The organism is Roseibium sp. MB-4, from assembly GCF_053005265.1.
In genome coordinates, this window is record NZ_JBRKQB010000004.1 from 1 (window position 1) to 228,246 (window position 228,246).

The 228,246-nt window shown below is 56.5% G+C and carries 221 protein-coding genes and 1 pseudogene (1 of these 222 only partly in view); 127 read left to right on the forward strand and 95 right to left on the reverse strand.

Annotation, left to right across the window (positions count from 1 at the left end; all coding sequences use genetic code 11):
* Window positions 1–121: 121 nt before the first annotated feature.
* Window positions 122–373 carry a hypothetical protein gene (locus ACVDG4_RS19435; RefSeq protein ID WP_447236338.1) on the forward strand — a complete coding sequence of 84 codons (252 nt, stop codon included), beginning with the start codon at window positions 122–124 and terminating at the stop codon, window positions 371–373.
* 28 nt (window positions 374–401) lie between these two features.
* On the opposite strand, the gene ACVDG4_RS19440 is transcribed toward ACVDG4_RS19435, so the two are convergent.
* From ACVDG4_RS19440 to ACVDG4_RS19465, 6 genes are all read right to left on the reverse strand, one after another.
* Window positions 402–1,556, reverse strand: coding sequence for a thiolase family protein (locus tag ACVDG4_RS19440; RefSeq protein ID WP_447236339.1), 1,155 nt, complete (start codon window positions 1,554–1,556; stop codon window positions 402–404).
* On the reverse strand, window positions 1,553–3,013 hold the full coding sequence (locus ACVDG4_RS19445) for an AMP-binding protein (RefSeq protein WP_447236340.1): 1,461 nt from the start codon (window positions 3,011–3,013) through the stop codon (window positions 1,553–1,555). Before ACVDG4_RS19445 ends, ACVDG4_RS19440 begins: the two co-directional genes overlap by 4 nt.
* 27 nt (window positions 3,014–3,040) lie before the next feature.
* The gene (locus tag ACVDG4_RS19450) at window positions 3,041–3,595 is read right to left on the reverse strand and encodes a biotin transporter BioY (RefSeq protein ID WP_447236341.1); all 555 of its coding nucleotides are present in this window, start codon (window positions 3,593–3,595) and stop codon (window positions 3,041–3,043) included.
* Between the two features lie 124 nt (window positions 3,596–3,719).
* Window positions 3,720–4,331: an energy-coupling factor transporter transmembrane component T family protein gene (locus tag ACVDG4_RS19455; RefSeq protein WP_447236342.1), complete on the reverse strand. Its 612-nt coding sequence runs from the start codon at window positions 4,329–4,331 to the stop codon at window positions 3,720–3,722.
* Window positions 4,328–5,104, reverse strand: coding sequence for an energy-coupling factor ABC transporter ATP-binding protein (locus tag ACVDG4_RS19460; RefSeq protein WP_447236343.1), 777 nt, complete (start codon window positions 5,102–5,104; stop codon window positions 4,328–4,330). The genes ACVDG4_RS19455 and ACVDG4_RS19460 overlap by 4 nt, the downstream gene beginning before the upstream one ends.
* A gap of 121 nt (window positions 5,105–5,225) precedes the next feature.
* Complete coding sequence (locus tag ACVDG4_RS19465; protein WP_447236344.1) at window positions 5,226–6,635, reverse strand: aminotransferase-like domain-containing protein; 1,410 nt, start codon at window positions 6,633–6,635, stop codon at window positions 5,226–5,228.
* A gap of 97 nt (window positions 6,636–6,732) precedes the next feature.
* Between ACVDG4_RS19465 and ACVDG4_RS19470 the strand changes: the two genes are divergently transcribed.
* Window positions 6,733–7,329 (forward strand): LysE family translocator, encoded by a 597-nt coding sequence (locus ACVDG4_RS19470; protein ID WP_422020098.1) that lies wholly within the window; start codon window positions 6,733–6,735, stop codon window positions 7,327–7,329.
* A gap of 142 nt (window positions 7,330–7,471) precedes the next feature.
* Window positions 7,472–8,218: a substrate-binding periplasmic protein gene (locus ACVDG4_RS19475; protein ID WP_447236345.1), complete on the forward strand. Its 747-nt coding sequence runs from the start codon at window positions 7,472–7,474 to the stop codon at window positions 8,216–8,218.
* Window positions 8,219–8,230: 12 nt separating this feature from the next.
* Here the strand turns inward: ACVDG4_RS19475 and ACVDG4_RS19480 are convergent, their stop codons facing one another.
* Window positions 8,231–8,464, reverse strand: coding sequence for a hypothetical protein (locus ACVDG4_RS19480; protein WP_428529420.1), 234 nt, complete (start codon window positions 8,462–8,464; stop codon window positions 8,231–8,233).
* Between the two features lie 100 nt (window positions 8,465–8,564).
* On the opposite strand from ACVDG4_RS19480, the gene ACVDG4_RS19485 reads away from it, so the two are divergent.
* Entirely contained in the window at window positions 8,565–9,494 is a 930-nt protein-coding gene (locus ACVDG4_RS19485) for a LysR family transcriptional regulator (protein ID WP_447236346.1), read from the forward strand.
* Window positions 9,495–9,503: 9 nt separating this feature from the next.
* Here the strand turns inward: ACVDG4_RS19485 and purU are convergent, their stop codons facing one another.
* The 3 genes from purU to ACVDG4_RS19500 all read right to left on the reverse strand — a co-directional run bounded on the left by purU (window position 9,504) and on the right by ACVDG4_RS19500 (window position 12,555).
* Window positions 9,504–10,361, reverse strand: a complete 858-nt coding sequence (purU, locus tag ACVDG4_RS19490; protein WP_447236347.1) for a formyltetrahydrofolate deformylase — start codon at window positions 10,359–10,361, stop codon at window positions 9,504–9,506.
* A 65-nt stretch (window positions 10,362–10,426) separates the two neighbouring features.
* Window positions 10,427–11,236 carry a beta-keto acid cleavage family enzyme gene (locus tag ACVDG4_RS19495; RefSeq protein WP_447236348.1) on the reverse strand — a complete coding sequence of 270 codons (810 nt, stop codon included), beginning with the start codon at window positions 11,234–11,236 and terminating at the stop codon, window positions 10,427–10,429.
* A 2-nt stretch (window positions 11,237–11,238) separates the two neighbouring features.
* Window positions 11,239–12,555, reverse strand: coding sequence for an aspartate aminotransferase family protein (locus ACVDG4_RS19500; protein ID WP_447236349.1), 1,317 nt, complete (start codon window positions 12,553–12,555; stop codon window positions 11,239–11,241).
* Window positions 12,556–12,769: 214 nt separating this feature from the next.
* On the opposite strand from ACVDG4_RS19500, the gene ACVDG4_RS19505 reads away from it, so the two are divergent.
* Complete coding sequence (locus tag ACVDG4_RS19505) at window positions 12,770–13,159, forward strand: YcbK family protein (protein ID WP_428529534.1); 390 nt, start codon at window positions 12,770–12,772, stop codon at window positions 13,157–13,159.
* A 63-nt stretch (window positions 13,160–13,222) separates the two neighbouring features.
* Here ACVDG4_RS19505 and ACVDG4_RS19510 read toward each other — a convergent pair whose 3' ends face one another.
* Window positions 13,223–13,582, reverse strand: a complete 360-nt coding sequence (locus ACVDG4_RS19510; RefSeq protein ID WP_428529430.1) for an ArsC family reductase — start codon at window positions 13,580–13,582, stop codon at window positions 13,223–13,225.
* Window positions 13,583–13,758: 176 nt separating this feature from the next.
* Between ACVDG4_RS19510 and ACVDG4_RS19515 the strand changes: the two genes are divergently transcribed.
* From ACVDG4_RS19515 to ACVDG4_RS19565, 11 genes are all read left to right on the forward strand, one after another.
* A complete protein-coding gene (locus ACVDG4_RS19515) occupies window positions 13,759–15,498 on the forward strand; it encodes an adenylate/guanylate cyclase domain-containing protein (RefSeq protein WP_447236350.1) in 1,740 nt (579 codons plus the stop codon).
* A 15-nt stretch (window positions 15,499–15,513) separates the two neighbouring features.
* The gene (argE, locus tag ACVDG4_RS19520) at window positions 15,514–16,674 is read left to right on the forward strand and encodes an acetylornithine deacetylase (protein WP_409686280.1); all 1,161 of its coding nucleotides are present in this window, start codon (window positions 15,514–15,516) and stop codon (window positions 16,672–16,674) included.
* Between the two features lie 132 nt (window positions 16,675–16,806).
* The gene (locus ACVDG4_RS19525) at window positions 16,807–18,390 is read left to right on the forward strand and encodes an ABC transporter substrate-binding protein (protein ID WP_209176526.1); all 1,584 of its coding nucleotides are present in this window, start codon (window positions 16,807–16,809) and stop codon (window positions 18,388–18,390) included.
* 73 nt (window positions 18,391–18,463) lie between these two features.
* Window positions 18,464–19,438, forward strand: coding sequence for an ABC transporter permease (locus ACVDG4_RS19530; RefSeq protein WP_409686283.1), 975 nt, complete (start codon window positions 18,464–18,466; stop codon window positions 19,436–19,438).
* Window positions 19,439–19,450: 12 nt separating this feature from the next.
* Complete coding sequence (locus ACVDG4_RS19535) at window positions 19,451–20,395, forward strand: ABC transporter permease (RefSeq protein ID WP_447236351.1); 945 nt, start codon at window positions 19,451–19,453, stop codon at window positions 20,393–20,395.
* A 10-nt stretch (window positions 20,396–20,405) separates the two neighbouring features.
* Window positions 20,406–22,127, forward strand: a complete 1,722-nt coding sequence (locus tag ACVDG4_RS19540; RefSeq protein WP_306149123.1) for an ABC transporter ATP-binding protein — start codon at window positions 20,406–20,408, stop codon at window positions 22,125–22,127.
* A gap of 597 nt (window positions 22,128–22,724) precedes the next feature.
* Window positions 22,725–24,293 carry an HAD family hydrolase gene (locus ACVDG4_RS19545; RefSeq protein WP_447236352.1) on the forward strand — a complete coding sequence of 523 codons (1,569 nt, stop codon included), beginning with the start codon at window positions 22,725–22,727 and terminating at the stop codon, window positions 24,291–24,293.
* 84 nt (window positions 24,294–24,377) lie between these two features.
* The gene (locus ACVDG4_RS19550; protein ID WP_447236353.1) at window positions 24,378–26,174 is read left to right on the forward strand and encodes an IlvD/Edd family dehydratase; all 1,797 of its coding nucleotides are present in this window, start codon (window positions 24,378–24,380) and stop codon (window positions 26,172–26,174) included.
* Window positions 26,175–26,305: 131 nt separating this feature from the next.
* Window positions 26,306–28,768, forward strand: a complete 2,463-nt coding sequence (locus tag ACVDG4_RS19555; protein WP_447236354.1) for a hybrid sensor histidine kinase/response regulator — start codon at window positions 26,306–26,308, stop codon at window positions 28,766–28,768.
* Between the two features lie 315 nt (window positions 28,769–29,083).
* On the forward strand, window positions 29,084–29,953 hold the full coding sequence (gene olsB, locus ACVDG4_RS19560; protein ID WP_447236740.1) for a l-ornithine N(alpha)-acyltransferase: 870 nt from the start codon (window positions 29,084–29,086) through the stop codon (window positions 29,951–29,953).
* Window positions 29,954–30,088: 135 nt separating this feature from the next.
* A complete protein-coding gene (locus ACVDG4_RS19565) occupies window positions 30,089–32,365 on the forward strand; it encodes a transglycosylase domain-containing protein (protein WP_447236355.1) in 2,277 nt (758 codons plus the stop codon).
* Window positions 32,366–32,405: 40 nt separating this feature from the next.
* Here the strand turns inward: ACVDG4_RS19565 and ACVDG4_RS19570 are convergent, their stop codons facing one another.
* The 6 genes from ACVDG4_RS19570 to rph all read right to left on the reverse strand — a co-directional run bounded on the left by ACVDG4_RS19570 (window position 32,406) and on the right by rph (window position 38,242).
* Entirely contained in the window at window positions 32,406–33,167 is a 762-nt protein-coding gene (locus ACVDG4_RS19570; protein ID WP_447236356.1) for a M48 family metallopeptidase, read from the reverse strand.
* A 120-nt stretch (window positions 33,168–33,287) separates the two neighbouring features.
* On the reverse strand, window positions 33,288–33,713 hold the full coding sequence (locus tag ACVDG4_RS19575; RefSeq protein ID WP_166672846.1) for a DUF2852 domain-containing protein: 426 nt from the start codon (window positions 33,711–33,713) through the stop codon (window positions 33,288–33,290).
* Window positions 33,714–33,877: 164 nt separating this feature from the next.
* Window positions 33,878–35,437, reverse strand: a complete 1,560-nt coding sequence (gene phaZ, locus ACVDG4_RS19580; protein WP_522731724.1) for a polyhydroxyalkanoate depolymerase — start codon at window positions 35,435–35,437, stop codon at window positions 33,878–33,880.
* Window positions 35,438–35,707: 270 nt separating this feature from the next.
* Window positions 35,708–36,871: a radical SAM family heme chaperone HemW gene (hemW, locus tag ACVDG4_RS19585; RefSeq protein WP_447236357.1), complete on the reverse strand. Its 1,164-nt coding sequence runs from the start codon at window positions 36,869–36,871 to the stop codon at window positions 35,708–35,710.
* A 5-nt stretch (window positions 36,872–36,876) separates the two neighbouring features.
* Window positions 36,877–37,515, reverse strand: a complete 639-nt coding sequence (rdgB, locus tag ACVDG4_RS19590) for an RdgB/HAM1 family non-canonical purine NTP pyrophosphatase (RefSeq protein WP_447236358.1) — start codon at window positions 37,513–37,515, stop codon at window positions 36,877–36,879.
* 13 nt (window positions 37,516–37,528) lie between these two features.
* Complete coding sequence (gene rph, locus ACVDG4_RS19595) at window positions 37,529–38,242, reverse strand: ribonuclease PH (RefSeq protein ID WP_133952690.1); 714 nt, start codon at window positions 38,240–38,242, stop codon at window positions 37,529–37,531.
* 148 nt (window positions 38,243–38,390) lie between these two features.
* Here rph and hrcA point away from each other — a divergent pair, with 148 nt between their 5' ends.
* The 5 genes from hrcA (at window position 38,391) to trpB (ending at window position 42,612) form a co-directional block, all read left to right on the forward strand.
* Window positions 38,391–39,482, forward strand: a complete 1,092-nt coding sequence (gene hrcA, locus ACVDG4_RS19600) for a heat-inducible transcriptional repressor HrcA (RefSeq protein ID WP_447236742.1) — start codon at window positions 38,391–38,393, stop codon at window positions 39,480–39,482.
* Window positions 39,483–39,547: 65 nt separating this feature from the next.
* The gene (locus ACVDG4_RS19605; protein WP_447236359.1) at window positions 39,548–40,357 is read left to right on the forward strand and encodes a HesA/MoeB/ThiF family protein; all 810 of its coding nucleotides are present in this window, start codon (window positions 39,548–39,550) and stop codon (window positions 40,355–40,357) included.
* Between the two features lie 83 nt (window positions 40,358–40,440).
* Window positions 40,441–40,671, forward strand: a complete 231-nt coding sequence (locus ACVDG4_RS19610; protein WP_420339279.1) for a DUF2798 domain-containing protein — start codon at window positions 40,441–40,443, stop codon at window positions 40,669–40,671.
* Window positions 40,672–40,727: 56 nt separating this feature from the next.
* Window positions 40,728–41,393, forward strand: coding sequence for a phosphoribosylanthranilate isomerase (locus ACVDG4_RS19615; protein ID WP_447236360.1), 666 nt, complete (start codon window positions 40,728–40,730; stop codon window positions 41,391–41,393).
* A 13-nt stretch (window positions 41,394–41,406) separates the two neighbouring features.
* On the forward strand, window positions 41,407–42,612 hold the full coding sequence (gene trpB, locus ACVDG4_RS19620) for a tryptophan synthase subunit beta (protein ID WP_133952850.1): 1,206 nt from the start codon (window positions 41,407–41,409) through the stop codon (window positions 42,610–42,612).
* A 51-nt stretch (window positions 42,613–42,663) separates the two neighbouring features.
* Here trpB and ACVDG4_RS19625 read toward each other — a convergent pair whose 3' ends face one another.
* Complete coding sequence (locus ACVDG4_RS19625) at window positions 42,664–42,882, reverse strand: hypothetical protein (protein WP_447236361.1); 219 nt, start codon at window positions 42,880–42,882, stop codon at window positions 42,664–42,666.
* Between the two features lie 247 nt (window positions 42,883–43,129).
* Here ACVDG4_RS19625 and ACVDG4_RS19630 point away from each other — a divergent pair, with 247 nt between their 5' ends.
* The 5 genes from ACVDG4_RS19630 (at window position 43,130) to ACVDG4_RS19650 (ending at window position 48,098) form a co-directional block, all read left to right on the forward strand.
* Entirely contained in the window at window positions 43,130–43,300 is a 171-nt protein-coding gene (locus tag ACVDG4_RS19630) for a hypothetical protein (RefSeq protein ID WP_447236362.1), read from the forward strand.
* Between the two features lie 161 nt (window positions 43,301–43,461).
* Entirely contained in the window at window positions 43,462–44,295 is an 834-nt protein-coding gene (trpA, locus tag ACVDG4_RS19635) for a tryptophan synthase subunit alpha (protein ID WP_055673125.1), read from the forward strand.
* Window positions 44,296–44,377: 82 nt separating this feature from the next.
* Entirely contained in the window at window positions 44,378–45,343 is a 966-nt protein-coding gene (gene accD / locus ACVDG4_RS19640; protein ID WP_447236363.1) for an acetyl-CoA carboxylase, carboxyltransferase subunit beta, read from the forward strand.
* Window positions 45,344–45,482: 139 nt separating this feature from the next.
* Window positions 45,483–46,799 carry a bifunctional folylpolyglutamate synthase/dihydrofolate synthase gene (locus ACVDG4_RS19645; protein ID WP_447236364.1) on the forward strand — a complete coding sequence of 439 codons (1,317 nt, stop codon included), beginning with the start codon at window positions 45,483–45,485 and terminating at the stop codon, window positions 46,797–46,799.
* A 36-nt stretch (window positions 46,800–46,835) separates the two neighbouring features.
* Window positions 46,836–48,098: a hypothetical protein gene (locus ACVDG4_RS19650; protein WP_447236365.1), complete on the forward strand. Its 1,263-nt coding sequence runs from the start codon at window positions 46,836–46,838 to the stop codon at window positions 48,096–48,098.
* Between the two features lie 163 nt (window positions 48,099–48,261).
* Here the strand turns inward: ACVDG4_RS19650 and ACVDG4_RS19655 are convergent, their stop codons facing one another.
* Both ACVDG4_RS19655 and ACVDG4_RS19660 read right to left on the reverse strand, forming a co-directional pair.
* Window positions 48,262–49,179 (reverse strand): methylated-DNA--[protein]-cysteine S-methyltransferase, encoded by a 918-nt coding sequence (locus tag ACVDG4_RS19655; RefSeq protein ID WP_447236366.1) that lies wholly within the window; start codon window positions 49,177–49,179, stop codon window positions 48,262–48,264.
* 80 nt (window positions 49,180–49,259) lie between these two features.
* A complete protein-coding gene (locus tag ACVDG4_RS19660) occupies window positions 49,260–49,721 on the reverse strand; it encodes an Lrp/AsnC family transcriptional regulator (protein ID WP_447236367.1) in 462 nt (153 codons plus the stop codon).
* A gap of 136 nt (window positions 49,722–49,857) precedes the next feature.
* On the opposite strand from ACVDG4_RS19660, the gene rocF reads away from it, so the two are divergent.
* Together rocF and ocd are read left to right on the forward strand one after the other, a co-directional pair.
* Window positions 49,858–50,790, forward strand: coding sequence for an arginase (gene rocF / locus ACVDG4_RS19665; protein WP_447236368.1), 933 nt, complete (start codon window positions 49,858–49,860; stop codon window positions 50,788–50,790).
* A 7-nt stretch (window positions 50,791–50,797) separates the two neighbouring features.
* Complete coding sequence (ocd, locus tag ACVDG4_RS19670) at window positions 50,798–51,886, forward strand: ornithine cyclodeaminase (protein ID WP_447236369.1); 1,089 nt, start codon at window positions 50,798–50,800, stop codon at window positions 51,884–51,886.
* A 105-nt stretch (window positions 51,887–51,991) separates the two neighbouring features.
* Here the strand turns inward: ocd and pyrF are convergent, their stop codons facing one another.
* On the reverse strand, window positions 51,992–52,717 hold the full coding sequence (gene pyrF, locus ACVDG4_RS19675) for an orotidine-5'-phosphate decarboxylase (protein ID WP_447236370.1): 726 nt from the start codon (window positions 52,715–52,717) through the stop codon (window positions 51,992–51,994).
* 244 nt (window positions 52,718–52,961) lie between these two features.
* Here pyrF and hisB point away from each other — a divergent pair, with 244 nt between their 5' ends.
* From hisB to ACVDG4_RS19695, 4 genes are all read left to right on the forward strand, one after another.
* The gene (hisB, locus tag ACVDG4_RS19680; protein ID WP_209176505.1) at window positions 52,962–53,555 is read left to right on the forward strand and encodes an imidazoleglycerol-phosphate dehydratase HisB; all 594 of its coding nucleotides are present in this window, start codon (window positions 52,962–52,964) and stop codon (window positions 53,553–53,555) included.
* Between the two features lie 300 nt (window positions 53,556–53,855).
* Window positions 53,856–54,359, forward strand: a complete 504-nt coding sequence (locus tag ACVDG4_RS19685) for a DUF2628 domain-containing protein (RefSeq protein ID WP_447236371.1) — start codon at window positions 53,856–53,858, stop codon at window positions 54,357–54,359.
* Window positions 54,356–55,009 carry an imidazole glycerol phosphate synthase subunit HisH gene (gene hisH, locus ACVDG4_RS19690; RefSeq protein ID WP_447236372.1) on the forward strand — a complete coding sequence of 218 codons (654 nt, stop codon included), beginning with the start codon at window positions 54,356–54,358 and terminating at the stop codon, window positions 55,007–55,009. The genes ACVDG4_RS19685 and hisH overlap by 4 nt, the downstream gene beginning before the upstream one ends.
* Before the next feature lie 19 nt (window positions 55,010–55,028).
* On the forward strand, window positions 55,029–55,316 hold the full coding sequence (locus ACVDG4_RS19695; RefSeq protein ID WP_447236373.1) for a DUF1330 domain-containing protein: 288 nt from the start codon (window positions 55,029–55,031) through the stop codon (window positions 55,314–55,316).
* A 48-nt stretch (window positions 55,317–55,364) separates the two neighbouring features.
* Here ACVDG4_RS19695 and ACVDG4_RS19700 read toward each other — a convergent pair whose 3' ends face one another.
* On the reverse strand, window positions 55,365–55,646 hold the full coding sequence (locus tag ACVDG4_RS19700; RefSeq protein WP_447236374.1) for a hypothetical protein: 282 nt from the start codon (window positions 55,644–55,646) through the stop codon (window positions 55,365–55,367).
* Window positions 55,647–56,007: 361 nt separating this feature from the next.
* Between ACVDG4_RS19700 and hisA the strand changes: the two genes are divergently transcribed.
* The 4 genes from hisA to coaA are packed head-to-tail and all read left to right on the forward strand — an operon-like array spanning window position 56,008 to window position 58,901.
* Window positions 56,008–56,742 carry a 1-(5-phosphoribosyl)-5-[(5-phosphoribosylamino)methylideneamino]imidazole-4-carboxamide isomerase gene (hisA, locus tag ACVDG4_RS19705; protein WP_447236375.1) on the forward strand — a complete coding sequence of 245 codons (735 nt, stop codon included), beginning with the start codon at window positions 56,008–56,010 and terminating at the stop codon, window positions 56,740–56,742.
* 4 nt (window positions 56,743–56,746) lie between these two features.
* Complete coding sequence (gene hisF / locus ACVDG4_RS19710; RefSeq protein WP_447236376.1) at window positions 56,747–57,526, forward strand: imidazole glycerol phosphate synthase subunit HisF; 780 nt, start codon at window positions 56,747–56,749, stop codon at window positions 57,524–57,526.
* Window positions 57,527–57,561: 35 nt separating this feature from the next.
* Window positions 57,562–57,885, forward strand: coding sequence for a phosphoribosyl-ATP diphosphatase (locus tag ACVDG4_RS19715; protein WP_447236377.1), 324 nt, complete (start codon window positions 57,562–57,564; stop codon window positions 57,883–57,885).
* Window positions 57,886–57,935: 50 nt separating this feature from the next.
* Window positions 57,936–58,901, forward strand: a complete 966-nt coding sequence (gene coaA / locus ACVDG4_RS19720) for a type I pantothenate kinase (RefSeq protein ID WP_133952708.1) — start codon at window positions 57,936–57,938, stop codon at window positions 58,899–58,901.
* Window positions 58,902–58,989: 88 nt separating this feature from the next.
* On the opposite strand, the gene ACVDG4_RS19725 is transcribed toward coaA, so the two are convergent.
* From ACVDG4_RS19725 to ACVDG4_RS19740, 4 genes are all read right to left on the reverse strand, one after another.
* Window positions 58,990–60,696 (reverse strand): methyl-accepting chemotaxis protein, encoded by a 1,707-nt coding sequence (locus ACVDG4_RS19725; RefSeq protein WP_447236378.1) that lies wholly within the window; start codon window positions 60,694–60,696, stop codon window positions 58,990–58,992.
* Between the two features lie 166 nt (window positions 60,697–60,862).
* Entirely contained in the window at window positions 60,863–62,665 is a 1,803-nt protein-coding gene (locus ACVDG4_RS19730) for a VHL beta domain-containing protein (RefSeq protein ID WP_447236379.1), read from the reverse strand.
* A 139-nt stretch (window positions 62,666–62,804) separates the two neighbouring features.
* Window positions 62,805–63,362 carry an ActR/PrrA/RegA family redox response regulator transcription factor gene (locus ACVDG4_RS19735; protein WP_055673113.1) on the reverse strand — a complete coding sequence of 186 codons (558 nt, stop codon included), beginning with the start codon at window positions 63,360–63,362 and terminating at the stop codon, window positions 62,805–62,807.
* A 99-nt stretch (window positions 63,363–63,461) separates the two neighbouring features.
* Window positions 63,462–64,787: an ActS/PrrB/RegB family redox-sensitive histidine kinase gene (locus ACVDG4_RS19740; RefSeq protein ID WP_447236380.1), complete on the reverse strand. Its 1,326-nt coding sequence runs from the start codon at window positions 64,785–64,787 to the stop codon at window positions 63,462–63,464.
* Window positions 64,788–64,973: 186 nt separating this feature from the next.
* Here ACVDG4_RS19740 and secB point away from each other — a divergent pair, with 186 nt between their 5' ends.
* A complete protein-coding gene (gene secB / locus ACVDG4_RS19745) occupies window positions 64,974–65,477 on the forward strand; it encodes a protein-export chaperone SecB (RefSeq protein ID WP_133952712.1) in 504 nt (167 codons plus the stop codon).
* 78 nt (window positions 65,478–65,555) lie between these two features.
* Here the strand turns inward: secB and ACVDG4_RS19750 are convergent, their stop codons facing one another.
* Complete coding sequence (locus ACVDG4_RS19750) at window positions 65,556–67,838, reverse strand: NADP-dependent malic enzyme (RefSeq protein ID WP_447236381.1); 2,283 nt, start codon at window positions 67,836–67,838, stop codon at window positions 65,556–65,558.
* 239 nt (window positions 67,839–68,077) lie between these two features.
* Between ACVDG4_RS19750 and mutS the strand changes: the two genes are divergently transcribed.
* Entirely contained in the window at window positions 68,078–70,798 is a 2,721-nt protein-coding gene (gene mutS, locus ACVDG4_RS19755) for a DNA mismatch repair protein MutS (protein ID WP_447236382.1), read from the forward strand.
* Window positions 70,799–70,957: 159 nt separating this feature from the next.
* Here mutS and ACVDG4_RS19760 read toward each other — a convergent pair whose 3' ends face one another.
* Window positions 70,958–72,232: a hypothetical protein gene (locus ACVDG4_RS19760; RefSeq protein ID WP_447236383.1), complete on the reverse strand. Its 1,275-nt coding sequence runs from the start codon at window positions 72,230–72,232 to the stop codon at window positions 70,958–70,960.
* 264 nt (window positions 72,233–72,496) lie between these two features.
* Here ACVDG4_RS19760 and ACVDG4_RS19765 point away from each other — a divergent pair, with 264 nt between their 5' ends.
* Window positions 72,497–73,684 (forward strand): MFS transporter, encoded by a 1,188-nt coding sequence (locus ACVDG4_RS19765; protein ID WP_447236384.1) that lies wholly within the window; start codon window positions 72,497–72,499, stop codon window positions 73,682–73,684.
* Between the two features lie 8 nt (window positions 73,685–73,692).
* Here ACVDG4_RS19765 and ACVDG4_RS19770 read toward each other — a convergent pair whose 3' ends face one another.
* Complete coding sequence (locus ACVDG4_RS19770; RefSeq protein WP_209180637.1) at window positions 73,693–74,214, reverse strand: DUF2244 domain-containing protein; 522 nt, start codon at window positions 74,212–74,214, stop codon at window positions 73,693–73,695.
* 22 nt (window positions 74,215–74,236) lie between these two features.
* On the opposite strand from ACVDG4_RS19770, the gene nth reads away from it, so the two are divergent.
* Together nth and ACVDG4_RS19780 are read left to right on the forward strand one after the other, a co-directional pair.
* On the forward strand, window positions 74,237–75,058 hold the full coding sequence (gene nth, locus ACVDG4_RS19775) for an endonuclease III (RefSeq protein ID WP_409686356.1): 822 nt from the start codon (window positions 74,237–74,239) through the stop codon (window positions 75,056–75,058).
* Window positions 75,052–75,576, forward strand: a complete 525-nt coding sequence (locus ACVDG4_RS19780) for a GNAT family N-acetyltransferase (protein WP_409686358.1) — start codon at window positions 75,052–75,054, stop codon at window positions 75,574–75,576. The genes nth and ACVDG4_RS19780 overlap by 7 nt, the downstream gene beginning before the upstream one ends.
* Before the next feature lie 12 nt (window positions 75,577–75,588).
* Here ACVDG4_RS19780 and irrA read toward each other — a convergent pair whose 3' ends face one another.
* Entirely contained in the window at window positions 75,589–76,020 is a 432-nt protein-coding gene (gene irrA / locus ACVDG4_RS19785; RefSeq protein WP_286183853.1) for an iron response transcriptional regulator IrrA, read from the reverse strand.
* Between the two features lie 344 nt (window positions 76,021–76,364).
* Between irrA and fabA the strand changes: the two genes are divergently transcribed.
* The 3 genes from fabA to fabI all read left to right on the forward strand — a co-directional run bounded on the left by fabA (window position 76,365) and on the right by fabI (window position 79,044).
* Window positions 76,365–76,871 carry a 3-hydroxyacyl-[acyl-carrier-protein] dehydratase FabA gene (gene fabA, locus ACVDG4_RS19790; protein ID WP_133952721.1) on the forward strand — a complete coding sequence of 169 codons (507 nt, stop codon included), beginning with the start codon at window positions 76,365–76,367 and terminating at the stop codon, window positions 76,869–76,871.
* A gap of 126 nt (window positions 76,872–76,997) precedes the next feature.
* On the forward strand, window positions 76,998–78,221 hold the full coding sequence (gene fabB / locus ACVDG4_RS19795) for a beta-ketoacyl-ACP synthase I (protein WP_447236385.1): 1,224 nt from the start codon (window positions 76,998–77,000) through the stop codon (window positions 78,219–78,221).
* A 10-nt stretch (window positions 78,222–78,231) separates the two neighbouring features.
* Window positions 78,232–79,044 carry an enoyl-ACP reductase FabI gene (fabI, locus tag ACVDG4_RS19800; protein WP_209180628.1) on the forward strand — a complete coding sequence of 271 codons (813 nt, stop codon included), beginning with the start codon at window positions 78,232–78,234 and terminating at the stop codon, window positions 79,042–79,044.
* Between the two features lie 69 nt (window positions 79,045–79,113).
* Here the strand turns inward: fabI and ACVDG4_RS19805 are convergent, their stop codons facing one another.
* Window positions 79,114–79,602 (reverse strand): SH3 domain-containing protein, encoded by a 489-nt coding sequence (locus ACVDG4_RS19805; protein ID WP_133952853.1) that lies wholly within the window; start codon window positions 79,600–79,602, stop codon window positions 79,114–79,116.
* 294 nt (window positions 79,603–79,896) lie between these two features.
* On the opposite strand from ACVDG4_RS19805, the gene ACVDG4_RS19810 reads away from it, so the two are divergent.
* A complete protein-coding gene (locus tag ACVDG4_RS19810) occupies window positions 79,897–80,883 on the forward strand; it encodes a 2-hydroxyacid dehydrogenase (RefSeq protein ID WP_209180624.1) in 987 nt (328 codons plus the stop codon).
* A 68-nt stretch (window positions 80,884–80,951) separates the two neighbouring features.
* Here ACVDG4_RS19810 and ACVDG4_RS19815 read toward each other — a convergent pair whose 3' ends face one another.
* From ACVDG4_RS19815 to ACVDG4_RS19840, 6 genes are all read right to left on the reverse strand, one after another.
* On the reverse strand, window positions 80,952–81,272 hold the full coding sequence (locus tag ACVDG4_RS19815) for an Imm1 family immunity protein (RefSeq protein WP_447236386.1): 321 nt from the start codon (window positions 81,270–81,272) through the stop codon (window positions 80,952–80,954).
* A 28-nt stretch (window positions 81,273–81,300) separates the two neighbouring features.
* On the reverse strand, window positions 81,301–82,020 hold the full coding sequence (dnaQ, locus tag ACVDG4_RS19820) for a DNA polymerase III subunit epsilon (RefSeq protein ID WP_447236387.1): 720 nt from the start codon (window positions 82,018–82,020) through the stop codon (window positions 81,301–81,303).
* Between the two features lie 106 nt (window positions 82,021–82,126).
* Complete coding sequence (gene coaE / locus ACVDG4_RS19825; protein WP_447236388.1) at window positions 82,127–82,714, reverse strand: dephospho-CoA kinase; 588 nt, start codon at window positions 82,712–82,714, stop codon at window positions 82,127–82,129.
* The gene (locus ACVDG4_RS19830) at window positions 82,711–83,559 is read right to left on the reverse strand and encodes a shikimate dehydrogenase (protein WP_447236389.1); all 849 of its coding nucleotides are present in this window, start codon (window positions 83,557–83,559) and stop codon (window positions 82,711–82,713) included. The genes coaE and ACVDG4_RS19830 overlap by 4 nt, the downstream gene beginning before the upstream one ends.
* Window positions 83,556–84,149: a Maf-like protein gene (locus tag ACVDG4_RS19835; protein WP_447236390.1), complete on the reverse strand. Its 594-nt coding sequence runs from the start codon at window positions 84,147–84,149 to the stop codon at window positions 83,556–83,558. Before ACVDG4_RS19835 ends, ACVDG4_RS19830 begins: the two co-directional genes overlap by 4 nt.
* A gap of 28 nt (window positions 84,150–84,177) precedes the next feature.
* Entirely contained in the window at window positions 84,178–85,026 is an 849-nt protein-coding gene (locus ACVDG4_RS19840) for a pyruvate, water dikinase regulatory protein (protein WP_306149163.1), read from the reverse strand.
* A gap of 425 nt (window positions 85,027–85,451) precedes the next feature.
* Between ACVDG4_RS19840 and hemE the strand changes: the two genes are divergently transcribed.
* From hemE to ACVDG4_RS19885, 9 genes and pseudogenes are all read left to right on the forward strand, one after another.
* Window positions 85,452–86,480 carry a uroporphyrinogen decarboxylase gene (hemE, locus tag ACVDG4_RS19845; protein ID WP_447236391.1) on the forward strand — a complete coding sequence of 343 codons (1,029 nt, stop codon included), beginning with the start codon at window positions 85,452–85,454 and terminating at the stop codon, window positions 86,478–86,480.
* A 3-nt stretch (window positions 86,481–86,483) separates the two neighbouring features.
* The gene (gene hemJ / locus ACVDG4_RS19850) at window positions 86,484–86,912 is read left to right on the forward strand and encodes a protoporphyrinogen oxidase HemJ (protein WP_008195943.1); all 429 of its coding nucleotides are present in this window, start codon (window positions 86,484–86,486) and stop codon (window positions 86,910–86,912) included.
* 295 nt (window positions 86,913–87,207) lie between these two features.
* Entirely contained in the window at window positions 87,208–88,473 is a 1,266-nt protein-coding gene (rho, locus tag ACVDG4_RS19855; protein ID WP_133952729.1) for a transcription termination factor Rho, read from the forward strand.
* A gap of 116 nt (window positions 88,474–88,589) precedes the next feature.
* Window positions 88,590–89,162 carry a GNAT family N-acetyltransferase gene (locus ACVDG4_RS19860; protein ID WP_447236392.1) on the forward strand — a complete coding sequence of 191 codons (573 nt, stop codon included), beginning with the start codon at window positions 88,590–88,592 and terminating at the stop codon, window positions 89,160–89,162.
* 436 nt (window positions 89,163–89,598) lie between these two features.
* On the forward strand, window positions 89,599–90,948 hold the full coding sequence (gene mnmE, locus ACVDG4_RS19865; protein WP_447236393.1) for a tRNA uridine-5-carboxymethylaminomethyl(34) synthesis GTPase MnmE: 1,350 nt from the start codon (window positions 89,599–89,601) through the stop codon (window positions 90,946–90,948).
* Between the two features lie 294 nt (window positions 90,949–91,242).
* Window positions 91,243–93,126 (forward strand): tRNA uridine-5-carboxymethylaminomethyl(34) synthesis enzyme MnmG, encoded by a 1,884-nt coding sequence (mnmG, locus tag ACVDG4_RS19870; RefSeq protein ID WP_447236394.1) that lies wholly within the window; start codon window positions 91,243–91,245, stop codon window positions 93,124–93,126.
* Between the two features lie 71 nt (window positions 93,127–93,197).
* A pseudogene (rsmG, locus tag ACVDG4_RS19875) lies at window positions 93,198–93,783 on the forward strand (16S rRNA (guanine(527)-N(7))-methyltransferase RsmG).
* Window positions 93,784–93,802: 19 nt separating this feature from the next.
* A complete protein-coding gene (locus tag ACVDG4_RS19880; protein ID WP_133952734.1) occupies window positions 93,803–94,627 on the forward strand; it encodes a ParA family protein in 825 nt (274 codons plus the stop codon).
* 104 nt (window positions 94,628–94,731) lie between these two features.
* Window positions 94,732–95,637 carry a ParB/RepB/Spo0J family partition protein gene (locus ACVDG4_RS19885; protein WP_133952735.1) on the forward strand — a complete coding sequence of 302 codons (906 nt, stop codon included), beginning with the start codon at window positions 94,732–94,734 and terminating at the stop codon, window positions 95,635–95,637.
* Window positions 95,638–95,689: 52 nt separating this feature from the next.
* Here the strand turns inward: ACVDG4_RS19885 and holA are convergent, their stop codons facing one another.
* From holA to ACVDG4_RS19905, 4 genes are all read right to left on the reverse strand, one after another.
* On the reverse strand, window positions 95,690–96,730 hold the full coding sequence (gene holA / locus ACVDG4_RS19890; protein ID WP_447236395.1) for a DNA polymerase III subunit delta: 1,041 nt from the start codon (window positions 96,728–96,730) through the stop codon (window positions 95,690–95,692).
* Window positions 96,731–96,748: 18 nt separating this feature from the next.
* Window positions 96,749–97,315: an LPS assembly lipoprotein LptE gene (lptE, locus tag ACVDG4_RS19895; protein ID WP_306149169.1), complete on the reverse strand. Its 567-nt coding sequence runs from the start codon at window positions 97,313–97,315 to the stop codon at window positions 96,749–96,751.
* A complete protein-coding gene (leuS, locus tag ACVDG4_RS19900) occupies window positions 97,302–99,926 on the reverse strand; it encodes a leucine--tRNA ligase (protein ID WP_447236396.1) in 2,625 nt (874 codons plus the stop codon). Before leuS ends, lptE begins: the two co-directional genes overlap by 14 nt.
* 149 nt (window positions 99,927–100,075) lie before the next feature.
* Entirely contained in the window at window positions 100,076–100,777 is a 702-nt protein-coding gene (locus ACVDG4_RS19905) for a substrate-binding periplasmic protein (protein WP_447236397.1), read from the reverse strand.
* A 294-nt stretch (window positions 100,778–101,071) separates the two neighbouring features.
* On the opposite strand from ACVDG4_RS19905, the gene ACVDG4_RS19910 reads away from it, so the two are divergent.
* The 10 genes from ACVDG4_RS19910 to ACVDG4_RS19955 all read left to right on the forward strand — a co-directional run bounded on the left by ACVDG4_RS19910 (window position 101,072) and on the right by ACVDG4_RS19955 (window position 110,968).
* Window positions 101,072–101,743, forward strand: a complete 672-nt coding sequence (locus tag ACVDG4_RS19910) for a YggS family pyridoxal phosphate-dependent enzyme (protein ID WP_447236398.1) — start codon at window positions 101,072–101,074, stop codon at window positions 101,741–101,743.
* 221 nt (window positions 101,744–101,964) lie between these two features.
* Window positions 101,965–102,195, forward strand: a complete 231-nt coding sequence (locus ACVDG4_RS19915) for a PLC family EF-hand domain-containing protein (RefSeq protein WP_008191794.1) — start codon at window positions 101,965–101,967, stop codon at window positions 102,193–102,195.
* Window positions 102,196–102,468: 273 nt separating this feature from the next.
* Entirely contained in the window at window positions 102,469–103,461 is a 993-nt protein-coding gene (locus tag ACVDG4_RS19920; RefSeq protein WP_133952740.1) for a TRAP transporter substrate-binding protein, read from the forward strand.
* An 11-nt stretch (window positions 103,462–103,472) separates the two neighbouring features.
* Complete coding sequence (locus ACVDG4_RS19925) at window positions 103,473–104,117, forward strand: LysE family translocator (protein ID WP_447236399.1); 645 nt, start codon at window positions 103,473–103,475, stop codon at window positions 104,115–104,117.
* Window positions 104,118–104,121: 4 nt separating this feature from the next.
* Window positions 104,122–104,616: a TRAP transporter small permease gene (locus ACVDG4_RS19930; protein ID WP_422020224.1), complete on the forward strand. Its 495-nt coding sequence runs from the start codon at window positions 104,122–104,124 to the stop codon at window positions 104,614–104,616.
* A complete protein-coding gene (locus ACVDG4_RS19935) occupies window positions 104,613–105,887 on the forward strand; it encodes a TRAP transporter large permease (protein WP_133952743.1) in 1,275 nt (424 codons plus the stop codon). The genes ACVDG4_RS19930 and ACVDG4_RS19935 overlap by 4 nt, the downstream gene beginning before the upstream one ends.
* Window positions 105,888–105,896: 9 nt before the next feature.
* Window positions 105,897–106,769, forward strand: a complete 873-nt coding sequence (locus ACVDG4_RS19940) for an isocitrate lyase/PEP mutase family protein (RefSeq protein ID WP_447236400.1) — start codon at window positions 105,897–105,899, stop codon at window positions 106,767–106,769.
* 275 nt (window positions 106,770–107,044) lie between these two features.
* Window positions 107,045–108,457, forward strand: coding sequence for a 3-isopropylmalate dehydratase large subunit (gene leuC / locus ACVDG4_RS19945; protein ID WP_133952745.1), 1,413 nt, complete (start codon window positions 107,045–107,047; stop codon window positions 108,455–108,457).
* Window positions 108,458–108,752: 295 nt separating this feature from the next.
* Window positions 108,753–109,310 carry an HNH endonuclease gene (locus ACVDG4_RS19950; RefSeq protein ID WP_040452667.1) on the forward strand — a complete coding sequence of 186 codons (558 nt, stop codon included), beginning with the start codon at window positions 108,753–108,755 and terminating at the stop codon, window positions 109,308–109,310.
* Between the two features lie 284 nt (window positions 109,311–109,594).
* The gene (locus tag ACVDG4_RS19955) at window positions 109,595–110,968 is read left to right on the forward strand and encodes a pilus assembly protein TadG-related protein (RefSeq protein WP_447236401.1); all 1,374 of its coding nucleotides are present in this window, start codon (window positions 109,595–109,597) and stop codon (window positions 110,966–110,968) included.
* Between the two features lie 78 nt (window positions 110,969–111,046).
* Here the strand turns inward: ACVDG4_RS19955 and acs are convergent, their stop codons facing one another.
* From acs to ACVDG4_RS20025, 14 genes are all read right to left on the reverse strand, one after another.
* Window positions 111,047–112,984, reverse strand: coding sequence for an acetate--CoA ligase (gene acs, locus ACVDG4_RS19960; RefSeq protein ID WP_447236402.1), 1,938 nt, complete (start codon window positions 112,982–112,984; stop codon window positions 111,047–111,049).
* 181 nt (window positions 112,985–113,165) lie between these two features.
* A complete protein-coding gene (locus ACVDG4_RS19965; RefSeq protein WP_306149178.1) occupies window positions 113,166–113,579 on the reverse strand; it encodes a DUF1761 domain-containing protein in 414 nt (137 codons plus the stop codon).
* Window positions 113,580–113,706: 127 nt separating this feature from the next.
* Window positions 113,707–114,414, reverse strand: coding sequence for a hypothetical protein (locus tag ACVDG4_RS19970; RefSeq protein ID WP_306149179.1), 708 nt, complete (start codon window positions 114,412–114,414; stop codon window positions 113,707–113,709).
* Window positions 114,415–114,416: 2 nt separating this feature from the next.
* Window positions 114,417–115,028, reverse strand: a complete 612-nt coding sequence (gene ureG / locus ACVDG4_RS19975) for an urease accessory protein UreG (RefSeq protein WP_209176462.1) — start codon at window positions 115,026–115,028, stop codon at window positions 114,417–114,419.
* On the reverse strand, window positions 115,025–115,750 hold the full coding sequence (locus tag ACVDG4_RS19980; RefSeq protein WP_447236403.1) for an urease accessory protein UreF: 726 nt from the start codon (window positions 115,748–115,750) through the stop codon (window positions 115,025–115,027). Before ACVDG4_RS19980 ends, ureG begins: the two co-directional genes overlap by 4 nt.
* 159 nt (window positions 115,751–115,909) lie before the next feature.
* Window positions 115,910–116,392 (reverse strand): urease accessory protein UreE, encoded by a 483-nt coding sequence (locus ACVDG4_RS19985; protein WP_447236404.1) that lies wholly within the window; start codon window positions 116,390–116,392, stop codon window positions 115,910–115,912.
* 54 nt (window positions 116,393–116,446) lie between these two features.
* A complete protein-coding gene (locus ACVDG4_RS19990) occupies window positions 116,447–117,058 on the reverse strand; it encodes a glutathione S-transferase family protein (protein WP_447236405.1) in 612 nt (203 codons plus the stop codon).
* A gap of 31 nt (window positions 117,059–117,089) precedes the next feature.
* Window positions 117,090–118,802, reverse strand: coding sequence for an urease subunit alpha (ureC, locus tag ACVDG4_RS19995; RefSeq protein WP_447236406.1), 1,713 nt, complete (start codon window positions 118,800–118,802; stop codon window positions 117,090–117,092).
* A gap of 34 nt (window positions 118,803–118,836) precedes the next feature.
* Window positions 118,837–119,250: a lysozyme inhibitor LprI family protein gene (locus ACVDG4_RS20000; protein ID WP_447236407.1), complete on the reverse strand. Its 414-nt coding sequence runs from the start codon at window positions 119,248–119,250 to the stop codon at window positions 118,837–118,839.
* On the reverse strand, window positions 119,250–119,663 hold the full coding sequence (locus ACVDG4_RS20005) for a lysozyme inhibitor LprI family protein (RefSeq protein WP_447236408.1): 414 nt from the start codon (window positions 119,661–119,663) through the stop codon (window positions 119,250–119,252). The genes ACVDG4_RS20000 and ACVDG4_RS20005 overlap by 1 nt, the downstream gene beginning before the upstream one ends.
* 5 nt (window positions 119,664–119,668) lie before the next feature.
* A complete protein-coding gene (locus ACVDG4_RS20010; RefSeq protein WP_008193264.1) occupies window positions 119,669–119,980 on the reverse strand; it encodes an urease subunit beta in 312 nt (103 codons plus the stop codon).
* Window positions 119,977–120,180: a hypothetical protein gene (locus ACVDG4_RS20015; RefSeq protein WP_447236409.1), complete on the reverse strand. Its 204-nt coding sequence runs from the start codon at window positions 120,178–120,180 to the stop codon at window positions 119,977–119,979. Before ACVDG4_RS20015 ends, ACVDG4_RS20010 begins: the two co-directional genes overlap by 4 nt.
* Before the next feature lie 21 nt (window positions 120,181–120,201).
* The gene (locus tag ACVDG4_RS20020; protein WP_209176452.1) at window positions 120,202–120,504 is read right to left on the reverse strand and encodes an urease subunit gamma; all 303 of its coding nucleotides are present in this window, start codon (window positions 120,502–120,504) and stop codon (window positions 120,202–120,204) included.
* A 15-nt stretch (window positions 120,505–120,519) separates the two neighbouring features.
* A complete protein-coding gene (locus tag ACVDG4_RS20025; protein WP_447236410.1) occupies window positions 120,520–121,374 on the reverse strand; it encodes an urease accessory protein UreD in 855 nt (284 codons plus the stop codon).
* A gap of 373 nt (window positions 121,375–121,747) precedes the next feature.
* Between ACVDG4_RS20025 and ACVDG4_RS20030 the strand changes: the two genes are divergently transcribed.
* From ACVDG4_RS20030 to ACVDG4_RS20040, 3 genes are all read left to right on the forward strand, one after another.
* A complete protein-coding gene (locus ACVDG4_RS20030; protein ID WP_447236411.1) occupies window positions 121,748–123,169 on the forward strand; it encodes a D-alanyl-D-alanine carboxypeptidase family protein in 1,422 nt (473 codons plus the stop codon).
* A gap of 193 nt (window positions 123,170–123,362) precedes the next feature.
* Window positions 123,363–123,659: a hypothetical protein gene (locus ACVDG4_RS20035; RefSeq protein ID WP_447236412.1), complete on the forward strand. Its 297-nt coding sequence runs from the start codon at window positions 123,363–123,365 to the stop codon at window positions 123,657–123,659.
* 178 nt (window positions 123,660–123,837) lie between these two features.
* The gene (locus ACVDG4_RS20040; protein ID WP_447236413.1) at window positions 123,838–125,040 is read left to right on the forward strand and encodes a CobW family GTP-binding protein; all 1,203 of its coding nucleotides are present in this window, start codon (window positions 123,838–123,840) and stop codon (window positions 125,038–125,040) included.
* A gap of 200 nt (window positions 125,041–125,240) precedes the next feature.
* On the opposite strand, the gene tesB is transcribed toward ACVDG4_RS20040, so the two are convergent.
* Complete coding sequence (tesB, locus tag ACVDG4_RS20045; RefSeq protein WP_447236414.1) at window positions 125,241–126,113, reverse strand: acyl-CoA thioesterase II; 873 nt, start codon at window positions 126,111–126,113, stop codon at window positions 125,241–125,243.
* A gap of 134 nt (window positions 126,114–126,247) precedes the next feature.
* On the opposite strand from tesB, the gene ACVDG4_RS20050 reads away from it, so the two are divergent.
* From ACVDG4_RS20050 to ACVDG4_RS20070, 5 genes are all read left to right on the forward strand, one after another.
* Window positions 126,248–127,486 (forward strand): ubiquinone biosynthesis hydroxylase, encoded by a 1,239-nt coding sequence (locus ACVDG4_RS20050; protein ID WP_409686433.1) that lies wholly within the window; start codon window positions 126,248–126,250, stop codon window positions 127,484–127,486.
* A gap of 42 nt (window positions 127,487–127,528) precedes the next feature.
* Complete coding sequence (locus tag ACVDG4_RS20055) at window positions 127,529–128,401, forward strand: SDR family oxidoreductase (protein ID WP_306149193.1); 873 nt, start codon at window positions 127,529–127,531, stop codon at window positions 128,399–128,401.
* Window positions 128,402–128,463: 62 nt separating this feature from the next.
* Window positions 128,464–128,658 carry a twin transmembrane helix small protein gene (locus tag ACVDG4_RS20060; RefSeq protein ID WP_447236415.1) on the forward strand — a complete coding sequence of 65 codons (195 nt, stop codon included), beginning with the start codon at window positions 128,464–128,466 and terminating at the stop codon, window positions 128,656–128,658.
* A 43-nt stretch (window positions 128,659–128,701) separates the two neighbouring features.
* On the forward strand, window positions 128,702–129,277 hold the full coding sequence (locus tag ACVDG4_RS20065) for a cob(I)yrinic acid a,c-diamide adenosyltransferase (protein WP_447236416.1): 576 nt from the start codon (window positions 128,702–128,704) through the stop codon (window positions 129,275–129,277).
* A 27-nt stretch (window positions 129,278–129,304) separates the two neighbouring features.
* Entirely contained in the window at window positions 129,305–129,997 is a 693-nt protein-coding gene (locus tag ACVDG4_RS20070) for a rhomboid family intramembrane serine protease (RefSeq protein ID WP_447236417.1), read from the forward strand.
* 51 nt (window positions 129,998–130,048) lie between these two features.
* On the opposite strand, the gene ACVDG4_RS20075 is transcribed toward ACVDG4_RS20070, so the two are convergent.
* Window positions 130,049–130,285, reverse strand: a complete 237-nt coding sequence (locus ACVDG4_RS20075; protein ID WP_133952768.1) for an RT0821/Lpp0805 family surface protein — start codon at window positions 130,283–130,285, stop codon at window positions 130,049–130,051.
* A gap of 151 nt (window positions 130,286–130,436) precedes the next feature.
* The gene (locus ACVDG4_RS20080) at window positions 130,437–131,381 is read right to left on the reverse strand and encodes a hypothetical protein (RefSeq protein WP_447236418.1); all 945 of its coding nucleotides are present in this window, start codon (window positions 131,379–131,381) and stop codon (window positions 130,437–130,439) included.
* An 89-nt stretch (window positions 131,382–131,470) separates the two neighbouring features.
* On the opposite strand from ACVDG4_RS20080, the gene ACVDG4_RS20085 reads away from it, so the two are divergent.
* The 9 genes from ACVDG4_RS20085 (at window position 131,471) to ACVDG4_RS20125 (ending at window position 138,339) form a co-directional block, all read left to right on the forward strand.
* Window positions 131,471–132,013 carry an RNA polymerase sigma factor gene (locus ACVDG4_RS20085; RefSeq protein WP_209002679.1) on the forward strand — a complete coding sequence of 181 codons (543 nt, stop codon included), beginning with the start codon at window positions 131,471–131,473 and terminating at the stop codon, window positions 132,011–132,013.
* Window positions 132,010–132,702 carry a hypothetical protein gene (locus ACVDG4_RS20090; RefSeq protein WP_447236419.1) on the forward strand — a complete coding sequence of 231 codons (693 nt, stop codon included), beginning with the start codon at window positions 132,010–132,012 and terminating at the stop codon, window positions 132,700–132,702. Before ACVDG4_RS20085 ends, ACVDG4_RS20090 begins: the two co-directional genes overlap by 4 nt.
* A gap of 276 nt (window positions 132,703–132,978) precedes the next feature.
* Window positions 132,979–133,728, forward strand: a complete 750-nt coding sequence (locus ACVDG4_RS20095; RefSeq protein ID WP_008197339.1) for an electron transfer flavoprotein subunit beta/FixA family protein — start codon at window positions 132,979–132,981, stop codon at window positions 133,726–133,728.
* 23 nt (window positions 133,729–133,751) lie between these two features.
* Complete coding sequence (locus ACVDG4_RS20100; protein WP_133952772.1) at window positions 133,752–134,684, forward strand: electron transfer flavoprotein subunit alpha/FixB family protein; 933 nt, start codon at window positions 133,752–133,754, stop codon at window positions 134,682–134,684.
* A 136-nt stretch (window positions 134,685–134,820) separates the two neighbouring features.
* A complete protein-coding gene (locus ACVDG4_RS20105) occupies window positions 134,821–135,702 on the forward strand; it encodes a 3-hydroxybutyryl-CoA dehydrogenase (protein ID WP_447236420.1) in 882 nt (293 codons plus the stop codon).
* Between the two features lie 14 nt (window positions 135,703–135,716).
* A complete protein-coding gene (locus tag ACVDG4_RS20110) occupies window positions 135,717–137,204 on the forward strand; it encodes an acetate--CoA ligase (RefSeq protein WP_447236421.1) in 1,488 nt (495 codons plus the stop codon).
* Between the two features lie 82 nt (window positions 137,205–137,286).
* A complete protein-coding gene (locus ACVDG4_RS20115) occupies window positions 137,287–137,484 on the forward strand; it encodes a putative motility protein (protein WP_055673057.1) in 198 nt (65 codons plus the stop codon).
* Window positions 137,485–137,826: 342 nt separating this feature from the next.
* On the forward strand, window positions 137,827–138,084 hold the full coding sequence (locus ACVDG4_RS20120) for a hypothetical protein (RefSeq protein ID WP_133952775.1): 258 nt from the start codon (window positions 137,827–137,829) through the stop codon (window positions 138,082–138,084).
* Window positions 138,085–138,126: 42 nt separating this feature from the next.
* Complete coding sequence (locus ACVDG4_RS20125) at window positions 138,127–138,339, forward strand: hypothetical protein (protein ID WP_008196545.1); 213 nt, start codon at window positions 138,127–138,129, stop codon at window positions 138,337–138,339.
* A gap of 58 nt (window positions 138,340–138,397) precedes the next feature.
* Here the strand turns inward: ACVDG4_RS20125 and tlpA are convergent, their stop codons facing one another.
* Complete coding sequence (gene tlpA, locus ACVDG4_RS20130; RefSeq protein WP_447236422.1) at window positions 138,398–139,060, reverse strand: thiol:disulfide interchange protein TlpA; 663 nt, start codon at window positions 139,058–139,060, stop codon at window positions 138,398–138,400.
* A gap of 41 nt (window positions 139,061–139,101) precedes the next feature.
* Here tlpA and argH point away from each other — a divergent pair, with 41 nt between their 5' ends.
* The 4 genes from argH to ACVDG4_RS20150 all read left to right on the forward strand — a co-directional run bounded on the left by argH (window position 139,102) and on the right by ACVDG4_RS20150 (window position 144,867).
* Window positions 139,102–140,487 carry an argininosuccinate lyase gene (gene argH, locus ACVDG4_RS20135; RefSeq protein WP_447236423.1) on the forward strand — a complete coding sequence of 462 codons (1,386 nt, stop codon included), beginning with the start codon at window positions 139,102–139,104 and terminating at the stop codon, window positions 140,485–140,487.
* 102 nt (window positions 140,488–140,589) lie between these two features.
* Complete coding sequence (locus ACVDG4_RS20140; RefSeq protein ID WP_447236424.1) at window positions 140,590–140,814, forward strand: hypothetical protein; 225 nt, start codon at window positions 140,590–140,592, stop codon at window positions 140,812–140,814.
* A 48-nt stretch (window positions 140,815–140,862) separates the two neighbouring features.
* The gene (lysA, locus tag ACVDG4_RS20145; RefSeq protein WP_447236425.1) at window positions 140,863–142,137 is read left to right on the forward strand and encodes a diaminopimelate decarboxylase; all 1,275 of its coding nucleotides are present in this window, start codon (window positions 140,863–140,865) and stop codon (window positions 142,135–142,137) included.
* A gap of 132 nt (window positions 142,138–142,269) precedes the next feature.
* On the forward strand, window positions 142,270–144,867 hold the full coding sequence (locus tag ACVDG4_RS20150; RefSeq protein WP_447236426.1) for a TIGR02302 family protein: 2,598 nt from the start codon (window positions 142,270–142,272) through the stop codon (window positions 144,865–144,867).
* A 77-nt stretch (window positions 144,868–144,944) separates the two neighbouring features.
* On the opposite strand, the gene ACVDG4_RS20155 is transcribed toward ACVDG4_RS20150, so the two are convergent.
* The 3 genes from ACVDG4_RS20155 to ACVDG4_RS20165 are packed head-to-tail and all read right to left on the reverse strand — an operon-like array spanning window position 144,945 to window position 146,859.
* Window positions 144,945–145,340 carry a response regulator gene (locus ACVDG4_RS20155; RefSeq protein WP_008196491.1) on the reverse strand — a complete coding sequence of 132 codons (396 nt, stop codon included), beginning with the start codon at window positions 145,338–145,340 and terminating at the stop codon, window positions 144,945–144,947.
* Window positions 145,341–145,342: 2 nt separating this feature from the next.
* Window positions 145,343–145,903, reverse strand: coding sequence for a hypoxanthine phosphoribosyltransferase (gene hpt / locus ACVDG4_RS20160; RefSeq protein ID WP_409686456.1), 561 nt, complete (start codon window positions 145,901–145,903; stop codon window positions 145,343–145,345).
* A 2-nt stretch (window positions 145,904–145,905) separates the two neighbouring features.
* On the reverse strand, window positions 145,906–146,859 hold the full coding sequence (locus ACVDG4_RS20165; RefSeq protein WP_447236427.1) for a zinc-ribbon domain-containing protein: 954 nt from the start codon (window positions 146,857–146,859) through the stop codon (window positions 145,906–145,908).
* A 196-nt stretch (window positions 146,860–147,055) separates the two neighbouring features.
* Between ACVDG4_RS20165 and ftsE the strand changes: the two genes are divergently transcribed.
* The 4 genes from ftsE to ACVDG4_RS20185 are packed head-to-tail and all read left to right on the forward strand — an operon-like array spanning window position 147,056 to window position 150,372.
* Complete coding sequence (gene ftsE, locus ACVDG4_RS20170; protein WP_133952781.1) at window positions 147,056–147,715, forward strand: cell division ATP-binding protein FtsE; 660 nt, start codon at window positions 147,056–147,058, stop codon at window positions 147,713–147,715.
* A 7-nt stretch (window positions 147,716–147,722) separates the two neighbouring features.
* Window positions 147,723–148,763 carry a cell division protein FtsX gene (locus ACVDG4_RS20175; RefSeq protein ID WP_447236428.1) on the forward strand — a complete coding sequence of 347 codons (1,041 nt, stop codon included), beginning with the start codon at window positions 147,723–147,725 and terminating at the stop codon, window positions 148,761–148,763.
* Between the two features lie 53 nt (window positions 148,764–148,816).
* Window positions 148,817–149,548: a YdcF family protein gene (locus ACVDG4_RS20180; protein ID WP_306149207.1), complete on the forward strand. Its 732-nt coding sequence runs from the start codon at window positions 148,817–148,819 to the stop codon at window positions 149,546–149,548.
* A gap of 56 nt (window positions 149,549–149,604) precedes the next feature.
* On the forward strand, window positions 149,605–150,372 hold the full coding sequence (locus tag ACVDG4_RS20185) for a lysophospholipid acyltransferase family protein (RefSeq protein WP_306149209.1): 768 nt from the start codon (window positions 149,605–149,607) through the stop codon (window positions 150,370–150,372).
* 2 nt (window positions 150,373–150,374) lie between these two features.
* On the opposite strand, the gene ACVDG4_RS20190 is transcribed toward ACVDG4_RS20185, so the two are convergent.
* Window positions 150,375–150,905, reverse strand: coding sequence for a gamma-glutamylcyclotransferase (locus ACVDG4_RS20190; protein ID WP_447236429.1), 531 nt, complete (start codon window positions 150,903–150,905; stop codon window positions 150,375–150,377).
* 126 nt (window positions 150,906–151,031) lie between these two features.
* On the opposite strand from ACVDG4_RS20190, the gene ACVDG4_RS20195 reads away from it, so the two are divergent.
* A complete protein-coding gene (locus ACVDG4_RS20195) occupies window positions 151,032–152,081 on the forward strand; it encodes a DUF2125 domain-containing protein (RefSeq protein WP_447236430.1) in 1,050 nt (349 codons plus the stop codon).
* Window positions 152,082–152,091: 10 nt separating this feature from the next.
* Here the strand turns inward: ACVDG4_RS20195 and ACVDG4_RS20200 are convergent, their stop codons facing one another.
* Window positions 152,092–152,553: a GNAT family N-acetyltransferase gene (locus tag ACVDG4_RS20200; protein WP_447236431.1), complete on the reverse strand. Its 462-nt coding sequence runs from the start codon at window positions 152,551–152,553 to the stop codon at window positions 152,092–152,094.
* 301 nt (window positions 152,554–152,854) lie between these two features.
* On the opposite strand from ACVDG4_RS20200, the gene ACVDG4_RS20205 reads away from it, so the two are divergent.
* Both ACVDG4_RS20205 and ACVDG4_RS20210 read left to right on the forward strand, forming a co-directional pair.
* Window positions 152,855–153,739, forward strand: coding sequence for an HpcH/HpaI aldolase/citrate lyase family protein (locus ACVDG4_RS20205; RefSeq protein WP_447236432.1), 885 nt, complete (start codon window positions 152,855–152,857; stop codon window positions 153,737–153,739).
* 19 nt (window positions 153,740–153,758) lie between these two features.
* Entirely contained in the window at window positions 153,759–153,962 is a 204-nt protein-coding gene (locus tag ACVDG4_RS20210) for a DUF1737 domain-containing protein (RefSeq protein ID WP_133952789.1), read from the forward strand.
* Here ACVDG4_RS20210 and ACVDG4_RS20215 read toward each other — a convergent pair.
* The 4 genes from ACVDG4_RS20215 to ACVDG4_RS20230 all read right to left on the reverse strand — a co-directional run bounded on the left by ACVDG4_RS20215 (window position 153,959) and on the right by ACVDG4_RS20230 (window position 159,706).
* The gene (locus tag ACVDG4_RS20215; RefSeq protein WP_447236433.1) at window positions 153,959–154,963 is read right to left on the reverse strand and encodes a hypothetical protein; all 1,005 of its coding nucleotides are present in this window, start codon (window positions 154,961–154,963) and stop codon (window positions 153,959–153,961) included. The genes ACVDG4_RS20210 and ACVDG4_RS20215 overlap by 4 nt on opposite strands.
* 28 nt (window positions 154,964–154,991) lie before the next feature.
* Window positions 154,992–155,630 (reverse strand): outer-membrane lipoprotein carrier protein LolA, encoded by a 639-nt coding sequence (locus tag ACVDG4_RS20220; protein ID WP_447236434.1) that lies wholly within the window; start codon window positions 155,628–155,630, stop codon window positions 154,992–154,994.
* A gap of 84 nt (window positions 155,631–155,714) precedes the next feature.
* Window positions 155,715–158,486: a DNA translocase FtsK gene (locus tag ACVDG4_RS20225; protein ID WP_447236435.1), complete on the reverse strand. Its 2,772-nt coding sequence runs from the start codon at window positions 158,484–158,486 to the stop codon at window positions 155,715–155,717.
* On the reverse strand, window positions 158,483–159,706 hold the full coding sequence (locus ACVDG4_RS20230; RefSeq protein WP_447236436.1) for an aminotransferase class I/II-fold pyridoxal phosphate-dependent enzyme: 1,224 nt from the start codon (window positions 159,704–159,706) through the stop codon (window positions 158,483–158,485). The genes ACVDG4_RS20225 and ACVDG4_RS20230 overlap by 4 nt, the downstream gene beginning before the upstream one ends.
* Window positions 159,707–159,877: 171 nt before the next feature.
* Here ACVDG4_RS20230 and ACVDG4_RS20235 point away from each other — a divergent pair, with 171 nt between their 5' ends.
* Window positions 159,878–160,540 (forward strand): SGNH/GDSL hydrolase family protein, encoded by a 663-nt coding sequence (locus ACVDG4_RS20235; RefSeq protein ID WP_447236437.1) that lies wholly within the window; start codon window positions 159,878–159,880, stop codon window positions 160,538–160,540.
* On the opposite strand, the gene ACVDG4_RS20240 is transcribed toward ACVDG4_RS20235, so the two are convergent.
* Entirely contained in the window at window positions 160,537–160,800 is a 264-nt protein-coding gene (locus tag ACVDG4_RS20240; RefSeq protein ID WP_447236438.1) for a DUF1674 domain-containing protein, read from the reverse strand. The two genes, ACVDG4_RS20235 and ACVDG4_RS20240, sit on opposite strands and share 4 nt — an antisense overlap.
* A gap of 145 nt (window positions 160,801–160,945) precedes the next feature.
* Between ACVDG4_RS20240 and htpX the strand changes: the two genes are divergently transcribed.
* From htpX to ACVDG4_RS20265, 5 genes are all read left to right on the forward strand, one after another.
* Window positions 160,946–161,905, forward strand: a complete 960-nt coding sequence (htpX, locus tag ACVDG4_RS20245) for a zinc metalloprotease HtpX (protein WP_447236439.1) — start codon at window positions 160,946–160,948, stop codon at window positions 161,903–161,905.
* Between the two features lie 135 nt (window positions 161,906–162,040).
* Window positions 162,041–163,417: an RsmB/NOP family class I SAM-dependent RNA methyltransferase gene (locus ACVDG4_RS20250; protein WP_447236440.1), complete on the forward strand. Its 1,377-nt coding sequence runs from the start codon at window positions 162,041–162,043 to the stop codon at window positions 163,415–163,417.
* A 138-nt stretch (window positions 163,418–163,555) separates the two neighbouring features.
* The gene (locus ACVDG4_RS20255) at window positions 163,556–165,370 is read left to right on the forward strand and encodes a heparinase II/III family protein (RefSeq protein WP_447236441.1); all 1,815 of its coding nucleotides are present in this window, start codon (window positions 163,556–163,558) and stop codon (window positions 165,368–165,370) included.
* A gap of 99 nt (window positions 165,371–165,469) precedes the next feature.
* Complete coding sequence (gene purH, locus ACVDG4_RS20260) at window positions 165,470–167,086, forward strand: bifunctional phosphoribosylaminoimidazolecarboxamide formyltransferase/IMP cyclohydrolase (RefSeq protein WP_447236442.1); 1,617 nt, start codon at window positions 165,470–165,472, stop codon at window positions 167,084–167,086.
* 165 nt (window positions 167,087–167,251) lie between these two features.
* Window positions 167,252–169,357 carry a methyl-accepting chemotaxis protein gene (locus ACVDG4_RS20265; protein WP_447236443.1) on the forward strand — a complete coding sequence of 702 codons (2,106 nt, stop codon included), beginning with the start codon at window positions 167,252–167,254 and terminating at the stop codon, window positions 169,355–169,357.
* Between the two features lie 35 nt (window positions 169,358–169,392).
* On the opposite strand, the gene ACVDG4_RS20270 is transcribed toward ACVDG4_RS20265, so the two are convergent.
* Both ACVDG4_RS20270 and ACVDG4_RS20275 read right to left on the reverse strand, forming a co-directional pair.
* A complete protein-coding gene (locus ACVDG4_RS20270; protein ID WP_447236444.1) occupies window positions 169,393–170,775 on the reverse strand; it encodes an MFS transporter in 1,383 nt (460 codons plus the stop codon).
* A 153-nt stretch (window positions 170,776–170,928) separates the two neighbouring features.
* Window positions 170,929–175,740 (reverse strand): NAD-glutamate dehydrogenase, encoded by a 4,812-nt coding sequence (locus tag ACVDG4_RS20275; protein ID WP_447236445.1) that lies wholly within the window; start codon window positions 175,738–175,740, stop codon window positions 170,929–170,931.
* Window positions 175,741–175,832: 92 nt separating this feature from the next.
* Between ACVDG4_RS20275 and ACVDG4_RS20280 the strand changes: the two genes are divergently transcribed.
* The 3 genes from ACVDG4_RS20280 to leuD all read left to right on the forward strand — a co-directional run bounded on the left by ACVDG4_RS20280 (window position 175,833) and on the right by leuD (window position 178,088).
* Window positions 175,833–176,399 carry a peroxidase-related enzyme gene (locus ACVDG4_RS20280; RefSeq protein ID WP_447236446.1) on the forward strand — a complete coding sequence of 189 codons (567 nt, stop codon included), beginning with the start codon at window positions 175,833–175,835 and terminating at the stop codon, window positions 176,397–176,399.
* 94 nt (window positions 176,400–176,493) lie between these two features.
* Window positions 176,494–177,444 carry an N-acetyl-gamma-glutamyl-phosphate reductase gene (argC, locus tag ACVDG4_RS20285; RefSeq protein ID WP_447236447.1) on the forward strand — a complete coding sequence of 317 codons (951 nt, stop codon included), beginning with the start codon at window positions 176,494–176,496 and terminating at the stop codon, window positions 177,442–177,444.
* Between the two features lie 38 nt (window positions 177,445–177,482).
* Complete coding sequence (gene leuD / locus ACVDG4_RS20290) at window positions 177,483–178,088, forward strand: 3-isopropylmalate dehydratase small subunit (protein WP_133952802.1); 606 nt, start codon at window positions 177,483–177,485, stop codon at window positions 178,086–178,088.
* 73 nt (window positions 178,089–178,161) lie between these two features.
* Here the strand turns inward: leuD and ACVDG4_RS20295 are convergent, their stop codons facing one another.
* On the reverse strand, window positions 178,162–178,701 hold the full coding sequence (locus ACVDG4_RS20295; RefSeq protein WP_447236448.1) for a L,D-transpeptidase family protein: 540 nt from the start codon (window positions 178,699–178,701) through the stop codon (window positions 178,162–178,164).
* Window positions 178,702–178,893: 192 nt separating this feature from the next.
* On the opposite strand from ACVDG4_RS20295, the gene ACVDG4_RS20300 reads away from it, so the two are divergent.
* Both ACVDG4_RS20300 and ACVDG4_RS20305 read left to right on the forward strand, forming a co-directional pair.
* Window positions 178,894–179,577 (forward strand): response regulator transcription factor, encoded by a 684-nt coding sequence (locus ACVDG4_RS20300; RefSeq protein WP_008195291.1) that lies wholly within the window; start codon window positions 178,894–178,896, stop codon window positions 179,575–179,577.
* Between the two features lie 110 nt (window positions 179,578–179,687).
* Window positions 179,688–180,143, forward strand: coding sequence for a Crp/Fnr family transcriptional regulator (locus ACVDG4_RS20305; RefSeq protein ID WP_209002687.1), 456 nt, complete (start codon window positions 179,688–179,690; stop codon window positions 180,141–180,143).
* 21 nt (window positions 180,144–180,164) lie between these two features.
* Here ACVDG4_RS20305 and ACVDG4_RS20310 read toward each other — a convergent pair whose 3' ends face one another.
* Window positions 180,165–180,986 (reverse strand): cyclase family protein, encoded by an 822-nt coding sequence (locus tag ACVDG4_RS20310; RefSeq protein WP_447236449.1) that lies wholly within the window; start codon window positions 180,984–180,986, stop codon window positions 180,165–180,167.
* Between the two features lie 175 nt (window positions 180,987–181,161).
* Between ACVDG4_RS20310 and ACVDG4_RS20315 the strand changes: the two genes are divergently transcribed.
* From ACVDG4_RS20315 to ACVDG4_RS20345, 7 genes are all read left to right on the forward strand, one after another.
* Entirely contained in the window at window positions 181,162–182,688 is a 1,527-nt protein-coding gene (locus ACVDG4_RS20315; protein ID WP_409686504.1) for a YifB family Mg chelatase-like AAA ATPase, read from the forward strand.
* Window positions 182,689–182,767: 79 nt separating this feature from the next.
* Complete coding sequence (locus ACVDG4_RS20320; protein WP_055673029.1) at window positions 182,768–183,085, forward strand: heavy metal-binding domain-containing protein; 318 nt, start codon at window positions 182,768–182,770, stop codon at window positions 183,083–183,085.
* Window positions 183,085–183,696 carry a GNAT family N-acetyltransferase gene (locus ACVDG4_RS20325; RefSeq protein ID WP_447236450.1) on the forward strand — a complete coding sequence of 204 codons (612 nt, stop codon included), beginning with the start codon at window positions 183,085–183,087 and terminating at the stop codon, window positions 183,694–183,696. The genes ACVDG4_RS20320 and ACVDG4_RS20325 overlap by 1 nt, the downstream gene beginning before the upstream one ends.
* A gap of 55 nt (window positions 183,697–183,751) precedes the next feature.
* On the forward strand, window positions 183,752–184,714 hold the full coding sequence (speB, locus tag ACVDG4_RS20330) for an agmatinase (protein ID WP_447236451.1): 963 nt from the start codon (window positions 183,752–183,754) through the stop codon (window positions 184,712–184,714).
* Window positions 184,715–184,907: 193 nt separating this feature from the next.
* Window positions 184,908–185,768, forward strand: coding sequence for a LacI family DNA-binding transcriptional regulator (locus ACVDG4_RS20335; RefSeq protein WP_422020338.1), 861 nt, complete (start codon window positions 184,908–184,910; stop codon window positions 185,766–185,768).
* A 107-nt stretch (window positions 185,769–185,875) separates the two neighbouring features.
* Window positions 185,876–186,310, forward strand: a complete 435-nt coding sequence (locus tag ACVDG4_RS20340) for a YHS domain-containing (seleno)protein (RefSeq protein ID WP_447236452.1) — start codon at window positions 185,876–185,878, stop codon at window positions 186,308–186,310.
* Window positions 186,311–186,411: 101 nt separating this feature from the next.
* Window positions 186,412–186,963, forward strand: a complete 552-nt coding sequence (locus ACVDG4_RS20345; RefSeq protein WP_447236453.1) for a tetratricopeptide repeat protein — start codon at window positions 186,412–186,414, stop codon at window positions 186,961–186,963.
* Window positions 186,964–186,997: 34 nt separating this feature from the next.
* Here ACVDG4_RS20345 and ACVDG4_RS20350 read toward each other — a convergent pair whose 3' ends face one another.
* Complete coding sequence (locus tag ACVDG4_RS20350; RefSeq protein WP_447236454.1) at window positions 186,998–187,906, reverse strand: LysR family transcriptional regulator; 909 nt, start codon at window positions 187,904–187,906, stop codon at window positions 186,998–187,000.
* Window positions 187,907–188,016: 110 nt separating this feature from the next.
* On the opposite strand from ACVDG4_RS20350, the gene ACVDG4_RS20355 reads away from it, so the two are divergent.
* Together ACVDG4_RS20355 and ACVDG4_RS20360 are read left to right on the forward strand one after the other, a co-directional pair.
* On the forward strand, window positions 188,017–188,985 hold the full coding sequence (locus ACVDG4_RS20355; RefSeq protein WP_447236455.1) for an LLM class oxidoreductase: 969 nt from the start codon (window positions 188,017–188,019) through the stop codon (window positions 188,983–188,985).
* An 8-nt stretch (window positions 188,986–188,993) separates the two neighbouring features.
* Window positions 188,994–189,812, forward strand: a complete 819-nt coding sequence (locus tag ACVDG4_RS20360; protein WP_447236456.1) for an SDR family NAD(P)-dependent oxidoreductase — start codon at window positions 188,994–188,996, stop codon at window positions 189,810–189,812.
* Window positions 189,813–189,861: 49 nt separating this feature from the next.
* Here ACVDG4_RS20360 and queF read toward each other — a convergent pair whose 3' ends face one another.
* The 8 genes from queF to ispG form a co-directional block, all read right to left on the reverse strand.
* Window positions 189,862–190,329, reverse strand: a complete 468-nt coding sequence (gene queF / locus ACVDG4_RS20365) for a preQ(1) synthase (protein ID WP_447236457.1) — start codon at window positions 190,327–190,329, stop codon at window positions 189,862–189,864.
* A 1-nt stretch (window position 190,330) separates the two neighbouring features.
* Complete coding sequence (queE, locus tag ACVDG4_RS20370; protein ID WP_447236458.1) at window positions 190,331–191,059, reverse strand: 7-carboxy-7-deazaguanine synthase QueE; 729 nt, start codon at window positions 191,057–191,059, stop codon at window positions 190,331–190,333.
* Complete coding sequence (gene queD / locus ACVDG4_RS20375) at window positions 191,056–191,442, reverse strand: 6-carboxytetrahydropterin synthase QueD (RefSeq protein ID WP_447236459.1); 387 nt, start codon at window positions 191,440–191,442, stop codon at window positions 191,056–191,058. The genes queE and queD overlap by 4 nt, the downstream gene beginning before the upstream one ends.
* On the reverse strand, window positions 191,435–192,124 hold the full coding sequence (queC, locus tag ACVDG4_RS20380) for a 7-cyano-7-deazaguanine synthase QueC (protein ID WP_447236460.1): 690 nt from the start codon (window positions 192,122–192,124) through the stop codon (window positions 191,435–191,437). Before queC ends, queD begins: the two co-directional genes overlap by 8 nt.
* A 255-nt stretch (window positions 192,125–192,379) precedes the next feature.
* Complete coding sequence (locus tag ACVDG4_RS20385) at window positions 192,380–194,281, reverse strand: DNA/RNA non-specific endonuclease (RefSeq protein ID WP_447236461.1); 1,902 nt, start codon at window positions 194,279–194,281, stop codon at window positions 192,380–192,382.
* A gap of 127 nt (window positions 194,282–194,408) precedes the next feature.
* On the reverse strand, window positions 194,409–195,146 hold the full coding sequence (locus tag ACVDG4_RS20390; RefSeq protein WP_447236462.1) for a DUF429 domain-containing protein: 738 nt from the start codon (window positions 195,144–195,146) through the stop codon (window positions 194,409–194,411).
* Window positions 195,139–196,041 (reverse strand): pyridoxal kinase, encoded by a 903-nt coding sequence (pdxY, locus tag ACVDG4_RS20395; protein WP_447236463.1) that lies wholly within the window; start codon window positions 196,039–196,041, stop codon window positions 195,139–195,141. The genes ACVDG4_RS20390 and pdxY overlap by 8 nt, the downstream gene beginning before the upstream one ends.
* Window positions 196,042–196,077: 36 nt before the next feature.
* Window positions 196,078–197,337: a flavodoxin-dependent (E)-4-hydroxy-3-methylbut-2-enyl-diphosphate synthase gene (ispG, locus tag ACVDG4_RS20400; RefSeq protein ID WP_447236464.1), complete on the reverse strand. Its 1,260-nt coding sequence runs from the start codon at window positions 197,335–197,337 to the stop codon at window positions 196,078–196,080.
* 222 nt (window positions 197,338–197,559) lie between these two features.
* On the opposite strand from ispG, the gene ACVDG4_RS20405 reads away from it, so the two are divergent.
* The 5 genes from ACVDG4_RS20405 to ACVDG4_RS20425 all read left to right on the forward strand — a co-directional run bounded on the left by ACVDG4_RS20405 (window position 197,560) and on the right by ACVDG4_RS20425 (window position 202,502).
* The gene (locus ACVDG4_RS20405) at window positions 197,560–198,333 is read left to right on the forward strand and encodes a hypothetical protein (RefSeq protein ID WP_447236465.1); all 774 of its coding nucleotides are present in this window, start codon (window positions 197,560–197,562) and stop codon (window positions 198,331–198,333) included.
* Window positions 198,334–198,387: 54 nt separating this feature from the next.
* Window positions 198,388–199,287 carry a 4-hydroxy-3-methylbut-2-en-1-yl diphosphate synthase gene (locus ACVDG4_RS20410; RefSeq protein ID WP_447236466.1) on the forward strand — a complete coding sequence of 300 codons (900 nt, stop codon included), beginning with the start codon at window positions 198,388–198,390 and terminating at the stop codon, window positions 199,285–199,287.
* Window positions 199,288–199,404: 117 nt separating this feature from the next.
* Entirely contained in the window at window positions 199,405–200,187 is a 783-nt protein-coding gene (locus tag ACVDG4_RS20415; RefSeq protein ID WP_395173785.1) for a 3-hydroxybutyrate dehydrogenase, read from the forward strand.
* Between the two features lie 36 nt (window positions 200,188–200,223).
* Window positions 200,224–201,237, forward strand: a complete 1,014-nt coding sequence (locus ACVDG4_RS20420; RefSeq protein WP_447236467.1) for a patatin-like phospholipase family protein — start codon at window positions 200,224–200,226, stop codon at window positions 201,235–201,237.
* Between the two features lie 443 nt (window positions 201,238–201,680).
* The gene (locus tag ACVDG4_RS20425; RefSeq protein ID WP_447236468.1) at window positions 201,681–202,502 is read left to right on the forward strand and encodes a pentapeptide repeat-containing protein; all 822 of its coding nucleotides are present in this window, start codon (window positions 201,681–201,683) and stop codon (window positions 202,500–202,502) included.
* Between the two features lie 71 nt (window positions 202,503–202,573).
* On the opposite strand, the gene trpS is transcribed toward ACVDG4_RS20425, so the two are convergent.
* From trpS to ACVDG4_RS20460, 7 genes are all read right to left on the reverse strand, one after another.
* On the reverse strand, window positions 202,574–203,653 hold the full coding sequence (gene trpS / locus ACVDG4_RS20430; protein WP_447236469.1) for a tryptophan--tRNA ligase: 1,080 nt from the start codon (window positions 203,651–203,653) through the stop codon (window positions 202,574–202,576).
* 121 nt (window positions 203,654–203,774) lie between these two features.
* Window positions 203,775–205,337 (reverse strand): murein biosynthesis integral membrane protein MurJ, encoded by a 1,563-nt coding sequence (gene murJ, locus ACVDG4_RS20435; protein ID WP_447236470.1) that lies wholly within the window; start codon window positions 205,335–205,337, stop codon window positions 203,775–203,777.
* 46 nt (window positions 205,338–205,383) lie between these two features.
* Window positions 205,384–208,221, reverse strand: a complete 2,838-nt coding sequence (locus ACVDG4_RS20440) for a [protein-PII] uridylyltransferase (RefSeq protein WP_447236471.1) — start codon at window positions 208,219–208,221, stop codon at window positions 205,384–205,386.
* A gap of 97 nt (window positions 208,222–208,318) precedes the next feature.
* On the reverse strand, window positions 208,319–208,690 hold the full coding sequence (locus ACVDG4_RS20445; RefSeq protein WP_133952829.1) for a helix-turn-helix domain-containing protein: 372 nt from the start codon (window positions 208,688–208,690) through the stop codon (window positions 208,319–208,321).
* 4 nt (window positions 208,691–208,694) lie between these two features.
* A complete protein-coding gene (locus ACVDG4_RS20450; protein WP_447236472.1) occupies window positions 208,695–209,261 on the reverse strand; it encodes a Smr/MutS family protein in 567 nt (188 codons plus the stop codon).
* A 4-nt stretch (window positions 209,262–209,265) separates the two neighbouring features.
* A complete protein-coding gene (gene mltA / locus ACVDG4_RS20455) occupies window positions 209,266–210,357 on the reverse strand; it encodes a murein transglycosylase A (protein WP_447236473.1) in 1,092 nt (363 codons plus the stop codon).
* 115 nt (window positions 210,358–210,472) lie between these two features.
* Window positions 210,473–211,210 carry a Tim44/TimA family putative adaptor protein gene (locus ACVDG4_RS20460; RefSeq protein WP_409686549.1) on the reverse strand — a complete coding sequence of 246 codons (738 nt, stop codon included), beginning with the start codon at window positions 211,208–211,210 and terminating at the stop codon, window positions 210,473–210,475.
* 254 nt (window positions 211,211–211,464) lie between these two features.
* Between ACVDG4_RS20460 and ACVDG4_RS20465 the strand changes: the two genes are divergently transcribed.
* Together ACVDG4_RS20465 and ACVDG4_RS20470 are read left to right on the forward strand one after the other, a co-directional pair.
* Entirely contained in the window at window positions 211,465–211,986 is a 522-nt protein-coding gene (locus tag ACVDG4_RS20465) for an FxsA family protein (protein WP_447236474.1), read from the forward strand.
* Between the two features lie 116 nt (window positions 211,987–212,102).
* The gene (locus ACVDG4_RS20470; protein ID WP_447236475.1) at window positions 212,103–213,137 is read left to right on the forward strand and encodes an acyltransferase family protein; all 1,035 of its coding nucleotides are present in this window, start codon (window positions 212,103–212,105) and stop codon (window positions 213,135–213,137) included.
* Window positions 213,138–213,157: 20 nt separating this feature from the next.
* Here ACVDG4_RS20470 and ACVDG4_RS20475 read toward each other — a convergent pair whose 3' ends face one another.
* Complete coding sequence (locus tag ACVDG4_RS20475) at window positions 213,158–213,619, reverse strand: hypothetical protein (protein ID WP_447236476.1); 462 nt, start codon at window positions 213,617–213,619, stop codon at window positions 213,158–213,160.
* Window positions 213,620–213,719: 100 nt separating this feature from the next.
* Here ACVDG4_RS20475 and polA point away from each other — a divergent pair, with 100 nt between their 5' ends.
* The 6 genes from polA to ACVDG4_RS20505 all read left to right on the forward strand — a co-directional run bounded on the left by polA (window position 213,720) and on the right by ACVDG4_RS20505 (window position 222,581).
* Window positions 213,720–216,689, forward strand: a complete 2,970-nt coding sequence (polA, locus tag ACVDG4_RS20480; RefSeq protein WP_447236477.1) for a DNA polymerase I — start codon at window positions 213,720–213,722, stop codon at window positions 216,687–216,689.
* Between the two features lie 164 nt (window positions 216,690–216,853).
* The gene (dapF, locus tag ACVDG4_RS20485; protein WP_447236478.1) at window positions 216,854–217,765 is read left to right on the forward strand and encodes a diaminopimelate epimerase; all 912 of its coding nucleotides are present in this window, start codon (window positions 216,854–216,856) and stop codon (window positions 217,763–217,765) included.
* Window positions 217,762–219,030: a tRNA (N(6)-L-threonylcarbamoyladenosine(37)-C(2))-methylthiotransferase MtaB gene (gene mtaB / locus ACVDG4_RS20490; protein ID WP_447236479.1), complete on the forward strand. Its 1,269-nt coding sequence runs from the start codon at window positions 217,762–217,764 to the stop codon at window positions 219,028–219,030. The genes dapF and mtaB overlap by 4 nt, the downstream gene beginning before the upstream one ends.
* Window positions 219,031–219,059: 29 nt before the next feature.
* Window positions 219,060–220,457 (forward strand): signal recognition particle-docking protein FtsY, encoded by a 1,398-nt coding sequence (gene ftsY / locus ACVDG4_RS20495; protein ID WP_447236480.1) that lies wholly within the window; start codon window positions 219,060–219,062, stop codon window positions 220,455–220,457.
* A 185-nt stretch (window positions 220,458–220,642) separates the two neighbouring features.
* The gene (locus ACVDG4_RS20500; protein ID WP_447236481.1) at window positions 220,643–221,422 is read left to right on the forward strand and encodes a hypothetical protein; all 780 of its coding nucleotides are present in this window, start codon (window positions 220,643–220,645) and stop codon (window positions 221,420–221,422) included.
* On the forward strand, window positions 221,400–222,581 hold the full coding sequence (locus tag ACVDG4_RS20505) for a pentapeptide repeat-containing protein (RefSeq protein ID WP_447236482.1): 1,182 nt from the start codon (window positions 221,400–221,402) through the stop codon (window positions 222,579–222,581). The genes ACVDG4_RS20500 and ACVDG4_RS20505 overlap by 23 nt, the downstream gene beginning before the upstream one ends.
* A 107-nt stretch (window positions 222,582–222,688) precedes the next feature.
* Here ACVDG4_RS20505 and ACVDG4_RS20510 read toward each other — a convergent pair whose 3' ends face one another.
* Window positions 222,689–223,792, reverse strand: a complete 1,104-nt coding sequence (locus ACVDG4_RS20510) for a citrate synthase/methylcitrate synthase (RefSeq protein WP_447236483.1) — start codon at window positions 223,790–223,792, stop codon at window positions 222,689–222,691.
* A 45-nt stretch (window positions 223,793–223,837) separates the two neighbouring features.
* On the opposite strand from ACVDG4_RS20510, the gene ACVDG4_RS20515 reads away from it, so the two are divergent.
* Window positions 223,838–225,037, forward strand: a complete 1,200-nt coding sequence (locus ACVDG4_RS20515) for a citrate synthase (protein ID WP_447236484.1) — start codon at window positions 223,838–223,840, stop codon at window positions 225,035–225,037.
* Window positions 225,038–225,114: 77 nt separating this feature from the next.
* Window positions 225,115–226,005, forward strand: coding sequence for an AEC family transporter (locus ACVDG4_RS20520; protein WP_447236485.1), 891 nt, complete (start codon window positions 225,115–225,117; stop codon window positions 226,003–226,005).
* Between the two features lie 9 nt (window positions 226,006–226,014).
* Here ACVDG4_RS20520 and ACVDG4_RS20525 read toward each other — a convergent pair whose 3' ends face one another.
* From ACVDG4_RS20525 to ACVDG4_RS20540, 4 genes are all read right to left on the reverse strand, one after another.
* Window positions 226,015–226,857, reverse strand: a complete 843-nt coding sequence (locus ACVDG4_RS20525; protein ID WP_447236486.1) for an isocitrate lyase/PEP mutase family protein — start codon at window positions 226,855–226,857, stop codon at window positions 226,015–226,017.
* A 103-nt stretch (window positions 226,858–226,960) separates the two neighbouring features.
* On the reverse strand, window positions 226,961–227,431 hold the full coding sequence (locus ACVDG4_RS20530; RefSeq protein WP_447236487.1) for a DUF1203 domain-containing protein: 471 nt from the start codon (window positions 227,429–227,431) through the stop codon (window positions 226,961–226,963).
* 108 nt (window positions 227,432–227,539) lie between these two features.
* Window positions 227,540–227,911 (reverse strand): GNAT family N-acetyltransferase, encoded by a 372-nt coding sequence (locus tag ACVDG4_RS20535; RefSeq protein WP_447236488.1) that lies wholly within the window; start codon window positions 227,909–227,911, stop codon window positions 227,540–227,542.
* Window positions 227,912–228,107: 196 nt separating this feature from the next.
* Window positions 228,108–228,246 carry the final stretch of a hypothetical protein gene (locus ACVDG4_RS20540; protein WP_447236489.1) on the reverse strand. It continues 1,052 nt past the right edge of the window, so 139 of the gene's 1,191 nt are visible here — the last part of the coding sequence; the start codon falls outside the window, past its right edge; it ends in the stop codon at window positions 228,108–228,110.

The following is a 228,246-nucleotide window of genomic DNA, read 5'->3' on the forward strand; positions in this document are numbered from 1 at the left end:
CTTCCTTGTCTGAAAGATCAGCGTACCTGCGTAACTCTTAAAACACTCAAGCCCCTAAAGACCCAAGCATCGCAAGACCAACGCCGCCTACGCTTCCCTTCCTTCAAATATCAAATTGTCAATGAACATGAGAACCAAAATCCTCATCAGGCCTACATCTCGTAAACTCGCAAAAACCAACCAATCACCGAACCTTGCGATCCAGCCCCAATCGACCAGTTTTCCGGAATTTAGAGCGCAGCGCCCTGTCGCCAGCGACGTTGCCGCCGTCGATGAACCGGGTTATACGCAGGTCGACCGGGCCCGTCAACAGCCGATTTCGAAAAAAATCAAAAAAGCTGAAAAAAGTTTCGAATTACGCCGTTTTGTTTGAAATTACAGATAGTTAATGTTTTACCAGCTCAGGCATTAACGGCCTCAACCACGACACCGGCGGCCAAGCCACCGGCTGCCGCAATCAAGGCCATAGCCGTATAATTTTGAGGAGACCCCTGCGTCCGCTGCGTATGCCAATGGTCGTGAAGCTGTACCATTAACACAGCACCCGATGCGCCGATCGGGTGGCCCCGCGCCAAACCACCGCCAAGCGGATTGTGGTTTTCATGAGGTATGTCCAATGCATCCACCGCAGCCATGGCCTGGACCGCATACGCCTCATGAATTTCGACGGCGTTCATATCAGCGACGGTATATTTGGTCTGGTTCAACAGCTGCCTTGCCATTTCGATAGGGACCAAGGCTGGATCTGCAGGATCGCCGCCCATGCTGCCAGCTTTGATGATCGCTAGTCCACTTATGCCACGTTCGCTCGCCAAGTCTTCGGACATGATCAGGACCCCGGCTGCACCATCCGCTTCGCAGGCAATTGTCGCTGCCGACAATCCTGTTTCCCGGTCTCCATAAAGAACTGGCGCCCGCATCGGCGCCCGGATGGACAAAGGCCGTGTAAAACTGTCATCCACCAAATCGGTCCCAGGACAAACTACACGTTTCTTTGAGGTCTTCGCTGCGCGGGCTTTTTCGTGCGAGAGAACTGCAAACGCCGCCTGATCCTCGCGGCCGATCTCAAGACGTGCGGCAAGACGGGCTGCAGCTTCACTGAGATCCGGGTCATCGAAAGGCGGCGGTGCGAAAGCCGGTCTGGTGTAAACGACGGGCTCCTGGCCCATCGCCTTTGGCCGATGCATGCGAACTGGTGCACGGCTATAGCTTTCTGCTCCTCCGGCAATCACGCAACGCGCCGCGCCGGCCTCGATCAGCCGCGCTCCTTGTATGATGGCATCCAGACCTGAGCAACACTGTGTATCTATCGTCATTGCCGGAACGGTTAGCGGGAGACCGGCCCTCAGCGCCGCCATCCGCGCCGGGTTCCCGCCTGCATAAAGCGCGTTTCCAAGAAGCACATGGTCGACCATGTCATCCGGGACACTCGCATCGTGCAGTAGTTTGGAGAATACAGGTGCCGCCAGTTCGTCGGCCTGGAGATCTTTCAGTCCACCGCCGCGTGGTGCGACCGGCGTCCGCCGGGCTGCTGCGATGACAGCGCGGCGCGTCATGAATTCTCACCTTCCAGCACCGGAACAGGGGCGGCGCTCACGCCAAACTCACGTTTCAACGCCTGCAGGTCCGGTTTGCCGCCAGCCGTCAAAGGAAACTTGTCTTTCATATGAAACCGTTTTGGGCATTTCCCCCGGCCGGCAAATCTCCGGCAGTGGTCCGCAAGGGCCTGCGCCGGATCCTCAAGCTCAAGGCGGAGCTCGATCACAGCTTCCAGGCGCTCACCACGCAGAGCGTCTGGAAGCCCAAAAACCACGGCAGCCTTGACTGCAGGATGGCTCATGAGAACGGTTTCGATTTCCTCCGGATAAACATTCAAGCCCGACGTGATCACCATCCGGTTCTGGCGGCCAGTCACAAACAGGTATCCCGCATCATCGACATATCCATGATCCCCAAAGGTCAGCCAGTCTCCGTGCCAAACGGTATCCGGTGCCTGGCCACATATATACCGATTGAAGAGAAGTGGGCTTTTCACCCAGATCGGACCCGGCGTACCTAAGGGCAACTGTTGATCCGGATTGCCGATGGCAATTGAAACGCCTGTAGGCGGCCGGCCAACAGACCCGGCCGGGGTCCCGTCACCCGATCGGGCAAAACTGATGAAACTTGTTTCTGACGCGCCATAGAATTCCACAAGGCGGGCCTTCGGGAAGACTTCGGCGAAGGCGGATTTCGCCCCGTCCGGCCATTTGGCGCCACTGGAGAAAACAAGACGCAAGGCCTTGGGAGAACCACTGCGCCGGGCCGCCTCCGCGATCAGTTGCAATTGGGTCGGAGTTGCATAGAGCGCAGCATTTCCCGCCTCCGCCTGAAGAACTTCCAACACCGCGCGCGGCTCGAACCGAGGCAAGACGGTGACAGGCGTCCCGCGATGAAGACCATGAACCGCCCCATATAGGTGCAGCGAATGGCTCAGCCCCCCGAGGATAATGATCTGGGTTGGCTCGAGGTCTTCAAAATCCGGTTCACTTAGACGAAAACTCTCCAGCCAGGACCGATGAGACCGCACAAAGCCTTTTGGCATGCCCGTCGAGCCAGATGTGAACCCGGCATAAAACTCAGCGGTTTTCAAAGGGGAGTCGCTTGGGCGCGTGTCGAATTCATCGTTTCGAGACGCTACAAATTGAGCGAGTTGGTCGTGGTCGAGACAAAAAGCCGGCTGCACGGCCTTGAGCACGGTTTCTATTTGATGCCGCGGCCAGGAGGGGTCCATGATGAGGGCAGTGCGGCCTGAGCGTGCGCAAGCAAAGAAGCTGACGAGGGTGTCAGTGGGGTCGGTCAACAAGAGCGCAATCTGGGCACCTTCGGGAGAGTTATCCCGAAGCAGCTGCTCTCTTTCCTGAACAGATGACAGGAACTCTTCCCATGAGAGGACGCACCCGCCAGTTTGCAGCGCGGGTCCGGCTTTGCTGGCCCGCGCTTTTTTTTCCAGGTGTTCGCCGATGTAGCCCATGCGGCGTGAAATCCTGCTTCGACCAGATCAGGACCGGGACAGAACAGCGCCCGGCAGGCCGCGCGCAATCGTCTGGGCAATCACCGCTGCGATTGCAACCTTGATGAGGTCACCTGGAATGTAGACTGCGCTGCCAATGGCCGCCTTCGGCAGGGAAAGGCCTGTCATGAAGGAAATACCGGGAATCCCGAAGGCGTAGACGACAAGAATTCCGCCAACTGCGCCAGCAACCGCCGCCGAAACAAGAACGCTGGCGTTGGTTGTTGCACGCATGATCAGACCAGCGACAAAGGCGCCAACCGGCCAGCCAATCAGGAAACCGACAGATGGACCGGCGAATACACCGAGACCGCCTCGGCCGCCGGAAAGGAACGGTGCGCCGAGCGCGACCAGGAACAAGAACAAGAGCACAGCGAGGCTGCCGCGGACCGGTCCGAGCATAATACCAGCCAGCATCACACCAAGTGTCTGCGCTGTAATCGGCACTCCGCCCAGCGCCGGAATTGCGACCGGCGGCAGCAAACCGAGGACGGCGATGAGAGCTGCATAAAATGCAACGTGCACAAGGGAACGATCTGTCATGGGAGTCTATCCTTCTTTATCGTCGTTTTTTCTGGGACGTTTTCCGACCCGAGTCTATTGTTTGTCTCTATGGCTGCGGCGTCACCCGCCAGCCGGCCTTGTCGTATATCGTTAAAGGCGCCCATTACTTCAGGGTCAGTCCTTGCGAGCCGCCGCGCGCCGCCAGAGCTTCGGCAACATTCTCCGACATTTTAAGCGCCTGGAGCGCAAAGGGCGCAATCAGCCTCCAGGACGACTTTTTGCCCGTGCGCGCCTGGTATGCCTCCCGAAGGACGGCGAAGATCTCCATCAAATGCGGTGCAAACCGCAACACAAGTGTGACACCCAGCGCGGGCTTACGCGCTGAAAACCCGGCCCATTCCAGCGGTCGGAACAACGGCATCACGGCTGCTAGCATATCATCCATTCGCGTTGTCATCGAGACAAAGCTGGCGGCAAGGACCATCACACAAAGGCGCAGGATTGCGATAACACCGTCCATGACGGTTCCTGATAACCAATGCAACGCCAAGATTGCTGCCAGAAAGATCGACAGTCCCTTCAGGAGCCGCAAGCGCTGAACGGATCCGCGGCCGAGAGAAACATAAGCCGCGAGCACCAGGGCCAAGCAAACAAGAAAAACCCAGAGTGTTTCGGTCCTGAAAAGCAAAAGGCTGCCGATCGCAACCGCGAGCAGCTTCACCCCTGCTGGAAGGCGATGCGCCCAGCTGTCGCCCGAGAGGTAGACCGATATCATATCGCAGCTGCTTCCATGACGGTTCCGGACCGGCGTTCAATGTCGTCCCGATAGGCTGCAATCACCTTTGCTGCCGGTCCGTCCATACGTAACTGCCCTTCCTCCAACCACAGCACCCGGTCAAACCCGGTCAGTAGACTCAAATCGTGACTGACCATGACGATCCGTTGCGGCAGCGACATGAGCTTGTCGAATATCAGCCGGGATGCCAGCGCATCCAGGCTCGTCATCGGCTCATCCAAGACCAAGACAGCTGGTCTCATCACCAGAACTGCCAGAATGCAGACTAGTTGCTTCTGCCCTCCCGACAATTCAGCAAAAGGTTTAGCGGCCAGGTCGCCGCAACCATGAAGGTCCAGAAACTCCAAGGCTTTGGCACGGCTTTCGTCTTTCGAGGCGCCCAGCTGTGTCAAGCCAAAGGCGATTTCTTCTTCCACCGTCGGAAAAATTGCCTGGTGATCCGGGTTCTGGAAAACAAAACCGACATGGCGCGGCAATTCGGATCGAACGGAAGCCGCATCTGCGCCAAAGACAGTGACGCGGCCTTCATCAGCGAGATGAAGACCGTTCAAGAGGCGTGCGAAGCTGCTTTTCCCAGATCCGTTCAGTCCGATCACGCCGATCCGGCGCTCTTCCAAATCCAGGCTGAGGCCTGACAGGACCTTCCGGCTGCCAAGGGTGAGACCGGCGTTTTCAAGCCGTGCATAGGGGGTGATGCCCGGATTGCAGCCGCCGGTCTGTTCTTTGTCTTTTTTGCGGGGCCAAAGCACCATGAAGTCCTATCGCGGAAGTGCTGCAACGGTGTTTTTCTGACGCAGCGTTTGCCCGCTTATGGTTTGGAACGGACAGCTTGTCAAAAAACAGTCGATGATGCCCACATGAAACCGGAGCGGCCTACCCGACAGGGCGGGTCAAATCCGGTGGCTCCGCAAAGGTTGAGATGGTGGTCTTTATGCGCTCCAGCGCCCAATCGAAGCGGTCTTCGTTTTCTTCAGATCCAAAGGTAAGCCGGATATAGGGCCCCGGTTTTTGCCCTTTTGCCTGAAAGTATCTTGAGGACAGCACCGAAATGCCCTGATGAGACAAGGCCGCCTGAAGCGCATCCGGATCAACGTCTTGCGGCAAGGCAAGCCATCCAAACACCTTGTGGCTGCCGCTTTGCAGAAAGTACGGCTCCAAAATCTTCTTGGCGCGGTCAAATCTTACACTGTTGGCGCGCCGCTTGACCCGGAGCGCCTTGCTAAGATGCCCCTCACGGACCCAACCGGAAATCAGCTCCGCCGTGATGGGCGATGCCATCCATGTGCTTTCGCCAATTTTGTTGCGGATTGAGTCTTCGAAAGGTGCTGGAACATGAACAAAACCGATCCGGCTGCCGGGCGAACACACCTTTGAGATACTGGCGATCGAGGCCGTCCGCTCTGGCGCAATAGCGCCAAAGGCCGGCAAAGGGTCGGTGAGAAATGGCGTATAGGGATCGTCTTCAATGATCTTGAGGTCAAACTGACGGGCAACCTCAACAAGCCGTGTGCGCTCAACCATCGACATGGTGTGGGTGGTCGGGTTCTGCATGTTGGGCATCAGAAAAACGCCCTTCACGTGATGCATCCGAACCGTTTGGGCCAGTGCATCCGGATCCATAGCGCCCAGCCCTCCATCATCGCCGATGAGCGCCGGAACCGGCACAGCTTTCAGCCCTTGCGCGGCGAGCGAACTGAAGATCGACGGATATGTAAACTGGTCCACCGCCACGGCATCACCGGGTAGAAAAAGGGCCTGGCAGGTGACCTGAATGCCGTGCTGTGCGCCGCAAGTCACCGCGACCCGGTCCGGATCCGCCTCCAGTCCGTAGTCCTTGAACACCAGAACGCCTGTTTCCCTGTGGGCCTTCAATCCTTCGGAGGGCACAAATCCGTTGAGGCGCTCAATTCCAGCCGTTTTAGCCATGCGAACCAGCCCATCGGAAAGGCTGGGATTGAGAAACGGATAGGCAAAGTTGCGTGCCAGATCACACGTCTCCGGTTCCCCTTCCTTCGGGATCAGGGGAGAAACCTTCTGGCTTTCCGGGGCAACATACGTTCCACGGCCAGTTTCCCCTTTGACCAGACGCCGGCGCTCCGCTTCCGCATAGGCCCGGGTCACCGTTCCGAGCGTTATGCCAAGCTGATAGGCAAGCTCGCGTTGCGGCGGCAACCGGTCGCCCTGGGCGAGACTGCCGGCAAGAATATCAGCCTCCAGCGCGTCTGCGATCGCAAGATAAATCGGCCCGGAAGCCGCCTCGATGTTCGGAACCCACATTGTCATGAGAACAATGTTATCATTGACCGATACAATATTTCAATACAGAGATAGTTCATACGCTTTTGTATCGATTGTATCGAAATTATACGAGGCACCCGAAATGGACACCGCCACACTGATGGCCTTCGCGGTCTTTGTGATCATCATGACCGGCACCCCAGGCCCCGGAAACCTGGCTTTCCTCGCGATCGGAGCGAGTTCCGGGTACCGGACGGCATTCCCAGTCATTATTGCCTCACAGATCGGCTCGCTGCCTTTGAACCTGGCAGTCGCCTACGGGCTTGGTCACATCATGGCGCAGGGTGGGATCATCGTATCGGTATTCAAGGCTTTGAGCCTGACTTATATGGCCTTTCTGGCCTGGCGGATCATTTCCCTCACCATCCGGCCTAAGGGTGAAGCAACCCTTCTGACTTTTTGGGAGGGGCTATTGATTCACCCGCTGAGCCCCAAGACATGGGCCATGAGCCTCGTCGCGTTCTCGACCTTCTTCGCGGGGAACGGTCTGGATCTGCATGCCAACGCCGCCATCCTAGCAACAGGTTTCCTCTTGGGCGGAATGGTCTTTCATTCGCTTTGGGCGCTGGTCGGCGTATCTATTCTGGCTCTTATCGGCGAAGGCCGGTTGATGCGTTCCATCACAGTTGTGATGGCGCTCACCATGCTCGCCGCAACTGTCTGGGCTCTGATGCTGTAAATGCCCACCGGGCAACGGTCTTCGCGCTTCGCGGGCTATTGGCTTGAGAAGGGTGCAGATTAAAGAAAACTGCCAATAAAAAATTATATTTTTGTGTGGTCCCATACGGCCTCGTTCCGATGTTTCACGGAGGTCGTTTCCGGTGGCGATACGGTCCTGGCTCTGGGTTGCGCTGTTGGTGGTAGCTATATTCCCGATCGGACTGCCGACGCTTGGGCATCCGGCAGGGTCTGTGATCATATTGGCGACCGATTACCCGCCTTTTGATATCGCAGAACCCGAAGATGACCGCCTCGGATTTGACCACGAAGTTGCCGTTGAAGCCTTCAAGCGCAAAGGCATCACGGCAGAGGTTGTCCATGTCCCGTGGTCCCGAGCGGTCAGCGAGACCGAAGCTGGCAACTATCCCGGCCTTCTGACCTGCGCCCATACCGTTGAACGTGCTGAGCACTTTCTCTTCAGCGCGCCTATCAGCCAGGAAGCCTATGGCGTTTTCTACCGAACGGGGCATCCGGTCGAAAACATACGGAGTATTGCAGACCTTAGGGGCCAGCGGATCGCCTCTGTTCTTGAATACGCCCCAAACGCGGAAATGGAGAGGCAAGGCGCGGAGTTGGTCAACATCGCCACGGATACGGCCGGCTTCAAGATGCTTGAACTGGGGCGTGTCGACTATTTTCACACTGGACAGGCGGCCGGTCAGCATCTCAAAAAGAAACTTGGCTATCGCAATGAATTTGGTTTCCGGTCCTTCGTTGTCTGGGACTACTTCTTGTGTTTTTCACGAAAGCACCCTGACTCTGAAGAGTTGAGACAGGCATTCAATGAAGGCTTGGCGGAAATACGAGCTGACGGAACCTACGAAGGTATCCACGCCCGGTACAGGTAATGCTCTCTACGCTTAGCGGCGTTGCAACCTGTCGAACTCACTGCGCCAGTTTTCTTCAAGGCTTTGTGGGCTTGGCTGTATGTCGTCAAGGCCGATGTCCCGTTTCAATGCCGCTGGCAAATCAGAGAGAACAGCGCGTTTACGCCGATGGCCATACCATCCAGAAAGCAAGCCATGGATAAATTCAACTAATCCCAATTTAGAGCGCACACTCGATTTGGTACATTTACAATCGACAGAAGACATGAAAATCGCCCGAATTCACTGATGACTTTAGGATGTATCGCGTGTCGACTGTTGATTGACCAATGAAAAGACAATAGACATGCATAAGGAGTATTTATGCATGTCCGCCTCTTTACCCCCGCTGTCCGCTGTCCGGGCGTTCGATGCCGTTTCAAGGCACCTCAGCTTCACGAAAGCCGGTGACGAGCTTGGCATGACGCAGGCCGCGGTCAGCTACCAGATCAAACTTTTAGAAGAAAAACTCGGATTTTCACTGTTTGAGCGAAAGCCCCGGAAAATTGAGCTGACGCCGCGCGGCCAACAGCTTGCGGATGGTGTGACCGACGCTTTTGACCGGCTTCGCAACACTTTTCACGAAGTCCGGGAAGCAGAGTCTTCCGAACTGGTGATCAGCAGCAACACGACGTTTGCCGTCACCTGGCTGTCGTCCCGCCTGTTCGAATTTCAGATCCAAAACCCCACCATCGCCGTCCGGCTTGTTCCGTTCGGACCATGGGAGAAACCAGCATTTGCCGATGGTGATCTAACCATCACCGCTTGTTATCAACCGCCGAAAGGCTGCTATTATCACCAGCTGATCCAGGCCGAATTCACTCCGATGATTTCCCCGCTGCTTGCGGAAAAACTTGGCGGGATCCACGAACCGGCTGATCTCTTGAAGGCACCAATCATCGACCCTGAAGACCATTGGTGGCGAACGTGGTTTGCTGATGCCGGCTTGCCGGATGTTGATCTTAGCCAAAACCCGTCCAGCCGGATGGGCTCACAGGCACTGGAAGCCAACCGGGCCATTGCCGGGCAGGGGGTCGCGATTCTTACCCCGTATTTCGTACGGGACGCTCTTGCAAACGGACAGCTGATTCAGCCCTTTGACTTGGTTTCACGGATCGAGAGCGAATCCTGGAACCTGAGCTATCCGATGCAAAGTAAAAACAGCCGGAAAATCCGGCTGTTTCGGGATTGGCTTTTCTCCGAACTTGAAAAAGACGGCCGCAAGCTGCCGTTCGGACGGGAGCCGGAAACCGTCTGATCTTCGGGCCTACGGCGTGAAGACAATTGTCTTGTTGCCAACAATCATAACCCGGTTTTCAAGGTGGTATTTGACAGCACGTGCGAGCACGCGGGATTCAATATCCCTACCGCGCGCCACGAAATCATCTGCCGACAATGCGTGACTGACGCGCTCTGCGTCCTGTTCAATAATCGGGCCTTCGTCGAGATCCGGCGTCACATAGTGCCCGGTCGCTCCGATCATCTTCACCCCGCGCGCATGGGCCTGATGATACGGCTTGGCGCCCTTGAAGCTCGGCAGAAACGAGTGGTGAATGTTGATCACCTTGCCGAAGAGCCGCTTGGACAGGTTATCGGACAGCACCTGCATGTAGCGCGCCAGCACCACCAGATCTGCGCCGGTTTCCTTGACCAGCTTCAGGAGTTTTTCCTCCTGCTCCGCCTTGTTTTCCTTGGTAACCGGCCAGTGATGGTACGCAATGCCTTCATGATCGGCGGTGCGGGCGCTATCCGGATGATTGGAGACGATGGCAACCACCTCGGCATCCAGCCAGCCAACGCGGATCTGATAAAGAAGGTGCAGCATCGCGTGGTCAAACTTGGAGACCATGATGATCACTTTTTGCCGCTTGGCCGTGTCGACCAGCTTTGCTTTCATGTCAAAGCGGGCAATGACCGGATCAAGCGCCTTTTGAACGCTCTCCAAGGTCACACCTTCCGGCGCCAGCATGGCGATGCGGAGGAAGAACTGATTGGTGGCACGGTCCCAAAACTGATCACTCTCTGCGATATTCGCGCCAAAATCGGCCAATTCCGTTGTGACGGCTGCGACAATTCCCGGCTTGTCCGCGCATGAAAGCGTCAGGACGTAATGGTGTTCCACCATGTTTTCAGTCACTCCACTCTGTCGGGTTTTGCCCGAATGTGAACCGCCCTGAAGGCGGTTCAGCCTCACAGAACGGAAACGTTTTTTTCTTCGAGGGCCGACACCAGATCCCGGACCCGGTCAGCGTTGTCCTTCGCAACTGCACCATCGCGATTCCAAAGGCCGTTCTCAAATCCTATCCGGGCCTTGCCACCGTTCTCGATGGCATACACCAGGCATTCTGTTTCCCGATGCCCAAAGGCACACACCCCCCAGTCGATCTCGTAGCCGCCCCGGCGCGCTTTCAACCGGTCCAGAAAGGGCTGGAGATCTTCCGGCGCACTTTCCTGATTGTCGGCATAACGGCCCAGCACCAGAAGCACATGATGCGAAACGCCAGGAATAGTGCCGTTTTCGACGAGGTCGAAGAACCGGTTGAGATCCTCTGCACTGTAGAGGATGTGTTGAACAGATATTCCTTCCTTCACGGCCCAGGAATAAAACTCTGCAGCCGTATCTGTGTCATCGTCCGGTACCAACTCGCGCACAGCAATCGACACAAGTGACGGCCTTAACTCCTGGACCAGTTTGCGCTGGTCGTCCGGTGTGTATTTTCCAACAGCTTCGGTGGTGATTTGAACCTGCATTTGCGGCAATGCAGCATTCAATTCCGACAAGAGCGTCTGGTAGAGGTCCTTGTCCAGAACATGCGCGCCTGTTTCGTCGCGGACATGGGCATGGATTGCGCCCGCGCCTGCTTCGAAACAAGCAACGGCTGCCTCCACCGTTTCAGCGATCGTCACCGGAAGGGCCGGATGATCCACCTTGGTGCGCCGTGCGCCGTTCGGCGCAACCATAATAAGTGGTAGCGCCTGAGGTTTGGTGTCAGGTGCCATGATCAGAAAACGGCCTTGAATGCAGTTTGAAGCTTGTCGGCAATCTCGGAGATGTGCTGATCTTCCATAATGAAGGGCGGTGCCAGCAGGATGTGATCGCCTTTTACCCCGTCAATCGTGCCACCCATCGGATAACAGATGAGCCCGGCTTCGAACGCCGCCTTTTTCAAGGCCTTGTTCACCCCGCGTTTGGTATCAAAGGGTGTCTTGCTTTCCCGGTCCTCAACAATTTCAATGCCGCGGAACAGGCCGCGTCCACGGATATCGCCAACATGGGGATACTGTCCGAAAGCCTCTTTCAGGGTCGCATCCAGTTTGTCGCCCAGAGGATGAACCTGATCGACCAGGCCGCAAGTGAGCTTTTTCAGGACGGCAAGAGAGGCCGCGCACGCCGTCGGATGTCCGATATATGTGTGGCCGTGCTGGAAGAAACCGGACCCGTTTTCGATGGCCTGATAGATCTCCGACGTACACAGCATAGCCCCAATCGGCTGATAACCTGCGCCAAGGCCCTTTGCGATCGCAAGGATATCCGGCGCTATACCATCCTGCTCACAAGCAAACAGGCTGCCTGTGCGTCCCATGCCGCACATCACTTCGTCCAAGATGAGCAAGATCCCGTAGTGATCACAGATTTCCCGGATCCGCTTGAAGTAACCTTCGACAGGCGGGACCGCACCAGCCGTTGCGCCCACGACCGGCTCGGCCACAAATGCCATGACGTTTTCCGCGCCAAGGCGCTGGATTTCGGTTTCGAGTTCATTGGCAACGCGTCGCCCGTATTCGATGGCCGTTTCATCGTCCGCCCGTCCGCGATACTCGTAACAAGGTGAAATGTGGGAGGTTTCGATCATCAACGGCGCGAAGGGTTCTCGGCGCCACTGATTTCCGCCGGTCGCAAGCGCCCCGAGCGTGTTGCCATGATAGCTTTGCCGGCGGGCAATGACCCGGTGTCGGGATGTCTCGCCTTTTTCCAGAAAATACTGACGCGCCAGTTTGAGTGCAGCTTCCATTGCCTCAGAACCGCCTGAGACGAAGTACACCCGATCCAGATTGCCTGGTGCATGATCAATCAGAAGATCAGCAAGCTGCTCTGCAGGCTCTGAGGTGAAAAACCCGGTGTGGGCGAATGCGATCTGGTCAACTTGCCCCTTGATCGCCGCAGTCACGTCGGGATCGCTGTGCCCAAGGCACGATACGGCTGCGCCGCCGGACCCATCAAAGTACTTTTTGCCATTACTATCAATAATGTAACACCCGTCACCGCCAACGGCGACAGGAGGGGATGCTTTGGTATGACGCGGAAAAACGTGAGACATGAACACGAACCTCACCAAGGGTGTCTCGCACAGGATTGAGCGCTTGAGACATTTGTATCATCATTTTTGATATTGTGAAACAAATGTTTCTTGAGCGCGTTAACCATCTATTTCATTAAAATTTTAATAAAATTCTTGGCACTTTTGAGGAGGGGGCCGACACTTCGAATTTGCAAGGCTGTTTGTTATGCGTCAGCGTTTTTTAGCCTGGATAATGTTTTTGGGATTGTCCGTTGTTCTGGTTGGATGTGGATCGGTTGCTGGTGTCACCGGCATGGGTTGGGCAACGGCATCGCACAGCGCAATTGACTACAACGACTCGTCCTGGTGCGTGCCGAGAAAACTCAAAAAAGTCCTGAACAAGGTCGCGAAACGGTACGGACCGGTGAAGGTCCATTCCACCAAACGCTGGTGGTTCGAGAATTGGCGCAAAGGTGGCGCCCGCAGTTCCTATCACCTGAATTGCCAGGCCGTTGACTTTTCCGTCGGTGGCAACCCGTCTTCCGTCTTGGCTTTCCTGAAGTCCCAGTCTGCGGTGGGTGGCTACAAGTACTATTCGTCAGGGTTTTACCACATTGACACCGGGCCGCGCCGCACCTGGTAACAAACAAAAGGCTCCGGGGATTGACGCCGGAGCCTTGGTTCTTTCGAAGATCAAGTGAGTGCGCTACTTCAGTTCACCCAACTCCAGCGCCATTTCCCAGGCAACAGCGTCAAACCCGATGAAATTCTTCTCCGCACCTTCCACGATCGGACGCTTAATAACGGATGGATTGTCGATCATGACGTCCAGCGCGCTTTTTGCATCGGTTACGCCGTCCTGGGTGGCTTCATCCAGCCGGCGCCAAGTCGTGCCACGCTTGTTCAAAACCGCTTCCCAGCCAAATTCGCCGACAAACTTTGCGAGCTTGTCGGCATCAACGCCGTCTTTCTTGTAGTCGTGAAAACTGTACTCCACCCCGGCTTCATCCAGAAACTTCCGCGCTTTCTTGACCGTATCGCAATTCTTGATGCCGTAGACCTTCATGATGCCTCTTACCGGTTTGAAGTTCGTTTGGCGGCACAATTGCTTTTTGTCCTGAGTGTTTCAAGACCATCGTCCAACAATCCACGATCAGCCCGGTTCCGTCTTGACGCGGGCGCTTCAAGCTGCACTGTCGTCACATACGATCAGTCCACTTTTTCGCCAGGCGTTCAGACACAGTGACCGACCCCGCCATTCCATCAAAGGTGCCCGCAACCGCTGCAGATGCGGCATGGCCCAACCCCGGGCACGGCAACTGGCGCCAACGGCTGCGCCTGTTGAGCGGACTGGTTCTTTTTCTGTTTTGCCTCAGTCACTTTTCCAACCACGCGATGGGGATCATTTCCGTCAATGCGATGGAGAAAATGTCCCTCTGGCACTATTGGATCTGGCGCGGGCCGATCGGCGAAACCGTGTTGATCACGGCAGCTCTCACCCATGTCGCGCTGGCGCTCTGGCGAACATCCAAGAGACGCACATTGCGCATGCCGCCCTGGGAGTTCGCTCAGCTTGTGCTGGGGCTTTACATCCCCTGGACGCTCATTCCGCATGTCATCACAACGATGGGACTGGCGAAAGAGTTCGGCTTTATCCCGAACTACCACCAGATGCTGACGATCCTTTGGCCGCAAAATGCAGTCATGCAATCCATCCTTTTGCTGGTGGTTTGGACCCACGCGATGATCGGGCTGCATTTCTGGCTGCGGCTCTACCCGTTTTACCACCGCGTCAAATACATCGCTTTGGCGGCCGCCATAGCATGGCCTGTCATGGCGCTTTGGGGCTTCATTGAAGGAGCCCGGCGCCTGGCTCTGGCAACGGACGTGACGGTCAAGGTTTCGGACGATCAGTTGGCATGGCTCTACGCTCAAACCGACAACATCAGAGCCATCGTGTTCGGCCTGATAATCTTGAGCCTGTTTGTAATAGTCATCCGGTATCTCGCGAGCCGGATGTCCAGTGGCATCTCGATTTCATATCCCGGCGGTTTGACCGTTCGGGCGCAGCCGGGTGCGTCTCTTCTTGAAATCAGCCGCATGAACGGAATACCTGTCGCTTCGGTTTGCGGTGGCCGTGCACGCTGTTCCACCTGCCGCGTCAAGGTTTTGAACGGGCTGGAGAGTTTGTCACAGCCAAACCCGGCCGAGACAACAGTTTTGAAGCGGATTGGAGTGCCGGAGGATGTCCGCCTGGCTTGCCAGATCAGGCCAGCTGCAAATATGGAAATCCAACCGCTGGTGCCGGTGAAGGCAAACTTGGTGCGGCAGGACCATGTTCAGGATGCTTACTATTGGGGCGTCGAACAGGATGTCGTCGTCATGTTCGTCGACCTCCGGAACTTCACCAGCATGACCGAGGCGCAACTTGCCTACGATGTCGTCTTTCTTTTGAACCAGTATCTTGACCGCGTTTCGGCCGTAATCCGGGCAGAGGGCGGCTATGTCGACAAATTCATTGGTGATGGCGTTATGGCCATCTTCGGGATGGAGACGGGTGCTGAAACCGGTGCTCGTCAGGCATTGAAGGCTTGCCGGAGCATCGAGAAAGTCATGGAAGCACTGAACGTCGAAAAGGGCCCTCAGTTCCGCGACACGATCCGTCTCGGTGTTGGCCTCCATCTCGGTCAGGCCATCTTGGGACGTATTGGCGCTGCCGGATCCGGAAAAACTGAAGGCGGGCTCACCGCGCTTGGCGACGTCGTCAACACCGCCAGCCGGCTGGAAACTGAAAATAAATCGCGGAACAGCTTCCTCGTTGTTTCCAAAGACGTAATTGACGCGGCTCGCGCAACGGCACCCGATGAAACGCTGTACGACGTCAGCGTGCGCGGCAAGGAAAAACCACTCCAAGTCTTTGCACTTAAGCAGATGGATGGTTTATTGCTGCCTGGGGAAACAGGGGTAAAAGACCTCGTGTAAATAGCCGGGGCGCACGTGCCAAACACCTATACACCGCGGGAAATGCTGACGAAACTCGTGTCCTTCAACACGGTGTCGGATCGCAGCAATCTCGAGCTTATTTCATTTGTCGAAGAGTACCTGTCCAGTCACGGCGTATCCGCCATGCGTGTCCCGGACGCAACGGGTGAAAAGGCCGCCTTGTTTGCCACCGTCGGGCCAAATGTCGATGGTGGTATCGTTTTGTCGGCACACACCGACGTGGTGCCCGTCGACGGGCAAGACTGGACGTCCGATCCGTTTTCGGCATGGGAGGCTGGCGGCCGCCTTTATGGGCGTGGTACCGCCGACATGAAAGGGTTTGCGGCAACGGTTCTAGCGAAAGTACCGGATTTTTTAGGCGCAGGCCTCTCTAAACCGATCCACATCGCACTGTCTTACGATGAAGAAGTGGGCTGCTTCGGCGCGCCGCCGATGATCAAGGCGATGCTGGCCGAGGGGCCGCATCCGTCTGCGGTGATCGTTGGGGAGCCGACGAACATGACGGTGGTTACCGGACATAAGGGAATTGCCGTTCTGAAAACCCGGGTCCACGGACATCCGGTACATTCCAGCCAGCTGCACCGCGGGGTATCTGCAATTTCCGTCGCTGTGAAACTGATATCCTGGCTGGACGGGCAGACCGAAGAGAACAAAGCCAAAGCAGACCCGGAGTGTCCATTCGAGCCGCCCTATACGACCTTGCATTGCGGCACGATCCAGGGCGGAAAGGCGCATAACATCACGGCGCAGACCTGCGAATTCATGACAGACATCCGGTTGCTGCCCGGCGAGAACCTGGAAGACTGGATTTCGGCATACCGGGGATATGCCGCCGACCATGTTCTTCCTGACATGCAGGAAATCTCAAAGGATTGCCGGATTGATATCGATGTCCTTGCAATGGTTCCAGGGCTTGCCGAAGAAACCGACGGAACCGCAGAGCAATTGGTCCGGCGCCTGACCGGCGACAACGGCCGTCATGTCGTTGTTTACGCAACAGAGGGCGGTCAGTTTCAGGAACATGGCCTGTCCACGGTCGTGTGCGGACCCGGATCGATCGACCAAGCGCATCAGGCCGATGAGTTTATCGACCTTACGGAACTTGATAAATGTGCCAATTTTCTGGATGACCTGTGTGAAAAAGTTTTGCGCTAATCGGAGAAATCCGATTTGATGCATTCCGCCAACGCTGTCATAATTGGCACAATTTACGACTTTCCGGTCGTGAAGAAAAAATTGAACAACAACGAGTTCACATAAGCGCTGAATAGCACTGAAGAGGGGACTATGAATACCAAAACCAAATTGATTGCTGCTGCTGTGGCAACGTTTGGCGTGGCATCCGCTGCGCAGGCGGAAACATTGAAGTTTGCGTTTCAGGGGACATTGAACGCCCTTGACCCGTACAGCCTCAACGAAACCTTCACGCTGTCCGCCCTTGGCAACACCTATGAAGGTCTGACCCGCCGCGGTGCAGACCTGCAGATCGAGCCGAGCCTTGCCGAGCGTTGGGAAGTTGTCGAGCCGAACCGCTGGCGTTTTTACCTGCGCCAGGGCGTCAAGTTCCACAATGGCAACGACTTTACAGCTGAAGACGTCGCCTTTTCCGTTGACCGTGTCCGCTCCGAAGGGTCCGACCTGACAACCCGCGTTCCGGGCGATGCCAAGGTGGAGATCGTTGACGACTACACCGTCGACTTCGTTCTGACCGGCCCGAACCCGATCCTGCACTATGAGTGGGACACGTTCTACATCATGGACAAGGAGTGGACCGAGGCCAACGACGCGGTCAAAGTCACCTCTGCTTCCGACACCACCCCGAACTATGCGGCCCTGAACGCGAACGGCACTGGCCCGTTCAAGCTGGTCAGCCACGAGCCGGGTGTGAAAACCGTTTATGAGAAAAACGACGGCTGGTGGGACACCGCGTCTCACAACCTGACCACCGTTGAGTTCACTCCGATCGGATCCGATGCAACCCGCGTTGCAGCGCTTCTGTCCGGCGAGATGGATATGGTTTATCCGATCCCGATCCAGGACATCAAACGCATCAACGACAATGACGGCACTGTCGCCCTGACAGGTCCTGAGCTGCGCACGATCTTCCTCGGCATGGACCAGATGCGCGATGAGCTGCTGTATTCCGACGTGAAGGGCAAAAACCCGTTCAAGGATGCCAAGGTTCGCAAAGCGTTCTACCAGGCCATCAACATTGAAGCGATCAAGCAGAAAGTGATGCGGAACCTCGCAACACCGTCCGCGATCATGATCTCCCCGTTCCTGTTCTCCAAGTCGGATGAGTTCGAGCGCTATCCGTATGACCCGCAGGCTGCAATGGATCTTCTTGCAGAAGCCGGGTACCCGGACGGGTTCTCTGTCGGCATGGACTGCCCGAACGACCGCTATGTCAACGACGAAGCCATCTGTCAGGCCGTTGCAGCAATGCTCGCCCGCGTTGGCGTAAAGGTTGACCTGAACGCCCAGCCGAAAGCGAAGTACTTCGCCAAGATCCTGGCCTCTGGTGGCTACGACACGTCGTTCTACCTGCTTGGCTGGACCCCGGGTTCCTTCGACAGCTTCAACGTTCTGTCCAACCTGATGAACTGCCGCGACGAAGCTGGCAAAGGCTCTCCGTTCAACAACGGTGGCTGGTGCGATGCGAAAATCGATGAGCTGACACAACAGATCCTGGTTGAAAACGATCCGGCGAAACGCGACGACATGATCGCGGAAGCCTACAAGATCTCCCACGATAATGCCTACTACATCCCGCTGCACCAGCAGGGTCTGGCATGGGGCGTTGCGGACGACGTTGAGCTCGTCCAGCGCGCGGACAACCAGTTCCACTTCCGCTTCGTCACAAAGAACTAAGCGGTCCTGTTAAAAAATGAAGCGCCCCCGGTTCCGCCGGGGGCGCCTTTTCTTGAAAACGTAAAGAGCCGAAATGATAGGTTTTGCAACACGTCGTTTGCTTCAAGCGATGATTGTCATGTTGGTGGTGGCGCTGCTCGCCTTCACCATGTTCCGTTTCGTCGGAGACCCCATCAACCAGATGGTCGGTATCGAGACATCCATTGAAGAACGTGAAGCACTGCGCGAGCGTTTGGGTCTGAACGATCCCATCCCGGTCCAATTCGCCCGCTTCATCGGCAATGCTGTGCAGTTCGACTTCGGCACGTCCTATCAGTTCAAACAACCCGTTTCGGAGCTGTTTGCCAAACGTATTCCGGCAACGCTTGAGCTCAGTTTCGCATCCTTCATGTTTGCGCTGGTTGTCGGCATCCCGATGGGTATTTACGCCGGTCTCAACCGCGAATCGGCGATTTCAAAACTGTTTTTATCGGTGTCTTTGATCGGCATATCCCTGCCCACCTTCTTCATCGGGATCTTGTTGATCTTCCTGTTCTCGGTCACGCTGCAATGGCTGCCAAGCTTTGGCCGCGGCGATGTCGTCCAGGTCGGCTCCTGGTGGACAACAGGCTTCCTGACAACCTCCGGCCTGAAAGCGCTGATCCTGCCAGCAGTCACGCTCGGCATGTACCAGATGACGCTGATCATGCGCCTGATCCGGGCGGAAATGCTGGAAGTCATCCGAACCGACTATATCAAGTTTGCCCGCGCACGCGGCCTGCCGGACCGGCTGGTCCACTTCCGGCACGCGCTGAAGAACACCATGGTTCCCGTGATCACGATCACCGGTCTTCAGCTCGGGTCGATCATCGCCTTTGCCACCATCACGGAGACCGTTTTCCAGTGGCCTGGCATGGGTCTGATGTTCCTGCAGGCGGTTCAGAACGTCGATATTCCGATCATGTCGGCCTATCTGCTGCTGACTGCTTTCCTGTTCGTCGCGATCAATTTCATCGTCGACATTCTCTATTTCTTCATCGATCCGCGTCTGCGGGTCGGACGGCCATAAGGAGACTTGACCATGGCTGATGTCTCCACACCGAACAGCGAGCCGAAAGGCCGCCTCGCACACATCATCGACAGCGACCTGTTCCACTCCTTCCTGCGCTCGAAGGTCACCGTGGTTGCCGCAGTGATGACACTGATCCTGTTCCTGGTCGCATTCCTTGCGCCCTGGGTCGCACCACACAATCCGTTTGATCTGGCGACAATTTCCATTCTGGACGCTCGCGTTCCACCGGTCTGGATGGAGTTTGCCGACCCCCGCTTCCTGCTCGGCACAGATGATCAGGGCCGGGATCTGTTGTCCGGCATCTTCTACGGCATGCGGATTTCGCTCATTGTCGGTTTCTGTTCGGTCATCGCTGCTGCGATCATCGGTATCACCGCCGGTCTGGTCGCCGGTTACATGGGCGGCCGAGTCGATGCGATCATTATGCGGATCGCCGATGTTCAGCTCACATTCCCAGCCATTTTGATCGCGCTTCTGATTGACGGTGTCGCCGCCGGCATTTTCGGCGGGATCGACCGCGAAGTCTTCGCCTTCTACATTCTGATCGTGGCGCTCGCGCTATCGTTCTGGGTGCAGTACGCCCGGACCGTTCGCGGGTCCACGATGGTGGAAAAGAACAAGGAATATGTTCAGGCAGCCCGCGTGATCGGTATTCCCTCGGTCATTATCATGGTCCGTCACATCCTGCCGAACGTGATGGGTCCGGTTCTGGTTATTGCGACCATCAACCTGGCGCTAGCGATTGTCACAGAATCCAGCTTGTCGTTCCTCGGCGTCGGCATGCCACCCACCCAGCCATCCCTCGGCACCTTGATCGCGATCGGCAACGACTTCCTCTATTCCGGGGAATGGTGGATCGCGATTTTCCCGGGCATTGCGTTGGCTCTGCTGGTTTTGAACGTCAACTTGTTGGGCGACTGGCTGCGTGACGCCCTCAACCCGAAACTGCGCTGAGGTGCCTCCCGTGAACGTCCTAGATATCAAAGACCTTCGGGTCGAGTTCCCGGGCCGCAAATCGGTTTTCGTTGCGGTTGAAGGGGTGAGCTTGAAAGTGGATGCCGGCAAGATCCTCGGCGTGGTCGGGGAATCAGGCGCTGGCAAGTCCACCGTCGGCAACGCCGTGATCGGACTTCTACAGGAGCCCGGCCACATTGCAGGCGGTGAAGTCTATCTGCATGGCCAGCGGATCGATGAACTGCCCTACAAGAAAATGCGACAGCTCAGGGGCCGGAAGATCGGCATGATCTTCCAGGATCCCCTGACCTCGCTGGATCCGTTGCAGACGGTGGAGTCACAGCTGGTGGAGACAATCCGCACGCACCTGCCACTTTCTGCAAAGGAAGCACAGCAGCGGGCGATTGAATTGATCGACGCGGTCGGCATTCCCAATCCTGCTGAGCGGATCAAACAGTACCCGCACCAGTTCTCAGGTGGCATGCGCCAGCGTGTTGTAATCGCGCTCGCACTTTGCGCCGAGCCAGAGCTTGTGATTGCTGATGAGCCGACCACAGCGCTTGATGTGTCCATCCAGGCACAAATCCTGGAGCTGATGAAAAAGCTCTGTGAAGAACGAAACGTTGCAATGCTCGTGATCACCCACGACATGGGCGTGATTGCGGACATTACCGACCATGTTGCGGTGATGTATCACGGCGAGCTGGTGGAGTACGGGGAAACCAATCAGGTCCTCGGCGCTCCGAAACATCCCTATACGCAGAGCCTGATTTCCGCCGTGCCCCGGCCAGATATCAAGGTCGAGCGATTCCCGGTGGTCAACTACATCGAGAAGGCTGGCACGCCGCAAAAACATATCGACATCTCCACCCACTGGCTCGGCAAGTCCCGGGACTATGACAAGGTGACAGGGCCTCTGGTCCAGATCCGGGACCTGGAAATGCGCTTTGAGACCAAGGGATCGATTTTCCCCTCGAAGCGGGAATACTTCCATGCGGTCAAAAAGGTCAGTTTCGATATTCACGAAGGCGAGACCTTCGGTGTCGTCGGTGAGAGTGGCTCTGGTAAATCCACGATCGCACGTGTGATTACCGGGCTTTATCACCCGAGCGGTGGATCGATCCTCTTCGGCAAGACGGAACTGACATCACTGAAGAACCAGAAAGAAATTCTGGCGATGCGCCGGCAAATGCAGATGATCTTCCAGGATCCCTATTCGTCGCTCAATGCGCGGATGCGGGTTAAGGACATCATTGCCGAGCCGATCAAGTTCCACAAACTGGCCTCCAGCAATTCTGAAGTCCGCCAGATCGTGGATGATCTGCTGGATCATGTCGGCTTGGGCGCGGCCGCGGGCCAGAAGTTCCCGCATGAGTTTTCCGGTGGTCAGCGCCAGCGGATCTCAATTGCGCGAGCCCTTGCGACCCGTCCGCGTTTCTTGATCTGTGATGAACCGACGTCCGCGTTGGACGTATCGATCCAGGCACAGATCCTCAATCTTCTGAAAGATCTGCAGGAAGAGCTAGGGCTGACTATGATGTTCATCAGTCACGACCTCGCGGTGATCCGCCAGATGTGTAACCGGATCGGTGTCATGCGCAACGGTGAGCTCTGCGAAGTCGCAGACTGCGATCAGCTGTTTGAGAACCCGCAGCACGAATATACGCAGCAGCTTCTCAATCTGATGCCGTCAATGGAACTGCTGTCCCGAGCCAATCTGGAAACAGCCTGATACCTCAAAGCTTTGCACTGTCCCGCCTTCCGCGGGACAGTGTCCCAAACCAGCTAAGTCACTGTTTATGAGTCTTTTTTGAGATTCGCCTGAGTCGTCCACTTGACTCTGAAGACACCCCTGATTCCCGATTTACCGCCCAGCGATAGTCACAGTGGACTCCGGACCCGGCAATTGTTGCCGCCCCTGTTTTCAAGTCTTTTCCATTTAGTGTTTTCACCGATATTCAACTCCCCATCAATCGTAATTCCGGTTCATGAGAAATATCTTCGGCGTATTTCTGCAGATTATTATTAAATAAAAAATCTATTTTTCTCCGCCAAAATTCGTTGCAATGATCTTTTATTTTATAATAATAGATTTTATCTATTCTTAATTTCCATATTGATTCATATAAACTCTATTTTACTTTTCCCTCCGGCATTGTATTTCGATCCAATCGACCAAATCATCGGTATTCCTGCCAAGAGGCGAAGCCGTTCCCCGTTGGAGCTATCTGACCGCCAGATTGAAGCACAGACCGCCTGTACTGCATTTTCAATCCGGAGCGACACCCGGCGTCACGCGACCGGGAAAGCACAGGGAACGGGGATCATCATGCAACAGGCCGCAAAAAAGCCGGCTCTCTCACTGGAAGTCATCAGCAGGGCGACACTGATCGCAATCGCATCAACTCTTCTCGCCGTAGCATCAGCGCATTCAGGCACAGAACCAAACACTGTGTCCGTTATCAGCCTCTGCGCGATGTCGGTTCTGTTCTCAGCCACCAGTCTGGCTTTCTGTCCGGAAGCCGCGGCTGGACGGAGCTTGAACTATGCAACGGCGCTCGTTTGCGGGGGACTGCTGATTGTAGATCCCTTCCTCCCATTCATTTCAACCGGAGGAATCACCCCCCATGCCCCTGCGTTTTCCGCCGGACTCATGATGATCCTTCGCGCACTCGCTGTTTGGATCCTGCCACCACGTGGCGAACGGACCGGGCTCAAAGAAGGTTTTGCGTCCAGCCAACTCAGCCTTCTATGCGGCGGCCTTTGGCTTGGCGTAAATCCCGATCAGGCACCGATAGCCGCTGTTGTCTGCCTGGTGCTCTCCTGGCCCTATCTTGTTGATGGCATCAACGCCTTTGCTGACAAGGTCTATTTGGAAGCGGCCAGGGCCGCCGGTGTTCGGAGCCTTGGGACTGCTGCATTCGCCAAGGTCGCGTCAGCCCGCGATATCGTCATCGACAAGGCTGCCGTCATGTCGAGCCCAAACCTGGTGGTGACCAATGTCATGGCTTTCAACAATGAACCCAAAACACTGCTTGCCGTTGCCGCATCGGCTGAAAGCGGGAGCGATCATCCCGTCGCAGAAGCTTTGCGCCAACTGGCGGCGCAATGGCGTGTCGACATCAAGCGGCCCGATCGCTTCGAGCAAGCGCCTGGGCTAGGCGCAGTCGCCTTACTCGGCGGGCAAAGTGTCGTGATCGGCACGGCCAACCTGATGCAGAAGCACAAGATCGACAGCTTCACCGCCGACGCCATTGCCCGCTCACTTGAAGCAGACGGCAAAACGGTTCTCAGGGTTGCAGTTGGCGGCCGGGTTGTTGGTGTCCTCGGCCTTGAAGGCACTTTGCGTCAGGATGCAGGTGTTGCTGCCTTTGCGCTGCGCGGGGAAGGCCTCGTACCCTGGCTCTATAGCGGAGACAGTGAAAAGACGCGCGAAGCCCTTGCCAACATGCTGGGCCTGGAACCAGTTGCAGACCCGCGTCCCGGCGAAAGCGCAGCGGAAGCCGCACACCGCTGTTTGGGCGATCAACAACCTTTGGTGCTGACCCTGTCGCAGGATCGCACCTCTTTGGAGTTGAGATCCGTCCATGAGACCACAGAAGATCACAGCACGCCGCAAACGGTGATCCTGGCCGTGAGCAACACCGAAGACATCGGCGCTTTTCCTGCACTTAAGGACCTTGCCATGCGACGCACGGCGCTCGCCGCCCACGCGCAACGGTTTTTGTCGGGCCTGTCGATCTTGTGCGGGGTTTGCGGTGGTTCGTTGCTGCTCCCCATGTCGGCGGCCCCTGTTCTATTCCTTGTCAGTCTCACCGTCCTCTGGGCTTTCGCGCGTTATTCTGTTGCGGATCGCAAACAGGAAACAAACGCAGGGAGCCTGATCGCAGCGAGTTGATCTAATGCGCTTTACAAGCCTGTTCGAGCGGGTATTTATCGGCTCACACCCTCTGCCGTGAGGGGAACAGAGGGTAAGGCGCTGATGACACACACCAAGACACCGAATTTCCGTTCTGCCGCTTGGTTCAACAACCCAGACAACCCGGGGATGACGGCGCTTTACATCGAACGCTATCTGAATTTCGGGATTACCCGCGAAGAACTGCAGTCCGGAAAACCGATCATTGGCATCGCCCAGACAGGGTCGGATCTCTCACCGTGCAACCGCCACCACCTTGAGCTTGCCAAGCGTGTGCGCGAAGGCATTCGGGACGCTGGCGGGATCGCATTTGAATTCCCCGTGCATCCGATTCAGGAAACCGGACGGCGGCCAACCGCAACGCTCGACCGGAACCTCGCCTATCTCGGTCTTGTCGAATTGCTGCATGGATACCCGCTTGATGGGGTTGTCCTGACCATCGGCTGTGACAAGACCACACCGGCCTGCCTGATGGCCGCCGCGACGGTCAACATCCCGGCAATCGCCTTGTCGGTCGGTCCGATGCTCAACGGCTGGCACAAGGGTGAGCGTACAGGTTCGGGCACCATCGTCTGGAAAGCCCGGCAAATGCTGGCCGCGGGCGACATCGACTATGACGGCTTCATGGATCTTGTCGCCTCATCCGCCCCCTCTGTTGGCTATTGCAACACGATGGGCACGGCAACGACCATGAATTCTCTCGCAGAAGCTCTTGGTATGCAGCTTCCGGGCGCGGCCGCCATTCCAGCGCCTTACCGGGAACGCGGCGCCATCTCCTATGAAACCGGCCGCCGGATCGTGGAAATGGCTTATGAGGACCTGAAACCGTCCGACATCATGACCCGGCAAGCCTTCGAAAACGCGATCGTCGTGAATTCGGCAATTGGCGGGTCCACAAACGCTCCAATTCATTTGAACGGCATCGCCCGGCATCTTGGGATCGAGCTCACGAATGACGATTGGCAGAAGATTGGTCATGACGTGCCGCTTCTGGTCAATCTTCAGCCCGCCGGCGCCTATTTGGGTGAAGATTACTTCCACGCGGGCGGTGTCCCGGCTGTTGTTGCCGAGCTACTCCGCCATCGACAAATTCCGCATCCAGACGCGCTGACAGCAAACGGGAAAACGATTGAGGCAAACTGCGCCGGCGTTGTCACCGATCTGCCCGATGTCATCAAACCATTCGACGCGCCGATGCTGGAAAAGGCCGGGTTCTTGAACCTGAAGGGCAACCTCTTCGACAGCGCGATCATGAAAACCAGCGTGATCTCTGAAGAGTTCCGCAACCGCTACCTCTCAAATCCGAACGACCCGGATGCTTTTGAAGGCCGCGCGATCGTTTTCGAAGGACCGGAGGATTACCATCACCGGATTGACGATCCGGAGCTGGAGATCGATGAAAACTGTATTCTGTTCGTTCGCGGAACAGGTCCGATCGGTTACCCGGGCGGGGCTGAGGTGGTGAACATGCAGCCCCCGGCAGCGCTCATCAAACAGGGAATCACGGCGCTGCCATGCATCGGCGACGGCCGGCAATCCGGCACATCAGGTTCTCCCTCGATCCTGAATGCAGCACCCGAGGCCGCTGCAATGGGCGGATTGGCGGTGTTGCAAACCGGGGATCGTGTGCGGATCGATCTGAAAGCAGGATCAGCCAACATTCTCATATCGGACGAAGAATTGGCCCAGCGCCGCGCACAGCTTGAAGAAAGCGGGGGGTTCCAAGTTGCCGAGAGCCAAACGCCCTGGCAGGAAATCCAGCGCGGTATGGTGGCCCAGTTCGACAAGGGCATGGTTTTGGAGCCCGCAGTCAAATATCAGGACGTCGCGCACAAAGGTCTGCCCCGCGACAATCACTGAGCGACAAGATATCGGTGTGTGCTGAAAACTCCCGAGGAGACTTACATCCTCGGAAAAACTGCCAATGAAACGATTTTTCAAAGATTCCCGTGCACTGTGACCTGAACTGGGTCTTGTAGTGAGTAGGTTTCTTGGGCAGTTACACCAGCAAAACAGCGTCGTCTACCGAGATGGACGCTGCTCTGGACAAAGAGCAGCGCGCCACCGATCCGTCTGCTGAAGAGCAGGTCACCATCGCCGCGAATACCAGCGACATCGACCTCGACGGTGCTGTGGTCGACACCCGTGCGAAGCGGCCCAGCCGGACCACTTTCGATTTCGACGACATACCGGAAGTTGGCCCTGGACGCCGAGCCACAGACATTCCGGTGGATGCGCCTGCAAAAGCACTTCAGAACCTAGCAACGGTTGGATTGGTCATCGCTTTGGCGGCCGCCCTCTATGTCGTTGCCGGAGAAGGCATCAACCGCTTCTTCGGGGTCGGACTGGCATTCTTTGCAGGTGGTTTGGCGGTTTGGCGCTTGTTTGCCGATGACATGCAGCGCTCTATCCAGTCCCTGCAGCACAAGGACGAAAAGATCCGCCGCTTGATGGCGCGTTGTGAGGAATTGGAAGACCGGGCTTGGGAACTCGGTGAGTCCGACGAACGGCACGCCAGTATTCTTGGGACGCTCGGCGACGTGGTCATCCGGCGCGACCAAGCCGGCACGATCACCTACGCCAATTCCGCTGCGGACGATGTTTTTGGAAAAGACCATGAGCTGCAGCCCGGGCGGCTGATGCAATTGCCGATCGCGAACAAGGCTGCAGGTGAGATATTCGATCTGGATGCACCGGCGGAAAACAACGGCGGCATTGGTTTTGGCGACCTTCGGCTGCGCACCGCCCAAGGCGAGCGCTGGTTTTCGCGGATCGATATTCCGGTCCGGGACACCGCAACCGACCGGCAGTTGGTCCAGACCGTCTTGCGCGATGTCACCGAGCGCCGCTTGATCGAAGAAGAGCTGCTCGCGGCCCGCCACTCTGCTGAAACCTCCAACGAAGCCAAATCCCGGTTCCTCGCAACGGTAAGCCATGAAATCCGCACACCGCTGAACGGCGTTCTCGGCATGGCAGCACTTTTGCGCGACACACGCCTGACCAAGGAACAGAGCGCCTATATCGAGGCACTGGAAACTTCCGGCGAAACCTTGCTGCTTCTGATCGACGAAGTGCTCGATTTTTCAAAGGTTGAGGCAGGAAAACTTGATATTCACGCCGCTCCGGTCAAAGTCGGTGCATTGGCTGAAAGCGTGGTCGAACTACTGGCGCCGAAAGCCCATGCGAAGCACCTCGAAATTGGTACGTTGATCGATTCCCGCCTGCCGGAACACGTCACGCTTGACGCAACCCGTGTGCGCCAAATTCTCTTCAATCTCATCGGAAACGGCGTCAAGTTCACCGATGAAGGCGGTGTTGCCGTTGAGCTCCACGGCCGTCGGAACCTTGAAGGTGGCGGCTTCCTCGATCTGGTTGTGCGGGATACCGGCATCGGTTTTGCCGCCGACGAGGCGGAACGCCTGTTCCAAGAGTTTGAACAGGTCGATCATGGGCCTGCCAGAAAGTTTGGCGGCACCGGCCTTGGCCTCGCCATCGCGCAACGACTGGCCCACTTGATGGGCGGCGGCATCAGCGCGCGCCCCGCTTCAGAAGGCGGTGCACTTTTTGAAGTTTCCCTGCCAATCCCGGAAGACCTGACCGAAACCTCAGACCCGCGCCTGGAGAAGTTTTCCGGCAGAAAGATCGTTTTCGTCACCTCCAGCCGGATCGAGTGCCCCCTAATTGCCAACCGGCTGGAACAGCATGACGCGACCGTCTCGGTTCTGGAGCCTGGCAACGAAGGGCTGGATACGGCCCTCATGGCTGCTGACCTACTTGTCGTTGACAATTCGGCGCTTTCGGACAGCGCCGGATGGCTGGCATCGGCGCACCTGAGCGGGTGCAAAGCACCGGCTGTCGTCTTGATCTCACCGCCAGAGCGTGACCGCCTGGAGCATCTAAGGGAAGCCGGCTATGCGGCTTATCTGATCCGCCCCGTGCGCATTGACACGCTTGTTCAGGTGTTCTCGGGCCTTTTGGACGCCGAGACCACCGACCATGCCTGGGACGTCAGTGCAGAACCCGTTCAAAACAGTTTCCTCTCCAACCGTGCCGCGGTACCCGGTCGGCCCCTGAAATTGCTGGTCGCAGAAGACAATGACATCAACCGCCTGCTCAGCGAGGCCATGTTGCGCAAGCTCGGCCACGTCCCGGTGATGGTCGTGGACGGCGAAAAGGCTGTCGTCGAAGCGGCAAGCGGGACATTTGATGCGATCCTCATGGACCTTCACATGCCGGGCCTTGATGGGATCAGCGCCGTCAAGCAAATCCGCCGCGACGAGCGTGATAGTGGACGTCCTGAAGTGCCAGTCCTTATTGTCACGGCTGATGTTATGCAGGAAGCCCGGGATCAGGCGGCCGACGTTGGAGCCGCGGGCTATCTCACGAAACCACTATCGGTAGACGATATCTCAGACGCTCTTGCGGAAATTGGACGGATGAAAGCTGCCGGCTAACCGGCGCACTCCCGCCAGCGGTTCACGACCGGCAGATTTCCAAATAACCATCTTGTAATATAAGCTGGCCTTGAAAGACGCCGGGCTCAACCCAATGTCATGCAGATGTCGGAAAAGTATGGTCTACGGCTTTGTCAATCCAGAGCCAGCATAGATTCGCAATCTGAGCCGGCATAGGAAGACTGGCGGAGATCCAAGCGGTCAATGCAATGATCCGGCCCGGTTTTCGACAAGAAACAGACGAAGGGTGGACCGTCCATGATGCGCCAGAACCTATTTTCTCCAAGAAAACTGGTGCGGAAATTTACGCCTGCGATGCGCCCGCTGCCAGCTGTCCCGCACGGGGCCGTTCAGATGCCGGTCAAAACCGGCGACACCCTTGGACGTATCGGATCCCTCGAAGTGCGCATGGCGCGCAATTTCAAGGAAGTCAAAAAAGCCCAGCGCCTTCGCTATGAAGTGTTTTATGAAGAAATGTCCGCAGTCGCCGACGCACAGACTTTGGCAACACGGCGCGACGCCGATCCTTTCGATGCCTATTGCGACCATCTCCTGGTTGTAGATCACGCCTCTCTCAAGCGAAACAAGCTCGGCCGTTTGAAGCCCGAAATCGTCGGCACCTACCGTGTTTTGCGCCAGGATGTTGCGGACCGGCATGGCGGGTTCTACACATCCGCAGAATACGACATCCAGTCATTGATCGATGCCAATCCCGGCAAACGGTTCATGGAGCTTGGCCGGTCCTGCGTTCTGAAACCTTACCGGAACAAGAAGACCATCGAGCTGCTCTGGCACGGTCTTTGGTCTTACATTTTGCGGCACAAGATCGACGTCATGCTGGGCTGTGCATCCATTGAAGGGACCAACCCCGACGCCATGGCTGATCAGCTGGGTTTTCTGCACCACAATTCACTTGCGCCGGAAGAATGGCGGGTTCGCGCTGTCGAGAACCGCTTTGTGGATATGAATCGCAGGCCCGCTTCCGACATCAACCAGAAGGAAGCCCTCCGGGCGCTGCCGCCGCTCATCAAAGGGTATCTTCGTCTGGGGGCTTTTGTCGGCGACGGTGCGGTGATTGACCATCAGTTCGGGACGACCGACGTGTTGATCGTGATGCCGGTTTCAGAACTGAACACAAGGTATGTAAACTACTATGGCGCCGACGCGAGCCGCTACGCCAGCTAATCGTCCGTTGTGGATCGAATCTCCATTCTGAAGCCCAATTTCCGAAAGGCTTAACGCCCCCTTAAATCGCCGCATTCTAGAATCATGACCGGGGAAAGCCGGAGTTTCCGGCAACTTGGTATGGGACGGAAATTGATGGCGCCACGGGCGAAACGCCAGGCACGGGTCGAGCCGACTTTCGGCGCATCCAGCAGCAGTCTGCTGGACCTGCGGCTGCGCCCGGATGACCGTCCGAGCGGCCCGTCGGGCAAGAAGCGCACGAAGGCCAAGACCACATCCAAATCGAAGCCCAAGTCCAAAGCTGGCAGCACCCCGAAGTCAAAGAAACCCTCGTCTGCCAAGTCCACCTCTCAGCGTGGCAGTGCGAAATCGAGGTCCGGAAGTTCGAAGGGCAGAGGTGGCCGGTCCGGCGCCAAGCGCCGCAGCCAGAAAAGAAAAGCCCGGTCATCGTTCATGCCCGCTCTGGGCAGGCTTGTAAAACGCGGACTTTACTGGAGCGCGGTCCTTGGAATATGGGCAGGCATCGCTGTCGTTTGTATTGTTGGCTATTATGCCGCTTACCTCCCGCCGACATCCGAATGGCAGGTTCCAGCAAGGCCGCCAAACGTAAAAATCGTTGCTGCCAACGGCCAGCTGATCGCAAACAGAGGCGATACAGGCGGCGAAGCTGTCCGTCTCGAACAATTGCCACCTTATTTGCCTAATGCGGTGATCGCGATTGAGGATCGCCGCTACCGGTCCCATTTCGGCATTGACCCCATTGGCCTTGGCCGGGCCTTCGTCACAAACATCACGACAGGCCGGCTCGTGCAAGGCGGTTCGACGCTCACACAGCAGCTTGCCAAAAACCTGTTTCTGGAGCCGGACCGGACGATCAAACGGAAGATCCAGGAGCTGGTCCTCGCGTTCTGGCTGGAGGCCGAATACTCCAAGGACGAGATCCTGGAGATGTATCTGAACCGGGTCTATCTTGGCTCAGGCGCTTACGGCGTTGATGCCGCCGCGCGCCGCTATTTCGGCAAGTCCGCCCGGCTCATGACAATTGCAGAAGCGGCCACGATCGCGGGGCTCTTGAAGGCGCCGTCCCGTTTTTCTCCCGCTGTCAATCCGGATCTTGCGGAAGACCGGGCTCAGCTTGTGCTCGCTGCGATGCACGAAGAAGGGTACATCACCTCAGATGAGGCCAAGAATGCTTTGGCTGCCCCGGCAAAGGTCGTCCGCCGCTACACAACCGCCAGTGAGAATTATGCCGCTGACTGGGTGATGGACGTCCTGCCGCACTTTGTCGGATCCATAGACAGCGACATCATCGTCGATACAACAATCGACCCAAGCATCCAGCAGGCTGCAGAAGCCGCACTTCGCTCAGCCATCTCGGAAAACCGGCAAGCTTTGGGCGTGTCGCAAGGCGCAATTGTTACAATGGATACGGCTGGCGCGGTCAAGGCGATGGTCGGTGGGGCCGATTACTCCAAGAGCCAGTTCAACCGCGCCGTCTATGCCAAACGTCAGCCAGGCTCTGCGTTCAAACCGTTTGTTTATCTGGCTGCTCTTGAAAACGGCATGTCGCCACAAACCGTCCGCCAGGATCAGCCGATCACCATCGGTGGCTGGTCGCCGAAAAACTATACAAAACAATATTATGGCCCCGTTACACTGACACGCGCCTTGAGCCTGTCTCTCAACACTGTGGCCGCTCGACTTGCCTACGAAGTGGGGGCAGGCAATGTCGCCTCAACGGCACGGCGTCTTGGGATCACATCGGATTTGAAAACTAACCTGTCCCTTTCGCTGGGCACGTCGGAAGTCACGCCCCTAGAAATAGCCGCCGCCTATGTCCCGTTTTCCAACGGCGGTTACGGGGTTCTGCCGCACATCATCCGGCGGATCAAAACCGTGGACGGGAAGACGATCTACTCTCGAACCGGCGATGGCCGGGGCCGCGTGGTTGACCGGCGCGATGTCGGCAACATGAACTTGATGATGTCGGAAACGCTTCTGACCGGAACCGGCCGGAAGGCCCGGCTGGAAGATGGCCGCCCGGCCGGCGGCAAAACCGGCACCAGTCAGGCGTTTCGTGATGCCTGGTTCATTGGCTACACGGGCAACATGACGACGGCCGTCTGGTTCGGCAATGACGACAATTCCCCGACCAAGAAGGCATCAGGGGGCAAGATTGCCGCCGAAGTGTGGAAATCGGTGATGGATTCCGCGCACAAGAGCCGTCCTGTGGCAGATCTGCCAGGCGTTCCAAGCCTGCCTGCGACCGTTTCTGCACCCAAACGACCGGTGGCTCCACCGTCCAGCACCGGACCTGACAGCGGCCCTGTGCCTCCGGCTGGTGTTGGTGATACGGGTGAACGGAAAGGACCACTCAACCTGTTGCGCAACCTCTTTGGCGGCGGTGGTTAGATCAGCGCGCAATTTCCTGAACGCACGACGGTTCAGTGCCTCATCCGTAGCCGTGCAGCCGGACCCCGTGTTCTTTGAGCCAGACTCGGGCTTCAGGTGTTTGCGGAGCAAGCTCTTCGCACAAGCGCCAAAACCGGTCCGAGTGGTTCATTTCCTTCAAATGCGCCACCTCGTGGGCCGCGACATAATCCAGAATGTCCGGTGGTGCCAGGATAAGTCGCCAGGAGAAGGACAATCGGCCGTTGGACGCGCACGAGCCCCAGCGGCTCTTGGTGTCGCGAACACTGATCGCGGCAATCTTCTTGCCAATCTTTGCCGCATGATCTTCGGCGCGTTCCGTTAAGTCAGCCTTCGCCTGACCCTTCAACCAGGTGGTCACCTTCCTCGGCGCGTGCTCCTCAGCACCGGGCACGAGCAGTGCCGGGGTCCCGCACACAGCCTGTCCAGTAGAGACCAGACCACGAAGCTGACCGGTCGGGACGATCAAGTGCTCTTTGCCCCTCAGCGGCACGAGATCGCCGGGACGCAACGCAACGTGGTCCGGCCGGCCTTCAAGCCGCTCAAGGAGCCAATCGATGTGCTGGCGGGCAAACCGCTCGGCCCTTTGTAAATCACCACCTTTCGGCACCGTCAGAACCGGTCCGGAATGGTCCGCCGGCAATCGCAAGAGATAGCGCTGCGCTCTTGGATTGGCGCGCAACCGAATGCGCACCGGCACGTCACCAGTGTCTATTTCGATGTGGTCCGGCAGTGCCGGTTTTCGGGCGCGCAGATTGGTCCCCAAGCGTTTCAGTCGAATCATTGTGGGTGAATATTAGGCGAGAAAGCCGGTCGTTTAAACGGACGAAAGCGGCGCTTTTCAAGGCGCCGCTCTCGGTCTGACCGCCCGGGGATAAGGCGGCTCTGGGAGGAGGTATCAGACTTAGGCCGGGTTTGCTTCCGGCCCGGTGTTGGGACGGCCACGATTGGCCATGAAGCGATCGAACTCTTCCTGATCACGCGCACGGCGCAACTCAGTCAGGAACTCATCGAATTCGTTGCGCATGGCGTCGATCTTCGCCCGCTCTTCCTCAAGACGTTTCAATTCGCGCTCACGATACTCATCGAACGCAACATTGCCGGTCCGGCTGTAAGAAGGCTTGTTCATGTTTTCAAATGCTCCTTTCAGCGGACTTCCACGCCATTGATCCCGCGCGTCGCGCGCCATTCCCTCAAATCTGTCGCCCCACAAAATGTAGGCCAACATGGCGAGGCCCAGCGGCCAGAACACCACGAACCCAAGCACCATCAGACCAATGGTCATCGGCGTCCAGGCAGGTTTAATCATGCAGCTTTTGGTCGTCGTCATTGTCCTATCCATTAAAGACATCCACGACCTTGAGGTGGGGATTGACGCAGCGCGCTTCAAGGATTTGTGATCCGGATTCGAGCGTTCCCGCACCCCAAACGAGAAAATCCCCACCGTTTCCGGCGGGGATTTCAATCTTGAAAAAGCGAGCGCGGATTATCGCGTCAGCTTACCGTTTCAGACAACTGACGGGCCTGCTCGATCCAATTGTCACGCGCCATACGACCACGGAAATCCAGTTTGGAATCAAGCGCTTCAATCTGCTCATCAGTCAGCGACGCGATCTGCCAGTAATGGAAGATGCCTGCCTCGTTGAGCGCTGCTTGTAGTTTGGGACCGACACCGCTGATCGCGGTCAAATCGTCAGCGACACCCTTTGGCTTGGCCAACAGGATTTTTTCCAGTGGTGCCTTGGACGGTGCGGCCGCAGACGCAGCTTTGGCAGGTGCAGTAGCCGGTTTTGACGCTGCAGGCGCCGATTTCTTGCCGCGCATATCCGCCCGGTTCGAACGGATGAAATCCATCACGCGCGGTGCGATTTCTGCACGCCAACGGGATCCGTTGAAGACACCGTAGTGGCCGACATTGGGCTGCTCGTAGTGCGCCTTCATATCGTCTGCAAGGTTGGTGCAGAGCGCATGCGCGGCTTTCGTCTGACCCCGGCCTGTGATGTCGTCCTTTTCACCTTCGACTGTGAGAAGAGCCGTATGCGTAATCTTGGTGCAATCCACCAAGCGCCCATTGTGCATCATCGTGCCTTGGGGCAGCGAATGGTCGATGAAGACTGTTTCGACCGTCTGAAGGTAGAATTCGGCCGTCAAATCCATGACTGCGAGATATTCGTCATAGAACTCGCGATGTTTTTCCGCGCTGTCGCCGTCACCTTCCACAAGGTGCTGGAAGAAGTCCTTGTGCGCAGTCACATGCCGGTCGAGGTTCATGCTCATGAAACCGGACAACTGCAGGAAGCCCGGATAGACATCGCGCATGAAACCAGGGTGCGGGAAGGGCACCTTCATGATGACGTTGTTCTTGAACCAGTCGATTCCCTTGGAAACGGCGAGGTCATTCACTGCGGTCGGCGCAACGCGGGTGTCAATCGGTCCGCCCATCAAGGTCATTGTGGACGGAACATATGGGTCGTCCCGGTCTTCCATCACGGCAACGGCGGCCAGAACCGGAACGGATGGTTGGCAAACGCCAAGCACATGAGCGTCCGGGCCGAGGAAGTGCAGCATCGAAATGATGTAATCGATGTAGTCGTCCAGATCGAACTTGCCGTCCTGGATCGGAACCATCCGCGCATCGATCCAGTCCGTGATGTAAACATCAGCGTTTGGCAGCAACGCTTCGACAGTGCCGCGGAGCAGTGTCGCATAGTGTCCAGACATCGGCGCAACGATCAGTATCTTCGGGTCGTTGCGCTGTGTGGTGACGCCGCGCTCAAAGCGGATCAGATCACAGAACGGCCGGCTCCATACCGCGGTTTCCCGCACTGGGACCCGGACACCGCCGACAACCGTATCGTCAATGCCGAACTCCGGCTTGCCATAGCGCCGTGTTGTGCGTTCTAGAACCTCACAGCTGGCGGCAATTTGCCGGCCCATGCTGGTGTGGGTCATCGGGTTCAGAGGATTTTGAAAATACAGCTTGGTCATATCTGCCATTGCGCGCAGAGGCGCCATAGCCGCATGGTTCAGCTCGTAAAGATGATAAAAAGGCAAAGGGGCATCTCCTTTGTTCAGGTAGTTGCTACCCGCCGTTTTTATGAACTCGGAATACATGACGGTTGTTCCTGCACCACCTGTTGCATTGCAGCAGGATAGCCACGCCACTTGGCCCCGGCAATACTGGTAATTGGTAGGGACCCGGTCATTCTAGACCTTTTTTCGGCGAACGAATTATTTTGCCGCCAAAGCAGTTACCCGGTGATTAAGAAAGTTAGCTATTTAAATCAAAGTGATAAATGTATTAAAGCGCTCAAGAAAATCAGGTTATGCAGCCAAATCCGCGACCACAGCGTCCAGAACAAAAAATCCTTCCCGCGTTGCACGAACCCGGTTTTCCCCGAGTTCTTCCACCATTCCGTGTTCCAGAAGGTCGTTTAAACGCTTGGGATCGACGGATCGGTGCGCAAACGCCTCATAGCGTTTAAGATCAATCCCTTCGGTCAACCGCAGTCCCATAAGCAGGAATTCATCACCCTGCTCTTCTTCGTTAAGGCCGGAGAATTCGATCATGCCGTGGCCGTTCTGCTCAACAGTCTCCAGCCAGGTTTCAGGGTGGCGCTCGACGGACGTCGCCATCCGGTTCACTCCGACGGATAAACGGCCATGGGCGCCCGGACCAACGCCCACATAATCGCCATAACGCCAATAGACGAGATTGTGACGGCATTCGGCGCCGGGCTTGGCGTGGTTGGACACTTCATAGGCCGGCAAGCCTTCAGCTTCCGTAACCTTCTGCGTCAACTCATAAAACTCTGCGCCCAAATCCTGATCCGGCATGGTCAGCTTGCCAGCGTGATAGAGCGTGTAGAAGGGTGTGCCTTCCTCGATCGTCAGCTGGTAGAGCGACAGGTGATCAGCCGCGAGAGCAATAGCGTCCATCAGCTCAGCTTCCCACTGCGTCAAGGTCTGATTGGGCCGGGCGTAGATCAGATCAAAGGACAAGCGCGGGAAGGTCGCCCGGGCCGTTTCAATCGCCCGGCGGGCCGTCGCGGCGTCGTGCAAGCGGCCAAGCAGTTTCAGGTCTTCATCGTGAAGCGACTGAACGCCCAAAGAGACGCGGTTCACGCCGGCTGCCCGGTATCCTCTAAAGCGCTCTGCTTCCACCGAGGTCGGATTGGCTTCCAGAGAAATTTCAACATTCGGGTCCAGTGACCAACGGTCTGAAATTGCGGTCAGAACACGTTCAACGGTCGCCGGCTCCATCAGAGACGGGGTCCCGCCACCCAAAAATACCGACTGGACCACCTTGCCTTGTGTCATCTCGGCGAAATGGCTCAATTCACGCTCGAATGCGGCCGCAAAGCGGGCTTGATCGACAGGCTGGTGGCGCACATGCGAATTGAAATCACAATACGGGCATTTAGCCGCACAAAACGGCCAATGCACATAAATGCCAAATCCCGCATCTGACGCCTGGATCGGTGCCACGTCGATTATCCCTCCAAACAGGCCTTAGCGAAGAGCTCGAAGGCGCGCGAGCGGTGCGACAAGGCAGGTGTATCCGGACCCCAGCCGTGTTTTTCCTCCGACGTCATCTCGCCGAAGGTGCGCTCATGTCCGTCCGGCTGAAACACCGGATCGTAGCCAAAACCTTGAGTGCCGCGCGGCGGCCAGACGATTTGGCCTTCCACCTCACCACGGAAGAATTCCTTGTGCCCATCCGGCCAGGCCAGGCACAACACCGCGACAAACGAGCCGCGGCGGCGCTCCGGTGTCGTTGCCCCGGCCGATTGGAGTTTTTCTTCCACGGTGCGCATCGCCATGGCGAAGTCCTTGTCAGGCCCCGCCCAGCGCGCGGAATAAATACCGGGATCTCCGTTCAGTTCGGCTACACAGAAGCCGCTGTCATCGGCCAAGGCCGGCAGATTGGCGGCCGTTGCGGACGCCACAGCCTTGATTTCGGCATTCGCTTCAAACGTCGTTCCGGTCTCTTCCGGCTCAGGAAGGCCGAGATCCCCCGCAGAGACCACCTCAAACCCGTAGGGCTGCAGGAGCTCATTGATCTCGCGCAGCTTGCCCTTGTTGTGGCTGGCAACAACCAGCTTTCCCGGTTCCAGTTTGCGGTGGCTCATGGTGGTCACGTCCTTACAGGATTGCCATTTTCTGAAGGTCGACCAAGCGTGTGATCCCTGCCTTTGCAAGGTTCATCAGCTGACCGAACTCGTCCTCGGAGAACGGCTTGCCTTCCGCTGTGCCCTGAATTTCCACGATGCCGCCAGATCCGGTCATGACGAAATTGGCGTCAGTCTCGGCCGTGCTGTCTTCATCATAGTCCAGATCAAGGACCGGTGTGTTTTCGTAAATCCCGCAGGAAATCGCCGCAATGTGGTCGGTCAACACCTCCCCGGACACCATGTCCCGGGCTTTCATCCACTCAACACAGTCGCGCAAAGCCACCCAGGCCCCGGTGATAGCAGCGGTTCGCGTGCCGCCATCAGCCTGGATGACATCGCAATCGACGGAAATCTGGACTTCGCCCAGCGCCTGCAGATCCACAACGGCACGCAGGGAGCGGCCAATCAGGCGCTGGATTTCCTGTGTGCGGCCGGACTGTTTGCCAGCGCTCGCCTCACGGCGCATCCGGCTGCCGGTGGCACGTGGCAGCATGCCATATTCGGCAGTGACCCAGCCCTTGTTCTGGCCGCGCAGCCACGGCGGGACGCGCTCTTCCAGGCTTGCGGTACACAGCACATGCGTATCGCCGAACTTCACCAGGCACGAGCCCTCGGCATGTTTGGACACGCCACGCTCCAGCGTGACGGCACGAAGTTCATCGGCAGCGCGTTTTGAAGGACGCATGGCTCTCCCTTTCAGCCCGTTATCAAGGCAAAACCCAAAGGTTCACCCCGTTTGTTCACGGCCTTTTAGACCCCATTTCCCGGCGCCGTAAAGGCCAAGCTTCACCATTGGACCGTTTTGCGCCTATATCTTGAAGAATGAGCGTTGGATCAACGCGTTTTTGGTGACCGTAACGGAGACAAACACCTTGAGCCTCAGCGACCTCGACAGAAGATCCCGGGAAATCTTCCGCTCGATCGTGGAATCCTATCTTGATACCGGAGAGCCGGTCGGCTCGCGCAACATCTCGCGCAATCCCAACATTTCGCTATCACCAGCCTCGATTCGCAATGTGATGTCGGATCTGGAGCACATGGGCCTCCTGCATTCGCCGCATACCAGCGCCGGACGCCTTCCAACAGAAATGGGCCTCAGGTTTTTTGTTGATGCGCTGCTTGAGGTCGGCGATTTGACCCAGGAAGAGCGCCGCCAGATCGATGTTCAGGTCAAGGCCTCTCAACAGGCCAATTCCGCAGAACAGGTTCTGACAGAGGCGAGCCAATTGCTGTCAGGCCTGTCGATGGGCGCAGGTGTTGTGCTGACCCATAAGTCCGACATGCGGCTGAAGCACATTGAGTTTGTCCGCATTGAACCACTGAAGGCGCTCGCCATTCTGGTTGGAGAAGATGGATCGGTCGAAAACAGGGTCGTTGAACTGCCGCCAAATCTACCATCCTCCGCGCTGGTCGAAGCCTCGAACTACCTGAATTCCATGATCCAGGGACGCACGATCAGCGAGATTCGATCTGAACTTGAAAAAGTGCGCGCGGCGGATCAGGCCGAACTGGATCAACTCAGTCAAAAAGTCATTGATGCCGGCCTCGCCGTATGGACCGGGGAAAACGGTGTCACGGATCCCGGTACGCTGATTGTCCGCGGCCGGTCCAATCTGTTGTCCGACCTGGATGCCGCCGAGGATCTGGAGCGGATCAAGCTTTTGTTCGACGATCTGGAGAACAAGAAGGATCTCATTCAGCTTCTGGGCCTGGCCGAAAAAGGCGAGGGCGTCCGTATATTCATTGGCTCGGAGAACAATCTCTTTTCCTTGTCCGGATCCTCCCTAGTGGTTTCGCCCTACCGGGACAGCAACCAGCGGATCGTCGGCGCACTCGGCGTCATTGGGCCAACCCGGCTGAATTATTCGAGAGTCATTCCGATGGTTGACTACACAGCGCGGCTGGTCAGCCGAATTTTGGGCTAACGCTTGATCGAAACCATTATGTGCCCCCATCTAAGCAATGAAATCTCAGGACAGGCCTCCTCATTATGCAGTCATTGTCGCCCGCTGAACTGGAACGCTACGCCCGCCATATTGTCCTTCAGGACATCGGCGGAGCCGGGCAACAGAAACTGAAAGCCGCGAAGGTTCTGATAATTGGCGCCGGAGGTCTGGGCGCGCCGGTGTTGCAGTACCTGGCCGCCGCCGGGGTCGGGATGCTTGGCATCGTGGATGATGACGCCGTCTCGCTTTCCAACCTGCAGCGACAGGTGATCCACGACACCAACCAGCTGGGCGAGCCGAAGGTCGCGAGCGCTGCTGAAGCCATTGCAAGACTCAATCCGAATGTCGAGGTGAGACCATTTCCGTTCCGGATCACCGGCCAAAACGCTCTGCAGCTGATTTCCGCCTTTGATCTGGTGGTCGATGGATCAGACAACTTCGACACGCGCTATCTTGTGTCGGACGCCTGTTTTTTTGCCAAGAAACCGCTGGTGACGGCGGCTGTCGGTCAATTTGATGGCTCTATCACCACCTTGCGGCCCTTTGAGAGTGGCGAAGATGGCACTCCCAATCCGACTTATCGGTGCCTCTTCCCGCAAAAGCCCCGGGCCGGATTGTTGCCGACTTGCGAACAGGCTGGCGTTCTTGGCGCACTGACAGGAATTCTCGGCACCATGCAGGCCATGGAAGTGTTGAAAGAACTCACCGGTACAGGCGAGGGGCTCACTGGCCGGCTGATGATGTTTGATGCGAAGGCTTTCCGGATGGAAACCATCCGCTACAAATGCTCGCCCAAAAATCCACTCAATGGTGACAATCCGAAAACCTGGGCCGAGTTGCTGGAAGAGGGATAACTCCTCCTGCCACACACTTGATCAGCGCCGATCAGGCTCTTTGTCACGTAGTAAGCATTCATTCCAAGGATCCGGACCCACCCATGCATCCAAAATTCGCTCCTTACCTTTTCGGCGCCATGCTGTCCGGATCCATGTCGTTCCTTGTGTCCGGCATCGCGACGTTCCGAGCGGTCGGACCGCATCCAGAATTTTTTAGTTTCTGGATTGAGTCCTGGTTGTTTGCCTGGGCGGTCGCGTTTCCCGCTGTCCTCGTTCTCGCGCCGATCGTGCGCAAAATTGTCGCGAAACTGGTAAAACAACCGGAAGAATGAAGGGGGAAGCCATCTCCTTTTGACAAACCCTTCCGCAGCGGCGATACCTCGAAGCCATGTCGGATATCAAAGTTAAAATCTGCGGTCTGTCGACCGAAGACACCATGCAGGCGGCCCTTCATGCGGGCGCAGATATGGTCGGGCTGGTGTTCTTTCCCAAAAGCCCGCGCCATGTAAACCTGTCAGATGCCTGCAAGCTTGCGGATATGGCGCGCGGCAAAGCCGACATCGTCGCCCTGACAGTCAATATGGATCTGGACGGATTGTCGCGGATCAACGAGCTGGTCGCGCCAGACTATTTCCAGTTTCACGGCAGCGAAGCCCCGGAATCCCTCGCAGCCGCCAAGGTGATGCATGGCAAGAAGATCATGAAAGCGATCTCCGTTTCCGATAAATCGGATCTGGAACAGGCGCTTTACTACTCTATTGTAGCTGACCGGATCCTTTTCGACGCCAAACCGCCGGCGGGATCAAACATCCCGGGTGGCAATGGTGTTTCGTTTGACTGGACACTTTTGAAAGATCTTGACCTGAAGAAGCCGTTCATGCTTTCGGGTGGATTGAACATGGACAACGTTGCCGAGGCAATCCGCCTGAGCGGAGCCAAGGAAATCGACCTGTCGTCCGGAGTTGAGCGCGAACGCGGCGTCAAGGACCCGGCATTGATCCGATCCTTCCTGGCGAAGGTAAAGGACATTCAGGCGGAAGCGGTTAAGGAGTAAACGCGTGAACGATATGGCGAACAGTATCCGGACCGGTCCGGACGATCGCGGGCATTTCGGCATTTTTGGTGGCCGGTATGTTGCCGAGACCCTGATGCCGCTGATCCTGGATCTGGAAGAGCATTACAAAGCCGCCAAGAACGATCCGGACTTTCTGGCCGAAGTCAAAAGTCTCAATACCCATTACACCGGCCGGCCGTCTCCGCTGTATTTTGCAGAGCGGCTGACCGAGGAACTGGGCGGTGCGAAGATCTATTTCAAGCGGGATGAGCTGAATCACACCGGCTCCCACAAGATCAACAACTGCCTGGGCCAGATCCTGCTTGCCAAGCGCATGGGCAAGACCCGGATCATCGCAGAAACAGGTGCCGGGCAGCATGGCGTTGCAACTGCAACCGTTTGTGCGCGTTTTGGCCTCCCCTGTGTTGTATACATGGGTGCGACAGACGTTGAGCGGCAAAAACCGAACGTGTTCCGGATGAAGCTCTTGGGCGCGGAGATCGTCCCGGTCACCGCCGGCGCCGGTACGCTCAAAGACGCCATGAACGAGGCGCTCCGCGACTGGGTCACCAACGTTGACGATACCTATTACCTGATCGGGACGGCCGCTGGTCCGCACCCGTATCCGGAATTGGTGCGCGACTTCCAGTCCGTGATCGGCAAGGAACTGCGCGAACAGATGCTCGAAGCCGAAGGCCGTCTTCCGGACGTCCTCGTGGCTGCCGTTGGCGGCGGTTCCAATGCCATCGGCCTGTTTCATCCTTTCCTGGATGACAAGGACGTGAAAATCGTTGGTGTTGAAGCCGGTGGCCGTGGCCTGACCGGTGAAGAACACTGCGCTTCCTTGAATGCCGGCAAGCCCGGCGTCCTTCACGGAAACCGTACGTATCTGATGCAGGATGACGACGGCCAGATTCTCGAAGGTCACTCGATTTCTGCTGGTCTCGATTACCCCGGGATCGGTCCCGAACACTCTTGGCTGAAAGAAATCGGCCGTGCCGAATACATCCCGATCATGGATGACGAAGCCTTGGCCGCTTTCCAGATGCTGACACGGGTTGAGGGCATCATCCCGGCGCTGGAACCGGCTCACGCCCTGGCACAGGTTGCAAAGATGGCTCCGCAGATGGACAAGGATCAGATTATCGTCATGAACCTATGCGGCCGCGGCGACAAGGATGTTTTCGCAGTCGGCGAGATGCTTGGCTTCGACCTGTAAGCTGCAACACCACAGCTAAAAAGAAGCCGCGCACCCCAAGGTGCGCGGCTTTTATTTTGCGGGCGTTTCTGCGTCGAAAACCGCTTCCAGCAGCAATTGTTGTCCACGCGCGTCCAGACGCTTGGCCTGGCGTACCAAACCGGGATCGGCCGGAAGACGGGCCGCGATCCTTGGTATCCGCGCTGGCACATGGCCGCTGAGGTCGCGCATACGCCGCATGAGTTTCTCATGAAACGGCATTGGAGCCGGTTCGAAGAGGGAGTGGGCCATTTTCGGCTCCTTTTGTTCTTGGCTATGGCAGGAATATAGGCGCACCAAGTGCACATTTCCAGTTCGAAAATTTGACGATGGGCTGATCTGCACGGGATGCAGAGCGGCCTGGGCCATAGAAGTCTGATCGCCCAGGTCCGCCAATTCGGTAATGCTGCAATGCAAAACCGGCGCTACTCACATCCATGCGGTTGTTTACATTAGAGGAAACAAACTCAGCTTCTCAAAGACCTCAAAGGATGTTCCGATGGCTTTTCGTTCGGTTTCCAGTTTTCTGGACCAAATCGGTCAGGCTCAACGTATGAGCGCCGACTACAATCGGATGCGCCAAATGTCGCCAGAAAGCCTGTCCCGGATGGGTGTTGAGCGTAACGACATCGCAAACCACCTCTACAATAAGTACTTCGGCGGCCGGTAAACGCGCCAAATTGTCCTCATTTGACGCATCAAAGACCGTCGAGACCCTTAGGAGGCCGCAAAGAACCGTTCTTTGATTGACATCCCCTTGCCCGCTCCCCTACATCGCTCTGATGATTGGCAGGCAGCGACAGCCTGCGTCTGTGGCAAGAGGACAGCTGAATGACGGAAACGCGTATCGATCGACGGTTCAAGGCATGTGCCGACGCAGGCCGACCGGCTCTGGTCACGTTCATAACCGCGGGCGATCCCGATCTCGAAACGTCACAAGCCATTCTCAATGCCCTTCCGGCAGCCGGAGCAGATGTGATCGAACTCGGCATGCCGTTTTCCGATCCGATGGCAGAAGGCATTCCGATCCAGCTTGCCAACCAGCGCGCACTTGCCGCCGGTCACACCATGGACAACACATTGGACATGGTGCGGACGTTCCGCAAACAGGATCAGGATACGCCGATCATTCTGATGGGCTACTTCAACCCGATCTACGTACGCGATCCGAAGAAATTCGTTCACGTCGCCAAGGAAGCAGGCGTAGACGGTTTCATCATCGTTGATGTACCGGCAGAAGCCGACGATGAATTCTGCATTCCGGCCTTGGAAGCCGGTTTGAACTTCATTCGTCTTGCGACCCCAACGACCGATGACAAACGCCTTCCGGCAGTTCTGGCCAATACCTCCGGTTTCGTCTATTACGTTTCCGTGACTGGTATTACCGGCGCGCAGATTGCCGATACCGGTCGTGTCACAGCGGCTGTCAACCGCATCAAGGGTCATACAGATCTGCCGGTTGCTGTCGGTTTTGGCGTTAAAACGGCCGATCAGGCTGCCGTCATCGGCAAGGACGCTGACGGTGTCGTCGTCGGCTCGGTGCTGGTGAACGCGGTCAAGGACAGCCTGGATGCTGACGGCAAGGCAACAGACAAGACCGTGCAAGCCGTTGCCGACGTGGTCGCAGATCTTGCATCAGGTTGCGCGCGGGCCCGGGCCGCCTAAAGGTAAGGCCTTAAAAATGTACGTTTTCCGGCGGACATATCGCTCCGCTGTTGTGTAACTTGAGTAGACGGACGCGTTTAACGTGAACTGGATCAACTCTATTGTGCGCCCAAAGATCAGCGGTCTTTGGAAGAAGCGCGAGGTTCCGGAAAATCTCTGGATCAAATGCCCTGAGACCGGTGAAATGGTTTTTCACCGCGATCTGGAAGCAAACCTTTGGGTCATTCCGAGCTCCGGCCACCATATGCGGATGCCGGCGCGAAAGCGGCTCGAGTCCCTTTTTGACGAGGGCAACTACACGCGCCTCGACGCCCCGGATGTCACCATCGATCCTTTGAAGTTCCGCGATAGCAAACGCTACACGGACCGCCTGAAGGACGCACGGGCGAAGACCGGCGAAGAAGAAGCGATCCATGTTGCCCAGGGCAAGGTCAACGGCATGGACATGACCGCCGCCATTCAGGACTTCGACTTTGTAGGCGGGTCCTTGGGCATGGCCGTTGGTGAGGCGATCCTCTCCGGCATGATGAAGGCCGTAGAAGCCAAAACACCCTTTGTCATGTTCACCGCATCCGGCGGAGCGCGCATGCAGGAAGGCATCCTGTCCTTGATGCAAATGCCGCGCACCACCGTCGGCATCCAGATGCTTCGCGAAGCCGGGCTTCCCTACATCGTTGTCCTCACCAACCCAACGACGGGCGGCGTTTCCGCGTCCTATGCGATGCTTGGCGATGTGCACATTGCAGAGCCCGGCGCGATGATCGGTTTTGCCGGCCGCCGGGTGATCGAACAAACCGTTCGCGAAAAGCTGCCGGACGATTTCCAGACAGCGGAGTACCTTCTCGATCATGGCATGGTCGACATGGTGGTACCGCGTCAGGAAATGAAGAACACCCTTGCGCGGGTCTGCGGGATCTTGATGAAACGCGAAGTCGAGTTGCCGGCAATGATCGCCGACGAGACCTCGACCGAAGCGGCTTCGGAGACCGAAGAGGCGACAACTTCAGACGCCCAAGAGCCGAAGAAACAGCCTGAAGTCGCTGAATAACCTACAGAGTTGACTGGCTTATGTCGGAAATCGACCAAGGTCGGTCAGTTCCGGGCGGTCATGGACCCTCTTGACCCGCTATCTCCAACAGGCGGGCAGAGCCGCCAATGGACACACATGGGACCCTCCGGAGGGCGCCTTGGATCAAATCACAAGAATTCTCGACCGCCTTCTGGCCTTGCATCCGAAAGAGATCGATCTGTCTCTCGGGCGCATGCACCGTTTGCTCGCAGCACTTGGATCACCTGAAAAGCGCTTGCCGCCGGTCATTCACATTGCCGGGACAAATGGCAAAGGTTCGGTGACCGCGACCCTGCGTGCAATTCTGGAAGCATCCGGAAAACGATGCCACGTCTATACTTCGCCCCATCTCGTCTCCTTCAACGAACGCATCCGGCTCGGAAATGACGGCAAGTTCGTCTCCGACCCGGAGCTCTTCGATGCGCTGCAACGCTGTGAGGAGGCCAATGGCGGCGAGGAAATCACCTTCTTTGAGATTACAACGGCCGCCGCTTTTCTGTTGTTTGCCGAACATCCGGCAGATGTCGTCTTGCTGGAGGTCGGCCTCGGCGGGCGTCTGGACGCTACCAATGTGATTGATGACCCGCTGGTCTCGGTCATAACGCCGGTATCGATGGATCATGAGAAGTTCCTGGGCGATGACCTCAGCGTCATTGCCGCCGAAAAAGCCGGCATAATCAAACCCGGACGCCCGGTTGTTTCAGCGGAACAGGATCCCGCGGCCCAAAAGGTTATTGAGCGCCAGGCAGCACGGTGCAGAGCAACCCTCAAGGTGTGTAGTCAGGATTTTGTCGCACACCCGGATCAGGGCCGCATGGCCTATCAGGACGACGATGGTCTTGTGGATCTCGCGCAGCCAATTCTCGGCGGCGGCCATCAATATGCCAATTCCGCTCTTGCTCTGGCCGCTCTTAAAGCCGCTAACCTTCTGCCCGATGTCACGTCCATCGATGCGGGATTGAAATCCGTGAATTGGCCAGGGCGTCTCCAACCGCTCACACATGGTCCGTTGGTGGACATGTGCCCGAAGGGATCAGAAATCTGGCTCGACGGTGGTCATAATCCGGGCGCTGGGGTGACTGTTGCTCAATTCATGGGAGAGCAGGAAGAGCGGGGACCGCGGCCGCTCTATCTGGTTGCCGGGATGCTGACAACGAAGGATCCTGTCGGCTTTTTCCGGCCGTTCGACGGACTTGTCCGTCATGTCGGAACGGTGCCGATCGCAACCACCAACACGGCGCGCACGCCGGAGGACCTTGCAGATCTCGCCCGTTGCGCCGGTCTTGAAGCGACCCCATTTCCATCCCTGGACGCGGCCCTTGCCGATGTGGCAGCTTGTGCCGCAAAAGATGGCGAACCACCGCGCATTTTGATTTGCGGTTCGCTTTACTTGGCAGGTGAGGCACTGGCCCGAAACAATATGGCGCCAGACTGACCTCACTCCTGACACTGGTACTCTGGAGGTTTGTTGATGATGGTTTCGGGTTTGGCATTCAAGCGATTGGCGGCGTGCGCACTCTTCACCGGATTGCTCACCGGACCAGCTCTGAGCCTGTCTGACCAATATGAAACCGCGCCAGAAGTGGCACCAGCCCAACTGCTTGACGGGAAAGAGGTTGGTCCGGGCTATGCCGTGCTGCCGCCGGTCAGAAGCACGGGCTTTCTGCACGACTATGAGCTGCAAGCCGATCAGGGCATCGAACAGTTCCGCGGCGATGGCCTTTTGAAAATGCGATTGTCGGAAATCAAGGCATTTGTCGCGCTGGAAAGCCTGAAGAATGACGCAAGCTTCCTGGACGGCCTGAAACAGTCTGCACAAAAACCCGTCGAGTTTGTCGAAAGCACCATTCAGGACCCGGTCGGCACGGCCAAAAGCACCGTTTCAGGTGTAGGCCGGGTTTTCAGCCGGCTGGGCAAGGGCGTAGAATCTGCCGTCACCGGACAGGGCGGGTCGGCCGCTGATATTGCCAAGTCCATCACAGGACAAGCGCAGGCGCGGCGCGAGCTGGCCGTTCAACTCGGCGTCGATCCTTATACCTTTGACAAGGCTTTGTCGGCAAAGCTCGATGAGACGGCGAGCGTTACGTCTGCCGGGAGCTGGACAGTGACTGCGATCACGGCACTCATTCCCGGCGGCGTCTTCGTCAATGCCACCCGGGCCGCGGAAGACTTCCGGAACGTGATCGTTGACAGCACCGAAAGCGAATTGCGCGAGCGGACGCTCGATACCTTCCGAAAGGCAGGTGTTTCGGAACGCAACATCATGAACATCGACGCCAATCCTCACTATACGGCCTCGGAAAAGGCCGTCATCGCCTACCAGATGGCGGCGATGTCAAGCGTTCAGGGGCTTGATCTGATTGCCGAAGACGCTGCTGGCGTGACAGACAGGGGACTTGCCTATTTCCAGCTGCGCCGGATCGTGCTTTTGGAAACCTACCATCGCAAGATTTCCGGCTTGGGTCAGATCCGGGACGTCGCGGGCACTTCGGTCGCGATGCGGCGCGACGGTATGGCCGCCATCGTCATGCCCTATGACACTCTTGCGTGGACAGAACTGGCTGCCAAAACATTTTCCGATCTGCAGGAAGGCTTGAACCGGTTGCCGTTCCCGCCAACAGGCGTCGATTTTCTAATCACAGGAACGGTGACCCAGATGGCAGCCGAACGCATGACCGCCTTTGGTTGGGAAATCACCGGAAATTATCCGATGCCGGAAGGCCCGGTTCACTAAACCGCACCCTGTTCTCTATTACCTCGGCAGAGCCTCCCCGGCCTTGAGCCGGGGTTACCTATTGAGGTCCCGGCGCAAGGCCGGGACAGCAACACAGGCCGTGTTCCCTCAAGAATGAATGATTGAGTTTACAAACGCGGTCGGGCACTTTGCAGCGTTTGGGTCAAACACACTCCAGAACCGGGCCTGACAAGCCAGTTTCCCAGCCCAAAATGGCACGTTTGCGGGTCAAGCCCCAGTGGTAGCCCCCGAGTTTGCCGCCTTTGGCCAAGACCCGGTGGCAGGGCACGACGAAGGAAATCGGATTGCGCCCCACAGCGGTCCCGACGGCCCGGGACGCTTTCGGTTTGCCAAGGCAGGCCGCAATATCGGAATAGGTGGTTGCCTTCCCCATCGGGATTTTCAAAAGGGTCTGCCAAACACGGATCTCAAAATCAGTCCCGATCATGACGATGTTGAGCGGTTGGTCTTCCTGCCACTTCTTTGGGTCAAACACCCGGCCTGCATATTTAGCTGTTGCTTCCGGATCGTTGTGGAAGCTTGCCGCCGGCCAGCGCTCGCACATATCGCTGAGCGCGCTGTCCTCTTCCCCGGGGTCCGCAAATCCGAGACCGGCCAGGCCCTTGTCAGTGGCCATGATCAGCACCTGGCCGAAGGGCGAGGGATGAAATCCGTAGGCGATGTTCAAACCGGCGCCGCGATTGCGGTAATCCCCCGGGGTCATCGCTTCATGGGTGACAAAGAGATCATGCAGCCGGGACGAGCCTGACAGGCCGACCTCATAGGAAGCATCCAAAACACTTGCCGTATCGCGCAGCAACGCCTTGGCGTGATCCAGCGTAATCGCCTGAAGAAACTGCTTTGGAGTGAGTCCTGCCCAGCGCGCAAACACCCGCTGCAACTGGATCGGCTGCAAACCCGCCTCCTTCGCCAACAATTCAAGGGTCGGCTGATCCCGCCAATCTTCGGTGATCCGTTTCAATGTTCGGCGGACAACTGCATAGTTTTCAGCCGCTTCCTCACCGACAGAGATCGGCTTGGGGTCAGACGCCAATTGTGAAAGGTCGAGTGCCTTGGTCATGTCAAAACCATCGTTTGCTGTAATTCGACCAGACTATATCTCCCGCGAGTAGGGACTTCGACCCGATTTGCGAGCCATTCTCACCCAAGCGCATCCTTGAAGTGATCGGCCGAGACAGCAGGGCCCTTTCGCGTGCTCAAAAGGATATTGGTTTCTGTTCCAGCAATCCCTTCAATCAGCCGGATGCGATGAAGGGCATCATCAAAAGCTTCCAGGTCTCTGGCGGCGATTTCCAGAACAAGGTCCCACTTGCCGTTCGTTGAGTGGATGGCGCGCACTTCGGTCATTGCCGCGAGTGCCTTGCTGACCGGATCAGTGTTTCGCCCATCAACATGAACAAGCGTCACGGCCCTGATCGGCAAATCCCGCCAATCATCTCTGAGAACTGCCGTGAAACCCAGGATTTCGCCGCTTTCAATCAGTCTTTCCATGCGGGAGCGAACGGTCGCCCGGGAAACTTTCAAATCGGTTGCCAAATCGGAAACCGACCTGCGACCATCGTGACGTAAAAGCGAGATCAAACGTGTATCAAGATTGTCCATTATATCATTCTGATAAATTATAGTTTTCAAAATGATAGATCTCAGCACTATTTTGATCAAGTCTCGGGATTTACTCCACCGCGTCACATCCGCACTCTTGCCCGAATAATTGTCATGGGCGCAGGGGCGGAAAACCTTGAAGCAGAATATCGTTCTTGTCGGAGCTCCGGTCGAAGAAGGCACCGGGCGGCGTGGCTGCCTCATGGGCCCTGATGCCTACCGGACGGCGGGACTTGCCAAGACCCTTAAAGCCCTTGGCCATCACGTCCGCGATGACGGCAATCTCCAACCGGAAACGGTGGATGATGTCCGACCTCCCAATGGGACCGTGAAGAATTTTGGCGCTTATGCCGGCTGGACCCGGTCACTCTTCAAGAAGGCCTCCGACCTCGGAACCGGTGACAGTTTTCCGATCTATCTTGGCGGTGACCATTCCCTGGCCGCCGGAACCGTGGCCGGGCAGGCAAAGGCTGCTGCTGACAAGGGCCGACCCCTGTTTGTGCTCTGGCTCGACGCCCACTCGGACTTCCATACGCTGGAGAGCACGGACAGCGGCAATCTGCATGGAACACCGCTTGCGTTCGCTTGTGGCTTGCCGGGATTTGATGCCGTGCTTGGCGTGCCCTTGACCCACCCGGTTTCGGCAGACCGGGTGGAAATCATGGGCGTGCGGTCCATTGATGAGGCTGAGCGAGACTTTCTTGTCCGGCATGGCGCAGGTGTTTCCGATATGCGCCGGATTGACGAAGAGGGGATCGGCAAACTCCTTCACCCATTCCTGGAACGCGTACGCGCCGAAAATGGTCTGCTGCACGTAAGCCTCGATGTGGATTTCCTGGATCCGGACATTGCGCCAGCCGTCGGCACCACCGTTCCGGGTGGGGCGACATTCCGTGAAGCGCACCTGGTCATGGAAATGCTGCACGACAGCGGCCTCGTGACATCCCTCGACCTCGTTGAACTCAACCCCTTTTTGGATGACCGCGGCAAGACCGCCCGCTTGATGGTCGATCTGACCGGCAGCTTGTTCGGCCGCCGCGTCTTCGACCGTCCGACACGCAGCTATTGAGGACCCTATGACTGAGACCCTTCACAACCCGAACCCGTCCGACCTGGCTTACGTGCCTTTTGTCAGTGTCGACAACATGATGCGCAACGTCCGGGCCATTGGTGCCGAGACTTTCATGCGCGGCATCGCCGAGTATATCGAGCAGGATTTCCGCCGTTGGGAAAGCTTCGACAAGAAACCGCGTATTCCGGCGCATGCACCGCAAGGCGTGATCGAGTTGATGCCCGCGAGCGATGATGAGTATTTCGGCTTCAAATACGTCAACGGGCACCCGGGCAACACATGCACCGGCATGCAGACGGTTACAGGCTTCGGCGTCTTGTCGCACATGTCGACCGGCTATCCGGTGCTGTTTACGGAAATGACGATCCTGACCGCGCTGCGGACAGCCGCCAATTCTGCGCTTGCGGCAAAATATCTGGCGCCAAAGAACTCAAAAACCATGGCGATCATCGGAAATGGCGCACAGTCTGATTTCCAGTGTCTGGCTTTCAAGGACATGCTCGGCATCACCGATATCCGCGCCTATGACATTGAACCGGCGGCCAGTTTGCGCTTGGCGCGAAACCTCGCGCACTCCGGACTGAATGTGACGATCTGCAAAACGCCGGAAGACGCCATTGAAGGCGCTGAAATCATCACAACCGTAACCGCCGACAAACGCTATGCCACGATCCTAACCGACAACATGGTGGGGTCTGGCGTCCATATCAATGCGATTGGCGGCGACTGCCCCGGCAAGACCGAACTGCACAAGGACATCCTGCTCCGGTCCGATATCTTCGTGGAACTGCCCGAACAAACCCGCGAAGAGGGCGAACTCCAACAGCTCGATGCCGATCATCCGGTGACAGAACTCTGGAAGGTCTATTCAGGCCAAGCGGAGGGCAGAACCTCTGATACTCAGATCACATTGTTCGACAGTGTCGGCTTTGCCATCGAGGACTTTTCCGCCCTTCGGTATGTCAACGATATGCTGCCGAGCACCGGTCACTTCGAAAAACTGGATCTTCTCGCAGACCCCGACGACCCGCGCGATCTCTACGGTATGGTTCTGCGCTCAGATGCCAGCAATGGCGACGATAGGGCGGCCTAACAAAACTTCGAATATGGCCATGCTGCTAGGAGATAAAACGTTAGGGAGCCTTGGGCCAAGCCCACTGCTGTCCGGCTAAGGTTTCGGGCTCCTTTGCATCTCATCTCAAAGCGCCGAAGAAATTTCCTCAACGACGGCTTCGGCGGCGGCTCTCGGGTTATCTGCCTTTGAAATCGGGCGGCCAATGACGAGATAATCGCTGCCAGCCTTGATCGCGTTGGCGGGTGTCATCACCCGGCGTTGATCTCCCGCAGCGCTGCCCGCTGGCCGGATCCCCGGGGTGACAATGACCAGCTCATCGCCGAGAGCCTTGCGCATATCTGCCGATTCTGTCGGCGCGCACACAATCCCGCCCATTCCGGCAAGCTTGGCATCCTTTGCCCGCGCCTCGACAACGCTCGCAATCGGGCCGGTGTATCCGGCGGCAACCAGATCGGTTTCATCCATGGAGGTCAGAACCGTCACGCCAAGAATACACAGATCCGGATTGCCTTCTTCCGCCAGACCCTTCAGCGCAGCGCGCATGGTTTTTGGATAGGCATGCACGGTCATGAAAGTCATGCCCATCTTGGCGACATTGCGCACCGCTTTGGTGATTGTGTTGTCGATATCGTGGAGTTTCACGTCCAGAAAGACTTTATGGCCGCTCTCGGCAAGCTCACGGGCAAACTCGAGACCGCCGGCAAACTGCAGTTCCATGCCGATCTTGTAGACACCGACCGTACCTTCCGTCTGTTTGACCAGCGTCTCCGCCTCAGCGACGGTCGGAACATCCAGCGGCAGCATCAAGCGCTCGAGCGCTGTTTTCGGGGCAAAGCGGCTTGTCGGCATTGGGAACTCCTCGAGGCGAATTTGCCCGTTCCTAACACCAAGGATATCGCCGCACTACCGAATATCGCGGCCCCTCTGTGAGCTCGGCTCACAAACGATGTCACAAACAGGCGACACGGATCCACTTTCCGGCGGCGGACAAATGAAGCAAATGGTCTTGTTTTCAGCTATTTTCTTAAGTGGTTCAGGCTGCTACAACTGCGCCGCCGGTCAGCTTTGACGGCTTAAAAGGAGATTGCCCTTCATGCGCACAGCGAGCGTATCGCGCGACACCAAGGAAACCAAAATTTCGGTCGAGATCAATCTGGACGGAACGGGCGCCTATGACGTCCAGACCGGTGTCGGGTTCTTTGACCATATGCTGGAACAACTGGCGCGCCATTCGCTGATCGACATCAAGGTCCGGGCGGACGGCGACACGCATATCGATTTTCACCACACGGTCGAAGATACCGGCATTGCCCTCGGTCAGGCTCTATCCAAGGCAATCGGAGACATGGCCGGAATTACGCGGTATGCGGATACGCATCTAGCCATGGACGAGGCCCTGACACGCTGCGCGCTGGATGTGTCCGGACGCCCTTTCCTTGTCTGGGACGTAACCTTTGACCGCGACAAGGTCGGCGACTTCGACACGGAGCTGTTCGAAGAATTCTTCCGCGCATTTGCCATGAACGGCGGTCTAACGCTTCATATCGCCAATCTCTACGGATCAAACTGTCACCATATCGCCGAAACCTGCTTCAAGGCCGTGGCCCGGACGCTGCGCAAGGCAATTGAGATCGACCCGCGTCAGGCCGACCGCGTGCCGACCACAAAGGGTCAGCTCGGCGGTTGAGGCTAGTGGATCGAATTTGACATTTGAATCCCTTTTGCGGGCCGGCTCTTCTTCAAATGTCAAATTCAAAAAGATCCACTAGAAACTTATATTTAGCTAGTGGTTTTCGTGACCCCAACATTTGCTATAGGAGCATGTTGCACGGGGATGCAAATGTTGGAGTCAAACCACTGGAGCATTGGGCGTTTTGATTGAAACGCCCAAAGACGCTCGACCACTTAAAAGCGATCAGCTTTGGGCGTAAAATCGATTCTGATTTAACGCCCGCTGATCTAGCAACTTCGAAGAACGGATCGGCACATGACCAGTTACGTCGTGATGGCACCGCCCGAATTTGAATCGCTGAATGGCGACCCGGAAATCACCGGCCGGATGCAATTCGTGCCGGACAAGTTTTCGCCGCTTGCCTTCCTGTTTTCCATTCCGTGGATCCTTTATCATCGGATGTGGCTGGTGTTGCTTGGCTATCTGGCGGTCACCCTGGTCATTGAGATCGCCGCGCTCTCCTTGGGCGGCGCTGCCATGGGCATCGCAGCCTTTGCGATTGCCATTCTCTTCGGGTTTGAGGCCCAGGCGCTGCGCTGCTGGTCCTTGGAGCGTAAGGGGTGGCAAATGGTCGGTGTTGCCGAAGGGAACGGCCGGGAAGAAGCTGAAATCCGGTTCTTCGCCAATCGCATGAACAAAGAACAGACCCCAATTACAAGAGACCAGCAGACCACGCGGCCCGCGACCAATCCGATCATCCCAAGGATCGGAAGCGAGCAGGTTGTCGGTCTGACCCTTGGTCCGGAGACCCGTCAATGACAATTGCGATCATCGATTACGGTTCGGGCAATTTGCGCTCGGCCGAAAAGGCGTTCGAGCGCGCGGCCCGAGCTCATGCCCATGTTCCCGACGTGATCGTCACCGCTGATCCTGACAGGGTGCGCAAGGCAGATCGGATCGTGCTGCCCGGTGTCGGAGCGTTCGCCGACTGTAAACGCGGCCTTTGGGCGGTTGACGGCATGCCGGACGCCCTTGAAGAGGCCGTTCACAAACAGGGCAAGCCGTTTTTTGGGATCTGCGTCGGCATGCAGTTGATGGCAAGCCGCGGCCTGGAATTTGAAACAATAGACGGTTTCGACTGGATCTCGGGCGACGTCACCGAGATGAAACCGGCCGATCAGACCCTCAAAATCCCGCACATGGGCTGGAACACTATTGATGTGAAGCCGGAAAGCCATCCCGTCTTCAAGGGAATCGAAACGGGATCAAACGGACTGCACGCCTATTTCGTGCACTCATATCATTTTTCCTGCGCCAACCACGCGGACCGGCTAGCCACATTTGATTACGCCGGCGCGTTCACGGCAATGGTTGCCAGAGACAATATGATCGGAACACAGTTCCACCCGGAAAAAAGCCAGCGCCTCGGTCTTGAGCTGATCGCGAATTTTCTGGACTGGACACCTTAAACAAGACGGGGAGAGAACAATGGCCAAGGGATATTGGGTTGCACGGGTCGACGTACGGGATCCGGATGGCTATCCGGCTTATGTAGAGACGGCAAAGCCGGCGTTTGAACGGTTCGGCGCGAATTTCCTCGCCCGCGGCGGCAAAACCGACGCCATCGAAGGCCAGGGCCGCGCCCGGAACGTCATTATTGAATTTCCGAGCTTCCAACACGCGGTCGATTGCTATAACTCGCCGGAATATCAGGAAGCGGTCAAAATCCGCCAGAAAGTAGCAGATGGCGAGATTGTCATCGTGGAAGGCGTTTGATGAGCTACAAAATAGAGGCAGCCACTGAAGGCTGCCTCTAAACTTAGCTTATCCAAAGAAATCTAACTGTTTGCTATCCCCTCTTGGCACCATTTTGAACTTTGGCTTCAAGAAAGATGGGTCTGTTTCTTTTGCGATTTCTGGATATTTGTCGGCTAGTATTTCGTAGGCTTGTGATCTCGCATTTGGATACGCTTCTCCACGCCAGACCTCATACCAACGTCTTGGATCAACATCATATTTTGAACTAAGATCACGTACCTTAGCTCCTAACCATCGCTCTATCGTTCCGTTGATCGCTTCCTGTTCAGTTAGTCGTCCATTTGCCATTTTTAGCTCCATAAATTTGGAGCTTCGGCGCCGTTCAAATCGCGTTGCCGGAGTTGACGGATTCTTACGAATATGGTTCCGTTAACTCGCATTCCAATGCACACATACCCAATGCGCTGAAGCATTTTGGGTAAGAAGAGCCGGGGGCCGAATCCCGGCTCTTCTTTTTGAACTTATTGATTAATACCGTTTCTCAATATTGCTGGTAACCGTCGTTGTTTAACCGGTACCCAGGAATTTTCTTGTGAACGCTGCGCAATTTCGTTATTGCCACAAGAAAATCATGAACTTAAGTAGCTGGCCTTACTAGATCGCATGCTGTGGATAATTGGGTCTCTGCTTCGCAATTATGGTGAAAAAGTTGATTCTCTTTCCCGCTATCGACCTGAAAGACGGCCAGTGCGTGCGCCTCAAGCTCGGCGACATGGATCAGGCGACCGTGTTCAACGACGACCCGGGCGCTCAGGCCAAGGCCTTCGAGGACCAGGGGTTCGAGTGGCTGCACGTTGTCGATCTGAACGGTGCCTTTGCCGGTGAAAGCGTCAATGGTGCTGCGGTCGATGCCATTCTGGGGTCAACGAAAAACCCGGTTCAGCTGGGCGGCGGGATCCGGACCCTGGGCCACATCGAAGCCTGGCTGGAGAAGGGTATCTCGCGGGTCATTCTCGGTACGGTCGCCGTGCGCGACCCGAATTTGGTGAAGGAAGCCTGCAAAAAATTTCCGGGCAAGGTTGCCGTCGGCATTGATGCCAAGGGTGGCTATGTCGCGGTCGAGGGCTGGGCTGAAACATCTGAACTGACCGCCGTTGATCTCGCCAAGCAGTTCGAAGATGCCGGTGTTTCTGCGATCATCTACACGGACATCGACCGGGACGGCATCTTGAAAGGCCTCAACATACCGTCGACCCTGGAGCTTGCAAAAGCCGTCTCGATTCCAGTTATCGCCTCTGGCGGCCTTGCATCGATCGACGACATTCACCGTCTTTTGGAACCGGATTGCGCCATTCTGGAAGGAGCAATTTCCGGCCGCGCACTCTATGACGGCCGCCTCGATCCCAAGGAAGCGATGGATCTGATCCGCGCCAGCCGGAGCTAAAATCATGACCCTCAAATCCCGTGTCATTCCCTGCCTGGACGTGAAAGACGGCCGTGTCGTCAAGGGCGTCAATTTCGTGGATCTCGTCGATGCCGGAGACCCAGTGGAAGCGGCCAAGGCCTATGATTCAGCCGGAGCAGACGAACTCTGCTTTCTGGACATCACCGCCAGCCATGAAGGCCGGGACACGATCTATGATGTGGTTCGCCGGACCGCTGAAGCCTGTTTCATGCCAGTGACGGTCGGCGGCGGGGTGCGCACCGTGGAAGACATTCGCAAGCTCTTGATCGCCGGAGCGGACAAGGTGTCTATCAACACGGCTGCGGTCAAAAATCCGGAGTTCGTAAAGGAAGCCGCCGAGAAATTTGGCGCTCAGTGCATCGTCGTCTCGATTGACGCAAAGCAGGTCAATGAACCCGGCGCGCCGGACAAGTTCGAGATCTTCACCCACGGCGGGCGCACACCGACCGGAATCGATGCCATCAAGTTTGCCAAGAAAGTGGTTGCCCTCGGCGCAGGCGAGCTGCTGGTCACCTCGATGGACCGCGACGGTACCAAGTCCGGCTACAATCTGGCGCTGACCCGAGCGATCGCCGACGCTGTCCCTGTGCCGGTGATTGCCTCCGGCGGTGTCGGTACCCTGGATCACATGGTGGAGGGCATCCGGGACGGTCACGCGACCGCAGTGCTTGCTGCATCCATTTTCCATTTCGGCGAATTCACGATCCACGAAGCCAAACAGCACATGACGGATGCCGGAATAGCTATGCGGATGGACGGCTGATTGCCGCGTTTGAGCTGCCGCAAGGACATAGACCAATGACGAAGTTCACACTGGAAGACCTCGACGCCATTATTGCGGCGCGCGCGCAGAGCTCGGATGAGATGTCCTATACGCGCAAGCTGATCGGTAAGGGCGTTGCCAAATGCGCTCAAAAACTGGGGGAAGAAGCAGTGGAGACGGCGATTGCGGCCGTCCAGAAAGACCGGAAGGAACTGACGTCGGAAGCTGCAGATCTTCTCTATCATCTGCTGGTGGTTCTGAATGTCTTAAATGTTCCGCTGGATGATGTCATGGCAGAGCTTGCCGGGCGCACAGGACAAACCGGTCTTGAAGAAAAAGCATCCCGCCAACAGGAATAAATCCTGATAGGCTGATGTCGGCTGGCCACTGCAGCAGGGACGAAGGCACCATGGATCAGAAAGTCGCGACAGCGCTCGACATGGATTTGTCACCCTACAGGGTGTTTACCGAACGCCAGTGGTCTCGGCTGCGGGCCGATACGCCGATGACCCTGACCGCGAAGGAAGTCGCCCAGCTCCAGGGTCTGAACGCGCCGGTCTCCATGGAGCAAGTGGAAGCGATTTATCTGCCGCTTTCGCGCCTTTTGGCCTTTTACGCTGAATCGACCGTTGGTCTGCACCAGGCAACCCAGGACTTTCTCGGCACGCGGGATGGCAAAACCCCGTTTATCATCGGCGTCGCAGGCTCCGTATCGGTCGGAAAATCGACCACGAGCCGTGTCCTTCGGGAGCTTCTGGCGCGCTGGCCAGCCAGTCCGAAAGTCGATTTGATCACAACGGACGGATTTCTCTTCCCGAATGCCATTTTGGAATCCGAAGGCCTGATGTCCAAAAAAGGGTTTCCGGAAAGCTTTGACCGGCCCCGTCTTCTGAAATTCCTGTCCGACATAAAGGCCGGAAAGCGGCATGTTCGCGCACCTGTTTATTCGCACTTCTACTACGATGTGATGCCCGGTCACACAGTGACCGTCGACAAACCGGACATTTTGATCGTCGAGGGGCTGAACGTCTTGCAGACGCGCGAACTGCCACGGGACGGGCGGGCGGTTCCGTTCGTCTCGGATTTCTTTGATTTCTCCGTCTATATGGACGCGGACGAAGAACTGTTGCGGCAATGGTACGTCGATCGCTTCATGCGCCTGAGGGAAACGGCCTTCCGCGATCCGGGATCCTATTTCCATAAGTTTTCGCGCATCACAGACAAAGAAGCCGTGGAGACTGCAAACACGATCTGGTCGAACATCAACCTGGTAAACCTTCGGGAAAACATCCTGCCGACCCGGCCACGCGCCGACTTGATCCTGACTAAGAACGCCAGCCACCGGATATCCAAAGTCGCCCTGCGCAAAATCTGATCGACGAGTTATTCGAACTACGACGCTCAAAAGAAAACCCGCGAAGCAGATGCTCCGCGGGTTTTTCTGAATTGCAGTTCGCTTGGACTTAAGCGGCGGAGCGCTTGCGGACTTCGCTCAAGAACGTCGCAACCTGATCCCGCAACATACTGGCGTTTTGTTCAAGCTGCTGCGCAGAAGACTCCACGTTGCCTGCAGTGTCACGGGTATTCTCCGCGGCAGAGGCGACCGATTCAATGCTGGTCGTCACTTCTACAGTGCTGCGGGAGGCTTCCGTTGCATTGGTCGCGATTTCCTGGGTCGCAGCGCCCTGCTCTTCGACAGACGAGGCGATGGACGAGGCGATCTCGTTCATGTTGTTGATGATCTCAGTAACAGAAGAGATCGCGGTTGCCGCATGGCCAGTCTCATCCTGAATTGCGGTGATCTGGCTTGAGATTTCCTCAGTCGCCTTGGAAGTTTGAGTTGCAAGCTCCTTCACCTCGGCTGCAACAACGGCAAAGCCTTTGCCCGCTTCACCCGCGCGCGCTGCCTCAATCGTTGCGTTCAACGCGAGCAAGTTGGTCTGTTCGGCAATCGCTTGGATGAGGGTGACGACTTCACCGATGCGGCCCGCTGCTTCCGACAAACCATTCATGCGCTGGTTGGTGGCTGCAGCCTCATTGGCTGCCTTGGCCGCAATCTCACTGGACGACTGCACCTGACGGCGGATCTCGTTGACCGATGCGGACAACTCTTCAGCCGCTGCGGCCACAGTTTCCACGTTGTGTGCAGCTTGAGACGATGCATTCGACACAAACCCACTCTGTTCAGTGGTTTGGGCGGCAACACCAGTCATGTCCGCAGAAGCAGACTGCAGTCTTTGAACGGATGAATCGATGATGTTCATCATGTCGGTGATCTGACGATCAAATTCTGCGCTGAGCTGCTGAATTTCAGCCCCTTTGCGAGCGGCCTCTTCCTGGATGACATCCTGCTGGGTTTCCAGGTCGCGCCGGGCCGCTTCGTTTCTAACGAAGACTTCCATCGCCGAGGCCATCTGGCCGATTTCGTCACCACGATCTGCGCCTTCAATAACAACGTCAACTTCACCATCTGCAAGGCGGTTCATATTTCCGGTGAGCTTAGTGAGCGGAACGACTGTTGCACGCACGGCAAAGATGGCAATGCCCATTGCGATGAGCGCACCAACCACAGCCAATGCGATGATCACGGTGGCAGCGCTCCAATAGGCTGCGTCCAGATCATCCATGTAAACACCAGTGCCGAGCATCCAGCCCCAGGGCTCAAATCCAGCACCCCAGCCATACTTGGCAATCGCGACTTCGCTGTTTGCGCGCGGCCAGAAGTAGAGCAGAGACCCACCGCCAGCTTTCGCGGATTTGATCAGTTCAGCGACGATCTTCACACCCGTCTTGTCGGTGAAGCCCATCATGTTTGTGCCGATCAACGACGTTTTTGGGTGAACAAGGTTGTTGCCTGCATAGTCATAAACGAAGACATAGTTGTCGCCTTCAAACCGCATGGCACCGATAGCAGCCTTCGCGGCGGCCTGAGCATCTTCCTTGCTCATCGCGCCGGACGCTTCCTGCTCCTGGTAGTAGGCAGCGATCGTTGCTGCGCTGTTGGAAATGTCTTCAATCTTCGCGAGCTTCTGATCAAACATAGCCGAATAAAGGCTGTTCAAGCTGATGACACAGATCGCAATTGTGAAAAGAAGAATGGTGGCGATCGGTAGACTGATCTTCCAGGTGATTGGCCAGCGGGCGAATGACATTTCCGGTGATTCCCTCATTTAACTCCTGAGGAAAAGAAACACCGAACTGCTGACCAAAGGCTTAAAAGTTACGCGTTTTTGCAAATAAATAGGGCATTCAATGGTAGATTGACGTACCTGACATGCAGTTACTGCTCAACATCTACCATTGATTGCTTATATTATTACCACACCTTGTCAGTAATCACCGTCTGGCGCAAAAGACATCCCGCAATCCTGGCCGTGACCAGCTGGCGTTCTGAAGCTGACCTTTTAGCACGTGCCCCTGGGCCTCGAAATAGAATGTATTTGCTCCGCCCTGACGTTGAAGGGTCACAGCGCCATACCCCATTTCGGCAACCGTTGCCGTCTGACCATCCGGCGAAAAAACAACATTGAGATCAATGCCAGCCGTGCACAAATAGTCCGCTACGTTGCCCCGCGCCGCCTGCTGCGGATAGGCCTGCGGAGAATTCAAACCGCCGACGCTTCCCGGGGGAACCGGACCACCCGGCAATTGCCCTGGTTGACCACCGAACGTGTTTCCGAAGCCGCCAGGCACGGAGCCAGGAGCCCCTTGAACGACCACCTCGCGATAGGGTGTCCGGCTCACATAGATACCTCTGCATTGACCGTTGGCACCGCGCACGGTCCAAGCGTGGGAGACGTAGGTTTGCTGTTCCAGGATCTGCCCCGGCTCGAGGCGGGCATAGGGACGCTCACCGCCACGATAGTCGACCCAGTTCACCTCAATCACTTCTGCGCTTGAATTCCGGAAGATGATTTCGCCCGGCCTTTCAGCCTCTACAGAGCGGACACGGCCGAGTTCAGAACATGCGAGATCCGAACTCGGATCCTGACCCGGTGCAAGCCCGTTGTCGGACACGATCTGCTGCGGAACCGCACATGTTGCGACGAACAAGCGGACAGGGTTCGCGCTTCCTCTTAAGGACACTTTGTAAGGCGGCAACCCTTCAACGGTGATCGACAGTTCCGATTGCTGGATCAACGCCTGCCACAAGGGATCAGTCATCTCCAGAGTCACTTGCGGGAGCGATACACCGGCTTCATTGGCATTGGAGGACCCGAACGCGCTGTAGCTTGCGGAAAAATCACCGGCAACCAGCGAGACCGTCTGCGGCATGCCTTCAATCAATCCGGCCGGGGCTTGCTGAAATGTCACCGCAGCAAAGCCGGATTGCGTGCTGCATTGCGCCCGGAAGTCCCGGTCATCGGTTTGCGGCACTGAGTGCTGAAGAACAGAAAGTGCCCCGGGTTGGCTGCCCGGCTCGGCGATCCACTCTCGTGCTTCAGATGGGGTCACAAGCACGGCCTGGGTATTGGCTTGTCCCGAATTGCCGGTCTGGTTCAGCCGGTCTTGCACCAGATTTTCCAAGCCGCCCGGCAAAGCCGCGGTATCTGTCTGCCCGTCCGGCACCGAGATTGGCGTTTCAACTTGTTCCAGTGGCTCCAGACCACCAGCCAACGGTTCCAGGGACCCGGACGGACCCGTATCCACCGCCGACAGATCAACCGGATCCGGGGATCCAGTGTTCTGGTTCGACTGAGGTGTTTCAGACGTCGCTGTAATTTGCTGCTCAGGCGCACTGGTACTTGGTCCCGCTGCCACACCGGATCCCGCGCCGACAACGCGTGCGACGGCACCCGGCTTTTCGTTGCTTGTCACATCGACAAGCAAAGTGTTTCCGCTACAGATATTGGCATCCCTGTGCAGAACCCGGCTGTTTTCGAGCGTGATTTCAAGTTTGATATCGCACGGAGGCAACGTGTTGCTGCTGCCGATCGTGTCAATCACGACACCCTTGTCGTCTCTATTGATAATCGGCCGGTAGCGCTTGTTGAGGGTAACGGACCGGATCCCTGGCTCAGCCGGCTCCACATTGATACGCAAGGTCTCCGGAGCGGATTGTGCGTTTACGCCTTCGATCGCGCTGAGCGCTCCAAGACCAATAAAGGCCATGAGACCTGTGCGGAACAAAATTGACATATCAGTCCTGGCAGCCGAGCGCCGCATTGGCGATCTCCATGAGAGCGCGATGGGATAATCAGTTGCGATTACTTAGGCAAAGTGGCACCGAAAGGGCAAGCCTCCCGTGTTTCTCACAAACCTATCGATTGGCCAGACCCTAGCGTGGCGCGCGCTTTGCCAAAATACGCTGCAACGTGCGCCGATGCATATTGAGCCGCCGGGCTGTTTCAGAAACGTTGCGATCACACAGTTCATAGACGCGCTGGATATGCTCCCAACGCACCCGGTCTGCTGACATCGGATTTTCCGGCGGCTCGGCCTTGTCCTCCGGTTTCCGTGCCAAGGCTGCGATGATGTCGTCGGGATCCGCTGGCTTTGCCAGGTAATCGATTGCGCCCATCTTTACCGCGGTCACCGCCGTCGCGATGTTGCCATATCCGGTTAGAATTATGGCGCGGGCATCCGGACGCCTGGCGCGGATTTGCTGGATAACATCCAGACCGTTTCCGTCTTCCAGACGCATGTCGACAATTGCGAAAGCCGGAGCATTTTGGCTGATTTTGATGACGGCATCCTGCAATCCGTCAGCCGTCTCCGTGCTGAAGCCGCGTTTTTCCATGGCCCGGGCCAGTCTTTGCTGGAAGGGCTTGTCGTCATCAACGATGAGGAGGCTCTTGTCCTCAAGGCTTTCAATCGAAACAATCGGATCTGTCATACCGCACAACCGTTTATTGCTTTACGCGGTTACCGCCTGTCTGGATGAAACTTGGGCAATTATTGCCAAGGCGGAACTGCATTTTCTCTGGTTATGGGGCTAATCTGTCGTTTCGTCCACTCCTTGATGCCGTTCAAAGACCTCTCGCGGCCAACTGACGCGGATCATGGCACCTCTGGACCCTGGTCCGAGATTGCCGAGCTGAACCCGGGCCCCCGTGCGCTCCAGAAGTGTTTTGGCAATAAATATACCGAGCCCCAGGCCACCCGCCGTGCCCTTTCCCCGCGATTTTCCGCCGCGAATTGACACATAAGGATCACCGATTTTGCTGAGGATCTCTTGTGCAAAGCCCGGTCCATCGTCTTCGATGGTCAGGCTCAGTGTCTTGTCGTCCCATGCGGCCGAAACGGTGACGCTGGATTTGGCAAAGTCGATCGCATTCTCAACCAGGTTTCCAAGGCCATAGCGGATCGCAGCGTTTCGCGTACCGATGGGTTCCGGTCCTTCTCCCTCCAGAACCGGGTGGATCGGCACGCCGGTTCCACGATACGGATCGATCACGTCTTCAATCAGCTGCGACACCGGCATGCTCTGATAAGTCGTGTCCTCTTCGCTTGAAAGGCTCGTCAACTGCTTGAGGATCGTACGGCAGCGTTCTGCCTGCGATCGGATCAAAGCCACATCTTCGCCTCGGGGGTCACCGGCATCAAATTCATCGGAGAGTTCCTTGGCGACGAGATAAATCGTTGCCAAAGGCGTGCCGAGCTCGTGCGCCGCAGCCGTTGCCAACCCGTCCAGTGCGTTCAAATGCTGCTCGCGGGCCAAGACGAGTTCCGTCGCCGCCAAGGCATCAGCCATCTGACGGGCTTCCTCGGCAACGCGAAAGGCATAGATCGCCATAAACACAAGGGTCAAAACCAGCGCGACCCAGATGCCGACGGAATAGACCACCGGCAGACGGAACTCATTGCCAACCGGCCAGGGCAATGGGAAATGGTAGACTGCAAGAATGCTCGCACACAGCGTTGCCAACGCGCCCAATAGGACCGTGTGACGCGCCGACAAGCCCGCCGCTGACACCATAACCGGTGCCATCAGCAAGAACGCAAAGGGGTTGCCCAGCCCGCCGGTCAGGAAAAGCAAACCACTCATCTGCAGGATGTCATAACCGAGCTGGATCACACCGCCGCGTTCTGACAAGCGCGTTACCGCAGGAGCTCTGATTTTCAGGAAGATATTGAGCCAGGCTGACATGGCAACGAGCGCAAAGGCAGGTACTGCCGGCAAGGGATACCCAAGTCCCACATGGACTGCGAGCAACGCTATGGTTTGACCGCCGATCGCCAGCCAGCGAAGGCGAACCAGCGTATCGAGTTTCAGATGCCTGTGTTGCAGGAGGACGGTGGAAGTTGGATCATCAGCCATCTGTCCCTTTTGATACGGATTTCCGGGCCTGACAAGCCGCCATTCCCCACCCGGGCCTTGTGTCTGGCCCCTCTAAATGGTAGCCAGCCGGGGAATGGTGGTTGTAGGCAGACGCGGACCTGCAGCCAGTTGGGGCGGCAACGCCCTTTACCTTGAAACAGCACCGCGCAACGGAATTATACAACGATGACCGACACCAATGACGGCGGCGCAGCCCCGCAGGCGGAAGGCGCCGATGCTGCACCGGGCATGAACATCCTTGGCCAGTACATCAAGGATCTTTCTTTCGAAAACCCGAATGCACCGCGCTCCCTGATCCAGGGTGAGCAGCCGAAGCTCGACATCAATGTCAATGTTGGCGCCCAACAGGTCGGCGACGACCAGTTTGAGGTGATCCTCACCCTGAACGCCAAGGCAGAACGCCCGGACATGGTCATGTTCAACGTTGAACTGGTCTATGCGGGCCTGTTCAAGATCTCTGGCGTTCCTGCAGATCACATGCACCCGTTCGTGATGATTGAATGCCCGCGCATGCTATTCCCGTTCGCGCGCAACATTCTGTCTGAAGCAACCCGCAACGGTGGTTTCCCGCCGCTGATGCTCGACCCGATCGATTTTGCGCAGCTTTACCGCCAGAACATGGCGAACCAGGCAGCAGATCAGCAGGCCGGCGAGCAAAAGCCGAACTAAGCTTTTTAGACATAAAAGACCAAAACCCGCACCGGCCTCACCGATGCGGGTTTTTTGTTGCTCGGGTAATGACCCGTTCTACGTCACATTGAATGCGGCGATGGCGGCCATGTTAACGATGTCACTGTCCTTGGCGCCAAGCGGAACAATCTGGATCGACTTGTCAAACCCGACCAGAAGCGGGCCGATCACCGTTGCGCCCCCAAGCTCCTGCAGCATCTTCGTCGAGATGGACGCAGAGTGGAAGGCCGGCATCACGAGAACATTCGCCGGTCCGGATAAACGGCAGAACGGGTAGGCCGCCATGCGGTCCATATCGAGCGCAACGTCGGCGGCCATTTCGCCGTCATACTCAAAGTCGACCCGGCGCCGGTCGAGGATCTTGACCGCCTCGATGACCTTTTCGGACCGTTCGCCGCGCGGGTGGCCGAACGTGGAATAGGCAAGCATGGCAACGCGCGGCTCGTAGCCGAGTTTGCGGGCGACGTGCGCTGCTTCTTCGGCAATATCCGCCAGTTCTTCGGAATTCGGCATGTCGATCACCGCCGTATCGGCCACCAGAACGGTCCGCCCTCGGGCAAGCGCCAAAGACACCCCGATGACGCGGTGACCCGGCTTTGGATCAATGGTTGCCCGGACCGTATCGAGGGCTACGGAATAGTTGCGCGTCAGGCCGGTCACCATGGCGTCGGCGTCGCCCCGCGCCACCATGATCGCGCCCCAATAGTTCCGGTCGTTGTTGACCATGCGCTGGCAGTCGCGCAGCAAGTATCCGCGCCGCTGCATTCGGCCATAAAGGTATTGCGCATAATCAGCATTCCGGTCAGAGAGACGCGCATTTTGAATGCTGATGCCCGGACGGTTGATATCAATCCCGGCGCGCTCAGCCATCGACTGGATTTCGTCTTCCCGGCCAATGAGGATAGCTTCTCCAAGTCCCTGACTGACGAAACTTGTGGCCGCGCGGATGGTCGGCTCCTCCTCACCTTCGGCAAACACGACCCGTTTCGGTTGCTGGCGCACCTTGGAGAAAATCCGTTGCAGCGTACCGGCAACCGGATCACGGCGCGCCGAAAGCTGATGCTTGTAGGCTTCCATGTCGACGATCGGCCGCCGGGCAACACCTGAATCCATTGCCGCTTGGGCGACAGCTGGCGGAATTGCGTGAATAAGGCGCGGATCGAACGGAACTGGAATGATGTATTCCGGCCCGAACTTCGGCCGGTTGCCGCGATAGGCGGCTGCGACTTCATCCGGCACTTCCTCGCGCGCAAGCTCGGCAAGCGCATTAGCGCAGGCGACCTTCATGTCGTCGTTGATTGTGATCGCCTGAACATCCAGCGCGCCCCGGAAGATGTACGGAAAGCCAAGGACGTTGTTCACCTGGTTTGGATAATCGGACCGGCCCGTCGCAACAATCGCATCATCGCGAACTTCTGCCGCTTCCTCCGGTGTGATTTCCGGATCCGGATTTGCCATAGCAAAAATGATCGGGTTCGGCGCCATCACGCGTAGCATGTCTGGCGTCAGCGCGCCTTTCACCGACACGCCGAAGAAAACATCCGCGCCTTTGAGGGCGTCATACAGCGAACGGGCCTTGGTATCGACTGCATGAGCCGACTTCCATTGGTTCATGCCCTCTTCACGGCCCTTGTAGATCACACCCTTTGTATCGCAGAGCGTCACGTTTTCGTTCGGGATACCCATCGCCTTAATCAACTCAATACAGGCGATGCCGGCCGCACCCGCACCGTTACAGACCACTTTCGTGTCCATCATGTCCCGGCCGGTGAGGTGAAGCGCGTTGATCAGGCCGGCGGCGGCGATGATCGCCGTGCCGTGCTGGTCGTCATGGAAGACGGGAATGTCCATCAATTCGCGCAGGCGTTGCTCGATGATGAAGCAGTCTGGAGCCTTGATGTCTTCCAGATTGATACCGCCGAAAGAGGGGCCCATGTAGCGCACGGAGTTGATGAACTCATCGACATCCTGCGTGTCCAGCTCCAGATCGATCGAGTCAACATCGGCGAACCGTTTGAACAGAACCGATTTGCCCTCCATCACCGGCTTGGACGCCAGCGCGCCAAGATTTCCAAGGCCCAGAATGGCGGAGCCGTTGGAGATCACCGCAACCAGATTACCCTTGGTGGTGTAGTCGTATGCCTTGCTCGGATCCTCCGCGATCGCCCGCACCGGAACGGCCACGCCCGGCGAATAGGCGAGCGACAGATCGCGTTGGGTCGCCATCGGCTTGGTCGGGGTGATTTCGAGTTTGCCGGGACGGCCTTGCTGGTGAAACTGCAGGGCTTCCTGATCTGTGAAACTGACGGATGTTTTGGAGGAAGTCTTGTCGGCGGACATTTTGCAGGCGTTTCCTTAAATTATCGGCGCGCTTCTGAAAGGCGGGGTATGACCTTATCGCCGGACTATTGATGCCTCAACCCAGAGGATCTAATCCCTTATGCGGATCAAGGCTGACGGCCGTGTGAACGGTACGCCCAAGCGCCTATTCACAACAAACATCTCTTGCCGGCGGCCAATGACGCGGTTCCGCGCTTGCAGAGCTTTCCCTTCAAAGCGCGTTGTTTTAGGTATCGGGAATGACCCAGACGACCGCGCAAAAACCGGCTCCGGCGGACACCAAAGTCACGCCGATGATGGCCCAGTTCATCGAGATCAAAACTGCCAACCCGGATAGTCTTTTATTCTATCGGATGGGCGATTTTTATGAGCTTTTTTTTGAAGATGCTGAAATCGCATCGCGGGCATTGGGCATCACGCTGACCAAACGCGGCAAGCATCAGGGCGAAGATATCCCGATGTGCGGCGTTCCGGTCCATGCCGCCGATGATTATTTGCAAAAGCTGATCGCGCTGGGCCATCGCGTCTCCGTTTGCGAACAGACCGAGGATCCGGCGGAAGCCAAAAAACGCGGCTCGAAATCCGTTGTCCGGCGCGATGTGGTGCGTCTGGTCACGCCCGGCACATTGACGGAAGAGCGGCTTCTGGATGCCGGGGCCAACAATTACCTGATGGCACTCACCCGTTTAAAGGGCGGCTCGCTCGCGGGCGATGCGGTCTACGGTCTTGCCTGGATCGACATGTCGACCGGGTCTTTCCAAGTTTCCGAAACAGATCACCAGCGCCTGGCCGCCGATCTTGCACAAGTGGCTCCGCGGGAATTGATCCTTGCGGACAATCTTCTGCAGGAACAAGACGTCCGCCAACTTGCAGAGCTCTCGGGCGGCGCCCTATCACCCGTGCCGCGAGCCTTTTTCGACGGATCGACGGCCGCCGACCGACTGGCGCATTATTTTGGCGTCAAAACCCTCGACGGCTTCGGCACGTTCAGCCGGGCCGAACTTTCAGCTGCGGCTGGAATTCTCTCCTACATCGAAAAAACACAGCTCGGCGAACGGCCGCCGCTCGATCCACCGGTGCGCGAGGCCGGTGCGGGACGGATGCTCATCGACCCGGCAACCCGCGCCAACCTCGAACTCTCCCGCACACTTTCTGGTGAAAAGCAGGGCTCGCTGCTGTCCACCATCGACCGGACCGTCACTGGCGGTGGGTCCCGTCTGCTAGCTAGCCGCTTGGCCGGACCGCTGATCAATGTCGATGCCATTCAGCGGCGCCATGATGCGGTGGCGTTCTTTCTCAACAATGAAATCATGCGCGAGGGCCTGCGCCAAACCTTGAAAGGCGCGCCGGATATGGCCCGCGCCCTGTCCCGGATTGCTCTCAATCGCGGAGGCCCGCGCGATATCCTGTCAATCGCCCAAGGGTTGGCCGCAGCCCGCGCCGTTCTGGATCAAACCGGCACAACGCCGTCTGAGATCCCTGCAGAAATCGCAGCGGCCCGCTCCAGCCTTGATCAGGCCCCGCACGAGCTGGGAGCCGAACTGGTCGCCGCCATCAAGGAAGAACCGCCGCTTTTGAAACGCGACGGCAACTTCGTCGCGACCGGCTACAACGCTGACCTCGATGAGTTGCGGGCGCTGCGCGATGAAAGCCGCAAGGTGATCGCCAAACTGCAGGCCGACTATGCGGAAGAACTTGGCCTGCGCTCTTTAAAGATCAAACACAACAACGTGCTCGGCTGGTTCATCGAAGCGCCGACCGCACAAACCGAGAAACTGACTGCCGATCCCGGCCGCTTCATCCACCGGCAGACCATGGCGGGCGCCATGCGCTTCACCACAACGGAGCTGGCCGATCTGGAATCCAAGATCGCCAGCGCCGGGGAGCGGTCCCTTGCGATCGAGCTGGAGATCTTCGACCGCCTGTCCCAGGCGATCATTGATGCCGGCGATGCCATCAAGGCCGCCGCGCAGGGCCTCAGCATTCTGGATGTCTCCGCTGCCCTGGCCAAACTCGCCCAGGATGAAAACTATGCCCGACCTCTTGTCGATGACAGCCGGGCCTTTGACATAAAAGCCGCCCGACATCCCGTCGTTGAACTGGCGCTCAAAAAAGCCGGCGGGGAAAGTTTCGTTGCCAATGACGCCAATCTCGGCCCGGAAGCGGATGAAGATATCGGGCATATCTGGCTCATCACCGGTCCGAACATGGCCGGTAAATCAACCTTCCTGCGGCAGAACGCGCTGATCGCCGTCCTTGCCCAGATGGGGTCCTTTGTTCCGGCGGGCTCGGCACATATCGGGATAGTCGACCGGCTGTTTTCCCGTGTCGGCGCGGCCGATGATTTGGCGCGCGGGCGCTCGACCTTCATGGTTGAGATGGTCGAAACCGCCGCGATCCTCAATCAGGCGGGCGACCGCTCGCTGGTGATCCTGGATGAGATTGGCCGCGGCACGGCGACCTTCGACGGACTTTCCATCGCATGGGCGACAATCGAACACCTGCATGAGGTCAACAAGTCCCGGGCGCTGTTCGCAACGCATTACCACGAATTGACCGCGCTTTCGGCCAAGCTGGACCGGCTCTCAAACGCCACAGTGTCGGTGAAGGAATGGAACGGCGAGGTGATCTTCCTGCACGAGATCGTGCCGGGCGCCGCTGACCGGTCTTACGGCATTCAGGTCGCCAAGCTGGCCGGTCTTCCGGCAACGGTGGTGGAGCGCTCCAAGCAGGTCCTGTCGCAGCTGGAAGAACAGGACCGCAATGCACCCTCACAGAACCTGATCGACGAGCTGCCGCTCTTTGCAACCCTCGCCCCACCGCCCAGCGCCCCGGTTTCGTCGCAAGAGGCTGATCCAATCCACGAAGCACTCGGCGATTTTGATCCCGACGACATGACGCCTCGGGAGGCTTTGGAGGCCCTCTACAAACTGAAGGGATTGCAGGTCAAAGAGGGGTAGGATCGTTCAAACACCAAACAGCCATAAATGCAGCAATTGGGAATGCGAGTGGATCCCCGCTCGGGGGCGGGGATGACCACTGAAAAAACAGTCACGGACTTTGGCTGATCCGGTGGGCATGGCGAAAATTTCGAAGATCGGTCAAATGCAACAAGCGTCCTAGCCCGCCTGAACCGCCGACAAAATCTCGGCCAGAGCCTCTTCGTGGATCGGGACGCCGTCTTCGCCCAGCGCCTCAAGTAAAGTCCAGTCACCATTGCCAGAAACGGCAAGGCAGAGGGTGGCCGCCGGGTGGCCGTCCCAGTGATAGAAATAAAGATCCCCCGCCAGAACGTCCGGGACATAGGGCGCGATGCCGTTGCGCATGCGGCGGTTTTCCTCCTCGATCGCGGAACATGTCTGTAGTGGAGACAACAGGGAGGTTGCCGGAATGGGCGACGGCGGAACCTCCCGGCTTCGGCCCGCCAGCATTGTCCAGTGCGCCAGCCACCATTGCAGTTTCTGGGGCGAGGCAATCAGTTTTAACGCCTTCAAGGCACCGGCACACTCAGCCTCGGTCAGGTTTCTTAAACCCGACTGGACGATATGCAGAATGCGGGCGAAGGAGAGACCCTGGTCCAGAAGCGCGCGGATCTGCAGCGTGTCCGGCCAATCGGTTTGTTTCAGGATCCTGTCCGTCATCTCGTCCTTCATCCGAACAAGATCTTTCAATTCCAGGGTGTCGCTTTTCTGGTTGAGCGCCGCCTTAAGGGCACGGTGTTCCAGAAAGCCGGAGCCAGGCGGGACCTGTTCCAGAAGCGCAAGAAGAGACGGGTCCGGCGTTTGGCCAAGATAGCGGGTGAGTACGACTTCACGCGTTGTCTCATTGAGGGCTGTTGCGAGTTGCTGGCGTTGTTGCGGGCGCGTACGGCCTGCGGCGCAAAAGAGCTCGAGCGTCAGGGATAACGTTCCGAGCCGTCCAAGCCCGGTTTGCTGATGGACCTTGCGCCAAAGGCCCGGCGCTCGGCGGAAGAGATCCAAGAGCAGCCATTGCTGCGCGCCGAACGGTGCGGCGAACCGGGTCAGGGTCAGCGGCAGGGTCGCTATGTAATCCTGAAACGCCTTATCCACGCCCGGTCCGGCCGCAATTCCGGTTCCAAGGGTCTTGGGATGATGGGAGAGGACGCTTTTGAGCTCTGCTTTGCGACCATAATCCGGAGCATCGAGAACCGGCCAGTCGGGCAGAAAGTCTTCCGGTTCCCGGTTCTGACGCTGGACCTTGCAGCCAAACGGCTGGTCCCAATAGGTGTAGATGACCGCATTTTCGCCCGACCGTTCCGCCAGACCTTCGCTAATCCAGTCGTAACTTGCATAGGTGGGCGGAAGCGCCCGGTCAGGTTTTTCATCCAACGCGAGCTGTTGCTGCTGGCCCGCCAAGTTGTCCATCATGGCCATGTTGCTCTCTCAAGCGCATCTGCACAGATGAAAACCTTGCGGAACCCTTCAAAAAACGGCAACGGACCGGCCGATCTCGTTTTCCGATATGCACAGGGCACCTGACGACTGGGCAAAATTTGCCGACTGCTTATGGGAACTCTTTGTTGGGCACCTCCAAGTCAGCATTGAACCAAAATTGTATTTTGCCTGATGACACCCCAGACGTGCCGGGGTACGGTTTCAGCATCTTTTCAGATGCCTGACTCTCCCAAAGGCGATTTCGTGTCCAGTTCCAGATTTTTGCCGCGGCAAGCAATGCTGATCATTGCGCTGCAGCTCACTAACAGCATGTGTGTGTCGTCGCTCGTCCCGATGATGGGGTATTTCATCGTCGATGGGCTGGGCGCTAACCCATGGCAAATCGGGCTATACACCGGTCTTGTGGCCCCGCTGACGTTGCTGACCAACAGATGGGCCGGGGAACGGCTGGATCATGGAGTGTTGGTCCGTCCGCAGCTTTTGATTGCCGTGATCGCCTTCCTTGCCGTTGTTGGCCTCCTCACACAAACTACAGAACTCTGGCTTTTGCTGGCACTCGTCGCCCCCTTGATGAGCCTTTCCAACATGGGCTCGGGGATCGTCTTCACCTATGGCCGCCTCTATGCAGATCGGGCCGGTCTTGATATCGGCCGGATGAATTCTTGGCTGCGCATGTCGGTTTCACTTGCCTGGATGATAGGCCCGGCAGCCGCGTTTTCGATCGCAGCACAATTCGGCTTTCAGGCTGCGTTTATCAGCGCCTTCGGGCTCGGTCTTTTGTATCTCGTATTGTGGCATGTCGTGATGCCGAAAGGCTTTCGCGCGCCGACCAAAGACACGTCATCTGCCGACAAGGACCCCATCAACTGGGGGCTCATAACGGCCGGACTGATCTGCCTCACCTTCGTCATCACCAATTCCCTATTTGTCTCAGTGATGCCGCTTTACTTCATCGATCAAGTCGGCCTGCCGGGGTTCACACCCGGTCTGTCACTGTCGGTGAAATGCCTTCTGGAGGTCATCATCATCCTGGCATCCGTCCGTTTGGCAGAACGATTTGGTGTGCGCACAATCCTGCTCTTTTCAGCGGGTCTTGCAGTCATCGACATGTTGTTGTTCGCGCAGGTGAGTGAAGTCTGGCAGGTCGCGGCGGTCGCTGTGTTGGAAGGCATTCATTACGGCCTCTTCGCCGGAGTGGCGATTACATTCGTGCAGAGCTTTGCCCCTGACCGGCCTGGGCGGGCGACAGCTGTTTACATGAACAGCCTGTTCCTGGGCGGCATGATCGGCAGCGTTTCAATGGGCTTTATTGCGTCGGCTGTCGACTACCGCGCGGTGCTGTATGTCGCCTCGGCAGTGTCTTTGGCAGGAATGGCCGTTCTGCTCGCCACCGCCCGATTGAGGCCCTCTCCGGAGACAAGGCCGGTTTGAAGGATCCTCTAAACGCCGCCTGCTTTTGCTGTGGCAAGAGCATTGGTCATGGCACCGGCAAAACTCGTGCGGTCCTCCGGATTCAGGAAATTGCCGAGGTCCACGGTCTCACCGCGGCTTGTGAGCGAGATCTTGGTCACACCCTCATCTTCTATTTTATCGACGGATAACCGCACCCACATCGGATTAAACCGGTATTCAAGGTTCCGTTTGCCGGGGCCAACCTTGCGGACAAGGATTTCATGGCGTGACAGACGAATTTCTTCAAACTGCCGCGCCGAGGCGTAATTCAGCCGGAACGCCAGCCAGATCAGCGCCATGTCGAGGCCAAAAAACCCAAACACCGGCCAGGCCCCAATGCTCCAAAACACAGCACCGGCAACAAAACTGATAAGGCCCAAACAGAGCATGAGGATAAGGAACCCGTTCGGACCAAGCGACCGGTAGGGCGTCAGAACAGCTGTAAAAAACGGCCGGTCTTCGCTTTCCGTATTGTCAAAACGGCTCTGATCTGAATTGTTCCCGCTCATGGGAGAGGATTATAGAGAGAAGATGACGCAAGCAAAGAGCCCAGCCACCGCCAAACCGGCAAAACGATCTGTCAAATCGGCGCAGGTCCGAAAGAAGGCTCCGTCGGTCGATAATCCGGGCAAAGTCCTGAAGCGGTCCCGCTATACAAAAGCGGAGACCTACGAGATTTTTCAACGGTTCCACGCAGACAATCCGGAGCCTGAAGGGGAACTCGATTATATCAATGCCTATACGTTGCTGGTCGCGGTTCTTTTGTCGGCCCAGGCCACGGATGTCGGCGTCAACCGGGCGACGAAACATCTGTTTCAACTCGCGGATACGCCGGAAAAGATGGTTGCGCTGGGCGAAGACAAGGTTCGCGAAGAAATCCGCACCATCGGCCTTTTCAAGACCAAGGCCAAAAACGTCATTCTGATGTCCGAGCAGCTGATCCGTGATCACGGCGGCGCAGTGCCGGAAGATCGGGAAGCGCTGGAAAAACTCCCGGGCGTCGGCCGGAAAACGGCCAATGTTGTGCTCAATATCTTTTTCGGCCATCCGACCATAGCGGTCGACACGCATTTGTTCCGGCTCGGGAACCGTATCGGCATAGCCCCAGGCAAGACTCCGCTTGATGTTGAAAAGTCGATGGAAAAGGCGGTGCCGAAGGAATTCTCGCTCCACGCCCACCACTGGCTGATCCTTCACGGACGGTATATCTGCAAGGCGCGCAAGCCAGAGTGCAAGCGCTGCGTTATCTATGATCTTTGCAAAAGCCCGGAAAAAGAAAAGTTCGATGCCGTGCCAGATATCGCGGTCCGGGCCAAAGCCATCATCGAGCGCGAAAAGGCCAGTTCATGCTGAAACCAGATGGCATGCCGCAAAGCCGACGACTTCGTTTCCGATTGCCGGAACTTTCTGACGCCGCGTTTTATCAATCGCTGATGAGCGATCCGGACTACATTCGTTTTATTGCTGACCGCGGCATCACGGACTTGGACGCCGCGCGCGCTTACATCGATGAAAAAGTGCTGCCGGGTTTTGACGAAAACGAGGGTGTCGGGCTTTGGATTGTCACAGAAAAAGACAGCGATGACCCTGTCGGTCTCAGCGGCCTTGTTGTACGGGACGGGTTGGAGATGCCGGATCTCGGCTATGCATTCCACAAAGACCATCGAGGCAAGGGCTATGCGCTTGAAGCCGCTGAGGCCGTTGTCGAGTTTGCCCGCTCTGAGCTCGGGTTATCGCAGCTCTGCGCAATCACGCATCCGGAAAACGCCCGGTCTTCCGCTCTTTTGATGAAAATCGGATTTCAGCCGAACGGCCAAAAGTCGCTTCCCAAAATCGAAGGGATTGCTGACTACTTCGTCGCTGAGCTTTGAAAGCCGGATAGCTTAGGACTTTTTCCGCAAGCGCACGACCACATCGACGTGAACGACTTCCATCCCTTCCGGAATGTCAGGAAGTTCTCCAATGCCAACGCCTTCACCTGGAATGTCGATCACCTTGTTCTCGCCTTCGATGAAGAAGTGATGGTGATCGGAGACTTTGGTGTCGAAGTAGGTCTTGTTGCCCTCAATTGCGACTTCCCGCAGAAGGCCAGCTTCGGTGAACTGATGCAGCGTGTTGTAAACCGTTGCCAGAGACACCGGGACGTCAGCAGCAACAGCTTCTTCGTGCAGGAGTTCAGCAGACAGGTGCCGGTCGCCCTTGGAGTACAGAAGCTCGGCCAGGGAGACACGTTGGCGGGTCGGCCGAAGGCCAGCGTCCCGCAGCATATCGGTCACGTCTTTCCCGGCTGTTTCAGTCACCATCTCTATTGCCATTCAGATCCGGTCCAAGTCTTTCTTGCCATTTCACAGCGCATCAAATCCGCGCCATCAAGCTGTTCCAAGTGGGCCAAAAACCCAAGCACTGGCCTATATCTGCCATTTCTTGCACCTTATATGCAAGTTTTTAACGCAGAGCTACTTTCTCCGCCTCCTATAAAATTCGTGCAGCGCAGCATTCAATAAGTTCGAAAAACCGCAGAAAAAGGGGCAAACTTCACGCGTACGACATCTTTCGGTCATGGTTCCCCTGTGTTAGGAAGGCGCCACAATCGAAACGAAAACAAACCCATAACAAGGCTCTCTCCTAAAAGAGTCTTGGCCAAAAAGACGGAAAGTGAATGACCGAGCGCCGCTCCAGCTACGACTACGAAGCTCTTCTCGCCTGCGGCCGCGGCGAGCTGTTTGGCCCCGGCAATGCACAATTGCCTCTACCCCCGATGTTGATGTTCGACCGGATTACGGAGATTTCCGAGACCGGCGGCGAATATGACAAGGGCTACGTCCGGGCGGAATTCGATATCAAGCCGGATTTGTGGTTCTTTCCGTGCCACTTCCAAGGCAATCCGATCATGCCGGGCTGCTTGGGCCTCGATGCCCTGTGGCAGCTGACTGGTTTTCATCTGGGTTGGCAGGGATTGCCGGGCAAAGGCATGGCGCTCTCCACAGGTGAAATTAAGTTCAAGGGCATGGTCACACCGGAAACGAAGCTGGTGGAATATGGCGTTGATTTCAAACGCGTCATGAAAGGCCGCTTGGTTCTGGGCATTGCAGATGGCTGGCTGAAAGCTGACGGCGAGCAAATCTACAAGGCAAAAGATCTGCGTGTGGGCCTTTCCACCGCCTAAACTCCGGTTCTGCAGAGCCAGAAAAGTTCAAGCCGGCGCTCCTTAAAAGGGACGCGCCGGTTCATCCATTCTAAGGGCCGGACCGAAGAGTCGAAACAAAGCCCATCGAAACGTTAGGAGACCGCAATGAGACGCGTTGTCGTCACCGGGATCGGAATCGTGTCATCCATCGGTTCCAATGCACAAGAAGTTCTGGCAAGCCTCCGGGAAGGAAAATCCGGAATCAGCTTCGCCCCCGACTATGCAGAGCATGGCTTTCGCAGCCAGGTCCACGGCATGCCGAACGTCGACATTCCCGAGCTCATCGACAAGCGACAGCTGCGATTCATGGGCGATGGAGCGGCTTACAATTACATCTCCATGCAGCAGGCAATTGCTGACAGCGGATTGGAAGAAAACGACATTTCCAACGAGCGCACCGGCCTGATCATGGGTTCCGGCGGTCCGTCCACGAAAAACCTGTTCCAGGCGCATAAGATCGTCATCGAAAAGGGTTCTCCGAAGCGCATGGGCCCGTTCATGGTGACCCGCGGGATGAGCTCAACCAACTCGGCCTGTCTTGCGACCCCGTTCAAGATCAAGGGCATCAACTATTCCATCACCTCGGCCTGTTCGACGTCCGCGCACTGCATCGGTGCTGCAACGGAGCAGATCCAGTTCGGCAAGCAGGACGTGATGTTTGCAGGCGGCGGCGAGGAACTCGACTGGACCCTGTCCTGCCTGTTCGACGCTATGGGTGCCATGTCCTCCAAGTACAACGACACACCGGAAACGGCCTCGCGCGCCTATGATGCGACCCGCGACGGCTTTGTCATTGCTGGCGGCGGCGGTGTCGTCGTTCTGGAAGAACTGGAACATGCGAAGGCCCGCGGCGCGAAAATCTACGCAGAAGTAACCGGTTACGCAGCCAACTCCGACGGTTACGACATGGTGGCCCCATCCGGTGAAGGCGGTGAGCGCTGCATGCGGATCGCAACGAGCACGCTCGGCGACCGCAAGGTTGACTACATCAACTCACACGGCACCTCGACACCGGTCGGTGATGTCGGTGAGATCGAGGCAATTCGCCGCGTCTTCGGTGAAAACCAACCGCCGGTTTCCTCCACCAAGTCCCTGACCGGACACAGCCTCGGCGCGACCGGTGTTCAGGAAGCGATCTACTGCCTGCTCATGATGCAGAACGATTTCATCACGGCATCCGCAAACGTCATCGAACTCGACCCGGCCCTGAAGCCGGAAGAAATCGTAACGACCCGCGTGGACAATGCCGGTCTCGATACGGTCCTGTCCAACAGCTTCGGCTTCGGCGGCACCAACGCATCGCTCGCGATGTCGCGTTATCACGGCTGAGGAGCGGTATATGTCTGATTTGATGAAGGGCAAACGCGGGCTGATCATGGGCGTTGCCAACGATCACTCCATTGCCTGGGGTATTGCCAAGACGTTGGCGGAACATGGCGCAGAGCTCGCATTCACCTATCAAGGTGAAGCTTTTGGCCGGCGCACAAAACCGCTTGCAGAAAGCGTCGGCTCCACCTTGATGCTTCCGTGCGATGTGGAAGACATCGACAGCGTGGACGCCGTCTTTGCCAAGCTGAAGGAAGAGTGGGGCTCCATCGACTTCCTGGTCCACGCGATCGGCTTTTCCGACAAGAACGAACTGAAGGGCAAATATGCTGACACCACCCGGGACAATTTCTCCCGGACCATGGTGATCTCCTGCTTCTCCTTCACTGAGATCACGAAACGCGCAGCAGACCTGATGCCGAATGGCGGGTCCATCGTCACCTTGACCTATGGCGGCGCGACGAAGGTGATGCCGAACTACAACGTCATGGGCGTAGCCAAGGCAGCTCTGGAGTCTTCGGTTCGCTACCTTGCTGCCGACTACGGACCTCAGAACATCCGCGTCAATGCCATTTCTGCCGGTCCTGTCCGGACCCTGGCAGGATCTGGTGTGTCCGATGCCCGGCTGATGTTCAATTTCCAGAAGCGCAATTCTCCGCTGCAGCGGACTGTGTCTCTCGACGAAATCGGCGGCACAGGTCTCTACCTTCTTTCGGATCTTTCCGGGGGCGTGACCGGTGAAGTCCACTTCGTCGACAGCGGCTACAACATCATGTCGATGCCGCGTCTGGACGAGCTGAAAGTTCAGGAAAGCCGCGCCGACTGATTCGCACGCGCTCAAAAAAACAAAAGGCGGCCAATGGGCCGCCTTTTTTATTGCCAAATTAGCAGCAATTCAGTCCTCGATCAGTTCATCCGGATAAACACCGAACAAGCGGGTTTGATCGAGCCAGCCGTTGAACTCTTCACCGCTCACACGGCACCAGCCGCCGGCACATTCACCGACAGCCGCCAGAACAAACGGTTCCAGTTCGGCAACGATGTCTGCATCAGACTGTGAGCGGGCACGCAGTGGTGTGCGGTTGTCCTTCTCCCAGGGTGTTACGAGAGCTGTCCGCCGTCCGGACAGCAAAGAATGGAACACCCAACCCTGCTTGCCTTCCCAGTCGCGGATGCGCCGCCAGTTTTCAAATTCCTGAATGATTTCCACCGGCAGGCCGGACTGAACGAAAGTCCACGCGATGTCATGTTCGCGGGATGGGCCGAGGCGGACATTCACCCGGTCAGACTTCAAACTAACAAAGCGGGGAACGGGCAATCCGGTTGCGCCTGTGGTTGTGCCTTGAGCAAAGGCAGGCGGTGCCACTGACGTGCCACCGGTCATCACCCCAAAAGTAAGCAGGAAAAACGCAATCGCGATCGAACGGGCCATATTGTCGGTAAGTCCAATTGTTATCGAACGGTTGTTTAAGGCACACCACTACAGAAAAGTGGACGCGAAAACCAGTAGGCCGGAATCAGCTTATCTGTTTGGCTGAGGAATGCACCCAATCCCTTGTTTCTGACGGATCATCTGGTAAGGAAAAGGGAGTGGTGTCATCCGCTTGCGCTCCGCGTAGCGTCAAGGTGAATCCGTTGGGGTTAAGGATTCCTCAACGAAGCCCGAAAGGCAGTTAGTATGGCGAAAAAGAAGCCTGTCGTCGTTGTGACCCGGAAACTTCCGGATGTGGTCGAAACCCGGATGCGCGAATTGTTTGAAACGCGCCTCAATGAAAGTGACAGGCCCTTTAGCCAGGCAGAACTTGTGGAAGCCGTGCGGACCGCCGATGTTTTGGTGCCGACGGTCACCGACCGGATCGACTCCTCCGTCCTGTCCCAGGCCGGCGAAAACCTCAAACTGATCGCCAACTTCGGTAATGGTGTCGACAACATCGACGTCGTCACCGCCAACAACCGCGGCATCAATGTCACCAACACACCGGGTGTTCTGACTGAAGACACAGCCGACATGACGATGGCTCTGATGCTCGCCGTGCCGCGCCGCCTGTCGGCCGGGATCCACGCGTTGGAAAGCGGTGATTGGGCCGGTTGGTCGCCAACCTGGATGCTGGGCCACCGGATCTGGGGCAAACGCCTTGGAATCATCGGCATGGGCCGGATCGGTCAGGCTGTTGCCCGCCGCGCCAAGGCCTTCGGCATGTCCATCCATTACCATAACCGCCGCCGTGTGCCGGCAGCTGTTGAGGAAGAGCTTGAGGCGACCTACTGGGAGAGCCTCGATCAGATGCTGGCGCGGATGGATGTCGTTTCGGTTCACTGCCCGCATACGCCCGGAACATTCCACTTGCTCTCTGCCCGTCGCCTCAAGCTTTTGAAAAAAGACGCCTATGTGGTGAACACCGCGCGCGGCGAGGTGATCGACGAAAACGCCCTGATCCGGATGCTGGAAGCAGGAGAGCTGGCGGGTGCAGGCCTCGATGTGTTCGAACACGAACCCGCGGTCAATCCGAAGCTTATCAAGCTCGATAACGTAGTCCTCTTGCCGCACATGGGCTCGGCCACGATCGAAGGCCGGATTGAAATGGGCGAGAAGGTTATTATCAATATCAAGACGTTCATGGATGGGCACCGCCCGCCGGACCGCGTCCTGCCGTCAATGCTCTGATGTCTTTGTAAATGTTACAATCAACCCCGGCCCAGCGCCGGGGTTTTTGTTATGAAATCAAGCATACGTCAAATGCATGAGCCGTCCCCGGAATCATTGTACCAAGTGATATTCGGAGATGGTTTTTCATTTGCACGGAAATAGTCGAGTGCATCCAGTACTTGCTGACGCGAAACAGCCCAGGATGCCGGATACCAATCTTGTTGACCATTGGCCAACATGTATCCGATCTCAGCATCGGGATCTCCGGTGTAATCGGGGTTTCTGGAACAAAATCCGATATCACCGTTGTATCGGAGGTACATGAGCCAACCAACGGAACCATTAATCAGCGCGCAGATCGAGTTCCCGCCTGCGCCATACAACCAAACTTCTTGATGCTGCCCCACTTCGGCTCCCATTCACGACAGTAATGGCTCACCCACCATATTTCTTCCAGAGCGCGCCGTCGCCCATGCCGTCCACAAAGGCCTTGTGGGCGGTGAATTCGTCGTCTCTCAAAAGCGCAGACAAAGGCACCGGACGGGGACGAGCGTTGAAGGAGCCGAGCTCTCCAGGCTCTGATCCTGTGTCTCTAGACCCTCCAAGGCCATCTTCTTCATCCGGGTCCAGGATCAGCGCACGCTGTTTGCCGCCGATCATTTCCAGGTAGACTTCGGCTAGGATTTCCGCATCGAGCAACGCGCCATGTTTGACACGCTTGGAATTGTCGATGCCGTACCTTGAGCAAAGGGCGTCGAGCGAGTTCGGGCCAGTGGGGTGCTTGCGCCGGGCGATCTCGAGCGTATCGATCACCTGGGTATTCGGGATGGTGCGCCGGCCAACCTTTTCGAGCTCGAAATTGATGAAGCCCATGTCGAAGGCCGCGTTGTGAATCACAAGCGTTGCATCGCCGACAAATTCCAGAAATTCATCTGCGACCTGCTCAAAGAGAGGTTTGTCGGACAAAAACTCTGCCGACAGCCCGTGAACCCGAAAGGCTTCCTCCGGCATGTCGCGCTGCGGATTGATATAGACGTGATAGGAGTTACCGGTTGGAACGTGATTGATCAGTTCCACACCCCCGATTTCGACCAAACGGTCTCCGCCGCGCGGATTAAGACCTGTGGTTTCCGTATCGAATGAGATTTCCCGCATGGTTCCGCCTGTTTTCCGCCTGTCCCATCTGCGCAAGCGGCTGGCCCTGACGCAAGATCAGCGTCAGGTTTTCCCCGGTCTTCAGCAAGAAGAACAGCCAAAACCCTCAGCCTATTGCGGCCGAGGCTTTCAAGACAGCGGCGACCGACCGGCGTGCAGCGTCCATTCCCGACCCCGTGTCGATCAGAAAATGCGCGCGTTTGCGTTTTTCGGCATCCGGCATTTGTTTTGAAAGGATCGCCTCAAACCGGTCTTCGGTCATCCCCGGCCGATCTAGGACACGTTTTCTCTGGACATCTGCATCTGCCGTCACGACCACGACACCGTCGACCCGCTTGTCGCCACCGGTTTCAAACAACAGCGGAATGTCCAGCACCACCACCCGATGGCGAGCCACTCTAGCTTTTTCAAGAAACGCCAGTTCTTCTTCGCGCACCAAGGGGTGTACGATGGCTTCCAATCGCTTCATCGCTGCCGGTTTTCCAAGCACATGCGGGGACAGCAGGGTTCGATCGACGGTCCCGTCAACCACAGTTCCGGGAAAAGCTGCTTCTATGAGTGGTGCCGCGCGGCCCGAATAGAGCGCGTGCACCGTCGCGTCTGAATCGTGTACTGGCACACCGAGTTCAGCGAACATCTTGGCGGTGGTCGATTTTCCCATACCGATGGACCCGGTCAATCCAAGCTTGATCACGGTGTTACTCCGAGATCGGCCAAAACCAGATCGCGCAATTCCTTATCAACCTCGGGCCGAACACCAAACCAGCGCTCAAATCCCGGCACGGCCTGGTGAAGCAGCATGCCCAGGCCATCAACGGTTTTGTTACCGCGTTCCGCGGCCTGTTTGAGGAGGTCGGTTTCCAATGGCGCATAGACGATATCGGTGACAAGCGCGGAGACCGGCAGCGGATCAAGATCAATTTCCAGCGGTGCTTTACCCGTCATGCCAAGTGCCGTCGTGTTCACCAAGAGATCTGCTTCTCCAAGAAATGTCCCCAACTTGTCCCAAGCATGCGCTGTCGTTTGAGATCCAAATTGATCCTCAACAGCTTTGGCTTTTTCAAAGGTTCGATTGACAATATGCACCGCTGTGAATCCACGGGAGAGCAGAGCCCATATGATGGCCCGCGCCGCTCCGCCGGCGCCCAGAACGACAGCTGTTCCGCCAGATGCATCCCAACCGGGTGCCAATTGATCCAAATTTCCCAAAAAACCAAGCCCGTCGGTATTTGCGCCGCATAATGCCCCGGTCTCATCCAGCCAGAGCGTGTTGGCAGCACCCATGGCTTTGGCCGCATCGTCCAGATGAGCGCAGGCTGCAGCGGCAACCTCCTTGTGCGGTACGGTCACGTTCGCGCCGATCAATCTGGAGGCGGCAAAATCCTTGTAAAAGGCATTGGCTGTTTCCGGTGTGACCGGCACCCGGCCATACTCTCCGTCAAGGCCGTGTTTCTTGAGCCAATATCCATGCACGAGCGGAGATCGGGATTGATCAACCGGAAACCCTGTAATCGCGGCTTTTCTGGTGGCCCCACTCATGCCTCGATCACTCCGAGTTCCCGCAGCTGCGCCAATAGCGGCAGCATCGGCAAACCGAGGATCGTGAAATAGTCACCATCAATCTTTTCAAAGAGTTGCAGACCCAATCCTTCCAACTGATAGGCGCCAACACTCGACAAGACGTCGTCGCCCGCCTCAGCCAGATAGTGGCCGACAAATGCTGGCGACAAGGTTCGCATGGTCAAACGGGCCGTCGAGACATGCCGCCAAATCGCTTCACCGCCTTTTGAAATCACGACAGCCGACAGGAGTTCATGGGTTTTTCCGGAAAATGCCAGCAATTGTCGGCGGGCCGCTTCCATATCGTCCGGTTTGGTCCTGCGCTCACCTTCAAACGCAAGGATCTGATCTGCACCGATCACAAGATCGCCCGGACGGCGCGCACTGACGTCATTTGCTTTTGCTTCCGCCAGAACACTGGCCAAGTCTTCCGGTGGGAACCCGGCTTCCAGGAGCGGAACCTCCACGGCGCGTTCGTCCACATTTGCCGGATCGACATCGATGGTCAGACCCGCATTTCTCATCAGTTCAGCGCGGATCTTGCTGCCGCTTGCCAAAACCAGTGCCATGATATCCTCTTGAAATGAAAAGTCCGGATTACTCCGATACTCCGTTTTCACGTGCTGTCTTGTAGTCTTTGAACAAAGTCAGAATTTCCGCAGCCGTTTCTTCAATCGACCGGCGCGTCACGTCTATCAGCGGCCAGTTGTGTTCCGAACACAGACGCCGGGTCATATTGATCTCCCGGGAGATCTCTTTTCGATCAACATACTGATCGTTATAACCCTCTGAATTTAATGATAAAACTCTGTTCCGGCGGATCTGTTGGATCCGTTCTGCAGAGGCGATCAATCCCACCACCATCGGGTTCTTCAAGGATTTGACGCTTTCGGGGAGCGGAATGTCCGGAACCAGCGGCACATTCGCCGCCTTGATGCCGCGGTTCGCCAGATAAATGCATGTCGGTGTTTTTGAGGTTCTTGAAATCCCAAGCAGCACGATATCGGCGGACTCCAGATCGTCCCAAATCTGCCCGTCGTCATGCATCATGGTGTAGTTCAGCGCTTCCATCCGGCTGAAATACTCGGCATCCATTTCATGCTGACCACCGATACGGTGGGTCTGCGTGACATTCAAATAGGACTGAAAGACCGCGAAGACCGGGTCCAGAATGTTGACGAAGGGCGTTCCCAATTCACGGCATTTTTGTTCGAGCCTCTGAGCAATTTCCTCGTCCACCAAAGTGTAGAGGACAATTCCCGGCGCTTTTTCGATTTCACTGATCACCCGGTCGAGCTGCTTGTGTGATCGCACCAGCGGGTAAACATGCTCGATTTCCTGGACATTTTCGTACTGAACCGTCGCAGCACGCGCGACCGTCATCAGGGTTTCGCCAGTGGAGTCCGAGACCAGATGCAGATGAAAGTAGTGTCTCGGATTATTCACGGTGTCATCCCCAGGGGTGTTGATGATTTGGGAGTTGCTGTCATTGCTCTCTGCCTAGCACGGATTTATTCCCGCTCCGCCGATTTTATTAACAATGTCTAAACGCCGGGAAACTGAAACCGGAATGGTTGTGAGGTTTTGTGGATCAACATGAGGCCTGTGACATTTCGACAGGCTATCCACCAACGCCCAAATTCTTAACGAAAGGTAAACACTTTTCTAAATCGCTGTAATTGCCCGCGAAATTTTGTTATCGACTCCTGGGGAGGAGTTAACGCGTGTTTGCTGCCGGATTTTTCCCTAAACAGATATCGGAGTGACGGATTGTGGATGAAAAAGGATCCCGGTAATCCACGCTCTAATATAAAAAACAGATTCAAATATAGAATCTTATTAGATTTGAAATGTGGGAAAGGCGCGACCGTATGAAGTCCAAAGACAGAGCCGTAATGCGGGTTCTCTCCGGAGAAAAGATCTGGCCACCACCCATCTGGATGATGCGTCAAGCCGGCCGTTATCTCCCCGAATATCGGGAAGTCAGAGCCAAGGCGAAAAACTTTCTCGACTTCTGCTATTCCCCGGATCTCGCAACCGAGGTCACTCTCCAGCCGATCCGCCGCTATGGCTTTGATGCGAGTATTTTGTTCTCGGACATCTTCGTCGTGCCGGACGCCATCGGATATCCGGTGAGGTTTGAAGAAGGACGGGGACCAGTTCTGGAACCTCTGTCATCAGAACTGATTGACCGTCTCGAACAGGACAAGGCCGAGGATCATCTCAAACCGGTCATAGAAACGGTTTCGCGCCTCAGAGCGGATCTGCCTGAAGAAACGACGTTGCTCGGCTTCTGTGGCGCTCCCTGGACAGTTGCCTGCTATTCGGTTGCCGGTCACACGACACAGGATCAGGTGGCTGCCCGTGTTGGTGCTTACAAAGATCCGGACTTGATGCAGCGATTTATTGACGAGCTCATCACTGCGTCGATTGCCTATCTGATCCGCCAATTGGATGCGGGCGCTGATGCGCTTCAAATCTTTGATACCTGGGCTGGTGTTCTGGATGATGCCGGGTTTCAGCGGTGGAGTATTGAACCGACGCGCAAGATTGTCGATGGTGTGAAAGCAGCCCGGCCGGATGCCAAGATCATCGGTTTCCCGAAAGCCTCATCCGCTCGTATGGACGCCTATATCAAGGGAACGGGTGTGGATGCGGTTGGCTTCGACTGGACAGCGCCGGACCATTTGGCATTGGAGATCCAGAAACAGGTTCCAATCCAGGGCAATCTGGATCCGATGCGTCTTGTCGCTGGCGGCAAAGCATTGGAAGACGGTGTTCAGCACATCCTGAAAACGTTCGACAAAGGACCGTTCATCTTTAATCTCGGCCACGGTGTGACGCCGGACGCGGATCCGGACAATGTTGCGCTGATGGTTGAGATGGTGAAACAGGGATAATCGATGGACCTTTATCTCTGGGTGAAGTCCCTTCACGTTATTTCCATCATCGCGTGGATGGCCGGTTTGCTTTACCTGCCACGGCTGTTTGTTTACCACGTGGACGCAGAGGTTGGCTCCGTCCAATCGGAAACGTTCAAGGTGATGGAAAGGCGGCTGCTGAAAGCCATCATGACACCGGCCATGATTGCATCATGGGTGTTTGGTCTTTGGACAGCTTACGAATTGAATGCCTGGAGTGATGGCTGGTTTCACGCCAAGCTTCTTCTTGTGTTCATCATGTCCGGGTTTCACGGCCACCTGTCGAAATGCGTGAAGGCGTTTGCCGCGGATCAGAACACCCGGTCCACACGCTATTTCCGCATGATCAATGAGATACCGACGGTAATCATGATCATTGTTGTCATTTTGGTGATTGTGAAACCGTTCTGATTTCTGATTAAAACTGACGTAAAGAAAGGCGGCGTTCGAAGGGATGGCCGCCTTTTTTGGGTGCAACGCAACAATGCCCAAAGAACCGGCAGAATTCCCGTCTTGCGCTCGCCGACGAAACAACGTATCTTCCAGCCACTTCGATTTGGTGACGCTGCGTAGCTTGACATTCCGCGTTCACCGGCAATCTGGACACAGTTAGACGTCTTTCAGATTTTTCCGGCCCTCCCATCTTCCTGGGTCCGGAACGACCTTCCAAACCAATATCCATATCAACGTTAAGACCCCAAACTCGATGCGGGAAATGAAACTCAAAGACCTAAAAGAAAAAACACCGACCGAGCTTCTGCAAAAAGCGGAAGAGCTTGAAGTCGAAAACGCCAGCACCATGCGCAAGCAGGAGCTGATGTTCGCAATCCTGAAGAACCTTGCTGCTCAAGACGTAGAGATCATCGGCGAAGGTGTTGTTGAAGTCCTGCAGGATGGTTTTGGCTTCCTGCGGTCGCCAGACGCCAACTACCTGCCAGGTCCGGACGACATCTATGTGTCTCCGTCTCAGATCCGGCGGTTCTCACTGCGGACAGGGGACACTGTCGAAGGCCAGATCCGGAGCCCGAAAGAGGGTGAACGGTATTTTGCGCTTTTGAAAGTCAACACGATCAATTTTGAAGACCCGGACAAGGCCCGGCACAAGGTTCACTTTGACAACCTGACGCCGCTCTATCCGGACGAAAAGTTCAAGATGGAAATCGAAGATCCGACGATTAAGGATCTGTCCTCCAGGGTCATCGATCTGGTTGCCCCGCTTGGCAAAGGCCAGCGTGCCTTGATCACGGCGCCGCCGCGGACCGGTAAGACCGTCTTCCTTCAGAACATTGCAAAGTCCATCACCAACAATCATCCGGAATGCTACTTGATCGTTCTTTTGATCGATGAGCGCCCGGAAGAAGTGACGGACATGCAACGGACGGTCGACGGTGAAGTGGTCTCGTCCACATTCGACGAACCGGCCTCCCGCCACGTTCAGGTCGCCGAGATGGTGATCGAGAAGGCAAAGCGCCTCACTGAGCATGGCCGTGACGTTGTTATCCTGCTGGATTCCATCACCCGCCTTGGCCGCGCCTATAATACGGTCGTGCCGTCTTCCGGTAAGGTTCTTACCGGTGGTGTCGATGCGAATGCGCTTCAGCGTCCGAAACGCTTCTTTGGTGCGGCTCGTAACATTGAAGAGGGTGGGTCCCTCACTATCATCGCAACGGCGCTGATCGATACCGGCAGCCGGATGGATGAAGTTATCTTCGAAGAGTTCAAGGGCACGGGTAACTCCGAAATCATCCTGGATCGGAAAATCTCCGACAAGCGTGTTTATCCGGCGATCGACATTCAACGGTCCGGTACGCGTAAGGAGGAATTGCTGGTTCCGCCGGAGCGTCTCAAAAAGACATTCGTTCTGCGCCGGATCCTCAATCCGATGGGGACAGTGGATGCGGTCGAATTCCTGCTCGACAAGCTCAAGCAAACAAAGTCGAACGACGACTTCTTCGACAGCATGAACACCTGATCGTTTCATCTCACGATCGTTGTTATCGGTGTAGGCGTGATCCAAATCGGGTCACGCCTTTACCTTTTGTTAAGACATGTTTCACGTGAATCCAGGTTTAGATTCGGACCCGTTTTATGACCCAAAACTTTCTCTTGGAAACAGAGCGGCTGATCTGCCGTAACTGGCAAGATGCCGATCTTGAACCGTTTGCCCAGATGTGCGCTGACCCAGAGGTCATGCGGTATTTTCCCGAGCCGCTCACCTTTGATCAAACCGCCGCTTTGATTGATAGGGCCAAGGCAAAGCAAGAACAGGATGGTTTTTGTTTTGTGCCGGTGGAAACCAAGGACACATATGAGTTTCTTGGGTTCGTTGGGTTGAGTATTCCTGCATACGCCAAGCCGCTTCCGTTTGGTCCATGCGTTGAAGTTGGCTGGCGGTTGAAGCGGTCAGCCTGGGGGAAGGGTTATGCGAGTGAAGCTGCAACAGCCTGGATTCGATTCGGCTTTGAAACCATCGGTCTTGAGGAGATTGTATCCTTTACAGCCGAAACCAACACACCGTCTCAAAAGGTCATGACGCGGATTGGTATGAGCCGAGATCCGGCGGATGACTTTCTCCACCCGATGCTTCCGGATACCCATGCGCTTACACCACATGTTTTGTATCGACTGGACCGCAAGACTTGGGCTAGACGTCAGATGTGATCAACGCAGCTCAGTTAAAAACTGGGTTCAGAGATTCACGTGAAACACAGATTTTATGGGTGGGGCGGTTTTCGGAAACCTGCACCGGAATTAGCGATTCGAAAAATGTTTCACGTGAATCCGAATTGAATCGGGTACGGATTGTTTTTGCCGCCCAAGCTTCGTAGTAGCGAGGACGGCAGTAAGAGCTTCATAATCTACGTACTCAGTTGCCAATCTTACTGACAGGCAATGCCGCTTGATTCACGTGAAACAGATATACCTATCCGTTACTCAAGCCGCCCAATTTGATTCGGCTGTGCAACGTCTCTTGGTCTAAAAACCGGAGATTTGATCTGGGCAGTGTTCCGACCATGGACCAGTGTCGCCAGCATCTTTCGAACATCCGTGCTTCTTGATAAAGAGGCAACTGGAAAGATCTCAAACGGAAAGTTACATGGCTGACACGATTTACGCGTTGTCGAGTGGTGCAGTGCCTTCTGGGGTTGCTGTTATCCGCGTCTCTGGTCCTGAAGTCAGAACTGTTACAGAGGCGCTTTGCGGCAAGACACCCGCGCCACGAAAAACCATGCTTTCTAAGCTTCGTGATCCGGCTTCCCTAGAAACTATTGATGAGGCTCTTGTCCTTTTCTTTGAGGGGCCTGCAAGTTTCACCGGTGAAGATGTTGTCGAGTTTCAGTGCCACGGTGGTCGGGCTGTTGTCGCGGCGATGCTTCGCGTGTTGAGCGAGTTTCCAAACTGCCGCCCGGCCGAACCTGGAGAGTTCACACGCCGAGCCTTTGACCGGGGCCGGATGGACCTGACCGAGGTGGAGGGCCTTGCGGATCTCATTGCTGCTGAAACGGAAAGCCAGCGCAAACAAGCTGTCCGCCAGATGGGCGGCGCCCTCGGATCGCTCTATGAGGATTGGCGCAAGCGGCTCATACACATGAGGGCGATGATTGAAGCGGATTTCGATTTCGCTGATGAAGAGGATGTTCCTGGCAGTGTCGCGGATGAAGTCTGGAAAGAGGCTGCCGCGCTCCAGCGGGAAGTTACCGATCACCTGGAAAAATCCCGGAGCGGTGAGCGTCTGCGATCCGGCCTGCAAGTGGTGTTGATGGGGGCTCCCAATGCCGGCAAGTCGAGCTTGCTGAATGCAATCGCCGGCCGGGACGTTGCCATTGTCACTGAGGAAGCAGGAACAACCCGGGATGTAATCGAGGTGCATCTTGATCTCGGAGGTTATCCGGTCACTCTTGTCGACACTGCAGGTCTTCGGGAAACGGATGGTGTTGTTGAGCGGGAAGGCATTCGGCGCGCGGAAGAGCGTGGAAGGCAGGCGGACCTCATTCTTTGGGCTGTTGAGCCAGGTGGCGTAGAAGCGGGGCATTCCCAAGCAGGTCTGCCAGAGGATGTCTCCACTCAGGTTCCTGTCTGGACAGTGCGGACAAAGTCAGATCTTGAGACTCTTCCGGAACAAGACTCTTCCGGAACAACCAAGGAAATTCCTGCATCGAGTAAGTCTGATGAAGGGATGAAGGGCCTGTTTGATGCGCTGACACGTTTTGCGGAGGAAACGATTTCTGTCGGCGAGGCACCCCTGGCGACACGAGCAAGGCATCGACACTATTTGAGCGATTGCCTGTCTGGCCTGGGTCAGGCCGTATCGTCAGATCATTTGCCAACGGAACTTCGGGCCGAAGATCTGCGGCGAGCTGCGGACAGTCTTGGACGTATCACCGGCCGGATTGATGTGGAGGATCTTCTCGACGTGATCTTTCGGGATTTTTGTATCGGGAAGTAGATTGTTTCACGTGAATCATTTCAGGAAAAGTCTGGATTGATTCAGAACCGGAATGTGTTTCACGTGAATCATTCCGGGTCTTTGCGTCGTAGGGATACCTGAGCTTGAGCATGGCTGCCTCCCAGTGCCGAAATCTCTTTTGACCTGAGGGGCAGGTCCGGCGTATAAAGGCGGCGACAAGACCGGCTTTAGCTGTGTCTAATGCTCCGGCTCAGATCCGGATATGATCCCGAAATCAGAATGTGAATGGCCGGGCGCACGGCAAGAAGAACGACCCGGGCAAGCGGTGAGACTATGAACGATCAGGTTCTATCGTTTGATGTTGTGGTAATTGGTGGCGGTCATGCCGGCTGTGAAGCGGCTGCTGCATCTGCGCGCATGGGCGCTAGGACTGCGCTCGTGACGCACAAGTTCGAGACCATTGGCGTAATGTCCTGTAACCCGGCGATCGGCGGATTGGGGAAGGGGCATCTCGTTCGTGAGATCGATGCGCTTGACGGTCTTATGGGACGTGTCGCCGATCAGGGCGGTATCCAATTCCGCATGCTCAACCGGCGGAAGGGTCCCGCCGTCCGTGGGCCGAGGGCGCAGGCAGACCGGAAGCTATACCGGGAAGCGATGCAGCGGGAGATCGCCGCAATCGAAAACCTCACCGTTGTTGAGGGAGAAGCGGACCACCTTCGGTTCTCCGGCGCTGATGCGGGATCCGTGACAGGCATTCTTCTAGGGTCTGGTCAGGTTATTGACTGCGGCGCAGTGGTTTTGACAAGCGGAACTTTCCTGCGCGGGTTGATCCATATTGGGGGCAGAAAAATCCCGGCAGGGCGGTCTGGTGAGGCACCCGCAATGGGGCTGTCTCACTCGCTGGAACAGATTGGTTTTGACCTTGGCCGTTTGAAAACGGGCACGCCTGCGCGGTTGGATGGACGGACCATCCATTGGGACCGGCTGGAAGAGCAGCCGGGCGACGAAGAACCGATCCCGTTCTCAACGCTGACGAACAAGATTTCGATCCCTCAGATACCGTGTCATATCACGCGGACGACGCCGGAAACACATCAGATAATCCGGGACAATCTTGATCGCTCTGCAATGTATTCCGGTGAGATCAAGGGCCGCGGTCCACGCTATTGCCCATCCATTGAGGACAAAATCGTTCGCTTTGGCGATCGAGATGGCCACCAGATTTTCTTGGAGCCTGAGGGTCTGGATGATCACACGGTATACCCAAATGGGATTTCCACCTCGTTGCCGGAAGATGCGCAGATCGCCTTTTTGCGGACAATTCCAGGGCTGGAGAATGTAGAAGTCATTCAGCCGGGATATGCCATCGAGTATGATCACGTCGACCCACGGGAATTGCGAGCAACCCTGGAAGCCAAGCGTTGTGCGGGGCTTTACCTCGCAGGTCAGATCAACGGAACGACCGGCTATGAGGAGGCAGGTGCTCAGGGTCTTGTGGCGGGTTTGAATGCCGCGTTGAAGGTCGCGGACAAGGCGCCGTTTATCGTGGACCGATCTCAGGGCTATATCGGCGTTATGATCGATGATCTCATCACCCGGGGAATTACAGAACCCTATCGCATGTTTACTTCACGGGCGGAGTACAGGCTGTCCCTCAGAGCAGACAATGCAGATCAACGTTTGACGCCTCTCGGAATTGAGATCGGCTGCGTGTCCGATGAGCGCCGTTCAGCCTATGAAGCGAAGATGGAAAAGATCTCGGCTGCGCGCGATTTGTTGCAGAACCTGACCGTAACTCCGAACGAAGCGACAAAGAAGGGTTTGCCTGTCAATCAGGATGGTGTCCGCCGCTCTGCCTTCGATCTCCTGTCCTATCCGAATGTCACGTTTGAAGGGCTTCAACTGGTATGGCCGGAGCTCGGGCATATGGACGCTGCAATTGTTGAGCAGGTGACAACAGATGCTCTTTATGCCGTTTACCTGGAGCGGCAGACGGCTGATATCGAAGCTTTGAAGCGCGATGAAGCATTGGGTATCCCCGATAGTTTCGATTACGAAGCGATTGTCGGGTTGTCCAATGAAGTCAAACAAAAGCTCGCAGATATTCGCCCTGCCACCCTGGGACAGGCGTCGCGCATGGATGGCATAACACCTGCAGCTCTGACGTTGATCCTCTCCCACTTGAAACGCCAGTCTCAGCGAGGGGCGGCCTGATGGGGCGCTCCGTGGTGTTGAATGGTTCTGGAGAGGCTGTGTATAAGTTTGGGGATGTTTCACGTGAAACGTTGGATCGTCTCCAGGATTTACGTGGACCTGGTTTTGAAGTGGCAACCCGCACAAAACCTTATTGCGCCCTCTACAATTCCGGACATTTGGACCCGCCACGTGGCCGATAGTCTGCAAACGCAGTGGAGTTATCCAGAGGCGAAGGTCTGGGTCGACATCGGAAGTGGGGGTGGGTTCCCAGGTCTTGTGACGGCGATCCTTCTGGCGGATCGGCCGGATGCTCATGTCCACATGATCGAGAGCAATCAGCGCAAGGCCGCGTTTCTTCGGACAGCTTTGAGAGAGACCGGATCGAAAGGGACTATCCATGCGGGCCGGATCGAATCGGTTGCGGAAGGATGGACCCACGGTCCGGTAGACGCGGTTTCGGCGCGTGCCTTGGCCTCTTTGAAACTGCTTTTTGATCTCGCCGAGCCGTTTACAGCGCAAGGGGCAAAGGCTGTTTTCCACAAAGGTCAGGATTTTCGGCGCGAACTTGATGAAGTGTCTGACTCTTGGCAGTTCGATCTGGTAGAAAAGGAAAGTGTTGTTGATCCTTTGAGCCGGATGCTCCTTTTTTCAAACATTTCAGCCCGGTCAGAGTAACCAGGAAGGTGTGGTGGTAATGAACATGCTTCCCGAAATGCCGCGTGTGCTTGCGCTCGCAAACCAGAAGGGCGGGGTTGGGAAAACCACCACGGCCATCAACCTTGGTACCGCGCTTGCCGCAATCGGGGAGAAAGTCCTCGTTATCGATCTTGATCCGCAGGGAAACGCCTCGACAGGTCTTGGGATCGAGCACCGGGACCGTGGCCTGTCGACCTATGAAATCCTGAGCGGCGACTGCTCGATGGACGAAGCGATCCGCGAAACGGCGGTACAACGCTTGTGGGTGGCCCCGTCCACCATGGACCTTCTTGGCCTGGAGCTCGAAATTGCCTCAACCAGCGACCGCGCTTTCCGTCTGCGCAATGCGATCGAAAACCTGACGCATTCCCGGCTCTTCAAGGAAATCGGCTTTACCTATGTCCTCGTCGATTGCCCGCCGTCCTTGAACCTGCTGACGATCAACGCGCTGTCTGCAAGCCATTCGATACTGGTTCCGCTGCAGTGTGAATTCTTTGCGCTTGAAGGTCTGAGCCAGTTGTTGAGCACGGTCGAGCAGGTGAAATCAGCTCTGAACCCGGAGCTCAGCATCCACGGCATCGTTCTGACGATGTATGACAGCCGGAACAATCTCTCCAGTCAGGTCGTTGCGGATGTCCGCGAAACGATGGGCGATGCCGTATATGACACTATTATTCCGCGCAACGTCAGGATCTCCGAAGCGCCGTCCTACGGCAAACCGGCTCTGCTCTATGATCTGAAATGTGCCGGAAGTCAGGCATATCTCCGCCTTGCTTCTGAAATCATTCAGCGAGAGCGGCAGCTGCGCAGCGTTGCGGCCTAAGAACCGCTCGAATCGGGTCCGAATTGACATGTTGGAAGGATCGGTCAGGCCACATATCGACTGATCCTACTTAACTTATTGAAATAAAAAGAAAAAGGTGCGGAATGGCGGACAAGGACGTCAAAAACAAGCGGCTGGGCCGCGGTCTTGCAGCTCTCATTGGCGATTCAGCGCCGGAGGCGTCTCCGGCACCTGAAAAAGTGGTTCGCGACAGTCGGAAGGTCCCGATCGAGCATCTGGAGCCTAATCCGCGCAACCCGCGCAAGACCTTCACAGAGAAGGATCTGGCGGACCTTTCCGAGTCTTTAAAAGCCAAAGGCATCGTGCAGCCGATCCTCGTTCGCCCCGCGGCCGGGAAAGCGAACCGGTTTGAGATCATTGCTGGTGAGCGGCGCTGGAGGGCTGCTCAGCGGGCAGGGCTTCATGAAGCGCCGATCATCATCCGGGACGTCACGGATCAGGAAGCATTAGAGCTCGCAATCATCGAGAATGTGCAGCGGGCAGACCTCAATCCGATCGAAGAAGCGATGGGCTATGAGCAGCTGACTGCCGAATTCAGTTACAGCCAGGGTGAGTTGGCGAAGGTCATCGGTAAAAGCCGGAGCCATGTTGCCAACACCATGCGGTTGTTGAAGCTGCCGAATTCAGTCAAAGACTATCTGGCTGAGGGGCTTTTGACGGCTGGTCATGCGCGTGCGCTGATTACGGTTGATGATCCTGCGGCCTTGGCCGAACTGATCGTTGAAAAGGGTCTGACAGTGCGCGATGCGGAAAAGCTCGCTCAGGACCCCGATGCACTGGCGAAATTAAAGGGGGATAAAACCCCGACCGAAAAGCCGCAAAAGGACGCCGATACGAAAGCCTTGGAAAAGCGGCTGGCAGACACATTGGGACTGAAAGTCACCGTCGGTCACAAGCCCGGCAAAGAGTCTGGCGATCTGAAGATCAAATACACGTCTTTGGAACAGCTCGACCAGATTTGCCGGCTTCTGGGTGTTGAAAACCGCTGAGAATTGTCGTGAGACTGAGTTTATCAAGGCCGGGATTTCCCGGCCTTTTCTGTCAGCGGCGTTGACTGCGGGCGCGGGCGGCGCGGCCGACCGTCAGTAGGGCCTCTGAGAGAACTGGAACTCCCAAATTGTCATTCAGACGGGACACACGCGTTGCCTCACTCAGGATGCCCATGGCCCGTTCCAAATCCTTAATGGTCCAAATTCGCAGCTGCTGACTGAATTTCGGTTTGCGGCTGAAGAAAATGGGCGGGCGCTGACTGTCGACGACTTGCCGGGCACTTTTCCCAGCGTCGATTTCGATTCGCATCCGATGCAAAGACTGGAAGTGTTTGAGTGCCTGGTTGGCAATGACCGATGCTTTGGATCCCGCATCCGTCAGGCGCTCCAGGCCATGATCGAGCGTCGATAGATCGCCTCCAGCGGCTGCATCGATCAACTCAGATGTTTCAAACGCCGAGGCATCGCCGATGATGGCTTCCACGTCTTCGCTGTCAATTCGCTCCTTCTGCATGGCGTAGAGGCAGAGCTTCTTGAGTTCGCCCCGGCTAGCCATTCTGTCACCACCCAGAAGACTGTGAAGGGCGGCGCGGGCCTCGCGGGAAATGGTGAGGCCAGCTTCGCGTGTTTCCTCATCAATCAAGTGGTCAATGCCGCGGTCGTTATCCGCATAACACGGCAGCGCGACGGCCCGTTTATGAGGCTCGATCAGCTTGCGCAGGCCGACACCTTTCTTGATGTCGCCGGCTTCCAGAACAACCAAAGTTTGCCAATCATCCAGCTTCAAGACGGGATCGACTGATGGAACCAGGTTTTTCCCGCTGGCATCCTTGACCCACACAATACGGCGGCCGCCAAACAGCGGTACGGTCAGCACTTCATCGATCAGACGGTTACTGTCCGAACTGAGTTCAGAAGCGTCGATTTTTATGAGGTTGAAGGGGTCGCTGTCGCCTTCGGACGCCTTGGCGACAAGCCGGCTGGCGCGCTCGGACACCAAACCGGTGTCCGGGCCGAACACGAGCACCACGCCGCCGCCATCCGGGGGATTGGCGACGAACCGGTCAATCTCCGCGGCCTTGAGCGTGGACACGTGTGCTTCGCCTTTTCTTTATGAGCCCTGATGGGTTGCGAAGTATCCGGCAATCCGGGCTGTGATGTCTTCCGCCACCGCCTTTGCCACACGTTCTTCTGCATCCCGTTGCGCTCTTAAGTTGGCGAAACGCTGGCTGGAGAAGTCATATGAGGCAGATTGGAAGGACCGTCCTGTCATCAGTGTCTTGTTGGTTTCAAGGTCACTCAGGACGAAGGAAGCATTCATGGTCAAAGTGTAGGCTGACGGAACATCAGAGAACTGTTCAACTGCTACAGAGGCGGTGCTGGTGTCTTCCAGGACCTTCAACCGGTATTTCTTGGCGGGAGCAGTTGTGCCACGTTCAAAATTAAAGGTCAGTTCGTTGTAGAGCGTACGGCCGGAGACATCGGTACCAATGGATTCAATATCGATCGCTGCAAGATCTGACGACACGGTTTGTGTCCCGCCGAAGCCTGTTGCTGTGGTGCCATAGAGCGGGCGGATCTGACATCCGCCTGCCAATGCACCAAAGGCCAAAAGGCTCGCCAGAGCAAGGTTTCTGGTAATCCGGCTCGATGTCAAAACCTGGTCAAACAACGACATTGACAATCCTTTGTGGCACAACGATCAGCTTCTTCGGTGATTTCCCGTCCAGCGCCTTTTGAACATAGTCCAGCGCCAAGGTAGCTGCTTCGACCTCGTCTTTGGAAGCCTCTTTTGAAATGCTGAGCTCGCCGCGCCGTTTGCCGTTGATCTGGATCGGATACGTTACTGTATCCTCGGCCAACAGCGAGGGATCTGCTTCCGGCCAGGCCGCTTCGGAAATCAGGCTGTCATGACCCAACGCAGACCAGCATTCTTCGGCGAGGTGCGGCATCATGGGCGCCATCATCTGGACGAGGTAATCAACCGTTTCCCGAACCGCGTATTCCTTGCCCTGATCTTCCAGGCCCTCGTTGAACGCCTTGCTCAACGTATTGACCAGCTCATAAAGGCGCGCAACGGCCCGGTTGAAACCTAGGCCTTCCAGATCGTTTGAGACAGCAGCCAGTGTTTTGTGGGCCGCGCGGCGCAGATCTTCGGCTTTTTGAGACATAGCCGGAACAGAGAAATTGCGCGGCTCCGTCTTTTCGGCGATTTCGCCGATCAAACGCCACACGCGTTGCACAAAGCGCCACGCGCCCTGGACACCATCTTCGGTCCAGATGACATCGCGCTCGGGCGGGCTGTCTGACAACATGAACCAACGGGCCGTGTCGGCGCCATATGTGTCGATGATATCGGTCGGGTCGACTGTGTTTTTCTTCGACTTCGACATCTTCTCGATGGAGCCGATGGAAACGGTCTCGCCGCTGTCCAGCATGGATGCAGTACGCTGACCGTCCTTCTCCTCGATTTTGATTTCGGCCGGTGAGACCCATTCGCCACTGGAGCCGTCACCGCCGCGCCGGTAGGTCTCATGGGTGACCATGCCTTGCGTGAAGAGACCCTTGAACGGTTCTTTCAGGTCGAGCGCGCCGACCTTTTGCATCGCCCGCGTGAAGAAACGAGAATACAAGAGGTGCAGGATCGCGTGCTCAATCCCGCCGATATACTGATCGACCGGCAGCCAGTCGGTTGCAGCTTTCGGGTCTGTCGGCTGATCGCAGTCAGGAGCGGTAAAGCGCGCGAAGTACCAGGACGAGTCGACAAACGTATCCATCGTATCGGTTTCACGTTTGGCCGGTTTGCCGCAGTTCGGGCAAGTTGTGTCACGCCATGTCGGGTGGCGGTCCAGTGGATTGCCCGGCTTGTCGAAATTGATGTCGTCCGGCAGTTGCACCGGCAGATTTTCATCCATTTCTGGAACTACGCCGCAGTCATCACAATGGATGACTGGTATCGGGCAGCCCCAGTAGCGTTGGCGGGAAATGCCCCAGTCGCGCAGGCGGTAATTCACCTGACGCTCGGCCTGCGGCCCATCGTCTACCTTGATGGCTTCCAGCTTGTCCGCGACAGCGTTTTTCGCATCGGCAATCGTCATTCCGTTCATGAAGTCGGAATTAAAGATTGTGCCGTCGTCGGTGTAGGCCTCGTCGCCAATTTCGAAAGTTGCCGGATCGGCGTCCTTCGGCAGAACGACTGGTTTGACGGAGAGGCCATATTTGCGGGCAAAATCCAGGTCGCGCTGATCGTGCGCTGGACACGCGAAGATGGCGCCTGTGCCGTAGTCCATCAGAATGAAATTGGCGACGTAAACCGGCAACTCAATTGAGGCATCCAGCGGGTGCTTAACCTTGAGACCGGTATCGATGCCCTTCTTCTCAGCCTTTTCAATGGCTTCTTCTGACGTGCCGACGCGCCGGCATTCATCGATGAAGTCCTTCAGCTCCGAATTGGTCTCCGCCAGCTTCACCGAAATCGGATGATCCGGAGACAGTCCCATGAAGGACGCGCCATACAATGTGTCTGGCCGTGTGGTGAAGATTTCCAGCGTCGTGTCACCTGTCGGGGCGGCTTCGATAAACTCAAAGCGGACACGCAGACCTTCAGAGCGTCCGATCCAGTTCTTCTGCATCAGGCGGACTTTGTCCGGCCAGCGATCCAGTGTTTCGATTGCTTCCAGAAGATCTTCCGAATAATCGGAAATCTTGAAGAACCATTGGGTCAGCTCACGCTGTTCAACGAGTGCGCCGGAGCGCCAGCCGCGGCCATCGATCACCTGCTCGTTGGCAAGGACCGTCATGTCGACCGGGTCCCAGTTGACCTTTGCGTTTTTGCGATAGACCAGCCCAGCTTCCAGAAACTTCAGGAAAAGCGCCTGCTGCTGCTTGTAGTAGGCAACATCACAGGTCGCAAATTCCCGGCTCCAATCAAGGGACAGACCCATGATCTTGAGCTGTTCCCGCATGGTGGCGATGTTCTCATAGGTCCAGTCTTTCGGGTGGACCTTGTTCTGCATCGCAGCGTTCTCAGCCGGCATGCCAAAGGCATCCCAACCCATCGGATGAAGGACGTTGAAACCCTTGGCACGTTTGAAGCGGGCGACCACATCGCCCATGGCATAGTTGCGGACGTGGCCCATGTGGATCCGGCCGGACGGGTACGGGAACATCTCAAGGACGTAGTATTTGTCGCGTGGATCGTCATTGTGAGTGACGAAGACGTCTTTGTCGTTCCAAGTCTTTTGCCAGCGCGCTTCTACTTCGCGCGCATTGTACCGTTCCGTTGCCATCAATTATGCCGTTTGCTTGCCGCCGGACCCGGCGGATTTCTTGAAAGTCTGACTGCGGGACAGTCACCAGAATTCGGTACCGCGGTCAACATGCCTTAAGTGAACTGTTTCTACCCTGCTGTTTAATGCGCAGAGCGGAGGCCGTAAAGCTATTGTGTTCGGGAATCTGGGCCGGAAACCGAGAGTTCCGTGATGCCTCTATCCCAGATTTCCATCATCCGGAGTGCATCCGGGTTATGGCGGCTGAACATGATGTAAACCGGTATTGTCCGGAACGGTGCACTGCGGTCGATGTTATCCATGTCTTTTCCAAGAAACTGCCGGCCTTGAATGTCACCGGAAACATCATTTTCGATAAAGATATCGGCCCTGTTGTGGAGCAGCATTTTCCAGGCCTGTTCCTCGGTGGCGACCGTTTGGAACACAACACCTGCCTTATTCAGAACTGTCTCATACCAGTACCCCTCCACGCCCACGACCGTTAGGGAGCGGCCCTTAAGCTCATGGATTGAAAGTGGCGGCAAACCGTTCGGAAAGCGGTCTTTGCGGTAAAAATAAACATCATTCAATTGATCGAGTGGATGCTCGGGATAGATGAAGTCGTCTTCCCGCTCTTCAAGATAGGACCAGGAATAGGTTGCCGGCAGTGTTCCGGCCTTTGTCAATTCAAGAGACCGGCGCCATGGATAGAATTCCAGCTTGACCGTATGGCCCTGAGATTCAAAGATTTCTGAGATGAGTTCGCTATGAAGCCCATAACCTGGCGCATTGCTGGAGATGAAGGGAGGCCACTCACCGACGGCAAACGGAAACTCTTCCGAGACAGCTGGAAGCGTTATAATAATAGACAATATTGCCAATGTATAAGAAGAAAACCTTCTCAAAAACATCTGAGACCTCAGCAAATATACATACCTTACTTAATAACTGGACTGCAAAGAAAAGGTAAAATACTGGTCTATCATTGTTCTATTGATGTGAATGAGACCGAAACCAGGTGTAAGATAGAGCTGAACATTCTTTGGATGTTGTAGCAGCCTGCTCATAGGGCTGGCTGGCAGGGTTTTTCATGTCTGCCCTTGCTGCGGATAGGACCTGCGTATATGTCACTGAAAAGACCAATCCCCTAGATCAGAGCAGTCTTCATGGCATCCGTTGCAGATCAGCTTTCCAGCGTTCTTTCAGACATTCGCAAGGCAGAAGCAGAGTATGGCCGGCCCGAAGGCGCCGTGACCTTGATCGCCGTGTCCAAGACGTTTGAAGCAGATGCTATCCGCCCGGCGTTGGAGACAGGTCATCGTGTATTCGGCGAAAACCGTGTTCAGGAAGCTATGGGAAAATGGCCGGAACTGCGTGGGTCCTATGACGGGATTGAATTGCATCTCATTGGCCCGTTGCAGTCCAACAAAGCGAAAGAAGCCGTTGCGACATTCGATGTCATTCACACGGTGGACCGACAAAAAATCGCAAAGGCTCTCAAAGCTGAAATGGATAAGCAGGGCCGGGATCTGCCGTGCTTCATCCAGGTAAATACCGGAGAAGAACCGCAGAAAGCCGGGATCCCGCCGAAAGAGGTCGATCAGTTTGTAAAGGAATGCCAGGAGACGGTCGGCTTGAACATCGTCGGATTGATGTGCATTCCGCCGGTGGATGAGGCCCCGGGCGAGCATTTTGCGCTTCTTCAGAAAATCGCTGCGCGCAACGGCCTGTCTCAGATCTCCATGGGCATGTCGTCTGACTACAAGACTGCTGTTGGGTTTGGGGCAACCCATGTGCGTGTTGGGTCCGCGATCTTTGGATCCCGGGATTACACCTAAGTGCCGGTCCGCCATATTGCGGTCCGAAATTGCTACTTTTGACAATATTTTGACCAAGGCGTGACTGCTCCAGTTCAGCGGTCACAACAATGCCCCAACAGTTCCTTTGAGCGGCCTTTTGGCCGTCCCGATCTCAAATCAGTGTTCTCTCGCTCCGGTTCACCGGCCGCAGGGGTCTGGTTGAGCGACGGAGTACAAAGACCAAAACTGGAGGTCATATCATGTCCAAGTCTCTCGCAGCTGCCGTGCTTTTCGGTGCCGTTACCGCTTCTTCAGCGGTATTTGCTCAGGGCATGTCTTTTGATGTTGTCGACAGCGACCGGGACGGATTTGTCAGCTTTGATGAAGTCACTGCCGTCATGCCGGATGTAACAGAGGATGCCTTCAAGGCAGCCGATGCAAACCAGGACAACTTGCTCGATCCGGCAGAATTCTCGGCTGTTCAGCCGTAACTGGCTTGGGTGGATCGTAGCTTTCGGACCGCGGAAGGTGCGCGGTTCGCCCAGTAGGGACCATCGCCGGGAGAGGTCACGCCGGCGATGGTTCTCTTCGTTCAGGCCTATTTTTTGGCAAAAGTAGAGGTCCAGGGCTAAAATATTGAAAAACAATGATTTAACTCTTTCTCTTTCGCCAGGCGAACCCTGTACTTTTGGCCAAGTGGTCAGGGATTTGTTGACCAGAAATTTTTCGTTTGTCAGACTGCCTTCCATAATTGGGAGGAAATCATGAAACCATTCACGTGGGCTCTTGGAGCCGCGATGGCGCTTGGCGTGACTGCCGGCTCATCCTTTGCAGCTGACACAACTTTACGCATTTCGCTGCAGCTGCCGCTGACAAGCCACCTTGGGCAAAACCTGACCTTGTTCAAGGAAGAGGTGGAGAAGAACTCGAACGGTGATATTGCGGTCGAAATCTACGATTCCGCGCAGCTTTATAAAGACAAGGAAGTGCCCGCTGCCGTCGGGTCCGGCGCGATCGAGATGGGTGTTGCGTCCCTGACCCGGTATGTCGGTGACATTCCGGCTGTCGATATTTTTTATCAGCCGTTTCTTTTTGATACCGAGGACAAGGTCCGCGCAGCTGTTGCTCCGGGATCTCCTGTTCGTGGACCGCTCGATGAAGCTATCAAGGACACCGGATCAACCGTCCTGTGGTGGCAGGCCTATGGTGGTGCGATCATGCTGTCTCAGGACGGACCGATCAAAACACCTGAAGACATGAAGGGCAAAAAAGTCCGTGTCTTCGGCAAGACCCTCGGCGATTTCGTCACCGCTGCGGGCGGCGCTCCAACGCTCATCTCCGGGTCCGAACAGTACCTCGCCTATCAGCGCGGAACAGTCGATATCGGCATGACTGGCGTTTCCGGTGTCAAGTCCCGCAAGCTTTGGGAAGTCATGGACACCATTACCGTGACCAACCACGCGGACATCGAATTCATTGTCGTTGTGAACACGGATTTCTGGAACGGCCTGCCGGATGCTCACAAGGAAATCATTCAAGCTGCGGCTTTGACAGCCGAAAATGATGTTCGCGACCGCATGTCCCAGATCGAGGCCGATGCGTATGCAGCTGCGGAAGAAAACGGAATGTCCGTTTACAAGCCGACAGCTGAGGAAATCTCTGCCTGGAGAGCGGTCAGCCAACCAGTTTACGACGCTTATGGCGAAAAAGCCGGCGACCTTGGCAAGCAAGTCATGGACGCGGCGCAGAAGCTTTAGGTCGTTTCGACGTGTATATCGTTGAAGCCTATGCGGCGGCCCTTATCCTCACGGTCGCCGCGCAAGCTGCGCCAGGTCCAAATTTGGTTGCCGTTGCCGCTGCCGCCTTGGGGCAAGGCCGCCGTGCAGCCGTTTACGTCACCCTTGGCGTAGCTTCTGGTGTTCTTGTTTGGGTTACGGCTGTTGCGTTCGGGCTGGCTGTCTTATTGGATCTTTTTCCGGCTGTGTTGACCGCCATGAAGATCCTCGGGGGCTGTTATCTTCTTTATGTGGCTGCCAAGGCGGCGCGTTCGGTTCTATGGCCATCGTCTGGTGGGACGATCCGGGCTGCCGGTCAGAAAGCGTCTGATTTCAGAAACTGGCGTTTTGGTTTGTTCGTTGTGCTGAGCAATCCCAAGGCCGGCTTGATGTGGATTGCTGTTGCATCCTTTCTATTCGGTCAGGGTTTAGAAGCATCAACCGTTCTTGCTTTCGGGCCGCTTGGAGCCGTTTCAGCCTTCCTTGTTTACGGCGCTTACGCTCTGCTCTTTTCGACAGGCCGGATGACCCTGGCCTATCAAAAATTCCAACGAGGATTTGAGGCTGCATTCGCTGCTGCCTTCGGCGCAACGGGCGCTGCTCTCATTCTTTCAGGATTGCGCGAAGCGCATCGGTAATAAAATGACTGTTTTCTCGAAGCTGACCCTCGCTCTAGCTTGGGTATCGGCGCTTTTGTTTGTCCTTGCCGGTGGCATGCTTACCTTTGAGGTGACGGCCCGGTATCTCTTTGTCGCGCCGACCATTTGGGCTGCGGAGCTATCCCAGCTGAGCCTCATTTGGGGCTCCATGATCGCCATGCCCTGGATCCTTGGCGCTGGGCGGCATATTGCCGTTGATGCGGTGACCAACCAGCTGGGGCCAACGGCGCAGCGGGTCTGTCAGGGCCTTGCAATGATCTTTGTGGCAGGGTTCAGCGCCATAGTGGCCTGGAAGGGCTTTGGGATTTTCTATGATTCCTTTGAGCGCGGCCGGACAACCGGGTCCATGCTGGATTTGCCCACGTGGGTTACGGAACTGGCAATTCCAGTCGGCTTCGGACTTTTGTTCCTGCAGGCGCTGATTGAACTTGGCAAAGCGGCCAAGGGGCCGGTTTCACTAAGCGGAGCCGGACATTGACTACAATCCTTATTCTCGCAGCTCTTTTCACGCTGCTGCTCATCCGTGTTCCCGTTGCCTTCACGCTTGGTGGACTTGGGTTGGCCCTGCTTTTGTTCGGCGGATTCTCGCCCCTGATGGCGCCGCAAGCGATCCTATCGACACTCGACGGGTTCATTCTTCTCGCCGTGCCGTTGTTCCTGTTGATGTCCAACATTTTGCTAAAGGGCGGAGTCGGCAAGGATCTCTTCTCCGCCGTTCATGCCTGGGTCGGACATTGGCCGGGCGGCCTGGCAGTCGCCACCATCGTTTCCTGCGGCATCTTTGCAGCGATTTCCGGATCGTCCGTGGCGACGGCGGCTACCATCGGCACGGTCGCGATCCCGGAGATGATCAGCCGAGGCTATGAGAAAAAATTCGTCTATGGACTTCTCGCCGCAGGCGGCACGCTTGGAATCCTGATCCCGCCGTCAATCCCGATGATCGTTTACGGCTTTGTCACGGAGCAGTCCGTGATTGCGCTCTTTCTGGCAGGCATCGGCCCGGGCCTGTTGCTCGTTGCGCTCTTCATTGCCTTTGCCATGATTTACGCCCGCTGGTTCGGCGGTTACACGCCGGAGCCACCGGCAAGTGCCAAGGAACGGATTTCGAGCACGATCCGTGCCCTGCCCTCCATGGTACTGGCCGGCGTCGTGATCGGTGTCATCTATACCGGCATTGCAACGCCGACAGAGGCCGCGGCCATCGGTTTTGCCGTTGCTCTGTTGATCACCGGCTTTTATCTCCGGACTCTGACCTGGCAGGGTTTCAAGGAAGCAGCTTTCGAGAGCATGGTGACAACCGTTGCGATCCTCCTGATCGTTGCCGGCGCCAAGGTCTTCGGAAAAGCGATCACGCTTTACCGGATCCCTCAGGAAATCTCGATGTTCATCGGTCAGAACATCGATACGCCGCTGGCCTTCATTTTGGTGGTGTCGGTGGTTCTTCTGATCATGGGCCTCGTGTTCGAAGCGCTCTCCATGGTGTTGATCATGACCCCGGTTCTACTGCCGGCCGCGATGGCGCTTGGTTTTGATCCGATCTGGTTCGGGGTCTATATGGTGGTCATGGTGGAATGCGCGCTGATCACGCCGCCGGTCGGGCTCAATCTTTATGTCATCCAGTCGGTGGCCCGATCCAGTTTGGCGGATGTCTCACGAGGGGTTCTCCCCTTCCTGGCACTGATGCTGCTGAGCGTCGTCATACTCTACCTCTGGACTGATTTGGCCCTCTACATCCCGTTTAAACTTTAAGGACATTCCATGCCGTCTCAGGCTGACAAACTCCGCGCCCTCCTGGCGCAAGACAAACTCAATGTGATGCCGTGCTGTTTCGATGCGTTGTCGGCAAAGCTGATTGAACAAGCGGGTTTCGGGCTGACCTTCATGTCGGGTTTTGCCACGTCCGCGTCCCGCATTGGCCAGCCGGATCTGGGCTTGATGTCCTATGCCGAAGTTCTCGACCAGGCCCGTAACATCACCGATGCGATTGAGATCCCGCTAATTGCCGACGGGGATACTGGCTATGGTAATGCCATGAATGTGCGCCGTACTGTCACCGGATTTGCCAAGGCGGGCGCTGCTGCCGTTATGATCGAGGATCAGCTCGCGCCAAAACGGTGTGGTCACACGCCCGGCAAAGCCGTGGTATCCCGCGATGAAGCCTTTGATCGGATCCGCGCAGCGCAAGATGCCAAGGACGCTGGCGCCGACATCCTGATCCTTGCGCGAACGGACGCCCGGCATGATCACGGGCTCTCCGAAGCGATCGACAGGGCTGCAAAGTTCAAAGAGCTTGGAGCCGACATCCTTTTTGTCGAGGCGCCGAAGACGGTGGAGGAGATGCAAACCATCTGCCGCGAACTCCCAGGCCCGAAAATGGCCAATATCGTGGAAGGCGGCGAAACGCCGGATCTCTCCCACAAGGAACTGGAAGACATAGGGTTTTCCATTGCGGCATACCCCCTCACTTTGATGGCCAGCGCCATGCAGGCGATGGTGGGGACCTTGGCCAAGCTGAAATCGGATGAAGACCGCACCCCTGATCTGATGAACTTTTCTGAACTCCGCTATCGCATTGGCTTCAACGATTACTACGAAGCCTCAGCGCACTACGAGACGTCCAAGCGGGATTAGCGTTTCGGTGGATGGCGAATGCAAAGGCACATATGGACCGGTCCTTTTGCGGACTGTTTCGCCGCCCGATTGTCCGATCAGGCGGGGTCTTGCGGATCTCCAATCAAACTCAGTTGAATTCAGCTCAACTCGGAATGCTTGACCTTGGCGCGGAGCTGCGCCATTCACTGGACAGAATTCGGCAGTAACCCCATTCCGGGAGACAACTGTGAGAGAACGAAGGCTGACGGCGCGGCTTGAAAACGCGAAAGGTCAGTCTGACTGAGGAGAGACCCATGGCCAAGGCACGGACGCTTTACGACAAGATTTGGGACGACCACGCGGTCGACATGCAGCCGGACGGAACCGGTCTGCTCTATATTGACCGCCACCTGGTGCATGAAGTGACCAGCCCGCAGGCGTTTGAAGGTCTGCGCATGACCGGCCGCAAGGTGCGCCAGCCGGGCAAGACCCTTGCCGTGGTTGACCACAATGTGCCGACCACCGACCGCCGTCATGGCATTGACGATCCGGAGTCCGCACTCCAGGTCGAAACGCTTGCCAAAAATGCAGCTGAGTTCGGCGTCGAGTATTACTCGGAACTCGATATGCGTCAGGGCGTTGTCCATATCGTTGGCCCAGAACAAGGCTTCACCCTGCCCGGCATGACCATCGTGTGCGGCGACAGCCACACCTCCACTCATGGCGCTTTTGGCTCGCTGGCCCACGGTATCGGCACATCCGAGGTTGAGCACGTTCTGGCCACCCAGACCCTGATCCAGAAAAAAGCCAAGAACATGCTGGTGAAGGTCAACGGCCAGATCCCGGCCGGTGTTACGGCCAAGGACATCGTTCTGGCGATTATCGGCAAGATCGGAACGGCTGGCGGCACAGGCTACGTGATCGAGTATGCCGGTGAAGCCATTGAGTCCCTGTCGATCGAAGGCCGTATGACGGTCTGCAACATGTCGATCGAGGGCGGTGCACGCGCAGGGCTGATCGCGCCGGACGAAAAGACCTTTGAGTACATTAAGGGCCGTCCGAAAGCGCCGAAAGGTGACGATTGGGACAAGGCGCTTGCCTATTGGAAGACCTTGCACTCCGATGCGGATGCCTATTTTGACAAGGTTATCGAGCTGGATGCAGCCAATTTGCCGCCGATCGTGTCCTGGGGCTCGTCTCCGGAAGACGTCGTGTCCGTTGAAGGGGTTGTTCCGGATCCAAAGGAAATTGAAGACGAGAACCGCCGTCAATCAAAGTTCCGGGCGCTCGATTACATGGGCCTCGAACCAGGCACGAAGATCACGGATATCAAGATCGACCGGGCCTTTATCGGTTCTTGCACCAACGGCCGCATCGAAGACCTGCGCGCAGCCGCAGCTGTGATCGGCAACCACAAGGTCGCATCGCACGTCAGCGCGATGGTTGTTCCAGGCTCCGGCCTCGTCAAAGAACAGGCGGAAGAAGAAGGCCTGGATGTGATCTTCAAGGAAGCCGGCTTTGAATGGCGTGAGCCGGGCTGTTCCATGTGTCTTGCGATGAACGCGGACAAGCTCGCTCCGGGTGAGCGCTGTGCGTCGACATCCAACCGGAACTTCGAGGGCCGCCAGGGCCACAAGGGCCGCACACACCTTGTATCGCCGGCAATGGCCGCAGCGGCCGCGATCGCCGGTCATTTCGTCGACATTCGCGACTGGACGGCTAACTGATTCGTCCTTGACCGTTTAGGAAATTGTTAGGGGGGCGCGTCAAAGCGCCCCTTTTTCTTTGCAAGAAAAAACTGTGGCGGCTCAGTGAATTCATATGCATTTCGCTAAGTGATTCAGAAAGTTGTCGGATTTATCTGCCGAGTTTTCGACACCGCCCGGCAGGGTGAAGAAATGAAATCATTGGTCTTCACAAGACTGTCACCTCGGCACTACAATACTCCCATCGCAAAGGGACATACTCTGCTGTCCGCTTGACTGGACACCAGACGTTCTGATGAAGCGTAAGGAGTGGAAGGTGACGATAGCGGTATCGCCGGGAGCTCATCCGGCGTTGGTGCTCAATGCGGATTACCGGCCTTTGAGCTACTACCCCTTGTCCTTGTGGAGTTGGCAGGACACCATCAAGGCTGTGTTTCTGGACCGGGTGAACATCGTTGCGGAATATGACGCAGCGGTCCGAAGTCCGAGCTTCGAATTCAAACTGCCCAGCGTCGTCTCCCTAAAAACCTTCGTCAAACCCAGCCGGCACCCCGCCTTTACCCGCTTCAACGTATTCCTTCGCGACAAGTTCCAGTGCCAATATTGCGGCAGTAAAGAGGAACTCACTTTCGATCACCTGATCCCGCGCTCCAAAGGGGGCCTGACAACCTGGGAAAACGTGATCACTGCCTGCTCCCCGTGCAACCTGCGCAAATCCAACAAGTCTTGTGAACAGCTCAACATGTGGCCCATGCACATGCCGTTCCGCCCGACTATTCAGGACCTGCACAACAACGGCCGCGGCTTCCCACCGAACTATCTGCACGAGAGCTGGATGGACTTCCTCTACTGGGATACAGAGCTGGACCCATAGGGCTATCTCAGAATTTTCTGCCGGCGATCATTGAATGACTTCTATGTGTCGGGAAGGGGTAGGGTGCGTACTTCCCCTAAATCACCCATGCTTTCAGGCCTAGATCATCGTTTGGCGTGGCAAATCAGACCAGCGACTTGACATTTTGTGTCAGTTTAATTCGTGAAAAAAGCGTAAATACTTCAAAAATTCGAGTAGCATTTTAATTGTTTAGGTACTTTTCTTTAGTAGCTATTCCGTAACGTGCCTGAAGGGCATTGGTAGAAACGGGATTGTGTGGCTAAATGATAAAAGCCCTGATTTCAAAACTTAACCGAAATCAAGATGGTTCCATCCTGCCGATTTTCGGCGCAATGGTGCTTGTGCTTGTTGTCATTGGCGGCGCAGCGATCGACATTTCCCGGGCGGTGAATGCACGGGAAAAGCTTGCGTATGCGATCGATGCCGCTGCGCTTTCTGTCGCAACGGATCTCTCCACATCTGCTCTCTCCGATGCGCAAATCAAGACCCGTATCGAAAACTCTTTCCGCGCAAATCTTGGAGACGCTGAGTTTCTGGATCAGGCAATTGAAAATCTCAGCTTTGTAATCGACGATGACGAAGGGACTGTAACCGTTACCTCCGCCGCCAGTCTAAACAACTACTTTATCGATATTGGCGGTTTTGGAAAAGAAGCACTTGGGCCAGATGCTTTTAACTTTGGCACTAGTGCCGAGGTGAATTATTCCCGGTTTGATGTTGAGCTAGCATTGATTGTGGATGTGACCGGTTCAATGAGTGGTGACATGGCTACCTTGCGAGAGGCATCTCAGGCAGTTGTCGATATTCTGCTACCGGAAGATCTTGAAAAAGAAGAAGCAAAGGTCCGCATTTCTCTTGTTCCGTACAGCCAAGGTGTAAACCTAGGTTCATATGCGAGCAAAGTAATGGGTGGAGAATATTATCCTGTTGCAGGATATTGTGTAACTGAACGTGAAGACTATGGACCATACAGGGTTCGATATACTGATGCAGCCTACAATTACTACATCGATGCCAATCCGCCTCCAAGAGAGACATTTTTTGGCGATGGTGGCAACTACGGTAGCACTAACCGCTGTCCAGCCTCTTCACAACTTATTCCTCTGACAAACGATCGTGACTTACTGACGCCTGCCATTGCAGCGCTCCAAGCCACTGGTGGTACTGCGGGTCAAACCGGAGCGATTTGGGGTTGGAATACCCTGTCCCCCAACTTTGCGAATGTTTGGCCAACAGAAAGTGTTGCGGCTACATATACCAATACAGAGGTATTAAAATTTGCAATCATGATGACCGATGGTGATAACAATAGGCATTTCTATCAGACAGATCAGAGGTGCAATTGGTACACCTGTTGGAATTATGATCCGAAAGTATGGGTCGAAACAGGATCTGGCAGTGGTGGATACAATGGAACATCATCGCAAAGGCATCGCGAATACTGTGACAAAATGAAAGACGCGGGGATAACGGTATTTGGTGTTTACTTTGGTAATAATAGTAATTCAGTAGGTGCAAGAAATATGCAGTCTTGCGCAAGTCCGGAAAGTTATTATCAAGCGAGCTCGAGAGACGGTCTTATTCAGGCTTTTTCAAATATTGCGAAAAAAGTTCAGAATATATATCTCTCGAAGTGATAATGCAGAATATATAGAATGCAAAGGCCCGTCGTTAAACGGGCCTTTTGTGTTTTCGGGGTACCGGGCTGAACGGGTTTATGCCCGGTTCTGACGGTTGTCGATCAAGTCGTCGACGACGGCTGGGTCTGCCAGTGTCGAGGTGTCGCCGAGATTGTCGAAGCTGTCCTCGGCGATCTTGCGCAGGATGCGGCGCATGATCTTGCCAGAGCGCGTCTTCGGCAGGCCGGGTGAGAACTGGATGAGGTCCGGTGAGGCGATGGGGCCAATTTCTGCCCGGACATGTTTGACGAGTTCTTTTTTCAGCTCATACGTTGGTTCTTCACCTTCCATCAGCGTGACATAGGCATAAATGCCCTGCCCCTTGATGTCATGCGGATAACCGACCACGGCGGCCTCCGAGACCTTTTCGTGAGCGACCAATGCACTTTCGACTTCGGCCGTGCCCATGCGGTGGCCGGAAACGTTGATCACGTCATCCACGCGGCCTGTGATCCAGTAGTAACCGTCTTCGTCCCGGCGGCAGCCGTCACCAGTGAAGTAGAGACCTTTGTAGGTGGCAAAATACGTCTGCACGAAACGGTCGTGGTCGCCGTATACCGTACGCATCTGGCCCGGCCAGCTGTCGGTGATCACGAGATTGCCTTCGGTCGCGCCTTCCAGGAAGTTGCCTTCCGCATCCACGACGGCCGGCTGCACGCCGAAGAACGGACGGGTTGCAGAGCCTGGCTTCAGGTCGGTTGCGCCTGGGAGCGGTGTGATCAGGATGCCGCCGGTCTCCGTCTGCCACCAAGTGTCTACAATCGGGCAGTTCTGCTTGCCGACCACGTTGTAATACCAGTTCCAGGCTTCCGGGTTGATCGGCTCACCGACAGAACCAAGAAGGCGCAGTGACGACAGATCCGACTTGTTGACGAAATCATCGCCAGCCCCCATCAGGGCGCGGATTGCGGTTGGGGCTGTGTAGAAAATGTTGACCTTGTGCTTTTCGCACACCTGCCAGAAACGGCCGGCATCCGGATAGGTCGGCACGCCTTCGAACATCAGCGTGGTCGCGCCGTTGGCGAGCGGACCATAGACGATGTAGCTGTGTCCGGTGACCCAGCCCACGTCCGCCGTACACCAGTAGATGTCGCCATCCTGATAGTCGAAGACATACTGGTGGGTCATCGAGGCGTAGACGAGATATCCGCCGGTTGTGTGGACCACACCCTTCGGCTGGCCCGTGGATCCGGACGTATAGAGGATGAAGAGCGGATCTTCCGCATTCATTTCAACCGGATCGCAATGATCGGACACGCGGTCTGCTTCGTCGTGGTACCAGACGTCCCGGCCGTCCTGCATGGAAATGTCGCCGCCGGTGCGCTTGACGACGATGACGCTGTCGACCGGCGCCTTTTCCGCGGCCTTGTCGACATTAAGCTTCAGCGGAACCTTGCGGCCGCCGCGCAGGCCTTCATCGGCCGTGATCACGCAGTTGCTCTTGCAGCTTTCGATGCGCTGGGCGAGGCTGTCCGGAGAAAACCCGCCGAAAACGATGGAGTGGATCGCGCCGATCCGGGAACAGGCCAGCATCGCGTAAGCCGCTTCCGGGATCATCGGCAGGTAGATCGTAACACGGTCGCCTTTTTTTACGCCCTGGGCATGCAGCACGTTGGCGAACTTGTTCACCTCGTGGTGCAGCTCCTTATAGGTGATCACCTTGCTTTCGGACGGGTCGTCACCTTCCCAGATGATCGCAGGCTGATCGCCGCGCGTTGCCAGGTGGCGGTCGATGCAGTTGGCAGAGACGTTCAATGTGCCGTCTTCAAACCATTTGATCGAGACATTGTGGTAGTCGTAAGAGGTGTTCTTTACCTTGGTGAAAGGCTTGATCCAGTCGACACGCTTGCCGTGTTCGCCCCAGAAGCCATCCGGGTCGCTCACCGACTGCTGATACATTTCCAGATATTTCGCGTTATCGACATGCGCCCGTGCGGCTACTTCCGCTGGAACGGGAAAAACAGATGCGGACATTTAGGACCTCCCAGAAACCCCGATTTGAACCGGCGGTCGCATTTGCTCTCCTCCCGCCAGTCTTATTTGCCGGTGGCCATTATGCGTATGGCCTTCCCCAGCGTCCATAACTTAACTTTCGTACTTTCGTAGGCGCGACATTGGTCTAGTGCGTTCAAATACGTAAGGATTTACGCTTGCGTCAGGCAATGACAAAGGGCGATAGCAGCCCGATGACGATTGCCTGGACCAGCAGAACTAAGAGCCAGTGACCGCCGTCAATTGCAGTCAGAGCCCACGGCTGGCTCTGAAAGCGGTGGTTGATGATTTGGGTTGTCATCACGATCCCGATCCAGACCATGATGGCCGAGATGATGCCTGCACGGACCGTCACTTCGCCGGTGTGATAAATGATCCCGGCAAAAACGATGGCCATAACCACTTGGCACAAAAAGGCAATAATCATCGTGACTGGGTTCGGCCGTGTCTGTTCTTCGGTTAAACCAGCGGCTTTCATCCAGGCTTTTCCAAGAACACCGTACCAGATCGCGCCGACGATAAATGAGGCAATTGCTGCGCCTCCGGCTGCCAGCAAATTGATCCCGTCGAACATCATGTTTGGACTCTCCCTAAAGCACTGCGGTGCGCTCTTTTCGGACGGACAATGAAATCAATAAGGCCGGAGATCAAGCGCACTGGCTAGAAAAGGACATGTCAAAAATGCGAGGCATCTGAAGCCAGAATCAAAGCTTTTGCCAGACCGTTAGGGTTCCAACATTCTCAAAACCGATCTGGCGATAGACGGGCAACAGCTCTATGTCGGTTTCATATGTGCAAACTGGTCGATGCGGGAACGGCTCGATGAGCGCATGGAGGGCTCCATAAAGCCAGCTTTTGCGATGGAAGATGTTGGAAACACCAACAACATCCTTGCCTGCGTGAGATGGGCCGTAATTCAGGACCGCGCCGCCCTGAATTTTGTCGTCCCTCCGGATGGATACAAAATCAATGTCCGGAAACTCCAGCAGTTTTGGCGGAAAAAGCTTATGAAGATTTTCGCTCCTATTCCACGCCGTAAGCCATTTACCGAGCGCCTCTGAGGTCTGTGCTTTTTGCCAGTCCGGCGGCGAAGCAGGTTTTCGTGTGCCTTCCTGTGACCGGAACAGCCAGGTGCCGGTCAGAAGTTTCTCAAAACCGGACGTGCGGAGATCGAGGCAATCGAAACTGTCCTTCACCGCTGCTTTGGAGGGGAGTGCGGCAAGCGCAGCAGATAGATCTGCACCGTGCTCTGCGGTTAATGTGACGATGTTTGGAAACAGGGGAATTTGTTTGCCAGAGGCGTGCCAGTAGCCATGGTGAAAATCTGTTTTTGCGCCGGCAGCTCTCAGGACGGCATCGCACCAAAGCGCATTATTTCTTGCGCAAAGCTGAATAGTTTCTGCCGGTGTCACACCTAAAGACCGCCCTTTTCGACGATGAACTCCACGATCTTTTCTATACCATCTCCGGCTCGCATGTTGGCGAAAACAAACGGTCGGGCCTTGCGCATTTTGGCCGCGTCCCGGTCCATCACGTTTAGATCTGCGCCGACATAGGGGGCCAAATCCGTTTTGTTGATAACCAACAGGTCCGAGCGGGTGATGCCGGGACCGCCTTTCCGAGGAATTTCCTCACCTGCTGCTACATCGATGACATAGATCGTCAGGTCTGCAAGCTCCGGTGAAAAAGTGGCCGCCAGATTATCGCCTCCCGATTCAATCAGGATCAGATCGAGATCAGGGATCTTGTCATTGAGATCCTTGACCGCCGCCAGATTGATCGAGGCGTCTTCCCGGATGGCCGTATGCGGGCAGCCGCCGGTTTCCACGCCGCGGATCCGGTCGCTGGTGAGCGCCTGTGACCGCATCAGCGCTTCGGCATCTTCGCTGGTGTAAATGTCGTTGGTGATGACCGCGAGTGAATAGCGCTCACGCATGGCCTTGCACAGTTTGTCCGTAAGCGTTGTCTTGCCGGCGCCAACCGGACCGCCAATGCCAACCCGCAAGGGACCGTTTTGAGATTTCATGAGCGGAACAACCTCGAATATTGTGTTTCATGCGCCATGGAGGCGATGTCGGCGAGAAAGGTGGAGGTGCCAAGGTCGTCAAGACCGGCGCCCATTGCATCGGCAGCCACTTCTGAGATGACTGGTTCCAGTGCGGCCAGTACCCGTTGACCTTCGTTTTGCCCAAGCGGCACAGCGCGGACAGCCGCCGAGATGAGATTGGCCGTAAAGGAGTGGAGAAAGGTCGTCAGGCTTGCGTCTTCCGGCAACTCATGGGCTGCGCAAATCAGACCCAACGCGACTGGATAGGGCCACTCGGTCAGACGCGTCTGACTGTTTTCAATGGTCAGGCTGCTGAAAACAGCCCCTGCTGTGGTTTGTGAGTCCGGCGGCCAGCTCGCAGTCACCGTGTCAATAAATGCCGTGCCTTGAGCGGATGTTTCCAGATGCCGTTCCTTTGAAGGCTGGAGCGCGAGGCCAAACTCTGCCAGTTCCCGGACGTCCTCGAGTGATCCGGCAAACGCCGCCCGGTAGGTCTGGCTCATCAGGATTGCATCGCTTCGACCGGCACCATGGGTCAGTATGTCCTTGAGCCAACTCTGTAGCTCTTCGGCGGAACTGACACCGCCGGCGTCGATGACCTGTTCCAGCCCATGTGAATAGGTGAACGCCCCAACCGGAAAGGCTGGAGAGAGAAACGTCAGCAGCCGGTAAAGCGCAGATTGGGACAAGGCACCTGTCATTGGTAACCACCAACTTCTCCCGTCATCCCAGCCTTGAGCGGGGATCCAATCACTTGCAGTGAGTCTGGTTTAGAATCGCGGGAGCTTCGGCAAGCGGGCATGCGAGTGGATCCCGGCTCGGAGGCCGGGATGACACCCCAGCAATCGGTTTTAATAAACTCAGCCATGCGAGTGCGTATGCCCGTGATCGTGGCTATGGCCATGCGTTTGGCCGTGACCATAGGCCCCGCCCTCCGGATCGAAAGGGGCGCTCAACGTGGTCAGTTTGCCGCCGAGTTTCTCGACCATGTCCTCAATCACGTGATCCCGTCTTATGCGCAGTGTGTCGCCCATCAGCTGGGTCGGCAGATGCCGGTTGCCGAGATGCCAGGCGATCTTCACAAGATGCGCCGTGTTCTCGGCAAGGATCTCGACCAGGTCTTCCGGCTCCGCCAGCACTTCGATGATCCGGCCGTCTTCCAGAACGAGGCCGTCCCCATGATGAAGATGAACCGCATTAGCCTCATCCAGAAGGAAAGTAAGGCCATTTGCTCCGGTCATAGCCGCACGGCGGCGATGACGGTCTTCGCGATCCAGCGTGATCGTATCTGCGGATTGGCCGGTCCATTCACCGGCCGGTTTGATGCTGGCAACCCGGATCATGAAGTCCTTCCTGTTAGATGAGCTTTGGGCGTTTTCATCAAAATGCCCGATCCTCTAGGCCGCTGCAGCCGCAACGACCTTGGCCATCATGGCCTTGTAGCCGGGGCGGTTGCGAAGAGCCTTGAAGTAGTCGTAGATGCGGCCTTCCTTTGGCAGATCGAACTTGGCGGTAACCGCCCACCCGCCGCAATGACCGATGATGATGTCTGGCACGGTGAAAGTCTCACCCATGACATATGGCCCCTCGCCCATACGCGCGTCGAGGATCCGTAAACCTTCAGCGAATTCCGCCTTGCAGACAGGCTTGATCTCTGGAACGCGAAGTTCTTTCGGGTGAATGAAACTGTTCTTGGCCGCCGTCCAAAGCGCCCCTTCCAGTACGTCGACGGCCAGTTGCGTGAAGCTGTCCTGGATGGCGCGCTCTTTGGTGCCTGCCGGAAAGGTGAATTTTCCATGCTTGTCTGCAAGATATTGGCAGATGGCGATTGATTCCGGGAGTACCAGATCGCCGTCGATCAGCACCGGCACCTTACCGGCCGGATTGACCTCGCGAATGCCCTCAGATTGGGGCATTGCCGGATCGATTTCATATGGTTCGCCCAATTCCTCCAAAAGCCACATGACGCGCATTGCCCGGGTCTGCGGATAGCCGACAATCTTGTACATTCGTTTCTCCCTTTGCGTGTTTTTAGGGAGATTAGAACAGGAAATAGCGCTGTGCCATCGGCAAAACGTCCGCCGGTTCACAGGTCAGCAACTCACCGTCGGCACGGACTTCATATGTCTCCGGATGCACCTCAACATGCGGGGTGGCGTCGTTCAGAACCATGGATTTCTTGGAGATTCCGCTGCGCACGTTTTTGACGGGCAGAACCAGACTGTCGAGACCGGCCTTGTCCTTGACGCCGTTGTCATAGGCGGCCTTGGAGACGAAGGTTACCCGGCTCTGGGTCATGGCCTTGCCGAATGCGCCAAACATCGGCCGGTAATGCACCGGTTGCGGTGTCGGAATCGAGGCATTCGGATCGCCCATCGGGGCGGCGGCGATTGTGCCGAGTTTCATGACCATGTCTGGTTTAACGCCGAAAAATTTCGGGTCCCAAAGCACGAGATCTGCGAGTTTGCCGACTTCGACGGACCCAATGTGTTCGTCAAGACCGTGCGCAATTGCCGGATTGATGGTGATCTTGGACATGTAGCGTTTGACGCGGAAATTGTCGTTTTCGCCTGCTTCATCGGACAAACGGCCGCGCTGGACCTTCATCTTGTGGGCCGTCTGCAAGGTGCGGATGATCACCTCGCCAACCCGGCCCATCGCCTGGCTGTCCGAGGCGATGATCGAGAAGGCGCCCATGTCATGCAGAATGTCTTCCGCCGCAATCGTTTCCTTGCGGATCCGGCTTTCGGCAAAGGCGACATCTTCTGGGATCGAGCTGTCGAGGTGGTGGCAGACCATGAGCATGTCGAGATGCTCTTCCAGCGTGTTCACCGTGTAGGGCCGCGTCGGGTTGGTCGAGGACGGAAGGACATTCGTTTCGCCGCAGACCTTGATGATGTCCGGAGCATGGCCACCGCCGGCGCCTTCGGTATGGAAGGCGTGGATCGTGCGGTCCTTGAACGCGGCCTTGGTGTTTTCGACGAAGCCGGATTCGTTCAGCGTGTCCGTGTGGATCATCACCTGGACATCGTATTCGTCCGCGACGGAGAGACACGTGTCGATGGCTGCCGGGGTGGTGCCCCAGTCCTCATGCAGTTTGAGTGCAGAGGCACCGGCGAGGATCTGCTCTTCGAGCGCTGCCGGCAAAGACGCGTTGCCTTTCCCGGCAAAGGCAAGGTTCATCGGGAAGCTGTCGGCCGACTGCAGCATCCGGGTTATGTGCCAGGGGCCCGGCGTGCAAGTAGTGGCGTTGGTGCCGGTTGCCGGTCCCGTGCCGCCGCCGAGCATGGTGGTCACGCCGGACATCAGCGCATCATCGATCTGCTGCGGGCAAATGAAGTGGATATGAACATCGAGCGCACCAGCGGTTAGGATCTTGCCTTCCCCGGCAATGGCTTCCGTACCTGGTCCGACGATGATATCAACGCCCGGCTGGACATCCGGATTGCCTGCTTTGCCGATGCCGACGATGCGGCCGTCCTTGAGGCCGACATCGGCTTTCACGATGCCCCAGTGATCAACAATCAGCGCATTGGTGATGACGGTATCGACCGCGCCTGCGGACCTTGGTGCCTGGCTCTGCCCCATGCCGTCACGGATCACCTTGCCGCCGCCGAATTTTACTTCTTCGCCGTAGCTCGTGAAATCCTTCTCCACCTCGATGATGAGATCGGTATCGGCCAGTCGCAACCGGTCCCCGGTGGTCGGTCCAAACATGTCCGCATAGGCGGCGCGGGACATCTTATAAGCCATTCATGTCTCCAATCAGCTATCAGACCAATGTCTGTCAGCCGCCATAGTCCTCGACCATGGCGTTCAAATCATCGATGCGTTGCATGGTCATGACGATCATGCAGTTGCGGTAGAGTTCATTGCCGCGAGTGCCGCCTCTGAAGGGAAAACTGTAGGCGGTGCAGTCCTTGTCGCGGAAATCGGTCCAGGCCTCTTGCGCAGCCTTCAGAGCCTCCGGGCTTCCCTTCAAATGCTCAGGCAGAGAGGCGTCGACCTCGGTCATCTTTTCCAGCGCCCGTTCATAAGCAGCCGTCAGATCCTGGTTTGCCTGGTCCAGCGCCTTTTCTGCACAGTAGGTGCGTTCCGAATTGTTCAGCGGGTAACCGCAATCAATCTTGTCGTCGCCGAGTGCCGGCACGCAAAGGCCCAAGAGGACGGCTGGTAAGACTGCTTGGCTCCAAAAACGCATCAATTCCCAAGCCCCTGTGTCAGGTCTTTCAGCTCGGATGTGCGTTGGCGTGTCAGATCCGCCCGGCATTGCAACACCAGCATCGGCTCCATGGATCCGCCGCGGGCCAGATAGCCATAGGACTCACAGGCCTTGTCGCGGAACGGGATCCAGGCGCGCTGGGCCGCTTTCAGCGTTTCGGCGGCTCCCTTGAGGTCGCCCGAAAGGTAGCTGTCTGTCTGCTTCATTGCTGCCATGGCTGATTTGTAGGCCGCATTCAGCTGCACATCCGCTGCTTCCCAGTCCTTCTTGGCGCAAATGGTCATATCCAACTGCGTTTGCGGTTCTTTGCAATTCACATCCTGCGCATGAACAGCAGGTGCAAATGCTCCACCAAAAACAACAACTGCCAGACAGACAACAAGGAAACGCATTTGGCTTACCCTTTAAGCTTGCCCATGACTTTCTGATTGAAGCCATAGACCGTGCGGTCCCCGCGATATGGAACCAGGGTCACGGACCGGGTTTGCCCCGGCTCAAACCGCACAGCGGTCCCGGCAGGAATGTCGAGGCGCATGCCCATGGCAGCATCCCGGTCGAAGGAGAGCCCAGGGTTGGTTTCGGCGAAATGATAGTGGCTGCCCACCTGGATCGGCCGGTCGCCGGTGTTCGATACATCCAGCGACAGCGTCTCCAGTCCGGCATTCAGCTCTATCTCACCGTCCGCTGCAAAGATTTCTCCCGGGATCATTGGTCGAGTCCCTTTCTGCGCTTCATCCAGGCGAGCGTTGCGCCAATTGACAGGCCGACGGCAAAGATGAGGAGGGTCTCAACAGTGAAATAGCTGGCCGCGTCGGTGTGCGGGTGAGCATGTTCCTGAATGCTGGGATGAGCCAAGGCCGACCCTGCAGAAAGTGCCAGGGCAGATGCCGCTGTGATAATTCTGGTCATAACAAATCTCCTTTGGTCAATTCAACGGATCGGTTCGTGAACCGTCACAAGCTTTGTGCCGTCCGGAAAGGTCGCCTCGACCTGCACGTCGTGGATCATTTCCGCGACCCCTTCCATGACCTGGTCGCGGGTAAGAACCTTGGCGCCTGCAGCCATCAGATCAGCGACGCTGCGCCCGTCACGGGCTCCTTCGACGACAAAATCCGTAATCAGGGCAATGGCCTCTGGATGGTTCAGCTTGACGCCGCGTTCAAGTCGCCGGCGGGCTACCATGGCTGCCATGGATATCAGCAGCTTGTCTTTTTCCCTTGGTGTCAGGTTCACGGAAGTCCTCCAGAATTAACAGTACCAAACGCGCGGCAGGCGGGCCGACCGATAGGTTTCAAGAAATGCCATCAACGACAGCCGTAGAGCCCGGCTGTCGGTGGCAACAAAGCGTAAGATGAGATGCCCGTTCCAGGCGCTTGCGGCTGCGTGAACAGAGCCAGATGAAGCGCCTTCCAGGCAGCTTCGGGCATTTTCCAGTCTGTCTTCGGCGTCAGGTGCGCAGTCCAACAGGGTTGCCATGGCCTTTGCGCCCTGACCGGTTGCCGGACCGGAAAAGAAGTCGCTTGGGTCACCGTTGAGACGCAGATCGTCGGCGAAGACAAGCTTGCCATCCCGGCGGATCCGCCAGCTGTCCTTGAAAAACACCTGGGTCAGCTGCTCGCCCATCGCCGCGCGGCCCAGAACAACACTTTCAAGAATGAGTAGCCGGGCGGAGCTGGTAAGGTCTGCAGTGATCCGGCGCGAAACGCTCGAGTTTTCAAACAGAATCGTTTCCTGAGGCAACCATTCCAGCGTGGCTTCCGCACCAACAGACAGCTGACCTGTTACTTCTGCGGAGGTCCCGAGACTGCAGTAGGCACGTTCGGCAGTCTGGGTTGTCACGATTGCGTGAGCATCTGCGCCGATTGCGATGTCATAGTCCATGCGATCGCCGCCGGTGAGGCCGCCGGCTGTGTTGATAAGGACAGCGGTCGCGGGTTCACCATAAACCTTGGGGAGGCGAACCTTCGCGGAGCCGCTTTGGAAGAGATCTTTCAACCGGGTTTGATCAGATGTATTCGCGAAGGAGACACGTGCAATGCCACGCACCCGCTGCATTGCAGGCGCGGTTTTTCCAATTTCCGATGCTGTTGCAGCATCATACATCCTGGAAGCCTCCCCGCTTCGGACCCGTCTCGTTCTTCTTTCTACCGTGCCCGCTCTGTGTTTGATTGTCCACGGTCAGGCGAAACCGGCATCTTGTCGTTTCCAGCAGTAGCAACAACCGGGCCAAGACGGGTCGTGTAGAATACTGACGGCAATTAGCCTTCAAAGTGCTGATAAATCGAAATAATTCTTGTTATCAGGAAGCTGATTTGCACAAAAAATAAGCGGGTGCTCAAAAGATTGCCGCTGGATGACTCCATCGCAAGGGTTGCTCTTGCGTCTATGATCCGGTTTTTTAATTGTAACTTTCCGCTAAAGTGCTTTTGATTTGAAGCAGTCGTGTTCGCCCATGGGAAGACAGCGAGGATTTCCGGTGTACGCAAGCTTATTCGGCCGTCGATCAGCCCTGCCCATTCTGGCGGCAACCCTCGGATTGTTTCTGATAGCTGCGCCAGCTCGAGCGGAAATAGGCACCTACATCCTCGTGGATGCCCGCAACGGCGCGGTGGTGGACCAGAAAAACGCGACCCGCAAATGGTATCCGGCGTCCTTGACCAAGATGATGACGGCCTATGTGACCTTCAAGGCGATCCGCGAAGGACGGGTTGCCCTGGATTCCGCCGTTGTACAATCCAAAAACTCGGCAGCTGAACCGCCCAGCAAAATGGGTTTCAAGGTTGGCACGAAATTTACAATCGACACGGCGCTTAAGATCATCCTGATCAAATCGGCCAATGATGTGTCTGTCGCATTGGGCGAAGCAGTCTCTGGATCAGAAAGCGCCTTTCTTGCAGAGATGAATGCCGAAGCCCGCCGGTTGGGAATGACGAACACCCGCTTTACAAATCCGCATGGCCTTCCGGACAACCGTCAGGTCACGACAGCGCGAGATATGGCGATCCTTGCTATGGCTCTGCGCGCGGATTTTCCGGAGTCGCGAGAGTTTTACAAACATCCAGGCATCCGGTTCGGTAAGAAGACCTTGCGCTCGGCCAACCGGGAGTTCCTGCTCCGTGTTCCGGGCGCCAACGGGATGAAGACTGGCTACATCTGCAATTCCGGCTACAACGTTGCATCCTCGGTGACCCGGCGCGGCCGGACGCTCATCGCGATCATCATGGGTGCGTCTTCCGGTCTTGAGCGGACCGCCTTTGCCCGGCAATTGTTTGATGAAGGGTTTCGAAAGGGAAGCCGCGGCCAGAATGTGAAGAGCCTCAGTGGTTCATCGGGCAATCCGCCCGCCGATGGTTATTGCCGCCGGAACAAGAAGCTGAGTTCCAAACAGTATATGGCCCGTTACGACATGCAGAATGAGCCAAGCGGCGGCGGCTTGCTGTTCTTCGGTAAACAAAAGAACCCGAAAGAGGCCAAGGTCGATACGAGCAGCTTTACCAAGTCGAACGGCAAGCCGGACTGGGCCAAGATCCTTGATCGAACGTTGGGACCGCGCCGGGTTGCGTACAAGCCGTTGCCGGTTGGGCTCGGCAATCCGAAAGGCACGCCGGTCGTCAGTGCTTCGGTTCCTGCCGAAGACATTCCTTTGCCGATGGCCAATCCGATCCGTTTGGCGGAAATCAAGATCCGCAATCAGTTGCAGACAGCCCAACCTATTGGAACAACTGGTACTCCGCAGACTGCACAGGCAGGTGCCGGATCAATCCCTCAAGTTGAGGCTACAGCGCAACGACCTGGATCTGCGGTGGATACGTCGCGGACGGCTCCCGGCTCGATCTTTAGAAAAGGACTTGATTTCACGGTGCCCGTTCCTGCGCCCAGTCCGTCGCGATCCAACTAGATCCCCTTGGTTTGACAGCGGGAACTCGATCCCTCTCTGGTTTGCTTAACTTATTTTTAACGCTGTTCTTTAACGATGCAGTAAGCGTCGATCTGAATTGAGGCCATTGCCTTGCCGGATCGTCAGCTGCAGCACAAGAGGTGCTGCTATAGGCGAAGAAACGCCGTGTTGATGAGGATCGAGAGATCACCGCATGATAGAACCGAGATCAACTGCCACAATCCGCGCCCTTGCGAGCCTTGCAGAATTGTCTGCAGACCAGCTGGAAGAAGGCACTTCGGTCGAAGACGTTATCGCAACCTTACGAAAGGCTGCGGAAGCTGTCCGGATGGTGATCGACGAGACAGAAATGGAAGACGGTGCGCTGGAAGAAGCAGATCTCGCGCAAGACCTGACCCCGATGGATCTTTCCGGCGATGACACCGCTGAGCTGACGGACGACGATACCGAGACAAAGAGCGGCGAGATCCACGTTCTGAACGCCGGCTGATATTGTCCAGCGCGCCTCCAATTATTCGACGCCCCCAAGCATCAGGCTTTCTGCTTTGACGCTGCGCCCTCACAGATGTTAGCCATAGCCCCTTATGGAGCACAGGCGGTTTTTTGACGTCCGCCACACCTCATTTCATCAATGAGAGTATGCTCCGGGTTTCTATGGAGCGAAGTGCATGAGCGTTGCAGACGCATCCCCCGCATCTGAAAAACCGGCGAGAGGTCCCAAGCCGCCGATCCCTGTGTCCGTTCTGACCGGATTTCTGGGTGCTGGAAAGACAACGCTTCTGAACCGTATTCTTCAGGATCCGGCCATGGCCGATACGGCCGTCATCATCAACGAATTCGGTGAAATCGGCCTGGACCATCTGTTTGTCGATCAGGCAGGCGACGGCATCGTCGAGTTGTCGTCGGGGTGTCTGTGCTGCACGATCCGCGGCGATCTCGTAACCACGCTTGAAAACCTGCTGCGCCATCTGGACAACGGACGGACCGAACGGTTGACCCGGGTGGTCATTGAAACCACAGGCCTCGCGGACCCTGCACCAATCCTTCACACGATCATGCTGCACCCCTATCTGGTGATGCGCTACCGGCTGGACAGTGTCGTGACCCTGGTGGATGCGGTCAACGGGCTCTCCACGCTTGATGAGCATGAAGAAGCCAAAAAACAGGCCGCCGTTGCGGACCGGATCGTGCTCACCAAGACGGATCTACTCAACAGTGAGGAAAGCCAGCGGAACTTTTCGGATCTGAAATCCCGACTTCTTGCTTTGAACCCGGGAGCGAAGGTGCTCGATACCCAGGCCGGTGAAGCGACCCCGGAAACGCTCTTTAATGCAGGGCTTTACAATCCGGAGACCAAGATCCCAGATGTTGCCAACTGGCTAAATGTGGAAGCCTATGAGCCAAACCACCATGATCATTCTCATGGTCATCATCACCATGGGCACCATCATCACGGCCACGATCATGCGCATGACATAAACCGGCACAGCGACGCGATCCGGGCCTTCACCCTTTCGACCGACCGTCCGGTCTCGGCTTCCGCGCTGGAAATGTTTCTGGATTTGCTGCGCTCGGCGCACGGCCCAAAACTGCTTCGGGTCAAAGGCATTGTTCAGATCGCCGAGGACCCGGACCGGCCCGTCGTCATTCACGGCGTCCAACACGTCTTCCACCCACCGGCAACGCTGGACGCCTGGCCGGATGCGGACCGGCGGACCCGGATGGTATTCATCACCAAGGATTTGCCTGAAGGGTTCGTCCGCAAGATGTTCGAAGCCTTTTCCGGCGCACTCCGGCCCGACACGCCGGATAGTGATGCCATGCTGAACAACCCGCTCGCCGTGTCCGGGTTCACAAGCCCGCCGCGCTAGTCTCCAGCCTTCATGACACAATAAATTCAGCCGGCAGCGCAGAGCTCCCTCTCCCATTGGGTGAGGTGACTTGCCATCCAAGACGGTGTTTCAGTGGTTATTCAGCCGCTGCTGACCACTCCGCGCCACCCCTGCCTTAAGCCGGGGTCTTTTGGTTCCGGTCCCGGAGCAAGGTCGGGACGGCGACTTACTGGGCGATTTCACTCAGCTTCTTTTTTCCGCAGTCGGATCAGTCCTTCCTGAGCCGTCGAGGCGATCAGCTTGCCGTCCTGGGTGTAGAGCAGGCCGCGGTTCATGCCGCGCGAGCCTGAGGAACTGGTGCTGTCGGTCGCGTAAAGAAGCCACTCGTCCGCACGGAACGGGTGATGAAACCACATGGCGTGATCCAGGCTGGCCGCCTGGATTTTTGGACTGAAAACCGACGTGCCGTGCGGGAACAACGACGTGTCGAGCAATGTCATGTCGGAGGCATAGGCCAAAACACACTGGTGAATTCGCTCATCATCCGGCAAGGGATCGCTGGCCCGCACCCAGACATATTGCTGGGCTGGCAGCGGTTTTTTGCTGAAATAATGGGTCATATCGACCGGGCGCATTTCAATCGGCCGTTCGCGCTCCCAGTAGCGTTTGACGTTTTCCGGTGCAAACGCGAGGAACTTTTCCTTTAGCTCTTGCTCGCTCGGCAGGTCGTCCGGACCGGGCACATCCGGCATGTCGGCCTGGTATTCCAGCCCCTCTTCGCGCACCTGAAAGGAGGCGGACATGGAGAAAATCGCGTGGCCATGTTGAATGGCGACGACCCGGCGGGTGGTGAAGCTGCCGCCATCACGGATCCGGTCGACTTCATAAACGATCGGCACCGACGGATCGCCGGGCCGCAAAAAATACCCATGTAGGGAGTGGACATGGCGGTCTTCGACCACCGTGCGCGAGGCCGCAACCAGTGCCTGGCCAATCACCTGGCCGCCAAAAACACGCTGCCAGCCGACTTGGGGGCTGCGACCACGAAACAGATTGTGTTCCAGAGGTTCCAGGTCGAGAATATGCAGAAGGTTGTCAATGGCCGTATTCATCGGCGCGGTTCCTGTTAAATAGAACAATGGGGACAGTGGCCGGGTAAGCCGCCAGTTTGATGAAGTCTTGGACGTGTGTTGACGTTAAAGTCAAGATGCCCCAACGGAAACGAGGGGCGAGGAGTTTAAAAGCAATGGCAAGACCCAAAAAGAGCGACGAGATGTATGATGTCATCATCGCAGGCGGCGGCTATGTCGGCCTGTCGCTGGCGCTCGCGCTGAAACAAGGGGATCCGAGCCTCAAATGCGCTGTTGTTGATCCCAAGCCGATGAACACGCTCGACAAAGATCCGCGCGCATCCGCCATTGCAGCGGCCGCGTCACGAATGCTGACCCAGCTCGGCATCTGGGAGAAAATCTCCGATAAAGGCCAGCCGATCAACGAGATGATCGTCACGGACAGCAAGTTGCGCGATGCGGTGCGTCCTGTTTTTCTGACCTTTGACGGTGAAGCGACCGATGGCGAACCGTTTGCGACCATGATGCCCAACGGTGTCATGATGCCGGCACTCTACAAAGCAGCCAAAGCGCTCGGAACAGTGTTTTTTGCGCCCAACAGCGCGGCAACCTTCCGGAACAATCCGGATCACGTGGATCTGGAACTCAACGATGGCAAAGTTCTGAAAACCCGCCTTTTGATCGCTGCAGATGGTGTCCGTTCCAAATTGCGGGACCTCGCAGGCATTCGGACGGTCAATTGGGACTACAAGCAGTCGGGCATTGTGACGACGATCAAGCACGAGCGTCCACACAATGGCCGCGCCGAAGAACACTTTCTCCCTGCCGGACCCTTTGCCATTCTGCCACTGCCGGGCAACCGCTCGTCTCTTGTCTGGACGGAAAAGACGTCCGATGCCGATCGCCTGGTCCGCTCCGATGATTTCACATTCGAGCTGGAGCTGGAGCGCCGTTTTGGTCATCACCTTGGGACTTTGGAAGTTGACGGCCCGCGCCAGGCCTATCCGCTTGGTTTGAAGCTGGCACGCGAGTTCGTGAAACCGCGCTTTGCCCTGATCGGTGATTCGGCCCACGGCATTCATCCCATCGCAGGCCAGGGACTGAACCTTGGGTTCAAGGATGTTGCAGCGCTTGCGGAAGTCATCATTGATGCCCGCCGTCTCGGCCAGGACATCGGCGCATTTGACGTTCTGGAGCGGTATCAGAGGTGGCGCCGTTTCGACACGTTCCAGATGGGTGTCGTGACGGATGTCCTTAACCGGTTGTTTTCAAACGATATTGATATCTTGCGGGCTGCGCGAGACTTCGGCCTTGGGCTGGTTGACCGGATGCCGAGCCTGAAAAGCCAGTTCATCAAAGAGGCATCCGGTTTTGCCGGGCCAGTGCCGAAATTGCTTTCAGGAGACCCGATCTGATAGGAGATGACGTCTCCGCTAGGTTTCCTGGGCAGCGCTTGTATGAACGATCAAAATTCCAGCTATCCGCAGCACCGGTCGATTTTGATGACCGGCTGCTCCTCCGGGATTGGCGAAACATCAGCCCGCCTTCTCCGGGGACGGAACTGGCGGGTCTTCGCAACCGCGCGCAAGCTGGAAGATGTTCAACGCCTGAAGGATGAGGGGTTTGAGTCCTTTCAGCTTGATTATGAAGATCCGGATTCGATCCGTGTGACAGCTGATGCCGTTCTGGAAGCCACAAACGGTGAACTGGATGCCATCTTCAACAATGGCGCCTACGCGATCCCGGGGGCGCTGGAAGATCTGCCCACCGACGGTCTCAGAGCCCTTTTCGAAGCCAATTTCATCGGCTGGCACGATTTGACGCGCCAGATCATTCCCGCAATGCGTGCCCAGAAGTCCGGACGGATTGTGCAGTGTTCGTCTGTTCTGGGCTTTGTGGCGCTCAAATACCGGGGTGCCTACACGGCTTCCAAATTTGCACTCGAGGCTTACACGGACACCTTACGCCAGGAGCTTGCGGGCACAGGGATTCACGTTTCGCTTATTGAGCCCGGGCCGATCGACACTAGGTTCACGCAGAACACGATCGCAAACTTTGATCGGTGGATTGGCGAAGAGGGGTCCAAGCAGTCCGTTCACCGCGAGACTTACGAAAAACGCCGGATCCGGATGGAAGCTGGAGAACCGGGTCCCTTTAAATTGCCGCCAAGCGCAGTCACCAAACCTCTGATCCACGCCATAGAGTCACATCGGCCAAAAGCGCGATACCGTGTCACCATCCCGACAAAGGTGATGGCGATTGCAAAACGGCTCCTGCCGACACGTGTTTTGGACAGGTTCTGTATCTGGGCGGCGGATGGCGAAGAATAAAACCCGGATCCGGCCGAAAAACCTGGTGCAGGGAAACGCGGGAAACGACAAGGACGTAATTGATGGAACAAATCTACGATACTCTCATTTTTGTCGGCATGGCGGCCGTGGCGCTTGTGCTGTTTGCGGGGCTTTTGAACATGTTCCGCAATGGTCCTGCCAATCGCTCTCAAAAATTAATGCGCTGGCGGGTGGGATTGCAGTTCCTGGTGATTGTCCTTGTGATGGGTGGGCTCTACTTCTTCGGCAAAGGCTGACAAGCCAGCTGAAAACACGAACTTTTCTGCGGGATGGGATTTCATGGTCGTACTGAACAAGATCTACACAAAAACCGGTGACAACGGCACGACCGCGCTGGGCTCCGGTGAGCGCCGGCCGAAATACGATCTGAGGATCGATGCTTATGGCACCGTTGATGAAACCAATGCCATCGTTGGTATGGCCCGGTTGCATACCGCAAGCGTTGTTCCGGACATTGATGGCGTTCTGAACCGCATCCAGAATGACTTGTTTGATCTCGGTGCGGATCTTGCCACGCCGGAAACCGATCAGGACCTGGGCTACGAGCCGCTCCGGATCACGGATGGTCAGGTGTCCGCAATTGAAGAAGCGATTGACACTCTGAATGCGGAGCTCTCGCCGCTGCGGTCTTTCGTTTTGCCAGGTGGCAGTGCGGCTTCCGCCCATTTGCATCTCGCAAGAACGGTTTCCCGGCGGGCTGAACGCTTGATGGTCGAACTGGCTGACCGTGAAAGCATTAATCAGGCGGGCATACGATACATGAACCGTCTGTCGGACTACTTCTTCGTTGCCTCCCGTTATCTGAACAACAAGGGCGAAGAAGACGTGTTATGGGTTCCGGGTAAAAACCGCTAATCGGCCCATAGTTTCAGGACGCCAACCATGTTTCTCCCGCTTCACGATCACAATCGGCTGAAACATGTGCCGCGGCCCTATGTCAATCTTTCGCTGATTGCCGCCAATGTCCTGGTTTTCCTGGTGGTGCAAGGCGGCGGCATATCTGAAGGGGCGAGTGCGTCGGTCTATTCCTATGGGCTTGTGCCAGCGGTCTTCTTCGACCTGCGTGATCTAGCCCCGCATCTCCAGGTGCTGCCTGAATGGTCCGGGATCGTGACATACGCCTTCTTGCATGGCGACTTCATGCATCTCTTGGGCAACATGCTGTTTCTTTGGGTGTTCGGCGACAATGTGGAAGATGCGGTCGGCCATATCGGTTACCTGGTCTTCTATCTCTTGTGTGCAGCTGCCGGTGGTTTTGCCTACGCAGCCCTTGATCCAGGTTCTGAAATCCCGTTGATCGGCGCATCGGGTGCCGTATCGGGTGTGGTGGCGGCTTATTTGATGCTGCACCCGCGCGTACGCATCTGGGTGCTCGCGTTCGGCCGTATTCCGTTGCGGTTGCGTGCGGTCTGGATCTTGGGAGCGTGGGTAATTTATCAGTTTGTGCAGATCGCGACATCGATCGACAGTCAAGTCGCCTGGATTGCCCATATCGGTGGTTTGGCGGCAGGTGCAATCCTCATCTTGTTCATGAGGCGACGCGGAGTGGTGCTGTTTGATCGGGATCTCGCGTGAAGGCGATTGATTTAAACTCGGGAACGAGAGCCTAAATCCTCACGCTGGATCTCAAGCAAGCAGCCATTTGCCGGATTTGTTGCGACATGCCGTGCCGTTGTCTTGTCGCCTTGTTCCGGACGCGAGCAGGATATTCTCCCGATAGGCCCGACAATAAACGCCGCTTCGGGTTTTCCATGTGCGGACCGGGGTCACAGATCCGCTGGCGCCGGTTTCCTGGTTCCGCCAGGAACTGGTTTTTCCCGATAAGGATGTTTCTAGAGCATTTTGAAACGTGGCTTCGGCCATCGTTTGATCGGACCGCGCAAGACCGCTGCCGGTACCAGGCCCGACAAGCGCCGAGGCTGTGCATCCGCTGATAGCTGTAACCAGTGTCAGGACCGGGAGTATACGTGCCGCCCTTATATCCACCCGAATTCGCAACGCTTAACCTCTCCCGCTATTGCCACCCCCGGTCGATCGCCTCTCTCTCCTCGCTGGCGGACAAAGGTTCGCCGCCAGGCGCGCTGTTTCCCTGGAACTGAGACCGACCTGGAACCAAACCCCTACTTTGGGAAGCGGGCGATTGTGCGGCAGGAGTAGGTGCAGGCGATTGCTCCGGCTGATTGTCGTCGTCGTTGTCATTTGAAGGCGCCCGTCCACCATCAGCCGCATCTGAGCCTCCGCGATTGCCGCCGTCGTTGTCATTATCTCCGGAATCGCTCTGGGCTTCGCTTTCAGTGCCATTTCCGCCGCGATCACTTCCGCCTCGGTCGCTCCCGCCGCGATCGCTGCCACCACGGTCGCCACCGCCTCTTTCGCTGCCACCGCCATCACTGTCGCCGTCGTTGTCTGCATCGGAGCCGCCGCGCTCACCGCCGCCACGTTCGCTGCCGCCGCGTTCGCCGCCGCCGCGTTCGCCGCCGCCGCGTTCGCCGCCGCCGCCGCGATCGCCGCCGCCTCTTTCACTACCACCGCGACCGCCATCACTGTCGTTGTCGCTGTCGTTATCTCCGTCGGAGCCACCCCGTTCACTGCCGCCTCGGCCACCGCCTCCGCGACCATTGCCGTCGTCGCCGCCCCGGTCACCCCTCTCGCTGCCACCGCGGCCGCCGCCACGGCCTTCACCGCCACCGCCGCCCCGGTCACTACCTCCGCGGCTGTCGGATTCCGCGACTGCGGCGATGGTCGTTTTCTGGTCAAACAAGGGGCTGAAGTAGACACAGGAAAAAACCAGCGCCGCAGCCACCACACCGGGCAGACGTCGGACCATCGCAGAGAGGCGGTCATGCAATGGCGTCTGGCGGGTGTGTTCCATGTAGTCGTTGTCTTTCAAGGCTTGCGCGCGCCTGACAATCTGAAGATTGTTTCGGCTTTCCCCTTTAGAACCCTCAAGTGGGTACATTCCTTCCTGCAATGTAGTCAAAAAATAGCCGGGATCAAAAGTCTAACTCCCGTGTTGTAGAGTTTGAGAGAGGCGTGGCGGAGAACTTCTTGGCCGATGAACCACTGAAAGCGGACATGATCCGCTTGATACCGAAACTGAGAAGTTTCGCGCTGCGGCTATGCCGGAATCCGGATCAGGCAGACGATCTGGTGCAAACAACGTGCGAGCGGGCCATTCGGTCGCTGGATCAGTTTGATCCGGCAACCCGTCTGGACAGCTGGATGTTCCGGATCCTGCAGAATCTTTATTTCAACATGCAGCGGGACACGGCCAACCGCGCAAGACTGTTTGAGAAAGCGATGTTCGATTATGACGACACGTTTGACGGCCAACGGGCGGCAGTTTCCAGCTTGGAATTGCAACAGGTTCGCCGGTTTATCGAGCAGTTGGACGACGACAACAGAACGGTCTTGATGATGATCGCCATAGATGGGCGCAGCTACAAGGATGTTGCCGAAGAGCTGCAGGTCCCGATCGGCACGGTCACAAGCCGGTTGGCCCGCGCACGGTTGAAATTGAGAGACTGGCTGGAAGCCAGAAAGTCGCCGGATGGCGCATCGCAATCGGCATCTACGGGGGTGGTGTCATGACGTTTGATGAAAAGAAAAGCCAAGTGGATTTGGCCCAAGATATCGGGCTGATCCTGGACAATGAAATGCCGCCCGAAGCGCGGGATGAATTGCTGATCCGTCTTCAGGCTGACGCCGATAGCGCAGAAATGATGCAGCAAATGGCGGCAGATCAGGCGCTGCTTCAAGAGGTGTTGCCGCCGTCTGTTCCGGATGCCACCATAAAGCGGATTGAGAGCGTCATTGAACGCGAATTCGACCGCCGGGTGCCGAAAGCCGGATCTGACAGGCACTGGAGCCGCGCCATCGTGTATCTGGCGGCCTCTCTTGTTTTGGTGGCCGGGACGTTTGCCGTCACGAATTTCTGGATGCAGTCCCGGATGGATCAGGTCGTTGCCTCGCTTGCGGTCCATATGGAGACCGAACGCCTTGCCCTTGCTCAGACCGTTCAGGAGGCCTTGGAAACAAAGGTCAGTGGAGAACCGGTCGCGATCGGACAGGATGGAGACTGGTCGGAAATCCTGACGCCAATCAAGACCTACAAGAGCAAAAGCGGGCATTGGTGCCGGCAGTACTTGAGGGAAACCCGGTTCGGGAGCCTGGATATGACCATTCGCGGAACTGCGTGCCGTGATGAAAATGGTGTCTGGACCACGGTTTTTGCCGAGCCCGTGTCAGATAATTTCTCTCCACAAACCAACGGGATCTGATTTTTCCAATCACTTGCATGGCGCTGATTGCCTGCGCCTGCTGCATTTTGCCGCGCTGCCGCAATGTCATGTTTGCGACGCAACTTTTGCAAAGCACGGCAAATTGCGCCTTTAGCCCTTTTGCTGTCATTGACAGGTGCCGCGCAGGTCAGTACCGTCCCGCGCCATGCGCCACGGTTGGCTTGTTTCCGCCGTTTGTGACGAAGCGTTACAGGGCGGGCGCAAGCCCTTTAATGCGGTGCGGTGAAAGCCGGCCCAGCAAGAGGTTGAGACCAAATGAAAATCCTCGTACCCGTGAAACGGGTCATCGATTACAACGTGAAAGTTCGCGTAAAAGCGGACGGTTCCGGAGTGGATCTTGCCAACGTCAAGATGTCCATGAACCCGTTTGACGAAATCTCCGTGGAAGAAGCCCTGCGCCTGAAAGAAGCCGGCAAGGCGACTGAAGTTGTTGTTGTTTCCGTTGGTCCGCAGCAGGCGACCGAAACACTTCGTACCGGTCTTGCCATGGGTGCCGACCGCGGCATTCTGGTCAAAACGGACGAAACAACCGAGCCGCTGGCTGTTGCCAAGATCCTGAAGGGCATTGTTGAAGCCGAAGAGCCGGGCCTTGTGATTGTTGGCAAGCAGGCGATTGATGATGACTGCAACCAGACCGGCCAAATGCTTTCCGCCCTTCTTGGCTGGAGCCAAGGCACGTTTGCATCCAAGGTTGATCTTGGTGACAGCACCGTTGATGTGACCCGCGAAGTCGACGGCGGCCTACAGACAGTCAAGCTGAAGCTGCCTGCAATCGTTACGACCGATCTGCGTCTTAACGAGCCGCGCTATGCATCGTTGCCGAACATCATGAAGGCAAAAAAGAAGCCGATCGACGAGAAGACCCCGGACGATTATGGCGTCGACATCACGCCGCGTCTGACGGTTGTCACCACGGCTGAGCCGGCTGCTCGTGAAGCTGGTATCAAGGTTGGCTCCGTGAGCGAACTGGTCGAAAAACTCAAGAACGAAGCTGGTGTCCTTTAAGGACCGTCGCAGGAGGAAAGAAAATGACAACACTTCTTGTGGCTGAACACGCTGGTGGCGCTCTGAACGATGCGACATCAAAGGCTATGTCCGCTGCTGCGGCTCTGGGCTCCGACGTCCATGTTCTGGTCGCCGGTAAAGGCGTTCAGGCTGTGGCTGAAGCTGCGGCGAAGCTCTCTGGCGCTGCCAAGGTTCTGGTTGCTGAAAGCGATGCACTCGAGCACCAGCTGGCCGAGCCGATGGCTGACCTGATTGTTGGCCTGGCTGGTGACTATGATGCGATCGTTGCTCCGGCAACCGCAAACGGCAAAAACACCTTGCCGCGCGTTGCAGCCCTGCTGGACGTCATGCAGATCTCTGACGTTACTGCAGTGATCGACGCTGAGACCTTCGAACGCCCAATCTACGCAGGCAACGCGATCCAAACTGTGAAATCCGGCGATGCGAAAAAAGTCATCACCGTGCGGACATCCACGTTCGCAGCAGCTGAAGAAGGCGGTTCTGCCGCCATCGAAACCGTTGCTGGCACAGATGGCTCCGGCCTGTCCGAATTCGTTGGCGAGGAACTTTCCAAGTCTGACCGTCCGGAACTGACGTCCGCCAAGATCATCATCTCTGGTGGTCGCGCGCTGGGCTCTGAAGAAAAGTTCCAGGAAGTCATCATGCCGGTTGCCGACGCCCTCGGCGCAGCGGTTGGTGCATCCCGTGCGGCTGTTGATGCCGGGTATGCCCCGAACGACTGGCAGGTCGGTCAGACCGGTAAGGTCGTGGCTCCGGATCTTTACATTGCCTGCGGCATCTCCGGTGCGATCCAGCACCTTGCCGGCATGAAGGATTCCAAGGTGATCGTTGCGATCAACAAGGACGAAGAAGCCCCGATCTTCCAGGTCGCGGATTACGGCCTGGTAGCTGACTTGTTTGACGTTCTGCCGGAATTGAAGGCGTCAGTCGAATAAGACCTGCGGCAAATTGATCACGGACCCCGGGGTGAATATCAGTTTTCGCCCCGGGGTTCTTGCTGTTCGGCGAAAGACTTGCCAAAAATAACGGCAATAAGCCCAGTCGGGCATTTTATTCAGATCGGATATTCAGATGGCAGTCGAAATCAAGAAAATCGGCGTGATTGGCGCGGGTCAGATGGGCAGCGGGATCGCACATGTGTGTGCGCTGGCTGGCTACGAAGTGGGATTGAGCGACATTTCCATGGAGCGCATCGAATCCGGCCTGGCATCAATCAACGGCAATATGGCCCGTCAGGTATCCAAGTCGATCATCACTGAAGAAGAGCGCACGGGCGCTCTGGCCCGCTTGAAGCCTGCCGAAGATGTAGATCTTCTGAGCGATGCGGATCTGGTGATTGAATCGGCTGTTGAAAACGAACAGGTCAAGCGCAAGATCTTCTCTCAGCTCTGCCCGATCCTGAAGCCGGAAGCCATCCTGGCGACCAACACATCCTCGATTTCCATCACGCGGCTTGCTGCCACAACCGACCGTCCGGAGCGGTTCATCGGCATTCACTTCATGAATCCGGTGCCGATCATGGAACTGGTGGAGCTGGTTCGCGGCATCGCGACTGAAGACGAGACGTTTGAGGCTTCCAAAGAATTCTGTAAACGGTTGGGCAAGCAGATTGCTGTTGCTGAAGATTTCCCGGCTTTCATGGTCAACCGTATCCTGTTGCCGATGATCAACGAGGCGATTTACACGCTTTATGAGGGCGTCGGCTCCGTTGAATCCATCGACAAGGCTATGAAACTTGGTGCCAACCATCCGATGGGCCCCCTGCAACTGGCGGATTTCATCGGTCTCGACACCTGTTTGTCGATCATGCAGGTGCTCTATGAAGGTCTTGCCGACACCAAGTACCGTCCGTGTCCGCTTCTCGTAAAATATGTTGAAGCTGGCTGGCTTGGCCGCAAGACACAGCGCGGTTTTTACGACTACCGCGGCGAGGTTCCGGTTCCGACACGCTAACCGGTCCCACCGCCGTGAATCTCGCCCGCTATTGTCTGACCAACGCCAGTCCCGATCCGGACAAGGTCGCTTTGGAAGTCATCGGTACTGCGGGCGAGCGTCTGGAAATCTGGACTTACGCAGATCTGACACGATCAATCCTCTCGGTTGCCAATGGCTTGAGGCTTGAGGGCTTTGAGCGTGGCGACCGCGTTCTCTTGCGTATCGGACACTCCAGTGACTTTCCGCTGCTCTTTTTCGGGTCTATTGCAGCTGGCCTGGTCCCGGTTCCGACCTCTGCGCTGCTCACGAGCACCGAAACGGACACTATTCTCTCTGACTCTGGTGCTGCAGTTGTTGTTCATGACGGCAAAACAGCGTTGCCGCAGGCCGGGACCGCGCGGGTCATTGGTCCCGAGCGGATCGCTCAGCTCAAACAATCTGATCCCGGAGAATTTGAAAATAACGCTGCTGATGACCCCGCGTTTCTAATCTACACGTCAGGCACCAGTGGAACTCCGAAAGGTGTCCTCCACGCGCAAAGGGCTGCTGCTGCCCGGGCGCCGATGTATCAGGGCTGGTATGGCATTCACGCTGATGACCGCTTGCTCCACGCCGGTGCCTTCAACTGGACCTACACGCTCGGTGTTGGGCTGATGGATCCATGGGCCAATGGCGCGACGAGTGTCGTTTATGACGGCCCGCGCGATCCTCAGATCTGGCCCGAAATTCTGACTGCGAGCAATGCGACTTTATTTGCGGCGGTGCCTAGCCTTTATCGGCGGATCCTGAAGTACGGTGAGGTTTCAGAAGGATCTTTTCCAAACTTGCGTCACGGGTTGACCGCTGGAGAAGCTCTTCCTGCAGAGCTCTATCACACTTGGAGGGCGCGCACCGGACGCGAGCTTTATGAAGCGCTGGGCATGAGCGAAATCTCCACCTACCTCTCCAGCAGCCCAACCGTGCCAGTGAAGCCTGGTTCGCCCGGGCGGCCTCAGAGCGGCCGGAAGGTTGCGATCCTCGATGAAACTGCAGAAGGTGACAAGTTTGCGAGGCCGGATACGGCCGGTCTTTTGGCGGTTCATCGGGACGAGCCCGGTTTGATGCTCGGGTACTGGAACCGGCCAGAGGAAACACAAGCCGCTTTCCGAGGCGATTGGTTTCTGACGGGTGACCGGGCGCGCGCCGATGCAGAGGGCTACTACTGGTATGAGGGCCGGGCCGACGACCTCATGAATGCGTTTGGCTATCGCGTTGCGCCGGAAGAAGTGGAACGCACCTTGGTCGCGCATCCGGCAGTTTCTGAAGTTGCTGTAACAACGGTTTCCTCCCGGTCCGGGGTCGACTTGATCACCGCTTTTGTTGTTCCCGCGGACCCGGACAGTTTCGATGAAACCGATCTTGCTGCTTTTGCGGTCGACCGATTGGCGGACTATAAACGTCCAAAGGTTTACCGGATCATTTCTGAACTGCCGCGCACACCTTCGGGCAAAGTGCAGCGCAAGGCGCTTTCTAAAAATTAAACTCGGAAAAAATGCCGTAAGTTTTTGTTAACGTGTGTTTAAGGCGGCGCGGTTAGTGTTTGCCAATCACTAGGAGACCGAGATGGACAGCGTTGGGATCGCCAACACATTTGTAGCCATGACCCAGGCCCAAACCGGCCAGGCGCTTCAGGCTGAGATGATGAAGATGGCAGCCCAGCAAGACGCCAATCTTGTGGCACTTCTCCAGCAGGGCGCTGAGAGCCTTCAGGCCGCTGCCCCGCCCCCGGGTCTTGGAACCCAGGTGGACGTCAGCGCCTGATCAGTTCTTCATTGCAGCTTTGTCGTAGAACTGTGCAGCCCTGTCTGCGTGTCAGCGGTCATTTCTTAACATTTTTGAAGAAACTACCCATTCGGAACCGGAACCATGCCGGTGGCGGTTCTTGAGTTCCTTATTTCCTGACACGTGTCGGCAAGCACCGCATCTGATAAATGCAAATCAAGTCAGTTGCTTAAATCTGATAACTAAAATTTTAATCAACTTGTCTTGGCTTTAGTAGGCTTTCATAAGGCCTCATGCCAAGTAACTTATTGTATTTACTTTATTTTCTCTGACTTCGGCACAATATGAGCTGTTGTGTTTTACGTAACGAACGGTGCCGTCATGCCAGAAGGAATTGGATATGGGGCGTCCCCGGCATTCCAGCCTTCGCTGGCTGTGCCGAGAGGCGACCAGCTTGCGCAGCAGGCACAACAAATCAACGCGCGGCAGTCTGCAGTTGTCGCAGAGACAGTGCAGCGGCAGGCGGATTTCAGTTCAAACCGGGCCGAAAGTCTTGCCCGGGTCGCTGAACAAATCGAGCAGCGCGCACAGACAGATGCCGGCCCAGGGGTCGGCGATGTTGTGGACATAACAGTTTAGAACGCAGAGCGTTCGCCCATACAACGCCAAAGGAGATCCGATATGGCGAGTGTATCAGACAGCACCTCTTCATCTGCAGCCTACAGCGCTGCCGCTGTCCGCAGTGAATTGGCAACCAACGCTGTTCGTGATCAGAACGAACAAGAGCGTCAGGTTGCGCAGCAGTTGGAAGAGTCACAGGCAACGGACGAGCAGGACCGCCGTGAACAGCGGCAGATTCCAGGACTCGGCGAAGCTGTCGACATCACAGTTTGAAGAAACAGGCGGGATCCACCTCCCGCCAATATGATCATTTGGTCAGACCGGTGGCGGATCACGCCTCCGGTTTTGTCATGGACGCATTGATCAAGGCCTTGGCCTCGCCGGAGGCCCATTCCGCCGGACCGTACATGGTTCCAACCTCGCAGCCGTCCGAGCTGATGAGGATTGTTGTTGGAAGCCCCGTGGCACGGGCGACTTTCCGCAAGTCTTTTAAAAGACCATTCTTGGCATCGTGGTAGTAGGCCAGGTTGCCGACCCCGATTTCTTCCAAAAACGCTTTTGGTTTTTCAGGACCGCCGCGGTCAAGATTGACCGCCACCACTTCAAAATCTGCGTTACCGAGCTCGGCCTGCAGCTCATCCAAGGCGGGCATTTCCTTACGGCAAGGTGCACACCATGTGGCCCATAGGTTCATGAGCACAGTCCGGCCCTCGAAGTCCGCCATCGTGATGGGCTGGTCATCCGGGCCCAGGAACGTCAGGTTGCTGAGGTCCAGCGGCTGACTGGCCGGAAGGAAGGCCGCGACCTCTCCCTTGGCATGCGGGGCCACCGCTTCTGCAGAAACAAGGGCGGCCGAACAGCTTTCGCCGCTGCCAATATTGCCATTTTGGCCGTTGATCACGTATAGAGCCGCTACAGCAGCCACTGCACCTGCGAGCCCGGCGGCATAGAGTTTCCGATTGGAGGACTTGGCAGGTTCGGTTGGCTTCGTCATTCGTTCACACCTCGCAAGGGGCGCCTTTCAAAGGACAGGACATGAGCAATCGCATGTGGGGAGGCCGGTTCGCTGAGGGACCGGACGCCATCATGGAGGAAATCAACGCCTCCATCGACTACGACAAGAAGCTATATAAGCAAGACATTGATGGCTCAAAAGCCCATGTGCGCATGCTCGCGGAAAAAGACATTGTGACGCGGGACGATGCCGACAAGATCGTTCAAGGTCTAGACACAATCCTGTCAGAGATCGAAAACGGCGCGTTCAAGTTTTCGCGGGGCTTGGAAGATATTCATATGAATATTGAAGCTCGTTTGGCGGAGCTGATCGGTCCGGCGGCCGGCCGTTTGCACACGGCACGCTCGCGCAACGACCAGGTTGCCACCGATTTCCGGCTTTGGGTCCGCGACACGCTTGACACGCTGGACGCTCAGCTGACGGAACTGATGCAGGTTTTGGCCGAAAAGGCGGATATCCACGCCGCTGACGTCATGCCCGGGTTCACGCACCTGCAATCTGCTCAGCCGGTCACTTTTGGTCATCATCTGCTGGCTTATGTCGAGATGTTTGCCAGGGATCGTGGCCGTGTCCGGGATGCGCGCAAGCGCATGAACGAATGCCCTCTCGGGTCTGCTGCTCTTGCTGGAACGTCCTTTCCGATTGACCGGAAAATGACGGCAGAAGCGCTTGGTTTCGATCGTCCGACCGCAAACTCGCTTGATGCTGTTTCCGATCGGGACTTTGTCATTGAAGCGTTGGGTGCCGCGTCCCTCACAGCCATGCATCTGTCCCGGCTGGCGGAAGAAATTGTTGTTTGGTGCTCGGCTCAGTTCGGCTTTGTGAAGCTGTCTGACAAGTTCTCGACCGGCTCTTCGATCATGCCGCAGAAGAAGAACCCGGATGCCGCCGAACTGGTGCGCGCCAAGACCGGCCGGATCTATGGGTCATTGCAGGCGCTTCTCGTTATGATGAAGGGTCTTCCGTTGGCTTATTCCAAGGACATGCAGGAAGACAAGGAACAGGCTTTTGACGGGCTTGCCAGCATCTCCCTCGCTCTGGCGGCCATGACCGGCATGATGCGCGATCTGGAACCAGTCACGAAGGCCATGAAAAAGGCGGCCGGCTCCGGTTATTCCACGGCAACCGATCTGGCGGACTGGCTCGTGCGGGTTCTGGGCCTGCCATTCCGGGACGCCCACCACGTGACCGGTGCAATTGTTGCGATTGCGGTCAGCAAAGGTATTGAACTGCATAAGGTTTCTCTGGAAGAGATGCAGGGTGTTGAACCGAAGATCACCCAAGAGGTCTTTTCGGTACTGTCGGTCGACAAGTCGGTTCGCAGCCGGGTGAGCTATGGCGGCACATCGCCGGTGAATGTGCGCAAACAGGCGCGCCGCTGGCTGAAAGAGCTGGCCAAGGGCTGAACCCTCTCTCCATTTGCCCCATGACAGCCAAGACTGGTCTTGCCCAATCGGGTCTGTCATGCGAGGAGAAAGCAATAGGAACTCTCCGCCAAAAGGGCTGTAATGGTGACCACGCGCCGCATGATGACTTTCGCGATGACAGGACTATGTCTTGGTCTGCTGCTCACCGGTTGCGGACGAAAGGCGGCCTTGGACACGCCCACGGCCGCTGCGCAGCCGAGCGCAGCAGAGGTTCAAGCCGAAACACAAGGCATTTATACGCCTGAACAACCGGCACCAACGGTAAGCTCTGGTGGCTTTATTCTCGATCCGTTGATCGGCAATTGACAGTCATCACAGGCACTAAGTGAACACAATTCTGCATGAGTAAAACCCTTGCATCATTTTGATTATAAAGGCGGTGCCCTGTTCGCAGAGGACGTGGCCATCGAGGAAATCGCCAGGGAAGTCGGAACGCCGTTCTACGTCTATTCGACGGCGACACTGACCCGGCACTATGAGGTGTTTTCGTCTGCCTTTGCCGACATCCCGTCGCTCGTCTGCTATGCGATGAAAGCCAACTCCAATCAGGCGGTTCTGGCAACACTGGCCCAATTGGGCGCAGGAATGGACGTTGTATCGGAAGGTGAACTGCGCAGGGCGCGGGCAGCAGGTGTTCCGGCGAACAAGATCGTGTTCTCAGGCGTCGGTAAGACGGAAACCGAGCAGGCCTATGCGCTGACCGAGGACATCCTCTGTTTCAACGTGGAATCCGAGCCTGAACTGCATCAGCTCTCCCGCGTCGCGACCCAGATGGGCAAGACAGCCCGGGTCTCCATGCGCATCAACCCCGATGTGGATGCAAAGACCCACGCGAAGATTGCGACCGGCAAGGCGGAAAACAAATTCGGCATCCCATGGCAGCGCGCCCGCGAGGTTTACGCAACTGCTGCAAGCCTGCCGGGCCTGAAGGTCACCGGCATCGACATGCACATCGGTTCGCAGATCACCGAGCTTGAGCCATTTGACAGCGCTTTTGCGCGTTTGGGCGAGTTGATCACGGATCTGCGTGGCCAGGGCCATGCCATCGACCATGTCGATCTTGGTGGCGGATTGGGCATTCCATATGTCACCGACAACGACCCACCACCGCATCCGGATGCCTATGCGGAAGTCGTGAAGAAGCACGTCCGCGAACTTGACTGCAAGGTGATGTTTGAGCCGGGCCGTATGATCGCGGGCAATGCCGGGATCCTTGTCACGCAGGTCATCTATGTGAAGGAAGGTGCCGACAAGAACTTCGTTATTGTCGATGCGGGCATGAATGACCTAATCCGGCCGACCCTTTACGAAGCCTATCACGAGGTTCGCCCGGTTTCAGAGCCGGATGTGAATGCTGAACGATTCACGGCAGATGTTGTCGGTCCGGTCTGTGAAACCGGTGATTTTTTGGCCCAGAACCGGGATATGCCCAAGGTAAATGCCGGTGACATGCTGGCTGTTTATTCTGCAGGGGCTTACGGATCGGTGCAGTCGAGCACATACAATTCACGCCTTTTGGTGCCGGAAGTGCTCGTAAACGCTGATCAATTCGCGGTCATCCGTCCGCGGCCGAGCTACGAAGAACTGCTCGACCTCGACAAAATTCCCGATTGGCTCAAGATTTCTTGACATAATTCTCCGGCAATTAGTTGTTTCAGCAACTTGCCGGAGCGCCCCTGATGCCTCACTCTTATAAGGGTGGACAAAAGCTAGGAGCAGCAGGACGCTATCCGGCGGCCTTGCTTCTGTGAGCATCTGGAGGTGCCTTTGCACACCAATGACGACAAGCCGGATCCGATCCGGAACGAGTCCGTGGAACATGCTGGCTGGCCTGCCCTGATCCGGTCACGGCTGAACCGTCTTGTTCGGCACAGCACATGGGCGCTGTTTGCCGAGCGTTGCTGGCGGGCCCTGTTCCCTCTGTTGATCGTCGTTGTTTTGTTTGTCGGTGTCTCTTGGCTTGGACTATGGCTGGTCCTGCCGGTCTGGATGGGGCCGATTGGTGTTGTCCTGTTCCTGGGGGCCGCCATTTGGGTGTCCCGTGATCTGTTCAAGATCTCCTGGCCGACCCGCGGCGAAGCTTTGACCCGGGTTGAACAATCCTCTGAATATGGTCACCGACCGCTGACCACACTTGAGGATGAACTGTCAGTCGGTGCCGGCGATCGCCAAAGTGAAGCAATCTGGATGCTGCATCAGCGGCGCACGGCACAGGCGCTGGCCGACATCCGCTCCAAAGGCCCGCAGCCCAAAGCCTACCGCCGTGACCCTCTCGCCATTCGCGTTGTCGCGGTGTGCCTTGTCCTGATCGGCTTTTTTGCAGCCGGGCCGCAATTGAATGAGCGCTTGGGGTCTGCGTTCCGCAATCCGTTTACGACCGTTGAACCGCCCAGCCGCCTTGATGCCTGGGTGACGCCGCCGCTCTATACCAGCGAGCCACCAATCTATTTAACCGGTGAAAGCGCGCAGTTGAGAGATCCGGGCGCCCCTATCTCGGTCCCGGAAGGCTCTGTTCTCGTTGTTCGCACACAAGGTGCGAAAGAGCTTGTAATGACCTTCTCGGAAGGGGCTGAGGGGGAACCCGAAGTCATTAATCCCGCAACCGATGGGCCTCAGTCGAGCGCGCAGGCGGGGATGCTGCTTCCAGAAGAACGCCGGTTGACGCTTGAGACGACCGGTATTGTCGATCTGAAGTCTGGTAACGATCCGTTCCTCACCTTTGTCTTTGCCGTCCGCCCGGATGATGCTCCGGTCATCCGCCTGACGGACGACCCGGAAGAGCAGTTGAGCGGGGCGCTGAAGTTTTCTTATCTCGTCAATGACGACTACGGCGTCGTTTCGGCCGAAGCCCGTATCACGCCGTTGCCGGATCCCAACCGGGCTGACGGTCATGTGCCGCGCCCGTTGGTGGATGCCCCTATTTTTCCGCTGTCCCTGCCTCCGCAGGCTGGGACCGCGAAAACAGGCGAAACAATCCGGGATCTGACATCTCACCCCTGGGCCGGGTCTGAAGTGGATTTGAACCTCCTGGCGCGTGATCAGGCTGGACAAGAAGGCATCTCACCACACTACCGGATCACGTTGCCGCAACGCCGGTTCAGCAAACCGCTTGCACGTGCAGTTGTAGAACAGCGGCGCAATCTGGCTCTGGATGCGCAAAATCATCCAACGGTTATCACGTCGTTTGACGCCTTGATGCTGGCCCCGGATGTCTTCGACGTCCAGGCGCGCACTTATCTCGGAATGGACTTCGCCTATCGCCAATTGATCAAGGCGAATACGGACGAAGAGCTCAAAACGCTTCTGCCGTTGTTGTGGGATCTGGCGCTTTCGATCGAGGACGGCGATCTTTCGATGGCAGAGCGGAAGCTGCGCGAGGCACAGGAAGCGTTGCGCAAGGCGTTGGAAGAAGGGGCGAGTGACGAGGAAATCGCGCGGCTTACCCAGGAACTGCGTCAGGCGCTGAGCGAGTATATGCAAGCGCTCGCCGAACAAATGCAGCGCAATCCGCAGGCCATGCAGCCCTTCAACGGTGACCAGCAGTCCCTCAGCCAGCAGGACTTGAGCGAGATGCTGGACCGCATTGAAGAACTCGCCCGCACCGGGTCACGGGATGCTGCCCGTGAACTCTTGGCGCAGATGCAGCAAATGCTGGAAAATCTGCAGGCCGGTCGGCCGCAGATGATGCCAAATAACATGTCCAGCGAAATGATGGAGATGCTCAATGAGCTTGGCGAGATGATCCAACGCCAGCAGCAGCTCATGGATGACACCCATCAGTTCAATCAAGACCAGCAGCAACAGCATCAGGGTGAGCGCCAGCCCGGTCAGCAGGGTCAGCAACAACAAGGGCAGCAGCAACAGCTCACGCAAGAGCAACTACAGCAGATGCTAGATCAGCTTCAGCAGGGCCAGGGCGAATTGGCTCAAAAGCTCCAGGAACTCATGGAGCAGATGAACCAGAATGGCATGGGTCAGAACCAGGCGCTCGGTGAGGCAGGTGAATCCATGGGACAAGCCCAGGAGTCGCTCGGCGAAGGTCAGGGACAACAAGCGCTCGGTCAGCAGGGTGATGCGCTGGATGCTTTGCGGCGCGGCGCGCAAGGCATGACCGAACAAATGATGGGCCAGGGCGAAGGCGCTGGAAATCCAAGCGGACCGTCGCCGATGGACGAAGATCCGCTCGGCCGTCCGCGCCGGACCGAGGGTCCTGACTTCAACAACCGGGTTCAGATCCCTGACGAGATTGATGTTCAGCGGGCTCGCCGGATTCTCGAAGAACTGCGCCGCCGGTTCTCAGATCCGTCCCGCCCGCAGCTTGAGCTGGATTACCTTGAGCGTCTGCTGAAGCGGTACTGATTTGAGTTCGGTATAAAGTAAGGCACAAAAAACCCCGCTCCTGGCGAGGTTTTTTATTCGATTACTGCTGCGACAGTTTAGGCGTAACGGCGGTTCGCCTGTGGCTGCACACCGGAGATTGCACCACGAACCGCAGCGCGAATATCTGCAAGAGAAAACGGCTTTGTGACCACGTCATGCACGAGAGCATCGAGGCCACTGGCCCGCTCCCGCTGGTCCGCAAAGCCTGTCATCAGGAGAATTGGAAGGTTTGGGTAGTCTCGCGCGGTGTGAAGCGCCAATGCGATCCCGTCCATCACAGGCATTTTAATGTCGGAAAGGAGCAGGTCGTAGCTGCCCTTTTCTCTGGTCAGGATCTCCACAGCTTCGCCGCCGTCCTCTGCCGGGTCCACAGTGTGGCCGTCGAGTTCCAGCGCTCTTTTCACGAAGCTGCGCACTGCTTCATCATCTTCTGTAAGAAGAATGCGAGCCATGCTCACTCTCCCGTCTTGCCGTCCGTTGCCTCCGCCTCTGGCGGAATCACGTAACCAATGAAGGGCAATTGCCTCCAGGCGTGCCCCATATCCATACCGTATCCGACGACAAACTTATCAGGACAGGTAAAGCCAACGTAATCAGCAGATATGGCAGCTTTGCGGCGCTCAGGCTTGTCCAGCAAGGCTGCGATCTGTACCGATTTGGCGCCCCGATTGATCAATCGATCTTTCGCAAACGCCAGTGTCCGACCGGATTCTAGGATATCATCCACGAGAATTATGTCCCGGCCGTTAACGTCACTTTCGACATCGCGCAATATACGGATGTCCTGGCTTTCGGTGCCAGCTCCATAAGAAGATAGATGGATGAACTCCATCTCCGGTTCAAGACCCACACGGTGCATCGCGCGCACCAAATCGGCCGCGAAGATAAAACTTCCCTTCAAAACGGCGACCACCAGCAAGCGGTCCGGATCGGCTTTGGTGATCTCCCCCGCGAGCGAGGCGACCCGCTCTGCAATGGTGTCTTCGTCATAAAGCGTGAAAATGTTGGCTGTCATGGTCACTCGAGAACAATATTGCGCTGGTCGCGATCTACGAACCGCACCTGAATGTCGGAAGCACCGTCCGGCGGATCCGCCAAAATGGTTCTGAACCGGGTTTCATCAAGGGCGTTCAGGTTTTTGGTTCGGGGTTCGACGGTCCAGGCATAAACTTCCTGAAAGTCTGCGCTTCGTATGGACAACCGGACCGCGGGGACGCTGTTTCTTTCTTTCTGTAGGTTTCGAATGGAGCCTTCTACTACAAGAACACGCCGCCCGTCTTCTACTTCCATAAATGTTCTGAGATTTCTGAATTCCAATCCGCGCAAGTTCACATCCAGGCCGACCATGCTGTACAGGCTCGCAAGGTCCGGGGATTGTTTGACCAACGTATCGCGCATCAAAACCAGCATTACAGTCATGGCAAGCGCTCCGCCGAGCAGCAATACGCCCCCAATACGGCGGTAGTTCCGCCGCAAGAGCCAATCAATGATTGCGCCAATTCTGTTTGTCCGGAACTTGTCCGGATTGACTATGATCTTGGGCCGCTTTGCCAGTGTCTCGATATCTGCGGATTTGGGATCGGCGTCTGGTGCTGCTTCTGCGGCTGATTTTTGAGAGCTGGGTTCAGCCTTGGACGGCGATGTGTCCTTTTTCGGTGGCTTGACGTCCGCAACCGGCCCTGGGTCGTCCTCTGCGGCAAAGTCATCCTGATCGTCTACGCCAGCATCCGCATCGGCTGCCCAATCTTCTTCATCCTTGGCGGTGTCTGTTTTGTTGTCAGCCGCCGGCTTGCCCGGGCTATCGTCTTCCGCGGCATCCGCTTCGAATGCGGCCGTGTCCTTGTCTTCATCTTTGGGAGAAACGAACCACCGGTTGCCGCACTTGGCGCATTTCACACTGCGACCTTCTGGCCCAAGGGCTTCAGGTTTAATTCCATAGGAGGTATTGCAGTCCGGACAGGTGATCTTCATCTGAGAAGACCTTTCGCCATGGCATCTTCAAACTGTGTCACAGTGTAATCGATCAGCGTGGATTCCGGCATGAAATATTGGACAACGGCCAGTGCGTTCGATCACGGACTTTCCACCGCATAGTGGACCTTTATATGTTTAATGCTTCGTTAACGGCGCGCGGTTAGCGTGCAGCCCATCAACAGGAGTCGCGGGCGTGATCCGTTTCGAAAATGTCGGATTAAGATATGGCATGGGTCCGGAGATCCTGCAGGACCTCACATTTCAGATCGAGCCGCAATCCTTTCAGTTTCTGACCGGGCCGTCAGGTGCCGGAAAAACCAGCTTGATCCGGCTGCTGTTCATGTCCTTGCGCCCGACGCGCGGGCTGATCAACGTGTTTGGCCGCGACATGAGTGTGATCAGCAAGCAGGAACTGCCAGCCCTCCGGCGCAAGGTTGGGGTGGTGTTTCAGGACTTCCGTTTGCTGGACCATCTGACGACTTACGAAAACGTAGCCTTGCCGCTTCGGGTTGCCGGGAAGGATGAAGCTGAATATCGCTCCGATGTGATCGACCTTCTAAAATGGGTTGGGCTTGGCGACAGAATGCATGTATTACCGCCAGTCTTGTCCGGCGGGGAGAAGCAGCGCGCCGCGATTGCCCGCGCCTTGATCACCCGTCCGGAAGTTCTGTTGGCCGATGAGCCGACCGGCAACGTTGACCCGCCTCTTGCCCGGCGTCTATTGCGCCTTTTTATCGAACTCAACAAACTTGGAACGTCCGTTGTCATTGCAACGCATGATATTGCACTCTTGGAACAGGTGGATGCTCGGCGGATGGTCCTTGCCGAGGGTCGCCTTACCATTTTCGATTAGGCTGGCAATGGCAGGGTCTAAAAAACAAGACGGCAAAAAAGCTCCGGAAATCTCAGTCCGGCCGCAGCGGAAGACGGGCCGGCCCAAGAAACCTGCCCGTAAGCCCGCGCCGAAATCGAAATCGGCCCCCAAAGGGGATGCTGCAAAACTCCGCCCCTCCGCAGCGATTGTACCACCGCAGTCGGTGGCAGGGCGCGCACTCACACTCGTTGTTGCGATCATGAGTTTCCTCGCCTGTCTGACAGTTGGCGCAGTATCGATCGTCTGGGATGCCGCCGACGCGTGGCAAAACGACCTCGTGCGCGAGATCACGATCCAGATCCGCCCGACAGAAGGCGTCGATATGCTGCGCGAGATCGACAAGGCTGTTGCGCTTGCACAAGAGTTCTCCGGAATTGATAGCGTGCGCGCGCTTTCAGATTCCGAAACAAAGGCACTCTTGGAGCCGTGGCTTGGCGATGGTCTGCAGCTCGACGGCTTGCCGGTGCCGCGGCTTATTCAGATCACCATTGCAGATCCATCCCTTTTGAATCTTAAGCAACTCCGGGCGACCATCCGGCAGAATGTGACGGGCGCGAGCGTGGATGACCATTCGGTCTGGACATCCAGGTTGTCTGCGATGGCTGGAACGGTCGTTGCTGGCGGCTTTGCGATCATGCTGCTCGTGTTGGGATCCATGGTCCTCAGTGTTGTCTTTGCAACACAAGCAGCGATGGCCGGAAACAAGGACGTGGTCTCCGTGCTCCATTTTGTCGGCGCGGAAGACACCTTCATTGCGCGGGAATTCCAGCGGCACTTCCTTGTGCTGGGCCTGAAAGGTGGCGTTTCGGGCGGCCTGGCGTCGATCGTTTGCTTTGTGCTTTTGGATATGATGACCCGCCAAGGAACTGGACAGGCTGGTTCCGACCAGCTCTCCGCCCTATTTGGAACAGTATCTGTAAGTTTGCCGGGCTACTTTGGCGTCTTTGGTGTGGTGTTTCTGGTCGCCGTGTTGACGGCATTGACATCCGGCCTCGCGGTGAAGGCACATTTGGCGAAAGTGGATTGATTTTTGCGTGAAAATGCCGCGAAATTGGCCGAATCATCTTCTACGGTCTTCTTATGACACAGGCAGATCCCGCGATTGATGCGGGTGGCAAAAATGGGACAACCCTGCCGGTCACCCGGCTCGACCCTGGCGGACATGCGCCGGGGAGTTCCGCTTCTTGCGCCTCTGTGACGGAAGATGCACGGGAAAAACGGCGATTCGCTCTGCGAACGTTTCTTGTGGCGTGTGTCACCGTTTTCGTCGTTGGAACAACGATCCAATTTGCGAACTTTGCCAACAGGGTCTCAACGGCAACCGTTCCTTTGAGCCCGCAAGCTGATGCGATCGTGGTTCTGACCGGTGGTCAGGAACGTGTCAGCGAGGCCGTCCGATTGCTGGAAGAAGGCCATGCCGGGCGCCTGCTCATTTCGGGCGTGCATCCTGGAACAACACGCAAACAGATTGCTGTCGTCACCGCATCTGCGAAACCGCTGGAAGAAGGCAGCGTGGAGTTGGACCGGGTTGCCTTGAACACGGCTGGCAACGCGACCGAGACTGCAAACTGGGTTCGCAAGAACGGGTTCGATTCTCTCCTTGTGGTCACAAGCGCGTATCATTTGCCGCGCGCAACTGCAGAACTGTCGGGTGCGCTGCCTGATGTGACGCTGATCGGCTACCCGGTCTTTGCCAAGGACCTTCAACTTGAGGCCTGGCACACAAAGCCCGCCACGATCCGTCTTCTCATCCGTGAATATGTGAAGTATACCGTCGCACGACTTCGAATTGCCGTGCGCAGCATGAGCTGAGCTCTTAACCTGCGGCGTTTCAGCGGCGGTTGATCCTTACAAGCTTCACAGGTCCCATGCTCGTACTGCGCTCAACGGTTTTTCAGATCCTGTTCTACTCAGTCACGCTGATTCAGATGCTGTTGTATCTGCCGGTTCTCCTGTTGCCCCGCAAATGGGGCTGGTGGATCCCGCATGTCTGGTCCAAATCGTTGATCCTTCTGATGAAATATGTGGCGGGACTCAATGTGGAGATCCGCGGCCGGGAAAACCTGCCGAGTGTTGGTTACATCGCGGCGATGAAACACCAGTCCGCATGGGAAACCGTGGGTCTTATTCCGTTGTTTCCAAGGCCGGCATTCATCCTGAAGCGTGAACTCAACTGGCTGCCTTTCTTCGGCTGGTACACAATGAAGTTCGATCAGATCCCGATCAATCGCGGCAAACGCTCCGAAGCACTCGCTGCTATGATGGAAGCCGCGAAGGAAAAGATTGCAGATAAACGCCAGATTCTGATTTTCCCGGAAGGCACGCGCCGTCCCGCCGGTGCGGAGCCCAAATACAAGTTCGGGATTGCGCATCTTTACAAGAACCTGGAGTGCCCTGTTGTCCCTATCGCGCATAACGCGGGCGTTTATTGGCCGCGGGCATCCTTCATGGTTCACCCTGGAACGGTCATTGTCGAGATCTTGCCGCCAATCCTGCCGGGTTTGGAAGCGCAAGAGCTCTACGACACAATGATCGAAAAGATCGAAACCGCCAGCAATCGCCTGATCGAGGAAGCCCGCTCCGCCGATAACCCGTCGCCGGTTTTGAAAAACATTCCAGCCTCGACAGGTGCCTGACCCTAACGTTTCGTGACAGTTTTTAACTGTTCGGCGAGCCAAGTCAGCCCGGTATCGGTGATCTGCATCTCATCGAGGTGAGCCGCCGTGTTGATGACGTACTCCGGGTTCGGTCCGGATTTCCCGACGGCGCCGTTGACGATTTCGAGCTGTTTCTCCAGGGGCAAGGCACCTGCATATTGCGGATGGCCATGATCGACCATGTAAACCAGGGCTTCCACCTTCCGGCCACTGTCCAGAGAGATGTTGTGCCAGTGCTCCTTGTAGACCATGGTCGTTTGCTCGCGGGCGCGAAGGTATTCGAGCGTTGTCGGCCAGTTCTCCGTTGCGACCTGATAGGCCATGCCCCGACAGGTGCCGCCATTGTCGAGTCCGAAGACAAGCCCAGGCCGGGCTTCAGTGCCCCGGTGGACCCACGAATAAACGCATAAGGACCGATGGGCGCCGTGCAGAAGGGCAGGTTCGGCATGCAAGTGGTCAAATCCCGGGTTCCACATCAATGACCCGTAGCCAAACACCCAAAAATCGCTCATATCATCCTGTCTCTTCGCTGCCGCCCGGTCTCAAGCCATGTGGTTACGGACATGCCGGGATACCAAGCGTTGCCGGTCGTTTCAATGCTGCCGCGATTTGTTTGATGTCTGAAGGAGAATTCATTCGTGTCTTCTGATACTGCCGCCGGAAAAACACCAAGCAAACGTAAGTACCTTGTTCTGATCGGGGTCATCGTCATCGTGGTTGCCGGTTGGTCCGGAGCCTGGGCTTACGGACGCACTGTTCTGGCCGATCAGCTGGACATGCAATTCGGCCGGTTCTCCGAGCAAGGGACAGAAGTCACGTGTAGTGACCTAACGATCGGCGGTTATCCATGGCGCTACGAAATCCGCTGTGATGATTTGAAATCACTTGGTTTGTCCGGCAGCGAAAGTGCCGTGGGCGGTCTGACCGCAGTCGCGCTGGTCTACAATCCCTGGCATGTCATTTTCGAGGCCGCAACACCGGCAGCCGTATCGTTGCCTCTGGCGGGTATTTCCGGCGAATTGACCTGGGAAACAGCTCGAGCCAGCGCCAGATATTCCACCGAAGCGCTCGGAAAGGTCGATGTTGTTGTTACCAAGCCGGCTTTGAGAGTTCAAAACCCTGCCGCCGAAGCACGGGTCGTGTCCGAAAAGGCCGAATTTCATTTGCGTCCGTCGCCAGAGACGACCGGTGCAGTCGATGGGTTTTTCTCCATTGATGGCCTGATGGTGGAACAGCTGCCGTCACTGACCAATCCGGTGGATGCACGGATGCATCTACAGGTCCTCAATGGCGCACCGTTGTTGTCTGGTGCCGACCTGCGCTCGCTTGTGCTGGCAAATGGCGGCGAATTGCCAGTGCGATTGGTCTTGGCCGAAGTGGCGCTAGGCGCGAGCCGTTTTGGCGGTAGGGGCGATCTGACTGTGAACGGGGCCGGGGTTTTGTCCGGCACATTGACGCTTACCCTCGTTCAACCTGGCGACATGCTGAACTCCATCCGGCCACTCTTTCCGCCGAACAGCAATGAATTCAGTATTGTAGAAAGCCTGTTGTCCAGTCTTCAACCGACTGGAACGGACCATCACGGTGATCCCGCGATCGAGATACCGCTTTTGATCGACAACGGTCTGATGCGGATGGGATTTGTCACGCTTGGCCGGATCCCACCCCTGTTTCAGGCGGGATCCTGAGGCCGATGGATCAGTCGCCGGCAATCCGGTCGATCGGAATGACGTAGCTTTTGCGGTGATCCGGTTCGGCGATCTTTTCATAGAGCGCGACCGCTGGCGTGTTTTTGCCCGGGACAATCCAGCGCAGGTGCAGCCAACCGCGGCTTTGACCTTCACTCACCAGTGTTTCGATGAGTTTCCGGCCGATCCCTTGATTGCGATGGTCCGGATGGACATAGATGTCATCCAGCTGGCCGATCCGGAGGCCTGTGATCAGTTCCGGCAAGTCGAAATAGACGGCAAAACCGATCAGCGCATCGCCGTTGAACGCGCCAAGCACCTCTGCGGTTTTGTCGACGAGGATCCGTTCGGCATAGAACTCGTCAGGCCGGCGCGGGGCGCCGCGTTTCAGGGCCTGTGCATTTTCGGCAATGAGCGGGGCAAGCTGATGGGCGTCATCCAGCCCGAGAGCCTTGATTTCCGTCTTGCTCATGAAATCTCCGGAGATAGGGGACAGAAGAGACGCCCAACATGTCCAAAAGGCGTTCGGTGATCAAGGACTTGAATCAAAATAGCCTGATGGTCGTTTGTTTTTCCGGAAATCATGATTTCATCTGCCCAAATCAAGAGTGCGAAAGGAAGGTCTCAATTCGGAGCCGACGCTCTGGCCTCTCAATCTGCCCTTTCAGAAAACTGCGCCGGGTACCGCAGCGGAGTGAGCCAAAAGGCGAGTGGATTCCACTGATCGTTGCCGTTAGCGTGCTGCGCAGCAACAAGAACCACGGACGCCTTTCATGAGTGAGACTTTCAAGCCCCGCCGCTCCGCCCTGTACATGCCGGGGTCCAACGCCCGCGCGCTCGAAAAAGCCAAGACCCTTGATGTGGACTGCCTGCTTCTGGATCTCGAAGATGCAGTGGCGCCAGATGCAAAGGAAACAGCGCGTCAGCAGATCGTGACTGCGGTCTCGGAAGGCGGATATGGCGAGCGGGAAGTGGTTATCCGGATCAATGGTCTGGACACTGTCTGGGGCGATGACGATCTGAAGGCTGCCGTCAGAGCAAATCCGGATGCGATCCTCGTTCCCAAGGTGAATGGCCCGGCTGATCTGCAAAAAGTCGCGCATCTTTTGTCGATGCATGGCGCGTCGAGCTCAATCCAGCTTTGGGCGATGATGGAAACGCCGGAGGCCATGCTGAATGCTGGCGCCATTGGGGCCTGTGGACGGGATCCGGAAGTCCGCCTGTCCTGCTTTGTCATGGGCACCAATGATCTGGCCAAGGAAACACGCGCGCGGTTGGCGCCGGGCCGGGCGGTCATGATGCCGTGGCTGATGACCTGTGTCGCGGCGGCGCGGGCTGGTGGGATCGACATCCTTGATGGCGTCTACAACGCATTTCAGGACGAGGAAGGCTTTGCCGCAGAATGTGCGCAGGGCGCTGAAATGGGAATGGACGGAAAAACCCTGATCCATCCGAAACAGATCGGGTCCTGCCACGCGTCGTTCAGCCCGACAGAGGACGAAGTGGCTTGGGCACGCAAGATCAACGAGATATTTGACCTTCCTGAAAATGCATCGAAAGGCGCAATTCAGGTGGACGGAAAGATGGTTGAACGGCTACATGCGGACATGGGCAAGCGGGTGATTGCGATTGCAGACGCCATCGCGGCCCGCTCGTAGACGATTCGGAGAGTACCGCATGAAACTTTATCGCTTCATCACCAATGTCGACAGCAGCGAGTTTTGCCACCGGGTCACCGAAGCGCTCAACAAGGGCTGGGAACTCAGCGGATCCCCGTCCTTGACCTATGACGCGACTAAGGGTGAAACCATCTGTGGTCAGGCCGTCACGAAAGAAGTCGACGGCGAGTATTCCCGGGATATCAAGCTCGGCGACTACTAAGTGCTTTTGCCTGTGAGCGCGTCGAGGACGCGCTCATAAACACTTGTAACCTTCGCAAGTTCTTCAGCGCCTTGGGCGGCATACCGGTTGAGCCCGGGCGCTGCATTGACCTCCAGAACAGCGTAACTGCTTCCGGGCTTTTTTGGGTTTTCTGCGATCAAGTCGATGCCTGCATAGCGCAGACCAAGGCTTTCGCAGATTGAGATTGCGGTCTGTTTCAGATCATCCGCAACGCTGTTCGTGATGTCCCTGGCTTTTGCTCCCGCAGACAGGTTTTTGTTCGGCAAAAGCTCGACCGTCTGGCCTTTCTCCGGAATGGATGCGGGGCCAAGACCTTGCCGGGTCAGCTCAGGTTCCACACGCGGATCGCGGAAATTCAGGCCGGCAACACCGAAGGCAAGTTGTTTGACCGTTTGTTCTCCGTCTCCTTCCACCTGAACTGGTCGGCGATCCAGCACCAGCAAGACCTCTCCATCAAGGACAAGAATCCTGAGATCTGCACCCTCAACGCATCTCTGCACGAGAAGTGAGGAATGCCGTTGCAGGAGATTGGTCAAGGCGTGCTGAAGGCCTGCCTGATCGTCCAGGCGCAGCACGTCCTCTCCTTCCTGCCCACTGTTCGGCTTAACAAAAACAGGATATCCGACGGTTTCAGCGAACTGCGACGCGTCTTCGGCTGAGTGCATCTTCGCGGCAATCTCGGGTTTATGAACCCGCAGGCCGGCCAAGACGTCAAACCCATGAATGAGCATGCTCTCCGGGACAGTGAAGCCATCCCGTTTCAAGAAACTGAGAGTATAAGCCTTGTCGTCCGCGATTTCCGCAGCGCCGAGCGGGTTGAGATCGAAGTGGGTTCCGCGAAAGAAACGGCGGCGTCCGTCAGTAAGCTCAATATAGCCCGCCTGCCCGGATCCTTCGTCACAAATGAGCGACAAGCCATGCCGGTCGCAATAGTCGGCAAAGATCCTGCGGACCAAAGGAAGGGACGGTGTTTTATCCATTGTCCTGCAGGACTGCGTTTCGTTCGAGTTACTGGCGTGAATTTGCCAGGTAGTCGATCTTGAAGAGATCCGGATTGGTCGGACCGTTCGAGACGACATTGTAGACGGCAACCGACGTATCGTAACCCTGCTGATCGGTCACGGTCCATTGCTTGAGCGCATAGTCTTTTGCGTCAAAGATCAGGGTTAGGGTTCCGGAATTGAACTTGGTCTTGTCGAAAATTGTCACCGTGACGAGATCTTCCTCGACGAGCACATTCGTCACATTGGTGTCTTGTTGGAGATCGATGGAATCCGACAGAAGAAAGCGCAATGGCGTCTGTCCGAGCGGCCAGATATCCTGCGTGTTCAGCTTGCGGTCCCGCACCGATACCGACTTGCCATCGGCCACGATGTCCAGGACGGAAGGCTTGTTGTAATAGAACCGGACCTTGCCGGGGCGCGCCATATAGAACTTCCCGTCCGACTGGCTGCCGTCCGGTCCAAACTGGATGAAGTCGCCGTGCATGGTCTTCACAGAGTTGAAATAGGCGTTCAGGTCCTGAAGGGTCTGCTGCTCCCGATCACTCAAGGCCGGAGCCGGGACGGTCATGGCAGCGGCCATTGCCAGAGCGGCGACCGGCCGGATTGTTGACTTGGCGATGCGGGAAACGAAGCGTGTCAGCATGATTCAAAGTCCTAATCTGGTGCTAGGTTCAACCGTTTCATCTTAACTAGGAAGTGTCTATGGCAAACCTTGGGCGGGTGAGGATCAGAAGTCCTCATCCAACCCGTTTTGCACCAGAATCTCACGTTTACCGGCATGGTTGGCGGCGCTGATCAAGCCTTCCTGTTCCATACGCTCGATGAGCGACGCAGCCCGGTTGTAGCCGATCGACAGGCGCCTTTGGACATAGGAAGTTGAAGCCTTCTTGTCTTTCAGAACAATTGCAACGGCCCGGTCATAAAGATCGTTGCTGTCTCCGCTGCCGGAGGCCGCGCCGCCATCATAAGGACTGTCGGCAGATTCATCTTCTTCCGTCACAGCTTCCAGATATTGCGGTGTGCCCTGAACCTTGAGGTGTTTGACGACCTCTTCCACTTCGTCATCAGAGACGAAAGGCCCGTGAACACGCTGGATCCGGCCGCCACCGGCCATGAACAGCATGTCACCCATACCGAGCAGCTGTTCTGCGCCCATTTCGCCCAGGATCGTTCGGCTGTCGATTTTCGATGTGACTTGGAAGGAAATTCGGGTCGGGAAGTTCGCCTTGATGGTACCGGTGATGACGTCGACCGAGGGACGCTGAGTTGCCATGATCAAGTGGATGCCTGCGGCACGAGCCATCTGCGCAAGGCGCTGGATCGCTCCTTCAATATCCTTGCCGGCCACCATCATCAGGTCGGCCATTTCATCGACGATGACCACGATATACGGCATCGCCTCCAGCGGCAGCTGTTCTTCCTCGTAGATTGGTTCTCCCGTATCCCGGTCAAATCCGGTCTGGACGGTACGGGTCATCTCTTCGCCCTTCTCCAGGGCCTGCTTGATCCGGGTGTTGTAGCCGTCGATGTTGCGGACGCCCATCTTGGACATCTTCTTATAGCGGTCCTCCATCTCGCGGACGGTCCACTTCAGCGCAACAACGGCCTTTTTCGGGTCTGTCACGACGGGGGTCAGAAGATGCGGAATGCCGTCATAGATCGACAATTCCAGCATCTTCGGATCGATCATGATCATCTTGCACTGATCCGGTGTCAGCCGGTACAGCAGCGACAGGATCATGGTGTTGATCGCGACCGACTTACCTGATCCGGTCGTACCTGCAACGAGCAAGTGCGGCATGCGGGCAAGATCGGCAACCACGCCTTCACCGTTGATTGTCTTGCCGAGGCCAAGTGCCAGCTTGGATTTCGATTTTTCAAAATCCTGAGCAGCGAGCATTTCGCGCAAGTAAACGGTTTCGCGGCGTGCATTCGGCAGTTCGATACCAATGGCATTCTTGCCGGGGATGACCGCAACACGGGCGGAGATCGCGCTCATGGAGCGGGCAATGTCATCTGCCAGACCAATGACCCGGGACGACTTGATACCGGGTGCGGGTTCCAGTTCGTAGAGTGTGACAACCGGACCCGGGCGGACTTCGATAATTTCGCCGCGCACACCAAAGTCTTCCAGAACACCTTCCAGAATACGGGCATTTTGTTCCAGAGCATCGGCGGAAAGACCCGGAACCTTGCCGGCCGCTTTGGCTTCTGCAAGCAGGCGCAGCGGTGGTAATTCGTACTCTTCCGGGGCGCCGAGGAAAGAGGGCTGCGCTTCCTCAATCGCCCGTTTGCTTTGTTTCGGTTTTGGAGCCGGTGGAATGACACGGCCGGTCGGTGCGGGTTGAGCAGCTGCTCGTCCCGAAGGTGCTTGAGCTGGTTCAGGGGCTGCAATACCAACCGGTCTTGGCGTTTCACCCGGCAACGGCTCGCCGGAGACCGGGCCTTTGTCGATCAGGAAATCGTCCGGGCCGAAGTCCTCACCGTCCTCGCCAAAGGGATCCTCCAGATCATGGGCGTCAGGCTCAGTCATGTGGCCGCGCTCGTAGAACTCGTCCAGACCGTCATCGTCTTCCGGCATCAGGCGGCCGGTCAGTGCCCTGCGGAACGACTGCAGACGGCTCTTCTGAGCAGGTTCTTCCGGCTCGTAGTCATCGTGCTCGTCGATACCGTCCCAGTCCTCATCGTCTTCATGGACCGGCGCGCGCTTCAAGCCGGTCATCCGGCGGACCTGTGTCACCGCCAAAAGCCCGATGTGGCTGACTTGTCCCGCAAAAGCCGTCGCCATCAAAGACAAGCGGCTTTCGCCCTCCTCCTCGTCATCAAGGCCGAGATCGTCCTCGATGGATTTGCCATGTCCGGCCGGGGCCCTGCGTGGCTCGATATGCTCTAAAGGTTCACCTGCGCGGCCCAGCCAGCCGGCCGAAGCAAGGAGGAGAAGACCGGCAGGAACACCGAGTCCAAGGCCTCCAATGATTGTCGCAGCGCCGCTCGTCAGGTTGCTGGTTAAAATAGCCGGGACACCGTGGATCATGTCTCCCAGAAACCCGCCAAGGCCTGTCGGCAACGGCCAGCTTTGCGGAACGGGAAGCGCCGCCAGCGCGCCAGCCGAAAGCCCAGATCCGAGAATCCAATAAAAGAGACGCTTGCGGCCGATGCCGAGGGCATGGCCGGTCAAGAGCCGCCAGCCCCATAATACCAGGGGAACGAGGAAAACAGCTGTTGCAAGACCAATCGTCTGCATCAAGACGTCGGCGACGATCGCGCCTGGAGCGCCGAGCGCATTGCGCACAGGCCCACCCGTCGCGTGGTTCAGGCTCGGATCATTCACGGACCAGGTGGCAAGGGCGGCTGCGAGGGCCGCCGCAATGGAGATGATCCCGAGGCCAGCCGCACCGGTCAGGTTCCGTCTTAAAAAACGCTTGGCCGGACTTTCCGTGTCCAGAAGATCGACTGCGGACCGACGGCCCGATCCGCGCACTGCACTGGCCCGTCTCATGCCTTGCCTCCCAACCAGTTTGCCACACGCTCAAGAGCGATCTCCGTCTGCGCAAGGGGCGCCACCAACCCCGCGCGGATGTAATTCCGGCCCGGATTGCTGCCATCTGACTGATCAGATGCCAGATAGCTGCCCGGCAGGACCTTCACGCCTGTGTCGCGCCAAAGGGCCTGTGTGACGGAAACACCGTCTCCCCACTTTCCGACATTGAGCCAAAGGAAGAAGCCTGCCTCTGTTGTTACAGGGCCGAGGATCGGATCAAGGAGGCGTTCTGCGGCTTCATATTTCTCGTTATAAAGCCGCCGGTTTTCCTCAACATGGGCTTCGTCGCGATAGGCGCGGACCGCGACGGCCTGCGCCGGCAAGGGCACTTGTGGCGCTGCAAGGCCGCGGAACTTTGCCCATTTTTTCAGGAAAACAGGATCGCCGGCTGCAAATCCGCACCGCAGCCCGGCAAGATTGGAGCGCTTCGACAGGGAATTCAGAACAACGATGTTGGAAAAGTCCGTGCCCATCCGATGCGCGGCTTCCAGAACGCCCGGGGGCGGGGTTGTCCGGTAAATCTCCGAATAGCACTCGTCTGCAAAGATCATGAAGCGATGCTTGCGGGCCAAGCCGATCAGCTTCTGCCAGTATTCCAGCGTCGCGACCGAGCCTTCCGGATTGGTCGGGGACGCAACGTAAAAGGCGACAGTCCGGTCCAGAAGCGCCGGTTCCAGGCCGTCCAGGTCCGGCAGGAACTGGTGCTCGGAAACCGCATCCAGAAGAACGGTTTCGCCATCTGCGACATGAGCTGCGGCCGCGTAGGTCTGATAGAAAGGGTTCGGCAGAATGACAGCCGGATGGTCCAGTCCCTTGTCCAGTTGATCGCGGGCGGCAATTGCCCCGAATGAAAGGCCTTCACGGGAGCCGTTCAGCGGCAGGACGCCAAAATCCGGGTCAATGGTGCCGTTCAGGCCATAGCGCTTGTCGAGCCAGTCCGCGATCGTGCTGCGGAACTCCGGTGTGCCGTTGATCGGCGGATAGCGGCGAAAATCAGCCATGTTTTCCGCCAGCACTTCAGCCGTGAAATCTGGTATCGGATGCTGGGGCTCACCGATCGTCATCATTATCGGTTCAAGGCCCGGAGATTGCCCGTCAAGCAAGTCGGCAAGGCGTTGGAAAGGGTTGGAACCCGGCAGCGCGGCGCCGCGCTTGTAGGTGGTCTGGCTGGCAGTCATTCAAGATCCGGCAGTCGTTACGCAAAACGTTTGCCCGACCCTATCCCGTCCTTGGTAAATCTCTTATTAACCAAGCAGAATATCGCCGCCAATATCCATGCGATTGCCACGCTTTAAAGGATCCACTAGGGTCCAATGCTTGGATTTCACACGCGGGTCTATGGATTTAATATGTCGGGCAAAACCCCCCTCTCCGTCGTTTGTTTCGGTGATTCGCTTACCTGGGGGTTTGTGCCGGGAACAAAGACCCGTTACGGCCACGACGAGCGCTGGACACGCCTCCTGCAAAAGGAACTTGGCTCTGACTATTATGTCATCGAAGAGGGCGTCAACGGGCGGACAACTGTTTTCGAAGACCCTGCCCGCGGCGACAAAAACGGTCTTGAGCACTTGGCAACCGTGCGAAAGACGCACATGCCAATCGACATCCTAATCATCATGCTCGGAACGAATGATCTTCAGGACCGGTTTCAGATGAGCGCTGATGCGATCGGTCTTGCGATGGGCCGGCTGCTGTTCGCCGCCACGCAAGTGACCGATGATGTCGAAGGCCGTGCTCCAAAAGTACTTTTGATGTCGCCGCCACCGCTTGGGGATTTTACGGGCAAGGAATATGCCGGCCTTTTCTCAGAAGACCACAGTGTGGCCCAGTCCAAGCTGCTGGCGGGTGTCTATGAGAAGCTGGCGGAAACCTACCGCGTTGCCTTTTTCAATACGGGCAGCGTTGTGTCAGTGAGTGAAGTGGACGCAGTTCACCTGGAAGCTGAACCGCAAAAGGATCTTGCCAAGGCGATTGCGGACGAAGTGCGGAAGCTGGCAAAGGCTGCCGCCTAGAAATCGACTGTTAAACCCTTGATTTCCCAATCATCATAACGCGTTGGCTCCAAGCCGCCTCGGCCGTCAACCTCCGGTGCCATGGCGTTGTGTTTGGCGTCGATTTCCTTGCGCCGGTCTTCGGCTTCTTTCAGGGCGCGCTGGGCCGCAGGCGGCAGGTCCTCGAAATTGCGTTTTGGAGCTTCGGCCACGTCTGTCTTCAGGGAGGGTACTTCGGTTGCCGTGAATTGCGCCGTTTCCGTATCTTTCGTGTCGGTCATGGTTTCCGCTGTCAGCCAGATTTCAAAACTTTCGCGTTATATAGGACAAACTTGCCAAGAATGGCAGGCATCCCCATCTTGAACGTTGAGAAAAGACTGCGACAACTTTTGTTCGCAGCTTCAAACGGAAACGGATAAGGCACCGATGAATTACGTTCGCACAGCCATGTTGCTTGCAGGTATGACGGCGCTCTTCATGGGCCTTGGGTTCATGATCGGCGGTCAGTCGGGCATGTTGATCGCGCTCGCGATTGCGGCCGCGATGAACGTGTTCAGCTACTGGAATTCAGACAAGATGGTCCTGCGCATGCACCATGCACAGGAAGTCGATGAGCGCTCGGCGCCTGAATATTACGGCATGGTCCGCCAACTGGCGCAAAATGCCGATCTGCCCATGCCGAAGGTCTATATCATTAACAACCCGCAGCCGAACGCCTTTGCGACCGGGCGGAACCCCAAAAATGCAGCCGTTGCTGCGACCACCGGCTTGCTGGACATGCTCAGCAAGGAAGAAGTGGCCGGTGTGATGGCGCACGAGCTGGCGCATGTGAAGAACCATGACACCTTGATCATGACGATCACGGCGACCATCGCCGGTGCGATCTCGATGCTCGCGAACTTTGCCTTCCTCTTCGGGGGCAACCGCAACAATCCCCTGGGTTTTGTCGGCGTCATCTTGATGATGATCGTTGCGCCGATGGCGGCGATGATCGTGCAAATGGCGATTTCCCGGACCCGCGAATATGCCGCGGATCGCATGGGCGCGCAGATCTGCGGTGAACCGATGTGGCTGGCGTCTGCCCTGGCGAAAATATCCGGCGGTGTCGAGCGCATCCACAATCCGGATGCCGAGGCCAATCCGGCGACGGCGCACATGTTCATTATGAACCCGCTGTCCGGCGAGCGCATGGACAATCTGTTCTCCACGCACCCGAACACCCAGAACCGGATTGATGAGCTGCGCAAATTGTCGGAAGCCGGATTGGGCACCGCAGGACGCGGGACATTTGCTCAATCCCGGGCTCCGCAGTCAGGCCCATGGGGCGGCACGACTGGTGGCAGGTCTTATGATGAGCCGCCGCGCCCAAAGGGCCCGTGGGGCTAAACTTTGAAAACACCTTGGCGTCAGCCAGGGTTAGATCTAGAATGATCGTCAACGCGCCGCAGCCGGAAGCCCGGACTGCGGCGCTTGATTTTGACACCCGCCGAAGTGTGCGGGTCTGCCCATCAGGACAATTTCGTGAGCAAGTCACCTAAAAAAAACAACAAGCCTTCGAACGGTGCTCCGGCTGAAAGGTCAGAAAAGCCGGGTTTTGCGGCCCGCAAGGTCGCCGCCGATATCCTGGGAAATGTGGTGCATAAGAAGCGTCCCTTGGACGGTGAATTGGATATGGCATCCGGACACTCCGGTTTCCGGGCCTTGGCCGCGAATGACAGGGCCCTGGTGCGTGCCATCGCGGGTGCCGCCCTCCGTCACCGCGGTGAAATTGCGGAAGTCCTGGGCCGGTTGCTGGATCGCGATATTCCGGAAAAAACCGGCAGGGTGCTCGACATTCTCCATGTCGCCATCGCGCAGATGCAGTTTTTGGACATTCCCGATCGCGCTGCCGTGTCGCTCGCCGTTGATCATGCCTCCATGGATCGCCGGGCCCGGCCATACAAAGGCCTGGTCAATGGCGTTCTGCGCCGTCTTGGGCGCGAGCGCGAAGAAATCGCGGCGGATCTCGATGCCCCCCGGCTCAACACTCCGGATTGGCTTTGGGAAAGTTGGCAGGAGGCTTATGGCGAGGAAGGTGCACGCGCAATCGCAAAGGCGCATGAGAGTGAGGCCACGCTTGATTTGACTGTGAAAGCCGATCCAGCAGCATGGGCGGAAAAGCTCGATGGTGTGGTTGTCGGCGCTGGCAGTGTTCGGCTCTCCAAAAAAGGTGCCGTAGATGCACTGGAAGGGTTCGAAGAGGGCGCATGGTGGGTACAAGATGCCGCTGCGTCCCTTCCGGCCAAACTGCTTGGCGATATCTCTGGCAAGCAGGTTGCCGACCTTTGCGCAGCGCCCGGTGGAAAAACAGCACAGCTAGCAGCCAGCGGCGCCGAGGTAACGGCCATCGATATTTCAAAGGCCAGGCTTAAACGGCTTGCGGAAAACATGACCCGCCTCGGATTGTCAGTGACAACCGTTGCAGCGGATTTGCGGGAGTATGAACCGGAGGCATTGTTTGACGCGATCCTGCTCGATGCACCGTGCAGCGCAACAGGGACCATCCGGCGTCATCCCGATGTGCCCTGGATCAAGAAGCCTTACGACATTGAAAAGTTGAGCGAAATTCAAACAGCTCTCCTGGACCGCGTCATGGCTTGGCTAAAGCCGGGCGGCGTTCTGGTCTATTGCACCTGTTCCTTGGAGCGCGCCGAGGGCGAAGGCCAGGCAGAGGCGTTTTTGGAGCGGAACAAGGAGCGCGTGGCGTTGGTGCCGATCGACGCAAGTGAAATTGGCGGCCTTGGCGAAAGTGTCACACCAGAGGGATATCTTCGCTGCCGGCCGGATCAGTCTGCAGGCCCCGAAACCGGGCTTTTCGGCATGGATGGTTTTTTCGCCGCGCGGTTCAGGGTCTCTTAACGCGGAATAAACTCTTCAACTGTCATGATTCTATAAATGATTTGCTAACCTTAACGGCTGAGCCGGAACGATGGGCCCGGCAGCTTGAATGGAGATCGTTATAGATACGCATAGACCATCGGTGTTGGAGATGGTCCGGTGAGCAATGCCACCCTCTCGGAGCGCGGGCGCATTTGGGGCCTGGTGGCGCTGTATATCTGGCAACGGACCCGGAAATGGATGCATGGCGGACCGATCTCCCGCTTGCAGCCCTTTTCAGCCGTGCCCGAGCGCTTGCTGATTGCCCCACAAGATCTCAGAACAGCCGATGCAACAAATGCGGCCGATATCTATGGCGGACGCTTTTTATTTTCAGGCCATCTTGTTGAGACGCAAGGGCGCTCACCCTTTGAGCTTCAGGCCGTGCATGAAGACTGGCAGCGGGAGCTTCACGCCTTTGGATGGCTGAGGGATCTGCGAGCTGCCGACAGCCAAATCGCACGGCAGAATGCTCGTGCTCTGGCAGAGGACTGGATCAAATACTGTGGCCGCTGGCACCCGATCGGGTGGGAAGCGCCCATTGTTACACGGCGTATTTTGTCTTGGCTTGCGCATTCTCCGTTCATCCTACAGGACGGCGATCACAGTTTCTACCGGACCTTCATCAAGTCTCTGGCGCGTCAGGTGCAGTATCTCCGTCAGACGATCAATGAGACCGAAGATGGGGTTGAGCGGCTTCATGCAGCGCTCGCCATCGCGTCAGCCTGCATTTCCATGGCGGGACAAGGCCGTTTTGCGCGTCAAAGCATTCGCCGTCTCGATCAGGAATTGTCCCGTCAAATACTACCAGATGGCGGGCATATCTCCAGAAACCCGCGGGCCTTGATCGACATCCTTGCCGATCTTTTGCCTGTGCGTCAGGCCTTTGTGGCGCAGGGGCTTGAAGTCCCGACAGCCATGGTTCAGTCGGTCGACCGAATGATGCCGCTGATGAAGTTCTTCCGCCATGGCGACGGAGCGCTTGCCCACTTCAACGGTATGGGCTCTACGCCGAGCGATCTGGTCGCAACGATCCTCGCATACGACGATGCCCGTGGGGCGCCGCCCACCAATGCGCCGCATTCTGGATATCAACGCTTGAGTGGAGGATCATCGGTCGTCTTGGTCGACACGGGCCCTGCCCCGGACATTGCGCTGTCTGGAAACGCACACGCCGGCTGCCTGTCTTTCGAGTTTTCTACCGGCGCCCATCGGATGGTGGTCAATTGCGGGGTTTCGTCAAAATCGAACCCGGTCTGGCGCAAAGTGAGCCGGTCCACCGCAGCCCATTCGACCGCGTCGATCGACGATACGTCCTCTTGCCGGTTTCTTTCGGAAAAGCCGTTCGGACATTTGCTCGGAGCTCCGATCTTGTCCGGGCCGCGCGTGATCGATATTTCCAGGGAAGATGACGCTGCGGGTTGCCGGGTGATCGCTTCTCACGACGGCTATGTGGCGGATTTCAATGTTCTGCATCAACGGGATTTGCGGCTGTCGTCCGACGGAACAGTTCTCGATGGCGTTGATACGTTCCAGGCTGTCGGCTCTGTCGATCCGGATACGCTTTATACCGTCCGTTTCCATCTTCATCCGGCGATCAAGGCATCATTGATCCGGGCCGGGTCTGCCTTGCTGCTGGTATGCCGTGACGGCGAAGCTTGGGAATTCGAGGCGCCTGGTATTGAGATTGCCCTGGAGGAAAGCGTTTACCTATCGGATGTTTATGGTCACAGGAAGTCCGAGCAGATTGTTATCTCTGGTCCGTTGGAGGCCGCTCCCTCTGTCGGGTGGCAGTTCCGGCGAACAGCAACGGCCAAACTGAGTCGGCGCGGAACCAGCGATTTCGATGAGACGGAAGAACTGCCGCTCGAAGATCCGCCCGCGGACCCAATCGAAGACGCTGAGGAAGCAGCAGACGATACGTCTTTGGACTGACTTTGTTCCCTAGGATGATCTGAAACCTTCCGCTTTCCAGTCAGACGTGTTAGGGGGCGCCACGCTTTCCCGCCCCGTTCCAGCTGAGAGGCAGTCTTCATGGCCATTGTGTCCAAAGCCGTACCCGTTCCAGAATTCGTCCCTGTCAAACGTGCCCTTTTGTCTGTCTTTGACAAAACCGGTCTTGTCGACTTCGCAAAGGCGTTGGCGGACTGCGGCGTTGAGCTGGTGTCGACAGGCGGATCCTACAAGGCTTTGAAAGACGCCGGACTGACCGTTCTTGATATCTCCGAAGTTACCAATTTCCCGGAAATCATGGATGGCCGTGTGAAAACGCTTCATCCCAGCGTCCACGGCGGTCTCCTGTCGATCCGCGACGATGAAGACCATCAAAAGGCTATGGCCGATCATGGCATCACCGGCATCGATCTTTTTTGCGGCAATCTTTATCCGTTCGAAGAGGTGATTGCGTCCGGTGCGGACTATGGAACGGGGATTGAAAACATCGATATTGGCGGGCCTGCCATGACACGGGCCGCCGCGAAGAACCATGCCTATGTCACCGTGGTAACAGACCCGGCCGACTATAGCTCTGTTATTGAGGCGTTGGACACCAATGGCGGCAAGGCACCGCTCGACTTGCGGAAGAAACTGGCCCTAAAGGCATTTGCGCGCACGGCCGCCTATGATGCCGCCGTTTCAAACTGGATGGCAGATCAGTTGGATGAGGCAACACCGGCCCACCGGGCTGTCGGCGGTGCGCTCTCGGAAGTCATGCGTTACGGCGAGAACCCGCATCAAACTGCTGGCTTCTATAAAACGGGCGAAAAGCGGCCGGGCGTGGCAACCGCAACGCAGTTGCAAGGCAAGACCCTCTCCTACAACAACATCAACGACACCGATGCGGCTTTTGAGCTGGTCAGCGAGTTCGACCCGGCGCGCACGAGCGCTGTTGCGATCATCAAGCACGCCAATCCCTGCGGTGTTGCGGAAGGCGGCAGCCTGAAGGATGCTTACGAAAAAGCGCTCCGCTGTGACCCAGTTTCTGCCTTTGGCGGCATCGTTGCCCTGAACCAAAAACTGGATGCTGCGGCGGCTGAGGAGATCGTCAAGATCTTCACCGAAGTCATCATCGCTCCGGATGCCGATGAGGCCGCCCGCGAAATCATTGCCTCGAAGAAAAACCTTCGGCTTCTGGTGACCGGTGGACTTGCGGACGCACGGGCCAAGGGGCTTTTCGTGAAATCCGTGGCTGGGGGTCTGCTGGTCCAATCACGCGACAATGGCGTTGTTGATGATCTTGATCTGAAAGTCGTGACCAAGCGGGCACCAAGCGATCAGGAAATGCAGGATCTCAAGTTCGCCTTCCGGGTTGCCAAGCACGTCAAATCCAATGCAATCGTCTATGCCAAGGATGGCGCAACAGTTGGCGTCGGGGCTGGTCAGATGAGCCGGGTGGATTCGGCTCGGATTGCTGCCCGAAAGGCCTTGGATGCAACGGAAACTGCCGGATTGTCCGAGCCACTTACCAAAGGCTGTGTCGTGGCTTCAGATGCTTTCTTCCCGTTTGCCGACGGATTGCTGTCTGCCGCCGAAGCTGGTGCCACGGCGGTTATCCAGCCGGGTGGGTCCATGCGTGACGATGATGTGATCAAGGCCGCTGATGAAGCTGGTCTTGCGATGGTCATGACCGGTATGCGGCACTTCCGGCACTGATTGAACAAAAATGCATCTTTTACTGATGGTAGAAGATGCATTTCTTCAGCTTCGGAAATAACGCCTAGGCTTTTGAATACCTTGTTAATCTCCGCAAGTTAATTTGTTCGCAAATGCAGCAGTGCGACTGTTGCGGCGAATCGATTGGCTAACGGAGAAGATCCGGTGTTTAAAAATGCGAAGGTCACTACAAAACTCGTAGGCGTTAGTGTTGCAACGCTTGCCTTGGCCTTGGTCGGTGGGATCGGGGTTATTGGCTGGCAAGCCTCACAGATGACGCAATCTCTTGCTGTCGCTCAAGCAGATGCCGTTGCTGAGGATCAAGCGGAATTGGTCCAGCGGACCATGGAGAACGGCCTTGTCACCGCTCAATCGCTTGCAGCTGCTTTGACAGGCCTCAAAAGCACTGGAAATCAGGATCGCAATCAGTGGATGGCGATCGTTGAAGAGACGCTGCACAAGAACGTCGACTTCTCTGGCACCTGGGGCGCTATTCCGTTCGATGGGCTGGACGGTAAAGACGCTGAGTATGTCAGTGCCGAAAAGCACGACGAGAGCGGCATGTGGCGGCCGTATTTCTTCAGGCTCGCTGATGGCAAGCTCGGATACCGCCCGATGGGTGATCTGGAAATGGATCAGCCTGGCAAGAGCCTTTGGTTCAATGTCCCTTATGAAACAGGCAAGGACTACGTGACAGAGCCATACAGCTGGGAAGCTGATGGAAAGACTGTGACCGGCGTGTCCTTCGGTATTCCGGTCAAAGAGGGCTCGAAAGTCATTGGTGTCGCCGGTGGGGACATCATGCTGACTCCCTTGTCGAGTGCTTTGGGTGAACAAAAGCCGCTTGGTACAGGGTCTGTCCATCTGATCTCTCAAGACGGATCCTGGATCGCGCATCCGGACGGTGCACTCCTCGGTAAAAAGTGGAGCGAAGGGCGGTCCGATACCGATCTTGCGGTCAAGGATGAGTTGCTTGCAGCCGTCAAGAATGGCGAGAGCTATGTGTATGAAGGCTACTCAAACACACTCGGCACCGATGTTTTGCGGATCGTTAAACCGGTCAGCATTGGCCGGACCGACGCCAAAATGGCTGTGGTCGTCAACGTACCAGTATCGACTTTGAACGCAGCTTCAACGCAGATCATAACTATGATCGCGGTTGTTGGTCTTGTTCTGCTGCTTGTTGTGGCAACGTCGATCTATATTGTGGGTACGAACATTGTGCGTCGCCCGCTGGAGCGTGCAGTCGGCAGCATTCAGGCCTTGATTGACCGCCGCTATGAAGAGCCGATCCATGACACGGATCGTCAGGATGAAATCGGAGAGATCAGCAAGGCTCTGGAAGTCTTCCGCGACAAGGCACAGCAGGCGGAAGCCTTGGCTGCCGAACAGGAAGAGACCCAGCGGCGGCAGCTCGCCCGCGCTCAAAAGATCAGCGAAATTTCGCAAGACTTCGATCGGAAGATCACGGAACTGACCGCGACAGTCATGTCTCAGGTCGAGGATCTGAACGGCGCTTCCGTGACCCTGACCGCAGGCGCGGATGATACCAGCGAGAAGAGTACGACGGTGGCCGCTGCGTCCGAGGAAGCGTCCTCCAACGTGGAAACAGTTGCCTCCGCGGCCGAAGAGTTGATGGCGTCTGTTGGCGAAATCTCGCGTCAAATGACCCAATCAACAGAGATCGCGTCTCATGCCGTGGATCAGGCGCAGTCGACCAATGCCAAGATCGAAGGTCTGGCGGAAGCAGCGCACCGCATCAGTGAAGTGGTCAAGCTGATCACGGACATTGCCGAACAAACCAACCTTCTCGCCCTGAACGCAACGATCGAGGCAGCCCGGGCAGGGGAAGCTGGCAAAGGCTTCGCGGTTGTTGCAGCCGAGGTCAAGGAACTCGCCAACCAAACGGCCAAGGCGACTGAAGAAATCTCCTTGCAGATCCAATCGGTCCAGTCCGAGACCGCAGGTTCTGTGGATGCGATCAAGGGCATCTCGGAAACGATCGAGAAGATGAACGAGATCTCCTCCAGCATTCAATACTCTGTCGAACAACAGGGGCTGGCGACCGAGGAAATCGCGCGGAATATTCAGGAAGCCTCCAACGGTACGCAGGAAGTTGCCCAAAACATCGTCAAGGTGGCAGCGTCCGCGGACGATACCGGCAACGCGGCTCGTCAGGTCAGCCAGTCGGCCAACGTCCTGCAGAGCGAGGCTGTGCGCCTGAAACAGGAAGTCGACAACTTCCTCGTAGGTGTTCGCGACGTCGCTTAAGCCTCAGCATTTTTGGATTGAGAAAACGCGCCGGGTCATAGCCCGGCGCGTTTTTCTTTGACCATCATCAGCAGACAAAGGCCGACAGCAAAGAACACCAAAATGACGGACATACCAGCCCGCTGGCTATCAGCTGCAGCTGTCACAACGGCGACGGCGAGTGGTGCCAGGAAGCTGGTCACCTTTCCGGAGAGCGCCAATAGACCAAAATACTGGGTCATTAGATCTTTCGGTGCCAACTGGATAAGAAGGCTCCGGCAGGACGCTTGCAGCGGACCAGACACAGCACCAATGATTGCGCCGAGAGTGATGAAGATTTGTTCTGGCAGGGACGCGAACAACGCACCTTCCGGCGCGGCTGGTGTCTGAATGAAGAAGAATACTGTCGTTCTGTCGACGGAGATCATGCCCAGCCCGCAGATCATCAGAACGATCAGCGAAAAGGCGATGACGATCTTGGGCCCGAACCTGTCGTCCACCTTGCCACTGAGTAAGAGGCCAAGTGTTCCGGTGATCGTCAAGATGATGCCGAACGTGCCGATCTGGATGGATCCCCAGCCGAGCTGGCCGGCCGCATAAATCCCGCCAAAGGCAAACAAGGCGACCAAACCGTCCTTGAAGACCATGTTTGCGATCAGAAACATGAAGATATTGCGGTTTTCTCGAGCGTGCCGAAGGCTGTGCCGCAGATCACTGAGGCCTTTGGAAACAGCTGCTCCGATCTTTCCGCGCGATGGAGCGTCCGGAACGAACAGAAACATCGGTAACGCGAAAATCACGTACCAGATCGCAGAAAACGGCCCAGATGCCCGGTCGCCTTCGTAAGTCGCAGCATCAAGGCCAAACAGGGGGGTGAACCCGAGCAGCGTGCGTCCGGTGTCCGGGTTCGCGGCTAAAAATCCGAGGACGATAACGAGTGTCACCAATCCGCTTGCATATCCGAGAGCCCAGCCAAAACTCGACAATCGGCCGATGTGTGTCGATGGGACCAGCTGGGGCATCATTGCGTTGTTGAAGACCGCTGCGATCTCGATCGACAATGTTCCAATCGCAAAGGCAAGAAGGGCAATCATGACGCCATGTGGATTGCCCGGCGCGGCGTACCAAAAGGCCCAGCAACACACGAGAAAGGGGATCGAAAAGCAGAAGATCCAAACCTTTCGGCGGCCGGTTGCATCGGCAACGGAGCCAAGGATTGGGGCCAACAACGCAATTCCCAACCCTGCCGCAGCGGTGGCATATCCCCAAAGGCTCTGGCCTTCCGTGGGATTGTCGGCTAATGCGGACGCAAAATAGGGTGCAAATACAAAGGTGGTAATGAGGGTGAAAAAGGGCTGTGCGGCCCAGTCAAAGAAACCCCAGGCTACGATTGCGCGCCGGCCCGGACTTACAAATGCTGTATCAGATGCGGCGGTCATCAGATATTTGCTCTCCTGGGATCTCTGAGACTTTTAGCGTCAATCATGGCACGGCCCGGAGCCAAGCGCACTCATCAACCAAAAAGGCCGGTCGTGAAACTCCCGGCCTTTTTATCAGTTAGTCTGCCTCTGGTGCGGTTATGACCGCCCAGATCATGTCCGGTCGCTGATCTCAGCAAGAAGACTTGCTGCGACTGAGAACTTGGACACACTCAAGCCGCCGTCGAGAATTTCGGCGACTGCCTGTGTGGTCCGGTTCACAACCGACTGCTTTATCTCCAGCCAATTGGCAAAACCGTCCGTCTGAATCGCAGAGATGGCGATCGCGCGATGCGCCGATGCAAGCGTTGCCCGGGCACGGTCGAGCGCAAGTCCATCGTAATAGTCATGGACTTCCAGATCACCCGCCATTTCGCTCATCGCGCCGAGACGGAAATGATGTGCCACATCGAAGAAAGCCACCGCGGCCTTATCGAGATCCGCTCCGGTTTCTTCCGCAACGATCACTATGTCCGGAATGGCACCTTCCACCGGCAGCCAGGCAATCCGGCGTGCCAGGTCTTCAGGCACTCCTTTCGAGACGTAGGTTTCCACGCGGCTTTTGAGCTCTGCCGCAGGTTCTTCGGGAAGCAAGCTCTCCAGCCGATCGCGAAGGTCTGAAATGCCAGCGTGGAACCGCTCTACAACGGCTGCAAGTCCTTGTTCAAAGGACACGTTCCTCTTGAACCAGACGACGCGTTCCAGAAGCAGTGATTGGACCTCCGAATAGAGTTCCAACTGCAACTCACCGTCGATCTTGGTGTCCAGACGGTCAATTTCTCCGTTGAGTTCGGTCAGTCCGTAGCTGTTGCGCACGGCAACGAACCCTTGGGCGATTTCCGTCGTTGTCGCGCCCGTCTGATCCATCAGGCGGGTGATAAAGGTCGCACCTCCTCTGTTGACCATGGAGTTCGCGAGCATGGTGGAGATAATTTCCCGGCGTAGACGGTGGCCGTTGATTTCACCTTCGTAGTCTGCGGCCATTTCATCCGGGAAGTACCGGAAGAGTTCGCGCGCCAAGTAGTCATCATCGGGGACCGAGCTCTCCAGAATTGCGTCGTACAGGGTGATTTTTGCGTATGCCAGCAGGACGCCGAGTTCGGCGCGGGTCAGCAACTGCCCGGCATTGCGCAATTCATCGAGCTGCACATCATCCGGCAACTGCTCGACGACGCGGTCCAGAAGACCTTCACGCTCCAACTGGCGCATCATGCGGACCTGATAGCCGAAGTCTTCCATTCCCTGCAGATGCGTCATGGAAATCGCGAGCGTCTGCAAGTAGTTGTTCCGCAAGACCAGGTCGGCGACCTCATCGGTCATGTGGGCCAGCAGTTCATTTCGCTGCTCGATGTCGAGTTTGCCTGCCTTTACAGCGGCTCCGAGGGCGATCTTGATGTTGACCTCCATATCCGAGGAATTCACCCCGGCGGAATTGTCGATCGCATCGGAGTTACAACGGCCACCCCTCTTGTTGAATTCGATCCGCGCAAGCTGGGTCAGGCCAAGATTGGCGCCTTCGCCGATGACCTTTGCGCCAAGTTGCGGCGCGGTGATCCGGATATGATCGTTCGACCGGTCTCCGGCGTCGGCATCTGTTTCGGTCGTCGCGCGGATGTACGTGCCGATGCCGCCAAACCAGAGCAGGTCCACATTCATTCTCAGGATTGCCATCATGACTTCCTGAGGCGTTGCCGTTGCCTTGTCGAGATTGATAAGGGCGCGAATCTCTGGTGACAGCGGGATCGACTTCAGCTGCCGTGAGAAGATGCCGCCGCCTTTTGAAATCAGGCTCGTGTCGTAGTCTTTCCAGGACGAGCGGCCCATATCGAACAGGCGTTTCCGCTCGTCCCATGTTTTCGCTGGATCCGGGTCCGGGTCGATGAAAATGTCCCGGTGGTCGAAGGCAGCAACCAGTTTTGTCGCTTTCGAGAGCAGCATCCCGTTGCCGAAAACATCGCCGGACATGTCGCCAACACCGGCGGCGGTGAACGGCTCGGTTTGGATGTCCCGGTTCATTTCCCGAAAGTGGCGTTTGACCGCCTCCCAGGCACCCCGGGCTGTGATCCCCATCTTCTTGTGGTCATATCCCGCAGACCCGCCGGACGCGAACGCATCGCCGAGCCAGAAATCCCGGCCCTCCGAAATCGCATTGGCCGTATCGGAGAACGTTGCAGTCCCTTTGTCCGCGGCCACGACAAGATAAGGATCGTCGCCGTCAAATCGGGTAACCCGGTCCGGTGGCAGGATCTTGTCTTCATCCAGATTGTCGGTGACATCAAGAAGCGCATTGATGAAGATCTTGTAGCTCTCCGTACCCTCCTTGAACCAGGCCTCGCGATCGCTCGCAGATGGCAATTGCTTTGGAACAAAGCCGCCCTTTGCGCCGACGGGAACGATCACGGCGTTCTTGACCTGCTGCGCCTTTACGAGGCCCAGCACTTCGGTGCGGAAGTCTTGCGGTCTATCGGACCAGCGCAATCCGCCACGCGCAACCATGCCGAAGCGCAGGTGAACCCCTTCAACACGCGGGCTGTAAACGAAAATCTCGCGGAACGGACGTGGCTGTGGCAGCTCGTCAATCTTCCGGCTTTCGATCTTGAAGGCGAAGGTCGCCTTGGGCTGGCCGCCCTGATCAAGCTGATAGAAGTTCGTGCGCAGGATCGATTCAATCACATTCTTGAACCGCCGCAAGATGCGGTCGTCATCCAGACTGGAGACATCTTCCAAAGCTGCAGAGAATTCGGCTTCAAGCCGCTCCTCGCCTGCGTCACGGTCTTCTTTCGATGTGTTCGGGTTGAAGCGCAGATGGAACAAATCGACCAGAGTTGAGGCGATGGCTGGGTAGTTGTTCAGCGTCGACCACATGTAGTCTTCGGAGAACCGAATACCGGCCTGCCTTAGATACTTTGACAGGGCGCGCAGGATCGCAACATCGCGCCACGCGAGACTGGCACTCATGACAAGGCGGTTGTACCCGTCATCTTCGGCCCGTCCCGTCCAGACAGCCATGTACATGCTTTCCAGCCGGCTCTGCAGAGCATCGCTGAAATCAATGCTGTCTCCAGTGTGGGCTTCAAGGGTCATCTCATGGAGGTATGAGAACGGTGCGTTGGTCGGCGTGATCCGGTATGTCCGTTCATTGATGACCTTGAAACCCATGTTCTCCAGCAGTGGAACACGGGCGGACAGCGGGATTGGCGCACCTCGGTGATAAACTTTGAGCGCCAGCCGGTTGTCCTTTGTGCCGACCGGTCGGTGGAAAGTAATTGTGGTGCTGCGGGTGTCGCTCAGCGTTTCGAGCTGAACGATGTCGAACAGCGCGGACTGGGCGTTATAGACTTCCTTGTAGCCGCCGTGGAACGCGAGCGCGTAGCGGTCGGCAAGCTGGCGGGCCTGGGCGGGTGCAAATTCTGCGGCAAGTGCACCCCGCACTGCATCCGGCCAGTTTCTGACCATGTCTGCAACGGCGGCTTCAAGTTCTTCTTGTGGTGGAGTTGGCGTTTCTCCCTTGTCGCGGCCAACGATATAATGAACCCGCGCAAGCGGACCTTCCGGATAAGTTACATACCAGGCCGAAAGACGCCCCTCATAGACCGAGGCCAAATATGTCCCGACATTCAGGCGGACTTCGGTTGTGTAGCGGTCCCTGGGCACGAACACCAGGATCGACACATAGCGATCAAACTTGTCCGGGCGTGACAGAACACGGATGCGCGGCCGTTCGTCCAGTTGAAGGATGGCTGTTGAGAAGTCAAAGAGACGGTCGCGGTCGATTTGGAATAGCTCATCGCGCGGAAAAGCTTCAAGAACGTTTCTGAGTGCCCGTCCTGAATGGCTTTCTGAATGATAGCCGGCTCGCGCCAATACACTCGCCACCTTGCGGCGCAGGAACGGGATGGTGCTGACAGGCTCAGTGTAAGCAGTTGATGCAAACAGGCCAACAATGCGGAGCTCTCCGATCATGTTGCCGTCGTCGTCGTAGAGCTTGGCCCCGACATAGTCCATATGAACCCGGCGGTGCACCGTGCTCTTCACATTGGCCTTTGCAATGATCAGAGGTTCGGGTTTCTTCAGGAACTCTCGGATTTCCGGGGTAATCTGAACAAACTCGGAGCCGCGGCGCAGGACCCGAACATCGGGATCCGTCAGGAGGCCGAGGCCAGTTCCCTCGTGAGGAGAGAGTTCACCCTCTTCAACGCCGCCTTCGAACTTGTATTCCCGCATGCCTAGGAAAATGAAATTGTCTTTTTCCATCCACTCCAGGAAATGGATGGCTTCCCACAATTCATCACTGCTGCCCAGGATTTGCGTTGTCTTGTAGGTATCAATCGCTTCGCCGAGGCGTTCCTGCATCGGTTTGAAATCGTTCACAACAGAGCGAACGTTGTTCAGAACCGTGTTGAGCCTTGTTTCCAGTGCGTCGCGCTGTTCGGCATCGTCAATACGGGTGACATGGATATGGATCAGGCTTTCCTGACGATCCTTCCGCTTCGCTGGCTTTTTCCGGCCGATGGCAGAAATCAGAGCACCCTTCTCGTCCCGCTCAACGATGAAAATTGGATGCAGGACAAGGTGTACTTCCAGTTTGCTGTCCTGCAGCTCGTCCATAACCGAGTCGACCAGGAACGGCATGTTGTCGTTGACGATCTCGATAACGGTAAGGTTTTTGGTTTTGCCGCCCTTCGTTTTGAAACTTGGATCAGAAATGCTCACCCTGTGGGTGCCCAAATCGTGCGATTGAAAGTCCTGCCATGCATCCATGGCGAACCCGGTCAGCTCTTCCGCCGAATAGGTCACCAGATCTTCGGCCGCGCCCCGGTCATAAAAGGCGTTCACGAATTCAGCGAGATTGGGATCTTTCTTGGAGAGTTTCTGGTGGACCGCGTCGATCAGCTTGAGTTTCTCGACGTCGTGCTTGTCGGGCATTTTTTTCCCCTTGGGCGGTCATTTGGTTTGGCTCAGCCGCGTGCTATCGTTTTATATTCGCGACACAATTGTTTCAGGACGGGAGGCCCGAATTGTCAAGTAAAGTCACTGCCTTGCAAATCGATTCAAATGTAACATTAAGTGAAAAAACGCAGGCCTATTTCGATTTGTGTCAGGAAAAGCTCGGCCTGGTTCCGAATGTGCTCCAGGCTTATGCCTTTGATGACGCCAAGCTGCGTGCTTTCACCGACATGTACAACGACCTCATGCTTGCGGACAGCGGACTGAGCAAGCTTGAGAGAGAGATGATTGCCGTTGCGGTATCCTCCGTCAATCGCTGTTTTTATTGCCTCACAGCTCATGGTGCGGCTGTGCGCAAGTTGTCCGGCGATCCGGTGCTCGGTGAGCTTATGGTGATGAACTATCGTGTCGCTGATTTGACAGACCGGCAGCGTGCCATGCTCGATTTCGCGGTGAAGCTGACTGAAAAGCCCGCGGAGATCCTGGAAAGCGACCGGCAGGGCTTGCGGGATGCCGGGTTCAGCGACCGGGATATCTGGGACATTGCCTCCGTTGCCGCTTTCTTCAATATGACCAACCGGGTTGCTGCTGCCAGCGACATGCGCCCGAATGATGAGTATCACTCAATGGCCCGTTGAGGTCTTGGGGCGCGCCGAACCGGTGACAAATCCCACGATTGGGTGTATGACCCACTCGTTTTTCAATTCTCGAACTTGAGGAGAGGAGCGGGTCATGACCGCGCGCGTATTTATTGATGGTGAAGCTGGCACGACGGGTTTGCAAATCCGCGAGCGCCTCGCCATGCGCCGCGACATAGAGCTGCTCTCCATTCCGGAAGACAGCCGGAAGGATCCGGCTGCCCGGAAAGACTACCTGAACAAGGCAGATGTTGCGATCCTTTGCCTGCCGGATGCGGCTGCAAAGGAAAGTGTTGCGCTCATCGAAAACGACACGACACGCGTGATTGATGCATCCAGCGCCCATCGGGTCGCCGATGGCTGGGCCTATGGTTTTGCGGAAATGGACGCCGACCAGGCTGACATCATTGCAGCTGCCATGCGAGTCGCCAATCCGGGCTGCTGGCCGCAGGGGTTAATCGCTGCTGTGCGCCCGCTGATTGCCGGTGGTCTCCTCCCGGCGGATTTTCCGGTCACCGTGAACGGGATTTCCGGCTATTCGGGCGGCGGCAAGGGCATGATCGCGGATTATGACGCCAAAGGCTCAAGCGCCAATATGTTTGCCCCGTATGCACTGGGCTTCAACCATAAGCACTTGCCGGAAATGACCGAATACGGGCTTTTGGACAGCGCGCCGCTGTTCACTCCGGCTGTCGGCAACTACTACAAGGGCATGCTGACCGTGGTGCCGCTCAATCTCGCACGTCTGGACAAAGCCCCGACAGGCGAGCAGATACACGCTGCTCTGGCCGATCACTTCGCAGCTGCGCCTGGCGGTTTTGTCGATGTTGCACCACTGGATGGTCTGGAGCGCTCCGATGATCTGGATCCGCAGGCTTTGAACGACACCAACCGGCTGCGGCTGCATGTTTTTGCAAATGATGCGCGCGCCCAGGCCGCCATCATTGCCGTTTACGACAATCTCGGCAAAGGCGCGTCGGGTGCAGCCGTCCAGAACCTTAATCTCATGCTCGGTGTTGATCAGACCACAAGTCTTGCTGCTTGAGGTGATCGGGCCGGAACCCGTTTTCAGGAGAGGAAACCATGGAAAAATTTGAGACCCTGACCGGGGTCGCAGCACCGATGCCGATCGTCAACATCGATACGGATATGATTATCCCGAAGCAGTTCTTGAAGACGATCAAGCGCACTGGTCTCGGCACTGCGCTGTTTCATGAAATGCGCACCAATGACGACGGGTCGGAAAACGTCGACTTCGTTTTGAACAAGGCAGCCTACCGTGATGCCAAAATCCTGATCGCTGGCGACAACTTCGGTTGCGGCTCATCCCGTGAACACGCGCCATGGGCGCTGCTTGATTTCGGTATCCGCTGCGTGATTTCCACGTCCTTTGCCGACATCTTCTACAACAATTGTTTCAAAAACGGCATTCTGCCGATCCAGGTCTCTGAAGACGAATTGGAAACGCTGCTGCATGCTGCAGAGCGCGGCGCCAACTTCACCCTGACGATCGATCTGGAAAACCAGGAGATCAAGGGCCTGGAGAGCGGCGACATTGCCTTCAAGATCGACCACTTCCGCAAGCATTGCCTGATCAACGGTCTCGATGACATCGGCTTGACCATGGAAAAGGCCGGCCAGATCGACACTTTTGAAGACAAGATGGGCGAGAGCCGCCCCTGGGTCTAAGCGCCATCTGATCTACTCAAATCCATAAGCCCGGTGCCCTGCGCCGGGCTTTTTTGTTGGAGTGAGCAGTGCTCTAACCCCGCACCTCCATGCGGCAGCCTGGAGAGACCTTCGACAGGATGAGCCGCATATGCTGCGGAGAGACCGCGACACAACCTTCCGTCGGCCGGTAATCTTCCCGGGCGATATGGAAGAAGATGGCGCTGCCCTTGCCTTTGACCGGCGGGTACATGTTGCAATCCAGAACGACGACGATGTCGTACAGCCTGTCCTCACGCCACATTTTCTCGTGACTGGCCTGAAACGGCAAGTCCACCAGACGATTGTAGCGGCGATGGCCCGGATCATCACACCAGCCGAGTTCGGGCTTCAAAACTTCAAGGGGAAGAACCGTTTGCGGCCTTTGGCTTCTGTCTGCACGATAGTAGACCTGCAGAAGCTCGAACGTCCCGGTCGGGGTCGCTCCGTCCCCTTCCCGCTTGCGTGTGATGATGCCGGAACGGCCCAATGCACACGGAACCGTGATCGATCCACATTGCAGAATTCCTTTGGTCCGGTCGCGCGGTAATGCGTGAACCTCGAGGATATCTGCCGGTTTTGTGCTCTCCTGCATGGTTCATCCTGCTTGTTTGTTCGGTGCCGTAAAAGGTCTTGATAAACCGGAGCTAAAGCCCGCGTGAAGAAGAATTGACGGGACCCTGCTTGTAAGGCGACACTTTCCCGCGCACATAGAGACGGCAACGCGCTTGTGTAGATTGCACAAACCCGCGTGAACACTGAAGATTTTTGGCGAGGACCCGACAAGATGACCGCCCGCACCATTTTGATTGTCGATGATGATACTGAACTGCGCGAAGCGCTTGTCGAACAATTGTCCCTTTACGACGAATTTGAGACCCTTCAGGCGGACACGGCGACCTCCGGAATTGGCATGGCCAAGGAAGAGCACATCGACCTTCTTTTGATGGATGTCGGCTTGCCGGACATTGATGGCCGTGAAGCAGTCAAGCTCCTACGCAAAAACGGGTTCAAGGCTCCGATCATCATGCTGACCGGACACGACGGGGACAGCGACACGATCCTTGGCCTTGAGGCTGGCGCCAATGACTATGTCACCAAGCCGTTCAAGTTCGCAGTGCTGCTTGCCCGTGTCCGCGCCCATTTGCGCCAGCACGAGCAAAGCGAAGATGCAACATTCGCCATCGGTCGCTATTCCTTCCGCCCGGCTGCAAAGGTCATGCAGGAAGACAATGGCTCGAAGGTGCGCTTGACAGAAAAGGAAACTTCGATCCTGAAGTTCCTGTACCGTGCCGGCGAGAAACCGGTCACGAGGGATGTGCTCTTACATGAAGTGTGGGGCTACAACTCCGGCGTGACGACCCACACTCTGGAAACGCATATCTACCGGTTGCGTCAGAAGATCGAGCGGGACCCGTCCAATGCCGAGCTTCTGGTGACTGAGGCAGGCGGCTATAAGCTCGTCCCTTGAGCCACAGACTTGTTTGTGAAGCGCATATTCGCTTGGACAGACACGATCAATCAGCGTAAATCTTGGGCATGAGCCTTGCCCAAGATATAGCGATTCTCAAAAAGATACCGATGTTTTCGGATTTTCAGGACGATCAGCTTCGCCTGCTCGCCTTCAGTGCCGAAAGCATGGATTACAGTGCCGGTCTGCGCCTCTTCGATCAGGATGAGCGGGCGGACGGCGGGCTTGTGATCACCGATGGTCTGGTGACGCTGTCAACACGCGGCGAAGACGGCTTTGAAGAAGTCGACAAGGTCGGTCCGGGAACGCTGTTGGGCGAAAGCGCGCTGCTGGTGGAAACCAAGCGTCCCTGCCGCGCAGAAGCTGCCGAACCTGTCCGGATCATCCGTATTCGCAGAGCACTCTTCAAACGCATGGTGTCCGAATACCCGGAACTTGCGCAGCGTCTGTTCGATCAGCGGGCCGCCCGGTTCCGCACGACCATGGGCCGTTTGAAGCCCATCGGCGACAAGATGGCCGAATTGGAACAGCTCAATGCAGAGCGCCGGGCTAAAGAAGAGGGCTAAGCCCTCTTTTTAACTCCTGCCTTAAACCATCGCCATGACCCGGCTCGGGCCGCCAGTGCCGCCGCGGTTTTTCGGGGCGCCGACAATGAGTGTTGCGCCGCTCGGCGGCAACGCATCAAGATTGGCGATGCATTCCAGGCCCCAGCGGCCGGATGGAAGCCAGGCGTAATGGACGGCAAAATCCTGCGAAATTCCATGATCGAGTGACAGGCTGTCAACGGCAAGCCCGGCAACGTCGGCTTCTTCCATCAGCATCTGAACCGCTTCTATATGAAAGCCGGGAAAATGCATGACACCATTGGCATCCGCATTGCGGAACATGTCTGAAGACGCATGTGCGCTCCAGCCAGAGTTCATCGCAACACACGCTCCGTTCGGAATGTCTCCATTTGCCGAAATCCATGCCTTGAGATCGTCCGGAGTGACTTGTGCGTCCGGGTTATCAGCGGCGCGCTTCTTGATGTCGATGATACAGAGTGGCGTAACCAGTTTGTCGACCGGTATTTCGGCAACGGATTGCCCATCTGCGGAAAAATGCAGCGGTGCGTCGAGATGTGTGCCCGAATGCTCATCGATTGAAAGGCTGTAGAGATTGTAACCGTCCTTGGCGAAATCGAAGATTTTCTCTGCCCTGTATCCAGGCTCACCCCCAAATGTTGGAAAGTCTTCAGAGAGTTCGTGTGTGAGATCCAGGATTTGCGCTGGTGTCTGCGCCATTGCCGGAAGAGCGCCTGCAACAGTGGTCGCCGCCGCAACGCCGGCTCCGGCGGCTGCAGCCCTGAAAACATCGCGCCGTGACAGCATTTTGTCTTTCACCGACTTGATGATGCAAAGATCGCACATGGCTTCGTTCTCCGGTTCCGTGTTGGCTTCCTAATCAGTGTGCGAGGGTCCAAGCTTTTCGGCAAGTGGCAAGTCCGATAGGCACCAACTGGCAGTGCGCATGGCCATTCGAACACGCGTCTTGTTCTCTCTTATAAATTGCAATACCGTCATATTAAATTTATAGGAGAGTTTGATGGTCAGCCGGGTGACCACGGTGGCCTTCCAAGGCATAGAGGCGGTTCCGGTCGACGTGCAGGTGCATGTCGGCCCGGGCATGGTCGCCTTTACCATCGTGGGCTTGCCGGACAAGGCGGTGGCAGAAAGCCGGGAGCGGGTCCGTGCGGCTCTGTCCGCCTCAGGTCTCGCGCTTCCGGCCAAGCGCGTCACGGTCAATCTGGCGCCAGCGGATCTTCCAAAGGAAGGATCCCACTACGATCTCCCGATTGCGCTCGGGGTGATGGCGGCCATAGGCGCAATTCCGGCAGAGTTCTTGGAAAACTACGTCATTCTGGGCGAATTGGCGCTGGATGGGACTCTGGCTCCTGTCGCTGGAGTTCTGCCAGCCGCAATGGGCGCAAACGCATTGGAAAAGGGGCTGATCTGTCCGTTTGAATGCGGCGGAGAAGCCGCCTGGGCGGACAGTGAGATGGACATTTTGGCGCCGCGGTCCTTGATCCAGCTCGCCAATCATTTCAAGGGAACGCAGGTCCTCTCCAGGCCCGCAGCCAAACTCCGGGGCGATCCGCAAGGCATACCGGATCTTGCAGATGTCAAGGGTCAGGAAAGTGCCAAGCGTGCTTTGGAGATTGCGGCGGCCGGTGGACATAACTTGTTGATGGTCGGACCACCGGGATCCGGCAAGTCCATGCTGGCCAGCCGTTTGCCTTCCATTTTACCGCCGCTCACCCCGCGCGAACTTCTTGAAGTTTCCATGATTGCCTCGCTTGCAGGGGAACTTGCGGATGGCAAACTGTCCGACCGCCGCCCGTTTCGAGCGCCGCACCATTCTGCTTCCATGGCAGCTCTTGTGGGCGGCGGATTACGGGCCAAACCTGGTGAAGTCTCGCTGGCTCACAACGGGGTTCTGTTTCTGGACGAGCTACCCGAGTTCAATCCCCAGGTGCTCGATAGCCTGCGTCAGCCGCTGGAAACGGGAGAGGCTATCATTGCGCGCGCCAATCATCGGGTGACCTACCCTGCGCGCATTCAGATGGTGGCGGCGATGAACCCCTGCCGGTGCGGTCATGCCGGGGAACCGGGGCACCAATGTCGGCGCGGAGAGCGGTGTGTAACCGAATACCAAGCAAGAATTTCGGGGCCGTTTCTGGACCGCATTGATCTGAGGATTGAGGTCCCCGCGGTCACAGCTGCCGATCTGATCGGCCCGGCAGAGAGTGAACCATCTTCGGAGGTCGCGAAGCGCGTTCTGGCGGCCCGCAAACTTCAGGAACAGCGTTTTTTTGATCTCGGGGTTGCGGCGCGGACCAACGCGCAAGCCCCGGCCTCCGTTGTTGAAAAAATGGCGCAACCGGATGACAAGGGTCTGGCCTTCTTGCGGGAAGCTGCCGAAACACTGCAGCTATCGGCGCGGGGCTATCACCGGGTACTGAAACTTGCCCGGACCCTTGCCGATCTGGACGGTCTTGAGACGGTTGCCCGCATCCACCTTGCAGAAGCGCTCAGTTATCGCGGTCAGGATCTGTCACGCCGCGCAGCGTAACCGAACCGGCTCACTTTCCTTGTATTCGTCCGGACGCCGTCCCATGTCATGTCTTGCACTCAAATCTGGAGGATGACGCATGCTGGTGACGACAACGCCGACCATTCAGGGCAAGGATCTCGATTACAAGGGCCTGGTGACCGGCGAGGCCATCCTCGGCGCGAACTTGTTCAAGGACATTTTCGCCGGTATTCGTGACATCGTCGGTGGCCGGTCTGCAGCCTATGAAGAAGAGCTTGCCAAGGCCCGTCAGATTGCAGTTGAAGAGATGTGCCAACAGGCACAACGGCTTGGTGGCAACGCGGTGATTGGCGTTGATATCGATTATGAAACTGTGGGCCAAAACGGTTCCATGCTGATGGTGAGTGCGACCGGTACCGCTGTCACAATGCGCTGATGGCGGACCCCGTAGATCAACAGTTTCAGATTGTGTCCGGCTTTCCCGAAGATCAACGGGAGACGGCCGCTACCTTGTTCTGGCAGGCGTTTTCCGGAAAGCTCGGCAAGATCCTGGCCCCGGATGACAAGGCACTCTCGTTGATTGCCCATCTCCTTGATCCTGACTTTGCAATCAGTGCGCTGGATGAAGACGGCGGGCTTATCGGAATGGCCGGGTTCAAAACCAAGGAGGGCGGGCTGGTTGCTGGCAGCCTATCCGACATGACGGCCGTCTATGGTCTGTTTGGAGGGTTGTGGCGCGGGATTGTGCTGGAACTCCTGGAAAGAGATCCAGAGCCCGGACTTTTATTGATGGACGGGATTTTTGTGGGTGCTGAAGCACGTGGTCTTGGTGTCGGTACGGCCCTTTTGAATGCAATCTGCTCGGCTGCCGTTGCGCGCGGCTGCTCCAGGGTCCGGCTCGATGTGATCGACACCAACCCACGTGCAAGGGCGCTTTATGAGCGGTCCGGGTTTGTGCCGGCAGGCACTGAGGAAACAGGACCGTTCAAATACATTTTCGGTTTTTCATCTGCGACGCGCATGGAAAAGCCGTTGCAAGCTGCTTGACGCCGCCAGATCCGCACGGGAAGCTCTGAATTGAAAGACCAACCCGGAGCGTTTCATGACATCTCACGGATATGAAAGCGGGCGGCTCAACCTGCCCTTTGTCGGAATTTGCACATTTGGAAAGTATCCGTACCAACCGGACTGGTATGCCATTGACGCTGACGTTGCTGTTCTTGGCGCGCCGTTTGATTTCGGAACCCAATGGCGCTCTGGTGCGCGTATGGGACCAAGGGCGATCCGGGAGGCGTCAACGTTGTTCTCCTTTGGCCACGCCGGGGCCTATGATTTCGAAGATGACATCACCTACCTGCCCGCGGAAACCACGCGGATTGTTGACATTGGTGATGCGGATATCGTTCACACCGACACGATCGAGAGCCACAAACGCATCGAGTTTGGCGTTCGCAAAATACTTGAGGCCGGGGCCTTACCTGTCGTGTTAGGGGGAGATCATTCGATCAACATCCCTTGCATCAATGCTTTTGATGGCGAAGAGCCAATCCATGTGGTGCAGATTGATGCCCACCTTGATTTTGTCGATGAGCGTCACGGGGTACGTTATGGGCACGGTAATCCCATGCGCCGGGCTGCTGAAAAACCTTATGTGACGGGGCTTAGCCAAATCGGTATCCGCAATGTTTCGTCAACGGCCCGGGACGGTTATGAGGCCGCACGCCAGATGGGCTCGGACATTGTATCGGTCCGTCAGGCACGGAAACTCGGCACAGACGCGCTTCTTGCCAAGATCCCGAAAGGCAAACGCTACTATCTGACGCTCGACATCGACGCTTTTGATCCATCCATTGCGCCGGGCACGGGCACGCCGAGCCACGGTGGGTTTCTGTACTACGAAGTCCTGGAACTGATCGATGGGCTGTCGCAGCAGGGAGACATTGTCGGAATGGATTTGGTCGAAGTTGCTCCGGACTATGATCCCGCTGGTGTTACCGGCGTACTGGCGGCTCAAATCCTGATGAACACCATTGGCCGGGTCCTGCACCACCGACCCAAATCATGAGAGAAATCAATGCAGCCTGAAATAGACCTTTAAGCCATTCAACTACACACGCGTGCGCCAACTTTGTGAAACTTGCTTAGCGTCGTAGTTGGACACAGTGCTGTTTGGTCACACTATTCGGATTTCCTTGATTATCCGACAGAGAGGTGCTTCAAAAACGTAGAAGAGCATTGATGATCCGGAGAAGTCATCCATGAGTGATATGGCAGCTCAAGCACAGCAGAGCGCCAGAAGTATGGTCATTGGCTTGATCGTACCGGACATCACCAATCCGTTTTTTGCTCAATTGGCAAAAAGCATTGAGATGGAAGTCGCGTCGCGGGGCGGCATGGTGATGCTTGCCAATTCCCACGACGATCCAGGTATTGAGCTCAAACAGGTTCGGGCCATGCACGATTGGCCGGTCACGGGGGTCATCGTGGTGGCTGGTTCAGATGCCAGCCGGTCCTATTCCGCGGAGCTGCCGATCATTTCTCTTGATCGCCGTTACGGCACATATCCCTTGGTAGCGACCGATCAGCGGGATGGCGCGCGCAAGGTCGTCGATCACCTGCATGGTCTTGGTCACCGGATCATTGCCTATATAGCCGGGCCGGAAAATCTGGAGGTCGCCCGCGAGCGGCGCGACGGGTTCATTGAGCGGGTCAATGAGCTTTCCACGCCCGACGATGAAATCGATCTGACGGTTCATACAGGTGAATTTGATTTTGCATCCGGCGAGGCTGTTGCCCGAAACATTCTTTTGCAGCTGCGCAGGGGCTTTCGCATCACGGCCATTGCGACAGCAAGCGACCAGCAGGCGATCGGCGTTTTGCGGTGCGCGCGTGACCTTGGTGTGCACGTTCCGCAGGATGTCTCCGTGATTGGCTTCGACGACATCACCTTGGCATCTCTCGTTGTCCCACGTCTCACGACCCTGCGTCAGCCGATCGAGGACATTGCTTCGGTTGCTGTTGATCGCATCGTCGCCAAGATAGAGGCCCCGTCGGATCATGCCATCCGGGGCTCGCTGATTGTCCGCGAATCTACCGCGCCGGCCAGCCGCTGGGATTAATACCGCCGCACTGGGCGTGCTGTTGAGATGACCTCACAGGATTGTGGATTGAACGTTAGCGGTAGGCCAAACATCTCCTATCGAACGAGACATTTGGGAGATTCAGCATGATGAACCGGCGTATTGTACTTGGCCTCGCAGCAGCCAGTGTTGCAGCGATCGCGCTTCCATCCGCCCCGGCTATTGCAAAAGATCCGTTGGCTCTCACCGGTTATGATCCGGTGTCCTATTTTTCCGGCCGTGCCCCAGAAAAAGGGTCCTCACAATTCACTGCAAAACATCGCGGCAAGACGTATCAGTTTTCCAGCGCTCAAAACAGGGATGCGTTTGCGGCCAATCCCAGCCGTTTCGCCCCGCAATATGATGGTTATTGCGCTTATGGTGTTGCCCGCGGCTATAAGGTTGGCGTCGACCCGCTGGCCTATAAGGTTTTCGATGGAAAGCTTTACGTGAACTACTCGCGCTCTGTGCAGCGAACCTGGAGCCGCGACGTGCCCGGATTTATTTCCAAGGCCAATCAGAACTGGCCGAGCCTAAATTGAAAAGGCGTCGTCCGGTCGGACTGATCGCGGAGAGTTGCCAAAGGAGACTGCAGCGGTACCTATGATTTGGCGACAAATTCGGTGCAGTTGACGAGGGGCTTTTGACGAAAATACGCGTAGCGTCTTTGGCGGTTTTGTTTGTGCTGGGATTGAACGGGGCAGTTTTCGCTGTGCCCTCCGACACTGAGGACCTGCCACCCAAGCCGACACAGACATCGACCGAATGTCCGGACGGGAAAGCCTGGGACAAAGAGAGCAACCGCTGCATTGATATCAAATCGGACCTCTTTGACGACGATGACCGGTTCCTGGCCGCGCGTGAACTCGCCTATGCGGGGCGCCTAACGGCGTCTGCGCAGGCGTTGGATGCAATCCGGGAGCAGGACAGCTCCCGTGTTCTCACCTATCGGGGATTTCTTGCGCGGAAGGCCGGGGATTGGCCACAAGCTGAGAAATACTACATTGCAGCGCTCGCAGTGGATCCTGACAGCCTGATGACGCGGTCTTACATGGGAATGGGGTTGTTTGAGCGCGGCGACAAAGCCGGTGCGGTCGACCAACTCCGCGAGATCCGGGCACGCGGGGGGCGAGGCGGATGGCCAGAAAGAGCATTGCTCATGGCGATGCGGGCTGGCGGTAAAACCAGCTATTGAGGTTCCGCTAGTTTTCTCAATTGCCGAGGAGATCTTAAGGCTTCAGCCAAGGCGGCGCCTTGCCGATTTTCTCAAGCAGAAAATCAATGAAAACACGCACTTTTGCGGTCAGGACATTTGATTTCGGGTAAATCAGCCAAAGCATCGAGGGATCATCGAAGATATGGTTCGGCAGTACCCGAATGAGTGTTCCTGTTTTCAGCTCCTGATGCACACTCCAGAGAGAATTGGCCGAAATGCCGGCGCCGGCCAGAGTGGCGAGCTTCTGAGAGAGACCGTTGTCCATCGTTAAACGGGCATTGGGACCCCGGGTGTCGAACACGCCTTCCGGACCTGTTGGGCTCATCAGAGGTTTCACTGCGCGGGCCGCAAAACCGATCAGTTGGTGTTGTTGAAGCTCATCAGGCGCCATGGGCACACCGTGCGATGCAAGATATCCCGGTGAGGCGCACAGAATACGCGTGTCATCTGCGAGCTTCCGGCCCTTCAGGCTGGTGTCTTCCATAGCCGAGTTTCGGAGCGCAAGATCGAAACTCCCGTCAATCAAATCATATTTGACGTCCGATAATCGCAGATCGAGACGGATGCCGGGATGCCGTTCCATGAACTCCGGAAGCAGTGGAACGATGTAAAGTTGAGCAAAGGTACTTGGCGCGGTGAAGCGCAAGGTTCCGGTTGCCTCCGGCTTGCCATGCCCGAGTGCGGCGCGTGCCGCGTCCTCCTGCGCTAAAATTTCCCGGGCATAGGGAAGAAACTCCGCACCTTCTTGCGATAGCGAGACTTTACGCGTGGAGCGGTGCAGGAGATCCGAACCGAGAGAGCGTTCCAGTTTGGCAAGCCGCGCACTTGCAATGGACGGGGCAAGCCCCAACGCCTTGCCGGCTGCACTGATGTTGCTTTTTTCGGCGGCCAAAACGAACAGGCGCAGGCATTCGGTGTCCATTTAATTATCCCGAAATTCAGAATAGTGAAGTCTCAAATATGCTATTTATGGAGAAAATAAAAGAAATATCTTTAGTTTGAACAAGCACTCCATGGATGAGGATCCACGTCATGCTGAAACGTGCCGCAGACGGCGGTTTTCAGTCACTGAACACCGCCTACAATGCCACCTTCCGGCAGAATAGGATGAGCATCGGCCTCGTTGTGCCGATTGAAAACTATGCCAATAGCGCCGTGCCGACGATGCGGGATCATTTGGATCGGGTACAGTTGGCGGAAAAACTGGGCTTTTCTGCGGTTTGGTTGCGCGATGTACCGTTTGACGTCCCGTCGTTCGGGGATGCGGGGCAGACCTTTGACCCGTTTGTCTATCTGGGAACATTGGCGGCTGTCACAGACCGCATCGCGCTTGGCGTTTCGAGCATTATCTTGCCGCTTCGCCATCCGGCACATGTTGCAAAGGCGGCGGCGACAGCGGATGTGCTCTCTGGCGGCCGGTTGCTGCTCGGGATTGCGTCCGGAGACAGGCCAACGGAATTCCCGGCGTTGAATGTCTCGTTTGAGGCCCGCGGCAATGCCTTTCGTGAAAGCTATGACTACATTCGCCGTATGGCTGATCCTGCTCCGGCTTTCAACAGCCCGCTCGGCGCACCATTCGGAGGGATGGACATGCTGCCAAAGCCGGTCGCGGGCCGATTGCCAATGCTGATCACAGGTGGCAGCCAACAGGAGCCGGACTGGATTGCCCATAATGCGGATGGGTGGATGACGTACCCCCGAAATGTTTCGCACCAAGCCGAGGTGATCGAGGACTACCGGCGGCGTGTTGCCGCCGCGGGCTTGGCGGACAAACCGGTCATGCAACCGCTCTATGTCGACTTGCTTGAAGACAAGGACGCGCCACCCCAGCCGATCCATCTCGGCTTCCGGTCTGGGCTCCGGGCTCTGAACCGCTATTTGAGGTCCCTTGAAGAAATTGGCGTGAACCACGTGGCCCTGAATCTCCGGTTCAATCAGGCAAACACCGAAAACACCTTGGCCCGGCTCGCCGATGAGCTGCTGCCCAACTTTCACGCGTGAGGTTACTGATGCAAAAGACTATTCTTCTGACCGGGGCCACCGATGGCATCGGGCTGGAAACAGCAAAGCGGCTTGCCGCGGACGGTCACACGCTGTTGATCCACGGACGAAACCCGGACAAGCTGGCCAGGGTGAAGGCCGATCTGGTGGCTCTTCCGGGCGCCGGTGAGGTTGAGGCGTATGTCGCTGATTTTTCAGATCTGGCCGATGTAAACAGTCTGGCCGACAGCATTCGCAGCCACCACGATCATTTGGACGTTCTGATCAATAACGCCGGGATCCTCCGCACTCAGGATCCTTTGACCAAAGATGGTATGGATGTTCGCTTTGTGGTCAACACGATCGCGCCGTATCTCCTTACCCGGAAGCTGTTGCCGCTGATGGGGAATGCGGGCCGGGTTGTCAACTTGTCTTCTGCTGCTCAGGCGCCAGTCAATCTCAAGGCCTTGGCTGGTCAACAGCGGGCCTCTGATATGGAGGCTTATGCGCAGAGTAAGCTTGCCATCACCATGTGGACACGGGATTTGGCGCGCAAGCTGGGCCCTGACGGGCCGGCCATCGTCGCCGTCAATCCAGCCTCCCTTCTTGGCACCAAGATGGTGAAAGAGGGGTTCGGTGTGTCCGGTAGTGACATCGGTGTCGGCGTTGACATTCTGATACGGGCTTCTTTGTCAAAAGAGTTTGAAGGCCGGTCCGGAGCTTATTTCGATAACGATTCCGGACGCTTCGCAGACCCGCATCCGTCGGGCATGGATCCGCGGGCTTGCGCAGAAGTCGTTGCAGCGATCCGCGATGTCCTTGCGCACGCCGGCCTGCCTGCGAATTAAAGCGCAGGCCGGTTAAGTCTGCCGATCGATTTCCTAAAGGGCCGCCGGACTAGCCGCGGCCCCGGTAAGGCTGCACGCCCTGCTCAGGGATCCAGACCCCCTCCGGGGCTGGGCCGGTTTGGTAAAATACGTCGATCGGAATCCCGCCGCGCGGATACCAGTATCCGCCGATCCGCAACCACTCAGGGTTCAGCAGATCGACAAGGCGCTTGCCGATTGAGACCGTGCAGTCTTCATGGAATGCGCCGTGATTGCGGAAAGACCCCAGGAAGAGTTTCAGCGACTTGCTCTCAACCAGGAAGTCCTTGGGCACATAGTCGATGACAAGATGCGCAAAATCCGGCGCGCTCGTCAGAGGGCACAGAGAGGTAAACTCTGGTGCCACAAAGCGCACCATGTATTTCGTACCGGATTGCGGGTTTGGAACTTTTTCCAGAACAGCGTTTTCCGGGCTGTCGGGCAGCTCAGTCGATGCGCCGAGCTGGGTGAGGTTTTCGTATATGGATTTGTCGCTCATCTCAAACGCCTCTCAAGTTGCCCCAGATCAGGGTATGCAGCTGCGGCAGGACCGTCGGGGTGTACCAGCGGTCACCAGCCACCTTGTCCACCAGCCAGCGCATCCGGTCCATGATGCCGGGCATGTCGATCGGAGCATCCGCTGCGGCCGGTGACGGCGGCGTGTGGTTGCCCGGCTGCAGATAAAGCGGCAGCGCCGGGTAGCGCGCAGCAAGATCCTTGGCATAGTCGTAGTCCGCGTCATCGAAGATCACGGTTTTCAAGACTGTCTGGGTGTCTGCTCCGGCCGCCTCGACACATTCCGCGAGTTTTTGCCAATCGGTGTCCATGCCGCTGGAGGGCGGCTTGGGGCTCAAGGTCAGGACATCGAGTGTCGCAAACCAGTCCTTGGCGATGCTCCCCTGTGTTTCCAGGGCAAAACGATAGCCTTCCCGCCTGCCGAGCTCGATCAACGATCCAAGTGGCTGGATCGCCGGATTGCCCCCGGACAGCGAGACCATCAAAGGCTTGCCGCCGCTGAGGATTTCGATCTGCATCAGGATTGCCTGCGGCGTCATCGGGTGCCAGTCGTCCCGGTAGGCGCTGTCGACGGCATGCAGTGTATCGCACCAGCTGCAGCGGTAATCGCAACCGCCCGTGCGCACAAATATTGTCGGCTGACCAATCAGAGCACCTTCACCCTGGATCGTTGGTCCAAAAATCTCATTGACCCGAATTTGTCCAATGCTCATTGGCGGGCCTCCACCGGGATATAGGTCAGCGGCCGGTACTCGGCGCATGTTTTGGGTGTTTCCTTGACCCGGACAGCTGTCGTCTCTGGCCATTTTCCCACACACCAGTCGAAAAGATGCTTGGCGAGACGTTCCGCAGTGACACAGTCATCGCCAAGAACATCGTTGAGATGCCGGTGATCGAGCGTGTCGTCGATATAGGTCTTCAGGGATTTCAGCTCATTGTAGTCCCGTACGAAACCGATTTGATTGAGCTCAGAAGACGCCAACTCGACTTCGACCACGTAGTTGTGGCCGTGAAACCGGGCGCAAGGATGATCATCCGGAAGACCGATCAGCTGATGCGATGCGGAGAAATGGAATTCCTTGGTGATCCTATACATTGCAGGCCCCTTTCCAGAAGTCGGGGTCGGCATAGGTTGTCGGATCTTTGACGCCAGCCAGGTGGAAGGCTTCCCGCCGCTCGACACAGGTGCCACAGCGTCCGCAGTGGATCTCACCGCCTTTGTAACAAGACCAGGATTGGGTGTGGTCTACGCCCAGCTTTGCGCCCTCGGCTGCGATATCGGCTTTGCTGATATGCACATACGGCGTGTAGAGCTTGATCTCGCCCATGCCTTCCAAAGCATGGCGCTGCATTTCTTCAAAGCTCTCGGTGAAGGCGGGCCGGCAATCCGGATATATGAAATGATCGCCGCCATGAACGGCCGTTGCGACGGCCTCGGCACCGCGAGCAGACGCAATTCCATAGGCGATGGTCAGCATGATCGCGTTGCGGTTGGGCACCACGGTGATCTTCATAGTGTCTTCGGCATAGTGGCCGTCGGGCACATCAATGTTGTCGGTCAGCGCCGAGCCGGTCAGCTGGCGGCCGATGTTCGTGATGTCGATCAGGATGTGTTCGGTGTTGAGCGCATCGGCACAGGCTTTGGCATAGTCCAGCTCCTTCTTGTGGCGCTGGCCATAGTCGAAGGAGATCAGGCCGATCAGCTCGTTTTCCTGCGCGATTTTGTGCGCAAGGGTGACGGAATCCATTCCGCCGGAACAGATGACAAGTGTTTTCAACGTATTGGTCCCTTGTTTTCGCTGTGGACGTTCGTTGAAACGCCCGTCACCGGGTAGGCTGCGACCGGTGGCCTGCCGTTGAAGCAAGCGGCGCGCCTTATAACAGGGTTGCGCAAAAAGGGAAGAGACTTTGATTCTGGCACCTGTTGAGATGCCGACAAAACTGGACCGGGTACTCTTGGTTCATTCTGGTTAGAACGTCCTAATCAGTAATCCGGTCCGACAATTTCGGACGACCGCGAAGAGGTCCTGACCCTAGATCGCGATTTGGGTTGCGCTTGTTATTTCACGGACCTGGGCCTTGATTGTCTCCCCGCCAAGGCTTTCAACACTCAAAGTCGATAGAAGCGCCTCGTTTTGGGTGATATCCGCGTCCGCATATGCGTCAAAGCCAAGTCCTGTCCGGATTTCCAGCTCATAAACAGAAATCTGGAACAACCGGAATGGATCGAAGTCAAGCGTTTCCAGATCACTCAGCAGGTCGTTCTGGGAAAGCACGAAGCAGGCGGCTGTCGGGTTGCCGTCGGCACCGCGATAGGCGACCAGTTTCCAATAATCCCGCGGGATCCGGGCGCCACGATATTCAATGTCCTCGTCCGAAAAGACGGGACCTGAGATCACCGACACACGAATGTCCTGATCGGCAGCCTGTTCCAGGATTATGTTTTCAAGGCGTCCCCAGAGCCCGCCAAGGCTGGACCGGTTATAGCGCTCGTGTTGCGGGGCAATGTTTGTGTAGTAGTAGGAATCCTTGTTGGCCTGGCGTGCTTCGGGCACCGGCCCCCAGGCCAAATCAGCCCTTCGCGCGATGTGCCCGCGATCCAGCTTGTTGTCTTCATAAAGACTGTTGTTCCACTGCAGACCACTCTCGATTCTTGGATCTTCCTTGAAGCTGTGACTGCCCAAGGTCACTTTTCGCGCGCCGTCAACGTTCCACGCCACAAAGCGGGCCATGCGCCGTTTTGCGCTCAGGCATACGGAGAAGTGAGTATAGGGGATTGTCTGCTTGCGGCCAAAATTCACCGCGTCCCGTTTGATGGCGGTCGACATGCCGGGCATTGGAGCGTGGAAGCCAAGGAAGTCGGCATCGTAACCAGAGCGAGCTCCAAAGGCTTCCGGTGCATTACCTGGAACGAGATTTGTTTCCGGAGGCGTCAGAGAGAACCGGAGCTTGTTCATGACGGAGGCTGGGTAACAGGCAAGCGCATGTTCGTCCGGGTTGTCGCCGGTCTCGCCCGCAAAATGCAGACCTGCGAAGATGTCTGTTGCCTTTTGTTTGTCGACGATCATCCATGCACTGCCGGAGTCACCGCCCATGCTGATCTCGTTGTTAGGTGCAGGTTTCTTGGGGTCCGGCGCAATTTCAAAACAGCCGATTGCTTTTTCACCCACATGACCGCCGTAATTGATTTTCGCGATGACATCGGTCCGTCTGACTATTCCGTGGGTTGTATTGGTTGTCCGTCCCGTCTTGACGACTTTGTCGTCGAGCTCAACCTCTGCCATTCTCTGCGGTGCAACGCCTAGGTTATGGATCTCTGGATCAAATTCGCGGTCCCGCAGGCGGGAGATGGCGCAATCGCCCGCGATCCCAAGATGACTCCTTTCCAAGTCACCGCAATAGTTGTCTGCGATGTTGTTGTCGTCATGCGGCCCGGGCTGAACGATCGGGTCTCCTATCTCGCCCGTTGGTCCGTGAAGTACGTGCCAGTTGGAGAGAATGCATGCAGCCCCGGTTTCGTCGTCGAACACGATCATGCCCAGTGTACCCGCGGTGCCATCCACGTGAGAAACGCTTGCCCCCGGGACAACCGGATCGAGTCTTGTTTTCAAGACGGACGGGGTCTCCGGACTGATAACCTGATAGGACGGTTTGAACCCGCGTTCCACGACATCGGTCGGGATTGTAATGCCTTCAAAGGCGATTGTTTTTGGCAGTTCCTTTGTGCCCAGGGCTTCCAGCCCCGACACTTCTGCTTTCTGACCAACTGTGAACACAACACTGACTTCGCCGGTGTTGTTTTTTCGGCCTATTCCGATGGATGTGACGTTAGGATCGTCAAGGTAATCGCTGCCGCGCGTTCTGATAAATTTGCGGAGTATGTGCTGAGTGGACTCTGTATCGGATTTGCCTGCAGTCTTCCGTTTTTTGGCCATGGTTCACTCCAAAAAAACATAGGAACTCACCCGGCATTTAAACGTGATATCGAATTTCCATCAACTTAAGATATAGGAATTTTGAAAATGTCACAAAATGCAATCATTGATTGATTTTGCGGGTGTATCAGGCCCAGATCGCCATGCGCAGGCCTTTGCCGTCGCGCTGATAATTTTCAGGAAACGGTTCGGCCTGCCTGTTGAAAATTCGCTCTGCAATCAAATTGTTGGCCGCCGCATCAAGGAGATCGTCCCGGCCGCATCCCTTTGGTGGTTTTTGATCCAGGAAGTCTTTGGGCAGGCCCTTGGAAACAAGCAGATCGCGGCGCTGATCCAAGCCTTCCGGGTTCGCGCGGCTCTTGACCTTCTTTGGCAGGCTCATTTCGGCCTCTCCGTTCAAACGCCAAAAGGCGAGCTCCGGATGCACTTCATGAACCCGCTCTTCTAGCGCCGGCGTCATCAGGCCGTCGATTTCACGGATTTTGGGGAACAGATAAAAGCATTGTTTTGAGACCTTGCGGGGTGGGCTGGAGGTTTTAAGCGACGTTTCACAAGACGCTCTGTAATCCTCTTCGTAGACCGCAGCGCGCGACGGCACGGAAAACACAGAAGATTGACGCATTCCAAGGTGCTTTCTAGCAGCCTTTTCAGCCCCCCTGCCATCTGGTCCAAGGAGGTCCGGCAGCCCGATCGGCATGTCAACTGCAATGATCTTCAACTCGGGCCGATAGGAAAGAAGATCCGCAAAGTGTTCAAAAAGCTGAAGTTTGAGATCTTTGGGATCGCTCAGGTTTCGGAGAACTGCGATCCAGCCGGCCCGGCAACCGTCAACACCGGCGACCCAGGTCCCGGCGCGCTCAGGCACGGGCTTTGGCTTCCATAACACGCCGGGAAGTGACCAGCGCCATGGCTCGGACCACGGACTGCTGTTCATCGGCAAAGAGTAGCTCATCCGCTCCTTTTTTGACGCTGCGCGCGACAAGCTCAAAAACGGAGGCGGAAGCACGCTTTACGGCCTCCTCATCGTCCAATCCAGCGAGCCGGTTGATCAAAAGCAGACCGGCTATCAGATCACCCGTACCATGCGGCGGGTTGGCAATTGCTGCATGTTCAGCGGCAACGGCGCCCCTTGGGCCGGCGAGCAGATTGGAGATCGCGTTGCGGCGCAAGGCCGGTGCCGACGTCACCAGGACGCGCTCGGTGCCCAAATCCCGGGCCGCCGATAGAGCCTCCAGCTCGCTGGAGATTTCTCTGCCGGTTAACCAGCCAAGTTCAAAACTGTTTGGGGTGACCATATCGGCCAGCGGAACCAGATGGTCCCGAATGGCTTCTGCAGTTGCTTCAGAAACGTAAAGCCCGCCACCTGAAGCAGATGTGTGATCGCCCATCACCGGATCGCACAGATAAGGCGCTTCTGGGTTGGCGGTTTTGACTGCATTGATCAGATCCGCAATTACCGGAGCCTGGTCCGGGCTGCCGAGATACCCGGTGATGATACCCCCGATTTCGCTGAGCTTCGCCGATCCCGCCAGGTCGGAAGAGATTGCAGAAAATTCAGCGGTTGGCGGCACAATCCGCGTTCCCTTGCCGTGTCCCGGGTGCCAAGGCAGCAAGATGGTCGGAAGAAACCAGACATCATGACCGTTCCGCTCCAGTGCAAACGTCAGACCGCGGCCGGATATGCCGCCGCGTACCACTTGAGATGTGATGACAAGGATCGGTTTTGTTACCGGTTCAGATCCGGCAGGCGGCTGCGTCATAGGCGGCTTTCAAGTGAGGGTTCGCCGGATTGGCGATCAGGCGGCATCGGTGCTGGTTGTTTTGCCGTCACCATAGCGCTTTTCGATGTATTCCAGCACCATTTGCTTGAACTCATCCGCGATGCCCTCGCCACGCAGTGTGGTTGCCTTTTCGCCGTCAATGAAAACGGGCGCTGAGGGTGTTTCGCCTGTTCCGGGGAGCGAAATGCCGATATCGGCGTGCTTGGATTCACCCGGTCCATTCACGATGCAGCCCATCACTGCAACGTTCAGGCTTTCAACGCCTGGATACTGTTCGCGCCACTTCGGCATTGAGACCCGAATGTGGTTCTGAATGTCCTGCGCCAGTTCCTGGAAGACCGTGGAGGTCGTGCGGCCGCAACCCGGACAAGCTGCCACCACCGGCACGAATGCGCGGAACCCCATAACCTGCAGGAGTTCCTGGGCGACCTGGACTTCACGGGTCCGGTCACCGCCCGGCTCTGGTGTCAGGGACACGCGGATCGTGTCGCCGATGCCTTGTTGCAGCAAAATACCCATCGACGCTGCGGAGGACACGATGCCCTTGGTTCCCATTCCCGCTTCCGTCAGGCCCAGGTGCAAGGCGTAGTCACAGCGGCGGGCAAGGTCGGCATAAACGGCGATCAGGTCTTGAACCTGGCTAACCTTGGCCGACAACAGGATCTTGTCGCGGCCCATGCCAAGGTTTTCTGCGCGTTCCGCCGATAACAGCGCGGATTGGATAATGGCTTCACGCATGACGGCGTTTGCCGAGACGGGGGAAGCGCTCTCTGCGTTCTCGTCCATCAGTTTTGTCAGAAGCTCTTGATCCAGCGAGCCCCAGTTGACGCCGATCCGCACTGGCTTGTCGTGCTTTTGCGCGATATCGATGATCTGGGAAAACTGTGTGTCGCGCTTGGCCTTGAACCCGACGTTGCCCGGGTTGATCCGGTACTTGTCGAGAGCTGCAGCGCAGTCTGGATAGTTGGTGAGGAGCTTGTGGCCGATATAGTGAAAATCGCCCACCAGAGGCACGTTCACACCAATGCGGTCGAGCCGTTCCTTGATATGCGGGACCTGGGCGGCTGCTTCTGCACGATCGACAGTGATCCGAACGACTTCCGAGCCTGCCCGCGCGAGCGCCGACACCTGCGCGACTGTTGAATCCGCGTCTGCGGTATCCGTGTTGGTCATGGACTGAACCACGATCGGCGCGCCGCCTCCGACCATCACTGAGCCGACTTTTACCCCAACTGATTTGCGGCGCGGCAGGGGAGTTGCGAAATCATCAATCATGGCAAGGCCAACCGGTTGTCGTTCATGCGTCCCATATGTGGGAGTGTGCCTGGGTTTTCCAGCGCATCAATAGGGTGTCTTCAAAAAAAGGGCAATGGCAGCGCGCTCGGTGGAGGCGGAACTTGCGCTTGTTGTCATTGCGTGCGTGCGGTTTGCCCCATATGACAAGCAAGATTTTAGCGGGGCATTGGTCCCAACAATAGTAACGTGGCGGGTTCGACAATGCTCAAACGGTTGCTGAGTGACGCGGCATCACTGGTCTTCGGACATCTTGAAACAGTCTTCCAGGTCTGCGGCGCCTGGTTTTTGATCCAGTTTTTGATTTCAATTCTGATTCTGACTGCGACCGCCGGTGTTCCCGCCGATGCCGAAACATTGCCACCAGCTGCAGGCTTGTTGTTGATGACGAGCACTCTCGTCGCGCTGATCTCGTCGGCATCCATATCCGTTGCCTGGCACCGGTTTGGCCTTCTTGGTGAACGGGTCGGCAATATTTATTTGCGCTTCGGTAAAATCGAAGTCCAGTTCATCTGGCGGATGCTTCTGATCGGTCTGTTTGGGTTCGCCGTTTCCCTGCCTCTCGTTTTTGTTGCATTCATGCCGTCGGAATCGGCATCTGGCCTGGCAATCATTGCGCTTGTTCTGGGCTTTGCCCTCGTCATCATGCCGTTTCTGATGCGGCTTAATCTGGTGCTGCCGGCGACCGCGATCGAGCGCCCAATCGGATTTGGCGAAGCCTTGCGGATCGGCAAAGGGCTTGGTTGGCGGATGTTGGTGGCCATCGTGGTTCTGTCTCTGCCCTTTGTTCTCGTGACAATGGGGCTTCAGTGGGCGCTTACGGTTGTTTCGATCGGCCTGCCTGCCTTGTTCATCCAGATCAAGGTGATGATCTTGAATGTGTTGTTGCAGATCATCGTGACCGTGCTTGGGATCTCAGTCATCACAGCGGGTTATCGCATGGCCATGGAAAGACAGACGCAAGCGCCGCAAAACTAGCGGATCGTCCGAAAAGACCTATCTTGGGTGAGAACCGGAATTCGAGGGGAACCCATGTTTATCACCGTTTTGGAACGGTCGCTTTCACTGGCGCAGCACAATATTGGAACGCTGTTCAAGACCGGCTGGGCTTACATTCTGGTGCTTGTCGCGCTCAACTTCGCGATCGGGTCTTCTTTGATGCCGATCGGTGGATTCAGCACCATTTCCTATATGACCGAACCGGTTGAGACGGTGGACGAGGGGGCACTGAGAGCACTTGCGGCCCTTGCGAACCTTTTGGTCGGATTCTCGATTGCCATTGCCTATGTCCGCAAGATCCTGATTGATGCGCGCGACTTCCCTCTGTTTGTGGGGCCCAGAACGTTCAAGGTGATCATCAACATGATTGTTCTGAACCTGATCGGGTTCTTGTCTTTGATCCCGCTCGGGATTGCCGCCAGCATCCTCGCTGCGATTACAGGTGGATTGGGCGCAATCGCGTTTCTCGCGGCGCCCTTCATCGCGCTGATGGTGACCCAGAAGTTCTCCCTCGTTCTGCCGGCTGCTGCCGTTGATGACCCCCTTACTTTCAAGGAAAGCTGGCGCGCCACCAACGGGCTTGGTTGGCCGATGGCGTTTGCGGCGCTGGTGATGAGCTTGCTTGCTGCCGTTCTTGTCGCCGGCGTTGGCCTGGTCCTGAGCCTCATGGAGAACTTTCTTGCCGCCAATGTGTTCTGGCAGCAGATCCGGTCAGCCGCTTTTCCAATGGCGACGATGCTGATCACGGTGTGGGTCTTCGCCAATCTCCACGCAACGTTTTACGGCATGGTCCGTGAGCGATTTGCTGCCCGCATTGGCTTGCGGGCCGAAGACCTGAAGCAGGTTGAAGAAACCCGCAGTGCCGCCGACGAAAAAACGCGGTCAAAGGCGCGCAAGGCTCTTGCCGGTGCGCAAAAAATGCGCCGCCGTTGAACGTGATAGACCGAAGTCAGCGGTTTCAGGCGCGAATTTCGATTCTCATGTTGCAGTGCGGCGATAACTGGTCAAAAGTCCCGCCAGACGTTTCATTCATTTCGGGAGGATTTTCTGATGCTCGCCAATAAGACAGCAGTTGTTACAGGGTCAACGTCCGGGATTGGCCTCGGTTGCGCCCGCGCCTTCGCTGAAAAAGGTGCCAACGTGGTCATCAACGGTCTCGGCGACGCCGATGAAATTGAAAAGACCCGCGCAGCCATTGAAGCTGATTTTGGCGTGAAGTGTGTCTATTCACCGGCCAACATGCTGAAAGGCGATGAAATCGCCGGAATGATCTCTGATACGCAGAAGGAATTCGGGTCTGTCGACATCCTGGTGAACAACGCGGGTATCCAATACGTTTCCCCGGTTGATGAGTTCCCGATCGACAAATGGGACGCCATCATTGCGATCAATCTGTCTTCTGCCTTCCATGCGATCCGCGCGGCGGTGCCGGGAATGAAAGAAAACGGTTGGGGCCGGATCATCAATACAGCCTCCGCGCACGCTCTCGTCGCGTCTCCGTATAAATCTGCTTACGTTGCCGCCAAGCACGGCATTGCCGGCTTGACCAAGACTGTTGCGCTCGAAGTGGCCGAGCAAGGCATCACCGTAAATGCGATCTGTCCGGGTTATGTCTGGACGCCACTGGTTGAAGCCCAGATCCCGGACACGATGAAAGCGAGGAACATGACCGAGGAAGAGGTCAAGAAAGATGTGCTCTTGAAGGCCCAGCCAACCAAGAAATTCGTCACCATCGAACAGGTTGCCGGATACGCTGTCTTCTTGTGCTCCGACACGGCGTCTTCGATTACCGGTGCCATCATGACGATGGATGGCGGCTGGACCGCTCAGTAAGTCAACAGACACAAGTCCGCAGGAGCGAAAAGAGCCATGTCAGATCCAAAAAAGATCAATCTGGCTTTGCAAGGGGGAGGCGCGCATGGCGCCTTCACCTGGGGTGTGCTCGATTGGTTCCTAGAAGACAGCCGGTTCGAACTCGACGGAATCACCGGGACATCCGCCGGAGCAATGAATGCGGTTGTGTTGGCCAGCGGCATGGAAGCTGGCGGGGAAGAGGGTGCGCGTGCAACGCTGGAAGCCTTCTGGCGCGAAGTCAGCACCGAGTCGCGCACCAGTCCCATTCAGCGCTCGCCGCTGGATGTGCTCCTGGGCCATTGGAGCCTCGATTATTCGCCGAGTTATCTCTATTTCGATGTGCTCTCGCGGTTCGCTTCGCCGTATGAATTCAACCCGTTGAATTTCAATCCCCTCCGCGACATCGTGGAACGGACGGTCGATTTTGAAAAGGTGCACTGCTGCTCCGGTCTGAAGCTGTTCATCGCAGCCACCAATGTCTTTACAGGCAAGATCCGAGTATTCAGCGAGAAGGAAGTGACGCTTGATGCAGTGATGGCTTCTGCTTGCTTGCCGCAGCTCTACCAAGCGGTGGAGATCGATGGAGAACCCTATTGGGACGGTGGGTTCATGGGCAATCCGCCGCTCTATCCGCTGTTTTATGAGACCGAAACGTCAGATGTCGTCCTCATTCAGATCAATCCGATCGAGCGGCGCGAAGTGCCCCGGACGGCTCGCGAAATCGTCAACCGTCTCAATGAGATCACCTTCAACTCCACACTCTTGAGGGAACTCAGGGCAATCGACTTCGTCACCCGCCTGATCGAAGAGGGCAAGCTGGACCGCAAGGAATACACCAAGGTGCATCTGCACCGGATTGCTGCCGAAGAACTCAAACCCCTTCAGGCCTCGTCCAAGCTGAATGCTGAGTGGGATTTCCTGACGCACTTGCGTGACGTTGGGCGCCAGACGGCAAAAGATTGGCTCGACCGGCATTTTGACGACATAGGCGAGCGCTCCACCATTGATCTGCGCAAAGAATTCGCTTGATCGCTGGTCAGCCGGTGCGGTCGGTTTGTTAACCTATCATTTAGAATGTTCGCAACTCGCCTTGCATATTGCAATGCGCGAGGCCTGAACAATATCTAAACAAATTCAGTATCTTGTGATTGCGGATACCGTAGATTCTAGATCTTGCGTGTTTGAATAAAGAAACCAATTGGCAAGCCTTTTGCTGCTTATTCGGCACGCTGATTGTCAGGTAGTGCGTCGTCAGCGACATTGCGAATGGAAGAAGCAGGCACCTGCGACCCCGCCTGTTTCTTCCGTTCCAACTTTTGCTCCCATTCAGGGATGCAATTCGCACACAATCTTCATGGTTTTCGGTTTTAGTGATCTCAGCTTACGATCCGGTTTTGGAGATCGTGAAATTCTTGGCCTTTGAACCGCCGCAGATCGCACTTATGTCAAGGGCTATGAAAAAAGGATCGGTTATGAAGAAGTCGGTTTTCAGCTTTTTGGCGGCAGGCGCGGTTATCGTTACCTTGGTGCCGCAGACCCGCGCGATGGAGTTGGATCCGCGCGTTCCACAAATTCTCGAAGACGGCGGCTGCCCGCGGTGTAATCTATCTCTTGCGACCTTGCGTGGGATGACGCTCGAGGGCGCAGACTTTCATCGGGCCAATTTGCGTGAGGTCGACCTCAAAGAAGCTGTGATGCCGAGATCGAACTTTGAACGATCCGATTTCCGGCGCACTGAGGCCGAACGGGCCGATTTTTCGGCCAGTGATTTTGCTGGTGCGTCGATGCGGGCCGTAGATTTGGAAAAATCAAACCTCAACAGTTCGATTTTCCGCGATGCTGATCTTCGCGACGCGGACTTGAATGCAGCTGTCATGACCGGCTCCACATTCGAGGGTGCAGACCTGCGCAATGTGACTTTGATCCGCGCTATTGCTCAGAACACATCGTTCAAATCCGCCAAATTGGACAACGCCAACCTGGAGCGGATGGATCTTCTGAATTCCGTCTTTCAGGGTGCTCGCATGCGCAACGTCAAGCTGGACCGTGCCCAGGCCGTCAATGCGGATTTTTCAGGAGCGGATTTGTCCGGGGCTCGCTTGGTCAGCACCAATTTGAGCGGCGCTAATCTGACAAACGTGGATTTCGACGGGGCCTTGTTGCGGCGGACGCGGCTGAAAGGTGCGGATTTGACCGGAGCTTCCAATCTCGACCCGAGCCGGATCATCGATGCTTGCGGAGATGAAAATACCAAGCTGCCTGACGGCATTTCTCTAGAGCCGTGCTCGTACTAAGCTCAGGTCATTGGAATGTAAGAAGGCCGGTGTTCGACGCGAACCCGGCCTTTTCTTATCGTCAGTTGGTTTTACCGGACGTCCAGAAAACCAATGATCTTGCGCACATCCTTCAGAACGGGCTCGGCAATCGCAGAAGCGTTTTCCGCGCCTTCCTTCAAGATCGCATCGATCTGAGCCGGATCGCCGGTCAACCGCCGCATTTCGTCCGTCATCGGAGCAAGCTTGGCAACGGCGAGATCTGAAAGCGCTGGTTTGAACGCAGAGAACTGCTGTCCGCCATACTCTTTCAGAACATCGTCTTTGGACATGCCATTGAGAGCCGCAAAGATGCCGACAAGGTTGTCAGCTTCCGGTCGGCCCTCCAGGCCATCGGTCTCGCTCGGCAGCGCGTCCGGATCGGTTTTTGCCTTTTTGATCTTCTTGGCAATTCCGTCCGCATCATCCTTCAGGTTGATGCGCGATAGATCTGAAGGATCGGATTTCGACATCTTCTTCGTGCCATCGCGCAGCGACATGATCCGGGTGGCCGGACCGGCAATCATCGGTTCGGTCATCGGGAAATAGAGCTCTTCCGGCAATTCGGGAGAAGGTGTCGGGTTTGGAATGCCAATCCCGAGTTCCTTGATCCGGGCGCCAAAGTCGTTGTTGAACTTCGCCGCGATGTCCCGGGTCAGTTCCAGGTGCTGTTTCTGGTCATCGCCCACCGGAACGTGGGTCGCGCGGTATGCCAGAATGTCGGCCGCCATCAAGTTCGGGTAGGCGAACAGGCCAACAGAAGCGTTTTCTTTGTTCTTGCCTGCCTTTTCCTTGAACTGGGTCATGCGGTTGAGCCAGCCCATCCGGGCAACGCAATTGAAGATCCAGGCCAGTTCCATGTGCTCACGGACCTGGGATTGGTTGAAGATGATCGATTTCTTGGGATCAATCCCGGCCGCCATATAAGCGGCCGTTACTTCACGCGTTGCGTTTGTCAGTTCACTCGGGTCCGGAAAACCTGCTGTAATCGCGTGGGAGTCCACGACACAGAAGATCGCAGGCATCTGGTCTTGCAGCGGAACCCAGCGCGACACGGCGCCAAGGTAGTTGCCAAGGTGGAGATTGCCTGTGGGCTGAACGCCGGAAAAGACACGGGGCTGGAACGCCGTCATTTCATATCCCTTATTGGTGCGGCCGGTTGGAAGGGCGCTGTGAATGTTTTGGGCGCGACGGGTGTAGGCCTCAGCGTGCTTCGATGCAAGCAAAGATGCCGTTCAGACAAGCGTTTGCGCGTCAGGTGTTGCGCCGCTTCAACGATTTCGCAAGACCAACCAGATCGCTGCCGCCGCTGATCTGCGCAAAAAGGGCGAATACGGCAATACCGATCAGCACCAGGGCTCCGAGGCTGGCGACCCTTATCAAAAGCCATCCATCCTTCAGGTAAGGCGCAAGGGCATCTGCTGCGAAATGAATGACAAGCCCCATCAACAGGCTCGCCAGAAGCACCAGCATCAGTTTTCTCAAAACCGTGGTGTCCGGGGCGAAATGTCCCCGCTTCCAAAGAACGATAACCAGGAAACCGGTGTTCACCCAACCGGCAATCGTGGTTGCCAGCGCGATCCCGACATGCTGCAGGAAGGGAAAGAAGGCGATCGACAAGGCAACATTCACCACCATTCCGATCGCCGCAAACTTCATCGGAGTTTTCGTATCCTCGCGGGCAAAGTAGCCTGGTGAGAACACCTTGTTCAGGACGAAAGCCGGAAGGCCGAACGAAAACGCCATTAAGGCAGCAGCCGTTCCTTCAACGGCGGCCTCATCGAACCGGACTCTTTGGAACAAGACTGAGACGATCTCGTCAGGAATAACCGCCAGCGCGACAGCTGCGGGCAAAGTTAGAACAAGAGAGAATTCCAGCGACCGGTTCAGGGTCTTTTGGTAAGCGGCTGTTTCGCCGGAGCGGAGCTGCCGGGTCAGGCTTGGCAACAGCACCACGCCGAAGGCAATCCCGATGACACCAAGCGGCAGCTGATACAGCCGGTCAGCGTAGTAGAGCAAGGCATTTGCCCCGTCCTGCATTGATGCAATCACCTGTCCGACTGCGATGTTGATCTGTGTGACGCCTCCCGCAATCACACCTGGAATGCCGAGCACCAGCAGGCGTTTGGCCGATTTTGTATAGCGCGGTCGGTAAACGGGAATGCGGAAGCCAAGACGCTTCAGATCAATCACCACCACGGTCAGCTGAACGATGCCGCCGAACGTGATGCCGAGTGTTAGGATGATGCCAAGAGTTGTGCTGTCTTCGACGCCCCAGAACAATACTCCGCCGAGCACCAGTCCCATGACCACATTCAGCATGACCGGCGCAAAAGCGGCGGCCGCAAAGCGCTGATAGGTGTTCAAAATGCCGCCAATGAACGCGAGCATCGACATGAAAATCAGGTACGGAAAGGCAATCCGCGACATCAAAACTGTCAGATCGAACTTTTCCGGATCAGACACGAAGCCCGGGGCTAAAGCCCAAACAACAATGGGCATGAAGATCTGGGCGAGTGCGGTCAGCGCGAGAAGGCAAAACAGCAAGGCCGATCCAATTTCACCGGCAAAGCGCCGGGCGCCCTCCTCGCCGTCTTCTTCGACAGTGCGCCCAAAAAGCGGAATGAAGGCGGAGTTGAACGCGCCTTCGGCAAACAACCGGCGGAACAAGTTCGGCAGCCGGAAGGCAACCACGAAAGCATCGGCCACCGGACCCGCGCCGACTGCGGCCGCGAGCAATACGTCCCGGACAAAACCGAGAACACGGCTCATGAGAGTGGCGCCGCCGACAGTTGCGAAATTCCGAACCAGGTTCATGCCAGCTGGGCTCCAGACACGGTGTACTTCTTTCTGAGATAGCCGCTCAGGACGCCTGACGGCGGACTTTGCGTGCAACCGGTGCGGCCGGATCCAGTTCCACCTGGCCTTCGACGGCAGCTTCCAGGCGTTCCCGGATAATTTCCTGACGGCCGATATTAGCGATTTTCTGGCCTGTCAGATCGGTCACATAAAACACGTCGACCACTTTTTCACCGAAGGTGGAAATATGCGCCGAACCGATGTTGAGATTGAGTGTCGCGATGGACCGGGTGAGGTCGTAAAGCAGGCCTGGACGGTCAAGGCCGGACACCTCCAGAACCGTGTAGTCATCGGACAAGGTGTTGTTCAATAGCACTTCACTGGCCACCTTGAAGGCCTTCATCCGACCTTTCACCGATCCTTTTTTCGCAACCGGTTCCGGGATTCTTTCATCACCGCGCAACGTTTTTTCGATCAATGCGGTGATGCGCTCGCCGCGGCGGCGTTCATCGTCGTCGCCCGGCAGCTCGCGGCCGATGAAAATCGTATCAAGCGCAAAACCGTCCGTTGTCGTATCGATCTGCGCATCAACGATATTGGCGCCTGTCGAATAACAAGCACCGGCAATCACCGAGAGGAGGCGCGGATGGTCCTGTGCCATGATTGTGAGCTCGGTGACCCCTTCAAAGGCCCGCGGTGTCACATCAAAAGAAAGCTGATCGCCGTTTTTGTCCGCCTTGTGCAACAGCTCTGCATGTGCGGTAAGCCGGTCCGGCTCCGTTCTCAGCCAATAAGCCGGATAATGGCGTTTCAAATAGGCCTTCCGGTCGTTATCGGTCCAATGTTCCAGCCGCGAAACCAGTTCTTCTTTAGCCTGAGAGATCGCCTGACCATGGGACATCTTGGAATGTCCGCCCGTCAAATGCGGTTCGGTGGCGTAGTAAAGTGTTCTGAGCAGCTGCCCCTTCCAGCCATTGAAAACACCCGGTCCAACGGCGCGAATGTCCGCGACGGTCAGGATCAGGAGCAGTTTCAAACGCTCATGAGATTGGACCGTATGGGCAAAGTCGGTGATTGTCTTGCGGTCCGACAGATCGCGCGACTGGGCAATCGTGCTCATGTCGAGATGGTGTTCGATCAACCACGCAACGGTTTCGGTTTCCGCTTCGTTCAACCCAAACCGCGGGCAGAGCTTGCGTGCCACCTTTGCGCCGGCAATGGAGTGGTCCTCCGGGCGCCCCTTGGCGATGTCATGCAGGAACATCGTGACATAAAGCAGTTTGCGGTTTTGCAACGTGCGGATCAGGTCCGTGGATAGGGGATGATCTTCGCCAGAGTCGCCGCGTTCGATCTCGGCCAGAACGCCGATTGAGCGGATCAGGTGTTCGTCGACCGTGTAGTGGTGATACATGTTGAACTGCATCATCGCGACGACCTTGCCGAACTCGGGTACGAACCGGCCGAGGACGCCGGTCTCGTTCATCTTCCGCAAGATCTTTTCCGGATGATTGCGCGATGTGAGCACGGACAAGAACAATCTGTTCGCTTCGGGGTCTTTGCGAACGTCGTTGTTGATCAGTTTCAGCGAATGGCGGATGAGCCGGGTCAGGCGCGGGTGCATGTTGTAATCATGCTTGTCTGCAAGCTGAAACACCCGCAGGAGGTTGACCGGGTCGGTCTCAAAGATGGTGTCCGCAGTCACACTCAGCCGGTTGTTTTCAACAACGAAGCCGGGTGCACCCTTGACCGGTTGCGGCGCATTGTTGTCCGACCGGCCAACACGAAAGCGCCGCATGATGCCCGAAATGCCGCGCCCGCGCGGGTCTTTCACATGTTCGTCTTCCAGGGCGGCACACAGAATGCGCGTCAGGTCACCGACTTCCTTGGCGATCAGGAAGTAGTGCTTCATGAAACGCTCGACATCCTTCATGCCCGGATGCTGGGTGTAGCCGAGCCGCACTGCAATCTCGCGCTGAACATCAAATGACAGCCGCTCTTCCGGGCGGCCGGTCAGGAAATGCAAGTGGCACCGGACTGCCCACAAAAAGTCCTCGGCACGGCGGAACCTCGTTCTTTCGGCCCGTTTCAAAACGCCGATTTTGACCAGCTCCGACTGGCTCGACACTTGGTAGTGATATTTGGCGATCCAGAACAACGTGTTCAGATCCCGCAGGCCGCCTTTGCCCTCTTTGATATTCGGCTCGACAAGGTAGCGCGACGTGCCCTGGCGGCGGTGCCGCTCGTCACGTTCCTGCAGCTTGGCGGCGATGAATTCGGAGCTGGTGCCTTCCACGACTTCCTTTTGGAAGCGGGCAACGAGGTCTTCGAACAGCTCTTCATCGCCCCAAATGTGGCGGGCTTCCAGAATGGCCGTGCGGATCGTCATGTCCGCCTTTGACAACCGGATGCATTCGTCGATGTTGCGCGTTGCGTGGCCGACCTTGAAGCCCAGATCCCAGAGCATGTAGAGGATGTACTCAACGATCTGCTCACCCCAAGGGGTCTGCTTGTACGGCAGGACAAACAACAGATCGATATCGGAACCAGGTGCCAGTGTGCCGCGTCCGTATCCGCCAACGGCGACGACCGACATACGTTCGGCTGCCGACGGGTTCTTGATCCGGTAGACGTGGTAAAGCGCGAAATCGTAGATAACCCGGATAATTTCATCCTGGATGAAAGACAGGCGCTGGGCGCACAAGAGGCCGCCACCATCATCGGCGAGTTTGTCTTCGGCAATTTTCCGGGCATCCCGAACTGCGGTTTTCAGCTCGCCCAGAACGGCGTTGCGGACCTTGGGGTCAGACCCCTCACCATCGGTCGCCTCAGTCAGCGCTGTCAGGCGCGTCCGCAGCGCATCGGCATCGATCAATCCGGAGTGGTCGTCTTGGGTGGATGTCATACCGATCTCAAACTTCCAAAATAGGTCATTGCCAAATTGCGGCGCGCGCGCGGTTTATAGCGCCTTGATGATAAGGACGTGTAAATACCGATGCACGTCAGATGTCGTCTTTTACGGCGGCAACGCGCAGTTGGTGCAGCAGCCCTTCGAGAGAGGCATCGGAAAGGCCGCCGATTTTCAGCGCGAGTTGATTGGCAAGTTCCGTTGCCTTGGGGTTCATGCCGGCAGTGTCGATGGTGATCCGCGGGTCGGAGAGTTCCGCAAGCCGCTGGATTTCCTCAGCTTCATCCCAGATCACGTTGAAGTAGGCAATGATCCTTTGCACCAAGAACCAGGTTGGTTTGCCGCGCTTGCCATGTTCCAGCGCAGACAGATAGGCACTGGAAACGGACAGGGCCGCTGCCATTTCTTTCAGGGAAACACCCTGTTTTGCTCTGAGTTCACGGATTTTGGCCCCAAGAGGTGTCACGTTCCTACCTGCGTCTTCTTATTCGCACATAAAGCGCGCCGGATCCGCCATGGGTCGTGTGGGCTTCTTCGTAGCCGACGACAAGGTGGCGAACATCCGGCATTGCCAGCCATTGCGGTACCATTCTGCGCAAAATTCCGCGTTCGTCCATATAGGCATAGCCGGGCCCGCCGCCCTTGCCGGTAATCACCAGCACGACCTTGTGTCCGCGCGCCTGGGCTTCATAGAGAAATCCGCGCAAGCGGTCATGGGCTCTGTCCTGCGTCAGGCCGTGCAGGTCGATCCGGGCGTCGATTTGTTTGACACCGCGCACCAGTTTCTTGCGGTACCGGTGCTCAAGCTGCCGCAATGGTGGCGGCGCCACAGGTTTCGCCGGTTCTGGTGGATGAATCGCGGTTGATGTTTTGGGAGATTTTGCAGCCGCCTTGGGTGTTGCATCTATGAACTGTTCCAGCTCTGCCATTTGAGCCTTGGCGCGCTCTGTATCAAGCGGTGTCGCTGTTTTGGTGACCTTGCCCCAGAGCTCCCGGTCTTCGGGAGACAGCATGCCCTTTCTGCCGCGCTTGCTCATGCCATCAGTTCCCGAGGCCAGTTGAGCGCCTGGGCAGCAACAGAGTAAAGGTGGCTCCATGCCGGATCTCACCGGCAATGCGTCCGGCGACGTCTCCGGAGCCGACAAAGATGTCGCCTCGGGATTGACCCCTGATTGCAGAACCTGTGTCGTCGGCCACCATCAGGCGGCGGTATTGCTGACCGGGTTGCTGTGGATCTTCAAACTCCGCGGAAACAAAGACAGGAACCCCATACGGCATGGCGCTGTCGTCAATTGCCAGACTTCGACCGGGCACGAGAGGTAGCCTTGCTGCGCCGATCGGCCCTTCGTCTGGTGCCGCTTCAGTGACTTCTCGGAAAAAAATGTAGGACCGGTTTTCCTTGAAAAGCGGGTCCCGGTCATCCGGGTTTTGTTCCAGCCAGCGGCGCAAGCCGGACATCGTGAAATCTTCCGGAGTGCCTTCACCGCGCTGAACCAAAAGCCGGGCGATTCCGGTGTAGAGGTGCCCGGTTTTTCCCGCATACCCGACCCGCATCGTCGAGCCATCAACGAGTTTCAGGCGCGCCGAGCCCTGGACATGAATGAAGTAGGCGTCGATCGAACTGCGAAGCCAGACCAGTTCCAGCCCCTCACCGTCAAGGGCACCATCCATGATGGCCCCGCGGTCGGGCATTTCGGTCACCTGGTTGTTGATCCTGCGGCCATGTGTCAGGTGTGTTGGCCACCCAGAAGGACGGGCCTTTGCCGGCACGTGAACGAGCCCATCGGGTTTTTTCAGAAGGGGCACGTTGAATTCGGCCGTTTTTTCCCGGGATGCGGCCACCTCAGGTTCGAAATACCCGGTCACGAACCCCGGCTCTCGAACCTGAAATGGCTCGAAATGGGTTTCAAAAAACGAACGCGCATCCTTTGACGCTAGCGCCGCCTTGCACAGCGCTTGGCGATGGCCTTTGGAAAGCTGGAACGGTCCCCTGTTTGCAGCTGACGGTGCACCAGGCCCACAAAACCGCTTGAACGCAACGAGTGCGTCCGCGTGCTGATCTGTTGGCCAACCGCTGAGATCGGCGAATTGGACTGGTATAAGATCGGCAGATTGGATCGGGCCTTGCGCCATGGCAGTTAAAGGTCCTGCAACAAAAAGAGACGCGGCAAAAGCCGCGCCCTTAAATAGTATTGCCAAACCAGACGGCCGCGTTGATCCGCGCATGCCTGCCGGGGCACTCACGAATTTACTCGGCGGATTCGGTCGCGACCAGCTTCCAGTTCGGATCCCGCGTAGCGGTGTCACGGGCGAAGGTCCAGATATCAATGACTTCCGTCACTTTAGCGGGGTCACCGTCAACAACTTCGCCGCCTTTGTCGCGTGTTGCTGATATCAGCTGGCTATGGATCCGGACAGTAACCTGTGCGGTGGTGTCCTTGAGGGCCGCTTCCACGATTTCGGCCTTGTCGATGCCAACAAACGTGGATTCAATTGTCTCACCGCGTTTTTCACGATCGTCAATCGCAGCGCTAAAACCTTCAAACACGTCACGGGACAGAAGATTTTTGAGAGCCTTCTTGTCGCCATCGGCAAACGCCATCACGATCATTTCGTATGCGGCTTTTGCTCCTTGCAGGAAAGGTTCGGGCTCGAAGCTTCGGTCAACGGACAGGATTTGCTTCAGCGCGTTGTTCAGTGCAGAGCCAGCCGGTGCGACCTTGTCGATGACGACTTCACCATCTTCTTCCTGCCGCGCCGGAGCCATGTCGTCGTAACCGTCCGGCGATTGTTGCCCCTGATGCGGCATCGGAATGACGTTGTCCTGGCCGTTGGCCTGACCATTTTGCTGCTCTGGCTTGGAGTACGGGTCAAACGGCGGGCGTTCCTCGCCGGTGCGTTTGCCGAGAACAGAGCGCAACCGGAACAAAATGAACACCGCCAGTCCAAGAAGCAGCAGATTTAGGGGGTCAAAAATTTCATTCATCTTCTATTCCGGCTACCCTTTCAGAGGCTGGTAGGCTGCCTCTGACTTGTTTTGCAAGGCCCGTGCGACGCACGTTTAGGTCAGATATGTTCTATTTAGTGGGTTCTTCAACCAGCATCCAGACCCAAGAGCAAGACTGAATTTGATCGAAGTGAACATTCCTTGCGACCGGCCGCTCGCATTTTTGTGACAGAGTGTCTACATCTCTGGGTCAGATAGTACAGATTTCCACCCTACCAGACGATGGAGCCTCCGTGGGACTTTATATCATAGCAGGCATTATACTCCTGCCTCTGATCGAAATCTCGGTTTTCATTTGGGTTGGCGAGCTTCTTGGGGTTCTGCCGACGATCCTTTTGACCGTGCTGACAGCCATGGCCGGCACACTCATGCTGCGTCAGCAGGGGCTGTCGCTTTTGATGCGGATGCAGAAGGAACTCGATGGAGGACGGGCGCCGGGCAACGAGGTCATGCAAGGCGCTATGATTGTGCTGGCGAGTATCCTGCTTTTGATCCCAGGTTTTGTCACGGACGCCATTGGTTTGCTGCTGTTTATTCCGCCGGTCCGCGAAAGTCTTGCGAAGTTCATCATCGCGCGCTCCAATGTTGTGATCATGGAGGGTGGAACCATGCGTCCGCGGAACGAGGACGGTGTTGTGGATCTCGATGCGGAAGACTGGAAAGAAACCAACCATGGCCCGGATGCCGGAAGCCAAACGTCCGGTCAGCCGCGCATCAGTCCCTGGAACGATGGGTCGGAAAAACCGAACTCATAGATTGTTTGCCATGTCCGCGGAAAATCACCGAAACGTGACTTTGCTTTATGCGTAATTTTTACCAGTTGCGCGCTAGACCTGCCCGGATTGGAGATTTCCGCAGCAGGTAAATGGTCATGGTACAGGCTCCGCGCGTTGATTGGGTAGATACGGCAAAAGGCATTTGCATCGTCTTTGTCGTCATGATGCACGCCGTTCTGGGTGTTGAGGCTGCGGCTGGAGAAACCGGCTGGATGCATGCGGTTATCGCCTTTGCCGCGCCCTTCCGGATGCCGGACTTCTTTCTGATTTCCGGTCTTTTCTTGGCTAACGTCATCACGCGGGACTGGAAGCTTTATCTCGACCGGAAAGTCGTTCATTTCGCTTACTTTTATGTACTCTGGATGACCATTCAGTTCGCGGTGAAAGCGCCGGTCTTTGCCGGTGAAATCGGCTGGGCGGGAGCTTTTCAGTTCTATCTGGTTAGTTTCTTTCAGCCCTTTGGAACGCTGTGGTTCATCTACATGCTGCCGATCTTCTTTGTTGTGTGCAAATTGGCGCATGACAAAGGCGTACCCTGGCAAGTGATGCTCGGGATTGCGGCCCTTTTGCAAATCGCGCCAATTCATACCGGCTGGCTTCTGGTTGATGAGTTCGCATCCCGTTTCGTTTACTTTTATGCTGGCTACATTTTCGCGCCGAAAATCTTTGAGCTTGCAGAATGGGCCCGGGACCGGGTCAGCCTGAGCCTCGCGCTGCTACTCGTCTGGGGCGTCATCAACGGTGGTCTGGTCTTTATCGGCTGGTCTGAGTTGCCGTTCGTGTCGCTTGCCCTTGGGGCGGCCGGGGCCGGGGCCATCATTCTCACCAGCGCGCTCATCGTCAAAGCCGGCAGCATGGATTTCCTGCGCCACTTCGGAGCGAACTCCATCGTGATCTATCTGGCGTTCTTCTTCCCGATGGGCCTCACGCGGGTGATCCTGCTGAAACTCGATATTCTTGATGTTGGCACAGTTTCGCTGATCGTCAACATTGTCGCCGTTATTGCGCCGGTGATCCTGTTGTGGGTCATCCAGAAAACCGGAATTGGCTGGTTCTTGTTCAAACGTCCGGAATGGGCCTATCTCGGCGGCACTTACGGCCGGAAAACGGCCCCGCAAGCGGCGGAGTGACAGGAGAATTTCCGCACCCTTCAAGCCTTGGACTTAGAGGCCTTGGCTCTCTCAAGCCTAGATGCCTTGCGATACGGGTGAATGATAAAGTGCTCTAGAAAAATCAAGCAAACAAAAAGAAGCAAAGCGACAGGGCCGACCTTACTAATGAGATCATAGCTATCGCTCTTGATTGCCATGAACATAAAGATCGAAATTGCAAAAAATGCAGGCGATAAAGCGCGGTATGAATACGCTTTAATCAGAGAAATCCACTCCCGGTCAGACCTAGTTTCTTCGAGCTTTTCGATCACAATGGCGTACCTGTCCAACACGCGAAATATCGCAATCCATAAAAGGGACAGGACAAGAACGGTGGATGCCGTGGCGAATTCAAATGTTTTTATGTCGAGCAAGAAAACATAGACGCCCGAAGCAACGAGGATAGAAAATCCAATATCGCTTTTTGATAAGGGCGCAGGAATTGATGTGGTTTTATCCATCAAAATTCGTCCATTAATTGCATATTTAATACATACACTCCTTCTGGAAATTTAAAATAGACTATTGCTCAACAGCGCGTTCAAGGGCATCGTCCGCGCCATGTCGACACAAGAAACTTCCGCTGCCCTCACCGCTGATGACCACCTAATCCTGGTCGACGGCTCGACTTTTATTTTCCGCGCCTATCACGCGTTGCCACCTTTGACGCGCAAGCCCGATGGCTTGCCGGTTGGTGCCGTCTCCGGCTTCTGCAATATGCTGTGGAAGCTGTTGCAGGAAGGCCTGACCCCGGAAGAAGGCGATGAGCCGACCCATTTCGCGGTGATTTTTGACCATTCCGCACAAACGTTCCGGTCCGACATCTATCCGGACTACAAGGCGCAGCGCCCGCCGCCGCCGGAAGATCTGGTGCCGCAATTCGGCCTGATCCGGGAAGCGACGCGCGCCTTTTCCACCCATTGCATCGAGCAGGAAGGCTTTGAGGCCGACGATCTGATCGCGACCTATGCCCGGCAAGCCGCTGAGCAGGGCGCGCGCGTGACCATTGTGTCCGGCGACAAGGACCTGATGCAGCTGATCGGCCCGAAGATCGGCATGATTGACACGATGAAAAATAAGACTTTTGGGGAAGCGGAAGTCTTTGAAAAGTTTGGCGTTGGCCCAGACAAGGTGATTGAGGTGCAGTCGCTCGCCGGCGACAGCGTCGACAACGTGCCGGGCGTTCCGGGCATCGGCCTGAAAACCGCAGCGCTCTTGATCAATGAATTCGGTGATCTGGAAACGCTGCTGCAACAAGCCGAAACCATTAAGCAGAAGAAGCGCCGCGAAAACCTGATCGAGTTTGCCGATCAGGCCCGCGTCTCCAAACAGTTGGTGACGCTCAAGCAGGACGTGCCGGTCGAAATTCCTGTTGCAGATCTTTCGGTTTGTGACATCGACGGGCCGAAGGCCGTCGGCTTTTTGAAGGCGATGGGCTTTTCGACACTCACCAAACGCGTTGCGGAAGTGACCGGAGCGGATCTTACCAATGTAGAGGCATCGGACCTTGAGGTTCCTGGCTGGGATGTGCCGGACCACAAGGGCCGGATAATGGACCGCCCGGGCGGTATGTCCGCGCCTGATGCCGTCAGCAAGAGTGGAGACAATGCTGCACCTGATGGACTGATGGTGCCGCAGACCGTGGCTGATGAGCGTGCGTCCAGGATCGGCGCAATTCCGGTCGATTCCAGTGCCTATGAAACCGTCACAACGCTGGAACAGCTGCAGCCCTGGATCGATGCGGCCTATGAAAAGGGCTATGTCGCCTTCGACACGGAAACCACCTCGCTCGATGCCATGCAGGCCGAGCTGGTGGGGATCTCCTTAAGCTCCGAACCGGGCAAGGCCTGCTACATACCGCTGACCCACAAGGACGGCGAAGGCGACCTTCTCGGCGGTGGTGGACTTTTGCCGGACCAGATCCCGCTCGACGATGCGCTGAAAGCGCTGAAGCCGATGCTGGAGGACCGCGGCGTCCTGAAGATCGCACAAAACCTCAAATACGACTGGCTGGTGATGACCCGCCATGGCGTTGACGTCGGCCCTTACGACGACACCATGCTGCTGTCCTACACCGTGGATGCGGGCAAGGGCGGCAATGGCATGGACGAGCTCTCGGAGCGCTGGCTCGGTCACAAGCCGATCCCGTTCAAGGAGGTCTGCGGCTCGGGCAAATCGATGATCACCTTCGACAAGGTGACGATCGACAAGGCAACTGCTTATGCCGCCGAGGATGCAGATGTCACCTTGCGCTTGTGGCTGATCCTGAAACCGCGTCTTGCCAGCGATCACATGGCGACGGTCTACGAGACATTGGAGCGCCCGATGGTGCCGGTGCTGGCGCGGATGGAAAGGCGCGGCATTTCCGTCGACCGCCAGATGCTCTCCCGTCTGTCCGGTGATTTTGCCCAAGGCGCGGCTGCGCTTGAAAGCGAGATCTACGAGCTTGCCGGCGAAACCTTCAACGTCGGTTCACCGAAACAGCTCGGCGATATTCTGTTCGGCAAGATGGGTCTTCCCGGCGGCAAGAAGACCAAGACCGGGGCCTGGTCTACCTCGGCGCAGGTTCTGGAGGATCTTGCCGCCGAAGGTCATCCGCTGCCGTCGAAAATCGTTGAGTGGCGGCAGCTGTCAAAGCTGAAATCCACCTACACAGACGCTCTGCCGGGCTACATCAACCCGGAAACAAAACGGGTGCACACCTCCTACTCACTGGCGGCAACTACCACTGGGCGGCTCTCTTCCTCAGAGCCGAACCTGCAAAACATCCCGGTCAGAACAGAGGCCGGCCGCAAGATCCGTCAGGCCTTTATTGCTGAAAAGGGTCAGAAGCTGATCTCGGCCGACTACAGCCAGATCGAGTTGCGCGTGCTCGCCCATATGGCGGACATTCCGCAGCTGAAAAAGGCGTTCGAGGACGAGCTCGACATTCACGCGATGACGGCAAGCGAAATGTTCGGGACGCCGATTGAGGGCATGGACCCGATGGTCCGCCGTCAGGCCAAGGCCATCAACTTCGGTATTATCTATGGCATTTCGGCCTTCGGCCTTGCCAATCAGCTGGGCATCTCACGCGGCGAGGCGGGCGACTACATCAAGACGTATTTCGAGCGTTTCCCGGGTATCAAGGAATATATGGAAGCGGTCAAGAAACAGGTCCACGCTGATGGTTATGTCACCACGATTTTTGGCCGTAAGGCGCATTATCCGGACGTGAACACCAAGAACCCGAACATGCGCAACTTCTATGAGCGGGCGGCGATCAACGCGCCGATCCAAGGCTCGGCGGCCGATATCCTGCGCCGGGCCATGGTGCGCATGGAAGACCGTCTCACCGCCTCAAAGCTGGACGCGCAGATGTTGCTGCAGGTGCATGATGAACTGATTTTTGAAGTGCCGGAGGATCAGGTTGAGGCGACCATCCCGCTCATCAAGGACGTCATGGAAAACGCTTGCGATCCTGCGCTGAAATTGTCGGTGCCGCTCCAGGTCGACGCTTGCGCCGCCGACAACTGGGATGAAGCGCACTAAGAAGCACGACGGTTCAGCACCGCCATGCCGTCATTGCACATCTGCACTGCCAACCCTTTGGGTGGAGAGATCTGGTAATTTCTTCACAAATCCGCCATATAAGGCGGACTATGGCGATGAAATGCGCCTGGATCTCAACACCCAAAAGATAAAGCGCACCCGGTATGGCGTCTGAAACCAGACCCTTTTTGAAGATGAACGGCCTTGGCAATGATTTCGTGGTCTGGGACGCGCGGGAAAAACCGCTGCGCCTGACCAAGGATCAGATTGCCAAATTGGGCGATCGGGAGCATGGCATCGGCTTTGATCAGATGATCACGGTGGAGCGGTCGACTTGTGGTGTCGATGCCTTCATGCGCATTCATAACAGTGATGGCGGTCAGGTCGACGCCTGCGGCAACGCCACGCGCTGCATCGGCCGCCTTCTGATGGAAGAAAGCACCAAGGATCTCGTCACCATCGAGACCAATGCCGGGCTTCTGCATGCCTTTGACGCTGCCGGTCTGCGAAATGTGACCGTCGACATGGGCAAGCCGCGCCTCGACTGGGATCAAATCCCCTTGGCTGAAGAGTTTGCCGATACACGGGCGATCGAGCTGCAGATCGGGCCGATTGACGAGCCGGTCCTGCACACGCCGGCCGTCGTCAATATGGGCAATCCGCACGCGATCTTCTGGGTCAAGGATGTCGAGGCCTATGATCTGGCTCGCGTTGGCCCGCTTTTGGAACGTCATCCGATCTTTCCGGAAGGTGCGAACATCTCTTTGGCGCATGTTTTCGATGACAATCAGATCCGTGTGAAGGTCTGGGAACGCGGGGCCGGTCTGACACTTGCCTGCGGCACAGCCGCGTGTGCTGTCGGGGTTGCAGCTGCGCGGGACGACAAGACTGGACGCAAAACCACCATTCACCTGCCCGGCGGCCCGATCGGCATTGAATGGCGGGAAAGGGATGGTCATGTGCTGATGACTGGCCTGACGGAAGTTGAATTCGAGGGTGAGGTTGATCTCGAGACGCTCACATGGCGCAAGACGGCCGGCGGAGACGCGCCCCTGGAAGCTGGGGCCGCGTCATGACCATCGGCGTCGTAACTTTTGGCTGCCGGCTCAATTCCTACGAGTCGGAGGTGATGAAGCGTGAAGCAGAGGCCGCGGGTCTCAAAAATGCCATCCTCATCAATACCTGCGCGGTGACGAATGAAGCCGTGCGCCAGGCGCGCCAGGCCGTGCGCAAGGCCAAGCGCGACAATCCGGACGCCAAGGTCATTGTTACCGGCTGTGCTGCGCAAACCGAAACCGATACGTTTTCGGAAATGAACGAGGTTGATCTGGTTCTCGGCAACACCGAGAAGCTGGAGCGTAAGTCCTACGCCGATGTCGCAGCGTTCGGCATTTCAGAGACCGAGAAGGTGCGCGTCAACGACATCATGAGTGTCGAGGAAACCGCCGGTCACCTGATCGACGGTTTGACCGGCCGTGCCCGGGCATTCGTTCAGGTCCAGAACGGCTGCGATCACCGCTGCACGTTCTGCATCATTCCTTATGGCCGCGGCAATTCCCGCTCCGTGCCGATGGGTGTGGTGATCGACCAGATCAAACGGCTGGTCGGCAACGGTTACAATGAGATCGTCCTGACTGGTGTTGATATCACCTCCTATGGTGCTGACCTGCCGGGCGAACCGAAACTCGGCACCTTGACCTCAAAGATCCTGAAGATGGTGCCGGACCTCAAGCGGCTGCGCCTGTCCTCGATCGACTCCATCGAAGCGGATGAGGATCTGATGCAGGTGATTGCGGACGATCATCGCTTGATGCCGCATTTTCATCTGTCTTTGCAGGCGGGTGACGACATGATCTTGAAGCGGATGAAGCGCCGCCATTTGCGCGCGGATACGATCAAGTTCTGCGAAGATGTCCGCAAGATGCGCCCGGATGTGGTGTTCGGCGCCGATATCATCGCCGGTTTCCCGACAGAAACCGAAGAGATGTTCTTGAATTCACTCAGGATCGTCGACGAGTGCGGCCTGACACACCTCCACGTCTTCCCATTTTCGCCGCGTCCGGGAACACCGGCGGCGCGGATGCCCCAGCTTGACCGGAGCATCATCAAGGAACGCGGCGCGCGTCTGCGTGAAAAGGGCGCGCAAGTTCTTGCGCAGCATTTGGCGATGGAAGTCGGCAAGGTCCGGCCCGTTCTCATAGAGAAGGAAGGCCTTGGCCGCACGGAACAGTTCACCCAGGTTGAACTTGCAGGCGGTACGGCCGGAGACATTGTCGAAACGAGAATTATCGGCCATACCGGACGCCATCTTTTGGGCGAAGCCCTTTCCAAGGCGGCTTGAGCGGCGGCCGAGTTTTTTAAGGCGGATTTATGAGCGAGAAGAAGCGCGGGTTTTTTGGGCGGCTCTTTGGCGGCAAGGATGCGCCGGACGAGCCTGAAACCCCAGCTGTTGATGCGCTAGAGGAAGCTTCTCCAGCCGCGGAAACGTCGGACGAGACGCCGACGCCCGTTGAGATGGAAGTTGCGCCCGTTGCTGCAATGGGCAGCGAGCCAAGTGTCCTGTCTGCACAGACCGGCCCGGATTTGTCGCCGCAGATCGCTCCAACCGTTCCGCCTGTGCTGCCTGAGGTCGATATTTCGGCTGATCTTGGTGCAGATGAAAAAGAACCCGACCTCCCGGACGCACCGGTTGAAAACCCCTCGGACGAAGCAGCGACCGAAGAGGCACCGGAAGTTCTAGAACCAGTCGAGACGATCAAAGAATCGCCGGAGATTGAACCGGAAGCAGAGCCATCTGCAGCTGCCGTACCGATCGCGGCAACGCCCGCTCCGGCGCCAGTTGAAGAGGAAAAGCTCTCTTGGTTCCAGCGGCTGAAAAAGGGTCTTTCACGGTCCTCTTCCGCATTGACGGACGGCATCTCGTCCATCTTCACCAAGCGCAAGCTCGACGCGGAAATGCTGGAGGAGCTGGAAGACATTCTGATTCAGGCGGATCTTGGTGTTGATACGGCAATGGCAATCACAGAGCGCCTGTCCGACGGCCGCTACGACAAGGAAATTTCCCCTGAAGAGGTCCGCGAAATCCTCTCAGAGGAAGTCGAGAAGGTTCTGGCACCTGTCGCCGAGCCGCTGGATCTGAATTCCGGCAAGAAACCGCACGTGGTCTTGATGGTCGGCGTCAACGGGACCGGCAAGACCACCACCATCGGCAAACTCTCCAAGAAGCTGCGCGAAGAGGGTAAGACGGTCATGCTGGCCGCTGGCGATACATTCCGCGCGGCTGCTGTCGAACAGCTCAAGATCTGGGGTGAGCGCACCGGCGCTGAAGTCATTGCCCGCGACACCGGCGCAGATGCGGCCGGCCTTGCCTTTGACGCCATGAAGGAAGCGACCGAAAAGCAGGTCGATGTTCTCCTGATCGACACCGCCGGGCGCCTTCAGAACAAGGCGGAACTGATGGATGAACTTGAAAAGGTCATCCGCGTGATCAAGAAGCATGATCCGGACGCGCCGCACACCTGTCTCCTTACCCTGGATGCGACAACCGGGCAAAATGCGCTCAATCAGGTCGAGATATTCGGCAAGGTTGCCGGCGTCACCGGACTGGTCATGACCAAGCTCGACGGCACTGCGCGCGGCGGCATTCTGGTGGCCATTGCCGCCAAACATGGCCTGCCGGTCCACTTCATCGGGGTTGGCGAAGGCGTGGAAGATCTTGAACCGTTCTCCGCCAAGGATTTTGCCTCGGCAATTGCCGGATTGGCTTAGATTTCCATCTTTGAAATCTTTAGCGCTGCTATATCAAGAGAGTTCTTGATTTTCATTTCGACACTTCATTGACACAACTAAAGCACCTATTCTCAATTTTGTAGTACCAATTTCTATTTCAGGTTGCAATTTTGTTCGTTTAGATAAATCATAATAGTATTGTTTCCCACTTGGGTAAAAAAGCGATGGCTTTTAGCAAACATGTTCAAAATCCCTTTCCGCTTTTGTCTGAGCTTAAAAGCTCAATTTCAGAAAAAGAGGACGATAGTTATACAATCTCCGTTAGTCTGAGTTTGTATAATGACGCCTTAGACTGCAGTAATGAAAAAGTTAAAGTCGCGTTTTCAGAGGCTACTTTACACGTGAAATGCGACGGATTTGATATTATTGACGGAAGTAAGATTGGTGAAAATGTCAAAGGATTAGTTTCTATTCGTGAGTATACTGAAGAAAGGACGTCCAGCGAAAATCTTGAAAGTATGGGAAAGTCCGCCGCCAGCGCAAAACTATCCGCGAAACTTCCGAGTGTGGGGGGGGAGCTTTCAGAAAATTTTTCTACGGAAGAAAAAATTGCTGAAGGACTTAGCGTTAAACAAACCGAAAAAATAGAAGACCACCACATTAGGGTGAGGTCTATTGGGGGTGATCGTTGGAAGATCAGCGAAGCTCAAAACGGTGTACTCAATGGGAAATACCTGAATCAAAGTAGCCTGTTTGGCTTTGTTGCGAAAGATCGAGCAAATTATAAATCTGTTTCGCTCGCTCTCTCTGTCAGGCAAAAGGACATGAATATATCTTTTGAAAGCCCAGCAATGTTTGCAAACATTGGAAAGATGATAAACAAAAAAAGAATATCTGATATTTTGATTTCGAAAAGCCTCCATTCAAGTACATTTGGCGAGAATGAGTATTCTGGAGTATTAGTTTTATCAAGAAATGATCATGAGTATGACCACCATGAATGAATTCTATCTTGGTTTTAAAATAGACGACAAAGCAATCCAACTCTCAAGGAAAGTTTCGGAAGTAGAAACGGACAACTTTGTGCGTTTAGCTGATGTCGCCGAATTGGATAAACGCAGAGATTTCAGATTTAGCAACCTAGAAAATGTAAATTTTTCAAATTGCGACTTGGCAGGTTTTGATTTTACGGGTGCAAATCTCAAGGGTGCTTTTGGTCGAAATGTGAATTGGGACAACTCTACTATACTAAAGGATGCAAGATTAGAAAATTCGATGTTTTCCTTAGATTTTCGACTGAAACAAGAGGTGTATTCAAATAACGAGAGTATGAAACTATTTAAAAAGGTGAATTCTTCTTACTGGCCCGATAAACTGATATGGATTTATAGTTCTAGAAAAAATTTGTCGGGAAGAAGATCTCTCTTGGAGGCCCTTTTTCAACATTCTGACGATAATTATGAAAAGGGCGAGATACTCGAGCACATTTCTCAAAGCTATGTCAGAGACAGTAAAAAACTAGAATTTTTAGTATCTTCATTTGCGAACTGTAGGGCTAATTCACACATTACAAAGAAAATAATATCAATATTGGCAAGAGAATTCTTCGACGAAGAAAATGTACGCTTAATGCTATTAAATGATTTTGATTTGTTGGAAAGCGGATCTCAAGCGTATGTAATAGACAAAATTTTATCGAGCAAACCGTCTTCTCCTGAAGTATTTTTAATTTCAAATCAGGTTAGGATCAGCGACAGTAAAGTCGTCAGAATTACATTTGTTAACTCCTTAGCGCATATATTAGGTGATGGTTTTTTGGATTTTGTAAGAGATCCTGCAACTGGAGATGTATTTGATACTCATGAAAAAATATCTTCTCAAAAAAGCCTCCGAATGGCTATAAAAATAAAAGAAAAATTGAATAATTCTAAAGTAAAATATGATTCTTCGTCATTTTTATTTAAAAATTTATACCTTGATGCGAATACTAAAGTTGTCAGAATAATTGAAATACTTTTGGAGGTCTGGAGGCGGTTGAACGCATACGGCTTTTCTATTTCCTGGGCCCCGGAATTGCTTGAAGAGGTTCACGCAGAAATAGAAGAGCGTGTAAACGTTGGTAGATTGCGAAGTAAAGAAGAGAGAACGGAGGCTTTGTTTTAGTTGTTGGTAATTATTAATTTAAGTATTCACAATTTTTGTGGGTTGTGTGGGTCTAGTTGCTGATACGACTTAGCATTAACCGCCCGGCAGTGCCGGGCGGAGTTACTTTACACCGGTTTTGGGCCAACATATCGGGACGCCGGGCGGATCAGTTTTCCTGTTGTCTGCTGCTCCATGACATGCGCGCACCAGCCCGGCGTGCGTCCAACGGCAAAGAGTGGTGTAAACAGTGTGCGGTCTATTCCGATCGCATCAAGCAGGACCGCTGTATAAAACTCAACGTTGGTATCGAGCGCCCGGTCCGGCTTGGCACTGCGCAGAGCGGTCAATGCGGCTTCTTCGATTTTTTCGGCAAGGCTAACTTTTGGATTTCCAGCCTGAAGTGTTTTGAGGCCTGCCTTCAAGACATCTGCGCGCGGGTCCCGTGTCCGGTAGATCCGGTGCCCAAACCCCATCAAACGCTCCTTGCGGTTTAAGGCTTCGGAAATCCAGTCTGCTGCGTTTTCCGGGGCTCCAATGGCATCAATCATATCGAGCACCGGTCCTGGTGCGCCGCCGTGAAGCGGACCGCTCAAGGCCCCCATGGCGCCAAGCACAGCTTGTTTCATGTCGGCTTCCGTCGAGCCTATGACCCGGGCGGTGAACGTTGACGCATTCAATCCGTGATCCAGGATGGTGACCAGATACCGGTCAAGCGCGGCAATGTGCTCTGCGTCCGGCTCCTCGTCTCCCATCATGCGCAACAGATCCTCCGCTGTCGTGAGGTTCGGATCTGGGGCGATCGGGTGTTTGCCTTCAGAAACACGGCAGGCGGCGGCAAGAAACACCGGCAGAGCGCCGCTGATTGTCACGGCTTGCGGGCGGTCCGGATCAAACGGCAAAGCGGCGAGGCCGAGTTGCATCCGTTCATAGATACTGAGTTTACCGGAGGAGGCCTCTATCAACGGCACACTGGAAAACGCAGCCTGGCGTGCATCGCCCATGGCTTTTCTAAGTTCATCGGCATCACAAAAGACATAACTGTGCCAGAGATAAAGGATGGCGTCCTCGAACCAGACCTTGCCGGCGAGGTCTTCGATCCGTTTGCCGCGCAGAACCAGTTGGCCGTTCTGACCATCGACATCGCTCAGGCCTGTGTGGGCCGCGACAACACCTTCCAGACCAGAGGCTGGGTCTGCGGTCAGTGTTCCGGGATCGGGTGCTTTTGTCATGATCATCTCCTTGTTCTGGAAAGCACCTAAGAAGAAGTCATTGCATTGATCAATCTTGATAAATACAATCAATATATGAACACGCCGATCTATCTCTCCGCGAAAGAAGCTGCCGCTGAACTCGGCGTTCAGCCGGCCACGCTTTATGCTTATGTCAGCCGAGGCCTGATTGAGTCTGTCGCCGGGCCGGGCAAACAAAGGCGCTATGATGCGGCTGATGTGCGTCGTCTTAAGGGCCGGAGAACGACGGAGGAGGTTTCCGGAAGCCGCCCGTTAACTGGAGACCCGGTGTTGGAAACCGAGCTCACGATGATCTCCCAGGAGGGCGCTATCTATCGTGGGCGCCCGGCTGTTGATCTTGCTGAAAATGCCACTTTGGAAAGCGTTGCAACGCTTCTTTGGGATTGCGGTGATGATCCCTTTGCCCAACCTGCGCCCCTAGCGCCGCCCGAACTTCCCGATGGGCTGGGGCCGCTGGACAGGGTGATGATGGCGCTGGCAGCCTGGCCCCTGCAGGACCGGGCAGCCCATACGCAGGCCGTGAAACTGCTGCGGACAAAAGGGGCTGCGCTGCTGCGCTACGGTGTTGCCGCTCTTCTTGAAACCGAGCCGCAAACCATCCCCGTTCACACGCAGATCGCGCAGGCCTTTGACGTTTCATCGCGCGCAAAGAACCTGATCCGGGCGGCGCTCGTTCTTTCTGCCGATCATGAGCTGAACACAAGCACCTTCGCTGCGCGCTGCGCGGCATCTACGCGGGCGCCTTTGCATGCGGCGCTCTTGTCCGGTCTGGGGGCTTTCACGGGACCACGCCATGGCGCGGCGTCCGGCCGGGCGAATGCCTGGATGGCCGAAATCGATGCAGATACGGATGTTGAGGCCTTGATTGCCGACCGGCTGGGACGCGGTGAAACCCTTCCAGGATTCGGCCATAAGATCTATGTCGACAAGGATCCGCGCGGCCACTGGCTGATCACCGGTCTGATGGCTTCAGAACCGGATCATCCCTTCGTCCAGAAATTGCCGGCAATCCTGAAGGCAGGCCATAACCTCTTTGGCCTCTTTCCAAACATCGACTTTGCGCTCGCCGCCATGCAGAAGACATACGATCTGCCGAAAGACAGTGGCAAGATCATTTTCTGCGCCGGACGGATGGCCGGTTGGATTGCACACGCACTGGAACAATACGGCGCACAAGAACAGATCCGGCCTCGCGCTACCTATGTCGGAATTCGCGATAGTTGATGGCCATTCGATTGAACAAGTGCCGGTGACACGGCTAAGCTTTTAAAATTGTTGGGTTCGCCGGAACAGGTGCTGTCTTGGACGTAATCTTCGGACATGTCGTCACTGTCATGCTGCCCGTGCTTTTGTGCCTGCTGCTCGGATATGGCCTGGCGATTCTGAAAGCACCGTTTGACCGGAAAATGTTTGGCGGTCTTGTCGCCAATGTCGGCTACCCGGCCTTGATCCTGTCTCACCTTGCCAAAGACCACATCGAACTCGGCGCCTTTTTGAATGTGCTGCTGGCCGCGGCTTGCATGATATTGATTTTCGGTGTTCTAGGCTTCGGGATCCTGAAGCTGTTGCGTTTGCCGGTTCAGGCCTATTTGTCTTCCATGATGCTGTCGAATGTCGGGAACATCGGTTTGCCGGTGACAACGCTGGCTTTAGGTGCAGAAGGCGCGGCGGTCGCTTTGGGCTTTGTCGTCGTGGTCCTTGCCGCGATCTTCACCATCGGGGTTGCGCTACCGATCGGCAAACCCGACTTCGAAACCCTTGCCAAGCAACCGGTGATTTATGCCGTCATGGTGGCTTTGGTTCTCATGGAGACGGGTTGGAGCTTGCCTGGACCGGTCGATCAAAGTCTCAGCATTCTCGCTGGGCTTGCCGTTCCCATCATGCTGTTGACGCTGGGCCACAGTCTTGCGACGCTGAAATTCGGCAATCTCGGCCGCGCAGCCACGCTATCCGTGATCCATATCTGCTTTTCCGTGGTTGCCGCTTTGGCGCTCACCAGCGTATTTCCGTTCAGCGGGGCACAGCAAAACGCGGTCATTCTGCTCTGCTTCATGCCGCCATCCGTTGCGACCTATCTGGCGGTATCGCAACATCGTCCTGACGACGCACCTGCTGTTGCAGGCTTCATTTTCCTGTCGACGCTGATGACATTGCTTACGCTTCCGCTTGTACTGACCTATTGGGCAGCATGAGCGGAAAGATCAGGGTTTTGCCTTCATGAAGTCTTCGAAATTGACAGGCATTTCTGCACTTGGGTCCCGATCGAAGCAGCCGAACGAGCCGCCGTCCTTCATGTCTTCGGCCGCAGCGGTGAAGGCGCCGTAAGCAAGCCGCGCCAGGCCAGCGCCAATCGAGATCCGGGCAACACCGAGATCTCCGAGTTCTTTGCGGGTGAGATGAAAATTCGGGCGGCCGGCCAAGATGTTCAATGGGGCATCGACGGTCTCCAGCACTTTGGTAATTTGTGCCTTGTCCTTGAGCATCGGGGCGTAAACGCAATCAGCGCCTGCGTCCTTGAAGGCATTGAGACGTATGATGGTCTGTTCTAGCTCATGCTCCGACTTCACCGGGCCTTCACTGCGGGCAGTCAGAACAAACTCAGGCGCATTTTCCTTAACGTAGGCGCTGGCCGCCTTGATCCGTTCAACGGCCAAGTCCAGCGGGTAAAAGGGGTTCTTGGGATTCTGCGAATAATCCTCAATGGAGCACCCGGCAAGACCAACTTCGATCGCACCCTTGATGGTTTCAACCACGTCTTCAGGGCTGTCGCCAAACCCGTTCTCAAGGTCGCCGTTGACCGGCAGGCTGGTCACGGAAATGATATCAGCGGCGTGAGCCAGCGCATCATCCCGCCCAATCAGGCCTTCAGCATCCCGAACACCTCGGGCCCATGCAAACCCGGCACTGGAGGTTGCCAACGCATCAAAGCGCATGCCGTCCAGAATACGGGCGGAGCCGATGTCGAACGGGTTGGGCATCAAAAAGGCTTTGCCCTTCACATGAAGCGCCTTGAAGGCGGAACGGCGTTGCGCGGCAGTGACCATCAGTGTTCTCCCAAAGCATTTTGAATTTGAGTATAGCCCAACATCGGAAAAACGAACGTGACATCTGCCGGATTATCCAAACGCAACGCCGGTTATTGAGGTCCTATGCTTTTGGTTCGGGGCGGACAACGCGGGCCGCGAAACATCCGCGGCGTGCATAATGCAGATGGATGTAGTCCACAGTTGGGTTTCCGAAGAAATTTGCAATCAGATTTTGCACCTCGGTTCCCTCGATGATTTCCGCATCCACGATTTCGTGCGCTTCGTTAAAGGCGCGGACGGACAAAAGCCGGCTTGTGATTGAGGCCGGGATGTCGCCTTGGTCCGGATGCGCTTCTTCAGCGCCTTCTTTCACGAAGATCGCGTGCCGGGATCGATAGGGTGAATTTCCCGGCTGGTGCTCGAAATTCAGAAGAAACACACGCTCGCCCGCCGTAACGTCTTCAAGGGACACACGGCAGGGAAAGCCGCCATCTGAGATATGAACCTGAACGCCGCGCTCCGACAATTCTGCGTCAGAAAGACCATTCAGGCCGGAGAAATGTTCAGCTTGTAGTGGATGGATTTGAAACATGGACCTCGTCCTCCGTTGTTGTTGGAAGGACGATAGGCGGCGGTGCTACCGGAGACGACCCGATTTGCGAGCATGCGAAACCGGCATCCCTAGACTGGAGAAACAGTATCAGGGATACGTCCCAACACGGCGCGCCATTCCAACAGACCGCGGCGCTGTCTCGCGAAAGCCGAATTTTTCATAGAGCGTGTTTGCTGGCACATCTGCGATCAGGCTCATATAAGCCGATACGGGCAGTTCTGCCTCAGCCCAGGACATCAGACTTTCCATGATCATCCGGCCCAGGCCTTTGCCCCGGTATGCAGGCAACACGGCGATATCGGTAACCTGAACAAACAGGCCGCCGTCTCCGACAAGACGCCCCATGCCGATTGGAGTATCACCATCAAACACCATCACAGCATGCAGGCTGTTCTTCAGTCCGAGTTCTGCGGCTTTCAATTCATAACCACCAAGGCCGCAGTCTTTGCGAAGTTGCAAATAGGACTCGGGCTCAGGGACTTGGCTCTTAATCTCAAATGTCAAAATATACCTCGGGAATCATGCGTTTATGTCATGAAGAATGGGTCTCATGATGGTCTAACAGCAAGGCGCAATGGGCTCTGGCGACATCAACAACGGTTGAGATCAGGCCAGAACACTTAAATTTGGAGCACTTGAGCTGTATTCAGTGGTGTCACGTTCGACCTGTGCGAACGTTAGAATCGCTCTGGCTTTGCTTGTGCCAGGAGATCAGCAGGATCATTCCCATGATGATGAGGTACGGCACATAGAACCGTGTCTCATAGTGTGGGAACACGAGATACTTGGCGCAT

Bases quoted from the DNA above. Each gene is read 5' to 3' on its own strand.
- ACVDG4_RS19435 (WP_447236338.1), top strand. From the start codon at position 122: ATGAACATGAGAACCAAAATCCTCATCAGGCCTACATCTCGTAAACTC.
- ACVDG4_RS19440 (WP_447236339.1), bottom strand. From the start codon at position 1,556: ATGACGCGCCGCGCTGTCATCGCAGCAGCCCGGCGGACGCCGGTCGCA.
- ACVDG4_RS19445 (WP_447236340.1), bottom strand. From the start codon at position 3,013: ATGGGCTACATCGGCGAACACCTGGAAAAAAAAGCGCGGGCCAGCAAA.
- ACVDG4_RS19450 (WP_447236341.1), bottom strand. From the start codon at position 3,595: ATGACAGATCGTTCCCTTGTGCACGTTGCATTTTATGCAGCTCTCATC.
- ACVDG4_RS19455 (WP_447236342.1), bottom strand. From the start codon at position 4,331: ATGATATCGGTCTACCTCTCGGGCGACAGCTGGGCGCATCGCCTTCCA.
- ACVDG4_RS19460 (WP_447236343.1), bottom strand. From the start codon at position 5,104: ATGGTGCTTTGGCCCCGCAAAAAAGACAAAGAACAGACCGGCGGCTGC.
- ACVDG4_RS19465 (WP_447236344.1), bottom strand. From the start codon at position 6,635: ATGACAATGTGGGTTCCGAACATCGAGGCGGCTTCCGGGCCGATTTAT.
- ACVDG4_RS19470 (WP_422020098.1), top strand. From the start codon at position 6,733: ATGGACACCGCCACACTGATGGCCTTCGCGGTCTTTGTGATCATCATG.
- ACVDG4_RS19480 (WP_428529420.1), bottom strand. From the start codon at position 8,464: ATGTCTTCTGTCGATTGTAAATGTACCAAATCGAGTGTGCGCTCTAAA.
- ACVDG4_RS19485 (WP_447236346.1), top strand. From the start codon at position 8,565: ATGTCCGCCTCTTTACCCCCGCTGTCCGCTGTCCGGGCGTTCGATGCC.
- purU (WP_447236347.1), bottom strand. From the start codon at position 10,361: ATGGTGGAACACCATTACGTCCTGACGCTTTCATGCGCGGACAAGCCG.
- ACVDG4_RS19495 (WP_447236348.1), bottom strand. From the start codon at position 11,236: ATGGCACCTGACACCAAACCTCAGGCGCTACCACTTATTATGGTTGCG.
- ACVDG4_RS19500 (WP_447236349.1), bottom strand. From the start codon at position 12,555: ATGTCTCACGTTTTTCCGCGTCATACCAAAGCATCCCCTCCTGTCGCC.
- ACVDG4_RS19505 (WP_428529534.1), top strand. From the start codon at position 12,770: ATGTTTTTGGGATTGTCCGTTGTTCTGGTTGGATGTGGATCGGTTGCT.
- ACVDG4_RS19510 (WP_428529430.1), bottom strand. From the start codon at position 13,582: ATGAAGGTCTACGGCATCAAGAATTGCGATACGGTCAAGAAAGCGCGG.
- ACVDG4_RS19525 (WP_209176526.1), top strand. From the start codon at position 16,807: ATGAATACCAAAACCAAATTGATTGCTGCTGCTGTGGCAACGTTTGGC.
- ACVDG4_RS19530 (WP_409686283.1), top strand. From the start codon at position 18,464: ATGATAGGTTTTGCAACACGTCGTTTGCTTCAAGCGATGATTGTCATG.
- ACVDG4_RS19535 (WP_447236351.1), top strand. From the start codon at position 19,451: ATGGCTGATGTCTCCACACCGAACAGCGAGCCGAAAGGCCGCCTCGCA.
- ACVDG4_RS19545 (WP_447236352.1), top strand. From the start codon at position 22,725: ATGCAACAGGCCGCAAAAAAGCCGGCTCTCTCACTGGAAGTCATCAGC.
- ACVDG4_RS19550 (WP_447236353.1), top strand. From the start codon at position 24,378: ATGACACACACCAAGACACCGAATTTCCGTTCTGCCGCTTGGTTCAAC.
- olsB (WP_447236740.1), top strand. From the start codon at position 29,084: ATGCGCCCGCTGCCAGCTGTCCCGCACGGGGCCGTTCAGATGCCGGTC.
- ACVDG4_RS19565 (WP_447236355.1), top strand. From the start codon at position 30,089: ATGGCGCCACGGGCGAAACGCCAGGCACGGGTCGAGCCGACTTTCGGC.
- ACVDG4_RS19570 (WP_447236356.1), bottom strand. From the start codon at position 33,167: ATGATTCGACTGAAACGCTTGGGGACCAATCTGCGCGCCCGAAAACCG.
- ACVDG4_RS19575 (WP_166672846.1), bottom strand. From the start codon at position 33,713: ATGACGACGACCAAAAGCTGCATGATTAAACCTGCCTGGACGCCGATG.
- rdgB (WP_447236358.1), bottom strand. From the start codon at position 37,515: ATGAGCCACCGCAAACTGGAACCGGGAAAGCTGGTTGTTGCCAGCCAC.
- rph (WP_133952690.1), bottom strand. From the start codon at position 38,242: ATGCGTCCTTCAAAACGCGCTGCCGATGAACTTCGTGCCGTCACGCTG.
- ACVDG4_RS19605 (WP_447236359.1), top strand. From the start codon at position 39,548: ATGCAGTCATTGTCGCCCGCTGAACTGGAACGCTACGCCCGCCATATT.
- ACVDG4_RS19610 (WP_420339279.1), top strand. From the start codon at position 40,441: ATGCATCCAAAATTCGCTCCTTACCTTTTCGGCGCCATGCTGTCCGGA.
- ACVDG4_RS19615 (WP_447236360.1), top strand. From the start codon at position 40,728: ATGTCGGATATCAAAGTTAAAATCTGCGGTCTGTCGACCGAAGACACC.
- trpB (WP_133952850.1), top strand. From the start codon at position 41,407: ATGGCGAACAGTATCCGGACCGGTCCGGACGATCGCGGGCATTTCGGC.
- ACVDG4_RS19625 (WP_447236361.1), bottom strand. From the start codon at position 42,882: ATGGCCCACTCCCTCTTCGAACCGGCTCCAATGCCGTTTCATGAGAAA.
- ACVDG4_RS19630 (WP_447236362.1), top strand. From the start codon at position 43,130: ATGGCTTTTCGTTCGGTTTCCAGTTTTCTGGACCAAATCGGTCAGGCT.
- trpA (WP_055673125.1), top strand. From the start codon at position 43,462: ATGACGGAAACGCGTATCGATCGACGGTTCAAGGCATGTGCCGACGCA.
- ACVDG4_RS19650 (WP_447236365.1), top strand. From the start codon at position 46,836: ATGATGGTTTCGGGTTTGGCATTCAAGCGATTGGCGGCGTGCGCACTC.
- ACVDG4_RS19655 (WP_447236366.1), bottom strand. From the start codon at position 49,179: ATGACCAAGGCACTCGACCTTTCACAATTGGCGTCTGACCCCAAGCCG.
- ACVDG4_RS19660 (WP_447236367.1), bottom strand. From the start codon at position 49,721: ATGGACAATCTTGATACACGTTTGATCTCGCTTTTACGTCACGATGGT.
- ocd (WP_447236369.1), top strand. From the start codon at position 50,798: ATGACTGAGACCCTTCACAACCCGAACCCGTCCGACCTGGCTTACGTG.
- pyrF (WP_447236370.1), bottom strand. From the start codon at position 52,717: ATGCCGACAAGCCGCTTTGCCCCGAAAACAGCGCTCGAGCGCTTGATG.
- hisB (WP_209176505.1), top strand. From the start codon at position 52,962: ATGCGCACAGCGAGCGTATCGCGCGACACCAAGGAAACCAAAATTTCG.
- ACVDG4_RS19685 (WP_447236371.1), top strand. From the start codon at position 53,856: ATGACCAGTTACGTCGTGATGGCACCGCCCGAATTTGAATCGCTGAAT.
- hisH (WP_447236372.1), top strand. From the start codon at position 54,356: ATGACAATTGCGATCATCGATTACGGTTCGGGCAATTTGCGCTCGGCC.
- ACVDG4_RS19695 (WP_447236373.1), top strand. From the start codon at position 55,029: ATGGCCAAGGGATATTGGGTTGCACGGGTCGACGTACGGGATCCGGAT.
- ACVDG4_RS19700 (WP_447236374.1), bottom strand. From the start codon at position 55,646: ATGGCAAATGGACGACTAACTGAACAGGAAGCGATCAACGGAACGATA.
- hisF (WP_447236376.1), top strand. From the start codon at position 56,747: ATGACCCTCAAATCCCGTGTCATTCCCTGCCTGGACGTGAAAGACGGC.
- ACVDG4_RS19715 (WP_447236377.1), top strand. From the start codon at position 57,562: ATGACGAAGTTCACACTGGAAGACCTCGACGCCATTATTGCGGCGCGC.
- coaA (WP_133952708.1), top strand. From the start codon at position 57,936: ATGGATCAGAAAGTCGCGACAGCGCTCGACATGGATTTGTCACCCTAC.
- ACVDG4_RS19725 (WP_447236378.1), bottom strand. From the start codon at position 60,696: ATGAGGGAATCACCGGAAATGTCATTCGCCCGCTGGCCAATCACCTGG.
- ACVDG4_RS19730 (WP_447236379.1), bottom strand. From the start codon at position 62,665: ATGTCAATTTTGTTCCGCACAGGTCTCATGGCCTTTATTGGTCTTGGA.
- ACVDG4_RS19735 (WP_055673113.1), bottom strand. From the start codon at position 63,362: ATGACAGATCCGATTGTTTCGATTGAAAGCCTTGAGGACAAGAGCCTC.
- ACVDG4_RS19740 (WP_447236380.1), bottom strand. From the start codon at position 64,787: ATGGCTGATGATCCAACTTCCACCGTCCTCCTGCAACACAGGCATCTG.
- secB (WP_133952712.1), top strand. From the start codon at position 64,974: ATGACCGACACCAATGACGGCGGCGCAGCCCCGCAGGCGGAAGGCGCC.
- ACVDG4_RS19750 (WP_447236381.1), bottom strand. From the start codon at position 67,838: ATGTCCGCCGACAAGACTTCCTCCAAAACATCCGTCAGTTTCACAGAT.
- mutS (WP_447236382.1), top strand. From the start codon at position 68,078: ATGACCCAGACGACCGCGCAAAAACCGGCTCCGGCGGACACCAAAGTC.
- ACVDG4_RS19760 (WP_447236383.1), bottom strand. From the start codon at position 72,232: ATGGCCATGATGGACAACTTGGCGGGCCAGCAGCAACAGCTCGCGTTG.
- ACVDG4_RS19770 (WP_209180637.1), bottom strand. From the start codon at position 74,214: ATGAGCGGGAACAATTCAGATCAGAGCCGTTTTGACAATACGGAAAGC.
- nth (WP_409686356.1), top strand. From the start codon at position 74,237: ATGACGCAAGCAAAGAGCCCAGCCACCGCCAAACCGGCAAAACGATCT.
- ACVDG4_RS19780 (WP_409686358.1), top strand. From the start codon at position 75,052: ATGCTGAAACCAGATGGCATGCCGCAAAGCCGACGACTTCGTTTCCGA.
- irrA (WP_286183853.1), bottom strand. From the start codon at position 76,020: ATGGCAATAGAGATGGTGACTGAAACAGCCGGGAAAGACGTGACCGAT.
- fabA (WP_133952721.1), top strand. From the start codon at position 76,365: ATGACCGAGCGCCGCTCCAGCTACGACTACGAAGCTCTTCTCGCCTGC.
- fabB (WP_447236385.1), top strand. From the start codon at position 76,998: ATGAGACGCGTTGTCGTCACCGGGATCGGAATCGTGTCATCCATCGGT.
- fabI (WP_209180628.1), top strand. From the start codon at position 78,232: ATGTCTGATTTGATGAAGGGCAAACGCGGGCTGATCATGGGCGTTGCC.
- ACVDG4_RS19805 (WP_133952853.1), bottom strand. From the start codon at position 79,602: ATGACCGGTGGCACGTCAGTGGCACCGCCTGCCTTTGCTCAAGGCACA.
- ACVDG4_RS19810 (WP_209180624.1), top strand. From the start codon at position 79,897: ATGGCGAAAAAGAAGCCTGTCGTCGTTGTGACCCGGAAACTTCCGGAT.
- dnaQ (WP_447236387.1), bottom strand. From the start codon at position 82,020: ATGCGGGAAATCTCATTCGATACGGAAACCACAGGTCTTAATCCGCGC.
- ACVDG4_RS19830 (WP_447236389.1), bottom strand. From the start codon at position 83,559: ATGAGTGGGGCCACCAGAAAAGCCGCGATTACAGGGTTTCCGGTTGAT.
- ACVDG4_RS19835 (WP_447236390.1), bottom strand. From the start codon at position 84,149: ATGGCACTGGTTTTGGCAAGCGGCAGCAAGATCCGCGCTGAACTGATG.
- hemE (WP_447236391.1), top strand. From the start codon at position 85,452: ATGAAGTCCAAAGACAGAGCCGTAATGCGGGTTCTCTCCGGAGAAAAG.
- hemJ (WP_008195943.1), top strand. From the start codon at position 86,484: ATGGACCTTTATCTCTGGGTGAAGTCCCTTCACGTTATTTCCATCATC.
- rho (WP_133952729.1), top strand. From the start codon at position 87,208: ATGCGGGAAATGAAACTCAAAGACCTAAAAGAAAAAACACCGACCGAG.
- ACVDG4_RS19860 (WP_447236392.1), top strand. From the start codon at position 88,590: ATGACCCAAAACTTTCTCTTGGAAACAGAGCGGCTGATCTGCCGTAAC.
- mnmE (WP_447236393.1), top strand. From the start codon at position 89,599: ATGGCTGACACGATTTACGCGTTGTCGAGTGGTGCAGTGCCTTCTGGG.
- mnmG (WP_447236394.1), top strand. From the start codon at position 91,243: ATGAACGATCAGGTTCTATCGTTTGATGTTGTGGTAATTGGTGGCGGT.
- ACVDG4_RS19880 (WP_133952734.1), top strand. From the start codon at position 93,803: ATGAACATGCTTCCCGAAATGCCGCGTGTGCTTGCGCTCGCAAACCAG.
- ACVDG4_RS19885 (WP_133952735.1), top strand. From the start codon at position 94,732: ATGGCGGACAAGGACGTCAAAAACAAGCGGCTGGGCCGCGGTCTTGCA.
- lptE (WP_306149169.1), bottom strand. From the start codon at position 97,315: ATGTCGTTGTTTGACCAGGTTTTGACATCGAGCCGGATTACCAGAAAC.
- leuS (WP_447236396.1), bottom strand. From the start codon at position 99,926: ATGGCAACGGAACGGTACAATGCGCGCGAAGTAGAAGCGCGCTGGCAA.
- ACVDG4_RS19910 (WP_447236398.1), top strand. From the start codon at position 101,072: ATGGCATCCGTTGCAGATCAGCTTTCCAGCGTTCTTTCAGACATTCGC.
- ACVDG4_RS19915 (WP_008191794.1), top strand. From the start codon at position 101,965: ATGTCCAAGTCTCTCGCAGCTGCCGTGCTTTTCGGTGCCGTTACCGCT.
- ACVDG4_RS19920 (WP_133952740.1), top strand. From the start codon at position 102,469: ATGAAACCATTCACGTGGGCTCTTGGAGCCGCGATGGCGCTTGGCGTG.
- ACVDG4_RS19930 (WP_422020224.1), top strand. From the start codon at position 104,122: ATGACTGTTTTCTCGAAGCTGACCCTCGCTCTAGCTTGGGTATCGGCG.
- ACVDG4_RS19940 (WP_447236400.1), top strand. From the start codon at position 105,897: ATGCCGTCTCAGGCTGACAAACTCCGCGCCCTCCTGGCGCAAGACAAA.
- leuC (WP_133952745.1), top strand. From the start codon at position 107,045: ATGGCCAAGGCACGGACGCTTTACGACAAGATTTGGGACGACCACGCG.
- ACVDG4_RS19955 (WP_447236401.1), top strand. From the start codon at position 109,595: ATGATAAAAGCCCTGATTTCAAAACTTAACCGAAATCAAGATGGTTCC.
- acs (WP_447236402.1), bottom strand. From the start codon at position 112,984: ATGTCCGCATCTGTTTTTCCCGTTCCAGCGGAAGTAGCCGCACGGGCG.
- ACVDG4_RS19965 (WP_306149178.1), bottom strand. From the start codon at position 113,579: ATGATGTTCGACGGGATCAATTTGCTGGCAGCCGGAGGCGCAGCAATT.
- ureG (WP_209176462.1), bottom strand. From the start codon at position 115,028: ATGAAATCTCAAAACGGTCCCTTGCGGGTTGGCATTGGCGGTCCGGTT.
- ACVDG4_RS19980 (WP_447236403.1), bottom strand. From the start codon at position 115,750: ATGACAGGTGCCTTGTCCCAATCTGCGCTTTACCGGCTGCTGACGTTT.
- ACVDG4_RS19985 (WP_447236404.1), bottom strand. From the start codon at position 116,392: ATGATCCGGGTTGCCAGCATCAAACCGGCCGGTGAATGGACCGGCCAA.
- ACVDG4_RS19990 (WP_447236405.1), bottom strand. From the start codon at position 117,058: ATGTACAAGATTGTCGGCTATCCGCAGACCCGGGCAATGCGCGTCATG.
- ureC (WP_447236406.1), bottom strand. From the start codon at position 118,802: ATGGCTTATAAGATGTCCCGCGCCGCCTATGCGGACATGTTTGGACCG.
- ACVDG4_RS20000 (WP_447236407.1), bottom strand. From the start codon at position 119,250: ATGCGTTTTTGGAGCCAAGCAGTCTTACCAGCCGTCCTCTTGGGCCTT.
- ACVDG4_RS20005 (WP_447236408.1), bottom strand. From the start codon at position 119,663: ATGCGTTTCCTTGTTGTCTGTCTGGCAGTTGTTGTTTTTGGTGGAGCA.
- ACVDG4_RS20010 (WP_008193264.1), bottom strand. From the start codon at position 119,980: ATGATCCCGGGAGAAATCTTTGCAGCGGACGGTGAGATAGAGCTGAAT.
- ACVDG4_RS20015 (WP_447236409.1), bottom strand. From the start codon at position 120,180: ATGACCAGAATTATCACAGCGGCATCTGCCCTGGCACTTTCTGCAGGG.
- ACVDG4_RS20025 (WP_447236410.1), bottom strand. From the start codon at position 121,374: ATGTATGATGCTGCAACAGCATCGGAAATTGGAAAAACCGCGCCTGCA.
- ACVDG4_RS20035 (WP_447236412.1), top strand. From the start codon at position 123,363: ATGATAGAACCGAGATCAACTGCCACAATCCGCGCCCTTGCGAGCCTT.
- ACVDG4_RS20040 (WP_447236413.1), top strand. From the start codon at position 123,838: ATGAGCGTTGCAGACGCATCCCCCGCATCTGAAAAACCGGCGAGAGGT.
- tesB (WP_447236414.1), bottom strand. From the start codon at position 126,113: ATGAATACGGCCATTGACAACCTTCTGCATATTCTCGACCTGGAACCT.
- ACVDG4_RS20050 (WP_409686433.1), top strand. From the start codon at position 126,248: ATGGCAAGACCCAAAAAGAGCGACGAGATGTATGATGTCATCATCGCA.
- ACVDG4_RS20055 (WP_306149193.1), top strand. From the start codon at position 127,529: ATGAACGATCAAAATTCCAGCTATCCGCAGCACCGGTCGATTTTGATG.
- ACVDG4_RS20060 (WP_447236415.1), top strand. From the start codon at position 128,464: ATGGAACAAATCTACGATACTCTCATTTTTGTCGGCATGGCGGCCGTG.
- ACVDG4_RS20065 (WP_447236416.1), top strand. From the start codon at position 128,702: ATGGTCGTACTGAACAAGATCTACACAAAAACCGGTGACAACGGCACG.
- ACVDG4_RS20070 (WP_447236417.1), top strand. From the start codon at position 129,305: ATGTTTCTCCCGCTTCACGATCACAATCGGCTGAAACATGTGCCGCGG.
- ACVDG4_RS20075 (WP_133952768.1), bottom strand. From the start codon at position 130,285: ATGGCCGAAGCCACGTTTCAAAATGCTCTAGAAACATCCTTATCGGGA.
- ACVDG4_RS20080 (WP_447236418.1), bottom strand. From the start codon at position 131,381: ATGTACCCACTTGAGGGTTCTAAAGGGGAAAGCCGAAACAATCTTCAG.
- ACVDG4_RS20090 (WP_447236419.1), top strand. From the start codon at position 132,010: ATGACGTTTGATGAAAAGAAAAGCCAAGTGGATTTGGCCCAAGATATC.
- ACVDG4_RS20095 (WP_008197339.1), top strand. From the start codon at position 132,979: ATGAAAATCCTCGTACCCGTGAAACGGGTCATCGATTACAACGTGAAA.
- ACVDG4_RS20100 (WP_133952772.1), top strand. From the start codon at position 133,752: ATGACAACACTTCTTGTGGCTGAACACGCTGGTGGCGCTCTGAACGAT.
- ACVDG4_RS20105 (WP_447236420.1), top strand. From the start codon at position 134,821: ATGGCAGTCGAAATCAAGAAAATCGGCGTGATTGGCGCGGGTCAGATG.
- ACVDG4_RS20115 (WP_055673057.1), top strand. From the start codon at position 137,287: ATGGACAGCGTTGGGATCGCCAACACATTTGTAGCCATGACCCAGGCC.
- ACVDG4_RS20120 (WP_133952775.1), top strand. From the start codon at position 137,827: ATGCCAGAAGGAATTGGATATGGGGCGTCCCCGGCATTCCAGCCTTCG.
- ACVDG4_RS20125 (WP_008196545.1), top strand. From the start codon at position 138,127: ATGGCGAGTGTATCAGACAGCACCTCTTCATCTGCAGCCTACAGCGCT.
- tlpA (WP_447236422.1), bottom strand. From the start codon at position 139,060: ATGACGAAGCCAACCGAACCTGCCAAGTCCTCCAATCGGAAACTCTAT.
- argH (WP_447236423.1), top strand. From the start codon at position 139,102: ATGAGCAATCGCATGTGGGGAGGCCGGTTCGCTGAGGGACCGGACGCC.
- ACVDG4_RS20140 (WP_447236424.1), top strand. From the start codon at position 140,590: ATGGTGACCACGCGCCGCATGATGACTTTCGCGATGACAGGACTATGT.
- ACVDG4_RS20155 (WP_008196491.1), bottom strand. From the start codon at position 145,340: ATGGCTCGCATTCTTCTTACAGAAGATGATGAAGCAGTGCGCAGCTTC.
- hpt (WP_409686456.1), bottom strand. From the start codon at position 145,903: ATGACAGCCAACATTTTCACGCTTTATGACGAAGACACCATTGCAGAG.
- ACVDG4_RS20165 (WP_447236427.1), bottom strand. From the start codon at position 146,859: ATGAAGATCACCTGTCCGGACTGCAATACCTCCTATGGAATTAAACCT.
- ACVDG4_RS20175 (WP_447236428.1), top strand. From the start codon at position 147,723: ATGGCAGGGTCTAAAAAACAAGACGGCAAAAAAGCTCCGGAAATCTCA.
- ACVDG4_RS20180 (WP_306149207.1), top strand. From the start codon at position 148,817: ATGACACAGGCAGATCCCGCGATTGATGCGGGTGGCAAAAATGGGACA.
- ACVDG4_RS20185 (WP_306149209.1), top strand. From the start codon at position 149,605: ATGCTCGTACTGCGCTCAACGGTTTTTCAGATCCTGTTCTACTCAGTC.
- ACVDG4_RS20190 (WP_447236429.1), bottom strand. From the start codon at position 150,905: ATGAGCGATTTTTGGGTGTTTGGCTACGGGTCATTGATGTGGAACCCG.
- ACVDG4_RS20200 (WP_447236431.1), bottom strand. From the start codon at position 152,553: ATGAGCAAGACGGAAATCAAGGCTCTCGGGCTGGATGACGCCCATCAG.
- ACVDG4_RS20205 (WP_447236432.1), top strand. From the start codon at position 152,855: ATGAGTGAGACTTTCAAGCCCCGCCGCTCCGCCCTGTACATGCCGGGG.
- ACVDG4_RS20210 (WP_133952789.1), top strand. From the start codon at position 153,759: ATGAAACTTTATCGCTTCATCACCAATGTCGACAGCAGCGAGTTTTGC.
- ACVDG4_RS20215 (WP_447236433.1), bottom strand. From the start codon at position 154,963: ATGGATAAAACACCGTCCCTTCCTTTGGTCCGCAGGATCTTTGCCGAC.
- ACVDG4_RS20220 (WP_447236434.1), bottom strand. From the start codon at position 155,630: ATGCTGACACGCTTCGTTTCCCGCATCGCCAAGTCAACAATCCGGCCG.
- ACVDG4_RS20225 (WP_447236435.1), bottom strand. From the start codon at position 158,486: ATGAGACGGGCCAGTGCAGTGCGCGGATCGGGCCGTCGGTCCGCAGTC.
- ACVDG4_RS20230 (WP_447236436.1), bottom strand. From the start codon at position 159,706: ATGACTGCCAGCCAGACCACCTACAAGCGCGGCGCCGCGCTGCCGGGT.
- ACVDG4_RS20235 (WP_447236437.1), top strand. From the start codon at position 159,878: ATGTCGGGCAAAACCCCCCTCTCCGTCGTTTGTTTCGGTGATTCGCTT.
- ACVDG4_RS20240 (WP_447236438.1), bottom strand. From the start codon at position 160,800: ATGACCGACACGAAAGATACGGAAACGGCGCAATTCACGGCAACCGAA.
- htpX (WP_447236439.1), top strand. From the start codon at position 160,946: ATGAATTACGTTCGCACAGCCATGTTGCTTGCAGGTATGACGGCGCTC.
- purH (WP_447236442.1), top strand. From the start codon at position 165,470: ATGGCCATTGTGTCCAAAGCCGTACCCGTTCCAGAATTCGTCCCTGTC.
- ACVDG4_RS20270 (WP_447236444.1), bottom strand. From the start codon at position 170,775: ATGACCGCCGCATCTGATACAGCATTTGTAAGTCCGGGCCGGCGCGCA.
- ACVDG4_RS20275 (WP_447236445.1), bottom strand. From the start codon at position 175,740: ATGCCCGACAAGCACGACGTCGAGAAACTCAAGCTGATCGACGCGGTC.
- argC (WP_447236447.1), top strand. From the start codon at position 176,494: ATGACCGCGCGCGTATTTATTGATGGTGAAGCTGGCACGACGGGTTTG.
- leuD (WP_133952802.1), top strand. From the start codon at position 177,483: ATGGAAAAATTTGAGACCCTGACCGGGGTCGCAGCACCGATGCCGATC.
- ACVDG4_RS20295 (WP_447236448.1), bottom strand. From the start codon at position 178,701: ATGCAGGAGAGCACAAAACCGGCAGATATCCTCGAGGTTCACGCATTA.
- ACVDG4_RS20300 (WP_008195291.1), top strand. From the start codon at position 178,894: ATGACCGCCCGCACCATTTTGATTGTCGATGATGATACTGAACTGCGC.
- ACVDG4_RS20305 (WP_209002687.1), top strand. From the start codon at position 179,688: ATGTTTTCGGATTTTCAGGACGATCAGCTTCGCCTGCTCGCCTTCAGT.
- ACVDG4_RS20310 (WP_447236449.1), bottom strand. From the start codon at position 180,986: ATGTGCGATCTTTGCATCATCAAGTCGGTGAAAGACAAAATGCTGTCA.
- ACVDG4_RS20315 (WP_409686504.1), top strand. From the start codon at position 181,162: ATGGTCAGCCGGGTGACCACGGTGGCCTTCCAAGGCATAGAGGCGGTT.
- ACVDG4_RS20320 (WP_055673029.1), top strand. From the start codon at position 182,768: ATGCTGGTGACGACAACGCCGACCATTCAGGGCAAGGATCTCGATTAC.
- ACVDG4_RS20325 (WP_447236450.1), top strand. From the start codon at position 183,085: ATGGCGGACCCCGTAGATCAACAGTTTCAGATTGTGTCCGGCTTTCCC.
- speB (WP_447236451.1), top strand. From the start codon at position 183,752: ATGACATCTCACGGATATGAAAGCGGGCGGCTCAACCTGCCCTTTGTC.
- ACVDG4_RS20335 (WP_422020338.1), top strand. From the start codon at position 184,908: ATGAGTGATATGGCAGCTCAAGCACAGCAGAGCGCCAGAAGTATGGTC.
- ACVDG4_RS20340 (WP_447236452.1), top strand. From the start codon at position 185,876: ATGATGAACCGGCGTATTGTACTTGGCCTCGCAGCAGCCAGTGTTGCA.
- ACVDG4_RS20350 (WP_447236454.1), bottom strand. From the start codon at position 187,906: ATGGACACCGAATGCCTGCGCCTGTTCGTTTTGGCCGCCGAAAAAAGC.
- ACVDG4_RS20355 (WP_447236455.1), top strand. From the start codon at position 188,017: ATGCTGAAACGTGCCGCAGACGGCGGTTTTCAGTCACTGAACACCGCC.
- ACVDG4_RS20360 (WP_447236456.1), top strand. From the start codon at position 188,994: ATGCAAAAGACTATTCTTCTGACCGGGGCCACCGATGGCATCGGGCTG.
- queF (WP_447236457.1), bottom strand. From the start codon at position 190,329: ATGAGCGACAAATCCATATACGAAAACCTCACCCAGCTCGGCGCATCG.
- queE (WP_447236458.1), bottom strand. From the start codon at position 191,059: ATGAGCATTGGACAAATTCGGGTCAATGAGATTTTTGGACCAACGATC.
- queD (WP_447236459.1), bottom strand. From the start codon at position 191,442: ATGTATAGGATCACCAAGGAATTCCATTTCTCCGCATCGCATCAGCTG.
- ACVDG4_RS20385 (WP_447236461.1), bottom strand. From the start codon at position 194,281: ATGGCCAAAAAACGGAAGACTGCAGGCAAATCCGATACAGAGTCCACT.
- pdxY (WP_447236463.1), bottom strand. From the start codon at position 196,041: ATGACGCAGCCGCCTGCCGGATCTGAACCGGTAACAAAACCGATCCTT.
- ispG (WP_447236464.1), bottom strand. From the start codon at position 197,337: ATGATTGATGATTTCGCAACTCCCCTGCCGCGCCGCAAATCAGTTGGG.
- ACVDG4_RS20405 (WP_447236465.1), top strand. From the start codon at position 197,560: ATGCTCAAACGGTTGCTGAGTGACGCGGCATCACTGGTCTTCGGACAT.
- ACVDG4_RS20410 (WP_447236466.1), top strand. From the start codon at position 198,388: ATGTTTATCACCGTTTTGGAACGGTCGCTTTCACTGGCGCAGCACAAT.
- ACVDG4_RS20415 (WP_395173785.1), top strand. From the start codon at position 199,405: ATGCTCGCCAATAAGACAGCAGTTGTTACAGGGTCAACGTCCGGGATT.
- ACVDG4_RS20420 (WP_447236467.1), top strand. From the start codon at position 200,224: ATGTCAGATCCAAAAAAGATCAATCTGGCTTTGCAAGGGGGAGGCGCG.
- ACVDG4_RS20425 (WP_447236468.1), top strand. From the start codon at position 201,681: ATGAAGAAGTCGGTTTTCAGCTTTTTGGCGGCAGGCGCGGTTATCGTT.
- trpS (WP_447236469.1), bottom strand. From the start codon at position 203,653: ATGACGGCGTTCCAGCCCCGTGTCTTTTCCGGCGTTCAGCCCACAGGC.
- murJ (WP_447236470.1), bottom strand. From the start codon at position 205,337: ATGAACCTGGTTCGGAATTTCGCAACTGTCGGCGGCGCCACTCTCATG.
- ACVDG4_RS20440 (WP_447236471.1), bottom strand. From the start codon at position 208,221: ATGACATCCACCCAAGACGACCACTCCGGATTGATCGATGCCGATGCG.
- ACVDG4_RS20450 (WP_447236472.1), bottom strand. From the start codon at position 209,261: ATGAGCAAGCGCGGCAGAAAGGGCATGCTGTCTCCCGAAGACCGGGAG.
- mltA (WP_447236473.1), bottom strand. From the start codon at position 210,357: ATGGCGCAAGGCCCGATCCAATCTGCCGATCTTATACCAGTCCAATTC.
- ACVDG4_RS20460 (WP_409686549.1), bottom strand. From the start codon at position 211,210: ATGAATGAAATTTTTGACCCCCTAAATCTGCTGCTTCTTGGACTGGCG.
- ACVDG4_RS20470 (WP_447236475.1), top strand. From the start codon at position 212,103: ATGGTACAGGCTCCGCGCGTTGATTGGGTAGATACGGCAAAAGGCATT.
- ACVDG4_RS20475 (WP_447236476.1), bottom strand. From the start codon at position 213,619: ATGGATAAAACCACATCAATTCCTGCGCCCTTATCAAAAAGCGATATT.
- polA (WP_447236477.1), top strand. From the start codon at position 213,720: ATGTCGACACAAGAAACTTCCGCTGCCCTCACCGCTGATGACCACCTA.
- dapF (WP_447236478.1), top strand. From the start codon at position 216,854: ATGGCGTCTGAAACCAGACCCTTTTTGAAGATGAACGGCCTTGGCAAT.
- mtaB (WP_447236479.1), top strand. From the start codon at position 217,762: ATGACCATCGGCGTCGTAACTTTTGGCTGCCGGCTCAATTCCTACGAG.
- ftsY (WP_447236480.1), top strand. From the start codon at position 219,060: ATGAGCGAGAAGAAGCGCGGGTTTTTTGGGCGGCTCTTTGGCGGCAAG.
- ACVDG4_RS20500 (WP_447236481.1), top strand. From the start codon at position 220,643: ATGGCTTTTAGCAAACATGTTCAAAATCCCTTTCCGCTTTTGTCTGAG.
- ACVDG4_RS20505 (WP_447236482.1), top strand. From the start codon at position 221,400: ATGAGTATGACCACCATGAATGAATTCTATCTTGGTTTTAAAATAGAC.
- ACVDG4_RS20510 (WP_447236483.1), bottom strand. From the start codon at position 223,792: ATGACAAAAGCACCCGATCCCGGAACACTGACCGCAGACCCAGCCTCT.
- ACVDG4_RS20525 (WP_447236486.1), bottom strand. From the start codon at position 226,857: ATGGTCACTGCCGCGCAACGCCGTTCCGCCTTCAAGGCGCTTCATGTG.
- ACVDG4_RS20530 (WP_447236487.1), bottom strand. From the start codon at position 227,431: ATGTTTCAAATCCATCCACTACAAGCTGAACATTTCTCCGGCCTGAAT.